The sequence below is a fragment of the Neorhizobium lilium genome (assembly GCF_004053875.1).
Classification (GTDB): Bacteria; Pseudomonadota; Alphaproteobacteria; order Rhizobiales; family Rhizobiaceae; genus Neorhizobium; species Neorhizobium lilii.
Genome location: NZ_SBIP01000001.1, coordinates 630819 through 861504 on the forward strand (window position 1 = coordinate 630819; position 230686 = coordinate 861504).

Annotated in this window: 205 protein-coding genes and 16 pseudogenes (1 of these 221 running past the window's edge); 128 read left to right on the top strand and 93 right to left on the bottom strand. The window is 59.2% G+C overall.

The window, feature by feature from the left end:
* The first annotated feature begins 26 nt into the window (after window positions 1-26).
* The 7 genes from EPK99_RS02840 to EPK99_RS02870 all read left to right on the top strand — a co-directional run bounded on the left by EPK99_RS02840 (window position 27) and on the right by EPK99_RS02870 (window position 6791).
* On the top strand, window positions 27-728 hold the full coding sequence (locus EPK99_RS02840; RefSeq protein WP_128441095.1) for a creatininase family protein: 702 nt from the start codon (window positions 27-29) through the stop codon (window positions 726-728).
* A 58-nt stretch (window positions 729-786) separates the two neighbouring features.
* A complete protein-coding gene (locus tag EPK99_RS02845) occupies window positions 787-1758 on the top strand; it encodes an ABC transporter permease (protein WP_128441096.1) in 972 nt (323 codons plus the stop codon).
* A complete protein-coding gene (locus EPK99_RS02850; RefSeq protein WP_128441097.1) occupies window positions 1758-2633 on the top strand; it encodes an ABC transporter permease in 876 nt (291 codons plus the stop codon). The genes EPK99_RS02845 and EPK99_RS02850 overlap by 1 nt, the downstream gene beginning before the upstream one ends.
* Window positions 2630-4354, top strand: a complete 1725-nt coding sequence (locus tag EPK99_RS02855; protein WP_128441098.1) for a dipeptide ABC transporter ATP-binding protein — start codon at window positions 2630-2632, stop codon at window positions 4352-4354. Before EPK99_RS02850 ends, EPK99_RS02855 begins: the two co-directional genes overlap by 4 nt.
* Before the next feature lie 17 nt (window positions 4355-4371).
* The gene (locus EPK99_RS02860; protein WP_128441099.1) at window positions 4372-5256 is read left to right on the top strand and encodes a polysaccharide deacetylase family protein; all 885 of its coding nucleotides are present in this window, start codon (window positions 4372-4374) and stop codon (window positions 5254-5256) included.
* A complete protein-coding gene (locus EPK99_RS02865) occupies window positions 5249-6004 on the top strand; it encodes an SDR family NAD(P)-dependent oxidoreductase (RefSeq protein ID WP_128441100.1) in 756 nt (251 codons plus the stop codon). The genes EPK99_RS02860 and EPK99_RS02865 overlap by 8 nt, the downstream gene beginning before the upstream one ends.
* Before the next feature lie 223 nt (window positions 6005-6227).
* Window positions 6228-6791, top strand: a complete 564-nt coding sequence (locus tag EPK99_RS02870) for a hypothetical protein (protein ID WP_128441101.1) — start codon at window positions 6228-6230, stop codon at window positions 6789-6791.
* A 23-nt stretch (window positions 6792-6814) separates the two neighbouring features.
* Here EPK99_RS02870 and EPK99_RS02875 read toward each other — a convergent pair whose 3' ends face one another.
* Window positions 6815-7525 (bottom strand): response regulator transcription factor, encoded by a 711-nt coding sequence (locus tag EPK99_RS02875; protein ID WP_128441102.1) that lies wholly within the window; start codon window positions 7523-7525, stop codon window positions 6815-6817.
* On the bottom strand, window positions 7522-9150 hold the full coding sequence (locus EPK99_RS02880; protein WP_164901676.1) for a sensor histidine kinase: 1629 nt from the start codon (window positions 9148-9150) through the stop codon (window positions 7522-7524). Before EPK99_RS02880 ends, EPK99_RS02875 begins: the two co-directional genes overlap by 4 nt.
* A gap of 395 nt (window positions 9151-9545) precedes the next feature.
* Between EPK99_RS02880 and EPK99_RS02885 the strand changes: the two genes are divergently transcribed.
* The 12 genes from EPK99_RS02885 to EPK99_RS02940 all read left to right on the top strand — a co-directional run bounded on the left by EPK99_RS02885 (window position 9546) and on the right by EPK99_RS02940 (window position 21360).
* Window positions 9546-11141, top strand: coding sequence for an FAD-binding protein (locus EPK99_RS02885; RefSeq protein ID WP_128441104.1), 1596 nt, complete (start codon window positions 9546-9548; stop codon window positions 11139-11141).
* A gap of 61 nt (window positions 11142-11202) precedes the next feature.
* A complete protein-coding gene (locus EPK99_RS02890; protein ID WP_128441105.1) occupies window positions 11203-11742 on the top strand; it encodes a cupin domain-containing protein in 540 nt (179 codons plus the stop codon).
* Window positions 11743-12534: an aspartate dehydrogenase domain-containing protein gene (locus tag EPK99_RS02895; protein ID WP_128441106.1), complete on the top strand. Its 792-nt coding sequence runs from the start codon at window positions 11743-11745 to the stop codon at window positions 12532-12534.
* Window positions 12534-13337 carry an alpha/beta fold hydrolase gene (locus tag EPK99_RS02900; protein WP_128441107.1) on the top strand — a complete coding sequence of 268 codons (804 nt, stop codon included), beginning with the start codon at window positions 12534-12536 and terminating at the stop codon, window positions 13335-13337. Before EPK99_RS02895 ends, EPK99_RS02900 begins: the two co-directional genes overlap by 1 nt.
* Entirely contained in the window at window positions 13327-15066 is a 1740-nt protein-coding gene (locus EPK99_RS02905; RefSeq protein WP_128441108.1) for a cobalamin-dependent protein, read from the top strand. Before EPK99_RS02900 ends, EPK99_RS02905 begins: the two co-directional genes overlap by 11 nt.
* Window positions 15067-15190: 124 nt before the next feature.
* Window positions 15191-16162: a thiamine pyrophosphate-dependent dehydrogenase E1 component subunit alpha gene (locus tag EPK99_RS02910; protein WP_128441109.1), complete on the top strand. Its 972-nt coding sequence runs from the start codon at window positions 15191-15193 to the stop codon at window positions 16160-16162.
* Window position 16163: 1 nt separating this feature from the next.
* Entirely contained in the window at window positions 16164-17138 is a 975-nt protein-coding gene (locus tag EPK99_RS02915) for an alpha-ketoacid dehydrogenase subunit beta (protein ID WP_128441110.1), read from the top strand.
* Window positions 17139-17148: 10 nt separating this feature from the next.
* Window positions 17149-18441 (top strand): acetoin dehydrogenase dihydrolipoyllysine-residue acetyltransferase subunit, encoded by a 1293-nt coding sequence (locus EPK99_RS02920; RefSeq protein ID WP_128441111.1) that lies wholly within the window; start codon window positions 17149-17151, stop codon window positions 18439-18441.
* A 31-nt stretch (window positions 18442-18472) separates the two neighbouring features.
* On the top strand, window positions 18473-18796 hold the full coding sequence (locus EPK99_RS02925; protein ID WP_128441112.1) for an NIPSNAP family protein: 324 nt from the start codon (window positions 18473-18475) through the stop codon (window positions 18794-18796).
* Between the two features lies 1 nt (window position 18797).
* Complete coding sequence (locus EPK99_RS02930) at window positions 18798-19652, top strand: hypothetical protein (protein ID WP_128441113.1); 855 nt, start codon at window positions 18798-18800, stop codon at window positions 19650-19652.
* Between the two features lie 10 nt (window positions 19653-19662).
* Window positions 19663-20586 carry a 3-hydroxyacyl-CoA dehydrogenase NAD-binding domain-containing protein gene (locus EPK99_RS02935; RefSeq protein WP_164901677.1) on the top strand — a complete coding sequence of 308 codons (924 nt, stop codon included), beginning with the start codon at window positions 19663-19665 and terminating at the stop codon, window positions 20584-20586.
* A gap of 21 nt (window positions 20587-20607) precedes the next feature.
* Window positions 20608-21360, top strand: coding sequence for an SDR family oxidoreductase (locus EPK99_RS02940; protein ID WP_128441115.1), 753 nt, complete (start codon window positions 20608-20610; stop codon window positions 21358-21360).
* Window positions 21361-21371: 11 nt separating this feature from the next.
* Here the strand turns inward: EPK99_RS02940 and EPK99_RS02945 are convergent, their stop codons facing one another.
* Entirely contained in the window at window positions 21372-22124 is a 753-nt protein-coding gene (locus EPK99_RS02945; RefSeq protein WP_128441116.1) for a pyrroline-5-carboxylate reductase family protein, read from the bottom strand.
* 108 nt (window positions 22125-22232) lie between these two features.
* Here EPK99_RS02945 and EPK99_RS02950 point away from each other — a divergent pair, with 108 nt between their 5' ends.
* From EPK99_RS02950 to EPK99_RS02980, 7 genes are all read left to right on the top strand, one after another.
* A complete protein-coding gene (locus tag EPK99_RS02950; protein WP_128441117.1) occupies window positions 22233-23006 on the top strand; it encodes a GntR family transcriptional regulator in 774 nt (257 codons plus the stop codon).
* 140 nt (window positions 23007-23146) lie between these two features.
* Complete coding sequence (locus EPK99_RS02955; protein WP_164901678.1) at window positions 23147-24256, top strand: branched-chain amino acid ABC transporter substrate-binding protein; 1110 nt, start codon at window positions 23147-23149, stop codon at window positions 24254-24256.
* Between the two features lie 145 nt (window positions 24257-24401).
* On the top strand, window positions 24402-25352 hold the full coding sequence (locus EPK99_RS02960; protein ID WP_128441119.1) for a branched-chain amino acid ABC transporter permease: 951 nt from the start codon (window positions 24402-24404) through the stop codon (window positions 25350-25352).
* Window positions 25352-26347, top strand: a complete 996-nt coding sequence (locus EPK99_RS02965) for an ABC transporter permease subunit (protein ID WP_128441120.1) — start codon at window positions 25352-25354, stop codon at window positions 26345-26347. Before EPK99_RS02960 ends, EPK99_RS02965 begins: the two co-directional genes overlap by 1 nt.
* Window positions 26344-27174: an ABC transporter ATP-binding protein gene (locus EPK99_RS02970; protein ID WP_128441121.1), complete on the top strand. Its 831-nt coding sequence runs from the start codon at window positions 26344-26346 to the stop codon at window positions 27172-27174. Before EPK99_RS02965 ends, EPK99_RS02970 begins: the two co-directional genes overlap by 4 nt.
* On the top strand, window positions 27098-27847 hold the full coding sequence (locus tag EPK99_RS02975) for an ABC transporter ATP-binding protein (RefSeq protein ID WP_245455606.1): 750 nt from the start codon (window positions 27098-27100) through the stop codon (window positions 27845-27847). The genes EPK99_RS02970 and EPK99_RS02975 overlap by 77 nt, the downstream gene beginning before the upstream one ends.
* Complete coding sequence (locus tag EPK99_RS02980) at window positions 27840-29129, top strand: NAD(P)/FAD-dependent oxidoreductase (protein ID WP_128441122.1); 1290 nt, start codon at window positions 27840-27842, stop codon at window positions 29127-29129. Before EPK99_RS02975 ends, EPK99_RS02980 begins: the two co-directional genes overlap by 8 nt.
* A 456-nt stretch (window positions 29130-29585) precedes the next feature.
* Here the strand turns inward: EPK99_RS02980 and EPK99_RS02990 are convergent.
* Both EPK99_RS02990 and EPK99_RS02995 read right to left on the bottom strand, forming a co-directional pair.
* A pseudogene (locus EPK99_RS02990) lies at window positions 29586-30299 on the bottom strand (plasmid partitioning protein); the annotation flags it as partial.
* An 83-nt stretch (window positions 30300-30382) separates the two neighbouring features.
* On the bottom strand, window positions 30383-31477 hold the full coding sequence (locus EPK99_RS02995; protein WP_128441123.1) for a PAS domain-containing protein: 1095 nt from the start codon (window positions 31475-31477) through the stop codon (window positions 30383-30385).
* 818 nt (window positions 31478-32295) lie between these two features.
* Here EPK99_RS02995 and EPK99_RS03000 point away from each other — a divergent pair.
* From EPK99_RS03000 to EPK99_RS03015, 3 genes are all read left to right on the top strand, one after another.
* Window positions 32296-34257, top strand: a complete 1962-nt coding sequence (locus EPK99_RS03000) for a methyl-accepting chemotaxis protein (protein ID WP_245455609.1) — start codon at window positions 32296-32298, stop codon at window positions 34255-34257.
* Window positions 34257-34739 carry a chemotaxis protein CheW gene (locus EPK99_RS03005; protein WP_128441124.1) on the top strand — a complete coding sequence of 161 codons (483 nt, stop codon included), beginning with the start codon at window positions 34257-34259 and terminating at the stop codon, window positions 34737-34739. The genes EPK99_RS03000 and EPK99_RS03005 overlap by 1 nt, the downstream gene beginning before the upstream one ends.
* 560 nt (window positions 34740-35299) lie before the next feature.
* Window positions 35300-35863 (top strand): TetR/AcrR family transcriptional regulator, encoded by a 564-nt coding sequence (locus tag EPK99_RS03015; RefSeq protein ID WP_128441125.1) that lies wholly within the window; start codon window positions 35300-35302, stop codon window positions 35861-35863.
* 140 nt (window positions 35864-36003) lie between these two features.
* Here EPK99_RS03015 and EPK99_RS03020 read toward each other — a convergent pair whose 3' ends face one another.
* Together EPK99_RS03020 and EPK99_RS03025 are read right to left on the bottom strand one after the other, a co-directional pair.
* On the bottom strand, window positions 36004-36303 hold the full coding sequence (locus tag EPK99_RS03020; protein ID WP_128441126.1) for a hypothetical protein: 300 nt from the start codon (window positions 36301-36303) through the stop codon (window positions 36004-36006).
* A gap of 53 nt (window positions 36304-36356) precedes the next feature.
* On the bottom strand, window positions 36357-36938 hold the full coding sequence (locus EPK99_RS03025; RefSeq protein ID WP_128442141.1) for a TetR/AcrR family transcriptional regulator: 582 nt from the start codon (window positions 36936-36938) through the stop codon (window positions 36357-36359).
* A 230-nt stretch (window positions 36939-37168) separates the two neighbouring features.
* Here EPK99_RS03025 and EPK99_RS03030 point away from each other — a divergent pair, with 230 nt between their 5' ends.
* Entirely contained in the window at window positions 37169-37585 is a 417-nt protein-coding gene (locus tag EPK99_RS03030) for an LLM class oxidoreductase (RefSeq protein ID WP_205909040.1), read from the top strand.
* Window positions 37586-37650: 65 nt separating this feature from the next.
* On the top strand, window positions 37651-38397 hold the full coding sequence (locus EPK99_RS03035; RefSeq protein ID WP_128441127.1) for an NADPH-dependent F420 reductase: 747 nt from the start codon (window positions 37651-37653) through the stop codon (window positions 38395-38397).
* Window positions 38398-38816: 419 nt separating this feature from the next.
* On the opposite strand, the gene EPK99_RS03040 is transcribed toward EPK99_RS03035, so the two are convergent.
* The 11 genes from EPK99_RS03040 to EPK99_RS03090 form a co-directional block, all read right to left on the bottom strand.
* Window positions 38817-39476 carry a TetR/AcrR family transcriptional regulator gene (locus EPK99_RS03040; RefSeq protein WP_128441128.1) on the bottom strand — a complete coding sequence of 220 codons (660 nt, stop codon included), beginning with the start codon at window positions 39474-39476 and terminating at the stop codon, window positions 38817-38819.
* A gap of 88 nt (window positions 39477-39564) precedes the next feature.
* The gene (locus EPK99_RS03045) at window positions 39565-42675 is read right to left on the bottom strand and encodes an efflux RND transporter permease subunit (protein WP_128441129.1); all 3111 of its coding nucleotides are present in this window, start codon (window positions 42673-42675) and stop codon (window positions 39565-39567) included.
* Window positions 42675-43790 carry an efflux RND transporter periplasmic adaptor subunit gene (locus EPK99_RS03050; RefSeq protein WP_128441130.1) on the bottom strand — a complete coding sequence of 372 codons (1116 nt, stop codon included), beginning with the start codon at window positions 43788-43790 and terminating at the stop codon, window positions 42675-42677. The genes EPK99_RS03045 and EPK99_RS03050 overlap by 1 nt, the downstream gene beginning before the upstream one ends.
* A 251-nt stretch (window positions 43791-44041) precedes the next feature.
* Window positions 44042-44551 (bottom strand): cupin domain-containing protein, encoded by a 510-nt coding sequence (locus EPK99_RS03055; protein WP_128441131.1) that lies wholly within the window; start codon window positions 44549-44551, stop codon window positions 44042-44044.
* A gap of 77 nt (window positions 44552-44628) precedes the next feature.
* The gene (locus tag EPK99_RS03060) at window positions 44629-45399 is read right to left on the bottom strand and encodes an ABC transporter ATP-binding protein (RefSeq protein WP_128441132.1); all 771 of its coding nucleotides are present in this window, start codon (window positions 45397-45399) and stop codon (window positions 44629-44631) included.
* A complete protein-coding gene (locus tag EPK99_RS03065) occupies window positions 45396-46403 on the bottom strand; it encodes an ABC transporter ATP-binding protein (protein ID WP_128441133.1) in 1008 nt (335 codons plus the stop codon). The genes EPK99_RS03060 and EPK99_RS03065 overlap by 4 nt, the downstream gene beginning before the upstream one ends.
* Window positions 46400-47296 (bottom strand): ABC transporter permease, encoded by an 897-nt coding sequence (locus EPK99_RS03070; RefSeq protein WP_128441134.1) that lies wholly within the window; start codon window positions 47294-47296, stop codon window positions 46400-46402. Before EPK99_RS03070 ends, EPK99_RS03065 begins: the two co-directional genes overlap by 4 nt.
* Entirely contained in the window at window positions 47293-48312 is a 1020-nt protein-coding gene (locus EPK99_RS03075; protein ID WP_128441135.1) for an ABC transporter permease, read from the bottom strand. The genes EPK99_RS03070 and EPK99_RS03075 overlap by 4 nt, the downstream gene beginning before the upstream one ends.
* Complete coding sequence (locus EPK99_RS03080; RefSeq protein ID WP_128441136.1) at window positions 48309-49925, bottom strand: ABC transporter substrate-binding protein; 1617 nt, start codon at window positions 49923-49925, stop codon at window positions 48309-48311. Before EPK99_RS03080 ends, EPK99_RS03075 begins: the two co-directional genes overlap by 4 nt.
* 16 nt (window positions 49926-49941) lie before the next feature.
* Window positions 49942-51099 (bottom strand): acyl-CoA dehydrogenase family protein, encoded by a 1158-nt coding sequence (locus tag EPK99_RS03085; protein ID WP_128441137.1) that lies wholly within the window; start codon window positions 51097-51099, stop codon window positions 49942-49944.
* A gap of 45 nt (window positions 51100-51144) precedes the next feature.
* The gene (locus tag EPK99_RS03090; RefSeq protein ID WP_128441138.1) at window positions 51145-52302 is read right to left on the bottom strand and encodes an alkene reductase; all 1158 of its coding nucleotides are present in this window, start codon (window positions 52300-52302) and stop codon (window positions 51145-51147) included.
* A 405-nt stretch (window positions 52303-52707) separates the two neighbouring features.
* On the opposite strand from EPK99_RS03090, the gene EPK99_RS03095 reads away from it, so the two are divergent.
* The 3 genes from EPK99_RS03095 to EPK99_RS03105 all read left to right on the top strand — a co-directional run bounded on the left by EPK99_RS03095 (window position 52708) and on the right by EPK99_RS03105 (window position 56959).
* Window positions 52708-53295 (top strand): TetR/AcrR family transcriptional regulator, encoded by a 588-nt coding sequence (locus EPK99_RS03095; RefSeq protein ID WP_128441139.1) that lies wholly within the window; start codon window positions 52708-52710, stop codon window positions 53293-53295.
* Between the two features lie 207 nt (window positions 53296-53502).
* Complete coding sequence (fabF, locus tag EPK99_RS03100; protein ID WP_128441140.1) at window positions 53503-54771, top strand: beta-ketoacyl-ACP synthase II; 1269 nt, start codon at window positions 53503-53505, stop codon at window positions 54769-54771.
* A 220-nt stretch (window positions 54772-54991) separates the two neighbouring features.
* A complete protein-coding gene (locus tag EPK99_RS03105) occupies window positions 54992-56959 on the top strand; it encodes a glycoside hydrolase family 3 protein (RefSeq protein WP_128441141.1) in 1968 nt (655 codons plus the stop codon).
* A 211-nt stretch (window positions 56960-57170) separates the two neighbouring features.
* Here EPK99_RS03105 and EPK99_RS03110 read toward each other — a convergent pair whose 3' ends face one another.
* Entirely contained in the window at window positions 57171-58496 is a 1326-nt protein-coding gene (locus EPK99_RS03110) for an aminotransferase-like domain-containing protein (RefSeq protein WP_128441142.1), read from the bottom strand.
* Between the two features lie 102 nt (window positions 58497-58598).
* Between EPK99_RS03110 and EPK99_RS03115 the strand changes: the two genes are divergently transcribed.
* From EPK99_RS03115 to EPK99_RS03135, 5 genes are all read left to right on the top strand, one after another.
* Window positions 58599-59567, top strand: coding sequence for a substrate-binding domain-containing protein (locus EPK99_RS03115; protein WP_128441143.1), 969 nt, complete (start codon window positions 58599-58601; stop codon window positions 59565-59567).
* Window positions 59568-59629: 62 nt separating this feature from the next.
* On the top strand, window positions 59630-60517 hold the full coding sequence (locus EPK99_RS03120) for an ABC transporter substrate-binding protein (RefSeq protein WP_128441144.1): 888 nt from the start codon (window positions 59630-59632) through the stop codon (window positions 60515-60517).
* Complete coding sequence (locus EPK99_RS03125) at window positions 60514-61443, top strand: amino acid ABC transporter permease (RefSeq protein WP_128441145.1); 930 nt, start codon at window positions 60514-60516, stop codon at window positions 61441-61443. Before EPK99_RS03120 ends, EPK99_RS03125 begins: the two co-directional genes overlap by 4 nt.
* Window positions 61440-62234 carry an amino acid ABC transporter ATP-binding protein gene (locus EPK99_RS03130; protein WP_128441146.1) on the top strand — a complete coding sequence of 265 codons (795 nt, stop codon included), beginning with the start codon at window positions 61440-61442 and terminating at the stop codon, window positions 62232-62234. The genes EPK99_RS03125 and EPK99_RS03130 overlap by 4 nt, the downstream gene beginning before the upstream one ends.
* 71 nt (window positions 62235-62305) lie before the next feature.
* Complete coding sequence (locus EPK99_RS03135; RefSeq protein ID WP_128441147.1) at window positions 62306-63499, top strand: M20 aminoacylase family protein; 1194 nt, start codon at window positions 62306-62308, stop codon at window positions 63497-63499.
* A gap of 254 nt (window positions 63500-63753) precedes the next feature.
* Here EPK99_RS03135 and EPK99_RS03140 read toward each other — a convergent pair whose 3' ends face one another.
* From EPK99_RS03140 to EPK99_RS03190, 11 genes are all read right to left on the bottom strand, one after another.
* The gene (locus EPK99_RS03140) at window positions 63754-66108 is read right to left on the bottom strand and encodes a beta-glucosidase family protein (protein ID WP_128441148.1); all 2355 of its coding nucleotides are present in this window, start codon (window positions 66106-66108) and stop codon (window positions 63754-63756) included.
* A 30-nt stretch (window positions 66109-66138) separates the two neighbouring features.
* Complete coding sequence (locus tag EPK99_RS03145) at window positions 66139-66618, bottom strand: MarR family winged helix-turn-helix transcriptional regulator (protein WP_128441149.1); 480 nt, start codon at window positions 66616-66618, stop codon at window positions 66139-66141.
* Between the two features lie 54 nt (window positions 66619-66672).
* Window positions 66673-67269, bottom strand: coding sequence for a cysteine hydrolase family protein (locus EPK99_RS03150; protein ID WP_128441150.1), 597 nt, complete (start codon window positions 67267-67269; stop codon window positions 66673-66675).
* A 2-nt stretch (window positions 67270-67271) separates the two neighbouring features.
* The gene (locus tag EPK99_RS03155) at window positions 67272-68321 is read right to left on the bottom strand and encodes an ABC transporter ATP-binding protein (RefSeq protein ID WP_128441151.1); all 1050 of its coding nucleotides are present in this window, start codon (window positions 68319-68321) and stop codon (window positions 67272-67274) included.
* Window positions 68308-69087: an ABC transporter permease gene (locus EPK99_RS03160; protein ID WP_128441152.1), complete on the bottom strand. Its 780-nt coding sequence runs from the start codon at window positions 69085-69087 to the stop codon at window positions 68308-68310. Before EPK99_RS03160 ends, EPK99_RS03155 begins: the two co-directional genes overlap by 14 nt.
* Window positions 69088-69097: 10 nt before the next feature.
* Window positions 69098-70012, bottom strand: coding sequence for an ABC transporter permease (locus tag EPK99_RS03165; protein ID WP_128441153.1), 915 nt, complete (start codon window positions 70010-70012; stop codon window positions 69098-69100).
* Window positions 70002-71078: an ABC transporter substrate-binding protein gene (locus EPK99_RS03170; protein ID WP_128441154.1), complete on the bottom strand. Its 1077-nt coding sequence runs from the start codon at window positions 71076-71078 to the stop codon at window positions 70002-70004. The genes EPK99_RS03165 and EPK99_RS03170 overlap by 11 nt, the downstream gene beginning before the upstream one ends.
* Window positions 71079-71435: 357 nt before the next feature.
* Window positions 71436-73688: an MGH1-like glycoside hydrolase domain-containing protein gene (locus tag EPK99_RS03175; RefSeq protein WP_128441155.1), complete on the bottom strand. Its 2253-nt coding sequence runs from the start codon at window positions 73686-73688 to the stop codon at window positions 71436-71438.
* 17 nt (window positions 73689-73705) lie between these two features.
* Window positions 73706-76390: a carbohydrate-binding protein gene (locus EPK99_RS03180; protein ID WP_128441156.1), complete on the bottom strand. Its 2685-nt coding sequence runs from the start codon at window positions 76388-76390 to the stop codon at window positions 73706-73708.
* A gap of 114 nt (window positions 76391-76504) precedes the next feature.
* Window positions 76505-80053, bottom strand: coding sequence for a molybdopterin cofactor-binding domain-containing protein (locus EPK99_RS03185; RefSeq protein ID WP_128441157.1), 3549 nt, complete (start codon window positions 80051-80053; stop codon window positions 76505-76507).
* Complete coding sequence (locus tag EPK99_RS03190) at window positions 80050-80589, bottom strand: (2Fe-2S)-binding protein (RefSeq protein ID WP_245455613.1); 540 nt, start codon at window positions 80587-80589, stop codon at window positions 80050-80052. Before EPK99_RS03190 ends, EPK99_RS03185 begins: the two co-directional genes overlap by 4 nt.
* A 356-nt stretch (window positions 80590-80945) precedes the next feature.
* On the opposite strand from EPK99_RS03190, the gene EPK99_RS03195 reads away from it, so the two are divergent.
* The 7 genes and pseudogenes from EPK99_RS03195 to EPK99_RS03225 form a co-directional block, all read left to right on the top strand.
* Window positions 80946-82082: an FAD-dependent monooxygenase gene (locus tag EPK99_RS03195; RefSeq protein WP_128441158.1), complete on the top strand. Its 1137-nt coding sequence runs from the start codon at window positions 80946-80948 to the stop codon at window positions 82080-82082.
* Window positions 82079-82879 (top strand): alpha/beta fold hydrolase, encoded by an 801-nt coding sequence (locus EPK99_RS03200; protein ID WP_128441159.1) that lies wholly within the window; start codon window positions 82079-82081, stop codon window positions 82877-82879. The genes EPK99_RS03195 and EPK99_RS03200 overlap by 4 nt, the downstream gene beginning before the upstream one ends.
* Window positions 82880-82950: 71 nt before the next feature.
* Window positions 82951-83703 (top strand): maleate cis-trans isomerase family protein, encoded by a 753-nt coding sequence (locus EPK99_RS03205; RefSeq protein WP_128441160.1) that lies wholly within the window; start codon window positions 82951-82953, stop codon window positions 83701-83703.
* Window positions 83704-83716: 13 nt separating this feature from the next.
* Window positions 83717-84358, top strand: a complete 642-nt coding sequence (locus EPK99_RS03210; protein ID WP_128441161.1) for an N-carbamoylsarcosine amidohydrolase — start codon at window positions 83717-83719, stop codon at window positions 84356-84358.
* Window positions 84359-84401: 43 nt separating this feature from the next.
* Window positions 84402-85433, top strand: a complete 1032-nt coding sequence (locus tag EPK99_RS03215) for a 2,5-dihydroxypyridine 5,6-dioxygenase NicX family protein (protein WP_128441162.1) — start codon at window positions 84402-84404, stop codon at window positions 85431-85433.
* A gap of 127 nt (window positions 85434-85560) precedes the next feature.
* Window positions 85561-86043: a MarR family winged helix-turn-helix transcriptional regulator gene (locus EPK99_RS03220; RefSeq protein ID WP_128441163.1), complete on the top strand. Its 483-nt coding sequence runs from the start codon at window positions 85561-85563 to the stop codon at window positions 86041-86043.
* Window positions 86044-86341: 298 nt separating this feature from the next.
* Window positions 86342-86677, top strand: a pseudogene (locus tag EPK99_RS03225) (NmrA family NAD(P)-binding protein); the annotation flags it as partial.
* Between the two features lie 102 nt (window positions 86678-86779).
* On the opposite strand, the gene EPK99_RS03230 reads toward EPK99_RS03225, so the two are convergent.
* A complete protein-coding gene (locus EPK99_RS03230) occupies window positions 86780-87187 on the bottom strand; it encodes a winged helix-turn-helix transcriptional regulator (protein ID WP_128441165.1) in 408 nt (135 codons plus the stop codon).
* 70 nt (window positions 87188-87257) lie between these two features.
* Between EPK99_RS03230 and EPK99_RS03235 the strand changes: the two genes are divergently transcribed.
* Entirely contained in the window at window positions 87258-88058 is an 801-nt protein-coding gene (locus tag EPK99_RS03235) for an NAD(P)H-binding protein (protein WP_128441166.1), read from the top strand.
* 95 nt (window positions 88059-88153) lie between these two features.
* On the opposite strand, the pseudogene EPK99_RS03240 reads toward EPK99_RS03235, so the two are convergent.
* The 3 genes and pseudogenes from EPK99_RS03240 to EPK99_RS03250 form a co-directional block, all read right to left on the bottom strand.
* A pseudogene (locus tag EPK99_RS03240) lies at window positions 88154-88675 on the bottom strand (ABC transporter permease subunit); the annotation flags it as partial.
* Window positions 88675-89235 (bottom strand): annotated as a pseudogene (locus EPK99_RS03245) (taurine ABC transporter substrate-binding protein); the annotation flags it as partial. The pseudogenes EPK99_RS03245 and EPK99_RS03240, both read right to left, overlap by 1 nt.
* Window positions 89236-89457: 222 nt before the next feature.
* A complete protein-coding gene (locus EPK99_RS03250; RefSeq protein ID WP_128441167.1) occupies window positions 89458-90159 on the bottom strand; it encodes an SDR family NAD(P)-dependent oxidoreductase in 702 nt (233 codons plus the stop codon).
* A gap of 336 nt (window positions 90160-90495) precedes the next feature.
* Here EPK99_RS03250 and EPK99_RS25205 point away from each other — a divergent pair, with 336 nt between their 5' ends.
* Entirely contained in the window at window positions 90496-90816 is a 321-nt protein-coding gene (locus tag EPK99_RS25205) for a hypothetical protein (RefSeq protein WP_164901679.1), read from the top strand.
* Between the two features lie 46 nt (window positions 90817-90862).
* Here EPK99_RS25205 and EPK99_RS03260 read toward each other — a convergent pair whose 3' ends face one another.
* The 3 genes from EPK99_RS03260 to EPK99_RS03270 all read right to left on the bottom strand — a co-directional run bounded on the left by EPK99_RS03260 (window position 90863) and on the right by EPK99_RS03270 (window position 92119).
* The gene (locus tag EPK99_RS03260) at window positions 90863-91486 is read right to left on the bottom strand and encodes a helix-turn-helix domain-containing protein (protein ID WP_128441168.1); all 624 of its coding nucleotides are present in this window, start codon (window positions 91484-91486) and stop codon (window positions 90863-90865) included.
* Window positions 91476-91661, bottom strand: a complete 186-nt coding sequence (locus EPK99_RS03265; protein ID WP_128441169.1) for a hypothetical protein — start codon at window positions 91659-91661, stop codon at window positions 91476-91478. Before EPK99_RS03265 ends, EPK99_RS03260 begins: the two co-directional genes overlap by 11 nt.
* Window positions 91662-91813: 152 nt before the next feature.
* Window positions 91814-92119 carry a hypothetical protein gene (locus EPK99_RS03270; protein WP_128441170.1) on the bottom strand — a complete coding sequence of 102 codons (306 nt, stop codon included), beginning with the start codon at window positions 92117-92119 and terminating at the stop codon, window positions 91814-91816.
* Window positions 92120-92291: 172 nt separating this feature from the next.
* On the opposite strand from EPK99_RS03270, the pseudogene EPK99_RS03275 reads away from it, so the two are divergent.
* Window positions 92292-92724, top strand: a pseudogene (locus EPK99_RS03275) (LLM class flavin-dependent oxidoreductase); the annotation flags it as partial.
* A gap of 106 nt (window positions 92725-92830) precedes the next feature.
* On the opposite strand, the gene EPK99_RS03280 reads toward EPK99_RS03275, so the two are convergent.
* A complete protein-coding gene (locus EPK99_RS03280; RefSeq protein WP_245455615.1) occupies window positions 92831-93232 on the bottom strand; it encodes an ArsR/SmtB family transcription factor in 402 nt (133 codons plus the stop codon).
* A 125-nt stretch (window positions 93233-93357) separates the two neighbouring features.
* Here EPK99_RS03280 and EPK99_RS03285 point away from each other — a divergent pair, with 125 nt between their 5' ends.
* The 6 genes from EPK99_RS03285 (at window position 93358) to EPK99_RS03310 (ending at window position 99017) form a co-directional block, all read left to right on the top strand.
* Window positions 93358-94206 carry an ABC transporter substrate-binding protein gene (locus tag EPK99_RS03285; protein ID WP_245455617.1) on the top strand — a complete coding sequence of 283 codons (849 nt, stop codon included), beginning with the start codon at window positions 93358-93360 and terminating at the stop codon, window positions 94204-94206.
* A 1-nt stretch (window position 94207) separates the two neighbouring features.
* The gene (locus EPK99_RS03290; protein WP_128441172.1) at window positions 94208-95341 is read left to right on the top strand and encodes an LLM class flavin-dependent oxidoreductase; all 1134 of its coding nucleotides are present in this window, start codon (window positions 94208-94210) and stop codon (window positions 95339-95341) included.
* Window positions 95334-96170, top strand: a complete 837-nt coding sequence (locus EPK99_RS03295; RefSeq protein ID WP_128441173.1) for an ABC transporter permease — start codon at window positions 95334-95336, stop codon at window positions 96168-96170. The genes EPK99_RS03290 and EPK99_RS03295 overlap by 8 nt, the downstream gene beginning before the upstream one ends.
* The gene (locus EPK99_RS03300; protein ID WP_128441174.1) at window positions 96167-96871 is read left to right on the top strand and encodes an ABC transporter ATP-binding protein; all 705 of its coding nucleotides are present in this window, start codon (window positions 96167-96169) and stop codon (window positions 96869-96871) included. The genes EPK99_RS03295 and EPK99_RS03300 overlap by 4 nt, the downstream gene beginning before the upstream one ends.
* A gap of 45 nt (window positions 96872-96916) precedes the next feature.
* Complete coding sequence (locus EPK99_RS03305) at window positions 96917-97870, top strand: aliphatic sulfonate ABC transporter substrate-binding protein (RefSeq protein ID WP_128441175.1); 954 nt, start codon at window positions 96917-96919, stop codon at window positions 97868-97870.
* 184 nt (window positions 97871-98054) lie between these two features.
* Window positions 98055-99017: a PLP-dependent cysteine synthase family protein gene (locus tag EPK99_RS03310; protein ID WP_128441176.1), complete on the top strand. Its 963-nt coding sequence runs from the start codon at window positions 98055-98057 to the stop codon at window positions 99015-99017.
* Window positions 99018-99038: 21 nt separating this feature from the next.
* Here the strand turns inward: EPK99_RS03310 and EPK99_RS03315 are convergent, their stop codons facing one another.
* The 6 genes from EPK99_RS03315 to EPK99_RS03340 form a co-directional block, all read right to left on the bottom strand.
* Window positions 99039-99818: an ABC transporter permease gene (locus EPK99_RS03315; RefSeq protein WP_128441177.1), complete on the bottom strand. Its 780-nt coding sequence runs from the start codon at window positions 99816-99818 to the stop codon at window positions 99039-99041.
* A gap of 2 nt (window positions 99819-99820) precedes the next feature.
* Window positions 99821-100639, bottom strand: a complete 819-nt coding sequence (locus EPK99_RS03320; RefSeq protein ID WP_128441178.1) for an ABC transporter permease — start codon at window positions 100637-100639, stop codon at window positions 99821-99823.
* A gap of 26 nt (window positions 100640-100665) precedes the next feature.
* On the bottom strand, window positions 100666-101739 hold the full coding sequence (locus EPK99_RS03325) for an ABC transporter substrate-binding protein (RefSeq protein ID WP_128441179.1): 1074 nt from the start codon (window positions 101737-101739) through the stop codon (window positions 100666-100668).
* 26 nt (window positions 101740-101765) lie between these two features.
* Window positions 101766-102605: an ABC transporter ATP-binding protein gene (locus tag EPK99_RS03330; RefSeq protein WP_128441180.1), complete on the bottom strand. Its 840-nt coding sequence runs from the start codon at window positions 102603-102605 to the stop codon at window positions 101766-101768.
* Between the two features lie 226 nt (window positions 102606-102831).
* The gene (locus EPK99_RS25590) at window positions 102832-103104 is read right to left on the bottom strand and encodes a hypothetical protein (RefSeq protein WP_245455619.1); all 273 of its coding nucleotides are present in this window, start codon (window positions 103102-103104) and stop codon (window positions 102832-102834) included.
* 115 nt (window positions 103105-103219) lie between these two features.
* Window positions 103220-104818 carry an ABC transporter substrate-binding protein gene (locus EPK99_RS03340; RefSeq protein WP_128441181.1) on the bottom strand — a complete coding sequence of 533 codons (1599 nt, stop codon included), beginning with the start codon at window positions 104816-104818 and terminating at the stop codon, window positions 103220-103222.
* Between the two features lie 268 nt (window positions 104819-105086).
* Here EPK99_RS03340 and EPK99_RS03345 point away from each other — a divergent pair, with 268 nt between their 5' ends.
* From EPK99_RS03345 to EPK99_RS03375, 7 genes are all read left to right on the top strand, one after another.
* Window positions 105087-106076: an ABC transporter permease gene (locus tag EPK99_RS03345; protein ID WP_128441182.1), complete on the top strand. Its 990-nt coding sequence runs from the start codon at window positions 105087-105089 to the stop codon at window positions 106074-106076.
* On the top strand, window positions 106073-107083 hold the full coding sequence (locus tag EPK99_RS03350; protein WP_128441183.1) for an ABC transporter permease: 1011 nt from the start codon (window positions 106073-106075) through the stop codon (window positions 107081-107083). Before EPK99_RS03345 ends, EPK99_RS03350 begins: the two co-directional genes overlap by 4 nt.
* On the top strand, window positions 107080-108078 hold the full coding sequence (locus EPK99_RS03355) for an ABC transporter ATP-binding protein (protein ID WP_128441184.1): 999 nt from the start codon (window positions 107080-107082) through the stop codon (window positions 108076-108078). The genes EPK99_RS03350 and EPK99_RS03355 overlap by 4 nt, the downstream gene beginning before the upstream one ends.
* Complete coding sequence (locus EPK99_RS03360) at window positions 108056-108991, top strand: ABC transporter ATP-binding protein (RefSeq protein ID WP_128441185.1); 936 nt, start codon at window positions 108056-108058, stop codon at window positions 108989-108991. Before EPK99_RS03355 ends, EPK99_RS03360 begins: the two co-directional genes overlap by 23 nt.
* A gap of 20 nt (window positions 108992-109011) precedes the next feature.
* Complete coding sequence (locus tag EPK99_RS03365; RefSeq protein ID WP_128441186.1) at window positions 109012-110064, top strand: aldo/keto reductase; 1053 nt, start codon at window positions 109012-109014, stop codon at window positions 110062-110064.
* Window positions 110065-110135: 71 nt separating this feature from the next.
* Window positions 110136-111374 (top strand): acyl-CoA dehydrogenase family protein, encoded by a 1239-nt coding sequence (locus EPK99_RS03370; protein ID WP_128441187.1) that lies wholly within the window; start codon window positions 110136-110138, stop codon window positions 111372-111374.
* A gap of 19 nt (window positions 111375-111393) precedes the next feature.
* A complete protein-coding gene (locus EPK99_RS03375) occupies window positions 111394-112365 on the top strand; it encodes a LysR substrate-binding domain-containing protein (RefSeq protein WP_128441188.1) in 972 nt (323 codons plus the stop codon).
* Between the two features lie 47 nt (window positions 112366-112412).
* On the opposite strand, the gene EPK99_RS03380 is transcribed toward EPK99_RS03375, so the two are convergent.
* The 9 genes and pseudogenes from EPK99_RS03380 to EPK99_RS03420 all read right to left on the bottom strand — a co-directional run bounded on the left by EPK99_RS03380 (window position 112413) and on the right by EPK99_RS03420 (window position 121739).
* Window positions 112413-113765 (bottom strand): LLM class flavin-dependent oxidoreductase, encoded by a 1353-nt coding sequence (locus EPK99_RS03380; RefSeq protein WP_128441189.1) that lies wholly within the window; start codon window positions 113763-113765, stop codon window positions 112413-112415.
* Between the two features lie 79 nt (window positions 113766-113844).
* Entirely contained in the window at window positions 113845-115434 is a 1590-nt protein-coding gene (locus EPK99_RS03385) for an ABC transporter substrate-binding protein (RefSeq protein ID WP_128441190.1), read from the bottom strand.
* Between the two features lie 36 nt (window positions 115435-115470).
* A pseudogene (locus EPK99_RS03390) lies at window positions 115471-115808 on the bottom strand (DUF3088 domain-containing protein).
* Between the two features lie 305 nt (window positions 115809-116113).
* Entirely contained in the window at window positions 116114-117703 is a 1590-nt protein-coding gene (locus EPK99_RS03395) for an ABC transporter substrate-binding protein (RefSeq protein ID WP_128441191.1), read from the bottom strand.
* Between the two features lie 43 nt (window positions 117704-117746).
* The gene (locus tag EPK99_RS03400) at window positions 117747-118943 is read right to left on the bottom strand and encodes a M20 aminoacylase family protein (protein ID WP_128441192.1); all 1197 of its coding nucleotides are present in this window, start codon (window positions 118941-118943) and stop codon (window positions 117747-117749) included.
* A gap of 80 nt (window positions 118944-119023) precedes the next feature.
* Window positions 119024-120199, bottom strand: a complete 1176-nt coding sequence (locus EPK99_RS03405; protein WP_128441193.1) for an LLM class flavin-dependent oxidoreductase — start codon at window positions 120197-120199, stop codon at window positions 119024-119026.
* Window positions 120190-120525: a Rossmann-fold NAD(P)-binding domain-containing protein gene (locus EPK99_RS03410; RefSeq protein ID WP_128441194.1), complete on the bottom strand. Its 336-nt coding sequence runs from the start codon at window positions 120523-120525 to the stop codon at window positions 120190-120192. Before EPK99_RS03410 ends, EPK99_RS03405 begins: the two co-directional genes overlap by 10 nt.
* A gap of 9 nt (window positions 120526-120534) precedes the next feature.
* Window positions 120535-121249, bottom strand: a pseudogene (locus EPK99_RS03415) (substrate-binding domain-containing protein).
* Window positions 121250-121424: 175 nt separating this feature from the next.
* Entirely contained in the window at window positions 121425-121739 is a 315-nt protein-coding gene (locus EPK99_RS03420; RefSeq protein ID WP_245455621.1) for a nitroreductase family protein, read from the bottom strand.
* A 487-nt stretch (window positions 121740-122226) separates the two neighbouring features.
* Here EPK99_RS03420 and EPK99_RS03425 point away from each other — a divergent pair, with 487 nt between their 5' ends.
* The 3 genes and pseudogenes from EPK99_RS03425 to EPK99_RS03435 form a co-directional block, all read left to right on the top strand.
* Window positions 122227-123828 (top strand): ABC transporter substrate-binding protein, encoded by a 1602-nt coding sequence (locus EPK99_RS03425; protein WP_128441196.1) that lies wholly within the window; start codon window positions 122227-122229, stop codon window positions 123826-123828.
* An 11-nt stretch (window positions 123829-123839) separates the two neighbouring features.
* Window positions 123840-125102 (top strand): acyl-CoA dehydrogenase family protein, encoded by a 1263-nt coding sequence (locus EPK99_RS03430; protein ID WP_128441197.1) that lies wholly within the window; start codon window positions 123840-123842, stop codon window positions 125100-125102.
* Window positions 125099-125436: pseudogene (locus EPK99_RS03435) on the top strand (NtaA/DmoA family FMN-dependent monooxygenase); the annotation flags it as partial. The gene EPK99_RS03430 and the pseudogene EPK99_RS03435, both read left to right, overlap by 4 nt.
* Window positions 125437-125577: 141 nt before the next feature.
* Here EPK99_RS03435 and manD read toward each other — a convergent pair.
* The 7 genes from manD to EPK99_RS03470 all read right to left on the bottom strand — a co-directional run bounded on the left by manD (window position 125578) and on the right by EPK99_RS03470 (window position 133178).
* Window positions 125578-126804, bottom strand: coding sequence for a D-mannonate dehydratase ManD (gene manD, locus EPK99_RS03440; protein WP_128441198.1), 1227 nt, complete (start codon window positions 126802-126804; stop codon window positions 125578-125580).
* Between the two features lie 162 nt (window positions 126805-126966).
* Window positions 126967-127716, bottom strand: a complete 750-nt coding sequence (locus EPK99_RS03445) for an ABC transporter ATP-binding protein (RefSeq protein ID WP_128441199.1) — start codon at window positions 127714-127716, stop codon at window positions 126967-126969.
* Window positions 127713-128597, bottom strand: a complete 885-nt coding sequence (locus EPK99_RS03450) for an ABC transporter ATP-binding protein (RefSeq protein ID WP_128441200.1) — start codon at window positions 128595-128597, stop codon at window positions 127713-127715. The genes EPK99_RS03445 and EPK99_RS03450 overlap by 4 nt, the downstream gene beginning before the upstream one ends.
* 1 nt (window position 128598) lies before the next feature.
* Window positions 128599-129495, bottom strand: a complete 897-nt coding sequence (locus tag EPK99_RS03455; protein WP_128441201.1) for an ABC transporter permease — start codon at window positions 129493-129495, stop codon at window positions 128599-128601.
* Window positions 129495-130553, bottom strand: coding sequence for an ABC transporter permease (locus tag EPK99_RS03460; RefSeq protein ID WP_128441202.1), 1059 nt, complete (start codon window positions 130551-130553; stop codon window positions 129495-129497). The genes EPK99_RS03455 and EPK99_RS03460 overlap by 1 nt, the downstream gene beginning before the upstream one ends.
* Before the next feature lie 24 nt (window positions 130554-130577).
* Window positions 130578-132170: an ABC transporter substrate-binding protein gene (locus EPK99_RS03465; RefSeq protein WP_164901680.1), complete on the bottom strand. Its 1593-nt coding sequence runs from the start codon at window positions 132168-132170 to the stop codon at window positions 130578-130580.
* A gap of 117 nt (window positions 132171-132287) precedes the next feature.
* Window positions 132288-133178: a GntR family transcriptional regulator gene (locus tag EPK99_RS03470; protein WP_128441204.1), complete on the bottom strand. Its 891-nt coding sequence runs from the start codon at window positions 133176-133178 to the stop codon at window positions 132288-132290.
* Window positions 133179-133390: 212 nt separating this feature from the next.
* Between EPK99_RS03470 and EPK99_RS03475 the strand changes: the two genes are divergently transcribed.
* Window positions 133391-134113, top strand: coding sequence for a ribonuclease activity regulator RraA (locus EPK99_RS03475; RefSeq protein ID WP_128441205.1), 723 nt, complete (start codon window positions 133391-133393; stop codon window positions 134111-134113).
* A gap of 101 nt (window positions 134114-134214) precedes the next feature.
* Complete coding sequence (locus EPK99_RS03480) at window positions 134215-134964, top strand: SDR family NAD(P)-dependent oxidoreductase (RefSeq protein ID WP_128441206.1); 750 nt, start codon at window positions 134215-134217, stop codon at window positions 134962-134964.
* A 133-nt stretch (window positions 134965-135097) separates the two neighbouring features.
* On the opposite strand, the gene EPK99_RS03485 is transcribed toward EPK99_RS03480, so the two are convergent.
* A complete protein-coding gene (locus EPK99_RS03485) occupies window positions 135098-135943 on the bottom strand; it encodes a Hint domain-containing protein (RefSeq protein WP_128441207.1) in 846 nt (281 codons plus the stop codon).
* 478 nt (window positions 135944-136421) lie between these two features.
* Window positions 136422-137420, bottom strand: coding sequence for a LacI family DNA-binding transcriptional regulator (locus tag EPK99_RS03490; RefSeq protein WP_128441208.1), 999 nt, complete (start codon window positions 137418-137420; stop codon window positions 136422-136424).
* A 188-nt stretch (window positions 137421-137608) separates the two neighbouring features.
* Between EPK99_RS03490 and EPK99_RS03495 the strand changes: the two genes are divergently transcribed.
* From EPK99_RS03495 to EPK99_RS03535, 9 genes are all read left to right on the top strand, one after another.
* Window positions 137609-138637: an ABC transporter substrate-binding protein gene (locus EPK99_RS03495; RefSeq protein WP_128441209.1), complete on the top strand. Its 1029-nt coding sequence runs from the start codon at window positions 137609-137611 to the stop codon at window positions 138635-138637.
* A 70-nt stretch (window positions 138638-138707) separates the two neighbouring features.
* Window positions 138708-140936 carry an ABC transporter permease gene (locus EPK99_RS03500; RefSeq protein WP_128441210.1) on the top strand — a complete coding sequence of 743 codons (2229 nt, stop codon included), beginning with the start codon at window positions 138708-138710 and terminating at the stop codon, window positions 140934-140936.
* Window positions 140933-141991 (top strand): ABC transporter ATP-binding protein, encoded by a 1059-nt coding sequence (locus EPK99_RS03505; RefSeq protein ID WP_128441211.1) that lies wholly within the window; start codon window positions 140933-140935, stop codon window positions 141989-141991. The genes EPK99_RS03500 and EPK99_RS03505 overlap by 4 nt, the downstream gene beginning before the upstream one ends.
* A gap of 25 nt (window positions 141992-142016) precedes the next feature.
* Window positions 142017-142838 (top strand): inositol monophosphatase family protein, encoded by an 822-nt coding sequence (locus tag EPK99_RS03510; protein WP_128441212.1) that lies wholly within the window; start codon window positions 142017-142019, stop codon window positions 142836-142838.
* A 101-nt stretch (window positions 142839-142939) separates the two neighbouring features.
* Complete coding sequence (ugpB, locus tag EPK99_RS03515; protein ID WP_128441213.1) at window positions 142940-144241, top strand: sn-glycerol-3-phosphate ABC transporter substrate-binding protein UgpB; 1302 nt, start codon at window positions 142940-142942, stop codon at window positions 144239-144241.
* Between the two features lie 64 nt (window positions 144242-144305).
* Window positions 144306-145187, top strand: a complete 882-nt coding sequence (gene ugpA / locus EPK99_RS03520) for a sn-glycerol-3-phosphate ABC transporter permease UgpA (RefSeq protein ID WP_128441214.1) — start codon at window positions 144306-144308, stop codon at window positions 145185-145187.
* A gap of 9 nt (window positions 145188-145196) precedes the next feature.
* Complete coding sequence (gene ugpE / locus EPK99_RS03525; RefSeq protein ID WP_128441215.1) at window positions 145197-146045, top strand: sn-glycerol-3-phosphate ABC transporter permease UgpE; 849 nt, start codon at window positions 145197-145199, stop codon at window positions 146043-146045.
* Window positions 146045-147088 carry a sn-glycerol-3-phosphate import ATP-binding protein UgpC gene (locus tag EPK99_RS03530; protein WP_128441216.1) on the top strand — a complete coding sequence of 348 codons (1044 nt, stop codon included), beginning with the start codon at window positions 146045-146047 and terminating at the stop codon, window positions 147086-147088. The genes ugpE and EPK99_RS03530 overlap by 1 nt, the downstream gene beginning before the upstream one ends.
* A gap of 62 nt (window positions 147089-147150) precedes the next feature.
* Window positions 147151-147951: a Na/Pi cotransporter family protein gene (locus EPK99_RS03535; protein ID WP_425374165.1), complete on the top strand. Its 801-nt coding sequence runs from the start codon at window positions 147151-147153 to the stop codon at window positions 147949-147951.
* A gap of 311 nt (window positions 147952-148262) precedes the next feature.
* Here the strand turns inward: EPK99_RS03535 and EPK99_RS25595 are convergent.
* The 8 genes and pseudogenes from EPK99_RS25595 to EPK99_RS03575 all read right to left on the bottom strand — a co-directional run.
* Window positions 148263-148577, bottom strand: a pseudogene (locus tag EPK99_RS25595) (mandelate racemase/muconate lactonizing enzyme family protein); the annotation flags it as partial.
* Window positions 148578-148644: 67 nt separating this feature from the next.
* Window positions 148645-149055 (bottom strand): annotated as a pseudogene (locus EPK99_RS03545) (ABC transporter permease); the annotation flags it as partial.
* Window positions 149056-149141: 86 nt separating this feature from the next.
* The gene (gene purU, locus EPK99_RS03550) at window positions 149142-150026 is read right to left on the bottom strand and encodes a formyltetrahydrofolate deformylase (protein WP_128441217.1); all 885 of its coding nucleotides are present in this window, start codon (window positions 150024-150026) and stop codon (window positions 149142-149144) included.
* A gap of 71 nt (window positions 150027-150097) precedes the next feature.
* A complete protein-coding gene (gene glnT / locus EPK99_RS03555) occupies window positions 150098-151405 on the bottom strand; it encodes a type III glutamate--ammonia ligase (RefSeq protein WP_128441218.1) in 1308 nt (435 codons plus the stop codon).
* 83 nt (window positions 151406-151488) lie between these two features.
* Window positions 151489-152817 carry an FMN-binding glutamate synthase family protein gene (locus EPK99_RS03560; RefSeq protein WP_128441219.1) on the bottom strand — a complete coding sequence of 443 codons (1329 nt, stop codon included), beginning with the start codon at window positions 152815-152817 and terminating at the stop codon, window positions 151489-151491.
* Window positions 152818-152832: 15 nt separating this feature from the next.
* Complete coding sequence (locus EPK99_RS03565; protein ID WP_128441220.1) at window positions 152833-153519, bottom strand: GltB/FmdC/FwdC-like GXGXG domain-containing protein; 687 nt, start codon at window positions 153517-153519, stop codon at window positions 152833-152835.
* 30 nt (window positions 153520-153549) lie between these two features.
* On the bottom strand, window positions 153550-154455 hold the full coding sequence (locus EPK99_RS03570) for a class II glutamine amidotransferase (protein ID WP_128441221.1): 906 nt from the start codon (window positions 154453-154455) through the stop codon (window positions 153550-153552).
* A 96-nt stretch (window positions 154456-154551) separates the two neighbouring features.
* Window positions 154552-155127 (bottom strand): helix-turn-helix domain-containing protein, encoded by a 576-nt coding sequence (locus tag EPK99_RS03575; RefSeq protein WP_128442144.1) that lies wholly within the window; start codon window positions 155125-155127, stop codon window positions 154552-154554.
* Window positions 155128-155678: 551 nt separating this feature from the next.
* Here EPK99_RS03575 and EPK99_RS03580 point away from each other — a divergent pair.
* The 10 genes and pseudogenes from EPK99_RS03580 to EPK99_RS25600 all read left to right on the top strand — a co-directional run bounded on the left by EPK99_RS03580 (window position 155679) and on the right by EPK99_RS25600 (window position 166034).
* Window positions 155679-157391, top strand: a complete 1713-nt coding sequence (locus tag EPK99_RS03580; RefSeq protein ID WP_128441222.1) for a trimethylamine N-oxide permease — start codon at window positions 155679-155681, stop codon at window positions 157389-157391.
* 77 nt (window positions 157392-157468) lie between these two features.
* Entirely contained in the window at window positions 157469-158071 is a 603-nt protein-coding gene (locus tag EPK99_RS03585) for a dimethylamine monooxygenase subunit DmmA family protein (protein ID WP_128441223.1), read from the top strand.
* On the top strand, window positions 158068-159048 hold the full coding sequence (locus EPK99_RS03590; RefSeq protein WP_128441224.1) for a PDR/VanB family oxidoreductase: 981 nt from the start codon (window positions 158068-158070) through the stop codon (window positions 159046-159048). Before EPK99_RS03585 ends, EPK99_RS03590 begins: the two co-directional genes overlap by 4 nt.
* A 13-nt stretch (window positions 159049-159061) precedes the next feature.
* The gene (locus EPK99_RS03595) at window positions 159062-160102 is read left to right on the top strand and encodes a heme-dependent oxidative N-demethylase family protein (protein ID WP_128441225.1); all 1041 of its coding nucleotides are present in this window, start codon (window positions 159062-159064) and stop codon (window positions 160100-160102) included.
* Window positions 160103-160155: 53 nt separating this feature from the next.
* Window positions 160156-161289, top strand: a complete 1134-nt coding sequence (locus EPK99_RS03600; RefSeq protein ID WP_128441226.1) for an aminomethyl transferase family protein — start codon at window positions 160156-160158, stop codon at window positions 161287-161289.
* A 67-nt stretch (window positions 161290-161356) separates the two neighbouring features.
* Window positions 161357-162712, top strand: coding sequence for an NAD(P)-binding domain-containing protein (locus EPK99_RS03605; protein WP_128441227.1), 1356 nt, complete (start codon window positions 161357-161359; stop codon window positions 162710-162712).
* A 45-nt stretch (window positions 162713-162757) separates the two neighbouring features.
* Entirely contained in the window at window positions 162758-165154 is a 2397-nt protein-coding gene (locus EPK99_RS03610; RefSeq protein WP_425374167.1) for a trimethylamine N-oxide demethylase, read from the top strand.
* Window positions 165155-165244: 90 nt separating this feature from the next.
* A pseudogene (locus EPK99_RS26030) lies at window positions 165245-165307 on the top strand (LysR family transcriptional regulator); the annotation flags it as partial.
* Between the two features lie 176 nt (window positions 165308-165483).
* Window positions 165484-165747 (top strand): annotated as a pseudogene (locus tag EPK99_RS26035) (LysR substrate-binding domain-containing protein); the annotation flags it as partial.
* Between the two features lie 149 nt (window positions 165748-165896).
* Complete coding sequence (locus EPK99_RS25600; RefSeq protein ID WP_425374177.1) at window positions 165897-166034, top strand: hypothetical protein; 138 nt, start codon at window positions 165897-165899, stop codon at window positions 166032-166034.
* A 145-nt stretch (window positions 166035-166179) separates the two neighbouring features.
* Here EPK99_RS25600 and EPK99_RS03625 read toward each other — a convergent pair whose 3' ends face one another.
* A complete protein-coding gene (locus tag EPK99_RS03625) occupies window positions 166180-167154 on the bottom strand; it encodes a GlxA family transcriptional regulator (RefSeq protein WP_128441228.1) in 975 nt (324 codons plus the stop codon).
* Between the two features lie 96 nt (window positions 167155-167250).
* Here EPK99_RS03625 and EPK99_RS03630 point away from each other — a divergent pair, with 96 nt between their 5' ends.
* The 5 genes and pseudogenes from EPK99_RS03630 to EPK99_RS03650 form a co-directional block, all read left to right on the top strand.
* A complete protein-coding gene (locus EPK99_RS03630; protein ID WP_128441229.1) occupies window positions 167251-168501 on the top strand; it encodes a sarcosine oxidase subunit beta family protein in 1251 nt (416 codons plus the stop codon).
* Window positions 168502-168527: 26 nt separating this feature from the next.
* Window positions 168528-168806, top strand: a complete 279-nt coding sequence (locus EPK99_RS03635) for a sarcosine oxidase subunit delta (RefSeq protein WP_128441230.1) — start codon at window positions 168528-168530, stop codon at window positions 168804-168806.
* A complete protein-coding gene (locus EPK99_RS03640) occupies window positions 168803-171766 on the top strand; it encodes a sarcosine oxidase subunit alpha (RefSeq protein WP_128441231.1) in 2964 nt (987 codons plus the stop codon). Before EPK99_RS03635 ends, EPK99_RS03640 begins: the two co-directional genes overlap by 4 nt.
* A complete protein-coding gene (locus EPK99_RS03645; protein WP_128441232.1) occupies window positions 171759-172292 on the top strand; it encodes a sarcosine oxidase subunit gamma family protein in 534 nt (177 codons plus the stop codon). Before EPK99_RS03640 ends, EPK99_RS03645 begins: the two co-directional genes overlap by 8 nt.
* A gap of 30 nt (window positions 172293-172322) precedes the next feature.
* Window positions 172323-172462 (top strand): annotated as a pseudogene (locus EPK99_RS03650) (IS3 family transposase); the annotation flags it as partial.
* 273 nt (window positions 172463-172735) lie between these two features.
* On the opposite strand, the gene istB reads toward EPK99_RS03650, so the two are convergent.
* Window positions 172736-173470 carry an IS21-like element helper ATPase IstB gene (istB, locus tag EPK99_RS03655; RefSeq protein WP_128441233.1) on the bottom strand — a complete coding sequence of 245 codons (735 nt, stop codon included), beginning with the start codon at window positions 173468-173470 and terminating at the stop codon, window positions 172736-172738.
* Window positions 173403-174971, bottom strand: a pseudogene (gene istA / locus EPK99_RS03660) (IS21 family transposase). Before istA ends, istB begins: the two are co-directional and overlap by 68 nt.
* A 217-nt stretch (window positions 174972-175188) precedes the next feature.
* Between istA and EPK99_RS03665 the strand changes: the two are divergent.
* Window positions 175189-175392: a hypothetical protein gene (locus EPK99_RS03665; RefSeq protein ID WP_128441235.1), complete on the top strand. Its 204-nt coding sequence runs from the start codon at window positions 175189-175191 to the stop codon at window positions 175390-175392.
* Between the two features lie 63 nt (window positions 175393-175455).
* On the opposite strand, the gene EPK99_RS03670 is transcribed toward EPK99_RS03665, so the two are convergent.
* Both EPK99_RS03670 and EPK99_RS03675 read right to left on the bottom strand, forming a co-directional pair.
* Window positions 175456-176040, bottom strand: a complete 585-nt coding sequence (locus tag EPK99_RS03670; RefSeq protein ID WP_205909041.1) for a TetR/AcrR family transcriptional regulator — start codon at window positions 176038-176040, stop codon at window positions 175456-175458.
* A 163-nt stretch (window positions 176041-176203) separates the two neighbouring features.
* Window positions 176204-176617 (bottom strand): DUF2269 family protein, encoded by a 414-nt coding sequence (locus tag EPK99_RS03675; protein ID WP_128441237.1) that lies wholly within the window; start codon window positions 176615-176617, stop codon window positions 176204-176206.
* Window positions 176618-176726: 109 nt separating this feature from the next.
* Between EPK99_RS03675 and EPK99_RS25880 the strand changes: the two genes are divergently transcribed.
* The gene (locus EPK99_RS25880) at window positions 176727-177134 is read left to right on the top strand and encodes a glutathione binding-like protein (protein WP_281033438.1); all 408 of its coding nucleotides are present in this window, start codon (window positions 176727-176729) and stop codon (window positions 177132-177134) included.
* A 177-nt stretch (window positions 177135-177311) separates the two neighbouring features.
* Here the strand turns inward: EPK99_RS25880 and EPK99_RS03685 are convergent, their stop codons facing one another.
* Complete coding sequence (locus tag EPK99_RS03685; protein WP_128441239.1) at window positions 177312-177821, bottom strand: winged helix-turn-helix transcriptional regulator; 510 nt, start codon at window positions 177819-177821, stop codon at window positions 177312-177314.
* A gap of 108 nt (window positions 177822-177929) precedes the next feature.
* Between EPK99_RS03685 and EPK99_RS03690 the strand changes: the two genes are divergently transcribed.
* Both EPK99_RS03690 and EPK99_RS03695 read left to right on the top strand, forming a co-directional pair.
* Window positions 177930-179183 carry an MFS transporter gene (locus EPK99_RS03690; protein WP_128441240.1) on the top strand — a complete coding sequence of 418 codons (1254 nt, stop codon included), beginning with the start codon at window positions 177930-177932 and terminating at the stop codon, window positions 179181-179183.
* A gap of 231 nt (window positions 179184-179414) precedes the next feature.
* Window positions 179415-180444 (top strand): annotated as a pseudogene (locus EPK99_RS03695) (site-specific integrase).
* A gap of 88 nt (window positions 180445-180532) precedes the next feature.
* On the opposite strand, the gene EPK99_RS03700 reads toward EPK99_RS03695, so the two are convergent.
* The gene (locus EPK99_RS03700) at window positions 180533-181480 is read right to left on the bottom strand and encodes a DMT family transporter (protein ID WP_128441241.1); all 948 of its coding nucleotides are present in this window, start codon (window positions 181478-181480) and stop codon (window positions 180533-180535) included.
* A gap of 85 nt (window positions 181481-181565) precedes the next feature.
* Here EPK99_RS03700 and EPK99_RS03705 point away from each other — a divergent pair, with 85 nt between their 5' ends.
* On the top strand, window positions 181566-182045 hold the full coding sequence (locus EPK99_RS03705; protein ID WP_128442146.1) for an Lrp/AsnC family transcriptional regulator: 480 nt from the start codon (window positions 181566-181568) through the stop codon (window positions 182043-182045).
* 28 nt (window positions 182046-182073) lie between these two features.
* On the opposite strand, the gene EPK99_RS03710 is transcribed toward EPK99_RS03705, so the two are convergent.
* Window positions 182074-182595 (bottom strand): GNAT family N-acetyltransferase, encoded by a 522-nt coding sequence (locus EPK99_RS03710; protein WP_128441242.1) that lies wholly within the window; start codon window positions 182593-182595, stop codon window positions 182074-182076.
* A 71-nt stretch (window positions 182596-182666) separates the two neighbouring features.
* On the opposite strand from EPK99_RS03710, the gene EPK99_RS03715 reads away from it, so the two are divergent.
* Window positions 182667-184109, top strand: coding sequence for an IS1182 family transposase (locus tag EPK99_RS03715; protein ID WP_128442147.1), 1443 nt, complete (start codon window positions 182667-182669; stop codon window positions 184107-184109).
* Between the two features lie 183 nt (window positions 184110-184292).
* On the opposite strand, the gene EPK99_RS03720 is transcribed toward EPK99_RS03715, so the two are convergent.
* From EPK99_RS03720 to repA, 5 genes are all read right to left on the bottom strand, one after another.
* Entirely contained in the window at window positions 184293-184871 is a 579-nt protein-coding gene (locus EPK99_RS03720; RefSeq protein ID WP_128441243.1) for an SMI1/KNR4 family protein, read from the bottom strand.
* A 129-nt stretch (window positions 184872-185000) separates the two neighbouring features.
* Window positions 185001-185651 carry a hypothetical protein gene (locus tag EPK99_RS03725; RefSeq protein WP_128441244.1) on the bottom strand — a complete coding sequence of 217 codons (651 nt, stop codon included), beginning with the start codon at window positions 185649-185651 and terminating at the stop codon, window positions 185001-185003.
* 494 nt (window positions 185652-186145) lie between these two features.
* On the bottom strand, window positions 186146-187360 hold the full coding sequence (gene repC, locus EPK99_RS03730; RefSeq protein WP_128442148.1) for a plasmid replication protein RepC: 1215 nt from the start codon (window positions 187358-187360) through the stop codon (window positions 186146-186148).
* Window positions 187361-187534: 174 nt separating this feature from the next.
* Window positions 187535-188494, bottom strand: coding sequence for a plasmid partitioning protein RepB (gene repB, locus EPK99_RS03735; RefSeq protein ID WP_128441245.1), 960 nt, complete (start codon window positions 188492-188494; stop codon window positions 187535-187537).
* Between the two features lie 102 nt (window positions 188495-188596).
* A complete protein-coding gene (gene repA / locus EPK99_RS03740) occupies window positions 188597-189793 on the bottom strand; it encodes a plasmid partitioning protein RepA (protein WP_128441246.1) in 1197 nt (398 codons plus the stop codon).
* 365 nt (window positions 189794-190158) lie between these two features.
* Between repA and traI the strand changes: the two genes are divergently transcribed.
* The 23 genes from traI to EPK99_RS03855 all read left to right on the top strand — a co-directional run bounded on the left by traI (window position 190159) and on the right by EPK99_RS03855 (window position 212246).
* Window positions 190159-190797, top strand: a complete 639-nt coding sequence (traI, locus tag EPK99_RS03745; RefSeq protein WP_128442149.1) for an acyl-homoserine-lactone synthase — start codon at window positions 190159-190161, stop codon at window positions 190795-190797.
* Window positions 190794-191765 (top strand): P-type conjugative transfer ATPase TrbB, encoded by a 972-nt coding sequence (gene trbB, locus EPK99_RS03750; RefSeq protein ID WP_128441247.1) that lies wholly within the window; start codon window positions 190794-190796, stop codon window positions 191763-191765. The genes traI and trbB overlap by 4 nt, the downstream gene beginning before the upstream one ends.
* Complete coding sequence (gene trbC / locus EPK99_RS03755; RefSeq protein WP_128441248.1) at window positions 191755-192159, top strand: conjugal transfer pilin TrbC; 405 nt, start codon at window positions 191755-191757, stop codon at window positions 192157-192159. Before trbB ends, trbC begins: the two co-directional genes overlap by 11 nt.
* A complete protein-coding gene (locus EPK99_RS03760; RefSeq protein ID WP_080867871.1) occupies window positions 192152-192451 on the top strand; it encodes a conjugal transfer protein TrbD in 300 nt (99 codons plus the stop codon). Before trbC ends, EPK99_RS03760 begins: the two co-directional genes overlap by 8 nt.
* 9 nt (window positions 192452-192460) lie before the next feature.
* The gene (locus EPK99_RS03765) at window positions 192461-194929 is read left to right on the top strand and encodes a conjugal transfer protein TrbE (protein ID WP_128441249.1); all 2469 of its coding nucleotides are present in this window, start codon (window positions 192461-192463) and stop codon (window positions 194927-194929) included.
* Window positions 194901-195710, top strand: coding sequence for a P-type conjugative transfer protein TrbJ (gene trbJ, locus EPK99_RS03770; RefSeq protein WP_128441250.1), 810 nt, complete (start codon window positions 194901-194903; stop codon window positions 195708-195710). The genes EPK99_RS03765 and trbJ overlap by 29 nt, the downstream gene beginning before the upstream one ends.
* Window positions 195707-195934: an entry exclusion protein TrbK gene (gene trbK / locus EPK99_RS03775; RefSeq protein ID WP_128441251.1), complete on the top strand. Its 228-nt coding sequence runs from the start codon at window positions 195707-195709 to the stop codon at window positions 195932-195934. Before trbJ ends, trbK begins: the two co-directional genes overlap by 4 nt.
* Window positions 195928-197115 carry a P-type conjugative transfer protein TrbL gene (gene trbL, locus EPK99_RS03780; RefSeq protein WP_128441252.1) on the top strand — a complete coding sequence of 396 codons (1188 nt, stop codon included), beginning with the start codon at window positions 195928-195930 and terminating at the stop codon, window positions 197113-197115. The genes trbK and trbL overlap by 7 nt, the downstream gene beginning before the upstream one ends.
* Window positions 197116-197132: 17 nt before the next feature.
* Window positions 197133-197810, top strand: a complete 678-nt coding sequence (locus tag EPK99_RS03785; protein ID WP_128441253.1) for a conjugal transfer protein TrbF — start codon at window positions 197133-197135, stop codon at window positions 197808-197810.
* A gap of 17 nt (window positions 197811-197827) precedes the next feature.
* Complete coding sequence (gene trbG, locus EPK99_RS03790; protein WP_128442150.1) at window positions 197828-198679, top strand: P-type conjugative transfer protein TrbG; 852 nt, start codon at window positions 197828-197830, stop codon at window positions 198677-198679.
* Window positions 198679-199155 carry a conjugal transfer protein TrbH gene (gene trbH, locus EPK99_RS03795; protein ID WP_128441254.1) on the top strand — a complete coding sequence of 159 codons (477 nt, stop codon included), beginning with the start codon at window positions 198679-198681 and terminating at the stop codon, window positions 199153-199155. Before trbG ends, trbH begins: the two co-directional genes overlap by 1 nt.
* Window positions 199156-199166: 11 nt before the next feature.
* Complete coding sequence (gene trbI, locus EPK99_RS03800) at window positions 199167-200489, top strand: IncP-type conjugal transfer protein TrbI (protein ID WP_128441255.1); 1323 nt, start codon at window positions 199167-199169, stop codon at window positions 200487-200489.
* A 670-nt stretch (window positions 200490-201159) separates the two neighbouring features.
* Window positions 201160-201963, top strand: a complete 804-nt coding sequence (locus tag EPK99_RS03805) for an IclR family transcriptional regulator (RefSeq protein WP_128441256.1) — start codon at window positions 201160-201162, stop codon at window positions 201961-201963.
* Window positions 201960-203198, top strand: coding sequence for a M24 family metallopeptidase (locus tag EPK99_RS03810; protein WP_245455625.1), 1239 nt, complete (start codon window positions 201960-201962; stop codon window positions 203196-203198). Before EPK99_RS03805 ends, EPK99_RS03810 begins: the two co-directional genes overlap by 4 nt.
* On the top strand, window positions 203195-204025 hold the full coding sequence (locus tag EPK99_RS03815) for a putative hydro-lyase (RefSeq protein ID WP_205909042.1): 831 nt from the start codon (window positions 203195-203197) through the stop codon (window positions 204023-204025). The genes EPK99_RS03810 and EPK99_RS03815 overlap by 4 nt, the downstream gene beginning before the upstream one ends.
* A complete protein-coding gene (locus EPK99_RS03820) occupies window positions 204022-205131 on the top strand; it encodes an ABC transporter ATP-binding protein (RefSeq protein ID WP_128441257.1) in 1110 nt (369 codons plus the stop codon). The genes EPK99_RS03815 and EPK99_RS03820 overlap by 4 nt, the downstream gene beginning before the upstream one ends.
* 2 nt (window positions 205132-205133) lie before the next feature.
* Window positions 205134-205991 (top strand): ABC transporter permease, encoded by an 858-nt coding sequence (locus EPK99_RS03825; protein WP_128441258.1) that lies wholly within the window; start codon window positions 205134-205136, stop codon window positions 205989-205991.
* A gap of 1 nt (window position 205992) precedes the next feature.
* Window positions 205993-206826 carry an ABC transporter permease gene (locus EPK99_RS03830; protein ID WP_128441259.1) on the top strand — a complete coding sequence of 278 codons (834 nt, stop codon included), beginning with the start codon at window positions 205993-205995 and terminating at the stop codon, window positions 206824-206826.
* Window positions 206823-207881, top strand: a complete 1059-nt coding sequence (locus EPK99_RS03835) for an extracellular solute-binding protein (protein WP_128441260.1) — start codon at window positions 206823-206825, stop codon at window positions 207879-207881. The genes EPK99_RS03830 and EPK99_RS03835 overlap by 4 nt, the downstream gene beginning before the upstream one ends.
* A 45-nt stretch (window positions 207882-207926) precedes the next feature.
* The gene (locus tag EPK99_RS03840) at window positions 207927-209129 is read left to right on the top strand and encodes a trans-sulfuration enzyme family protein (RefSeq protein ID WP_128441261.1); all 1203 of its coding nucleotides are present in this window, start codon (window positions 207927-207929) and stop codon (window positions 209127-209129) included.
* Between the two features lie 478 nt (window positions 209130-209607).
* Entirely contained in the window at window positions 209608-210582 is a 975-nt protein-coding gene (locus EPK99_RS03845; RefSeq protein WP_128441262.1) for an ABC transporter substrate-binding protein, read from the top strand.
* An 11-nt stretch (window positions 210583-210593) separates the two neighbouring features.
* Window positions 210594-211463: an ABC transporter permease gene (locus tag EPK99_RS03850; protein ID WP_128441263.1), complete on the top strand. Its 870-nt coding sequence runs from the start codon at window positions 210594-210596 to the stop codon at window positions 211461-211463.
* Between the two features lie 9 nt (window positions 211464-211472).
* Window positions 211473-212246 carry an ABC transporter ATP-binding protein gene (locus EPK99_RS03855; RefSeq protein WP_128441264.1) on the top strand — a complete coding sequence of 258 codons (774 nt, stop codon included), beginning with the start codon at window positions 211473-211475 and terminating at the stop codon, window positions 212244-212246.
* A 2-nt stretch (window positions 212247-212248) separates the two neighbouring features.
* Here the strand turns inward: EPK99_RS03855 and EPK99_RS03860 are convergent, their stop codons facing one another.
* A complete protein-coding gene (locus tag EPK99_RS03860; protein ID WP_128441265.1) occupies window positions 212249-213094 on the bottom strand; it encodes a LysR family transcriptional regulator in 846 nt (281 codons plus the stop codon).
* Window positions 213095-213194: 100 nt separating this feature from the next.
* On the opposite strand from EPK99_RS03860, the gene EPK99_RS03865 reads away from it, so the two are divergent.
* The 5 genes from EPK99_RS03865 to EPK99_RS03885 all read left to right on the top strand — a co-directional run bounded on the left by EPK99_RS03865 (window position 213195) and on the right by EPK99_RS03885 (window position 217451).
* Entirely contained in the window at window positions 213195-214349 is a 1155-nt protein-coding gene (locus EPK99_RS03865; RefSeq protein WP_128441266.1) for a M20 family metallopeptidase, read from the top strand.
* On the top strand, window positions 214349-215092 hold the full coding sequence (locus EPK99_RS03870) for a gamma-glutamyl-gamma-aminobutyrate hydrolase family protein (RefSeq protein ID WP_245455627.1): 744 nt from the start codon (window positions 214349-214351) through the stop codon (window positions 215090-215092). Before EPK99_RS03865 ends, EPK99_RS03870 begins: the two co-directional genes overlap by 1 nt.
* Window positions 215085-215561 (top strand): RidA family protein, encoded by a 477-nt coding sequence (locus EPK99_RS03875; protein ID WP_128441267.1) that lies wholly within the window; start codon window positions 215085-215087, stop codon window positions 215559-215561. Before EPK99_RS03870 ends, EPK99_RS03875 begins: the two co-directional genes overlap by 8 nt.
* Window positions 215562-215565: 4 nt before the next feature.
* Window positions 215566-216771 carry an FAD-dependent oxidoreductase gene (locus EPK99_RS03880; RefSeq protein WP_128441268.1) on the top strand — a complete coding sequence of 402 codons (1206 nt, stop codon included), beginning with the start codon at window positions 215566-215568 and terminating at the stop codon, window positions 216769-216771.
* 134 nt (window positions 216772-216905) lie between these two features.
* On the top strand, window positions 216906-217451 hold the full coding sequence (locus tag EPK99_RS03885; protein WP_128441269.1) for a hypothetical protein: 546 nt from the start codon (window positions 216906-216908) through the stop codon (window positions 217449-217451).
* A 221-nt stretch (window positions 217452-217672) separates the two neighbouring features.
* On the opposite strand, the gene EPK99_RS03890 is transcribed toward EPK99_RS03885, so the two are convergent.
* From EPK99_RS03890 to EPK99_RS03905, 4 genes are all read right to left on the bottom strand, one after another.
* Window positions 217673-218098 carry a hypothetical protein gene (locus tag EPK99_RS03890; RefSeq protein WP_128441270.1) on the bottom strand — a complete coding sequence of 142 codons (426 nt, stop codon included), beginning with the start codon at window positions 218096-218098 and terminating at the stop codon, window positions 217673-217675.
* A 107-nt stretch (window positions 218099-218205) separates the two neighbouring features.
* Complete coding sequence (locus EPK99_RS03895) at window positions 218206-218994, bottom strand: ABC transporter permease (RefSeq protein WP_128441271.1); 789 nt, start codon at window positions 218992-218994, stop codon at window positions 218206-218208.
* A complete protein-coding gene (locus EPK99_RS03900) occupies window positions 218991-219851 on the bottom strand; it encodes an ABC transporter permease (protein ID WP_128441272.1) in 861 nt (286 codons plus the stop codon). Before EPK99_RS03900 ends, EPK99_RS03895 begins: the two co-directional genes overlap by 4 nt.
* A 76-nt stretch (window positions 219852-219927) precedes the next feature.
* Window positions 219928-221019 carry an ABC transporter substrate-binding protein gene (locus tag EPK99_RS03905; RefSeq protein WP_128441273.1) on the bottom strand — a complete coding sequence of 364 codons (1092 nt, stop codon included), beginning with the start codon at window positions 221017-221019 and terminating at the stop codon, window positions 219928-219930.
* A gap of 368 nt (window positions 221020-221387) precedes the next feature.
* Here EPK99_RS03905 and EPK99_RS03910 point away from each other — a divergent pair, with 368 nt between their 5' ends.
* The 3 genes from EPK99_RS03910 (at window position 221388) to traR (ending at window position 224538) form a co-directional block, all read left to right on the top strand.
* Entirely contained in the window at window positions 221388-222179 is a 792-nt protein-coding gene (locus EPK99_RS03910) for a DeoR/GlpR family DNA-binding transcription regulator (RefSeq protein ID WP_128441274.1), read from the top strand.
* On the top strand, window positions 222169-223653 hold the full coding sequence (locus EPK99_RS03915) for an alkaline phosphatase family protein (protein WP_128441275.1): 1485 nt from the start codon (window positions 222169-222171) through the stop codon (window positions 223651-223653). The genes EPK99_RS03910 and EPK99_RS03915 overlap by 11 nt, the downstream gene beginning before the upstream one ends.
* Before the next feature lie 180 nt (window positions 223654-223833).
* On the top strand, window positions 223834-224538 hold the full coding sequence (gene traR, locus EPK99_RS03920; RefSeq protein ID WP_128441276.1) for an autoinducer-binding transcriptional regulator TraR: 705 nt from the start codon (window positions 223834-223836) through the stop codon (window positions 224536-224538).
* Between the two features lie 9 nt (window positions 224539-224547).
* Here the strand turns inward: traR and EPK99_RS03925 are convergent, their stop codons facing one another.
* The 5 genes and pseudogenes from EPK99_RS03925 to traA form a co-directional block, all read right to left on the bottom strand.
* Window positions 224548-224856, bottom strand: a complete 309-nt coding sequence (locus EPK99_RS03925) for a transcriptional repressor TraM (protein WP_128441277.1) — start codon at window positions 224854-224856, stop codon at window positions 224548-224550.
* Window positions 224857-225196: 340 nt separating this feature from the next.
* Window positions 225197-225826: a TraH family protein gene (locus EPK99_RS03930; RefSeq protein ID WP_128441279.1), complete on the bottom strand. Its 630-nt coding sequence runs from the start codon at window positions 225824-225826 to the stop codon at window positions 225197-225199.
* Window positions 225827-225830: 4 nt separating this feature from the next.
* On the bottom strand, window positions 225831-226982 hold the full coding sequence (locus EPK99_RS03935) for a conjugal transfer protein TraB (RefSeq protein WP_281033449.1): 1152 nt from the start codon (window positions 226980-226982) through the stop codon (window positions 225831-225833).
* A 16-nt stretch (window positions 226983-226998) separates the two neighbouring features.
* Window positions 226999-227508: a conjugative transfer signal peptidase TraF gene (traF, locus tag EPK99_RS03940; protein WP_245455631.1), complete on the bottom strand. Its 510-nt coding sequence runs from the start codon at window positions 227506-227508 to the stop codon at window positions 226999-227001.
* Window positions 227509-227525: 17 nt separating this feature from the next.
* Window positions 227526-230686 (bottom strand): annotated as a pseudogene (traA, locus tag EPK99_RS03945) (Ti-type conjugative transfer relaxase TraA) (it continues 141 nt past the right edge of the window).

Below are 230686 nucleotides of genomic sequence, written 5' to 3' on the forward strand. Positions count from 1 at the left end.
CCAGGACGAAGAATGGAGACATCGGATTGAAGATCGCCGACATGAACTGGATGCAGGTCGAGGAGCGCGTGAGCGAGGAAGATCGCTGTATTCTGCCGATCGGCAGCGTCGAACAGCATGCCTATCTGAGCCTCGCGACCGATATGATTCTCGCTGAAAAGGTCTCGCTCGACGCAGCCGAGCCGCTCGGCATTCCGGTCTTCCCGGTCGTGCCTTACGGCCTCGCCTCATCGTTCGCGACGTTTCCGGGCACGATGACCCTGTCGCTCTCCACCTATATCGCCGTCATCCGCGACCTGCTCGACAGCATGTATCGCTCCGGCTTCCGCCGCATCCTCGTCGTTAACGGCCATGGCGGCAACCTTCCGGCGACGGTGGTGATTTCCGAATGGCTGAACGCCCATCCGGATGCTTCGGTGAAGTTCCACGACTGGTGGCGGGCGCCAAAAACGCTGGCCAAGGTGCAGGAGGTCGATCCAGCCGCCTCGCATGCTTCCTGGATGGAAAACTTCCCCTGGACGCGCACCACCGACCAGCGCCAGCCGATGACGCCCAAGCCCAAGATCGATTTCGCAGCAATGGCGCGTGTCGGCGCGGCGGGAAAACGCAAGCTGCTCGGCGATGGCAATTATCACGGACTCTACCAGCGCCCCGATGACGACATGCTGGCAATCTGGGACGTCGCGGTGTCGGAAACCCGCGAACTGCTGGAAAACGATTGGCACTGACGACACCGGAACGCGCTACACATTTCTGATCCGCGAGAGACCGGAGAACTGGGAACGAATGTTTGGTTTCATCCTGCAACGGCTCTGGCAGGCGATCATCGTGGTCATCGCGATGTCGGCGCTTGTCTTCTGCGGCGTCTATGCCGTCGGCAACCCGATCGACGTCCTGATCTCGCCCGACGCGACGCAGGACATCCGCGCTGCGGTGATCGCCCAATACGGCCTCGACCAGCCGCTGTGGCAGCAATACCTGACCTTCATCGGCCGTATCCTGCATGGCGATTTCGGGCGTTCCTTCGTCTACAGCATGCCGGTCAGCGAACTGATCCTGTCGCGCCTCCCCGCGACCCTTGAACTGACGCTCGTCGCCGTCCTGTTTGCAAGCCTCGTCGGCATCCCGATCGGCATGTATGCCGGCTACAAGCCGCACAGCCCGATCTCGCGCGCCATCATGGCCCTGTCGATCCTCGGCTTTTCGGTGCCGACCTTCTGGTTCGGCCTGATGCTGATCATGGTGTTTGCAGTCCAATGCGGTTGCATGCCGGCCGGCGGACGCGGCGACACTGTCAGTCTGTTCGGCGTCGATTTCAGCTTCTTGACGTTTGATGGCCTATCGCATCTTGTCCTGCCGGCGCTCAACCTGTCGCTTTTCAAGTTCTCGCTGATGATCCGCCTCGCCCGTGCCGGCACCCGCGAACTGATGCTGAGCGACACGGTCAAATTCGCCCGCGCCGCCGGTCTGTCGGAATTCACTTTGCTGAGCCGCCACGTCTTGCGGCTGATATCAATTCCGCTGGTTACCGTCTTTGGCCTCGAACTTGGCTCGACACTCGCCTTTGCCGTCGTCACCGAGACGATCTTTTCCTGGCCGGGCCTCGGCAAGCTGATCATCAACAGCATCACCTCGCTCGACCGTCCGGTGATGGTCGCTTACCTGATGCTCGTCGCCCTTCTGTTCATCGTCATCAACCTTGTGGTCGATCTCACCTATGCGCTGCTCGACCCGCGCTTGAGAAAGGGGCGTGCCTGATGCGCGACACTCCGTTCTACAGGTTTCTGGAGGAATTTCGCGGCAACAAGGTTGCCCTTGGCGCTGCGGTGATGGTGTTCATCATCGTGCTGGTCGCGCTGATTGCACCGCTGGTCACGCCGCAGGACCCTTACGATCTTGCCCATCTGGTGCTGCGCGATGCTCGCCGTCCGCCCGGTTATGTCGGCACAGGTGGTTACACCCACTGGCTGGGCACGGATTCGCAAGGCCGCGACCTCCTGTCTGCCATCATCTATGGCCTGCGCATCTCGCTGCAGATGGGCGTCATCGCCGGTGGCGTCGCCTTCGTGGTCGGCGCCCTGGTCGGCTGTTCGGCAGCCTATATCGGCGGTCGTTTCGAAAGCCTGGCGATGCGCATCGTCGACCTGCAATTGTCCTTCCCGGCCATTCTGCTCGCCTTCGTCATCGCCGCAATGCTTGGCCAGGGCCGCTACCAGCTGATCCTGGCGCTGATCTTTGCGCAATACGCATATTTTGCCCGCACAGCTCATGGGGCCGCAGCCGCGGAACGACAGAAGGATTATGTCGAGGCCGCACTCTCCATCCCGCTGTCCCCCTGGCGGGTGGTGCTCAAACACATTCTGCCCAATTCGCTGCCGCCACTGATCGTGGTCGCAACCGTGCAGGTGGCAAGCGCTATTTCGCTCGAGGCCACGCTCTCCTTCCTCGGCGTCGGCCTGCCGCCGACCGAACCTTCGCTCGGCATGCTGATCGCCAACGGCTTCCAGTATCTGCTGTCCGGCCGCTACTGGATCTCGATCTATCCCGGCCTAGCGCTGATCCTCTTCATCGTCTCGCTCAACCTCGTCGGTGACCAGATCCGCGACCAGCTCAACCCGAGGCTCCGCCGATGACCGATACCGTGAAACCATTGGCCACCCCGCTCCTCGAAGTCACCAACCTCAAAACCTGGTTCCCGAGCGGTCGCGGAGAAGTGAAGGCCGTCGATAGCGTCTCCTTCTCCATCGCACCCGGTGAAGTACTGGGCCTAGTCGGTGAATCCGGTTCTGGCAAGTCGATCACCGGTTTCTCCATCATCGGTCTTATCGATGAACCCGGCCGTATCGTGGAGGGCTCTATCAAGCTGGAGGGCCGGGAGCTGGTCGGCCTGCCTGCCCACGAACTGCGCGCCATCCGTGGCAAAGTGATTTCCATGGTCTTTCAGGACCCGATGATGACGCTGAATCCCGTGCTGAGCATCGGCATGCAGATCAAGCTGGCGCTGGAAGCCCACGAAAACATCAGCAGCTCGGACGCGCGCGAACGGGCAATCAAGGCCTTGGCGCAAGTACGCATCAGCGAGCCTGAACGGAAAGTCGATTTCTTCCCACATCAGTTTTCCGGCGGTATGCGACAGCGCGTCGCGATTGCCATTGCGCTTTTGCACCGGCCGAAGCTGATTATTTGCGATGAACCGACGACGGCGCTCGACGTGTCGATCCAGGCCGAAATTCTGGCTGAGATGAAGGAGCTGGTCTCCGAACTCGGCACCGCGCTGATCTGGATCAGCCACGACCTTGCCGTCGTCTCCTCGATCGCCGATCGCGTTGCGGTAATGAAATCCGGCCAAATAGTCGAGATCGGCCCCGCACTCGCCGTGCTGACGAAACCGCAGCACGAATATACCAGGGCGCTGCTCGACGCCCTTCCGTCGCGCGCCAGACCCGGCCAGCTGCTTTTGCGCGGCAGCGGCATAGCCGATGCGGCGCCCCCGCCGCGAAAATCCGCAACCGCCAACCTTCCGCCACTCGGCAGCCCGTATCTGGTCATCGACGACATCGTAAAACGTTTCGAGAAGCCTGCGGGCCTTTTTCGCAGCCTCGCGATCAAATCCGGCCTGTCGCGGCCGGTCAGCACCGTGCTCGCCGTCGGTGGCGTCTCGATCACCGTCAGCCGCGGCGATGTGCTGGGACTGGTCGGTGAATCCGGCTCTGGCAAATCGACATTGGGGCGCATGGCAGCAGGCATCACCGTGCCGACCTCCGGCACCATCCGTCTCAACGGCCAACCGGTGATGAGCGCCGGCCGCAGCCCGAAAAAGATCACCACTCGTATCCAGACCATTTTTCAGGACCCGTTCGCCTCGCTCAATGGCCGCATGCGGATCGGCGATATCATTGCCGAAGGGCCGCTGGCGCACCGGCTGGTGAGCCGCGCCGAGGCACCGGGATACGTGAAACAATGGCTGGCGGCGGTCGGTCTCGATCCTGCCTTCGCCGACCGCTTCCCGCACCAGTTTTCCGGTGGCCAGCGGCAGCGCATCGCCATTGCTCGGGCGCTCGCCATGCAGCCGGACGTGATCGTCTGCGACGAACCGGTCGCCTCGCTCGACGTGTCTATCCAGGCGCAGATCATCAACCTTTTGATCCGCCTGCGCGCCGAGCTCGACCTGTCGTTGCTGTTCATCAGCCACGACCTGTCGGTGGTCCGCCACCTCTGCGACCGAGTCGCCATCATGTACCAGGGCCGCATCGTCGAGGAAGGCGAAGCCGCCGAAATCTACGCCGATCCGCAGCATGCTTACACGAAGCGGCTGCTCGCCGCCGTTCCGGTCCTGCCGCAGGCAGCCGAATAGAATAGGGAGAACGACATATGGAACCCTGGGAATGGGACGAAGCGACCTGGCGCGGCAAGGTCGACAAGGTGCGGGCCGGCCGCTCGCTGAAGCCGAAGGCCTGGAAGAACGGCGCCCGCTGCGCCGTCGCACTCTCCTTCGATTCAGATCATGAGACCAACGAACTGCGCGACGGCGGCGAATCCATCGGCCGCCTTTCGCAAGGGCAATATGGCAACCGCCGCGGCGTGCCGCGTATTCTTGAGGCTTTGAAAAAAGCCGACGTTCCCGCCACCTTTTTCGTGCCAGCCGTTGCCGCCCTTCTTCATTCCGACGAGCAGAAACGTGTCATCGCCGAGGGCCACGAGATCGGTCTGCATGGCTGGATTCACGAGGTGAACACGAAAGTGCCACCGGAAAAGGAGCGCGACCTGCATCTGCGCGCCGCGGACACCATTGAAAAGGTCACTGGCGTGCGCGCCGTGGGTATGCGCACCCCATCCTGGGATTTTTCCAGCGTGACGCTGGAGATCGAGCGCGAACTCGGGCTTCTCTATGACAGCTCCCTCATGGCAGACGATGACCCCTATGAACTGGTCGAAGACGGCGAACCGACCGGTATGGTAGAGCTACCAGTCGAATGGATCCGCGACGATGCGGTCTATTTCAACATGAACCGCTTCACCGCTCACCGTCCCTACACACCACCGCCCGCCGTGCTTGACATCTTCAAGCGGGAATTCGATCGCGCCTATCAGGAAGGTGGCCTATTCCTTTTGACCATGCATCCACACGTATCCGGCTACCGCTCACGAATCTTCATCCTCGAAGAACTGATCCAGCATATCCACAGCCATGACGACGTATGGTTCGGCACACACGCCGAGATCGCTCTCTACGCCAAGGAGAACGCCGATGTCTGAGATGACCCGCAAAGTCGCGCTCGTCACCGGCGGCGGTCGTGGCATCGGTCGCGCCTGTGCGCTGGATCTCGCAAAGCACGGCTTCGATATCGTTCTTGTCGATCTGATCGAAGACGATTTGGCGCGAACGGCAGCAGAGATACGCGAACTCTCCCACGAAGTACTCACTTTCGTCGCCGATGTGCGCGACTACAAGCGTGCTGCAGAGATTGTAGCAGAGGTCGACGCGACGTGCGGGCGGATCGACGTGCTGTTCAACAATGCCGGTCGCCCCATGCCGAAGGGCATCGAGGATATCTCAGAGGAAGAGTTCGACGCCACCATAGAGATCAACCTCAAGGGAGCTTTCAATTACATCCAGCCGACGGTCCCCGTCATGCGCCGGAATGGCGGCGGGCGGATCATCAACATGTCGTCGATGAACGCCCATACCGGCGGCGTGACCAGCGCCGTCAGCAAGTTTTCCTATACCGCCGCCAAAGCCGGCATTCTGGGGATGACAAAGGCACTCGCCAAGGAGCTTGCGCCAGAGATCGTCGTCAATGCCATATGTCCCGGTGTTATCAAGACCGAGCGGTCGAACGCCATGATAGACGCACGCGAATCGCAACTCGCGGCAGGCATCGCGATGAAACGGGTCGGAACGCCACAGGATGTCGCAAGCGTGGTCACGTTCCTTGCAATTTCAGAGCCGAATTTCCTGACCGGTCAGGATATCCAGATCGATGGCATGCAGTGGGTACGTTGAGAGATAATATCGCCTTGATGGGATACGAACCAGCAACGCCTTTTTTAGATGAGTTCGTGGTGCTGTTCACGGACCTAAGACAAACCCGCAGATCGTTGGATCTGGCCGCACGCAACTGTAATCTTCTGTCCATCGTCTGTTCATAAAGCAGCCACGCCCGTTTCAGAGTTGGAGCCCATATTCCTGTTGTCGCTCTCAACGAGCAATTAAACAGGAGAAACATATGCGCTGGATAGCCAAGGCGGCTGCCGTAACCGGAACCGTTCTGCTTATGACTGCCGGTGGCGTGAACGCCGTCGAAATCCACAACGGATCCATCAGCGAAGCTGAAGTCCTTACGACACAGAAAGCCTGGGGCGACGCTCTCGTCGCCATCTCGCGTGAATATGACGAGAAAGGCGTGAAGCCAGCCCAGGATTTGGCAGAGAAGGTCATCGATGCGGCCTATGGATACCAGCTGGGTCCAGTCCTTTTCAAACCGACGCTGACGCAAGAGCCTCAGACCTTCAGAACCGATCGTGAGGGTGCGCTGTCCTATTTTGTCGGCCACAACCCGAAATACCCCGCCGATACCGGCTTTGCTCTGAAGGGATGGCGTGAAGTCGAGGTCAAGAACGCAGCCATTCTTCTTGATGGCGAATACGCAACCACACTCGGCAAGGTATCCTTTACCGACAAAGATGGGAAAGTGACGACCGTCGATAAATCCTGGACTTTCAAGAAAGATGACGAGGGGACGATCCGTATCGTCCAGCACCATTCCTCGCTGCCTTACGCCACCAAGTAACATGCTTCGGGAGCAGCCAGCGGTTACTGACCTTTTTCAAGGCGGTAGCCGATGCCCCGAACAGTGGTGATGCAGGATCGACCGTCTGGAGAGCGGTCGATCTTTGCGCGCAACCGGCGCACGTAGACATCGACGACATTCGTCAACGGATCCTCGCCGGTTCCCCAGATATTCGCCAAAATCCGTTCCCGGCTGAGCACTCGCCCGGGGGCGGACATGAAGAGTTCAAGAAGTGCCAGTTCTTTGGCAGTCAACGATATCTCGCTGCCCTCGACCGTGACGCGCATGGAATCCCGGTCAAGTTCCAGGACGCCGACAAGCAGCTTCTTCGCCCCGAGCGGGCGCAGGTCGATCGGGCGGCGCATAAGCGCCTCTATTCGTGCCAGCAATTCCTCAAACGAGAACGGCTTGACAAGATAATCGTCAGCCCCCATTCGCAACCCCGAAATACGGTCACTCACCGAACCAAGGGCTGTCAGCATCAAAATAGGAGCCGATATCCCGCTCGCACGAAGCGTCTGGCAGACATCGGAGCCGTTTATGATCGGCAGCATGACATCGAGCAGAACAGCACCGTTCGCACCTGTGGAGCGCCATTCCTGCCACAGCTCATGGGCTCGTTCGATGCCGGTCGGACCATCGCGGGCAACGGTGACGCCGTAACCTTCCGCACGCAATCCGCGTTCCAGAAAGTCGGCCACTCTGGGATCGTCTTCGATAATCAGTATGTTCAATGTGTCGTCTCCACCACAGGTTCCGGGACGGTACGGTCTTCCAGCAAAGGCAATCGAAACATAGCCCTCGTCCCCTGCTCGCTGTCGCTGGAAAGGGTGATGGTGCCATCGTGCGCAGTGGCCAGATGTCTGGCGATAGACAACCCAAGTCCTGTGCCTTCCGGGCGATGAAGCCTAGCATTTTTGCTCCGGAAATTGCGTTCGAACACATGTGGAAGCGCATCGGCCTCAATACCTATCCCGTGGTCTTGAACAACCAGTCGCCACGTGTTTTCGATAACACGGGAACTGACTTCGACGTGACCATTGTGAGGTGAATAGCGGATGGCGTTGTCCAGCAGAATAGCGATGACCTGCCTTAATCGAAGCGCGTCGCCGGTTACGATCGTCTCTGTATCCTCGATGTCCGTCGTAATCGTAATGCTTCGTTGATTGGCCAAAGCTGCAGCGCTCAGCAACGCTTCTTCAAGCGGACTCGCAATATCGATTGGCTCCGTGTTGAGCGCCAATGTCTCGTCTTCGCTTCGCGACATCATCAGGAGATCGTCGATCAAACCTCCCATCTGGCTGGCCGCCTGGCCGATACGCCCAAGCGATGCGCGATAATCGTCATCCGCTTTCTGCCCGCGCAAAGCGATCTCCGCTTCACCACGGATTGCAGTGGTAGGTGTGCGTAATTCGTGACTAATATCGGCCAACAGACTGCGACGACGTCCCTCCGAGGCGCGCAATCTTGATAAGGCATCCTCAAGTGCAGATGTCCGCTCCCTGACCTGTTGTTCGAGGACAATTCGGTGGTTGGCCTCCTCGTTTCTGCGCAGCAAAAGTTCGGACGCCATGCGGTTGATGCTGGTGGCAAAGCGGCCGAACTCGTCAGTCGTCGTCACAGGGATCCGATGCTCAAGCTGACCGGACTCGTAAGCTTTCGCCCCCTCCGACATCTGCTGCAAAGGTCGCCGGATTGCTTCGGCGATGACATAGGCCAACCCCATGCCGATAAGCGCAGTGATGAACGTCATGACAGCAAGGACACGATTAAGCTGCAAGAGTGCAGCATCTGCATTGGCACGCTTGATGCTGAGTTGCGATCTCTCTTTGGCGATTGTGCTGTTAAGCACTTCACGCAGGTCGCGCCCTGCTCCCTGGTCGAAGACAGTTTCAATAGAGGCCCATGCGGTTCGGGCATCCTCTGCTCCCACATGTGACTTGATGTCTTCGATGGCAGGCTTCAACGCGATGACGCTGCCTGATAGAAGCTGCAAAGCCTCATCGCGGGCATCGTCGTCATCGATGGGCGCACCGGCCAGATGATCGAATTCATGTGTCTCTTTGCTGATGCGCTGAAGCTGCTCGATGGTTGCGGCCAAGTGAGCGCGTAGTATTTCCCCATCGCCGGGCGCATGCTCCGCGCCAATCAACGTGCGCAGTGACCATGCACGCAGCCGCTGCTTGGTTGCGGAAAGCTCCAGCAAGCCGGAAAGCAGATCCCCCGCGTAGCGACCGCGAATGACCTGTTGCTCTGCTTCGGTCGCGATGTGACGATTGAGAAGACCTTGAGACATGATAAGAATGGCGAGAACCCCGAATGCCGAAACCAGCCGAATCGTAAAGTCAAACCGCCGCATCGTCATCGCTCTCCATTACCGAACCACTTGGCCTTTGGCATCCCATCCCTAAGCTGCTGGTCATATCGCATCATGGATCGTTCTTAGTCGTCAAGCGCTCTGACAACGAGGGTTTTGAAGTTCGACCAGGCAACAGGGCACGATATCATCGATATCGGGAGGACGAAGGCTGATGGTGAGGCAGTTCTTCCCCGAGTAGACTTTGGCTAAGGTCGGTGGCACCGTTAGCTTTTAGGATCACGTCCATCCAGGCGATGGTCGCACCTCAAGAACCAAAATCATCTATGCAAGCCGAGCACGAAAAACCCATAATTACAAAAGTGTCGACAGATAAGTAGACAGATGAAAAATCTCGTCCCATACTGCCTGAAAGGAAGTCGGGGAATGAGGTTGTAATGTTTGACGTTGTCGTTATCGGCACAGGGTCGGCTGCGTGTTCAGCGGCGCTTCGCTCAGCAAAGGGCGGCCTTAAGGTCGTTGCGATCGAAAAGAGCGGGCTGCTCGGTGGCACGTCAGCGATGTCGGGTGCAGGGGTCTGGATTCCGGCCAATCACATTGCCGCCGCCGAAGGCATTTCCGACAGCAAGAAGGACGCAATCGATTATTTGCGCGCTGTGCAGACGAGTGAGTGGGTCGAGAAGGAAGATGTCAGACATCAGTCCTTTGTCGAGCATGCGCCGGAAATGTTGAAGTTCCTGTCCGCAAACACGCCGCTGAATTTCAAGCTCATCGACGAGCCGGACCCCTATGTCGAGGCGCCCGGCGGCAAGGAATACGGCCGGATGCTTTCGCCGATGCCTCTCAGCCGCAGGATCGTCGGCAAATATGCCGGCCGGATGCGGCGCTCCACGCTGCCGCATATCTTCACCTACCAGGAAAACGTGAAGCTCGATCTTTACCATCATCCGATCCTGGCCGGCTTGAAGATGTGGCCGAAGCTTCTCTGGCGGTGGCTGACGAATTCCGGCGGGCAGGGAACGGCGTTGATGACCGGGCTTATCAAAGGGTGCCTCGACGCTGGCGTCACCTTCAGGCTTGAAACAAGGGCCGTTCGCCTTGTGCAGGACGAGAGCGGTCGCGTCACCGGTGTCGAAGTCGAGAGCGACGGCCAGAAGGAAATCATCTCCGCAATCCGTGGTGTCGTCATCGCCTCAGGCGGCTTCGAGTGGGACAAGGAAATGCGCGAGCGCCATTTTCCGGGACCTTTCGATCGCATCGGTACGCCATCCACCAATGAGGGCGATGGCCAGAAGCTCGCGGCCGCTGCTGGGGCTCATCTTGACAACATGGATCAGGCGAACGTCTATGTCTGCCTGCCGACCCGATACGAGGGCAAGCGATACGGCCTGCCCGTCAACTTTCTCTACGAGCCGCACTCCATCGTCGTGAACCGCCATGGCAAGCGTTTTATCAGCGAGGCGCATTTCAATATCGGCGAGGCGATCGATGTCAGAAATCCGGATGGCTCGCCTGTGCAGCTGCCATGCTATCTCGTCGGCGACCATCGCTTCATGCTGACTTCCCTGCCCTTCCGCTGGTACGCTTCCTATGAACCAGACTGGGTCAAGAAGGCCGATACACTGCATGAACTGGCCACCAAGCTCGGCCTACCCGCCTCCGAACTGAAGCAATCCATCGCGCGCTGGAACGAACTCTGCGCCAAGGGCCATGACGACGATTTCCACCGCGGCGAAGCGGCCTGGGAGCGGAAGAAGGATGGCGGACAGGTGCGTCTGATGCCGATCGACAAGGCACCCTATATCGGCATGTCGGTCAACCGCTCGATCATCGGGACCAAAGGCGGGGCGCGCACCAACGAATTCGGACAGGTGCTACGCGAGGATGGCTCGATCATCACCGGCCTTTACGCGGCAGGCCTTGCCATGGCCAATCCGATCGGCACCCGCGCCGTCGGTGCCGGCACGACGCTCGGGCCAAACCTCACCTGGGGGTACATCGCAGCCGAGACCATGCTTCGCCAGAATCGATAGGCTGGCGGAGGCCCCTGGCTGATCCGAACTCACGACCTACCTCTTGTTAAAAGGCAGCACGATGGAAGACACCGAAAAAGCTAAGCTTCCGCCTGGCGTTCATATCTCGACCGCAAATGAGCGCGAGAGCTACTGGCAACCTGTGCCGGCAAACGGCCACATCGACGTGGCGCTGGCCCCACACATCGTACCGATGGATTATCCCTTCGGTCTCGGCACCCAGTCGGTGGCGCCGGGCGGCTATGTTCGCGAGCACACACATGATCGCAACGAGGAAGCCGTCTATGTCATCGAGGGCCATGGCCGCGCTGTCGTCGAGGGTAAGGAGTTTCCGATCGGGCCGGACAGCGTCATCTTCCTGCCGAAAAACATGCGCCACATGTTCATCAATGATGGCGAGACGCGCCTGCGCTGGGTCTGGCTGATCGTGCCCAATGGCCTGGAAGACTTCTTCCGGCTGATCGGCAAGCCTCGCAAGCCCGGCGATCGCGTCCCCTCGAATTTCCCGCGGCCGGAAAACGTCCTCGAAATCGAGCGGCAGACCGTGTTCGGCGCTGATCTTGCGGACAAGTTCGATCCGCTGGAGCAGGGCAGGGAATAAATGGCATCTCTTGAACCAGCCACCGCCGGACTGATCGGCTTCGGCGCCCTCGCTCGGCAGGTCGTTGCCGCGCTCGGTGACGAGCCGATCCGCTGGGTTGCGCTGGTTCGCGAGGGTTCTTCATCCAGGGTCCCGGAGAACGTTGCCAAGGTTATCGTGCTGGATGGCCTGATCAGCAGGAGACCGGCGCTGGTCATTGAAGCAGCGGGACAGGAAAGTGTTTTCACCCATGTACCGGCCTTGCTGGAAGCCGGCATATCGGTTCTCGTAGCATCGATGGGTGCACTGGCCGATCCCGAGATTGCTGGCAGGATTTCTGAAGCCAGAGCAAGGTCCGGCGCGCGCCTCATCATTCCCTCGGGGGCGATCGGCGGACTGGATTATCTCGCGGCCGTGTCGCGGTTGCCGGATGTGCAGATACGCTATCGCCTGAAAAAGCCTCTGGCTGCATGGCGCAGCGAGCTGGCGGCGCTGGGACTGTCTGATACCAAAATTTCTGTCACCCTGTTCGAGGGCACACCGGCGGAAGCTGCCAGGCTTTATCCAAAGAACTTGAACGCGGCCTTCACCGTCGCATTGACCGTTCATCCGGCCCAACTCACCGTGGCTGTCGTTGCCGATCCGGATATCGATACCAATATTCACGAGATCGAAGCCGAGAGCGCTGTGGGCCACGCCACCTTCCGCTTCGCCAATGCACCTTCCCTGGATAATCCCAAAACTTCTGCGGTGACAGCGCTGAGCCTGGCTGCATCCATCCGGAATTTCCTCGGCGATGGAGCGAGACGCTGATGCCATTTCATGTCGCGCCAGACGGCTGTCGGGTTCACTATGAGACCTTCGGGGATCGCGGCCCGAAAATCCTGCTTACACCCGGGCTTGGCGGCGACGGCCGTTTCTGGACCGGAGTAGTACGCGAGCTTGAACATGAATTCCGCTTGGTTGTCGTCGACCATCGCGGTGCCGGCCGCAGCGACAGGCCGGCGAGCGGCTATTCTATCGGGCAGATTTCGGCGGATGTGGCCGGTATCGTTGCCCAAGAAGGCGGCCCGATGCACGTGGTCGGCCACTCCACCGGCGGGGCGATTGCCCAGACATTGGCCCTCGACTATCCGGACAGCGGCGTAAGCTATACGATCAGCAGTTCATGGGCGCGCGCCGACGAGCGGTTCCGCACCGTTTTTCTCGCACGCGCGGCCCTATTGGACGCCGGGCTTGCAGAAGCGTACCAACGGTTGACCCATGTATTTGGCCACGAAGCCGTCTATCTCGAGCTTCATGCCGAAAGTCTTGAAGCTGCTGTAGCGGCGGCGAACACGGCGCTTGCGCCATTCAAAGTGACCGCTGCCCGCGTCCGCATGCTGCTCGAACACGATCGCCTCGACGACCTGAAGCACATTGCAGCACCTGTGCAGGTCATCGCCGCAGAGGGCGATATCCTGACCCCGCCGGAGCTGTCCCATATTATTGCAGCCGCTATCGCCCGCGCGGTCCTGACTACCCTGCCCGGAGCGCACTTCCACCCACAGGCAAGGCCCGTGCAATTCGCCGACGTGATCCGCCGTTTCGTGACCGAGGTTACCCATGACAGCTGATACCTCCCCCATCCTGATCGACCCGCGCATGAAGCCCGGTGTCGATCTCCTCAGCGCCGGCCGAGCCATGGCCCGGGACTGGCGGCTGGGCACGTGCCTGTTCATGACGGAGAAGAATGTTACCTCCGAGGCCGAATGGAAGCGCAAGGGTACCGCCGAAGGCCGCATCATGCAGCATGCTCATATAGGCTTTCGCGATGTCAACCGCACCATAGATGCCATCCGCACCGTCTATGAAACGAGCGCCAAGGCTGGCGTTAGCGTCGATCGCTTCGGCATCACGCTCGACTGGTCCATGGGATATCCGGAAGCAATGCGCGCCAAGGCATCACGCGGAACGGGTATCGTGCTGACCGGTGCGGAAGACTTTGCGCGGATCACCAATGCGGCCCCAGCCGCGGCCCACTTCGGCGATTTCATGCTCGGTCTGCCGGGGGCAATCGAGAACACCTGCGCCGCTGTTGCCGCCGGCGCTTCCTCCATCGGCAATCTTGGCCAGTACTTCACCTTCCGCCTGCCCTACTGGGATGATGATGTGGCAACGACCGAGACGACGGTTACCGCGCTGGGCCTGATTGCCGCGCAGGAGCAGACCGTTCTCGTCCACTCCAATCTCGATGACGGCTTTGCCGGCCTTTTCATCGACATGGCCTGCGCACTCGGCATGGTCATCGTCGAGAAGCACATCATCGAGGATCTGATCGGCGCGCGCCTTGCCCATTGCTACGGCCACCATTTCAGCGATCCGCTATCGCGCGCGGCGTTCCATGCAGCCCTTGTCAGGGTCAACGATACGCCTGGCACCATGATCTTTGGCAACACCGTTGCCTATCAATCGACGCCGGCCGCCAATTACGCCAGTCTTGCCAGCTACCTGCTCGCCGATATCGTAGCCCTTGGGCGCTGGCCATCGGGCCATGCGATCAATCCGGTCCCGGTCACCGAAAACCAGCGCATACCTGATGTCGACGAGATCATCGATGCCCAGGCCTTCGCCAGCCGCATGACTTCGCACGCCCCCTTCTATGCCGCCGTTCTGGACTGGGAAAAGATCGAGGCGATGGCGGATGTACTCGTCGAAGGCGGGCAACGCTTTGCTGCATCGGTTCTGTCAGGCATGGCGGAACGCGGCGTCGATATCACCGACCCCGCCGCCCTGATGCTGGCAATCCGACGCATGGGACCAAAGCGCATGGAGGCGCTGTTCGGCCCTGGCCTGGAGACAGGCCGTAGCCGCAAGCCGCTGATCCACGCCGAATGGGCGCGAGAACTGAGCCAGAAAGCTGCCGGCTGGGTCGAGATGCAGAAACCGCTTGATGGCAAGCGCCGTCCGCTGGTGTGTATCGGCACAACCGATGTCCATGAGCATGGCAAATATCTCGTCGAGCAGGCGCTGGAAGGGCTGGGCGCCGATCTCGTGGATGCCGGTGTCGCCATCGACCCGGAGACACTGGTCGCCAGTGCAAAAGCCACCGGCGCCAGTATCATCGCCATCAGCACCTATAATGGTGTCGCCCTTTCCTACGCCAAAGCGGTGAAAAAGGTGATGACCGAGCAAGGGATCGATCTACCCGTCATCATCGGCGGCAGGCTGAACGAGATACCGAAGGATTCGAACTCCGGCCTTCCCGTGGATGTCCGCTCTGACGTGGCCGAACTCGGATGCCTGCCCTGCGCGGATCTCGACGAGATGCTGGCTGCGCTTCGCGCCAGCCTGCCTGTCGACTAAGCGGCAAGGGCTTCAAAACACACCTCGGAAAAAATGTTGCACGCCATGAGATCTACAGGCAGGAATGGCTTGTAAAGTGTCGACACTTTTGTATTAAATTTGGAATGACATTGAGGAGGGGCTCGTGAAGAACACGCCTTCGGTTGAAGAACACCTCGAAATCTACCGGAAGATGCTGATGGTCCGCCACCTTGAAGAGGGGCTGGGCGCATTGCACAAGGAAGGCCGCACACGCGGGCCGATCCACCGTTGCGACGGCCAGGAAGCTGTCGGAATCGCGGCCACTGCCGTGCTGGAAGCCGGCGACAAGGTCACGACGACCCATCGCGGCCATGCCGTGTATATTGGCAAGGGCATGGAGTTGCGGCCGGTGATCGCAGAAATCTTCGGCCGTGAGACAGGCGCCTGCGCCGGACGCGCCGGCCATATGCTGGTGGCGGATGTGGAAAAGGGCGTCATCGGCGGCAATGCGATTGTCGGCGCCGGCATTCCGGCGGCCACGGGCATGGCGCTTTCAATGCAGGTGATGGGCCAGCCGAACGTCGCCATGTGCGTCTTCGGGGATGGCGCGGCCCAGACTGGCATCTGTCACGAAGCCATGAACATGGCCGCTCTATGGAAGCTGCCGGTCGTTTTCGTTCTGGAGCACAATCAGTTTGGCCTGACCGTGCCGTCCGATGTGCAGTCCTCGGTCAAGGACATCTCCATTCGCGCTGCCGGCTACGGCATGCCCTCCGAGATTGTGGATGGCAATGATGCAGTGGCTGTCTATCGCGCTGTTGGTGCCATGGCAGAGCGCGCTCGCCGCGGCGAAGGTCCTGGCATGATCGAATGCAAAACCTATCGCCTCGAAGGCTTTTCGACCTCCGATATGGGTGGCTACCAGACAAAGGAAGAGATCGCCGCCTGGAAAGCTCGCGACCCATTGAAGATTTCCCGCGATGCGCTAACGGCCGATGTCGACGAAGCAAAGCTTGTTGAGGTCGAGGCCAAGGCCAAGGCCGACGTGGACGAGGCCTTCGCCACCGCCCTTTCCGATCCGATGCCGCAGTTTGCCATCGACGAAGCATGCAATCCCTACAGCGAGGCGCACTGACATGGCCCTGATGCGATACGCCGAAGCCTTGAATGCCGCACTGCGCGAAGAGATGGCTGCCGATCCCTCCGTGTTTCTCTTTGGCGAGGACATCGGCCGCTACGGCGGCGTCTTCAAGGTGACCAAGGGGCTAATGGAAGAATTCGGTGAAAGCCGGGTGCGCGATACACCGATCTCCGAGCAGGCGATGACGGCAATGGCCGTGACCGCCGCCATGACCGGAACGCGGCCTGTGCTCGAGATCATGTATGCCGACTTCATTCCCCTGTCGCTTGATGCGCTGGTGAACCAGGCCTCGATCTACAATTACATCTGGGACGGCAAGGTGAAGATGCCTTTCGTCCTGCGCACGCAGGGCGGCGGCGGCTCGGGTGCCGGCGCGCAGCATTCCAAGGCGCTGGATTCCATGCTGGCCCATATTCCGGGTATTAAGGTGGTGGCACCCTCCACGCCTGCCGATGCCAAGGGCATGCTGAAGGCCGCCATCCGGGACGACCAGCCAGTTGTCTTCCTGGAACACAAGCTCCTTTATAATGTTCGTGGCGAGGTGCCTGACGGCGACATCATCGTGCCGCTCGGCAAGGCGGCGACGCTGCGCGAGGGTAAGGATGTCTCCCTTTTCGCCACATCCAAGATGGTGGTAGAAGCAGTCAAGGCGGCCGATCTGTTGCAGGCTGACGGCATTTCTGCTGAGGTGATCGATCTTCGCTCGCTGCGCCCGCTCGACGTCAACGCAATCGTCACCTCGATTTCCAAGACGCATCACGCGGTGGTCGTCAACGAGGGCTGGCGGTTCTGCGGTTATGCAGCAGAGCTGTCCGCGACGATCATGGATTTCGCCTTCGACGAGCTGGATGCGCCGGTTGCGCGCGTCACGCTGCCGGACATGCCGATCCCGTATTCCGAACCTCTCGAAATCGCGATGCTGCCGAATGCGGACAAAATCCGCGCTGCCGCCCTCGCCACGCTGAAGTGAGGGAACAGGCATGGCAAATCACCCCATCAGCATAGAGAGCGCCGGCGGCGAATACATGGAGGCCGTTCTTGTCGTCAGCTGGGCTGCCAAGCCCGGCGACCGGGTGAAGGCCGGCGACCTGATCGTGACGGTGGAAACGGCCAAGGCCGCAACCGAGGTCGAAGCCAGCCATGACGGATGGCTCACCCGGATCGATTTTGCCGAAGGACAGGAAGCGCCCGTCGGTGCGGTTCTCGGATTGATTTCCGATACGGAAGAGATGGCAACGGAACCGATCGCCAGCCAGCCGGATCCGGTATCAGCGGCAGGCACGTCTGGTTTGGAAAACGCCTTTGCAGCCCCGGTAGCCGCCTCGACACCTCGTGCCACGGATGACCGCATCATCGCCAGCCCCCTCGCGCGACGGATAGCCCGTCAGGCCGGGATCGATCTCGCTGGGGTAACCGGCACCGGACCGAATGGAAGGATCAAGCAGCGCGACGTTGCCAGGGCGCTTGATCCGCATCCTGCGCCTGCAAGGCCGAAAGGTCTTTCATCGACATCTGGCGCCGCTGGAATCATGGCAACCGGATCGCGTTTGATACCGATCGTCCTGCTGCATGGCTTCGGCGCCGACAAATCCGCCTGGCGACAGGTCTTGCCACTGCTAGGCAAGGACATTGAGACACTGGCGCTCGACCTGCCCGGTCATGGATCAAGTACCGACCAGCCGGCAGACAGCATCGAACAGCTGGCGTATTGGGTCTCTGACAAGCTTGAAGCCGAAGGTATCGAGCACGTTCATCTCGTTGGCCATTCCCTTGGTGGCGCCACTGCATTGGCGCTGACGAGCCTCGGCCGGGTTGCCGTCCAATCGGTGACATTGTTGGCACCAGCTGGGCTTGGACCGGAGATCAACGGCAGCTTCATCACCGGCTTGACCCGCTCGGAAACACCAGATGCTCTCGAGCGCTGGCTGACCCTAATGCTGGGCGAGAATGCGGCCTTGCCTCAGGGCTATGCCGCCGCCGTCATCCGGCAGATAGAAAAGATCGGCAACCGCGGAGCCCTCGAAGCGCTGGTAGGTAGGCTCTTCGCCCACGACACCCAGGCGTTTGACATGGTGCCCGCGCTGAAGGCGCTGTCGGTGCCCACCCGGATCATCTGGGGCCGCTCGGATCGCGTTATCCCGGCAAGCCATGCCGCACGCGCGCCGGACTTTGCGGCAGTCCATCTGCTTCCAGGGGTCGGGCATGTCCCCCAGATGGAAGCGCCGGCCCTGACGGCCAGGCTGATCATGGAAACGGTGCGCAGCACCGGCTGAATGTGAATTCAACGAGAGCAAGGAGCAGATAATGATCTTCGACCATCGCACCTACACCGCCAAGCCGAACATGCTGCCGAAGTTTCTCAAGCTTTATGAGGAAGTCGGCCTGCCAATGCAGCAGCATTATCTTGGCCAGCCCTTTGGCTTTTTTCAAACCCATATCGGCGACCTTTCGCGCACCGTGCACCTCTGGAAATACGACAGCCTTGCCGACCGTGAAGCCCGTCGCGACCGGATGGAAGCGGATCCGGAATGGCAGGCCTACCGCCTGAAGGTCATCGAGACAGACTATCTGCTGAACATGCAGAACCAGATCCTGAAACCTGTCTCCTTCTTCAACCTGGATAAGTAATATGCAACTTCTCTTCTCGGCCGAAGAGCAGAGCTGGCCGATCACGCTGACCGGAGATGCCCAGCGGACCCGCAGCGCCATGCTGCGGACCCTGCCGCTCGAACTTCAGCTTCACACCCCGAAAATCGCCGGCAGCCATATCTACTGGCACGCGCCCTTCGTCGAGGATGTGGAAGGCGCGACCCATGTGCTGGATGCCAAGGCCGGCGCTTTCATCTACTGGCCGGTCCGCCAGTTCCTGGAAATCACCTTCGCGCCGCTGCAGGCCGAGACAGCCCAAGTGACCGTGCTCGGCCATCTCGATGCACCAATCGAAGGCATAACGGCGCTGGCAGCAATATTGAAGCGGGACCAGGGTCGGCGGATTCTCTCCGGCAGCCTGACGCTGACCGAGGGCGAGATGCCTGCCCCGGCTCCGGCATCCGGCTTGCCATCGGACATTCTCGAAGCCCGCGCCCGGCTGTGGGCCGCATATCCCGAGGATATTTCCCGCGTGACGGCTTCCCGTGCGATCATGCACCCTGCGGGGCCTGTCTTCGCCGCGGAAGCCGAGGCACGCGTGCTACACGAACTGCTCTGGTGGATCCGCGTCGAGCGCAGCCAGCGTGACGAGCAGGTGCTGCGGCAGATGGCGGCCCTGGCGCTCAACAAATGCGCCACCCGGCTCCGTGACTTCTGCCACATGGAAGAAACCCCGAAGCTGCTTTTCAGGCTGGAAGCCGCCATGGCCGAACCGCTTGCCTTCGACACCCTGCTGGATGAGGCAATCATCATCGCGGGCCGCGTCGGCGCATGGCTTGATCTCCTCATTCCATGGAACGACCTCAACGAGGCGTTTCGCAAGGCGCTTGATTAGGAAAACGCTCATGCAGAAGCTTACGATTGGCGTGGTCGGCTTTGGCGTCATCGGCCAGCGATGGGCCGCGGCCTTTGCCCATGCGGGCCATGATGTTCGCGCCTTCGACCCTGATCCGGCGCGCGAAGCGGACTATGGTCAGACACTGCACGACCTGATGTCGGATCTGGATGCGCTTGGCGCCACGAACGCGACGCGTGGCAGGATCGAATTCTTCACCTCGCTTGCGGAAGCGCTTTCTGGCGTCGACTTCGTCCAGGAAAATGGCCCGGAAAAGATCGAACTGAAGCGCAAGCTACTGGCCGAAATCGAGAACCATGTCGGCGATGAGGTAGTGATTGCGTCTTCCTCCTCGGCGCTGCTCGTGACCGACATGCAGACTGAATGCCGGGTTCCCGGCCGCATCGTGCTTGGCCATCCGTTCAATCCGGTGCATCTGATGCCGCTAGTGGAAATCGTCGGTGGCACACTGACGGCGCCCAAGACGCTTCAGCGGGCAAAGGTCATCTATGACGAGATGGGCAAGAAGGCCGTGGTGCTCAACCGCGAGATCACCGGCCATCTGGCCCTTCGGCTGATGGGCGCCATGTGGCGCGAGGCGATTGCCCTTGTCCGGGATGGCGTTGCCTCCGTCGAGGATGTCGATCGCGCCTTCATGTACGGCCCGGGACCGAAGTGGACTCTGCAAGGGTCCTTCATCTCCAACCAGCTGAATGCAGCCGGCATGGAGGACTTTCTCAGGAAATATGGCCCTACCTATCAGGCGATCTGGGACACGCTGCTGGATGCGAAGCTCGATGAAGCGACCATCCGTGCCGTGGCTACTTCCACCGCCGATGCGGTGAACGGCCGAAGCCAGGAACAGCTGAAGTCAGAACGTGAAGCGGGCCTTATCACCATGCTGCAGGGCGTCGCCAGGCACGGCGCGCTGTAACATCACCCAAGGAGCTGTCGGATGGACTATCGCAATGCACTTGTCACCGGCGCCTCAAAAGGCATTGGCGCTGCCATATCGGCAGCGTTGGTCAAGGAAGGCATCATAGTTCATGGCCTCGGCCGGGATCGCGCGGCGCTTGATGCGCTTGCGGATCAACTGGGACCCGCTTTCCAGCCTCTTGCTGCCGACGTCCGGGATCATGCCGGTATTGCGGATCTGCTGGGCGATACCGAGATGGACATTCTTATCAACAACGCCGGCGGCCTTTCGACCGTCCGCCCGCTGCACGAGCAGACGGCCGAGGAAACCGCAGAGGTCATTGCCCTAAACCTCACCGCACCACTGCAGCTGATCCGCATGCTGCTGCCCGGCATGATCCAGCGCCGGAGCGGGCACATATTCAACCTCACGAGCACCGCCGCCTCTGCCGTCTTCCCGGGCACGACAGGCTACGGCGCTGCAAAAGCCGGTCTCTCCCATGCAGGACGGGTACTGCGCTACGATCTGGCAGGGAAGGGCGTGCGGCTGACGGAAATTGCGCCAGGGCGGGTCGAAACGCAGTTCTATCTCAAGGCCTTCGAAGGCGACAGCGAGACATTGCATGAGAAGATGTATACGCACCAGCGACCACTGCATCCCGAGGACATCGCGGCCGTGCTGATATCGACGATAAAGCTTCCTTCGCATGTCGACGTCGCCGAAATGATCGTCTCGCCAAGCGAGCAGGCGGCCGGCGGCCATACCTATCCTGTTGCTCAGCGTCGGGAATAGGGGAAACTTCCTCAGGCTGGTTCGGCAGTCAGCTTCGAAAGCACGGCCTCGCAAGCCGCCTGCCATGCCTGAGGCTGCCCGCGATCAGCGAGAACCTGCAGGCCGAGCTCAGTGATTCCGCCGGGAGTTACCAGTTCCGTCAACATCGCCTCCATCGACTGGTCCTTCTCGGCAATCAGCCGCCCTGCCGCCACGAAGGTTTGGGCAACCAGCTGGCGCATTGTCTGCGGGTCAGTTCCTTGTTGCGTACACCACTCGGCACTCCGACGGATCAGATCCTGTGCCCAGCCGTAGATGGCCGCATTGACGGTTGCCACCTCGAATTCCTGTTCGCTGCGCAGCGCCATGGCGGGTCCGATGCGCTCGACGAGCTGGCGGGCCTCCGGAATATCCGGGAAGAAGATCGTGGGGCTCGCATTGATTTCCGCAGCTGTCAGTGGCATCGCCCGCGATAGGCGTGCCGGGGCAACAGGCAGGTCCCCCAATGGAACGCCGGCGCAGACGGAGACGACGACTTGGCCAGTCCGCCACGGAAGCCCGGCAACCGCACTGGCGGCGTCCGCAGGGCGCACGGCAAGCAGCACGACATCCGCCCTGACGACAAGATCTCTGGCGTCCCTGCACACCTCAAGACCATAGCGGGCGGCGATTTCCACCGCCTTGCCGCGTGGCGAAAGCAGGATCGTGTCCGTAATTCCCGACCGCACAAGGCCAGCCAGAATGGCGGATGCCAGATGGCCGACACCCAGAATTCCAAGGATCATCACAAACTCCCAGCTTGAAATCTTGCGCTTGCGCTCGGCGCAAGGTTGATAAAGAACGTTGCATAACTATCTGTCGACACTCGATTTCGACGAACCGACCGGGGCACCATGACTGAGACGAGCGAACCCACTCCCACCGATATCCTGCCGTCCGGAGCGGAAATCGAAACGAGGCGATCCGCAGATGGCAGCGAGCGGGCCTACAACACCATCCGCAAGCTGCTCGTCGAATTCAAGCTGAAGCCGGAGGAGCGGATCAACGAGGTGCATCTCGCTAAGACTCTCGGCGTTTCCCGCACCCCGATCCGCGAGGCGCTGAACAGGCTGGCCTCGGAAGGCTTCGTCTCCCTGACGCCCAATCGCGGCTTCTTCGTGCGCAGTCTCAGCACCGAAGGCCTTCTCGATCTGTACGAACTGCGTTCCATCATCGAGTGTGCCGCTTTTCGTTTGATGTGTGACCGTGCCGACGACGACCAGATCGACAGGCTGCGCGGCTACTGGGATGCGATCGTCGATGGATACCGGGATCATCCGCCGGATGTCATCCTGACGGAGGACGAAGGGTTCCACCTTCTCATCGCCGAACTCTCCGGCAATCCGGAACTGTTCAACCAGCTGTCGGCAATCAATGCCCGTATCCGCTTCATCCGTCGCATCCAGATTGAGCACCGGAGCCACAACAAAAATCAGGTCTCGTCCCATTCGGCGATCGTTGCGGCGGCGATCCGGCGGGATGTGGAGGGCGGCGTGGAATTGCTGCGGCAGCATATCGAAATGACCGTATCGGCTACGCAGCAGGCGCTGAAGGACGCCCTGCTGAAGGTGTTTTCTCCAAGCGAGCCGACAGCACGAAAGCATCGCGGCCGGCCTCGCAGTGCCTAACAATTAGACGATGAATAAATTGAACGCAATAGTGTCGACACTTTCTTGACGTGCCCCTCAATGTCTGCTTCCATGTCTTCATCGACACGAAGACCGGAACGGCCTGTCGAATGCGATCGGCTAAACACAAGGGGAACACAATGAAGTTCATCGTCTCGCTCTCTTTCGGCGTATCTCTCATCGCCGCACCTTCTTTCGCCAAGGATGTGACCATCGGTCTGGCCGGCCCGCTTTCGGGTCCGCAGGCCTATTTCGGCTCGACCTGGCACAATGGCTTCAAGCTCTACATAGACAAGCTGAACGCTGCCGGCGGCGTCAACGGCACCACGGTCAAGATCGACCAGGAAGACGACAAGGCCGACCCGCGCGAAGGCACGCTCGTTGCCCAGAAATTCTGCGACAACGAGGATGTCGTCATCGGTCTCGTGAACTTCAATTCCGGCGTCGCGCAGTCCACGCTGCCGATCTATGAAGATTGCACGCTACCGACCATGACCTTCGGCTCGAACCCGGCGCTGACGCAACAGGGCTACAAGTACATGGTCCGCCCTGTCGCCAATGACTTTGCCGGCGCGCTGCTGCCGGCCGAATATGCGCTGCAGAAGCTCGGGGCCAAGTCCGCCATCGTCGTCAACGACAAGCAGGTCTTCGGCCAGGGCATCTCCGAAATTTTCGGCAAGAACTTCACTGCTGGCGGCGGCAAACTACTGGACACGCTGTCCGTTGCCCCGACCGACGTCGATTTCACCGCCGTGCTCGCACAGATCAAGACCAAGAACCCTGATGTGATCTATCTCGGCGCGGTCATGCCGCAGCTGGCGCTCTTCGCCAAGCAGATGCACGAGCAGGGCGTCAAGGCCACGCTGCTGGTTCCGGATGGTGGCTATACGCCTGACTACATCTCCCAGGCTGGCCACGCCAACGTCCAGGGCTCGCTGGTCGCCGTCCAGGCCCCGCCGATGGATGCATCGCCGGCAATCGCCGACTTCGCCAAGCAGTACAAGGAGAAGTTCGGCTCGGAAGCCGGTCCTTACTCCATCTACGGCTATGTCCAGGGCCAGATCCTCGAAGCCGTGCTGAAGAACGCCAAGGGCCTGACGCGCGCCGACATGAACACGGGGCTTCACAATGTGAAGGTCGACACCGCCATCGGCCACCTCGAGTTCGACGATGTCGGCGAGCTCAAGGTCGCACCTTCCTACCTCTACAAGGTGGATGGCGACAAGTTCACGCTGATTGGCCAGAAATAAGCTAGTGTCGCATCCGGCCGGAGACCCCGGCCGGATCTTCATCGCGCAGCCAGCCACAGGTCATACCCGTGGGCGCGACTGCGTATTCTTACCTCGCCATACGCCGTCGATCCCCAGATCACCGGCGCCTGCTGACGGGATTGCGATGCTGGGTACAATCATTCAACAAACCGTCAATGCCCTGACGATCGGCTCCATCTACGCGCTGATCGCCCTGGGCTACACGATGGTCTACGGCGTCCTGCGCATGATCAACTTCGCCCATGGCGAGATGTTCATGCTGGGCGCTTACGCCGCCTTTCTCGGGCTTTCCATATTCATCGGCGATATCGGCGGGGCCGGAGCCTTTGCGCTGACGGCCATCTTCTTCGGCGCCGTCATTGCCGTCGGCCTCGTCGGTGTCGGCATCGAACGGATCGCCTACAAGCCGCTGCGCAATTCGACGCGGCTCGCCCCGATGCTCTCCTCGCTGGGCGTCTCGCTGTCGCTGGTGACCGGCATCCAGATCCTGGCCGGCCCGCAGCCAGTTGGCTTCCCGAGCTTCTTTCCGGCAACACGCCTGGATGTGCTCGGCGGCACGGTAACGCTCGTCCAGATCGGCATTCTCATCGCGGCCTTCGTGCTGATGTTCGGCCTCTACATGCTGGTCAATCGCAGCCGCGCCGGCATCATCGTCCGCGCCGTCTCCGAAAGCCGGCCGACGGCACAGCTGCTTGGGATCAACGTCAATCTGGCGATCTCGCTAGTATTCTTTTCCGGCCCGCTTCTGGGTGCAGCCGGCGGCATTCTTTATGCCAGCTATTACGGCATCATGTCGCCATCCATGGGCGCCGTCATCGGCTTGAAGGCCTTCACGGCAGCCATTCTCGGCGGTATCGGCTCGATCCCTGGTGCAATGCTGGGTTCGTTCATCCTCGCTTTTGTCGAGGTGGCGGGCACTGCCCTGCTGCCCATCGTCTCCGGCGGGATACTCGGCACGGAATATCGTGATGTCCTCTCCTTCACCATTCTCATCCTCGTCCTTCTCGTCCGCCCGGCCGGCATTCTCGGAACGCCGGTCTCGGAAGAGAGCATGGTCTATAAGAGGGAGTTCTGATGTCCTCCACTGACACCACCATGCAATCGATACCACGCACAGGCAGGCTCGTGCCGATCGTCGTCTTTATCGTGGCGATTGCGCTCATTGCCCTCACACCCTTTCTCGGCAACTACTACATCCGCGTCGTCAACGGCCTGCTCATCTATATTCTCCTGGGGATCGGGCTGAACATCGTTATCGGCTATGCCGGATTGCTCGACCTGGGCTTCGTCGCCTTCTATGCCGTCGGCGCCTATACCTATGGCCTGCTTGCCAGTGCGCAGCTGGGAATACACCTGCCCTTTCTGCTCATCGTACTTATCGCAGCCCTCCTTGGCATGCTGGTCGGCATTCTGCTTGGCGTTCCCGTGCTGAAGCTCAGGGGCGACTACCTTGCCATCGTCACGCTCGGCTTTGGCGAAATCATCCGCATTCTCGTCAACAATGTCGACTGGCTCACCGGCGGACCGAAAGGGATCGCACGCCTAGACAAGGCATCGATCTTCGGCATCGAGATCGCCAGGCCCGTCGATTTCTACTGGCTGCTTCTGGTGACCGTGTTCATTGTCGCGACCATTGTCTGGCGCATGGAGAAATCCATTCTCGGCAAGGCCTGGGCAGCCATCCGCGAAGACCAGGACGCGGCCCGTGGCATCGGCATCAACACCACTAATGCCAAGCTGGCCGCCTTTGCCACCTCGGCTACCATTGGTTCGATCGCCGGCGTCATCTTTGCCGCGTCGCAGCGCTTCGTCAGCCCCGAAAGCTTTTCGCTGCAGGAATCCGTGCTCATCGTGCTGATGATCGTGATTGGCGGCATCGGCAATATTCTCGGCATCATTGCCGGTGCGGCAATCCTCATTCTGTTGCCGGAAGTGCTCCGGGAATTCGCCGAATGGCGCATCCTCTTCCTAGGGCTTCTGATGATCGCTTTGATCATCCTGCGGCCGGCGGGCATCGTGCCGCGCAGCTTCGGGCCTGAACGACTTATTCGGGGGCTCTTCGGAAAATGACACTCGTCTTCGACAATCTCCGCAAGCAATACGGAAACAACGTCGCGATCGATGCCGTCTCCACCCGCTTCGAACCGGGCCTGATCCACGGGATCATCGGCCCGAATGGTGCCGGCAAGTCGACGCTGATCAACATGACTGCCGGATCCTACACGGTGTCGGCGGGCTCTATCAGCCTGGATGACAGGAAGCTGAGCGGCCTGAAGAAATACCAGATCGCCAATGCCGGCATAGCCCGCACCTACCAGAACATTCGCCTCTTCGACCAGATGACCGTTCTGGAAAATCTGGAAGTCTGCTTCTATCCGCAGGAAGTCGGGCAGACCTGGAAAGAAGTGATCTGGCCGCCCTTTGCTAAGAAGCGCGAGGCGAGGCGACAAGATGCGTGCATGGAGCTGCTTTCCTTCTTCAACCTGCAGGGCTACGCCCACGCCTATGCCGGCAGCCTTCCCTACGGACGTCAGCGAATGCTGGAAATCGCCCGTGCTCTGGTGACCAACCCGAAGGTCCTGCTGCTCGACGAACCGGCTGCCGGGCTCAACCACCACGAGACGGCGGAGCTGACGGCGAAACTGTCCGAGCTTAAGTCGCAAAATCGCGTCATGATCATCGTCGAGCATGACATGGATCTTGTCATGGCCCTGTGCGATCGCATCGTGGTGATGCATCATGGCAAACTGCTTTTCCAGGGAACGCCCGGCGAAGTCCAGGCGAGCTCCGATGTTCAACTTGCCTATCTAGGAACCGCCAATGACATCGACGACATCAAGGCCGCTGCTCAAGATCGCCGGGCTCAACTCGGGATACGGACGCGTCAGCGTTCTTGAAGGCGTCAATCTCGAGGTCGATGAACGCGAGATTGTCGTCATCCTCGGGCCGAACGGCGCCGGCAAGACCACGCTGCTGAACTCGATTTCCGGCGTTGCCAAAGCGACGGCCGGAACCATCGAGTTCGACGGCAAGGCGATTACGGGGGCGCGGCCCGAACAGGTCGTGCGCATGGGCCTTGCCCACTGCCCCGAGGGCCGGCAGATCTTCCAGCGGCTGACCGTGGAAGAAAATCTGGTGGCCGCGCATATAGGCCGTGGCGGCAAAAGCTTCGAAGCACTTAGAAACGAGGTCTTCGAGCTGTTTCCGATCCTCAAGGAGCGCCGCAACGGCATGGCGAGCCGCATGTCTGGCGGCCAGCAGCAGATGCTTGCTATCGGCCGCGCCCTGATGGCCGAGCCCAAACTTCTAATGCTTGACGAGCCGTCGCTTGGCCTGGCGCCGAAGATTATTCAGCAGATCTTCCACATCATCCTGAATCTCTCAAAGTCCGGCATCTCCATCCTGCTTGTCGAGCAGAACGTACAGCTTGCGCTGGAATGCGGCGACTATGCCTACCTGCTGAATACCGGCCGCGTTCGCCTGCACGGGCCGGCGCAGAAACTCGCAACTCATTCCGATATTGGCGACCTCTATCTCGGCGGCGCCACGGAGGAGACCCTCCATGTTTGATGTCGACTGGAAGACGCCGCATCTCTGGCGCAAGACCGCTAAAACGCGAACGACGGCTCCGAGCCTCAAGGGTGATCTCAAGACCGACGTCCTTGTCGTCGGTGGTGGCTTTACAGGCATGGCATCGGCTCTCGGCGCCCGCGACGGCGGCGTGAATGTCATCATGCTCGAAGGCAACGAGATCGGCTCATCCGCCTCGGGGCGCAACAATGGCCTCGTCATCTCGCACCATTCCAAGGCTTCGCCATCGGAGTTCGAGGCGGCCTATGGGAAGCAATATGGCGAGCGCTACAACGGGATGGTCGCCCAGGCGGCGGGCGTGGCCTTCGGGCTCATGCAGCGGTTCAACATCGATGCGCACCAGGTGCAGCAGGGCTGGATCCAGCCGGCCCACACCGAAAAAACCCTGGCGCGTGCCCGGCAATTCCACGACGAGTGGAAGGCTTTCGGCGCGGATGTGTCGTGGCTGGACCAGGACGAAGCGACGGCGCGCATCGGCAGTCCCTATCTGGGTGGCTGGCTGGTCAACAATTCCGGCCACATCAACCCTTTCGCCATGACGGTCGGCCTTGCCGGCGCGATCGAAAGCGAGGGCGTGGCGATCTTCGAAAACTCGCGCGCCCTGCGGATGGAAAAAGTGGATGGTGGCTGGCGGGTGCATACCGCGTCGGGCAGCGTAACGGCGCCTCAGGTCGTGCTGGCTACCAACGCACTGACCAACGATATCTGGCCGGGACTGAAGCGGACGCTCATCCCCTTCAAGGTGTTCCAGGCCGCTACCAATCCCCTGCCCGAAGAGCTCCGCAGCCAGATGCTGGTGGGCAATCCCGCCGTATCCGACATGCGCAATGATCTGCGCTATTTCCACTACGACGTCGACAACAGGCTGGTCAGCGGTGGAACGCACACATTCTGGCTCAACGAAGCCGATCGCGGGCGGACCAAGGTTGCGGCCATGCTCGAGAAGGCTTTCAAGGCCTTCGGTGGTAAGCCTGAAATGAAGGAGTACTGGCACGGCACGTTTGCTGTTGTCCCCGATCGTCGACCGCGCCTTTATCGACTGGCGCCGGGCGTTGTCTTCGGTGGGGTCTATTCCGGACGCGGCGTGGCACTCTCAATGTCCCTTGGCCAGGAGATCGGCCGCTGGGCGGCTGGCCGGCGCACCGATGACCAGATGCCGCTTCCGGTGACAGACATGAAACCGGTACCGTTTCATCCCATTGCGGTGCAGATGGCAAACAGGATGCATTCCTGGAACCGGCTGCAGGATCGTAGTAATTGAATTCAAATCCATTTGATCGACCACATAAAGAGGTTCGATTAACCTAAAAGCGGATGCACCAGCGGCTCAGACCATAGGAAGTCCACATCATTGCCTTGAACCAAGTTCGAACCAGGGACCCCTTGAGACTCAGCATCGAGAACAAAGCCTAGCGCGTTGGCAAAGTGTTTGACCATTCCTGCGAGCCATGGAGACGCGAAGAATACGAACCGCTGTTTCGGTAACTGCATATGCCGCGACGTATGGCGTGCTGTTAATGACCGGTCGCGGGTGCCGGCAATTCTGCCAACGCGACCGCTCGCGGGAAATCTATCAACTGGCGGACGGCAGCAACGATCCGCTTGTCGACCAGAATGGCGGCTGACGGATTCTCTACTTCTATGTATGTGAAGAAGGCATCGCGAAGTGCGCATTGCGCCAATGGGCTCACGGCGGATGCTGCAAAGCATTCGGCCCTATCTCACCGTGCTTGATGAGATCGGTGATATCTTGGCGGTCTGGCGTAAAAAGCGCGGCTGAATGGACAAAGCGCTCTTGTCTGAAATGATCGACCAGAGCTGCGCGGGTCTCGCGCACCTTCTGGCGAGGAAGCACGTTGGCGTCCTTCGCAGCCGTTTCAAGCGCCTGTCGCGACAGGCACAACAGGAAGTCTTCCAATCCCATGTTGGGCAAAAAGCCATCTGCGCCTATCGCCTTGCCTGCGATGCGCGAGACCACACCGCTGTTCGACATTCCGCGTCGGCATGAGAGCACGTCGATCAGCATCGAGCGGGCAGCTACGCGTAGCGTGTCGGTGTCGAAGGCGAGTCTGCCGTCCTCACGGATAAGCTGGGCCGCGTGGCGCTTGAACCGTTTTGAACCGAATCCATCGTCGCTGGCACCGGAATCGACGCGGACATTGAGACCTGCGAAGGCGAGAATGAGGAGCGACATCAGCGTGTCATCCTCAATTGGCGCACGGCCGAGCGCCTCGTGCAGCGCATCCGTGCGGAAATCACCGATCATGTCCTGCCCTTTCTGCGTGACGTCGGGACGCGGCTTCGGCGATTCGATGACGGAGTCATTAAGCGCGTCTGCGGAAGTATCACTGGCCGAGGTTCCACCTTTACCCTTGACCTTCTTTTCCTCCGGCATCCGGAACGCGACAGACTGCACCTTGCCATCGCAGTCAAACTGACTGAAGCTGTCTTCTGAAATCGACACAATTCGGATAAAAGGGGCGGGAATGGCAGTGATAGTATACGCTCGCGTATCTACAACATCCCCTTGGCTAAACTGATGGTCCTTTCAGCATTCAGGCCATGTCCGAAGCGTACACCACCTTGCTCCAGGGCCTTCCGGATTGCTTCCATGTGATGAAGCCTCGTCTTATTGCCGGTGCCACGTTCCAGGCGCCGGATTGTGGAGATGGAAATCTCGGCTTTCACTGCCAAATCCTCTATGCTCCAGTCTAATAGCGCCCGTGCCGCGCGGATGTGAGCGACGTCCAATGCCCCGACATCGCCGAGAAGCAGATTGGCCTCAGCTGAAGAAAGGGCGGCAGTTTCGATGAGAACGCCAATCCACTCGCGCACGGTTCCATCCAAATTGTAGAGCGGGGCACCGCGCACCAGATACCGCTGATAGTTCCCGCTCACACATCGGATGCGAAGATCGATGGCATAAGGGCGGTTGGCCACCGCGCACTTTGCCCAGAGTGAGCGGGCTGCTTCGCGCTCATCCGGGTGGATCGCCTGCAGCCATCCCCAGTTATCGGCCTCTGCCAAAGTCTGCCCGGAGAGTTTTTCCCAATTGAGCAAGGATGTGATTTTGCCATTTGGCAGCATACGCCATTTGACTGCGGCAATCGCCGATATGAGGCCTTGATAGCTTTGCCACCCTTCCTCGACTGTTGTCCGCGCCTCATGTTTTTGGGTGACATCTACCATCAGCCCGAGTGCGCGTGTCGGGACGCCCTGTGCGTCAACCAGAACCTCCGCCTTGTTCTGGATCCAGCGCAAGGTTTTATCGTGACGGATAATTCTGAACTCTCTTTCGATCGCTTGCCCGGACTGGATGACCGCCAGCATGTCGGCGTTGAAAATCCGATCGCCAGGGTGCATCATGTTTACCAGGGCGGTGAAGTCTAGTGTGGTTGACGGCAGGAGTCCCAATACCCGGTACAACCCCACAGAACCGGTGATGTGACCGGTTTCAAAATCCAATGACCAGAAACCGATCTGGCCCCGATCTTCTACCAGCTTCAGGAAATGCCGCGAGGAAATGCCCGAAATGCGGTGGAGACCATCCAAGCCGTCGCCATTCGTCGGCTCGGTCAAATAGCACCCCAAAAGGCTCGTCGTCGGCATGCCGTCCCATCCTTCCAATGCGTTTAACTTATGGCATAAAACTTGAACGATTTTCGATCAGTTTTTTGCCGGCCCCGCCAATTCTCTCCCAAAATGACCGTTTTTACACGTTTAAGAAGTAGATTGGAGCTTTGTCGGTAAGCCATGATTATCTAAATTAAACCACTGGTATGAAATACTAAAGCTGTGAATTGCGGCGAACATGATGTGACGTCGGACACAATGTCTTAAACCTGTCCACCGGGAGCGATCCATTCAAAGGTCAGCGCTATGAGCAACATCGTATCTCTCAAATTTCCAGAGCGCGTCCTTGATACTCAGGCCAATGATAAGCGAAGCTCGTTAACGATCTTGGCCTACTGGATATCATGAGCAAGCTTGAAGCCAGACTTGGCCTCATGCATGCCCATATGATGGATTCCCCGTATGTCGCCGATGCCGTGATCGAGAAGAAAAACGTCTCGTGAACATGGCTATTTGAAGTCATTCAAAAACGACCGCTTACCGACTGTACCTACAACACGGAAATGCCTCCGTGTTTCCCAGCCTCGGCAGAATGATTTTGCTTAGCGGCCCGTATCATCGGCCCCTCGCAAGAGGATCACCTAGCAAGAGCAAAGCGCCCGTGTTCATACCAAACCCAAACCCAAAATTGCACCGATCGCCGTTGTAAAAATTCGTCGACATCGTCTGCGGCGGCTCGGCATGTGGTTAGGCTTATAGATGAGCGTGCACCCGGCTGGATCTCAAGACGAAAATGCGACTACGGAAATCAATCCAGCAGATTACAAGAACGCACGTCACCATTAGAGGATATCATGTCACTATTCCAGGATGCCAAGGTCAGAACCAAGTTAATTGTAACATCGGGGATCGGCATCCTGCTGATTGCGGGCATGATCGTCAGTCAGCAGATTAGCAGCGGGCAAGTCTCCGAGGCCACCAAAGTCGTTGAGCGTGAGCAGACGATTCTGGTCGGCGTCATGAACGCGGAGCTGGCTCTGTCGCGGATACAATTTGCGGGTCGGGGCCTCAAACTTGCCACAACGCCAGAAGAGGCAAACACCGCCCTTCTGGAAGCCAGATCGAGTACTGAAAGCGGAATGACCGGTCTCGAACAGCCGATTGCGATCGCCGTGATACCGGATGTTCTCGTTCAGATCAGGAACGGCTTGAAAGATCTGCAAGATATTGTCGAAAAGCGAACGGATTCTGTCAACACCGCATTTCAAAAGAACGCTGGCGCCAGCCTGTCAATGGAAGAAATGACGAACGCTCTGGCAGTCGTCCCCGGCTCAGTCAGAGACAAAATTGCTAATGACGTCATTGCCGCCATCAGCCAGTCGAAGACAAACGCAACAAAGTTTACGACTGCGGCGAGACAGACCCTCGACGCGACGGTCGCGCAGGCAAACACGGTGGCGCTCGCCATTGGCCTTGCAGTCGTGCTTGTCCTTGTCCTCTCGGCATTTATCCTGATCAAAAGCGTCGGCGGACCAATCCGCATCATGACGCAGGCCATGCGGAAGCTCGCAGAAGGTCATACCGATATAGATCTTGCCTATACGGGCCGGAAAGACGAGATCGGAGATATGGCCGGAGCCGTCGAAGTGTTCCGCCAAGCAGCGATCAGCAACAAACACCTCCAAACGGAAGCAGAAGCTGCACGCCTTCAGGTGGAGACCGACCGGGTTCGCCTGACGGCCGAAGCAGAGGCTGCTGCGCAAAAGCGCCTTCAGGAAGCGACGTCGGGTCTGGCAACGGGTCTACGCCGTCTCGCCGCCGGAGATCTCGGCTTCCAGCTCAGCGAAGCCTTCGCACCGGATTTCGAGGCGTTGCGTCATGATCTGAACGACGCGGTCGAACAACTTGCCGAAACGCTGCGCGCTGTGGCGCAGGCCAGCACACAGATCGACAACGGCACCCGCGAGATCAGCCAGAGTACCGAGGATCTCTCCAAGCGCACCGAACAGCAGGCCGCGTCGCTGGAAGAAACCGCCGCCGCTCTCGACCAGATCACCGTCAATGTCACCAATTCCTCCAAACGTGCCGACGAGGCCCGCAAGGTCGCATTGCTGGCCAATGAAAGCGCTGCCCAGTCCGGCAAGGTCGTCGCCAATGCCGTCGATGCGATGCAGAAGATCGAACAGTCCTCGAACGAAATCTCCAACATCATCGGCGTCATCGACGAGATCGCCTTCCAGACCAACCTGCTGGCATTGAACGCAGGCGTCGAGGCAGCGAGGGCCGGCGACGCAGGCAAAGGCTTTGCAGTGGTCGCCCAAGAGGTGCGGGAGCTTGCCCAGCGCTCCGCCAAGGCTGCCAAGGAGATCAAGGAACTGATCCGCAATTCGTCTCAGGAGGTCCAGAGCGGCGTCAAGCTGGTGAGCGACACCGGCGAAGCGCTGAAGACCATCGAAGGCTACATCGTTACCGTCAACCAGCACATGGACTCCATCGCGACATCGGCGAAGGAACAGTCGGTCGGCCTGGCGGAGGTCAACACCGCCGTCAACCAGATGGACCAGGTGACCCAGCAGAACGCGGCCATGGTCGAGGAGAGCAACGCGGCGAGCGCAACGCTGTCCGGTGAAGCCGAGCGCCTGCGCGATCTGATCGGCCAGTTCCAACTCGGCGGCGCGCTACGCCAGACGGCCTCCGTCATGGCGGCAGGCGCCAGCCATCGTCCTGTCGCCTCACCGGTCAGGAAATTGGCCGGCAAGGTTGCCAAGGCGTTTTCCGGCAATGCCGCTGTCAAGGAAAGCTGGGAGGAATTCTGATGAGCACCCCCCATTCCAAGACAATCGGCAGCGGCGATACGCTTGAGATCATCGCCTTCCGCCTGCACGATCAGGAGTTCTGCGTGCGCACGACAACCATCCGCGAGATTCGCGGATGGGGGCCGGCAACCCCAATCCCGCATGCGCCGGCCGATGTCATCGGCGTGATGAACCTGCGTGGCACGGTGATCCCGATCATCGATCTCGCCAACAAGCTGGGCATGAAAAGTACGAAACCGAACGAGCGCAGCGCCATCGTCGTGGCCGAAGTTCACGGCATGGCGATGGGTCTCGTCGTCGACCGGGTCTCGGACATCCTGACGATCTCTGAAAGCCTGCTCCAACCGGTGCCCGAGATCAGCATATCGCCAGGCATGCACTATGCCGACGGGATCATAGCACAGCCCGACGGTATGATCTGCTTCCTCAATCTCGAGCGCATGTTCGACAAGGTGGCGGCAATGCAGATGGTCGCCGCATAGCCATGGCCTGCGCTCCAGGAGAAATGCGAGGGTCATGGCGACCATTAGCAAATTTCCTCGGCAGCAAGCACGTGTTGCCCGGTTGCGAAAGCATATTTACGAGATATGTGAAAAGCCAAGCTTTTCGCATCAACGAACCTATCCAATCAGCAAATGCAAAAACTTTTTAACTCCGCCGGATTTCTCACCAGCGGCTTCATCGACAATCTGGATGAAATGGCCCTGAAATCGTGTTCTGTTTTCATGCTCCATAAATCAGTGGCTATCTGCAGGTTTTGACACGGTCTGTCTCATTCTGCGACGTCGCAAAACTAGGAAAAAGGCGGCACCCCCACCCCCTTGGCGCCAAGCTTACGATTACGGCGGGGTATCAGAGTACAGCGGTGGAGCTGCGGGCGAATTCGCCTGGAGTTCTGACACCCGCAGTCCCGTATGCTTGCCAAAGAGTTTGTAGCGCAAAACGATCATTCCTTCTTGTGCTTGATATGGCGAGCACGCTAAGGCTAACGGACCACTGGTACATATAAGTGTACCGCTGGTACGTTTGTTAAGGATGACCAATGCGTGCCGACGCGAAAGAAAATTATAATCACCTGCTGACCGTTGCTCGGGACGTCGTCACGGAACATGGCGCTAACGCATCGTTGCGCGACATCGCGCGCAGGGCAGAGGTGAGCCACGTAACACTGTTGCGTCACTTTCCGACACGTGAAGCGCTGCTCGATGCCCTGCTGCAAAAGGGTCTCGAAGGGCTGACGGTAAAGGCGGGTGAGTTAGAACTTTCAACTTCGCCAGGGAACGCGTTGTTGTATTGGCTTCGCAATGCGGTTGGATTTGTGCAGGTCTATAGCGGCGTGGTGACGATGATGGCGACAGCGCTGGCCAACCCTGGCTCGGCACTTCACGCCTCATGCGATAACTTGCGCAAGGCAGGCGAGCGGCTTCTAAAAAGCGCTCAAGCCGAAGGAACTGCGCGCGCCGACATGGAGGGAAGCGACCTGTTCGCTCTTATCGGTGCGCTTGGTTGGATTGGCGACCAAGACTCCTTCAAGCCACGAGCAGAATACCTGCTTGATGTCATTGCAAACGCGATTCTGATTGGCCGCTCACGAGAGTTCCATTAACCTTCCGTATCGCGGTCGATCAACCGCATAAGTTTCAGGTACGGCATCGATCGTGCTGGCTAATGACTGGCGACGCTCGATCGGGCAAAGGACGAATTGAGGAAGGATTTCAATAAACCGCCAATTCGGGCGACAATCGCTTAGGAGAGGTTCCCTCGATAGAAAAGCAGGATCGCAGCGAGAGTGATGATCCCAATGGCTGTTAACCAGATGGCTCGCTTTGATGATGCCCGGTCTCGATAAAATATGGCGGCTGCGAATGCGCACAGCGACCAAACAACCGTTACAATGACCAACAGCCAGGAATACAAAAACGGACCGAGATCGTAGCCTCCACCGCCGATTGAAGGTTCATAGTTGGTATCCACCTGAGCCCCAACCAGGGTGAAAACCGGTATTGCGAGGGCCGATAGCCATATCCAAAACGATCTGGTTTTCATCATTAGTCCCTAGACCATGTCATTCCGCGGAAGAATCTGGCGGTTGTATATCCTCAAGAGGCAATCCCCCATCCGTTTTTAAACATGTCACGGAGGACGGCTCGCGTACCATGATCCTCCAAACCTGTGCCACCCGCCCATGCGACCGCCAGGGCGCCGAGAAAGATATGTCTGCCGCTCAAAGCCGGCTGGGCCAACCCTGCGCCCTGGGCGGCCCGAAGAAATATATCCGTCGCGTCGATTACATTCTGGCAGGTGGGTTTCAGCGGTGAATTTGAACGGGACCACGCCGCCCTCAGCGGCTCTGACAGGCCATCATAAACCAACATCCAGTCGCCCAAGGCGTCGATCCATCGTTCCAGTGCGCGACCAGCATCGCTTTCCTCCGCTTCGATAACCGTCTTTTTCTGCAGCATGTCCTCGTAATGCTCATCAAGGAGTGCGGCCAACAGAGCATCCTTGTTGGGGAAATGCCGATAAAGAGTTGCAGAACCCAGTCCAGACTGCCGGGCTATGGCGTCCATCGAGACCTCAACGCCGTCACTGGAAAAGGCCTGACGCGCAACATCGAGAATCTGCGTTCGGTTATGCTGCGCGTCTTTGCGCGTTCGCCGGTCTATCGATAACTCAGCCATTGTTTTCCTTACGCCCTTGAATAACGGGGACACTCCCCGTATTTATCTGCAAAGCGGGGATAGTCCCCATATATCCATGTTCGGCCGGCGAGAACAGTGCGGATGTCGGATTTTGGACAAGGAGTTCGAGGCGTGGCGTCACACATGATCATCGGCCTGCATTTGGAAAATGGCTACGTATCGGGCTCGACCGGCGCATCGTATTGACCGGGCGGACGGTTCCACAGCGGGTGGCATATCTCCAGCAGATGATTGGTGTGCAACTCGATCCTGCTCGCCTCGACGCGCCCTTGTCGGCAGCGCAGCTTGCCGCCGCGCGCGCCTCGCCGATGGATACCCGCTCGGAAAATGCGCTGAAAATCGCTCGCGAGGGTTGGAGTCTGCAGGACATACTTGCACATGGCGTCATCGACTATCATCCGGTGATCGCTGGCCCGGCTGTCGAGGCGGCCGATCACATGCAGGAATGGTTCGAGGCCGACGCTGTGGATGGATTCTGGGTCTCACCCGATGTCTATGACGACGGGATCGATGCCTTCGTCGATGGCGTGATCCCGATCCTGCAGGAACGCGAGCTGTTTCATCGTGACTATGAAGGCACGACCCTTCGCGACCATTTGGGGTGCGCCGGCCCAGTACGGGGTTGATCGTCGTGTCACTGCCGGATGCGCATCCAAGGCTTTCTACCCGCCCTCAACGAAAGGACATTATTATGAACATTGGCATCATCGGCGCCGGCAATATCGGCGCATCGCTTGCGAGGAAACTGGCGAGCGCCGGTCACGTGGTCAAACTCGCCAATTCCCGAGGACCCGAAAGCCTGCAGGACATCGTACAGGGCACAGACGTGATCGCTGCAACGAAGGAAGATGCAGTTAGAGACGCGGATGTGATCATTCTGTCCGTCCCCTACGCCAAGATGCCGGAGCTCGCGGCGCTGTTGGCAGATGTTCCCGCCAGCACCATTGTTGTTGACACCTCCAATTATTACCCGGCCAGAGATCAGGCGATTGCCGAGGTGGACAACGGCAAGCCGGAAACCCTGTGGAGCAGCGAGCAAATCGGCCGCCCACTTGTCAAGGCGTGGAATGCGCTTCTCGCGCAAACATTGGACGAGGCCGGTTCGGAGGCGGAAACGCCCGACCGTATCGCCATCCCGATCGCCGGCGACGATCCTGTCGCAAAGGCTGTGGTATCCGGTCTGGTCAGCGAAACCGGCTTTGATACCGTTGATGCTGGCACTCTCACCGAATCCTGGCGGCTGCAGCCGGGAACGCCTGCCTATTGCACGGAACTGTCTGCCGAAGATCTAAAAGCGGCACTCGGGGCTGCGCAAGAAGGTCTCGCACCATCGAAGCGCGATGCAATCATGCAGTCCATGGTAGACGGTTCGGTGCCGTTTAATCGTGCGGCGATGATCGCCAACAATCGGGCCATGACGGGCTCGATAACAGATTAATCCGCCACGGGGGTTGGCATTCGTTCTGTCGCTCATATTGCGCTACCACATTGCGCGGAAAAGACTGTTTTCCGCACAATGTCATCGGCTGCGGAAGAGGTTCCTCGCAGGGGGGTGGCGATAAATCGACCTTATCAATGGTACTGCAGTCTGCCTTGGAGGTGACATCCAGAGCAATGCCGCGCGCGATAACTTAGCCTTCTGCAGGTCGGCCTCCATGCCGGTCCGATCGAAGCCGGTGCGGATGTATGCTGGCTCGATGATGAACACGCGGACGTTGAAGGCCCGGACTTTTGATCAACCGATTCCGAATAGACCTCGACCGCATGTTTGGCGGCGGAGCGATGTACCGAATAGAGCGCCGCGATGATGCCGAGAGACGCCGGAGGTTTTTAAAAACGGTAACCTGCGGATCCTATTCAGGTGGCGGGTAAAGACGTCTTCCTGCGCATCTGGGGCGGCAAGACGGACAAGCAGATACGCTGGTCACTCCAGCCTAGTGCTTTCAGGATAAAGCAGATTTGTTCCTCATGGAGCTGTCCCGTCTCCTCAGTGTTTCGAACCTTGTTCGCCACAAAAACCGGATGGTAGAAGGGCATGAACGCGTTCATAGCACTCCTGGCAGCGGTCGCTGCATCATCGACAAAGAACGTACCTCCTTCAGCCCCTTCCTGGATGATTTCCGCGATGATCGTTGTCAAGCGGTCGTTATGAGCGCGAATAACTGGCCAGTTTTCCATCGTTGCGGCGACAATCAGATCATAGACCCGCTTTTCTTGAATGAAGGTCTTTTGTCTCTCCTCATGGAGCAGCTTTAAAAGACCCTCGATCTTCTCATGAGCCGGTGCCTTTTGCCGTGCGACTGCATCCGCCGACCGGGTCGTCCGCTCGATGAAGCGGCCACAGATCGCAGCGTCTATCTCAGCCCTTGAGGGGAAATAGCGATAGATGTTTGCGCTGCTCATTCGGAGGCAGGCCGCAATGTCGGCCATCGACGTCTTTTGGTAACCGATGCGGCGAAAGTGTTGTTCCGCCACATCGAGGATGCGTTCGCGCATGAGACCCAAATCAATTTCCATGTCGCCGAAGCTCCGCTTCCTGACGCTTACCGGTGGGCATGGGAAATAGCCCCTGATCAACCAGAAAGATTCTTGCACGCAAAGTGCTCTACTCGGCGGCCAGTGCCAACGGCTGCGCCCGGGGTTCGACCGCCTCCTCGTTTCCATGTGCTCTCGGTGGCTTGATCCGGAACCACACGGCGTAGAGCGCCGGAAGGAAGAGCAGGATCATCGCAGTGCCTGCCGCCGTTCCGCCAATCAGGGTGTATGCCATCGATCCCCAAAACACCGAATGGGTCAGAGGTATGAATGCGAGGATGGCCGCCATCGCGGTCAGGATGACGGGGCGTGTGCGCTGCACGGTCGCCTCGATGACCGCATGATAGTCATCGAGACCGGCGGCCTGGTTTTCCTTGATCTGCTCTGTCAGGATCAACGTGTTGCGCATCAGGATACCCGCCAGTCCTATCAACCCGAGAATGGCGTTAAAGCCGAAGGGTTGATTGAACAGGAGCAGGGTCGGAACCACGCCGGCAAGCCCAAGCGGTGCTGTCAACATGACCATTGTCATCGTCGAGAGGCTGCGCACCTGAAGGATGATGACGATCAGCATGGCCGCGATCATAAGCGGGAAGACCTGAACCAAGGCGACGTTGGCCTTGAGGGATTCCTCGATATTGCCGCCCATTTCGATGCGGTATCCGACGGGAAGCGATGCGATCAGTGGCTGCAGCGCCTTCAAGACCTGCTGCGAAACTTCCGGGGGCTGCGTCGCCTCGTTGATATCGGACCTGATCGTGATCACCGGTGTCCGATCGCGACGCTTCAGGATCGGCTCTTCGAACCGGATCTCAGAGTGTCCGAGTTGATCAAGCGGAACCTGACGGCCATCCCTGCTCATCAGAGAGAAGTCGGCAAGGCGTGATGGGTCGAGGCGGTTTTCGCCGGCGCTGCGTGCGACGACGGGTACGTTGCGGATGTTGTCGCGCACCTGGGTGACCGGGATGCCGCTGAGGAGCATCTGCATTTGTTGAGCTGCCTCGGACGGCGAGAGACCAATCAGATTGAGCCGTTCCTGATCTGGTATAAATCGCAGGACAGGAGTTCGGTTGCCCCAATCACGGTTCGCCTGGCGGACATTGGGAACGGTCTTCATGATCGCCAGAGCCTGCTCGGAAATCCTGTAAAGCTCATTCTGATCCGGTCCCATGATCCGGAACTCGACGGGGAACGGTGTATAAGGACCGAAGACGAGTTGGGTCACGCGCACAGAGGCTTCGGGAACAAGACCCTCCGATATGGCGGCACGAAGGCGGTGCTTGAGTTCTTCGCGTGCATGGGCATCGGGCGTGAGCACGACGACCTTGGCAAAAGCGGGGTCGGGCAACTCTGGCGCCATTGCAAAGAAGAAGCGCGGTGCGCCCTGCCCCACATAGCTGGTGACGATTTTCACTTCCGGTTGCGTCTTCAGCCAGCCTTCGACCTTTTCAACCGCTGCTGTCGTGGATTCGATGCTCGTACCCTCGGGCATGCGCACCTCGACGAGCACCTCGGGGCGGTCCGATGTCGGGAAGAACTGCTGCTTTACGCTCCCCATACCGACCACCGAGACGGCCATCGTGATGCCGACCACGGCACACACCATGAATTTATGTCGAACAGCGAATTCGATGATGGAGCGCAGGCGACGGTAGTTCGGCGTATCATAGATGGCATGATGACCGCCCTCGACCGGCTTGATATCAGGCAGCATTTTCACACCAAGATATGGCGTAAAAGTCACCGCGACGATCCAGGAAACGATCAGGGCAAAACCGACGACCCAGAAGATGTTACCGGCATATTCACCTGCCGTCGATCTTGCGAAGCCGACTGGCATCAGTCCGATGATGGTCACGAGGGTGCCAGATAACATAGGAGCAGCGGTATGGCTCCAGGCATAGGCGGCCGCTTTGATGCGGTCCATGCCTTCTTCCATCTTCACGACCATCACTTCGATGGCGATGATGGCGTCGTCAACCAGAAGTCCCAGTGCAAGGATCAAAGTGCCGAGCGTGATACGGTCGAAGAAGCGCCCAGTTTCCAGCATGATGAGGAAGACGACGGCAAGTGTCAGCGGAACCGCCAGCGCCACGACAATGCCGACGCGCCAGCCGAGTGCGACCAGGCTGACGAACAGCACCACGCCCAGTGCCATTGCAAACTTGAGCATGAACTCGCCGACTGCCTCGTCGATGTTGACGGCCTGGTCGCTCACCTTCGTGAGTGTCATCCCAAGCGGCAGTGTCTCCGCGATCGCGGCGGACCGGGCTTCGAGCGCCTTGCCGAGATCAAGTCCATTCCATCCGGCCTGCATCACGGCACCCAACATGATTGTCGGCTCGCCCTCGTGACGGATGACATAGGTCGCGGGATCCTGATAGCCGCGCCGCACATCGGCCAGATCGGAGAGCTTCAACGTCCGGCCGGCTGCCACGATCGGCGTATCGGCAATAGCCTGCACGCTGTTATAGGCACCGTCGAAGCGGATGAAGACTTGGGGGCCACGGGTATCGATCGAGCCAGCCGGGGTGACCGTGTTCTGTCTTTGCAAAGCCGAGGCAATATCCAGAGCCGATATCCCGAGCGTTGCCAATTTGGCATAGGAAAATTCGACGAAGATCTGCTCGGGGCGCTCGCCGACGATGTTGATTTTCTTGACGCCGGGAACATGAAGCAGATCCTGACGGATAATCTCCGCCTGCCGGACGAGGTCGCGCATTGGCATCCCCTTCGCCTTCAGGGCATAGAGACCGAAGCTCACATCCGAATATTCATCGTTGACGAAAGGCCCGATAACCCCGGGCGGAAGATTTCGGGCTTCGTCACCAAGCTTTTTGCGCGCCTGATAGAACTCTTCTGCAACCGCGCTCGCCGGCGTATTATCCTTGAGCGTCACCGTAAGATAGGCGTAACCCGGCCGTGTCGTCGTTTCCACACGGTCGTACCATGTGAGCTCCTGAATGCGCTTCTCGAGCGGCTCTGCAACAAGATCCTGCATTTCGCGCGCGGTCGCACCTGGCCAGACCGAGGTGACGGTCAGGGTCTTGATGGTGAAGGAAGGATCTTCGGCGCGTCCAAGCTTCACGAAGGCATAAGCCCCTGCGGCAGCCAGAAGAACGATGAAGAATAACGTGATAGCGCGTTCGCGAACGGCGATGGCTGAAAGGTTGAAGCTCATTATTTTGTCGCCTCTGGCTGCGCGGCAATCCTGACGCCCGCCCCGTCGTTTAGAAGATGCGCGCCCAGAGCGACAACCTGCTCACCAATTTCAATTCCCGTGACAAATGCCGTCTCCTCGCCAATCTGCTTAACCTTTACAGGAGTAAATTTCACGGTTGAGGTTCCGCTGTCGACAACCCACACGCCTGTCCGGCTACCGTCGTCCAGGATGGCGCCGACTGGTACGGCGACCTCCGATTGCCGATCAGCGTCCAGTATTCGGATCGTCACCGTCGAGCCAAGCGGGGCTGACGCCGCATCGCCTTGGAGAATATAGCGCGCTTCGTAAGTCCGGGTTTGCGGATCAGCCGAATCGGAAATCTGTCGCAGCTTAGCCTTCCCGGTGACCCCCCTGCCTCCATAGACACTGGCCTGCGCTTCGGAGCCTTCGCGCGGTCGTAAGGTTTCAGGCAACCAAACAACAGCCTCGCGCGGCCCTGCCTGTGCCAGTTGAACGACCGTCTGGCCTGCTGACACGACTTGTCCCGGATCTCCGAGCGTTTGGACGACCGTTCCATCAGAGTCTGCAACAAGAACCGTATATGCAGTTCCGTTTTCGGCCACTTGGGCGTCGGCTTCTGCTGCAGCGAGCTGAGCCATGGCTGTGTCGAGCGCTGCTTTTGCCTGTTCATAACGCTGCGGAGTGGCTGCAAGGCCATTTTTCACCAGCGCCGCATAACGTTTCTCGTCTGCTTGCGCCTGTACCAGAACGGCCCGTGCCGCCGTGACTGTATTGCGCTTGGCGGTTAGCGCGAGTTGAAGATCGGTCTCGTCAATGCGCATCAGCGCCTGGCCCTGCCTGACTTGCTGACCGACATCGACCATTCGCTCAACGATCTTGCCAGGCACTCGAAATCCCAGGTTACTCTGAACCCGAGAGGCGACCGTGCCTGTGAAAGAGCGCTCAGCCAATCCAGTGGTCGCCGCCTCTGCCACTCTTACAAATGGAGTTGCAGTCCTTGGATCCGCAGCCAGTGCCTCACGCTTGGTGGGTTCGAAAACCAGGAAAAAGACACCGGCCGCTCCGGCCGCTGCCACGAGACCTACCAAAGTCAGGACATGTTTGCGTTTCATTTTGCGTTCTCTTCTTGAGCGATCCATACAATTTAGATTGCGATCTAACTCTATTTAGGATATAGCTGTCAAATGAAATCTAAATGAACGATAACAACACGCGAAGGCCACCTGATGAGGTGGCGGAATATTGCCGGTTCTTGTAGGGATAGGCCGCTGACGAAACGCCCGATCAAAGTGACCCAGTCGTGTCATGCGGTGTCGGCGCGCGTTTGAGCACGATTTACGCTGCCTGATCGAGGCAAGCTATCTTAGCTGTTTCTATGGATCGGATCTGTCCAATACACATTTTCCGGCTTCTCTACCGGTTCTATGTCCGTAATATTCACGACCACGGCCTCGTTATCGGACCGAACCAGCACACATTCGAGAACGTTGTCCGGATCTGCATTGATTTCCTGGTGCGGTACATATGGAGGGACGAATATAAAATCGCCGGGACCGGCGTCTGCAACAAATTCGAGCCGATCGCCCCATCGCATTCGCGCCTTGCCCCGGATGACGAAAATAACGCTTTCCAGAGCGCCGTGATGATGAACCCCAGTCTTCGCATCCGGCTCGATCGCTACAGTACCAGCCCAGATTTTCTGCGCACCGACGCGGGCGTGGTTGACAGCCGCTTGCCTGAACATTCCCGGAGTCTGTGCCGTGTTCGGATCGAGTTGATCGCCCTTGATGACCCTTATGCCGTCGTGCTTCCAGCGCGGTTCATCGGAAGCGCTGTGGTCATGAGAGTGAGTGTGATCGCCATCGTGTGTCATCTGATTCTCCTGATCGAGATTGCCGTAGTAGGCCGCGAATATACCGCTCTGTTGCGCGCAGCCGGTTTGCATCGACGTCATATTGCAGCGGACAAGAGTTGTCGGGTGTATTCATGTGCGGGGCGATCGAGAACATCCGCAGCCTTGCCGCTTTCCACAAGATCACCTCGATACATGACCGCAATGTGGTCGGCGAGATACTCTACAACGGACAGATCATGGGTAATGAACAGAAGCGAAAGTCCACGTTCGGCCTGCAGATCTCCGAGGAGATTCAAAATCTGCGCCTGTACGGATACATCAAGGGCGGATACGGCTTCATCGCATATGAGCAAACTTGGTGAACCCGCCAAAGCCCTGGCGATGCCGACCCGTTGCCTTTGGCCGCCGGATAGATCACGTGCGCGACGGCCCAGCACGTCCGAAGGCAGGCTGACGAGATCCAGTAACTCCTTGATCGAGAGGTTTGCAGCCCCTCGCGCCAGCAGATTGATCGGCTCCTTCAGTATTTGCTCCACGGTGAAGCGCGGATCGAAGGCCGAACTGCTGTCCTGAAACACCATTCCGATCTTACGTCGCTGTTCCACGGATCTTCCCTGTGCGGAAGGAGCGAGACTTTCTCCGTTCAGTTCGATCGTCCCGGCTTTTGGAGCGATCATGCCGACGACGCTGCGGGCAAGCGTCGACTTTCCCGATCCCGATTCTCCCACGACGGCGAATACTTCGCCTGCTTGGAGATCGAATGACATGTCCCTGACCGCGTCGACACGTCTGCCCCGGCTTTCGAACGTCACCGTGAGCCCACGCACGCTCAGCAATGGCGCTCCCGCTTCATCAGTCGATATCATGCCAGCGCTCCCGAATGACGTGCTTGCTGCTCATCCACGGCATGGCACCAGACCCTGCCATCGGAAACGTGGACGGCTTGCGGGGAAATCGCCCGACAGCGCGACATGACAAAGTCGCAACGATTGGCAAAGCTGCAACCGTCACCCTTTTCCTGTGGAGACGGGACCCGTCCCCTTATTTCCGCCAGCCGCGGTCTCTGACCTGTATCGGGCCGTCTTTGCGGCCGGGCGGCAAGCAGTGCACGGGTATATGGATGCGACGCTTCTCCGAGCAAAGACTTTGCCTTCCGTGCTTCGACGGCTTTGCCGGCATACATCACCATGATCCGGTCGGCCCATCGCGAGACGAGCGACAGGTCATGCGTGATCAGGACCAGGGCCATTCCCGTCTCACGCTTGAGTTCATCGAGAAGGGATAGAATGTCTGCCTGGACGGTCGCGTCGAGCGCAGTGGTCGGTTCATCCGCGATCAGAATATCGGGCCGATTGGCGATAGCCATGGCGATCAACACGCGCTGCCTCATGCCGCCCGACAACTGATGGGGGTAAGCCGCCATATATTCATGTGGCGTCTGCAATTTTACCCTGTGCAGAAGCTCTACACCTTCGGAAAATACTTCTCTTTTGCCGATTGGCCGATGCGCGCGGATGGCCTCGACAATCTGGTCGCCTATTGTAAGAACCGGATTGAGGGCTGACATCGGATCCTGAAAAATCATCGAGATCCGGTCGCCTCTCAATGCGCGCCAGGCATGCTCCGATTTTCCCGCTACGTCATGTCCGAGGATTTCGACTGTTCCGCCGGAAATTCGCACGCCATCGGGCAGAAGCCCTGCCAAAGCAAGGGCGGTAAGAGATTTGCCGCAACCGGATTCTCCCACGATCGCCAGCGTTTCACCTTTGGCGACGTCGAGGTCAACACCGCAAACGGCATCGACAGGATGCCGATCTCCCGGCACGGCAATTGCAAGATTGCGAACGCGCAAGACAGGTTCAATGGTCATATGCGATGTCCCCGGCGCAGTATTTGCCCAAGCCCGTCGCCAATGAGACTGAACCCCATGACGGCGACGACAATCGCCGCGCCCGGGATCAATGTCATGTAGGGTGCCGTCAACAGAGCGTCACGGGACGCCCCGATCATGCTCCCCCAGCTCACATGATTGCTGTCGCTCATTCCGAAAAAGGCAAGGCCTGCCTCGGTCAACACAGCCAGCGCTGTGAGAATGGAGGCCGACACGATAACCGGGGGTAAGGCGTTGGGCAGGACATGGGTGAGAATGGCTCGCAGATGTCCACCGCCCATGACAACGGAAATCTTGACGAAATCAAGCTCACGAAGGGCGAGGGTTTCCGCCCGCGCAAGACGCGCGACCATGGACCAGCTTGTAAGACCAATTGCAAGGATGATGTTCGACAGGTCGGCACCCATGATTGAGACGAGGATGATGGCGAACAGGAAGTGCGGAATGACCTGAAAAAGCTCTGTCAATCGCATCAAAGCATGATCGACCCAGCCGCCGAAATATCCCGACACGAGGCCGATGGTCGTACCGACAATGGTCGCGATCAGGGTCGCGGCAAAACCCACGAGCAGCGAGACCCTGCTTCCGTGAACGACACCCGCCGCAATGTCCCTGCCGAGAATGTCGGTGCCCAGAGGAAATAGCGGGTCTTCTCCAGGGGCCATAAACGGCATCCCGACGAGTTCGAAAGGATCTTGCGGATAAAGGGTATTTGCCAGAAGAGCCACTGCCAGCTGAAACAGGAGAATGAGCAGGCCGATATGGAGCGACAGCGGAAATTTTCGCCAGGATCGAAAAATACGCAAGACGATGTTGGGGACGCGGATCGAGATGTCCGTGGGAAGTTCATCTCGCTCGGAATCTGTCGTCATCTTAACGTTACCCTCGGATCCAGCACGGCATAAAGCAAATCGACGCAGAGATTGATCAACACGACCAATGTCCCGGTGGTCAGAACAAGTCCGGCCAGCAAATTGTAGTCGCGCTGCTGCACGGCTTCGAAGGCAAGTCTTCCAAGGCCCGGCCAGGCGAACACCGTCTCGACCAGAATAGCGCCGCTGAGCAATGAACCTGCCTGAAGCCCGATAACGGTGATCAGCGGTAGCGACGCATTTCGCATGACGTGTCGCAGAATGATCCGCGAGGCGGCAAGCCCCTTCGCCCTGGCAGTCCGCACATGATCTTGGACATAGATTTCCAGCATCGCCCCGCGCGTGAACCGTGTGTAGATTGCAGCATAAAGCGCGCCAAGCGTGACCACCGGCAGCACGAGATGCTTTGCCACGCTCAGCGCATACTCAAACCCGCTATCAATGCCTTGAGAGGCGACAAAGCCGCCAATCGGCAGCCATGGAAGTGTGACACCGAACAGGATCATCAGTCCGATCCCAAGCAGAAAGCCGGGCGTGGCGTAAATCAGGAGGGCGATACCGCTGATGAGACGATCCTGCCATTTTCCCGCATGCGCAGCAGCCAACGCACCGGCTGTCATGCCAAAAGCCACAGCGACCGCCATCGCCGAACCGGTCAGCAACAAGGTCGGCAGCAGCCGGGCACCGATCAAGTCAACGACGTTCATATTATTGCGAAACGAAAACCCGAGGTCGCCGGACAGGACGTTGCGGGCGTAAAGCATGAACTGGACGTAGATGGGCTGATCCAACCCGAACCGGGATCGCAAATTGGCCAGATAAGTGGTGTCACCGCCACCAGACTCTCCCGCAAGAACCTGTGCCGCATCACCCGGAGCGAGATGCAGCAGGGTAAATGCCGCAAGAAGCAAAAGGAAGAGGGTGGGCACCATCTGCGCTATTCGCGCGCCCACATATCGTAACCGCCTTCCTTGGACGCCAGGACTTCCGCCTGGAATAGACGTGGTTTCCGTCATGCTTCCAGCCACGCATCCTTGAGAGAATCGTAAACGCTGATCGAACCTGTCCCAAGCCCACGGAGCTTCTTCGACGACACTGTGAACTGCTTGTTTTCCGCGAGTGTAAAGGTCGGGATATCCCTTTGCGCCAGAACCTGGATCTGCTTGTAAAGCTCGACACGCTTGTCTTCATTCGGCGCCACGTGAGCGGCTTCGATCAGCTTGTCCATTTCCGGAGAGCTGTAACCAGAACCGTTGGACCATGGAATATCCTTGAGGATCGCCTTTGACCAGATCACGCGGTCGATCCCAATTTGAGGATCGCCGAGGCCTGCGCGATGCGAGATCGTGAAATCGAAGTCGTTCTCGGAGTACACGCGGCGGAAGAATTGCGGCAGATCCTGATTGCGGATCGTCGCTTCGATACCAACTGCCTTGAAAGCCTGACGCGCAAATTCGGCGAATCGCTGGAACGTTTCGCCAAATGGCAACCAGTCGATCGTGGTCGCGAATCGGGTGCCGTCCGGCTTCTTCGGATATCCGGCCTCATCCAGAAGCTGGTCGGCAACGGCGCGATCGAACGTGTATTCGGGAAGTCCCTCGCCAGCGTAGAATTTTGTCTGGGTCGACAAAACCGGCGACGTACCGGGTTTGGCCAAACCTCTGGTCGTGACCCTCACGAATGCCTTGAGATCGATGGCGTGCGCCACGGCGCGACGCACTCTCACATCATTGAACGGCGGCCTGCGGACGTTGAAATCAGCGACGATGGCAGAGGCTAGCCACTCATAGCCGTGGAAATCGACGTCCAATGTATCGCTTTTTTGAGCCAGACCCAAATCACTCAAGGAGATGGGCGTAAGAGTTCCATACTGGACCGCGCCAGACTCGAAGGCTGCGTAGCGTGCGGTGGCATCGGGGATGACGCGATAGATCACCTGATCCAGATAAGGCTTTCCGGCATCCCAATAGTCGGGATTGCGTTCAAGGACAATTCGATCGCCGCGCACCCATTCCTTGAAGCGAAAAGGACCGGTTCCAACCGGCTTGATATTGTATGGATTGGTTTGAATGTCGGTGTTTTCGTACAGATGTTTCGGCAGTATCGTCGATTCGAGCCCATTCAAGGCCCCGAGAATGACACCCGATGGATTCCTGAGTTTGAAGACGACGGTGAGTGGATCGGGGGTTTCCACCACGTCCACGGCTGCGAAGGTCGCACGCGCACGCGGGTGAATTTTCATCCAGACGCTTTCGAACGTGAATTTCACATCAGCGGACGTAAACGGCGTACCGTCGTGCCAGCGAACGCCAGGCCTCAAATCGAAACGAAGCTCCTTGCCGTCTTCACTCGTCGTCCATTTTGTCGCCAGTTCCGGTTTGATTTCGAAGTTGTCACCAAATGTAATAAGCCCGTCGAAAATCTTCGACGATACCGATTGCACCTGTCCGGTCTGGACCACTGCCGAGGTCAGAACGTTCGGCTCGCCCGGATGTGCGAGTGCTACAACGGTTCCTCCCCGTACCGGCGCGTCTGCGAAGCTGCGCCCCGCCAACACCAGACTTGCGGCTGCACCTGCCAGAAAAGTACGCCTGCGAAGTTTCAGAATAGAGGTTCGAGGGTTACTCATGTTCTCTCCGGGATGGTTATGCAAAAAGTGAAGCCTTGCCAGCGTTCACGAGGATGGTGTCCGACTGGGGAGCATGTACCCGCCCGCAAAGCGCGTCACGATAATGTCGCTCGAGCGGATTGGCGCGATCGAGGCCGTGATTTCCCGAGATACTCAATGCGAGTTCCAAGGCCTTTACGGCGTTGTTCGTGACGATATGTTTCACCATTTGCGCATGAACCGGATCGTGTACGGGTGCTGCATCGGCAGCACGAACCGCATTGTCGATCAGGACGCGGTTTATGAGGAGCAAAGCCTCGATTTCGCCGACGACGCCCTGAAGACGGGGCACGGTTGCCAAGGGAGCGCCGAGGTTGGACGGCGTGCGCTCGCGCAGGAAGCCGAGCAGCCAATCCCTGCCAGCTTTGGCTATCCCGTCATAGAGCGATGCGGTGAGGATGCATGACCATACATCGATGACCGCCCGGCGCGATATTAACTCCGGAGAACCCGCCGGCAACAGGCCCGTCGATGCGCTTTCTGGCAGATGCACGTCGTTAAAACGGATCTCGTGGCTGGCGGTTGCGCGAAGACCGGCGTGGTTCCACGTTGGAACGATCTCCAGGCCAGGCGAATTTGCCGGCACGAGAACTGTGCCGATCCGTGGGTGATCTTCGTCTGTCCTGATCAGCGTCAACCACCATCCGACAATCGGGCTACCGGTTGCGTAGGCTTTCCGGCCATTCAGTCTGAAGCTGCCATCTGGTTGCTGGCTGACGACGGTTCCCGGGAGTCCGCCGCGCACGGCCGAGCCGAGATCAGGTTCCGCCTGCAAGGCATTCAGAACGCCGGTTCCCTTGAGTGCGGCATTGGCAATTTCTTCGTATGCCGGGGAAGGGTTCCTTCCAAGCAGGTAGTGCATCATGCAATTCATCGCAATGAGAAGTCCGGTCGACGCCTCTCCAGCCCCGACGGCGGACACGAGCCGAGCTGAATCTACCAGCCCCCCGCCTAGCCCCCCGAGAGTCGTGGGGACGGTGAGTGCGATCAGCTTGTGTTCCGTCAACCGTTTGAAATTTTCGAACGGAAAACTTGCGTCGGCATCGTGCCTGGCAGCAGTCGCGGCAAACTCGTCGGTAAGACTCCGAAGCAGAGCTTCCGTCAGGATTGCGGAAGATCGATTGTGCGTGTTCATAGGTCACTTCTGATTGCTGGATAGGTTTCGGTGCATGACTGCGATTTAGGCGTGCGTAGCGACAGCGGCTTCCCGATCCAGAAACGGGTAGTCGATGTAACCCTCCGGGCCGTTGGTGTAATAAGTGGAGATATCTGGCTCGTTCAGCGACGCACCGACGCGGAACCGCTCCGGCAAATCGGGGTTCGAAATGTAAAGCCTTCCGAAAGAAACAGCGTCGGCGTAGCCGGTTGCGACCGCCTCTTCCGCGGTTTCGCGGTCGTACCCGCTGTTGAGTATCAAAACGCCGTCAAACAGTTTCCGCATGATTGGTGCCAGGAATGGCTGGCCGGGACGCGGCCCTGCGCCGCCCGTCGATTTCGAAACAAGCCTCTGATGAAGCGGAATATCACCGGTTTCATCGTAATTCCTGCTTTCGAGGATGTGGATGTAGGCAATGCCACGACGGTTCAATTCTTTGACGACATAAGAAAATGTCCCGACGGGGTCGGAATCATCGATCTTGTCGGCGCGGAAGTAAGGCGACAACCGAACGCCAACCCGATCTGCGCCGATCTCGGAGATTACAGCGTCCACCGCTTCCAACAGGAAACGCGCTCTGTTTTCGACAGGTCCACCGTATTCGTCAGTTCGCCGATTGGTGACATCCCGGAGAAACTGATCGATCAGGAAACCATTGGCGGCAAGAATTTCCACGCCGTCAAACCCGGCATCGCGGCTCAGGCTTGCAGAGTGGCGAAAATCTTCGACAATCGGGGCGATCTCGTGCAGTTCGAGTTCACGGGGCACCGGGAATTCTTCAAGGCCGTTCTCTTTCATAATGCCGCCGAAGGCAGCGATAGCCGAAGGAGCAACCGGGCGCTCGCCCTTTGGCAAGCCGGACAGCAATGCCTTACGTCCGACGTGCGTGAGTTGCTGGAAAATCACGCCACCAGAGGCGTGCACGCTGTCGACTACCTTTTTCCAGGCATGCTTTTGACGTTCCGTATGATTAGCGGTCGAGAAAGTCCGGGTCGCACTGGAGGGCGAAATGTGGCAAGCCTCACTGATAATCAGACCTGCCGAGGAACGCTGCGCATAATGGGTTGCAACCAGTTCAGTAGGCGCTCGTTGGGCGTCTGCGCGGGCCCGGCCTAGGGGGGCCATGACAATACGATTTTTCAGTTCGACGCGACCAAGTTGCAAAGTTTCGAGTAGCTTCATTTCTTTGCCTCCAATTCTGGAAGACAAGTCTCTCTCGTTGAGAAAGCAAGCTGAAGTTTTTTCTGTTTCAAAACTATGGGATTAATAGATTATTTTAGCCGTGTTTGGTCGTTGGCACTGGGATTTCACTCAACATCTAAGATTTAGATTTTAATGGTCATATAACTGGCGTCGCAATGTGAGCGAAGGTAATAGGGCCGACCCCTTATTTAGGCTATTATTAGATAACGCTCATATGTCGGGGAAAAACCGTGCGCTGAATTTTTTCAGGTCGTAACAATCCTGCCGGAAGTAAAGGTGAGGGATTGTCTCAACGCTCCTTGCACGAGAGGTTCGAACGAATTAGATTGTGGTTCAACTCTATCTGATTTATAGATGTCATGTAAAATCTAATCGGAGAATGACATGAGAGTGAGCCGGGCACAGGCCGAGGAAAATCGAGAAACGGTCATCAACGTCGCCAGCCGTCTGTTTCGCGAGCATGGGTTTGACGGTATCGGGTTGAAGGACCTGATGAAGGGAGCTGGCCTTACCCAAGGTGGGTTCTACAAGCAGTTCGCGTCCAAGGACAACCTTGCTGCACTGGCCTCGCGGCGAGCTATGGAAGACGCCACGCGCAGATGGTCGACCGCTGCGGCTGAGCGCTCGGATCCACTTGAAGCGGTCATCGAGTTCTACCTGTCGACCGCCCATCGTGGCGAGAAGGCTGACGGTTGCCCTCTGGTGGCCTTGGGAGCGGACGCCGCACGCCAAAGTAAAGAGGTTCGCCGACCATTCGAGGATGGAATCAAGGCCCATTTCGAGGTTCTGGACGAGCTGATGCGCGAGACCAACAGGTCAAACCCGAGCGGCAAAGCGATGGCGATTTTGTCGATTATGGTCGGTGCTGTCACGATATCACGCCTCATCGAGGATGAGAACTTGTCGCAGAACATCTTGGATACGGCCGCTGGCGAAGTCAGGCGCATTGCACACGCTGAAAGTGATGCCTGACGAATTGAAGGTCGCCCCGATGATCGAGAGCGAATTCGATTCTCTCATCCAATCATGGGTCAAAGTGACCTTTAGGACCGGATGAGGCGCAATAGCGCCCTTTAGCGCCAACGAAAACTGTATGTTTTGAGCCCTCATACTGGCCGCTTCGACGGCCGGCAGTCTGGAAGCATGCCAAAATTCAAAGAAACAAAAGGCGGAAAACTCATGCGTCGGATCGTTGTAACAGGAATGGGAGCTGTCAGCCCTCTTGGAGCGAATGCCGGTATCTCCTGGTCGCGCCTTCTTGCGGGTCAGAGCGGAATTCGGCGACTGGGGGATGATGTCGTCGCAGATCTTCCGTCCAAGATCGGCGGCGTGGTCCCCTCCATCGCTGAAGATCCCGAAGGAGGATTCGACCCGGATACAGTCCTGGCTCCGAAGGACCAACGCAAGGTCGACCGCTTTATCATCTTCGCATTGGCGGCGGCCGAAGAGGCGCTCGCTCAAGCAAACTGGAAGCCAACCTCGAATGAAGACAAGCTACGGACCGCGACGATCATCGCGTCCGGTGTCGGCGGGTTTCCCGCGATAACAGAGGCGGTCCGCACCGTCGATCAACGCGGTGTCCGCCGTCTCTCGCCCTTTACCATTCCCTCGTTTCTCGTCAACCTCGCAGCTGGACAAGCATCCATCCGTTTCGGCTTCAAAGGTCCCATCGGAGCACCTGTGACGGCTTGCGCGGCCGGTGTTCAGGCGATCGGCGATGCCGCCAGAATGATCCGGGCGAATGAAGCCGACATTGCGCTCTGCGGCGGGACGGAAGCCTGCATGAACATCATCAGTCTCGGCGGTTTTGCCGCTGCGAGATCGTTGTCGACCGCCTTCAACGAAGCCCCCGTTCGCGCATCTCGTCCTTTCGATATGTCACGCGACGGTTTTGTCATGGGCGAAGGCGCCGGCATTCTGGTCATCGAAGCCTTGAGCCATGCCCTTGCCCGCGGCGCCACGCCACTGGCCGAACTGGTCGGATATGGCACGACGGCCGATGCGCACCATATCACCTCCGGACCTGAGGACGGAAACGGTGCGCACAGGGCCATGGAGATCGCCATCGCGCAGGCTGGAATAAGGCCGTGCGACATCGGCCATCTGAACGCGCACGCCACCTCGACACCGGTCGGCGATCTCGGCGAAATCAGAGCCATCAAAAGCGTGTTCGGCTCCGACAATGCCATCGCTGTCAGTGGGACGAAATCAGCAACAGGCCATCTGCTGGGTGCAGCCGGAGGGCTGGAGGCAATCTTCACGATCATGGCGCTCAGAAGCCAGATGGCACCCCCGACCCTCAACCTGAATGCTCCAGATCCGGAAGCTGACGGTATAGATTTTGTGGCAAACGAAGCGCGCCGGATCAAAGCGGAATACGCAATATCCAACGGCTTCGGCTTTGGCGGCGTCAACGCCAGCGCCATATTCCGGCGCTGGCCAGACTGAAAAGGCCACGCCAGTCGGCGCCGTCACAGGCCATTTCGCGACTGTTCCAATGTCGTTTCGTTCTTTGCTGGCCTCTGAAAACGCTCTACAATAAAAATCCCTTCAGCGCAGCTGTCATCCTCGACACCCGTCACAGGCAACAAACTGTTACAGATTTCGGCACGCCAAGTTGAGCTCATTCTAATAGCGGCATGACAAGAATATTCGAAAGGCAGACAGAATGAAACAATTTATCGCTATTATCGCCGTTGGTTCATTCGTGGCCTTTGCTACCCAGGCCGCAGAACAGCCGCCGATTTCGACCCGTGCGGCCAAGACTATGGTATCCGACGGGCTTTCATTCAAAGACCTCAATCGCAACGGCAAGCTCGACCGTTATGAGGACTGGCGTCTGCCGGCGGTCGAGCGCGCCGGCGATCTCGTCAACCGCCTGACGCTTGAGGAAAAGGCCGGTCTGATGATGCATGGCACGGCACCATCCATTGGCGCCGGCGCCGGCATGGGTGTCGGCTCCGAGTACGACCTCGATCGCGCCAGCGAGATGATCGACCAGCGCAAGGTCGTTACCTTCATCACCCGGCTTGGTGGTGATCCAACTGTTCTAGCCGAACAGAATAACAAGCTGCAGGAAATTGCCGAAGCTGGCCGCCTTGGCATTCCGGCAACCATCAGCACCGACCCGCGCAATCACTTTCAGTTTGTTCTGGGTGCCAGTGTTTCCGCCGGCAGTTTTTCCAAGTGGCCTGAGACACTCGGGTTTGCGGCCATCGGCGATGCGGCACTGATGCGGAGATTTGGCGACATTGCCCGCCAGGAATATCGAGCCGTGGGTATTCAGGAGGCCTTATCTCCCCAGATCGACCTTGCAAGCGAGCCGCGCTGGCCGCGCATCAACGGCACCTTCGGTGAGGATCCGCAAGTCGCCAAGACCATGGCGGAAGCATATGTGGCGGGCTTCCAGAATGGCGAGGACGGTATCAACCGCGACAGCGTCATCGCTGTCGCAAAACACTGGGTCGGTTACGGCGCGGCTAAAGACGGCTATGACAGCCACAATGCCTATGGCCGGCATGCCGTCTTCCCCGGCAATGATTTCGCCGAGCACCTGATCCCCTTCGAGGGCGCCTTCAAGGCCAAGGTCGGCGGCGTCATGCCCACCTATTCGATCCTCAACGGCGTTAGCGTCGACGGGAAACCGCTTGAACCGGTGGGCGCGGGCTACAACAAGCAGCTTCTGACAGACCTCCTGCGCGGATCTTACAAATTCGAGGGCGTCGTTCTTAGCGATTGGTTGATCAGCAACGACTGCAAGGGCGCCTGCCTCGACGGCGAAAATTCGGGTGTGAAGCCAAGCCTGAACGAGGAGACCTTCGGGATGCCGTGGGGCGTCGAAGATCTAAGCCGCGTCGACCGCTTTGCTAAAGCCGTCAATGCCGGCGTCGACCAGTTCGGCGGCGTGACTTCATCGGATCTTCTGGTTGAAGCTGTGAAGGATAAGAAAATCAGCGAGGAGCGCCTCAATCAATCGGCAACCCGAATTCTGGTCCAGAAATTCGAACAAGGCCTTTTTGAAAACCCCTATGTCGATGCACAGAAAGCACGCACGATCGTCGGCAATCCGACCTTCGCGGCCGAGGCAACCGCCTCTCAGGCCCGTGCCATGGTATTGCTCGACAATAAGGCCAAGCTTCTGCCCGTTGAGGCCGGAAAGAAGGTATTCCTCTATGGCGTCGATTCGAAGGTGGCGTCCGCCCGCGGTTATTCAGTCGTTGCTACCGCTCACGAGGCCGACTTTGGGCTGGTGCGCCTGAATGCGCCCTATCAGCAACCGCATATGAACTATTTTTTCGGCTCTCGACATCAAGAAGGTGATCTCGATTTCAAGGATGGCAACGCCGATTTCGAAGCCTTCAAAAATGCGGCCAAAGAGGTTCCAACCATCGCCACCGTCTATCTGGCCCGCCCCGCGATCCTCACGGGCATTCAAGATCAAGCCGGCGCCATCCTTGGCAATTTCGGTGCAAGTGACGAAGCGCTCTTTGATGCGATCGAAGGTAAACAAAAGGCGCAGGGTAAGCTGCCATTCGAGCTTCCCTCCTCTATGGCCGAGGTGCTGACGCAGAAGTCGGATGTCCCGCACGACTCGCTTCATCCGCTCTACCCCATAGGCTACGGGCTGGCCTATTGACGAAGAGCAGAAGGTTGAGAACCGACGCCTATGAAGGCAGGCGGTCTCGTACTGGGATTGCCCCGCCCGAGACCCAGCGTCGGTAATGCCGTCCGGCGCTCACGCCGGCGAGCATGTCGCAGTTCGGGTGCAAACCATTCCGAAGTTGCCTTGGGTGGCCATCTCTACCCTAATGTCATGCGCAACGCTCTTCCTGCTTTTCCCTTTGAAACTACAAAACATGTGCGAGCGCGATGGCGTCGGCAACCTCTTCGTACCGATCAGTCAGCATCGATGTGGCGACCCGGATATGGTTTGGAGTCGAAACAAAAAACTTGCTGCCAGGCTGCACCGCGATATTGCGAGCAGCGAGGGTTACCATTGCAAACGGTTCGGAAGCGACTGGCACCCATAGGGATAGGCCGTCCCCATCGCCGATATCGATACCTCTCTCCTGCAAGGCACCCGCCAGGCGATCCCGGCGGTTCTTGTAGATGACCCGAGCCTCGGCGATCATCCTCCAGGTCGCCGGATCGCGCAACAACCAGGCCGCAGCTCCTTGCAGAATACGGCTTGTCCAGCCAGCGCTGAAGGCGCGGTAAGACTGGATCTGCTCGACGATCGTTGCAGAACTCGACAGCACCGCAATGCGGAGATCGGGGCCGAGGGTCTTCGAATAAGAGAGGATGTGGATCGTACGATCGGGAAAACGCCGCCCCAGCGATGTCGAGGGCGCGGCCGATATGTCTGCGATGCCGTCATCCTCAATTATCAGGGTTCGGGTTCCCGCCAGGACGTCACCGAGCGCTTCGATCCGCGCGGCGCTGACAGTGCGGCCCGTCACGGAATGTAGTCGCGGCTGAAAAATGAAAGCGGCCGGACGTTCTTTCATTGTCTCCAGCAACGTATGCGGTAAAGGGCCATCGCGATCACAATCGACCGGTAAAATCTTGACGCCCAGATCTTCGAGAATATCCAGAAGACGCATCGCAGTCGGATGCTCGACCGCGACGGCAGAACCGGGAGCAACCAAAGCTCTCAGAGCAATATAGACGGCATTGTAGCCGCCGTTGGTGACCAGCAGCGCTTCCGGCTCATAGGGCCATCGCTCCAGTACGACCTCGCGCAATTCCGGGATGATACGGCTGCGTTCATAACTGTTGAGTTGATAAACGGAAGCGCCATGGTGCAGCGCTTCGGCAAGCGGTGGCAGGAGCTTGGAATCCGGCACAGCCATCGTAAGATCCAGCACATCGGCGCCGTAATGACCGGAGCTTGCCAATCTTTCAGGCTTGGCAATGAAGCGATCGCCGCTTACCCAGCTTCCGTTTCTGCCCCTGCCTGTAACGATTTTCTGACGGCGCAACTCGCTCCAGGCCTCGGAAATGGTCGCAGGACTGACGCCCAGCGCAAAAGCCAGATCACGGATTGGAGGCAGTTTTGCACCAACCGGAATAGCGCCCGCACGGATTAAGGCACTGGTCTCCAACGCAATTCCGCGAATTGTGCGGTCGCTTAATTTTTCAGCAAACCAGCTCGAATTAAAGGCATCGCTCATTTTGTCACCATATTAAATGTTCAATAACGTAATAACATTTGATCATTATTAAATAAACATTCTAACCTTTACGCATTGCTATTTATTGACATGAGTATCTCAATGACACTGCGCCTTCGAATTGCACTGCGTGACTGGGACTACATGACGCCGCTGGTCCTCGGCGACGTTTCTTCCGACAAGCTCGATATTGAGGTGGACCGGGTCGGTACGCTGGTCTCGCATCTCGGCAAGGACCCCGACCACGACGCAGCCGAAATCTCGTTCAGCCGCTATACCCAGTTGCGTCATGACGGCGACGACAGTGTCGTCGGCATCCCAAACTTCATCATGCGCGGTTTTCGTCATCGCTGCATCATGACCATGGCCGACAGCGATATCACGACGCTCGGCCAGTTGGCTGGCAAGCGCATCGGCGTGACCGGCTGGCGCGACAGTGGCAATACCTGGACCCGCGCTGCCATTCGCCGCGAAGGTGTCGAGGTCAAGGACGCCATGTGGTATGCTGGTCGCCTGACCGCGGCCCATCCGATCACCGACCGCCTGGATGGCTTCGGCCAGCCCGGACTGATCGAAGCCTGCCCCGGCGAGCGTCCGATGGTCGACCTGTTGCGCGATGGCGGACTGGATGCGATCTTCACGCCCTTCATGCCCGATGGCTATTTCGAGAAAGAGTCGCCGTTCCGCCAGGTTCTTCCCGAATTTCGCAAGGAAGAGCGCCGCTATTTCGATGACGTCGGGTATGTGCCCGGCATGCATCTGATCGGCATCAAGGCCGGGATCGTTGCCGAAAATCCGTGGGTGATCGCCGAGGTTAGCAGACTGGTGGATGAATCGCAGAAAATGTGGACCGAGAAGCGCCGCAAATATGCCGAAACCACGCCATGGATGTTCGATGAAGTTCTGAAGTCCTCGCGTGAACTGCCGAAGGGCTGGGATGCCAGCGGATTTTCCGCCAACCGCAAGATGATCGACGATTTTGCCAAGGAACTGCATGCCCAGGGCATCATGAAGCGTCCCATGACACCGGAAGAGCTTTTCGCATTCGATACCGATGGCAGCCGAATCTAACTAGCCAAGCCGTCACCTTAATCTCTCAGGAAACGTAACTTTGCAAATCAAGGGGAATGACCATGTCGCATAAGAAACTCATCGCTCTCGCTCTGGTCGGCGTCGCTTTTGCAAGCGTTACCAAAGCGCAGGACTCATCCGTCAAGCTGGAAGTTAACAAGGCGCTACATGATCGCTTGCCGGAAGACATTAAGGCGGCCGGCAAGATGATCTCCGTCAACAATGGTTCGTTTCCTCCATACGAAATTGTTACGGGTACGGAGATGACCGGCGCCAGCGCCGACCTGACCGATGCGCTTGGACAGGTTCTCGGCGTCAAGATCGAGCATGCGACCGTTGGTGGTCTGCCGGCGCTGCTGGCTGGCGTCAATTCCGGCCGCTACCAGTTCGCCTTTGGCCCGATCGGAGACTATAAGGACCGCGAAGCAGCCAGTGATTTCGTCGATTGGGTGCAGGAATATGTCGTCTTCGCGACGCTCAAGGGCAATCCCAAGGGCATCAACTCGCTGGACACGTCCTGCGGCCAGCGCATCTCGGTCATGGCCGGCGGTTCAGCCGAGCGGGTAATCAAGGTACAGTCTGACAAGTGCAAGGCTGACGGCAAGGAACCGGTCGAAGTGCAGTCCTACACCGACCAGCCGAGCTCGATCCTCGCGGTCCGGTCGAAACGCGCAGATGCATTCTTCTCTTCGCAGGCGCCACTTACATATTTCGTCTCCCAGGCCAATGGGCAGCTGGAATTGACCGGCGTTGGCAATAAGAACGGCTTTGAAGACATCTTTCAGGGCGCCGTCGTGCCGAAAGGTTCGCCGCTTGGCCCGCTCTTCATCGATGCGATCAAGGTTCTTATGGACAACGGCACCTATGCAGCAATCATGAAGAAGTGGGGCCTTGAGAACAACATGATCGCGCAGCCCGGCATCAACCTCGGCGGACAGCTTCCGAAATGAGCACGAGCACCAAAAACAAAGCAGCGCCTTCCGGCGCTGCGGATTTCCGCGATGTGACGACAGCCCATACGCCTTTCCGCACTGGCTCTTTTGTCCTCAGGGTCGCAATTGCGGTCATCGTTATCGATTTCGCCTGGATCGTTGCCAAAAACGAGAACTTCGGCTGGCCCATCGTCGCCCGGTATTTCCTCGACCCTACCGTTTTGAGCGGCCTTTACGTCAGCCTCGGCCTGACCGTCATCGCCATGATCCTCGGCGTTGCCCTAGGCCTGGTGATCGCCATTGCCCGCATGTCGGACGACAGACTGGCGAGTTCGTTCGCCTCGCTGTTCATCTGGTTCTTCCGCGGCACGCCTCTCCTGGTCCAGTTGATCGTATGGTACAATTTGTCGACGTTGTTCCCGCAACTTTCGATAGCGATTCCCTTCGGGCCGACGCTTGCGAGTTGGGACACGAATTCGGTGATCACGCCGATGATCGCAGCGATCGTTGGCCTGGCGCTGAACGAAGCGGCCTATATGGCGGAAATCATCCGCGGGGGACTTATCTCGGTCGATCGGGGCCAGGCGGAGACTGCACAGGCTTTCGGCATGACCAAGGGCCGCGCCCTGTGGCGGATTATCATTCCACAGGCGATGCGCTCGATCGTGCCGCCGACCGGCAACCAGCTGATCAGCATGATCAAGGCGACCTCGATCGTCAGCGTTATCGCCATGGCCGACCTACTCTACTCGGTACAGTCGATCTACAACCGCACCTTCGAGATCATCCCGATGCTGATGGTCGCAGTCATCTGGTACCTGCTCATCACCTCGGTGCTGAACATCGGCCAGAGCTACATCGAAGCCTATTACGGCCGCAGCGACCGTCGCAACGGCGCGACTGCCGCAAAGCCCGCTGCCGCCATAGAGGAGGTAAGCCATTGACCGCAGTTTCCAGTCCATCTGACGCGAATACAAAACCCCTCGTGCAAGCCCGCAACGTCCATAAGTCCTTCGACCAGCTCGAAGTGCTGAAGGGCATCGACCTCGACATCATGCCGGGCGAAGTCGTGGCGGTGCTTGGACCTTCCGGCTCCGGGAAATCCACCTTCTTGCGCTGTATCAACCATTTAGAGGATATCCAGCAGGGATATATCGAGGTGGATGGCGAGCAGATCGGTTACCGGGTGAAAAACGACCGGCTGGAAAAACTGTCGCAAAACGGTATCGCCCGGCAGCGGCGAAAGATCGGCATGGTTTTCCAGCAGTTCAACCTCTATCCGCACATGACCGTGCTGCAGAACATTATCGAGGCCCCTGTCGGCGTCCATCGCGAAAGCCGCAAGGATGCGATCGAAAACGCCAAGCGTCTCTTGGAGCGGGTCGGTCTCTCGGAAAAGGCCAATGCCTATCCCCGGCAGCTCTCCGGTGGCCAGCAACAGCGCGTGGCGATTGCCCGCGCGCTGGCGATCAAACCGAAGCTGATGCTGTTCGACGAGCCCACCTCGGCGCTCGATCCCGAACTTGTTGGCGAAGTGCTGGCGACCATGCGGGATCTGGCCAAACAGGGTCTCACCATGATCGTCGTCACCCACGAGATCAGCTTTGCCCGAGAGGCGGCCGACCGGGTGGTGTTCATGGATGGTGGCGTGATCGTCGAACAGGGTAAGCCCCAGGATGTGATCGGCAATCCGCAGCATCCGCGCACGCAGGCCTTCCTGTCGCGTTTCCTTTAAAAGTCTCCCCAACTCGCACCGGCCCCAAATGCCGGGGTCTTTTGTTTGAATATGCAAAGTCTGGACCTCCAATGCCTGCCCAAGACAATCTCTACGCCCGCGTCTCCGATTTCGATGCCATGGAAGCCGAACTGAAGGCGACCCGCCACCACCTGCATGCCAACCCGGAACTTTCCTTCGAGGAAGCCGAGACCGCCCGCTACGTCGCCGACAAGCTGGAAGCCTGGGGTTATGCCGTGACCCGCAATGTCGGCGGCCACGGCGTCGTTGCGACGTTGAAGAGCGGCACCGGCACGAAAAGCATCGGCATCCGCGCCGATATGGATGCATTGCCGATCGAGGAAGAAACCGGTGTCGCTTATGCCAGCACCGTGCCCGGCAAGATGCATGCCTGCGGCCATGACGGGCATACGACCGTGCTTCTGGGCGCTGCCGAATATCTCGCCCGCACCAAGCGCTTCAACGGCACCGTGACGCTGATCTTCCAACCGGCAGAAGAGGCCGGCAAGAATAGCGGCGCCAAGCGCATGATCGATGACGGCCTGTTCGAGCGTTTCCCGATAGACGCGATCTTCGGCCTGCACAACCATCCCGGCATGCCAGCCGGGGCGCTGCTGACCCGCGCCGGCCCAATCATGGCGGCAGGTGATACCGTCAAGATCACCATTACCGGCAAGGGCGGCCATGCCTCGCGCCCGCATCTGACCATCGATCCGGTCCTCGTTGCCTGCAACCTCGTCATGACGCTGCAGTCGATCGTGTCGCGCAATGTCGATCCGACCCAGACGGCCGTCGTCACCGTCAGCACGATCCATGCCGGCGAGGCATCGAACGTTATTCCGAACACGGCAAAGATCGCCATGAGCGTTCGCTCCTTTGATCCGGCCATCCGCACCTTCCTTGAAGAACGCATCCGCAAGCTGACGGCAAGCGTCGCCGAAGGCCATGGCGCGACGGCGGAGATCGACTACGAGAACGGTTATCCGGTCGTGGTGAATTCGGAAAAGGAAACCGCCTTTGCCCGCGAAGTCGCGGAAGAGCTGATCGGCACGGAAAATGTTTCGACCTGCCCGCTTCTGCCGGGCAGCGAGGACTTCGCATACTTCCTCGAACACCGTCCCGGCAGCTTCCTGCGGTTGGGCAACGGCACGGATTCGCCGATCCTGCATTCGTCGAAATACGATTTCAACGATAGCAGCCTCGTCACTGGTGCTGCCATGTGGGCACGTCTGGCCGAGAGGTTCCTCAACGCCTCACAGCCCTGACCAAACGATCCGTATAGAGCTCGTATGCTTCCTGGGTATCGATGGATAAGAGATCGTGGCTGGCAGGCTGAACGCTTGCCACCGGACCAAACATGAAGCCGAGCGCCCTATCCCATAGCCGGCCGCAAAAGTAATGATGGCCGCCCCCATCTTCTTCACACGCGCCTACGCCGCGCCGATTTCCTCTGATTTCGAGTTCGCGACGATGTCTCCGAGATCGAGCATGATCTGGGTGGTCGTTCCGATCATCCTGGTCAGGCCCTGCTGTAGTCGTCGTTCAGTTGTGCGAAGACGTCGGCGATATCGCTCTCCTTGAGGCTGTCGCCCACATACCAGCTCAGCGTGTCGTAGAAACCGAGGAAGGACCCTTTCGTCTTGGCGAGAAGGGACGTGGCTTCCGCACTGGAAATCGAAAGCGTCGCGACGAAGAAATGGACGAGGGCGGCCACGGCTTTCGGGTGGGCGAAGACGACCGCCGTGGGAGAGTTGGGCGTGATGACAGGCGGCGGCACAGCTTCAGGGCGGCACGGCAGGGTGGCGGACAAGCGGATATCGCGTGAGGACGCCGCAGCCTCGATGACGAACGCCTCCGCATCGAGAACCCAGGCGGAGCGCGAGGTATCGAAATAGCGGAAATCGCGCTGCGTCAGCATGAAGCTCACCGTCTTCGCCTCGCCGGGCTGTAGATCCACTTTGGCGAAGGATTTAAGCTCGCGGATCGGCCGTTTAAGACCGGGCGCTACCGGACGCACATAGAGCTGAACCACTTCCTTGCCGGCGACCGAGCCGCTGTTGCGGACAGTGACGCGCACCGTGCAATGCGCATCCGTGCCGATCTCTCTCTGGTCGAGATCGATAGCCTCATAGGCGAATGTGGTGTAGCTAAGCCCATGCCCAAAGGGGAACGCCGGGGCAATCGCCTTGAGATCATAGAACCTATAACCGACGAAAATACTCTCGCTGTAAACATGCCGCCCATGTTCGCCCGGATAGGTGTGCCATCCTGGAATATCCTGCATGCGCGCGGGCATGCTGGCGGAGAGCTTGCCGCAAGGGTTCTGCTCGCCGAACATGATACGGGCCAGGGCTTCGCCACCGCCCTGCCCGGCATAGAAGCTGGCCAGCACGGCATCGACATCCGCAATCCACGGCATTTCGACCGTGTCAGGCATAGAGAGCACAACGACGAGCTTGCGACCAACCCCCGCCAGCGCCGTGATGAGCGCATCGTGGCTGGCGGCAAGTTTCAGTGTATCGCGGTCGTTGCCCTCGCCGTGGCGGCTCTTCTCGTTTTCCGCGAAAACGACAATGACATCGGCATGCGAAGCGGCCTCGACAATCGCCTTAATTGATGCTGCCGTGTCCACCTGCGCGGTGGCGGAAAATGGCAGGTGCCGCACCTTGAAGCCGTCTTTCGCCCGCGCGGCGATCTGAACGAAGGGACTGTCGACGCGATACGGATTGGTGGTGGCCGACCCGGAGCCCTGGATAACGGGCGTGACGGCACCATCGCCGACGACGAGAAGTTCGCAGAGGCAGCCGGCATCGAGCGGCAACGCCTTGTCTTCGTTGCGCAGAAGCACGATCGATTCCGCCGCCATTTCGCGTGAGAGTGCGTGGTGGGCGTCGAGGTCCGCAGCCGTGTCCCGCCGCTCGTGCATCTTGCATTTGCGCACGAACGCCAGAACCTGGGCGCAGGCCGCATCGATTATTTCTGGCGCAACATCGCCGGCGTCGATCGTGGCATGAAGGCGTGCTTTGCGCGGCTGGCTTTCCGGCATGTCGAGTTCGGTGCCGGCATTGAGGGCCGCGCCACGATCCTTGATCGCATGCCAGTCGGAAACGACCAGCCCGTCATAGCCCCATTCCTCGCGCAGTACGGTTCGGAGCAGCCAATGATGTTCGGCTGCCTGTATGCCGTTCAGCGGGTTGTAGGCGCTCATCACGGTCCACGGCGCGCTCTTTTCAATCGCCCGCTCGAAGCCTGCGAGATAGATTTCGCGCAGGGCCCGCTCATCGACATCGGAACTGGTCGTGGTGCGTTCGATTTCCGAATTGTTGCAGGCAAAATGCTTTAGCGAGGCGCCGACGCCATGATCCTGCAGCCCGGAGATGACGGCCGCAGCGATATCGCCGCTGATGACCGGATCCTCGGAATAATATTCGTAGGCCCGCCCCGCCAGTGGCGTGCGCCGGATGTTGATGCCAGGCCCAAGCAGCAGATGAACGTCGAAATCCTGACACTCGGCCGCCAGCGCAGCCCCCATTCGATAGGCAAGATCGATATCCCAGGAACAGCCGAGAAGATTGCCGTTCGGAAAGCATGTGGCAGGGCGGGTGGCGCCGAACATGCCATCGGACCCATCTCCCTGTTGGCCGACCAGTTCAAGGAATGCCCGCAGACTGTCTTCGTCGTTGTCGCCGGCGTCGATCTGGGTGGTCGAATAGCGGACGCCATAGGCCCCGTCGGTCATGACAATCGAAGGAATGCCGAGCCTTTCGATCGATGCGGTCTTCCACAGGCCACGCCCGCTTAGAAGATCGACCTTTTCGGCCATCGTCATCTGAGCGACAAGCGACTGGATCTCGTCTTCGCTGGGTTGAAACATGAACGGTCTCCGGAAGGGGGCAGGCTTGGTTCAACAAATTTTCTGAAGGAGTTCCATCAGCATCATCCGCTCGGCAAGCGTCAGGGTGCTCAGGGTCTCCTGCGAAATCTGCAGTGCGACCGACAGGTTGCGGGCCACCGTTGCCTCGCCTTCCGGCGTCAGCGTCAGCACCAGCCGCCGCGCGTCGGTCGCATCGGGTGCGGTATGAACCAGCCCCCGCTTCACCAGGCGATCGACGACGCCCTTGATGGTCGCCATGTCCATGGCTGTCTCGCGGCCGAGATTCCCCTGCGAACAAGGCTGCAAATCCTTGAGCTTGACGAGCGCCGCCCACTGGGTCGTGGTCAGCTTCTCCGCCATCAGGCTCGCAAAGATCGCCACGTGCCGCTGGTTCGCCTGGCGCAGATAGAAGCCGATCTGCTCTCCAAGCGCATATTGGGCCTGCTGGCCGTGAGCCTCGGGCACTGCTGCCTTCATCCGGCCAACCTTGTCTTTGAGCGGAACGTCCATCGGATCTCTCAAGTCTGTCTGTTCGTTGTGATGCCGGCAATCGTGTTGCGAAATTCAGTCTCGCCACAAATTCAGGATGGCTTCTGTCGACAGAATTTCAATCTGGTCTGAAAGTCTCGGCGCGAGGATCTTGGTCACCATGGCGTGCGCCTTCATGTCTCCACTCGCCAGCGCATCCTCGGCCAGAATGACCCGGTAGCCGGCGTCCACCGCATCGAGAACGCTGGCATAGACGCAGACGTCGGTCTCGACGCCCGAGAAAATAAGCGTGTCCGTTCCCGATCGCTGCAAGCGCGCGGTAAAACCGGGCGAACCGAAGACCGAGTAGGTTTCCTTGTCGACGATGGCGCCTGGACCGGCGATGGCCGCGAGTGGCGCGACCAGATCCAGCATGGCGACGTCGAGGTGATCCAGCGTCACCGACGACCAACGGCGGTAGTAGTTCTTCCAGCGGCCCGTTGCGCCCTCGGCGTTCTGCGGAACGACGAAGCGGGCAAAGAGCGTTTCCGACCGCCGCGCTTGGCAGATCGCCAGTACGTTCGGAAGGATGCCACCGATCGCCGGCGTGTGCCATGCCGTTTCCTCGGCGAACAGACGTTGCATGTCGATGACCACATGCAACGTATTCTTTGAGAGCGGCGCGGTTGCCATGATCAGTCGCCCACCGGGACAGTGTGTTCCGGAGCCCAACTCAGGGTGATAGTATCGCCATCGCTCAGAACCTTGCCATCGCGGTTCTGCGCGAACAGTTTCAGCGGCAGGCCGTCTGCGGTCTCCAGCATATAAGACAGGACGGGGCCTGCATAGATCACGGTCGTGATGCGTGCCGTCAGGCTGTTGTCATCCGTCGGACCCGATACGATCGACATCTTTTCCGGGCGCACCGCGAGTGTGACTTTCGAACCGCTTGTTGGCAACGTGCTGGTGGTTCTGACCACCGTACCATCGGCCAAACGCACAGCGCCGTTATCGACCGTCCCGGTAAGGAAGTTGGAATCCCCGAGGAATTCTGCGGCAAAGCGTGTCAGCGGCCGTTCGTAGACGTCTTCCGGCTCGCCGATCTGCACGATCCGGCCCTTGTCGAGGATGGCCACCTTGTCGGACAGCGTCAGCGCCTCTTCCTGATCATGGGTGACGAAGATCGTCGTCAGGCCGCTTTCGCGCTGGATGCGCAGCAATTCAACCTGCATCTCCTGACGAAGGCGACGATCGAGCGCCGATAGCGGCTCGTCGAGGAGGAGCACACTGGGCTTGATGACGATGGCGCGAGCAAGCGCGACCCGTTGCTGCTGGCCACCGGACAATTGCTTGGGCGTGCGGGAGCCGAAGCCTGGAAGACGGACCATTTCAAGCGCCCGATCGACTTCCTTGCGGGCAGCAGCGCCCTTGATGCCCCGGCGCTCGAGACCGAAGGCGACGTTCTGGGCGATCGTCATGTGCGGAAACAGTGCGTAGGATTGGAACATCATGCCGATGTTGCGGCCCCAGACGGGGATGTCGGTCACATCGTTGTTGCCGATCGTCACCACGCCCTGGTCTGGCTTGATAAAGCCGGCGATGATGCGTAGCAGCGTGGTCTTGCCGGAACCGGATGGACCGAGAAGGCTGGTGAACGAGCCTTCGGGAAACTCGGTGGTGATATCGGACAGGACGGGCGTGGTGCCGTAGGTCTTGGCGACGGAATGGACTTTAACGTTTGTCACGGGTGTCTCCGGGCTTGGCGAAGCGCGCAAAAATCAGGATGACCGTCATCGAGCCGAGCAGAAGCACGGTCGAGATCGCGTTGATTTCAGGGGTGAAGCCCTTGCGGATCGAGGAGTAGATCTGCACCGGCAGCGTGGTGTAGCCGGGCGTGGCGAGAAAGTACGAAATCACGAACTGATCGAGCGAAACGGCGAAGGCGAACAGCGCCGCGCCAAGGATGCTCGGATAGAGCAGCGGCAATGTCACCGAGAAGAATGCGTGAACCGGTGTGGAACCGAGGCTCATCGCTGCTTCTTCCAGATCGGCACGAATGGTCCGGAAACCGGTTCCGACCACCAGAACCACATAGGGAATGGCAAGAGCGACGTGGCCGATCAAAAGAGCATGCATACCGCGCCCGATCCCGCTCCAGTAGAAAAAGATCAGCATTGCCGTACCCGTGATCAGCCATGGAATGGCGATCGGCGGCAGCAGCATCAGTTGCAGGAAGCTTCTGCCGCGGAATGTCCTTCGCGACAACGCCACTGAAGCCATGGTGCCCAGCGCCGTCGCCAGCACGGCGGTGATTGCGGCGATGACGATGCTGTTCAGGCCCGCGGTCAGGAGCACGGTGTTGCTCCACAATGCCTCATACCATTGCAGCGAGAAGCTGAAGGGCAGTTCATAGAGCGGCGATGCGTTGAATCCCATCGCCATCATCACGAGAATAGGCGTGTAGAGAAAGATCAGGATCGCGACGAGATAGATACGTCCAAGCGGTTTCATGATCTTCTCCTCAAACTGCGGTGCCACGGCGCAGGACGCCGGAGAAGGTTGCGAAAATGGCGAGAACCACGGCTAGAAGCGTGAAGGAGAGGGATGCGCCCAGCGGCCAATTGAAGGCCTGCGTGAACTGATCCTCGATCACCGTCCCCATGGTCACTCCGACACGACCACCAAGGATGCGGGGCTCCATGAACGAGCCGATGACCGGGATGAAGATGAGCACGGAGCCGGAGATCAGCCCGGGAGCCGCAAGCGGCACCAAAATCTTGAACAGGATGGTCCACCAGCGCGCGCCGAGACTGGAAGCAGCCTCAATGATCGCGTCGTCAATGGCCACCAGAGCGATGTAGCAGGTCAGGATCATATACGGCAGATAGCCGTGAACGAGACCGACAACGATAGCATAGCGCGTGTAGAGAAAACCGATCGACCCAGCATCGGGCGCGATCATATGCAGGAGATTGTCGAGAAAACCGTTTTCCCGCAGCACCATCGTCCACGAGAAGACCCGCACCAAGCCGTTGGTCCAGAACGGCAGCAGGATCAGGATCAGCAGTATTTCGCGCGTTTTGCCCAAGGTCGACTGGACCAGTGCGACGGCGGCCAGAAAGCCCAGCACGGCACAGAACAAGGTCGTCCAGAAGCCGATCAGCAACGAGTTTATGCCTATGCCCACCAGATACGGCTGGTCGATGAAGGCGCGGTATTGTTTCAGCGTGAAGACGATAGGCGCCTTGCCCATCGGCGTTGCCGACATGAAGCTGAAGACGAACATGGTCAGCAGCGGCAGGAAGACCGCAAGCGTCAGCCAACCATAGGTCGGAAGCAGCAGAACCATCGTCGAAACCCATGACGGAAGCACGCGCCGGCTGCGCGGACCCAAAGGTCCGCGCTCTGACGCCGAAGTCAGTCGATCATTCTGCATAGAAGGCTTTCACTTCCTGCCATACGTTGTTGAATGCTTCGCGGCGATCATCCGGCAGAGCCGACATGATACCCATCGTCTTCAAATATTCAGGCTTGTGCACCTGGCGGCTGAGATCATCTGCCGGAAGCGCGGACAGAGCGGCAGAATTCGAAGATGCCGGAGCGCCGACCTTGGTTGCCCACTCGACGTAGAAGACAGGGTCGATCAGCCAGTTGGCGAAGGCGAGCGCACCTTCCGCGTTCGGAGCCGATGCCGGGATGCCGAGACCGTCGACCCAGCCAATACCACCCTCTTTGGGAACGACGAACTGAACCGGAAGCTTCGAGTTGCGCTTGGAACGTACCGAACCGCCCGACCAGAACAGAGAAAGGTCGAATTCCTTTGCGGCGAACGACTTGTTCCACTGGTCTTCCGTGGACCAGAGAAGCTTGACGTTCGGCTTGATCGACTTCAGCGCGGTCGTGACCGCGGCGAGATCCTTCGGATCGTTAATGTCCTGGCCAGTCATGAGGGCGCCGACACCGACATTGATGATGGCATCGTCATCCATCGCGACGCGGCTCTTGTAAGCGGCATCGGCCAGCACGGCGTAGCTGTCTGGAACAGGCATGCCTTCGCGGATGGCAAGCGAGGTCATGCCCCAGACCCAAGGAACAGCGAAGCCCTTGCCGTCCTTGCTGAAGTTCGGGTTGGAACGCAGGCTGTCGTCCACCGTCGAGGCGTTCGGAACCTTGCTGAAATCGATCGGTTGCAGCCGGTCTTCGGCAACGGCCTGGGCGCAGCGCGCGGCGTTGAGAACGACTAGGTCGTAGGCACCGGGATTGGTGCGTAGCTTGGTCAGCATTTCCGATTCCGAGCTGTAGTAGTCGTGAACGACTGCAATGCCGGTCTTTTCCGTGAAAGCTTTTACAGACCAGGCTTCGTCCGTACCGTAGCCCTGCCAGTTCAGGACGGTAATGCTGCCCGCCGAAAAGGCTTTGCGCGGCAGGCTGGAGAAGCTGACACCGGCAACAAGCGCTGCGGACATCAACTTCATCGTATTGCGTCTGGTGAGTTCAGTCATTTCTTGGCACCCCTCTTGAACATACACAGTTATGGATGATCGTGACCGCGGTCAGCGATCTCAACGGATCGGCAGAGCCGAAAACAGACGCGCCGAACGCACATCAAATCGTTTGTATGCAAACTATAATCGGAGAAGATCAAATGCTCGAAGCGCATGATTTCCAGGCAAGCGAAAGCCTGTGCCGCAAGATAGCGGAACACAAATTCGCAACATCGGTAACCGTACACAACTTCGATAAGGGTCAACCTAAATCATTCGATTGTCGGCGGACCTTCAGTTCAACCCTCTGATTTTAGCAATCAGTCTTTTATTTTTTTATTTGCACACAAATTATTAATGACGAACCGACATGTGTCAAGCGCTACCTCGGTTGCCCACATCCGTCAGATAAAAATAAATATCGAGCCGGCGCTCTGCGGCGCTTTCGGCAATCTTAACGCGCACGCCTTGGGAGCTTGCAATATAGCCAGTGTCCTGCCCCCCGAAACGGACAGCAAGGATGTCGCCGATATCCAGACCCGGAAAGTCGATATAGCCGGCGGCTGCAACAGGCGCGATAGTGCAGGCCAGCCTTCCATCGGTCATGACGATACGCGACAGCGTCGTTTGCAGGTCGGTTCGCAACATCACCCTATTGTTGAGCGTCATCGACAGAATGGCGGCCTCGATGTGCAGACGCAGTATTCCCGACGGCGACAGCATCGGTCCGAGCGCTACGTCATGGCCGGCGTTGCGCACAGTCCAGCCAGTCCAGGGATCGAACTCGACGATCTCGCCGGTTGCCATCAATGGCAGCATGGCAGCCCAGATGTAGAAGGGGTCTGTGTCGCCCTGGTCCATCGCCTCGCCGGTCACGGCGTTATAGTTTTCGGAGGCGATGCGATCTTCGCGCCAGCTCTTCATGAACAGATCGTAGCTCTGGCTGGCAAGCTTGCTCGCTTCAGCCATGAAGCCATAGCGCCGCAGACCAAGCCAGACCATATAGTTGACGTTCGGCCAGATGCGGCCGCGCCAATAGACGTTGTCGGCAAAGGCCGGATCGTCACGCGTCGCATTCGGCAGCACGAAATCGCCGCCGAAAGTGGTCTCGTCGCTCAGATGTTCGAGCAGACGCGCCGCCTGCGCCGGTGTCGCGGCGCCGCACAACAGCGGATAGAATGAGGTGGGCGATAGCGACCTGACGAAACCGCCGCGCCGCTGGCGATTGGCGAAGATGCCGCGGCTTTCATCCCAGAGCGTTTCCGAGATCAGCGTCCGGTGTCGTTCGGCCAAAGCGGCGAATTCATACGCATCGTCATGGTTACCGAGCACGGCGGCCATTTTCGAGAGCATTTCAGCGTCGAGAGCGGCCGCGCAATTGAGGCCCAAGTCGAAGGTCGAGAGCGTCCGGGTGACGGGATCGTAAATCGCTTCGTCATGGGTCGCGGAATTGTCCATGCCGGTCTCGTTGCGCGCGCCGAAGGCGGTGCCCTTGTAGAGACCTTCGCCCACATCCGACGTACCGCAGGACAAAAGGCCGAAACCATCGGGATCGCGATTGTCCTGCCACCAGCGCCGGTTGCGCACCAGCGCATCATAGCTCGCCTGGATCATGGACCGCTCGCCGGTCCGCTGGTAGAGCTGCCAGACGACGAGCGCGCCGAACGGCATCTGCGTGCGATCGACCCAGGCATCGTTGGAGGTGACGATGCAGGCGATATTGCCCTGCGGAGTTGCACCGGCCATGGCGGTTGCCATGTTTTCGCGCGCCAGATCGGCATCGAACACGCCAGCGAGAAGCGCCGCAAAAATCTGGTCGTTGAACCAGACGGCAAATTTGCCGAGGTTCCAGATTCGCGTCACCGCCGTGTAGGGACGAGCGTTGGTCTCATCCCAAATGGTGTTCCAGGCGACCACGTCGCGCATCGCATCGAGCGCGCCCGCAAACACGCCGGTTTGCGCATCGGCAATCTCAGCCGGCGCACCAGCCGCAAGGCAGGCCTGCGCCTTGGCGATCGCCAGCTCGGCACTGTCGGCGACGCCTGCGGCATAGGCTCCCTGGCGCATCATTTCGAGATTGAAACGCAGGCCGATCACCGGCGCTTCGGTCTTGCGTGTGGCGGTATAGAAATAGCCGTTTTCCTCAAAGTCCGCCCGCAGCGCATCGATCGTGTCGTGACCGGTGACCTGCACCGGCGCGTCGGCGGTCGTGACCGCCACGAACCGCGTGCCGACCTTCAGCAGCGTGATATTGCGGCCAGCATTATGGACAGCCACTTCACCGCCATCTGATGAGATCGCCAGTGTCAGCCAGAACCGCAGCCCCCACTCAGCCGAGACCGTGCCGTTCCAGCTGCCACGGAAGGCAAAGGGATCCGTCTTCGTCGTCGAAAAGGCGACCGTCGTGCCGCTGTGATCGGTCTCAAGTTCGATCAGCGACCCGTCGATGGCGTGGCGGCCGAGGCGAACCGTGTCGCGCCGCGGCTCGATCGCTGAGGTCGTCTTGCTGCGGGTCGAATACAGGACCGGCGTGATCCGCACACCAAGCGGCAAAAAGACCATTTCGGCCGGCCGGTCGGACCAGCTGTTCCAGGCGCGCATCAGGGGGATCGTCGAATGTCGTAGCATGGCTCTGTAACTTCCGGTCAGTGTGTCAGCGGGATGAGTTTCGGTGCTGCGGACAGGCCGCTCTTGTCAGCGGTATCACCGAGATAAGGCGTGTTGGTGTAATAGCGATTCGCCGCCGTATTGGCGACGCGCAGCTCAAGCGAATAGATACCCGGCAGCAACCGCCCCAGCGCGAAGCGATAAGGCCGCCAGCCTCGTCTGTCGATCAACCGGCCATCCAGATGGACGGCAACTACGGTCGCGACCTCCGGCAAGTCGAGAAACCACACGGCCTCTTCACCAATCTCCAGCACCAGCCGGTAGATGCCGGTGCCGGAGAAATCGGCAAATCCCTGCGTCTCCCACCCGGTCCCGACCGAGATCGGCACGAAGGCCGCACCGGTGCCCGGTGCAAAACTCCAGCCATCCACAAGCGGTATAGCGCGCGCGACGTCGAGCGACGGCCGGGCCGTGAGACGGCCCTCGCCTGCAGGCTCCTGCGCCGTCACACGCAATCTTATGCAGCGCGCTTCCTGCGGATCGAGCGTAACCGTCAGGCGGTTGAAGACGGCGGCCTCCTCCACCTTGCCTGTCGTGGCGGACCAGACTTCGCAATCGAAACCGTCACCGAAGGAAATTTCGCTCACCAGCGGCATTGCGCCATCGTTGAACAGAACGATCCGCCACCAGCCATCGGCTTCATATCCAACCCATTGCCAGGGCCGCTCCGCGGTTTTGCTTGCGATGACAGGACCGAAATGTGGGAGACCTGCCAGGAGCGCTTCTATATCATTGATGCCGGGCATCCGATCGATATGCATCGACGTCACCCCGCTGGCTGGAGCGGCGGCATCGCAAACGGTAGAAAGGCGATCTCCGAAGGACCAGACGATACCGCCAGCGGCGCTGAAGGCGTCCAGCGCCCGCAACGTTGTTTCTGTCTCCAACACGGTCACCGATGGCAGGATCACGGCATCGAAAGCGAGCCCGGAGACGAGCACCCGGCCGCTTTCGATCCTCGCCTTCGCCAGATCGGCCTCGCTGACGAACATGAAGTCGCAACGCTGTGCAAGAAGCCATTCGCACCACACGCCGATATGTGTGGCGTGGCTATGGCGCGGGCCTTCCGCAAAGGCAGTCTGAAGCGGATAGAGGATCGCCACCGGGGTGCGCGGCGTGGCCGGCTCGATGAAAGCGGAAATCCGCGCGGTCTCCTGCGCGAAGAGATCGTGATAGTCCCACCAGGGCTCGAAATTGATGCCCGGCCCGAAATCGAAGCGCGGATTGTCAAAGGGCGTCGGATCGTCGTCACGCCCATCCGTCTGGTAGACGCCATGCCACAGGAACTGGCGGGCGCCAAGGCAATAGAGCCGGATCGCCTGCGCCCGCATTGTTTCCAGCGTCAGTTCCCATTGCCCAGCGGCGCGCACCGGCGTTCGCTCGGCACTGGCATAGGTTTCGACTACGCAGCGGCTGCGGCCGTTCGAACGGGCAACGGAATCGCCGAGCTTTGGCGCAAGCTGGGCAACGAAATTGTTGGAATCGACTGCCGTCTCGTGCCTGTGGGCATCGATGCCGAAGAAGTCCACCGCAAGCGCCACTCTCGGGTCGATGCTCGTGAAGCCGCCATTTAACGACCATGAACCGATATGCGGCAGGATCTCATGCCCGGTAAACGTAATCCCCTTGCCCTTAGCCCATCTGCGCAAAGTGCCGGAGAAGGCCTCGTTCATCAGTGCCGAATAGGCGTCATAGAACCGCGCGCGCAACCGCAAGGTCTCAGGCCCGACGTCACGCAGCAAAGCCAGCAGGGTTTTGGCAAAGGTTTCGTCCGTGCCGAGAGAAACGGCGCCTGGCAGGCTGGGCGCGAACAGCAGGCTATTGCCAAGGCTGCCTGAGATCTGATCCCACTTGTAAAAACCCGCCGCCGGCTGGTCGTAGAACACAAAGCCGACGGGATCCGGCACGAGATTGCCAAGCGCCTCGACCAGCGGATCAAGCCCGACCGCGATGAACCGCTCTGCGGCCTGCGGCAGGAGATAATTGATCAGCCGCGATGTCGTCGATCGGGCGCTGACGAACACCGTCAGCATCTGGCCCTCCCCGGGCACTCCGTCGAACGCGTAAGTGCAGGACACGCCGTTGCTTTCGACGATGGATGTCCGCGCTGTTACATCGACGACCTGATCGAGGCCGTTGATGCCACCCGACGAGTGCAGCAAAGCGGCTTCGACCGTCCACTGACACCATTCGATCACGCTGCCTTCATACTGCCACTCCACGATATCGGCGCCCATCGTTCGGGCGAATGGCGGGTGGATGCCGCTGATCTCGCCCCGCGCATCGCCTGAGGACGACCAGAACAGGTGGCACTCGCGCAAGTCATCGCGGCCCGCAACCGTTCGGCCGCCAGCTTGGCCGCTGATCCAGTTGTAATCGTCGTAGATCCCGAGTTTCAGCCCTAGTTGGCCGGCAATTGCGGCCGCAACGCGATAGGCGTCCAGATAGGCCGGTGACAGGTAGTCGTTGCGCGACATCGCAAGCCTAGCCTGGATCAGGATCGTACCGATCCCCTTCCGCTTGAAGTCGCCAAGCTGCGCGTGGCAAACCTCCTCCGTCGGGATCGAATGCCAGAACCAGTAGGCGGACGGCCGAAACGCGGCTGTCGGGTTCTCGAACACGTCGCGGTGGTCGATATCCTGTCCGGTTGCAATCTGGCCCAACTCGTCTGCTCCCTAGAGCGCCGCGCGTTCTATCGAACGCGCAAAGGTCGCTCTACACTTTGAATATAAAGCATTTTTTCGCATTCAGATGAATACACCTGAATGCCAAATGCTTTAGTAGCTTGCTGCCGTTACGCGTTCCATGGCCTTCGTCGTTTCCGTCCAGGCAGGCTTGTCGGGGGCGAAACGCGCCCTCAGATAATCGGCAAGGTCCTTGATCTGGCTCTCGTTCAGCGTCTCGCGGAACGCCGGCATCGACATCACTTCCGGGGCTTCGCGGCCGGTCGTCTGCGCAAGGATTGCCGGCGCCTCGACACCGTTCAGGATCGCCTGGAGGAGATTATCAGGTGTTACGGCATGCAGGTTGCTGTTGAGCGCCAACGACGACAGGATCGTGTTTCCTGTGTGGCATGTGGCGCAGGCGCCGTTAAAGATACGTTCGCCCTTCGGCGAAATCAAAGCGGCAGACACCTTGGCTTCATCGCTAGCCGCGATGGCGGCTTCGCTCTGAGCGCTTGGGTCGGCGGGTTCCTTGCCCTCATTCAGACTGGCGAGATAGCTCGCCATGGCGCGAATATCGCTATCAGGCAACGGCTGCATGGCCTCGACGACATGCGCCATCGGGCCGACGGCGCTGCCATGATCGCGCGCATGTCCGGTGCGCAGATAGTCGTAGAATGCATCGGCCGTCCAGCCCACCGGGCCCTTGGCGAACGCATTCAAGGCCGGCGCTTCCCAGCCGTCGGCAAAGCCGCCGGAAAGCCGGGCGCTGCCGCTCTTTTCCGCGCCGAGCAGATTGCGATCCGTGTGGCAGGCCGAACAGTGGCCCAGCGTCTCGACGAGGTAGGCGCCCCTGTTCCACGTAGCGTTGCGGGTCTCGACGTATTGGAACGGCTCCGCTTTCAGGAACAGCGCGTTCCAGCCCGCCATCATCGCGCGGATGCTATAGGGAAATTTGAGCTTCGTCTCCGGCGCCTTTTCATCGACCGGTGCCTGCGTCATCATATAAGCATAGAGCGCTTGAAGATCGGCATCGTCCGCACCCGCGAAAGACGTGTAGGGATGGGCTGGATAAAGGTGGTGGCCGTCACGGCTGACGCCCGCGCGCATGGCCCGTTCGAAGGCCGGATAGGACCAGGCGCCGATACCGCTTTGCGCGTCCGGGCTGATATTGGTGGCATAGACGGCGCCGAACGGCGTGTCGAAGCGTCGGCCGCCCGCAAAGGGCGTGCCGTCATTGCCGACATGGCAGACATTGCAGGCGCCGGCCGCCGCCGCCAGCCGACCGCGCTCGATGGTGGCGGTGCTGTAGACATCGGCGTTTGGGCGCTGGATGGTGCCGATCGCCGGACGCCACGGCGAGGCCATGGTGACGATACCGGACAGAGCAGCGACGGCACCGACTGCCGAAAGACCGATGCTCCACCAGTTCCGTTTCTTCGCAGGCGGGGCAGCCGGCGGTTCGTCCATCTTGCCGTTCAGCGCGGCGAGTACCAGTTCCGGTGTCAGCGGCAGTTCGCGGAAACGAATGCCGGTGGCGTCGTAGACCGCATTGGCAATGGCCGAGGCACTGGGAACTGAGGCGGACTCTCCGACGCCGAGCGGAGGCTCGTCCTGCCGCGGCACCATCAGCACGTCGATGGCTGGCACCTCTGGGAAAGTGATCAGCGGATAGCCACCCCACTCTTTCGACTGCACGGCAGTTGACGAGAATTCGACCTTTTCCTTCAACACCCGGCTGGTGGATTGAATGATATTGCCGTGGATCTGGTGGCGCACGCCATCGGGATTGATCATCATCCCGGAATCCTGCGCGCAAGTCACCTTGGTGACCGCAATTTCGCCAGTCTTCTTGTTGACGGCGACATCGGCCACCCAGGCGGCCCAGGCGGCGGCTTTGCCCGGGAACGGCCCATGGACGTAGACGGCATAGGCAAATCCGCGCCCGTAGAACAGGTCGCCCTCGCCGCCGAGAGTACCCCATGTCGTATGCGGCACCCACTTCGCCCGTTCGGTCAGCGCGTTCACCAGGTCGACGGCGCGTGGATCGTGGAGGTAGCGAAGCCGGTACTCGACTGGATCGACACCGGCGGCGGCGGCCAGTTCATCGACATAGCATTCGTGGGCGAAAGTGTTGGGCATCGCCGATACACCGCGGAACCAGGAGGCGCGCGCGATCGGTGGCATGTCGTGCACCGTCACGCGGAGGTTGCCGTAGGCATAGGGCGGGATGGCGGTGCGATCGCCCATCTGCACGACATCGGAGACTGGCGGCACCTTGCCGGTGAGGATCAGGGGAAGGGTTGGCGCCAGATTGGAGGGATAGCGCGTTTCGAAATCATATGCGGAGGGACCGCCCTCCAGATCGAGACCGCCGCGCACATCCATGATCTGGGCAGCGCCCTTCGGCTCCCAGGCATGCTCCTGTTCACGCGTCAACTGGACCCGAACCGGCGCCTTGACGGCCCGCGACAGCAGCGCCGCGTCTGCCGTGACATCATCGGCGCAGTTGCGACCATAACAGCCGGCCGCCTCCATCCGCTCGACCCGGATCATCTCTTCCGGCATGTCGAGAAGGAGCGCCAGATCGCGGCGCATGGGGAACGGATTCTGCGTTCCAGACCAGACCGTCAGCCCATCTTCATTGTAATCGGCCACCGCGCAGGATGGCCCGATCGAGCCGTGCATCTGGTAAGGCCAGACATAGGTGCGGTTCATCGGCTGGGTGCTGCCGGCCAATGCCATGTCGACATTGCCGCGATCGGCAAGCTTGCGTGGCGTCGATGGATTGGCGCGCAGCGCCTTCTCCGGCATGTTCAGATCGGGCCACTCGGGCGGTGCGCGCCATACGACCTTCAAGCTCTTGGCCGCCTCGATGGCGATTTCCTCGCGGGTCGCCACCACGCCGACAAAATCGCCGATAGCCACAACGCTGACGATGCCACTGATATGGGCGACCGAAGCGTCGTCGATCGAGATCAGGCTTTTACCGACATGGTCGCCGTGATCGAAGCCGGCATAGGGCGGGAGAACGACGCGGCCATGCAACATGCCGGGCACGCGGACATCATGCACGTAGGTCCAGCGCCCCGTTGCCTTATCGGGAATATCGACGCGCGGACGTGACGAACCGACCAGTGTATAGTCCGAGGCCGGCTTCAGGGCCGCGTGACTGTCGATCGACAGCCTGACATGACTGCCGGCGACGATATCGCCGAAGCTGAGTTGCCAGTTCTCGCCCCCATCAGCACGGATGATGCCGTCTTCCAGCCTCAGCCGATCGAGCGGAACGCCGACCTTCTCTGCAGCCATGGCCAGAAGATGCTGGCGGGCAGTGGCGGCGGCCTGACGCAACGGCAGCGCGGTGATCTGGATCGTTTCGCTGGCGATGGTCGCGCCTTGGTTGGGCGCGACGGAGGTCGTGCCGAGCACCATATCCACATGCTCGAACGGCACGTTGAGTTCTTCGGCGACGATTTGCGCCAGCGAGGTGCGAATGCCTGTCCCAAGATCGACATGGCCGTTGAACGCGGTCACACGGCTATCGAGGCCCACCGCGATATAGAGTTCCGCAGCATCGCCCAGCAGCGCGTCATTGACGATCAAGAGCATGTCGCCGGATGACATATAGGCGGATTTCGGTGTTTGGCGGTGATCGGTCACGGGGAGACCTCCTTCGCGGCTTTTGGCGACACACCATCCGGCGTGGATCGATACGTCCGCTCGGCCTTGGCATAAGCGACGGCCCGCCTGGCCGCAGCGAGTATTTCCATATGCGTTCCGCAACGGCAGAGGTGGTGACGCAACGCCTCGCGGATCGCGTCCTCGTCGGGATTAGCATTGCGATTGAGCAGGGCGGCGGTGGCGATGATCATGCCGTTCAGGCAGTATCCGCACTGAGCGGCGGCCTCATCGATAAAAGCCTCCTGGACCGGATGCAGATACTCGGGTGTGCCGAGACCCTCGAGCGTGGTGATACGACGCGTGCCGATGGCACCGAGCGGCACGGTGCACGAGCGGACGGCGCGGCCATCAACGAGAATGGCGCAGGCGCCGCATTCGCCAAGCCCGCAACCGTATTTCGGACCATTCAGGGAGAGGTCGTTTCTGAGGATATAAAGAAGAGGTGTTTCCGGGCTTGCTTCGACGCTCTCGACGGCGTCGTTCACATTCAAACTGAAGCAAACTGGCAGTGTCAAATCAGGCCCTCCGCATCGAAGAACTCAACACAGACCATGCCTTTTCCCACCGGCCGAACCGCTACGCAGCGGGCGTCGTTCGGACGCCTGCAAACCATAGCGATGCGACAGTCACCGACTTTTCGCATCCGTTGCCCCTTTTATTATTAAGAAGTGCATACGCTTCATAATGACAAAATACAAGCCGGATTTTATCGCGGTACTTTTGCTAGAATATTCATTCATGCCCTAATATCTGAGCTATTTTGATGAAAAGCAAAAGAGCGCTCTTGCTATTTAGAGTGTACGCGCTAGACTTTTTGCCAAGCCTCCGATCGTGGGAACAATGCGTCGAGAGACAGCTAAGAAGGGTCGCTATGTCTAACGGAAAAGAAAAGATCGCGATTATCGGCGCCGGCCTCGGCGGCGCGGTCGCGGGCACGCTACTCCAGCACGCGGGCTTTGACGTCAACGTCTATGAACAGGCGCCGGCCTTCTCGCGCCTTGGTGCCGGTATTCACATGGGGCCGAACGTCCTGAAGATCTTCGAGCGCATCGGCGTCGACAAAAAGGTGATCGGCATCAGCAGCACGCCGAGCCACTGGTTCAGCCGCGACGGCATCACCGGCGAATACACTGCGCGCGTGCCCCTCGAAGGCTACGGACACACCTATTGCACCGTTCACCGCGGCGACCTGCAGGCTATCCAGTGTGACGCGCTACAGCCGGGGACCCTTCATTTTGGCAAGAAACTCGCCCGGCTCGACGACAACGGCACCGACGTGCTGATCGAATTCGAAGACGGAACTTCTGTACGCGCCGACATCGTGATCGGCGCCGACGGCATCAACTCGCGCGTTCGCGAAACGCTGCTCGGCGAAGAGAAACCGAATTACAGCGGTTGGGTCGGCCATCGCGCCCTGATCTCGTCGGACAAGCTAAAGAAATACGACCTGACCTTCGAGGATTGCGTCAAGTGGTGGGGTCCGGACCGTCACATGATGGTCTATTACACAACGGCCCGCCGCGACGAATATTACTATGTCACCGGCGTTCCACATCCTGCCTGGGAGTTCGATTCGGCTTTCGTCGACAGCAGCCGCGACGAGATGGCAGCCTCCTTCGAGGGCTACCATCCGATCATCCAGGCGCTGATCGAAAGCACCGACGAAGTCACAAAGTGGCCGTTGTTCAACCGCAACCCGCTGCCGCTCTGGAGCAAGGGCCGCCTCGTGTTGTTGGGCGATGCCTGCCATCCGATGAAGCCGCATATGGCGCAGGGCGCCGCCATGGCGATCGAAGATGCTGCCATGCTGACCCGCTGCCTGCAGGAAACCGGTGTCATCGATTTCCGCACAGCCTTCGGACTTTATGAAACAAACCGCCGCGACCGCGCAACGCGTGTCCAGAGCGTGTCGAATGCCAATACATTCCTGCTCGAACAGGAGGACCCGGCTTGGGTCTATGGCTACGACATCTACGCCGAGTCGCTGAAAAGCGAGACCGCGGCATGAGCGGCGGCCCGCTGTATGGGGCGAATGTCTTCGCCAACGGTATCCGCCAGCACTACCTGCGCTACGGCGGCAAGGGCCCTGTCGTCGTCCTGATCCCGGGCATTACCAGCCCGGCGATCACCTGGGGTTTCGTCGCAGAACGGCTGGCTGAGCGCTACGACGTCTACGTTCTCGACGTGCGCGGCCGCGGTCTGTCGTCAACGGGTCCCGATCTTGATTACGGCCTCGACGCGATGGCGGCTGACGTCGTTGCTTTCGCCTCGGTGCTTAAGCTTGACGCTCCTGCCCTGCTCGGCCATTCGATGGGCGCGCGCATCGCCATCCGTGCCGCCGTTGCAGCGCCGGAGGCGTTTTCGCGGCTGGCGCTGATCGACCCGCCGGTCTCCGGCCCAGGACGCCGCGCCTACCCGAGCAAACTGCCCTGGTATGTCGACAGCATCCGTCTGGCGCTGAACGGCATCGATGCCGAAGGCATGAAGGCGTTCTGCCCGACATGGACCGACGAGCAGTTGAAGCTGCGCGCCGAATGGCTGCACACCTGCTACGAGCCCGCCATCGTCACCGCCTTCGAGGATTTCCACAAAGACGACATCTTTGCCGACCTGCCCAAGCTCAAGCAGCCGACGATGCTGATGGTGGCCGGCCGTGGTGGCGTGATCGAGGCTGTGGATGAGAACGAGGCCCGCTCGCTTTATCCGGCGTTGGAAATCACCCGAGTGCCCAATGCCGGGCATATGATCCCATGGGATGATTTCGATGGCTTCTTCATCGCACTCGGCGACTTCCTCTCGCGCTGATCTCGGTGGCGGAGCCTTTCGCTTCGCCACTTGCCCATCTTTTTGCCTTCCATGCATCTGAGGTGTCATCCGTGCAGACATATTACCGTATCGGCCAAATCGTCCCGAGTTCCAACACGACGATGGAGACTGAAATTCCCGCCATGCTGACGGCGCGCCAATCTATCCGCCCCGAGCGCTTCACGTTCCACTCCAGCCGCATGCGGATGAAGAAAGTGGTCAAGGAAGAACTGGCGGCGATGGACGCCGAGTCCGACCGGTGCGCTGTCGAGCTCTCCGATGCTCGCGTCGACGTGCTGGGCTATGCCTGCCTGGTCGCCATCATGGCGATGGGCCTTGGCTATCACCGCCAGTCGGAGACGCGCCTGACCGGTCGCACCATCGAAGAAGGCACCAACATTCCCGTCGTCACCAGTGCGGGCGCATTGATCGAGGGCCTCAAAGTAATGAAGGCGAAGAAGATCGCCGTCGTTGCCCCTTACATGAAGCCGCTGACCGAACTGGTTGTCGACTACATCCGCGAAGAGGGCTTCGAGGTCGTGGACTGGCGGGCCCTCGAAATTCCCGACAATCTCGATGTCGCCCGCCACGACCCGGAAAACCTGCCGGCCATCGTGCAGACGCTCGATTTGACCGACGTGGACGTGATCGTGTTGTCGGCCTGCGTGCAGATGCCGTCGCTGCCGGTGATCGCCAAGGTCGAGGCAATGACCGGGAAGCCGGTTCTGACCGCCGCCGTGGCGACGACTTACTGCATGCTCAAGAAGCTCGGCTTGGAGGCAGTCGTACCGGGCGCGGGAGCCCTTCTGTCCGGCGCATACTGAAGAGGGACCGATCATGCAGAGCGCGGAAAACAATTATCAGGGCGTCTGGGGCAACCGCATCGGCTTCGGCCAGCGGCCTGCCCTGCTCGTCATCGATTTTCTGAAGGGCTATACCACCGAGGGCGCGCCCCTCTATGCTCCGGGCGTGGTTGACGCGGTCGCGCAGACGCCGGCGCTTATCCAGTCCGCCCGCAAGGCCGGCATCCCGGTCATCCATACGCGCATCCTCTATCTTGCGGAAAACTGCGCCGATGGCGGCATGTGGGTGAAGAAATCGCCCGTCATGAAGGGTATGGTCGAAGGCAATGTTCTGGCGGAATTCTGTGATGGCGTCGAGCCTGCCAACGGCGAACTCGTCATCGTCAAGCAATATGCCAGCGCCTTTTTCGGTACCAGCCTTGCCTCGCAGTTGCATGCGCAAGGTATCGACACTGTGATCATGGCCGGCTGCTCCACGAGCGGCTGCATCCGCGCCACCGCCGTAGACGCGGTCCAGCATGGGTTCCGCGGCATCGTCGTGCGCGAATGCGTCGGTGACCGGCACCCGGATCCGCACAATGCCAACCTCTTCGATATCGACAGCAAATATGGCGATGTCGTTTCGAGGGAGGAGGCGATCGCCGAAATCGCCAAGGTCAGGTCCGACTGTCCATAACGGGCGAAACACCCAAGCCTTCAAACAAGATAGGGGAACGAGCATGGATCAATTCAGCTTCACGGAAATCTGCCTGCATCAGTTGAAGATGTCGGGCGTCCACGAGGGCGAAAAACTCATCGTCCTGACCCAAGGCAACGATCGCCTCGATTACGCCGACGCCTTCATGGCAGCCGGCATGCGTCTTGGCGCCAGGATGTATCACATGCGTTTACCGCCGGTGCCGCCGGCCGGTGCGTGGGCGGTCGGCCAGACAGGTCTTGCAGCCATGCCGGATGCGGTCGAGGCCCTGAAGGCAGCCGACATGCTGATCGATTGCATCTTCCTGCTCTTCAGCCCGGAGCAGATGGCGATCCAGGCGGCCGGCACGCGGATACTGACCGCCGTCGAGCCGCCGGAGATTCTAGCGCGCATGCTGCCGACGAAGGAACTGCGCGAACGCGTCGAATTCGCCGGGGACTTGCTGGCCAAGGCGAAAGTGATGCGGATCACCTCCCCGCATGGCACGGATGTCACCTACAAGCTCAACACCTATCCCACTGTCACGGAATATGCCTGCACGGACGAGCCAGGCCGCTGGGACCACTGGCCGTCCGGTTTCGTCTTCACCGGCGGTGACGACGACGGCGTCGACGGCACGATCGTCGTTGCTCCAGGCGATATCCTGCTGCCACAGAACATCTACGTGCGCGACCCGATCGTCTATACGATCGAAAATGGTTGGGTCACCGATATTCGCGGCGGTCTCGATGCCGACCTTGTCAAATCCTACATGGAAGGGTTCAACGACCCGCGTGGCATGGGGATGAGCCATGTCGGCTGGGGTCTCAATCAGAACGCCAAGTGGCATCGCATGGTGCCTGGCGAATTTCCCGGCGGCATGGGCATGGAGGCACGCTCCTTCTACGGCAACGTGATGTTCTCGACCGGCCCGAACAACGAGCTGGGTGGCCCGAACGATACGGCATGCCATCTGGATATTCCGATGCGCGGTTGCTCGCTGTTCCTCGATGATGAACCGATGGTTTTGAATGGCGACATCGCCGTCAAGGAAATGAAACACAACTTTAACTAGCGACACTTGGGGATTCGCTACGCGCGCATCGGCGCGTAGCGAGCTTTGCGTGAAGCCTTGACCGACGCTAGATGGTGTGATGTTGAACCGCATTCCTCCGTGACGCAATCGATGGACGTAGTTGAGAATGAACGCAAATGACACTGCACAGTTGCCAGGCCATCTGGCACCTCAGGGTGGCTATCAGGTCACGGAGCAAGTTGGGCACTTGCTTCGAAAGGCTTACCAGCGCCATTTGTCAATTTTCCAGACGAATGCTAGCGATCCGGACCTCACATCGGTGCAGTTCGTGACTCTCTGCGCGCTCCATGACCTCGGCCCCAGCTCACAGGTTGAACTGGTTAAAGCAACCTCCGTCGATCAGGCAACCATCCGCGGAATCGTCGATCGATTGAAAGCCCGGGGATTGGTCGATCTTTCCAAAGATGAGGCTGATGGCCGTAAGGTAGTTATAACCCTGCTGCCTAAAGGCGAGGCTCTGCTCCAGGATATGTATCCCAGTGCATATCAAATTAGTGAGCAAACAGTTGCGCGTCTAAATTCGGCTGAACGGATTGCCTTATTATATCTGCTACGAAAAATTGCAGACGATGACGACGGTGGAATGTAATCGTAGTAAGAGTCTGCCTTGTCCTGCGAATACTAAGGATTGGGCGCGTCCCGTGATTTATTTTGACGTGGAGGGCCGACCTACGAAGTTCCAGTCGAGCTGTTTGTATTTAACCACGTTTAGATCGCGAAAAAGATCCATCCATAAAACGGCATAATGTAATCCGCTGGCAGCGCGTAGTGTAGGCGAATCCGATCGGTTACCATTTTCGCATCGAGGAGATGGGACCTGGGAAAGCTCTCGTCTCATCTGGATGACTTGACCCGCAAGGCCAAGGATTGGATCGGAGACAGCCGTGATGCAGAATGACAAACCATTGATCGCCATCGTTGGAGCGACCAGAAAGCAAGGCAGAAGCGTTGCGACCACCCTTCTTCAAAGCCAGCGTTTCCGAGTTCGCGCATTGACCCGAAATGACCGCTCCCCTGCAGCTCGTGCGCTTCAGGATTTGGGAGCAGAGATCGTGAGGGTTACTCTCGAGATCGGCCGGACAAAGGAGCTAGTCGTTGCATTTGAAGGCGCGACTGGCGCTTTCTTGATGACACCACCCGTTGCGCCGCCCGATAGGAGTAAGGCCCCCCTCGGCCGGCAGCTCGCCGACGCGGCCGTGGTTGCTGGCGTGCGGCATATCGTTGACTGCGTCGCGCTTCTTCGCGGCGGCAGTCGGTCGGTTGCGGTCATTGGAATAAAAGCGCGGCTTCATACTCTGCCCTTGGCCTAAGGCACGATTTGTACGTCACTTGGTCGAGCGACCATCGAAGCGCGCCTGAGCTGTCTCTATTTCCACCTTGCGCTGCCTGCTCCATATGACCAACGAGGCAACCTGGTCCGCAAAAGAAAGACCTAGCTCCGTCAGCTCGTACGTGACACTCGGAGGGACCGTCGGCCCGACATGACGCAGAATGTGTCCGTCGCGCTCCAGGCGGCGGAGCGTCAAGGTCATCATTCTTTGCGAAACGCCTGACAGAGCACGCTCCAGCTCCCGATAGCGCCGGGGTCCTGCGGAAAGCTCGGCAAGCGCCATGACGGTCCACTGTTCACCCAGTCGGTCAAGAACGAGCCTTATCCCGCAATCCTCGTGATCGGGAGAGCCACACGGCTCTATCGCGGCTTGTGTGCGAACATTGCTGTGCGTAGCGGACAAGAATGTGCCTCCTTATGCGTCAGTTCGTAACGTCCTAAACCTCCAGGAACCTAACAGAAAGGGACCTCTTATGATTTTAATAACAGGCGCATCAGGTCAGCTCTCATCACTCGTAGCACAAGGAGCCAAGGAGGCCGGGCTTTCGGTCGAGACGGCCAGCCGGTCGCCAGATGCCGACCGTACGATGAATTTCGATCAACCGGAGACGCTGGACTTCTCTGGCATCTCAACGCTCTTCCTTCTCTCAGCCGGCTATGCTGAAGATGACATCGTCATCCGGCGGCACGAAGCGGTTCTCGCAGCAGCACGACGTCAGGGTGTTACGCACATTATCTATACGAGCCTGTCAGCCGCCAGTGATCATCTGGGCTTCGCGCTCGCCCATCGCTGGACCGAGCGTGCCGTGATCGAGAGCGGTCTTAAATGGACGATCCTGCGCAACGGCCTGTATGCAGAGCTGATCGGCATGCTTGCCGCGCCGCGCAAGGGGCGGATCACGGCACCATTCGGCACGGCGCCGATATCTGCAGTCGCGAGGGCCGATCTTGCCGACGCTGCAGTCAAAGTCCTTTCCACCCCATCAGCTCACGAGGGGATGACGTATGAGCTCTCAGGCGTCACACCGTTTTCCGTGCCTCAGTTGGCACAGCGCCTTGGAGTTGCCTATGAGCCGACAAGTCTTTCGGACGAGCGTGAGCGCTTATCGGCACTGCCACTCTTGCCATTTCAGGCCCCGATGCTGCTGTCGATTTCCTCTGCCGCAATGGCAGGCTTCCTGAGGTCCGACACCAGCCATCTTACGGCACTTGTCCCGCAACCACGTGACGCTTTGTCGGTGGCATATGATACTGCGCGGCAGGCTGTTGAATGACGGTCGTGTCCGGTGTTGGAGGAGAGCCGACGCCCGACCAAAATGGGTCCAAGATCGACACAATGCATGCGCTACGGCCTGCACCCGTTTTCAAATCACGTTTTGCCTTTCCAAGGCACAAGGACGGCTTCCAGGAGCTTGACCGCTGCACCGAATGCAAAGGCGCAGAATGCGATCAGCCCAATGCCGACAAAGACGACATCGGTCGCAAGGAACTGTGACGCCGACATGATCATGTAGCCGATGCCGCGATTGGCCGCGATCAGTTCAGCCGCCACCAAGGTGCTCCATCCGACGCCCAGGGCGATGCGAACTCCGGTCAAGATTTCCGGCAGCGCGGTCGGCAGCACGATGCTGAAGAACAGCTGGAAGCGGCTGGCACCCAGTGAACGGGCGGCATTGACGCGCTCGATCGGCAGCGATTTTACGCCGGCCTGCGCGGAAAGGCAGATCGGTGCGAACATGGCTAGAATCAGCAGCGTGACCTTCGATGTCTCGCCAATCCCCAGCCAGATGATCATCAGCGGCAGATAAGCGAGCGGCGGTAGCGGCCAGTAGAACTCGATCGGCACATCCAGAATGCCCTTGGCCCAGCGGTTAAGCCCCATCAGCAGGCCAGGGCCGGATCCCAGACGAAACCGCCATCGAGGTCACCACGATTGAACCCGGCAACGATTTCCGGTTGCGGGATTGCAAAAACTTGAACGTCCCGTTCGCTCAGCCCTTGCGATTTGATCAGCGCCAGCAGCTGATAATGATCGGTGGAGACCGGTGCCGCGGCCAGCTTCTTGCCCTTGAGGTCGGACAGGCTGTTGATGCCGGAACCGTTGCGCACTACCAGCGCCTCGTCGATGCCGGAGATGGACGACAGGTAGAAGGCCTTGACGGCAAGGCCGCGCGATGTCGCGGCTGCAAACGGGCTGGAGCCGACATAACCGACCTGAACATCGCCGGAGGCGATCGCCGCAAAGATTTCGGCGCCGGAATTGAACTTGCGGAAGTCGATCTCGTAACCGGTCGCCTTTGTAAATTCGCCGTTGGCAATCGCGACCGAAGACGGCAATGCGTCAGTCTGATAGGCGACGACCACCTTCTTGTCGGCGGCATTAGCGGTCACGGCCGCAGCAAGACTGCCGATACCGAACACTGCGGCTTTCAGTATTGTTTTCAAAAACATTTTCGCCCCTTGGCCGGAATTGTCCGGCACCCCTGTTGTTTCCACGACGGGAAGCATAAGCGATGAAACGCCCAACTAAACAGCAACAAAACTGCTATTTTTATAGCATTACTAGATAATGTTTGTTGTTTTGCGGAGGTTATTCAGCGTGTTGGTGGCCCGCTGCAGTCGCGCGATTCGACCGTGTAAGGCGCATGCCAACACATCTGCAAAGGCTTCCGTTCAGAATTTCTCGAGCCAGGGCCGGATTTCCAGCTCCCAGGACCAGGCGCTCCGGTGCTGCCGGAGAAGATCGGCAAAGGCCTGCGCCACGGCATCGGGATCGAGCGTGCTGTCGGGCCGATCCGAAGGGTCGGGGCGATGATCTGCGCGAACCCCTCCATCGACGACGAGATGGGCGACGTGAATGCCAAGCGGCGAAAGTTCGCGTGCCGCACTTTGCGCCAGTCCACGCAACGCGAATTTGCCCATGGCAAATGGCGCAGACAGAGCAAAACCTTTAACGCCCGCTGTAGCGCCGGTCAGCAGGATCGCTCCCTTGCTTGCCGGTATCATGCGTTTGGCTGCCTGCTGCACGGTATAGAATGCTCCCAGGGCCGAAACCGCGATTGCCTTTTCAACCTCAGCCGGGTCCAGCTCCGCCAACGGTCCACGCACCCGGCCACTGGCGTTATAAACCACGATTTCGGGCGCCCCGATTCGGGCTTCGGTATCGGCGAAAAGACGCTCGACCTGGCCCGCGTCGCTGGCATCGACCGCAAGCGCGATCGCTCCGGTCTCCTCGACCAGCGGCGCAAGCTTGTCGATATTCCTGGCCGCCACCACGACCGGCAGACCTGCGGATCGCAGCAGCCGGGTCAACGATGCGCTGATACCAGGCCCCCCACCGACGATGAGCGCGTTTCGATATGGGATATCCGCCATGACGTTACCTTTCTATTTTATGTTCTGAGGTGGCTGACATGATGTCGGCACCTTAGGTCATGTCCGCTTACAGCCGCCCGAGCCGGTCGAATTGAGTCGTGTGTCTTCGCAAAGCCAAGGCTAAGCGATCACCTGAACGAATTACCTGACGTGATCTCTGAAATAACGGAGATGCGTCCGTGATACCGATCCGTTTTCTTGAGAACCTCGTGCTGGTTGTTCATTCTATCGGAGGAAACAGCATTGGAATTTTTTCTTCTCTTGCGACCGATCGAAGCACTTATTATCCATCAATCCATCGAAGCGCGAAATTTGGCCAAGGGCCGGGAGACTTCCATGAACAACGCTATGAACATGATGCCGATGATGAACCCCATGATGGGCGGCATGGGCCAGCCGATGATGTCGCCGATGATGATGAACGGCATGATGCCGATGGGCGGCATGCCAATGATGATGCCTATGCCGATGATGATGGGCATGATGACCTGCAAGATGACCGAGACCGGCATGATGTGCGAAATGAAGCCGATGGAAGGCATGGACCAGGCCATGTTCATGGAATGCTGCAAGCGCATGATGGCCATGATGAACGGCGGCATGCCGATGATGATGATGTGCGGCGGCATGACGATGTGCTGCACGATGGCCGCCTAAGCAAGCCGGCTGACCCATTCGAAGGCCTCCTTTGCGGGAGGCCTTTTCATATGTGGATGACCTCGCGATAGGTCGAGACGAGATAAAGCACGGCAGGCCCGCCTGTCATGTTGCGATAGAGGTGCGGTACGTCCGCCTCGAAGATCAGCGCATCCCCTTCGCCGAGAATATGGGGCGGCTGTTTTCCAACCACGACTTCGACTGTCCCCTGCGCAACCACCAGGTTTTCGATAGTGCCTTTGCGATGCGCGTCCGCGCGCTCGGTGTGGTGCGGCGCGATGCGAAGTTCGTAGAACTCGACCGTTCGATCGCCGTCATAAGGAAACAGGGCACGGGTTTCGAATTTTCCGTCGTTCGACGACAGCGTCTTGGAGGCTGCCCTCGTCAGCAGCACCGTGGTCGGCATGTCCTCCTCGATGATCAGCGAGCCGCAGGAGATTTCCAGCGCCGCCGCGATCTTGGCGAGCACGTTGAGTGTAGGACTGCTCTTGCCGGTCTCGATCTGGCCAAGCATCGCCCGGCTGACACCGGAGACCTTTGCAAGCCGGTCAAGCGAATAACCGCGACGCGTGCGCAGGCGACGCAGATTGCGGCCGGTGCGCACGCAGATCGCTTCGAACGGGTCCTGAAATTCCTCCTGGCTCAGGCTCGCAAGAGCTTCACTGTGCATGGACCCACGGGCCCGCCATCACCGGAAAGAACGTCCACACCGGAACCCACATAAACATCGGCTGGAGACCGTTGAACGACGCTATCGCCTGCTGCGGCGGCGCAGACGGCTCGCCTCCCCGGCGGGCTTCGCGGTAAGCTTGGAAATCGATGATCTCAGCGCTGTCGGTTGCCATGGAATGCCTCTGTGTCATGGACACAAGAATGATGCCCTTCAGGTCTGAATCAAAGACAGTGCTGGCTAAAACGGGCCATATGCGGAGAAAAGTTTTCGGCCAAGCGGCCGTGATGCGAAAAGTCTGCTGTCATCCGTCTCGTTCTCGTGGCTCTAGAGCAACGGCATCACGGTCTGAGCGCGAAGGCGAATAGCAAAGACCATCCTCTTTCGTCTGCAAATGGAAAATTCCGTTCCTTTCTTTCGTCTGCCCAGCCGACTTAAAAGAGAGATAGCACTCGCGCTTGGACCTGCTGTTCCCGGTGAGGCTGCTGTTCCCCTCTGGAGGTTTTGACCTTCAAACTCAAGGCATCGGTTTTCGATGCCCTTTTTTTTGACCGGATGGCGCTCCCAGCCCGCATCTTTGGCGTGAATGTCCCTTATTCGTCTGCTGACGGCATCGACCAGGGCCACCGCCATGGATCACGTCAGGGCCTGTCGGGTGCCACTCGGGATCCGTATATCCTGGAGCGGATCGGCGAATTCAAATGTCTCTGAAAGCGGGCGCCGCCGATGCCGCGGTAGCAGCCGTGCAAGCCGCCCTTGATCGCAGCCCCGGCGTCACCGAGCACAAGCGTGCCGAAACGGCGATCTAAGCCGCGATCTCGATCGCGATCGCGATCTGCTCCCCCTCGAATTCGGCCTTCGCATCACGATGGTGGTGCGCGAGACCTCCGATGAGGCGGGCGGTGGCAGAGGCCAAGGTCGCCAAGCTGGCGGAAGGCACAAGCGGAAGATGGAACGATCACCGCCAGTCGATCGCAGTCGGCCAGAAGCGGCTGTTCGATCTGCAAAGCCTCGGCGATGTGCTGGACGACAATCTCTACATCGTGCCGGGCAAATTTGGCGCCGGTGGCGCCGGTACCACATGGCCCGTCGGCTCGGCCGAGGAAGTCGCGCGATCCTTGAAGAGATACCGCGACCTCGGTATTACCAAGTTCATCCTGTCTGACACGCCATATCTGACGGAGATCGTCAGACAGAGGAAAGACCTGCTTCCGCTGCTGAATCCCGGCATTCGCTGAAGAGAGAGATCAGAGCAGCGCGTCATCATATCGATCGGGCTTCAGCCCGATCGATATGATTTGCTTTGCCGCTTAAGCCCCTTTGGACCAAAACCGCCATTTGGCCCTATTCCATGTCTGCCTGAACGGACGGGGAGAATTGCGCGCCCTTCCAGATCGCCGATGCCGAGGCATCTGGAAACAGGAGCCGAAGATGGCCGATGATCTGGCCGACGCGCGGATCGGCCAATCGATACAAGACAGCTTTGGCCTGTCGCGAGCCGACGATTATCCCGGCATCCCGCAACTCTCCGATCTGCTGTGACAATGTAGGCTGATGGACATCGAGGATTTCCTCCAACTCGCCCACAGTGCGGGAACCTTCCATCAGCACGCACAAGATAGAGAGCCGAACTGGATTGGACATCGCCTTGAGAAAATCTGACGCAGCGCCGATCGCCCGGCATTTCACTTTCGGAACATGCGGCTTCGGCTGGTTGGAATTATCCGTAACGTCTTTCGTCGCCACCAAATACGCTCCGTTTGATAGGAAATTTTTCTCCGCAGCGACGAAATGGAAGTCGAACATTCCTGGCCGCCGCAATCCTCTTCATTATATAAATTTATATAATAAAAATCAACGCGAGAAGTGCCTTGGTATTCAGGATCGGCCATCATCCCAACAACCTGCATCTAAAACTGGCTTCGCTCTGGCCTGGTGCCTTTGCGTCCATGAAGCCGGAATTTGCGGCCTATACCGAAGGGCGCGAGACGGCCGACCGGCTGACAAGAGGTGAATTCGATATCGGCGGTACGGGTTCGACGCCACCGATCCTGGCTCAGGCCGCCGGCCTTTCCGTGACCTATGCCGCAGCTTCGGCGCCAAGACCTGCAAACGGTGCTATCCTCGTATCGAAGGCATCCGACATCCAGAGTGTCGGCGACCTCAAGGGCAAGCCGGTAGCCCTGGTTGATGGTTCATTTCTGACCTATTTCCTGGCCAAGCAGCTTGAGGAAGACGGTTTCAGGCTGACGGATGTGGAGCGGCGTGACATCGCCCCGATTGCCTCCAGCGAGGCTTTGCGGGATGGCGCGGTTTCCGCCTGGGTGGCAATGGCTCCGCATCTGGAACAGTCGCTGGCGAGCGGCGAGTTTCGCGTTCTTGCCAATTGCGGCAACCTCATTCCCAACCGCTCGCAGTTCTGGACGATAGAGGCGCGAGGCCTCTCTGCCGAAACGCTTCAGGATTTTGCCGGCGAACTGAAACTGCTGGGAGCACAGATCGCAGCAGATCCGGAAAAGGCCGCCGCACTTCTGTCCGCAGGTGGCGAAGAGGCGGAACGGCGGGCATGGACCCGGGTGGTCTCCGAAAGAAACTGGCAGGTGATCACGGCAGGCGACGCCTTGCTGCGCGAGCAGCAGGCCGAGGCCGATACGCTTTACAGGCACGGCGATCTCGTTGCGCAGCTTACAATCGATACGAAGAACGGCAAAGAGAGCTGACATGAACGTGCTTTGGTACATGTGCGCACCCGATGGCGCTTACCCCTGGAAGCCCGAGGGCTCCCGCACGATCGACTACGGCTATTACAAGCAGCTGGCCCAGGCCTATGACCATCTCGGCTTCACCGGCGCGCTGTTTGCAACCGGTGCGCATGACGTCTGGCCGCTGGCCGGCGCGCTTCTGCCCTATACGGAGCGCATGAAGTTTCTCATCGCCTTCCATCCCGGCCTGATCGCCCCGACGCTGCTTGCCAAGATGGCCGCGACCTTCCAGGAATTCTCCAACGGCCGGCTGATGCTGAACGTCGTCTCCGGCGATGCCAAGATGCTCGGCGCCTATGGCATGATGCTGCCGCATGACGAACGTTATGTCATGGCGGATGAATATCTGACCATCTGGCACCAACTGATGGCCGGCGAAAGCGTCACCCACAAGGGCAAATATTTCCAGACGGAAGGCGCCAAGCTTGCGCTGCCTGCGGGCACGTCGATCCAGCCGCCGCCGCTCTGGTTCGGCGGATCTTCCGACAGCGCCATCGACGTCGCCGCAAAACATGTCGAGACCTATCTCTCCTGGGGCGAAACGCCGGAACAGATGGGCGAAAAGGTCAAGAAGGTCAAAGCCCGGGCCGCCGAACACGGTCGCGAGCTGACATATGGCATCCGCCTCTATGTCATCGTCCGTCAGACGGACGAAAAGGCCTGGGAAGCAGCCGCCGACCTCTATGATCAGATGGACGATGCGGCGATTGCCGCCAATCAGCGTTTCGTATCGAATACGGATTCCGTCGGCCAGCAGCGCATGAGCGCCATGCATGGCGGCATCAAGCCGACCAATCTGCGCGATCTGGAAATCGCACCGAACCTGTGGGCCGGCGTCGGCCTCGTCCGCCCAGGCCCGGGCACGGCCATCGTCGGCTCGCCGGATACGGTCATCCGCACGCTCGAAGCCTATCAGAAGGTCGGTGTCGACACGTTCATCCTGTCCGGCATGCCGCTCCTCGAAGAGGCCTATCGTTTTGGCGAGCTGGTTCTTCCACGACTGCCCGTTGCGCGCGTCACGCAGGAACGCAAGCATTTTACCTGGTCGACCCTGTTCGACCGCGATCTCAGCGGAAAGCCGGCCAATGGCTGACAGAAGCGCCGCAGAGCGAAACGACACCCACGGAACGCCGGACGCATCCCTTCTGGCGCCCGCCGACAACCGGCTTTGGCGAACGGCCGGCCGGATCGCCTCGCCGATCGCAATTATCGCCCTCTGGCAGATCGCCAGCCTTTCCGGCCTGCTTTCGCCGCGAATTCTGGCCGCACCGACCGAAATCGCGATCACTGCGGGTCGGCTGATCGCATCCGGCGAGCTTGTCACCGGGCTTGTCGTTTCTTTCCTGCGTGTGTCTGCCGGCTTTTCCATCGCCGTCGTGATCGGCATCGCGCTGGCGCTCACCTCCGGTCTGTCGCGACTTGGCGAAGCCATTATCGACCCGCCGATACAGATGCTGAAGGCCATGCCCTTCCTTGGCCTGTTGCCGCTCTTCATCCTCTGGTTCGGCATCGGCGAGGCTCCGAAGATCGGCCTCGTCGCCTTCGGGGCGATCTTCCCGATCTACCTGACATTACATGGCGGCATCCGCAGCATAGACAAGAAACTGATCGAGACCAGCCAGGTGCTCGAACTCGGAACGATCGGGATCATCAGGCATATCGTCATTCCGGGCGCACTTCCCTCGCTTCTGGTCGGTATCCGTTACGGCCTCAGCGTCGCCTGGCTCAGCCTCGTCGTCGGGGAGCAGATCAACGCGTCCAGCGGCATCGGCTACATCATCACCTATGCGCGGGATTTCCTGCAGACCGACGTGATCGTCGTCTGCCTGCTTGTCTACGCAATCATGGGTCTTCTGACCGACGGACTGGTGCGTGGAATTGAAGCTTACGCGCTGCGTTGGCGCCCGCAGGTGATTGCATGAACGCGCTTGTCGACATTCGCCGTCTCCGCCGTTCCTTCGGGGGCCCTGCCGTTCTCGACGGCATCGATCTGAAGATTGCGCAGGGAGAATTTGTCGCCCTGCTCGGGCGTAGCGGTTCCGGCAAGTCAACGCTCCTGCGGGTTTTGGCCGGGCTCGACACCGCGCCTGCCCAAAAGCTTGAAATTCCCGCACGCCGGTCCGTCGTCTTCCAGGAACCTCGGCTCCTGCCGTGGAAGAGCGTTATCGAAAATGTCGCGCTCGGCGCCCGAAAGCCGGATGCGCGCGCACTGGCAGGCGCAGCACTCGCGGATGTCTCACTGTCGCATCGGCGCGACGCATGGCCGCTGACGCTTTCCGGCGGCGAGGCTCAGCGGGCGTCACTTGCCCGTGCCCTCGTGCGCAGCCCCGATCTCCTTCTTCTCGACGAGCCCTTTGCCGCCCTCGATGCGCTGACACGCTTGCGCATGCACGATCTGGTTTTCGATCTCTGGCGCAAACACCATCCGGCGATTCTGCTCGTCACCCATGACGTGTGGGAAGCGGTGGCGCTGGCCGACCGCATTCTCGTCCTTGATCAGGGGCGGTTCTCACACGAGATCCGCGTCGATATCGAACATCCGCGCCGCCGGGGCGATCCGCAGGCGAGCCTTATCGAAACAGGGCTCCTTCGCGAACTCGGCGTCGAACTCTCTCACGTCTGAAGCCATACCCGTCTCTCACGCCAAACCGGCAGATCGGATCCCAGAATGTTTACCAAACGACAGCTTCTCGCCACGATAGCAGTGTCAGCGGCCATAACCGGCAGCGCGCCGGCAGCGCATGCGGCCGACCAGACGATCCGTATCGGCTGGCTGCGCGGACCGAACGACATCACGCTCGCAAAATCGCGCGGCACCCTTGAAAAGGCGCTCGCGGACAAGGGCATCAAGGTCGAATGGGCAGGCCCGTTCCCGGCCGCGGCACCCGCCTTCGAGGCGCTGAATGCTGGCGCCATCGACATCACGGCTGGCAGCTCCACATCCGCAATCGCTGCCCTTTCGGCGAAGATCCCGCTGGTCGTCTTTGCCTATCAGAAGATGGCGCCGGGTTCGGAAGGCATCGTCGTGAAAAAGGATTCCGGTATCAATTCGCTCAAGGAGCTGGCCGGCAAGAAGGTCGCGGTCAATCGTGGCGGCACCGGCGAATATCTTCTGATGCAGGGCCTTGCCACCAATGGCGTCGATCCCAAGAGCGTCGAGCGTGTCTATCTGAGCCCGAGCGATAGCGGCCCGAGCTTCAGCCAAGGCCATGTCGATGCCTGGGCAACCTGGGACCCGTTCCTGACGATTGCCGAAAAGGCCTATGACGGCAAGGTTCTGGCAGATGGCGCCGCCATCAAGTCCGACAATGCCGTGGTCCTCGTGGCCAGCAAGGATTTTGCCAAATCCAAGGCCGATCAGCTTCAGCTCGTCTTCGACGTAATCAAGTCCGAAAACGCGTGGGCCGTCGCCAACAAGGCCGAGGCCGGTGCCGTCTGGGCGAAGGAAATGAACGTACCCGCCGACCTCGCCGCCAAGATCGGCGCGAACAATGCGGTACCGACCACGGCGGTGACCGAAGTCGACGTCAAGCAGATCGGCGCTGTTGCCGAATGGTACGCCAAGAGCGGCATCATTCCGGCTCTGCCGGATGTCGCAGCCGGCGTCGTTTCGCTGAAGTAAGCCACACGCCATGGGGGACGGCGTATCGACCACGCCGTCTTCCTTCAAAACAATTTTGCGCGCCACATCAAAAGAAAGCCAAAATAAATATAGCCTATTAAAATTATAGAATATTTTGGTTCTCACTCGACCACCGCTCCCGCTACCATCAACCTCCACAGGACCAATGGGGAGACGGGAAACGTTGAGCAAAATCCATCAGGGATTCACCGAGGTCGTTGGCAATACGCCGCTCGTCGATCTTCAACGGTTGCGGCAGGCTTATGAGCTGAACGCCAGGCTTCTCGGCAAGCTGGAATATCTTAACCCGGCAGGCAGCATCAAGGATCGTACGGCGCTCGGTATCATCCGCCAGGCGGAGAACGATGGCCGGTTGAAGGCCGGTGACCTTCTGGTCGATCTGACGAGCGGCAATACCGGCATCGGGATTGCCGCTGTTGCGGCTGCGCGCGGCTATCGGACCAAGTTCTATCTGCGAAACACGACCAGCGAGGACAAGATCAATATCCTGAGGCAGTTCGGCTCCGAGATCGTCCTGGTCGACAATGAAGAGCTTTTCCAGCCCCAGGCCGTTCATCGCATCATCGAGCGGATCAAGGAGCAAAACCCGGATGCCTTTTATACCGGCCAGCGCTCCAATGCCGCAAACCCGCAGGTTCACTACGACACGACAGGCCCCGAACTATGGCGGGATACGGATGGTGAAATCGATATTTTTGTCGGAACGGTCGGTACCGGAGGGACGATCAGCGGCGCTGGCCGCTTCCTGAAGGAGAACAAGCCCGATATTCGCATCGTTGTTGCCGAACCGACTGTCGGCTCTCTTCCCTCCCCCGAGAACCCGAAAAACCCGGCCATCGAGGGCGTCCACAAGGTGACGGACATCACCGACGGCACCCTTCCGGAAACCTACAATACGGCGATTGCCGACGAAATTATCGCCGTAACCACGACTGAGGCACGGCAGGCCGCCCTCACAGTAGCACGACAAGAGGGGTTCTTCGTCGGCACCTCCTCGGGCGCCGCAGTCGTTGCAGCTGTCAATCTCGCGAGACGACCGGAGAACTACGGAAAAACGATCGCATTGATCTTCCCGGACAGCGGCGAGAGATACCTCTCCCTGTTTGGGCCGGATGCCGAGGCGTGAACGACGTTTACTAAAATCGCCTCACCGGACCTGCCTTGGCCGCCAACGCAGAAGATAGGCCTCGAGCGAATAGGCAAGGCGATTGAGCGAAAACCCGACAAGCCCGAGAATGAAAACGCCGACCATGACCATCGCCATGTCGAAACGCTCGCGCCCGGCGATTACCAGGCCACCGATGCCGGGGCCGACCGCCAGGAAATATTCCGCACCCACGGTTGCGAGCCAGGAATAGATCAGGCCCAGATGCACGCCGGTTGCGATGGCCGGCATTGCCGAGGGGATATAGATCCTGAGCGCGCGCTGATGGGGCCTGAATTTCAGTGCCCGCCCGACTTCGAGCAGATCGGCGGGGGCCGCCCGCATCCCGTCATAGGTGTTGAGAACGATCGGGATAAACGCTGCAAGCGCCACGAAAACGATCTTGGCCTGCTCGCCGAAACCGAACCAGACGGAAATCAGCGGGATCCAGGCGAGCAGCGAGATCTGCTTGACTGCATTGAATGTCGGCATGACGAGCCGGTCGGCGATCCGCGACAGGGCAAGCAGGGTGGCAAACCCAACGCCTAGAGCGCTGCCGATCAGAAAACCCGCAAGATTGCGCATGAGGCTGTAGGCCAGATCGCCGAAAAGGTTGTTGTCGATCAGTTCCCGCTTCGCCGTCAGAGCAACATTCTCCAGCGAAGGAAGAAAGCGGGGATCGGCAAGCCCCGATCGACTGGAGACTTCCCATGCGATCAACAGAAATATCGGAAGCGTAATCCCTCGGCGGAAACGCACCGCCTGCGATGTGGCAGCTGCCATTCTCAAGCCTCCCCCTTCTTCCAGCGCTGAATGAGATGCTCGGTACTGTTCAGGCCCTTGTCCATGACGAAGCCGACGATGCCGATCGCGATCATCGCGATAATGACCGTATCGAGCCAGAACATCTGCCGGCCCCAGACAAGCAAGTAGCCAAGTCCCTCGGACGAGGCGAGGAGTTCGACGCCGACGAGAGACGTCCAGGAATGGGTGAGGCCATAGCGAATGCCGGTAAAAATCGAGGGTATGGCAGCAGGAAGGATAATCAGCCGGAGTTGTTGCCAGCGGCTGAACCGGAGTGCGTGTCCCACCTCGATATAGCGCGGCGATACATTACGGATGCCGGTGAACGTATTCATCGCCATCGGCACGAACGCACCCTTGGCGATGATGATGATCTTCAACGTCTCGTCTATCCCGACAAGCAGCATGAGAAGCGGGATCCAGCCAAGCGTGGGGATCTGCGCAAAGGCCAGGAAAAGCGGTTTGGCATAATCTTCCACGACTTCGGACAGGCCCATCGCGATCCCGAGGCTGAGACCGAGAGCCGCGCCTATCGCAAAACCGATGATGACGCGCCTAAGGCTAACGCCTGTATGGTAGAGGATTTCGCCGCTCGCGATCATGTCGCGCGCCATTTCGTAGACATAGGCCGGCGCCGGCAGGATCTGCTGCGGCAGCCAGCCCCTGTCTGAGGCCACCCACCAGAGGGTGAGGATGGCAACCGGCAGAACGAGTGCCGTCGCGCCGGTCCCGAGCCTGCCAAGCAGGCGTTTGCGGGGGCGCAGGCGGGCATGGCCAAAAAATTCCGAAATGACAGCCATGCCGGCTTCCTTGTCTTCGCTTGCGATCAGGATCCGATGGGCTTGCCGTTGGCGCCGTAAGACTGCCAGAATTTCGTCAGGCCGAGGCGCTCGACTGCATTGTTGAAGTATTTCGGCTCGAACCAACCTTTTAGATCGACTTCGCGGCGAACCAGACCGAATTCCTTGCTCTTGACCGCCTGTTCCTCGTATTGCGAGACGAGCAGATCATCGATCAGCGGCGAGTTGCGATAGGCGAGCGTATCCTTGCTGAAATACTCCTCGATAATAGCGATCGGCGTACCGGATTTGTGCCAGAGTTCGAACAGGGCGGCACGGTTCTTCTCGTCCGACGACCATTGCGCAGCCTTCACGAAAGCATCGACCACCTTCTGCGTGACTTCCGGGTGGGCGTCGATGAATGCCTGTCGTGCGATGATCCCGGCATTGCGGCCGAAACGGGGATCGTCGCCTTTCGTCGTGTAGATGACATCGGCAGATCCCTGCGCCGCAAGGTTGATCAGCTGGGTATCGCCAAATGCCGCGTCGATATCCTTGCTGGTGAGGGCCGCGATGGTAGCTGCGCTGTCAAGATTGATGACCTGAATATCTTTCTCCTTCAGGCCGTGCGCTTCGAGAATCTTGATGGCAGCAAGGTGGCCATTGGTGCCGCGCTGATAGGCAACCTTCTTGCCTTTCAGATCCTCGATTTTCTTGATGCCGCTATCCTTCGACACGGCCAGATAGAGCGGCTTGCGAGCACCGCTTGCCAGAAGATATCTGGTCTTCAGGCCTGTCGCGCGACCGATCAACGAGGGAAGATCCCCCTGATAGGCGAAATCGAGCTGGTCGTTGGCAAAGCCCTCGTTGACCGCCGGACCGGCCCCCTTGAAGAAGGTCCACTCGATCTTGACGTTCGGATCATCGGCAAATTCCTTCTCGAGAAATTCGCCGGCGCGGGCGGTCGCCGCTGACGTGCCTTCAGAGAACGGGCGGTTATCGACGCCGATCGCCGCGTAACCGACATGGATAACGAGAGTATCCGCGGCATGGGCCGATACCGCAAACATGCCGGCAAAGGCTATGCCTGCGGTTAAACGTAGGATGGATGTAAATTTCATGGAGTGTTTTCCCGTTTTTCTAGGAATTAGGCGAATGCGGTAATGGGCTGTTTCGAAACGGTGGCGCTCTCTTCGAATACCGCGGCAGGCCGCTCGCGATCGATTGCTCCGGTGGTTTCGTTGAGGCTGTTGAGAACGCGATTTCGAACCTGAAGAAGGGTTGCGGCGGTACGGACGCGCGGGCGAGGCAGATTGACCTCGACGATTTCGCGGATTCGGCCAGGCCGCGGAGACATGATCACCACGCGGTCACCGAGATAAACGGCTTCATCGACATCGTGGGTCACGAGCACCATGGTGATGCGCTCCTTGGCCCAGATCTCCTGCAACTCGTCCTGCAATCGCGTCTTGGTGATCGCATCGAGCGCGCCGAAGGGTTCATCGAGGAAAAGCACATCCGGCCGGTTGACGAGCCCACGTGCGATCCCCGCCCTTTGGGCCATGCCGCCGGAAAGTTGATGCGGATAGGCTTTGGCGAAGGCCGTCAGCCCGACAAGCTCGAGATGCTGGGCGACGAGCTGCTTCTTCTCGCTCTTCGGAAGCCCTGAATTTTCGAGGCCAAGCGCTATGTTTCTCTCGACCGTCAGCCAGGGAAAGAGACGTGGTTCCTGGAAAACCATCCCTCGGTCGAGGCTTGGCCCATCGACCGGGACACCGGCATGAATGACGGAGCCTTCATGGTTGGTATCCAGGCCTGCACCAAGCCGGAGCAAAGTGGATTTGCCGCAGCCACTGGCACCGACGATCGTGACGAATTCCCCTTCCGCGATGTCGAGCGTCACATTGTCGAGGGCGACCAGGCTTCCGCCGCTCACCTGGAATTTTCGCGTCACGTTCTCGATCTGGATATGGGGGACCTTGGTCATGGTGGTACCTGTTCTGCCGCAATCGGCAATGCGCCGGATGACGATGGATCTTGAGGCCGAGGTTGAGGCAAGAGGCTAGCCGAGATCCATAAATTCTATAGAAATTATATTCTATTATGTTTTGACGGTTCGGATTTTCGTCTCCCGCGCGAGCCTGTCCGGCAGCCGTTTCTTCTGGTGTACGCTTACGGGAGCCTCCGATTGCTTCGAAAGCGCTACGGCACAATCAGCGAGACGCATCCGGCTGTGCCAATGCGAGCCCGCCATCCAGGCCACCTTCCTCCCGCGCCGCAACGGCGCCGAGAAGACCCGCCTCGTGCAGCCGCTCGATCTGCCGGATCGAACGATCAGGCGAATCAATGATCGATTTCAGCGCGACGCCTGCATCGGCAAACGTCTGTTCGAGATAACCGAGCTGGGCAACAAGACCGACCGGCGTCGGCACGGGCAGCGCGTATACTAGGTTTCCGAAAGCGGAGTGACCATTGTTCATCCTCATGAAACATGCAGCAAAGGCTGCGTAATGACGATCGCCGGTCCGGGCGGAAAACGTGTCCGCCCGGCGCAGGAACGCCGGCCGCTCTGGCAGCCGGCTGCATGGAGAGTTACGCCTTTCAGGCCGAAACGATGTATGCGAATGCGAGGCTTCCGCCGGCGCCTTCCGCTCCGGTGGTATGATCGGCCAGACGCTTGTTGTAGATCGTGATTTCCGGTGATGCCGTGATGTCGATCGCAGGCACATCATCGACGAGGATCTGCTGGATCTCTTTCCACTGGGCGACGCGCTTGGTGGGATCGATCTCGACTGCGGCGGCCTCCAGCAAAGCATCCACCTTGGGATTGTTGTAGGCCGCGCCATTCGAGAAGGGCACGCCCTTGCGGAAATTCTTGGACCAGTAGAGCCGCTGCACCCCGACCGTCGGATCGAACAGGTTGCTCATGCCCTCGAAAGCGAAATCGAAATCGCGGTCGGTATATATGCGCTTCGTATAGGCGGCAAAATCCTGGGTGCGGATGACGACATCGATGCCCACCTTGGCGAGAGCCTGGCGGATATAGTCGGAACCGCGCGGATAGGTTTCGCCGCTCGGCACGTAGTCGAGGTTCAGCTTGAACCGCTTTCCGTCCGCGCCGCGCTTGTAGCCGGCCTCGTCGAGCAATGATTCGGCAGCGGTGATATCGATCTTGTAGGTCTTTAGATCTGCAACGTGCCAGCGCGAGAGGTTGGGGCTGATGGGGCCGGTAATCGGCGCCCCGTAGCCGTAGTTGATGGTGTTGAAGATGACGTTGCGATCGATCACATGCGCGAAGGCGCGCCGCACCCGCACATCCTTGAAGACATCCTTTTCAAGATTGAATTCGATCCGGCTGATGGAGTTCGAATACTGGTAACCACGCGTTTCGAAACCAATATGCGGCAGCGCCTTGATGCGGTCGAGATCGCTGTAAGGCACCGGCGTCGAAGGCGCGAGGTCGATTTCACCGGCCTCGATCGCGATCGAACGGGCGGCCGCATCCGGAATGAAGCGAACGATCAGCTGGTCGAGATAAGGGCGTGGCGCATCCCAGTATTCGACGTTGCGCTCATAGATGATGTGACTGCCGCGGGCCCATTCCTTGAATTTGAACGGGCCGGTGCCGATCGGCGCCAGATTGGCCGGGTTTTCGGCAACCTTCGTGCCCATGTGCTTGGGAACGATCGGGGTTTCTGCGGAGGCAAGCGCGGAGATCAGGTAAGGCGCAGGCTTGGACAATACCAGGATTGCCGTCAGATCGTCCGGAGTCTGGACTTCCGTCAGGTTCAGGAAAGTGTTGCGCCCCCGCGGATGGATCTCCTTGATCGTCTCGATCGAAAAAGCCACGTCGGCTGCAGTAAACGGTTTGCCGTCATGCCATTTGACGTTGGGCCGCAACTTGAACGTATAGCGCAGTCCGTCGTCGCTGATGGTCCATTCGGTGGCAAGCAGCGGTTTCGGGTTGAGTTCGAAATCGTAGGTCAGCAAACCTTCGAGAACCTTGGGCGAAACGAAGACCGAATTATAGGCCGTATGGGCGATCGTCGTCAGCACGGGCGGTTCGGAAGCGATGAGGAAGGTCGCCGTCCCGCCGCGCTGGGGTGTTGCCGCGAGGGCCGACACGCGGCCCGCAAGAATGACGCCGAATGCGACAGATGCCGCCAGGAAGCTGCGCCTGGTGGTGTGGATATTGCTCATGTGGAACGTCCTTTCTTTTTTCACGGCATCTTGGCCAACAAATCCTGCCACCGTGGATTTTGCTAGGACGCCTTGCTTCGCCATCGGATTAAATTGGAACAATATTCCAATTTAATCCGATATTCGAGATCCTATTTTAAAAATATCCAGATCAATCCATAGTGGCGCAAAAAAATTGCGTAATGCATTTGACAAAATATATAGAAAAGGTCAACTAATCATATCCGGATGGACCGGACTTTGAGCTGCAACCTGCTGGCTGGAACCGATGTCGACTTCGAAAAGAATCCTGTCACGCGCTCGACGCGTCATCGTGCAGGCCATTCCCACGGCGCTGGGAATCGTCATCCTTAACTTCTTTCTGCTGCAGCTGGCACCGGGGGATGCCGCCGACGTTCTGGCGGCCGAGGCCGGCTCCGCCACGGTCGAAACCATGGCCGAGATCCGCTCGCGTTTCGGGCTGGACTTGCCCGTGATCCAGCAGCTCCTCAATTACCTCAACAACCTCGCGCATTTCAGCCTCGGCTATTCGCCGCGCTACGGAATGCCGGTTGCCGATCTCATCGGCCAGCGCCTGCCGGGGACACTCATTCTGATGAGCGTAGCGCTTTCGTCCGCCATCGTGATCGGCGTATTCCTGGGGTCGATCATGGCACTGTTTTCGGGGCGTCTGCCGGACCGCATCATCTCGATCGCCTCCCTCATCTTCTATTCCGTTCCCGGCTTCTGGATCGGACTGATGCTGATCCTGACCTTTTCGGTGAAGCTGGGATGGCTCCCGTCCGGCGGCGACTCCACCATCGGCAGCGGCCTGACCGGTATTCATGCGCTCCTCGACCGCGCGCGTTTCATCGTGCTTCCGGCGGTATCGCTGGCCGTCTTTTATCTGGCGATCTACGCCCGCCTCACACGCGCGGCGATGCTGGAAGTGAAATCGCAGGATTATGTAAGAACCGCCCGGGCCAAGGGTGTGTCGCCGCTGCGGCTGACGCTTCGCCATATCCTGCGCAACGCGCTCATTCCGATCACCACCATGGCCGGCATGCATGTCAGCGGATTGCTCGGCGGCGCCGTGGTTGTCGAAACCGTCTTCAGTTGGCCGGGTCTAGGCCGCCTCGCCTTCGAAGCCGTCATGGCACGCGATTTCAGCGTTCTGCTCGGCATCCTGCTTCTGTCGTCGCTGGTCGTCATCTTCGTGAACGCCGCGGTGGACCTGCTGCAGGCCTGGCTAGACCCACGTATCGGAGAAAGCCGATGACATCGTCCCAATCAACTGCCCTTTCCCCCTCGCTGCTCGTCGCAGTCGGCCGATCGACCGAGATCGCCTCACCTCCGCCGGATGCTGCGGAGGCGGAAAAGGAATGGTCCTATACGCGTGCGCCGGACGCTCTCAGCGCCCGTTCCGCATACCAGAGCCGCCGTGGCCTGCGCCGTGAGATCAGGATCTTCCTCACCAATCCCAACGCGATCGTGGGCGTTCTTTTCCTTGCCTCAGTCGTCGTGACTGCTCTCCTGGCGCCCCTTCTCTATCCCGGCGATCCTCTGGAAATGGTCTCGCGCCCGTTCCTGTGGCCGGGCCAAAATGCCGATTATCCACTCGGAACGGATTCGATGGGCCGCGACGTGCTGGCCGGCATCGTGCATGGGGCGCGCATTTCCCTGACGGTCGGCATCGTCGCAACGGCGCTCGGCCTGACGATCGGCATCGGCATCGGCGCGGTTGCGGGTTATTTTGGCGGCTGGGTCGACGAGGTTCTCGTGAAGATCATCGAGATTTTCCAGACGCTGCCGAATTTCGTTCTTCTGGTCGTGCTGGTGGCAATAGCCCAGCCGACGGTAACGACGGTGACGGCCGCGATCGGCATCATCACATGGCCGACCGTGGCCCGTCTGACACGCGCCGAATTCCGCGCCATCCGCGAAAAGGATTATGTGCTTGCCGCCCGCAGTCTCGGTTATGGCCATGCCCGCATCGTGTTTGCGGAAATCCTGCCGAATGCCTTGCCACCAATCATCGTCACCTCCTCGGTCATGGTGGCCGGCGCGATCCTGATGGAGGCAGCACTCTCCTTCATGGGGCTGGGCGATCCGAACCGTGTATCCTGGGGCTCGATGATCGGTTCCGGCCGTGATGTCATCCGCACCGCATGGTACCTGACCGCCCTTCCCGGCCTTGCCATCGTTTTCACCGTCATATCGCTGAACCTGATTTCCGACGGGCTGAACGACGCCTTGAACCCGCGCTTTTCGGAGGAACGCCGATGACCCCGCTGATGGAAGTCCACGACTTCGCGGTAGGGTTCGGGTCCGCCCAGCCGGTAAAGGGCGTAAGCTTCGATGTCACCGCCGGCGAAATGCTGGCAATCGTCGGCGAATCCGGTTCGGGAAAGTCGCTGACGGCGCTTGGCCTGATCGGGCTTCTGCCATCCCATGCCAGGAAGACGGGCTCGATCCGGCTGGCGGGGCGTGATCTGTCTGATCTTTCGGAACGGCAATGGCGGTCGATCCGCGGCCGTGAGATCGGCATGATCTTCCAAGAGCCGATGACCTCGCTCAATCCCGTGCTGACGGTAGGCGAACAGATAGTCGAGGTCCTGCGCATCCATGACAAGATCGACAGGCGAAGCGCCCGCAAGCGTGCAATCGAATTGCTCGATCTCGTTAACATTCCCGAGGCGGGACGTCGCATAGACGATTATCCGCACCAGCTTTCAGGTGGCATGCGCCAGCGTGTGATGATCGCCATCGGTGTCGCCTGCAACCCGAAACTGCTGATTGCCGACGAGGCGACGACCGCACTCGACGTGACGATCCAGGCGCAGATATTGCAGTTGCTCGACAATCTGCGCCTCAATCTGAACATGGCGGTCATCCTGATCACCCACGATCTCGGCATCGTCGCACAGTGGGCCGACCGGGTCATGGTCATGTATGCCGGGCGCAAGGTGGAAGAAGGCCTGCCCCAGCCGGTGTTCGAACATCCATACCACCCGTATACGCGCGGGCTGCTTGCCGCGTCGCCACGCGCGGAAGTCGGGCAGCATTATCGCGATGGACCCCTGCTCGAAATACCGGGCTCCATCGTCTCCTCGCTTCATGAAAAAGGCTGTGCCTTCCGGCCGCGCTGTCCCGACGCCCGCGCGTCCTGCGGCCAGGCCGTGCCGCCGATCAAGCTCATCAGCGACGGCCGTTATGCGGCCTGCCCTCTCGTTCCTTCCCAATTTGGCCGGGTTTCCCATGACGCTCTTGTCGGTGCATAATCTTTCCACCCAGTATTCGGCCGGGCGCGGAACTGTCCGCGCGGTTGACGACGTCTCGCTTGAGATCGAAACCGGCGAAACCGTCGCTCTCGTCGGAGAATCCGGCTGCGGCAAATCTTCGCTTGGAAAATCGCTGATGCGGCTGGTCGAGCCCACGTCCGGACAGGTGACCTTCAAAGGTTCTGACGTCACCGCCATGTCGGCCAGAGAGTTGCGCGGCCTTCGCCAGCGTATCCAGATGATCTTTCAGGACCCGTTCGCCTCGCTCAACCCACGCCAGACGGTGCGGGCCATCCTGACCGCGCCGCTCAAGGTCCATGGCATCGGCGACGGCAAGAGGCGGCGGGAGATTGTCGAGAAAATCGCCGAGCAGGTGGGGCTGCCACCGGATTCCCTCGATCGCTATCCTCACGAGTTTTCGGGTGGCCAGCGCCAGCGCATCGGCATTGCCCGCGCCCTGATTCTCGAGCCGGAACTGGTGGTCTGTGACGAGCCGGTTTCCGCACTCGATCTTTCGATCCAGGCGCAGATCCTCAACCTTCTCGTGGAAATGAAACAGCGTCTTTCGCTGTCCTATCTTTTCGTATCCCACGATCTTTCGGTGGTTCGGTATTTCTCCGACAGGGTTCTCGTCATGTATCTGGGCAAGATCGTCGAGAGCGCGCCCACGGCCGCCTTGTGGGCCTCTCCGGCGCATCCCTACACGCGCGCCTTGCTGGCAGCGGTCCCGGATCCGGCCAAGCGCAAACATGCGGCCCCGATCTCCGGCGACCTGCCGAGCCCACACAATCCGCCATCCGGCTGCCGCTTTCACACACGCTGTCCGCTTGCCACCGATCTCTGTCGCGCGGAAGCTCCGCGATATCGTAGCTTTGGCGAAAACCACACAGTCGCCTGCCATTACGCCCAATGAAATTCAAGGAGTAGTCAAATATGGTCGATTATCGTTATCTCGGACGCAGCGCCCTCAAAGTGTCGCCGCTCAGCCTCGGCACCATGATGTTCGGCGGGCCGACGCCCGACGACGTAGCTTTCCGCATCATCGACAAGGCGCGCGAGCAGGGCATCAACTTCATCGACACGGCCGATGTCTACCATGACGGAAAGTCGGAAGAAGTCGTCGGCCGCGGCATCAAGGCAACGCGCGACCACTGGGTGCTTGCGACCAAGTTCGTGAACTCTCATACGAAGGGTCCCAACCTCGGCGGACACTCCCGCAAATGGGTGATCGAGACGGTCGAAAACTCCCTGCGCCGTCTCAATACGGACTATATCGACATCCTCTATTTCCACCGCGCCGTTTTCGACGCACCGCTGGAGGAGCCGATCCGGGCCATCGCCGATCTCATCCGCGCCGGCAAGTTGCGCTACTTTGGCGTCTCGAATTTCCGTGGCTGGCGCATTGCCGAAGTCGCCCATCTTGCCGATCAGCTCGGCATCGACCGCCCGGTGGCCAGCCAGCCGCTTTATAACATCGTCAACCGCACGGCGGAGGCCGAGCAGCTTCCAGCTGCCGAGCATTACGGCCTCGGTGTTGTATCCTACTCTCCGCTCGCGCGCGGCGTGCTGACCGGCAAGTACCAGCCGGGCGAAGCACCCGGCGCCGATACCCGCGCCGGCCGGGGCGACAAGCGTATCCTGGAAACGGAATGGCGGCCGGAATCGGTCGAAATCGCCAAGAAGATTGCGGCTCATGCGGCAGCCAAGGGCATTTCCGCCGCCGATTTCGCCCTGGCCTGGGTGCTGAACAACAAGCTGGTAACCGCCACGATCACCGGCCCGCGCACGGAAGAGCATTGGGACGGTTATGTCCGTGCACTCGATATCCGCCTCGATGCCAGCGACGAAGCGCTGATCGACAGCCTGGTGACACCCGGCCACCCCTCGACCGCCGGCTTCAACGATCCGAGCCATCCGCTTGAAGGACGCATTCCCCGCCATGCCGAACCGGCGATCCAGCCGGCTGCACCCCGCGCGGTTGCCTGAAAATAGAACAAGAGGTCGCCGGCAGCTTGAACCTGCCGGCGGCAGAGACGTCTCCCCAAGGATGAAGAAGAATGTCGAGCTCAGCCGGACAGACCGCCATCAAACAGTCGAATGCCGTGCCCACCCGCGAAGAGATCTTTGCGAGCGCGCGGGAGATCGCGCGGGAAGCGGCCAAGGGTGCCGCAGCCTGCGATCTGACCGGAAAGCTGCCGCTCGACATCTATCGGAATATCAAGGATGCCAAACTCGGAACGCTGCGCATCCCCGCTTCCAAGGGCGGGCCGGGCGGCTCGATTTCCGACTATATCGATCTTCTGCTGATCCTGGGCACGGGTGACAGCAACATACCGCATGGCCTGCGCAGCCATTTCAACTTTACGGAAACTCTAGCGCTTGCGCCGATCGAACTCGAAGATCGACGGCATCTCGAAAACGTTCTGGCGGGCAAGCTATTCGGCGGCGCCCATACGGAACAGGGCACGCAACGCCCTGGCGAGGTTTCTGCCCGACTGACGCGCGACGGCGACCGCTACAGGCTGAACGGCCGCAAATGGTATGCGACCGGCACGGCTTTCGCCGATTTCGCCTCGTTCAGCGCACTGGACGAGAACGGTGATAAGGCGGGCGTGCTCATTCCGGTGAATCGCCCCGGCCTGACCATCCTCGACGATTGGGACGGCATGGGGCAGCGGCTGACCGCAAGCGGCGGCGTGCTGCTCGAAAATGTCGAGGTCCTGCCGCATGAACTGACCCACCGGCGAATGGATTCCTATGTCGGCCGGCACAGCTCGACGCTACGGCAGCTCCATCTTGCGGCCTCCGCCGCCGGCGCAGTGCAGGCTGCCGTCCTGGAGGGCATCGATTATGTGCAGAACAAGGCCCGTTCCTCCCTGCACAGTGGCGCCGAAAGCGCCAGCCGGGATCCATTCGTGCAGAAAACAGTCGGCGAAATCTCGGCCGGCGCATTTTCCGTCGTGGCACTGATCCGGGAAGCCGCAAGGGCGCTCGATCGTACCGCGGATGCCATTGCAGGTGGAAATGCACAAGATATCGAAGCAGCGCTGATCGAAAGCTCGCTGACGACATCGCGCACGCAAATCATCACCTCGCAGCTTGCGCTCAGCGTCGCGACCAATATCTACGAGCTCGGCGGGGCATCGACCACATCGCGCTCCCTCAATCTGGACCGCCACTGGCGCAATATTCGGACGATCTACAATCACAATCCGCTCTCCCACAAGGCGCGCGTCGTCGGCGATTATTATCTGAACGGCACAACGACCCATCTTGAGGAGGGGCGGGTATTCTAGCGATCGGTGCCAGAGAGCGATGAGAACAGAAAGCCTCCTTTCGGCGCGTAACGTTGCGCAATTGAGACTGCCGACCCTGTCGCGGCTGCCGCCGCTGACGGCATTGCGCGCCTTTGTCGTGGCGGCAAGGCATGCAAGCTTTGCTCGCGCCGCCGAGGAACTGCACGTCTCGACAGCCGCGATCGGCCAGCAGGTCCGTATTCTGGAGACCCATCTCGGGCACAACCTGTTTAGCCGTCAGCGAGGCGAACTTGCGCTGACGGAAGCGGGTGCCGCGCTCTATCCGGGTCTTTCCGATGCCTTCGACTCCATGGTCGAAAGCATTACCGGGCTGATCCGTGCCGCAAACCGACCAACGCTGAACCTCGTGGCGGACCCGTGTTTTGCGGCGCGCTTGTTGACGCCGCTGCTCGGACGGATGCGGGAGGAGTTGAGCGATGTCGATCTGTCGATCTCGACGCTGCAGGGCGCATTCTTCGACCCGCTTCGCTTTGACGGGGATTGCGCGATCGTTGCACTTTCCGAGCCGATCGCAGGCTTCGTCTGCGAACCGCTGTTCGACGATTTCGTGGTTGCCGTCTGCACTCCACAATTTGCCGATCGCCACCGTCTTTATGGAGCGCCGGAACGGCTGCGCGACCCAGACGTGGAAACCCTGCGCGACGCGGGAGACGATCCTGCCTTCGACTGGACGAACTGGCTGCGGGCATGCGGCCTGGCCGTGCGCCCGGCACGCGCCGGATTGCGCTTTTCCAATCAGCCCGTGCTGATCGAGGCAACACTTGCCGGCCATGGCATTTCGCTGCTGCGCCATTCCCTCGTTGTGGAGGAATTGAACGCGGGCAGGCTGCTCACTCCCTTTGGTTCCCCGCAACCGGCGGCAAGCCGCTACCATCTCATCGCCAGCCCCGAACGCCGGCGCCAATCGGGTATCGTGTTTCTGCTGTCGCTGCTCAGAAAGAGCGACAGCGAAATCATAGCGGCGGCCTGATACAGGCAAGGGAAGCCGCAAGGCGTCCCTTGCCTCATTGCTTTTGATCAAGCGCTTGCCCGGATCGCTTGCCTCTCGGCAAAAAGGCTATCTGGCCTTGGCAAGCCGTAATGGTCACGCAGGGTCGACCCTTCGTAGTCTTCGCGGAAAAGGTTTCGTTTGCGCAGGATCGGCAGGACGCCATCGATGAAGCGGTCCAACCCACCCGTCAGCCAGGGCGGCATGACATTGAAGCCATCTGCCGCGCCTTCAATGAACCAGGTCTCGATCCAGTCCGCGACCTGCTCGGGCGTGCCGGCAATCACCTTGTGGCCACGACCTCCGGCGAGACGATGAATGAGCTGGCGGATGGTCGGGTTCTCCCGATCGATGACGTCGAGCACGAGCTGATGCCGGCTGCTATTGGCCTGGGCGCGGGTCGCTTCGACCAGATCACGCGGCAAGGGCTTGTCGATATCCAACCCCGAAAGATCGATGCCGGTGATCCGCTTCAATTGGTTCAGCGAGAAGGCGGGCTGAACCAGATCGTTGAATTCCGCTTCCAGCGCAATCGCTTCCTGTTCGGTGCCGGCGATGAACGGGCTGATGCCCGGCAGAACCTTGATATGCGCGGGATTGCGGCCGAAGCCCGCGGCGCGTGCCTTGATATCGGAATAGAAGGCGCGCGCGCTTTCGATCGTCTGATGCGCGGTAAAGATCGCTTCGGCATGTTTCGCGGCGAAACCCCGTCCTTCCTCCGATGATCCCGCCTGGACGTAAACCGGCCTTCCCTGCGGCGAACGGTTGACGTTCAGCGGTCCCTGCACCGAATAGAACTCACCCTTATGGGCAATCTCGTGGATGCGGTCGGTTTCTGCGAAAAGGCCACTTTCCTTGTCGGCGATGATGGCATCGTCTTCCCAGCTGTCCCACAGTTTTGTAACGACATCTACAAATTCCTCGCCCTGACGATAACGATCGGCATGCGGAGGATGGCGGTCGAGGCCGAAATTCTTTGCTGCCTGCTCGGCCGAGGTGGTCACAATGTTCCAGCCGACCCGCCCGCCGCTGATATGGTCGAGTGAGGCGAAGAGGCGGGCAAGATTGTAGGGTTCGTAATAGGTCGTGGAGGCCGTGGCGATGAAACCGATCTTCTCCGTCACCGCCGCAAGTGCCGCAAATGTCGTGATCGGCTCGAGGCGATGTCGGGCGGAAAACCGGATATTCGCGTCGAGTACCGGTGCATCCGCGAAGAAGAGCGCATCGAGCTTGGCTGCTTCAGCGCGCCGCGCTATTTCCTGGTAAAGGCTGATGTCTGCGATGCGATGCGGTTCGGACTCGCTATAACGCCAGGCCGCCTCGTGATGGCCGCCGGGATAGATGAACGCATTGAGGACGAGTTTGTCGGGTCTTCTGCTCATGGAGCTGGTTCTCCCCTTCCTGAATTTGTCAGTGCCGGGCGGCCGCGGTGATCACGGCCGCCCGGCCGTTTCATCCGCGTCATGCCTTGAGCCACGCCCGGGAAATATTGCCGCCAAGACCTTCCGCGCCCTGGGCATAGCTCTGAACCTTGACGCTGCCGACAACCGGCTGGATCGGCGAGACGAGATTGATGACTGGCAGGTCACGCGCGATGATGACCTGGAAGTCCTTGAAGTACTGAGCCCGCTTCTCGATGTCCGGTTCCGCAGCGGCTGCCTCCAGCAAGCGGTCGACCTCGGGATTCTCGTAATGGCTGGCATTCGAGAACGGCAGACCGATCTTGAAGTTTTTGCTCCAGTAGACACGCTGCACGCCGGCAGTCGGATCGAATGTGTTCGACAGCGATTCCACCGACAGGTCCCAGGTGCGGTCGGTATAGACGACCTTCACATAGGTGCCGAAATCGAATTTCTGGATATCCGGCTCGATGCCTATCTTGATCAGCGCCTGCGCGATGAAGTCGGAATAGGTTTGCGGATTGAACGGATTGTTCGTTACCCGCAGCTTGAAGCGCTTGCCGCCCTCCTTGCGTGGGTAACCCGCCTCGTCCAGCAGCTTTTCCGCAAGTGCAATATCGAACTTGGCGAAGGGGATGTCCGGGTTGTGGAATTTTGCAAGGCCGGGGCTGATCGGCGTCGGCGACGGAATGGCATAACCATAGAGGACGATGTCGATCAGAGCCTTGACGTCGATTGCATGCGCGATGGCCTGACGGACCTTCAATTCCTTGCGATAGGGATTTTCGAGATTGATGACGAGCTGGTTCTGCTGGCCGGCATAGGCATAGATGCGATCGTCGATCTGCAGCTTCGAAATGCCCTTCAACCGCTCAAGATCCCCCAGCGGAACGGGATTGGGACCGATATCGCCCTCGCCGGTCTCAAGAGCCGCAGCCCTTGCACCCGCATCGTTGATGAGGCGGATGATGACGCGGTCGAGGTAGGGACGCGGCGCATCCCAATAGGCGGCGTTGCGTTCGAGCAGGATATGGCTGCCCGGCACCCATTCTTTCAGCACGAAGGGACCGCTGCCGATGATCTGATCGGGCTTCGGACTTTCCGTTGGCTTGAAGGTCTCGAATATATGCTTCGGGACGATCGGTGATTCCGAACCCGCAAGCGCGGTAATCAGGCCCGGCGACGGTTTGGCAAGCCTGATCTTCGCCACCAGCGGATCCGTCGTGTCCACGTCGGTCACCTGCGAAAAGATCGCCCGGCCCCGGGGATGGGCTTCCTTCAGGCGAAGCACCGAAAACGCGACATCCGCCGAGGTCACCGGCTTGCCATCGTGGAATTTCGCGCCGTCACGCAGGCGGAAGATATATTCGCGCCCGTCCGGCGAGATGGTCCATTCCTTTGCCAGAGACGGCTTCGGCGCCAGATCGTAGTCATAGGTCAGCAGCCCGTCGAAGATCTTGGCGCCGATGAACTGCGGCCCGCCGGCACTCGTGTTGATGGCGACCAGCTGTGTCGGTTCGGGGAAATAGACGATCTTCAATGTGCCGCCGGAAACCGGCTCCTCGGCTGCGGCGAATGTGCCGCCAGGCAAAGCCACGAAGGCGCCGGCGGCAAGAGCTATCTTGTGGAAGTCACGTCTAGAGAAGGTCATGGGACGGTCCTGTGAAAGGGCGCTTAGCGGTTGAGATCAATGAAGCCTGGGAAAGCCGTGGCGCTCGGCAAGCAGTTCCAGAATGCGTTTGGTGTCCTGGACAAATCGGGCCTTGCCATGCGTCGCCGCGTCCTGCGGAGCGTCACTCGAAAGCACCAGAAGCGGCAGGCCCTGGTTTTCCTCGCCGACTGTCGCGATCACCGCCTCACGCGGCCGCGCGAACCCGACCCGATGAATATCCATCGCGCTGCGAGATCGGGAAAACCGGCAAGCAATCCCTCCACCTGATTGCAGTGGGGGCAAACGAAACGAGTGCCGGGGAATTTCGGATCTTCAAATCCGGGTGCGATCAGGAAAAGCGTATCCTTGGCCATTGGCTTCCATCATGTGCGAGTGAAAATCGTTCACGATGAGGAGCTTGCCCGGCTCCTGGCCGGCTCGCCAGAAACCATATCTTGCCGAAGGAAGAAGAATAATTTTGCCGCAAACGGGTGGCGAAACCGAATTTTGAAAAGCGCCGTTTCGCGCAAGAAGTGTTCTTCGCAGGCTTGCAGCCAGGCAAAACCAGTTCGGTTTTGCCTGCTTTTCGAAACACCCGAAAAACCATCGGATCATCGAATGGTTAAAGAAAAATCCCGGCCACAAGGACCGGGGCTTGAAACCTCACGCCGTCGGCGTCTCAGGTTTTTTTCCAGGCCTCCGCCAGATCGGAAGAGGTGACGTCGATCGTGGTGACCAGACCTTCCAGCTTCGCGTTACGGACGATGACGGTCGGCAGCGCCACGACCGAGAAATTCGGCAGCTCGTCGCCGGTGATCTTCTGGATCTGTTTGAACTGCTCGGCCCGTTTGGTCTCGTCGATCTCGATTGCAGCCGCGCGGAAAAGCTCGTCCACCTTCGGATTGTTGTAATGGGCGGCGTTCAGATAGGGCGCCGGGTTCTTGATGCCGTCCGACCAATAGAGACGCTGGACGCCGGCCGTCGGATCGAACAGGCGGCTGATGCCATTGAGATTGATATCGAACCCGCGCTCCGTATAGACGCGCTTGATGAAGGTCGCCAGATCGCCGTCCAGGATCTCCACCTTGACGCCGACCTTGCCAAAGTTGGAGCGCAGATATTCGACGGTCTTCTTGAACGTGTCGGATGGCAGATAGGTGAAGCGGAGCGAAAACCGCTTTCCGTCCGTCCCTTTCGGATGGCCTGCCTTGTCGAGCAGTTCGTTGGCCTTCGCAGGATCGAACGGGTAATGGAACGGTGCCTCGTCATTATACTGCTTGAAGACCGAAGGGATGTTGGAGCCCGCGGCCTGTGCCGTGCCGTAGAAAATGTTGTCGATAATGAACTTACGGTCGATCGCATGCGCCAGGGCGTGGCGTACCTCCTTTTTTGCCAGGATCGGGTTCTCAAGGTTGAACTCGAAGATCTCGGCATTGTTCAGATAGGCGTCGGTATAGACATTGACCGCAAGCTTGGGGTTCTGGCGCAATCGCTCCAGATCGGAAAACGCGACATCCGTCGCAAAATCGGCCTCGCCGGTCTCGACGGCGATCGTTGCGGAGGCCGCGTCGCCGACGAAGCGTGCAACAAAGCCGTCCAGATGCGGCAGGCCCTTTTGCCAGTAGTCCGGGTTCCGCTTCAGTTTGGCATAGCTGCCGCGCTTCCACTCTTCGAAGACGAAAGGCCCGGTGCCGATCGGCGCATTGCCGTTCGGGCTTTCACTATAATTGTCGCTGGTATAGGCATGGGCCGGCAGGATCGGCGTCTCGCCGCCGGTCAGCGCCCGCAGCAGGTAAGGTGTCGGCTTGGTAAGCACGACAACGGCCTTCAACGGATCCGGCGTCTCCACATCTGCGACATTGGCAAAAGTGATGCGGCCGCGCGGACCGACCTTCTTGAAAGCCAGCAGCGAGAATTTCACGTCTGCCGAGGTAAAGTCCTTGCCGTCATGCCATTTGACGCCCCTTCGCAGATTGAAGGTGACGCGCAGGCTATCCCCGGAAAGCGACCAGCTTTCCGCAAGCACCGGCTGTGGCTTGAATTCGGCATCGAATTTGACAAGGCCTTCCAGGATCTTGGTCGAGATGGCACGCGTGCGGGTGTTGGAGTCGGAAAGCGGTACCAGCGTTGTCGGCTCGCCGAGACCGGCAAATGTCACCACGCCACCTTTGATGGGAGTCTCGCCGGCGGCAAAGCCTAAACCGGGCAAGGCGGCGGCACCGCTGATAGCGGCGCCAAGCAGAAGGGCATTGCGTCTTGTCAGTTTCATCCTGGGTTTCCTCTTGTTCCGTTGATTGAAATCTCGTTGGTTTTCACGTCGCCTTGAGGCGGCTTTCGACAAGCCGGGCAAACAGCGTCGCGCCCACTGGCAGAATGGCGTCGTCAACGATGAAGCCGGGATTGTGGGCCGGCACCGTTCCGGCATGGCCGAGCGTGAAGAAGGCTCCCGGCGCATGTTTCAGCATGTCGGCAAAATCCTCGCTGCCCATGGCGCGGGACGGCTCGGTGGATACGCGCTCCGTGCCCAGGACTTCGCGGGCGACCGCCGCAACGGCCTCGACCGACTTGTCCTCGTTGGTAAGCACTGAAAAGATGTCGCGAATGTCGATCTCGGCCGTCAGCCCATAAGCGCCCGCCACGTGATCCGAAATCGCCCGCAGGCGCCCCCGGATCGTTTCCCGCACCGTGTCGGAGAAGGCGCGCACCGTACCGGCGATCGAAGCCGTCTCCGGGATGACATTATAGGCCGAGCCGGCTTCCACGCGAGTGACCGACAGGACGGCGGGCTCGGTCGGTGGGACGTTACGGCTGACGATGGTCTGCAACGCCTGGATCAGTTCTCCAATGGCGGGGATCGGATCGCGTGAGACATCCGGATGGGCAGCATGCGCGCCTTTGCCCTTCAGGCGGATATCGAAGAAATCGGCGCCGGCGAGGATCGTGCCGGGCGACACCTTGAAATGGTTCGGCGCCGCATAGGAAGAATTGTGCAGGCCATAGATCTCGTCGACCGGAAAGTCTCTGAACAGCCCGTCCGCAATCATCGCGCGGGCGCCGCCCAACCCCTCTTCCGCCGGCTGGAAGATGAAGGTGACAGTGCCGGCAAAATCGCGGGTTTCGGCAAGGTAACGCGCTGCCCCGAGCAGAATAGTCGTATGCACATCGTGGCCGCAGCCATGGAACTTGTTGGGATGGACAGAGGCATAGGGCAGGCCCGTTTCCTCCGGCATGGGCAGCGCATCCATGTCGGCGCGCAGGCCAATATTGCGATTGCCGTCATACCTGCCCTTGAGGAGCCCAACGACACCGGTCTTGCCGTAACCGCGATGCACCTCGATGCCCCAAGATTGCAGCTTTTCCGCAACGATGCCGGATGTACGGACTTCCTCGAAGCCGATTTCCGGATGCTGGTGGATGTCGTGGCGGATGGCTTCGAGTTCGGGAACGTAGGTGTTTATCCGCTCGATGAGATTGAGAGGCGTCGTTACGGGATCTGTGGAAGAAGACACGGGGAATTCCTTGCAGGGTAAAATCTATCTGCCCCGCGTCGGCTGACGCGAGGTATTGGCCGCAGCAGAAAAATGGGCGGTCAGAGCCGCAATCCGGCCTCTTTCATGAGAGGCAGGATGCGATCGGCGAAATAGTCGAGGTCCTCGCGGAAATCGTAGAAATTGAGCTGGACGCCATCAATACCGGCCTTTTTCAGGCCGACCAGTTTCTCGACAACCTGTTCCGGCGAGCCGATGATTTCGATATTGCTGCCGAGATTGCGGCCCTGCTTGTGGCTTGGATCGGAACGGCCGCGCCAGGCATGGGCGTCGCTATCATAAGGGCTGGCACTGTTGCCGAAGGCACGCGTACCCGGCTGCGGCTTGCCGGCCTCGATCGCATCGGCAAACGCGAGCGCTTCCTTTTCCGTATCGCGGGCGATCACCATCGGGTTGATGACGGTTTTCACCTGCCGGCCATAGGACGCGGCCCGGTTCTTCAACACCGTGATGTGGTCCGGTAGCGTTTCGAGCGCGCTGTCGATATGCGCACCGCCCGGCGAGGTGACGAAGACGAGGTCGGAATGGCGGGCGGCGAAATCGAACCCGGCCGGCGAGCCGGTTGCCGTAACAAGTGGCGGGCGCCCGTAGAGCGGTTTCGGCGTAATCCAGCCGTTGTTGACCGCCCAAGGGTTGAGCTTGCCCTCATGGGAGAAGTTTTCCGTCTCCGACCACAGTCGATGCAGCACGTCGAACAGTTCGGAGGCCATGTCGTAGCGCTTGTCGTGCTCGATACGCTGCCAGCCGAACATCTCATGCTCGATGGCCCGGTGGCCGGTGACGATGTTGATGCCCCAGCGCCCCTTGGCGATGTGATCGAGGGTCGCGCCATATTTCGCCAGGTGCAACGGATGCAGCGGCCCGTAGAGAACGTGAATGGTCGAGATCAGCAGGATGTTCTTGGTGATGGCCGCCATGGCGCCGAGCGCGATGAAACTGTCCAGCGACGATTCGCCGTCATAACCGCCCTTCGGCAGCCATTGCGTGCGGCTGAAGGCGATCTCGAAGCCGAGTTCGTCGGCTCGTTTCACCAGCTCGGCATTATAGTCGAAAGTCCAGCTATTGCTGGTCGGAACGCTGGAGAAGCGGATATCCTGCAGATTGAGAAACAGGCCCAGCATCAGCGGCTGTTTCGCGGCCCGGCTCAAGGGGCTGTCGTTGAAATCCAGCGGGCCCTTGAGATCGAGATGTTCGGGTTGCGGTGCTGTCAGTGCCATGTCTTTTCTCCTGACGAGGACGTCGTCCTGGTGGATGCTGCGGCAAGCTGACGGGCGAGGAAGCGCTCGACGCTGCGGGGCGGATGGCCGGTGATGGTTTCGACCGTGCCTGTGACGGGAGCCGCCAATCCTTCCGAGATCAACGCTATGAATTCACCAATCGCGCGACGCGCGAAAGCCTCAAGGCCCGGTGGCAAGCCACCCGATGAGCTTTCGACCGGACGTTTGAGGATGTCCGCGACGATCCGGGCGATAGCGATAAGTCGCCGCACGACATGCTGGCCGAGTTTGCCTGTCGCGCCGGTTACAAGAATGGTGTCGGTCATCAAGGTCCCTCAATGTCTCTGTGGCTGCTGCACGAGCGCGAGCGGATGATGATCGACCCAACCGGCGACATCGAAATCGGCGGGGATGAAGCCCCACTCGAAGAGGAAATCCTTGAAATGGGCGATGGCTTCGATCTCGCCACGGTGGAATTGCTGCGATCTCCTCGCCATAGGGCAACCGGCGTCGCAGACCATGCAGCCGGTTGTCGTCCGGCCTCAGAAGCATGGGCTCGGCTGCAACCAGATCAACAAGCTCGACATTTGCCGGAGCAAGATCGGAGATGGTGATTGCCGATACGCCGCCCTTGAGCGAGGTCGCCCGCTGGAAATCGATGATCTCGTTGGGGTGCCGGGGAAGCCCTAGCCAGCGCCCTTTCAGATCCGCGCCGGTCGCAATGCCTGTCGAGGCAAGGGTTATGACCGCCTGGAATTCATCCGTCCTCGTCAGCCCGATCAGCTTCGTATCCCGCCCCTTGGACCGCGCCCAGATCGGCGGAATATTGCCGCCCTGGCGAAAAGACCAGTCCAGACGATGATCGAAATGGCTCTGCCGGATTGCCGGATCGATCGGATCGCGAATGGGCGCGACGTTGATGCCGAAGCGGGCGAAAGTCTCCGTTATCCAGCCGAGCTGAACCGCGATGGAAAGCGGCGTGGGCGCATGGCATCGCGTGTACGAGATGGTATCAGGCTGCTCCGCGAGGCGATGAGCGGCGTCGGTCATGGGCGCTCCAGTCAATCATGTGACGATGGCCTATGTTAAAGCGCGCGATCAATAGTCTATAGATACAGTGTACTATTGCTATGCCGTTTAAGGAGAGAAATATCACCTCAAGCCGCCCTGTCGCGGCATTCTCTTTCGCGACAGGGTCAGGCCGCCTGTTCCAGGGCAACCGCTTTCACCGAGGAATCCGAGAAAAACTCTCCAGATAATTGAGACCTTCGCCGTGGTTGCCGTTATCGCGGGCGATATCGCGCAACCGCTTCAGATCGACTAGCCAGACGAGAAAGAGAGGAGCCGCGAGAATATGCGCATTGCCACCGGTGAAACCGGCAAGCCGTGCCTTGCGCTCAGGATCCTCGACGGCGACCACGCTCCAGGCCTGCAGATTTGACGAGCTTGGAGCCGATTGCGCCGCAGCAGCCAGCAATTCGACCGTACCCTCCGGCAGCGACCGGGGCAGGTAATTGCGCGAGGTACGATGATCGAGCAACCTATCGATCGTTGCACTCCAGTGGGTGGACAGAAGTGCCGGATCAAATCCATAACGGACTTCGATCCGTTCTTGCGACGTTCCAACGCCTTTCAGCGGGACGGATGGGCAGTCATGATGGCTCCGATATCAGGCTTCGATCTGGTTGCGGGTAGGATAAGCCGTATTCATAACCTCCGTTTGGCGGCTGCCGAGGAAAGGCCTGCCAATTTGCGGCGCTGCGGCGAAAGAAGATTTTCGCCCCCGCGAGGGCACAGCGTGTCAGGCATTTTTTAGCGTCATCACAAACAGTGCGTTTTTGGCAAGCCTGCCTCGACTTATCCGATAAGGCCGAAGCTTTGTTCGCAACGAGCGGGCTGGCTGGGAAGAAACTTTCAAAGTCAGGAATTCTTTCGCCAGCTGAAAGAAAAATCTTCTTCGGAAAACCGGGGCCGCGCCGGATGCTGACCGACGCCAGAACAGTCAACTTCACGCCAGGAGATGCCGCATGTCTTTAAACCGTCGACATTTCAATCAACTGCTCCTCGCCACCTCCGCTGCAAGCCTGTTGCCTTCGCCATCCTTCTCCGCGAACCAGGCTTCGCCTACCTCGGGCGGCACGTTGAAGCTGCTCTACAAGGTTGACCCTGGCAACGCTCTGTTTGCGATCAACACCTCGTCCGGCACTGGCCAGGCCATTGGCCCCAAGATCGTCGAGGGTCTGCTGACATTCGGTTTCGACCTGACGCCGCAGCCCTTGCTCGCGACGGAATGGTCGGTTTCCGAGGATCACCTGCGCTACACGTTCAAGCTTCGCGCCAAGGTGAAGTGGCACGACGGCTGGGATTTCACCTCCGAAGACGTGGCCTTCTCGATATTCCGCCTGAAGGAAGCGCATCCGCGCGGCCGCATCACCTACCAGAACGTGATCGCCGTAGAGACGCCGGATCCGCTGACGGCGATCATCGTCCTTTCCAAACCCGCCCCCTTCCTGATCGCCGCGCAATCTAGCTCGGAATCGCCGATCGTTCCGAAGCACATTTTCGAGAAGCTGAAGCCCGCCGATGGCCAGACACTGGAAACGGCGATCGGAACCGGGCCGTTCAAGCTGAAGGAATGGACGCCCGGCAGCCACCTCATTTTTGAGCGCAATCCGGATTACTGGGATGCCGGAAAGCCTTATCTCGACCGTATCATCCTACGGATCATCACCGATCCAGCCGCCCGCGCAGTCGCTCTGGAAACGGGCGAGGTCGATATCGGCGACAGCCCAGTGCCGCTGGCCGACCTTGACCGGCTCAAGCAGAATCCGAACCTCGTGGTCGACACGACGACCTACGCCTATTCGGGCCCGCAGCAGCAGCTCTTCTTCAACTACGATACCGAAATCCTGCGAAAGAAAGATGTCCGGCTGGCAATCGCCAAGGCCATCAAGCCAGAGGAAATCGTCAACGTCGCCCTGTTCGGTTATGCGGAAGTATCGCCAAGCCCCGTCTCGACGGCACTCCCGAAATGGTATGACCAGAGCGTCAAGGCACATGACTATGACCCGAAGGAGGCCGAGCGGCTGCTCGATGCCGCCGGCTTCCCGCGCCAGTCGGACGGCAAGCGCTTTCATCTGCGGCTTACCTTCAATTCCTTCCTCGCCCAGGGTTATGCCGATGTCATCCGCAGCCAGCTCGAGAAGATCGGCATCGGTATCGAGATCAAGAAATACGACCTGCCGACATTCCTGAAGACGGTCTACACCGACCGCGCCTTCGATCTGGTGGTCGAGTCTCTCTCCAATACATTCGATCCGACCCTCGGAATCCAGCGGGCCTATTGGAGCAAGAACTTCAAGATCGGCCTGCCGTTTTCCAATGCGGCCCATTACGACAATCCGCAGGCGGATACCCTGCTCGAAGCCGCAGCCATCGAGCCGGACGAAAAGAAGCGGTGGGAATTGTGGAGCAAGTTCCAGCATCTCATCCATGACGAGGTCGCCTCCGTCGATCTCGTCGCTGCCGGCAGCCAGATCGTTGCAAGCCGTAAAGTGAAGAATTTCGTCACCGGCGCACAAGGCATCAACTGGAGCTTTGGCGATCTGTGGCTCGATCCGAATTCATGACAGGAGTGACAATGACCGATACGACGCATGCCTGGGGCAGGCCGCCGAGCGGGAGGTTCAATGCCGTCGCCGCAAAATTCCGGCCTGTCTTCGCGGAAATTCGTGCCGGCGCGGCCAAGCGGGATCACCAGCGGGAACTGCCGTTCGATGCCGTTGCGGCGCTTCGCCAGGCCGGCTTTTCAAAACTGCGCCTGCCGGTGGAGAATGGTGGCCTCGGATTGACCCTGCCCGAGCTTTTCGGCCTCGTCATCGAATTGGGGGAGGCAGATCCGAACCTCGCCAACATTTTTCGCGCCCATCATGGCTTCGTTGAGGACTTGCTAAACACCGGGGCGGAGCATCGCGGTTGGCGCGATGCCTGGTTGGAGCGCGTCGGCAAGGGAGAAACCATCGGAAGCGGCTTTTCGGAGACCGGCAACAACACGCTCGGTTCACACTCGACGCAGATCATCCGCGAGGGCGACATCTGGCGGCTGGAGGGTAAAAAATTCTACACCACCGGCTCGCTTTATTCCGACTGGATCCACATCGCGGCGATTGACGGGGATGGCACCGTCGTCGGGGCCCTGGTGCCGACAAAAGCGGCGGGTGTCGAGATTGTCGACGATTGGGACGGCTTCGGGCAGGCGCTGACGGCAAGCGGGACTGCCCGTTTCACGCAGGTTGTCCTGCAACCCGACTTCATCAAGCCGAACGCGCTTCGCTTCAATTATGCGGCCGGTTATTTCCAGCTGATCCATCTTGCGACGCTGGCCGGCATCGGCCGGGCGGCAGCGGACGATCTCGCCGCACTGGTGGCGAGCCGCACGCGCGTTTACGGTCGCGGCAACGGTCAGCAGTCGGCGCAGGATCCTCAGGTGCTTCAGGTGGTCGGCCGCGTGCGGGCCGCCGCCTATGCAGCGGGCGCCATAGCTCTCAAGGCGGCAGAAGCGCTGCAGGAGGCTTATGAGGCCAATCTTTCCGGCAACGAGGCACGCATCGCACTCGCCATTCGGGATTCGGATCTCGATGTCAGCCAGGCGGTCACGCCGGTCACGTCTCTGATCCTAGACGCGACAACCGGGCTTTTCGACGCGCTTGGTGCCTCGGCCACCAAACGCAGCCAGTCGCTCGACCGTCATTGGCGCAATGCCCGCACGATCTCGTCCCACAACCCGCGCATCTACCATGATCGGCTTATCGGGGATTTTGCCGTCAACGGCGCGGTGCCGGACGGCATAGGCGGCGTCGGCACACTGACCTCGACACCAGCAACTAAAACAGAAGACGCATGAGCAATACCACCGGCTATCTCGCACCAGCATGGAAATACCGAAGCGGAACGCGGCATGACATCAATGATCCGGCCTACTACAGGGCCTCGACGGAACTGGCGCATCGTTGATCGTCAACGTCGTGTCATCCTTCAATCCGAGTGTGGCCGCCAATTTCGGTAGTGAGCCTCTGCCGCCACGCAGCGAACGTTATGCAAGGACATCCGAATTCCTCGACGTCGCCAAAAAACTCTGGTCGAGCTGGGCGCCGCGAGGGCGAGGTGCCGAGGACCGGTTCTGGGATGCGGCAAGTGCCCAGGCTGGCACATCCGAAGGCGGAAACGACCTTGCGGCTCTGCTAGCGCTACAACCTTACCCGCGAGCGCCACGCCCGTTGCAGATATCGGTATTCTTCAGACCTCCGGCCTTATAAATAATCAGAGACAGGCTACCATTTTGATGCGGGCCGACCTTCTGATCGAACAGAGAGGCGTCGTTAGTAGTTCCAGAGTGTCCCATCCTCCAATCGCACAACAGGATGGCTGCCTGGCTTGTAACTGTAGCGCGCGGCTTCGTTTTCATCAAAAGCAACACCGAGTCCGGGGGCGTCGCTGACATAGAATAGGCCGTTCTCCAACCGGTGTTCTGATGGGAACAATGCATCGCATTCAGGCGTACCAAGGACGAGGTATTCCTGGATGCCAAAATTGGGCGCCCAAGCGTTCAGATGCGCCTGCGCCGCCATGGAGAGCGGTGAATGGCTTGGAGCACCATGGAACCCTGTCCTCACGTGATGCAGTGCCGCCAAATCTACAATGCGTTTGACGTGGGTGATGCCGCCCGCGTAGGTGACGGCAACGCGGATGAAGTCGATTAGCTCGTTCTCGATCAGCTTGTTGCAGTCCCAGATCGAGTTGAACACTTCGCCGATTGCGACGGGCACTGTGGAGTGATGACGCAGAAACTTGAGCGCATCCTGGTCGTCTGCAGGAGTTGGATCCTCCAGCCAGAAGAGGTCCACGGGCTCGACGGCTTTCGCAAATTCGGCCGCTTCCCGCGGCGTTAGCCTGTGATGGACGTCGTGCAGGATCTTAAGCTCCGGGCCGAACCGCTCACGGACCTGAGTAAGCGCTTTAGGCATATAGCGCATGTAGCGGCTGGTATCCCAGATCTCTACCTTCGGCCGGATGCCGGTGTAGTCGGTGATGTAATTTTTTACATCGCCTTTTTTTTCTGGTACGGCGTAGCCGGCCTTCGGCATCCCGGGGATGCCGCACTGGACGCGAATGGCTTTGTAACCCTGCTCCACATACCAGGAGATGGAATCCATCAGGTCTTCGAGATCGGCACCTGTGGCATGTGCATAGACCAGCGCGCCTTCACGGCTTTTGCCTCCGAAAAGCTGATAAAGGGGCATATTTGCGAGTTTGCCCTTGATGTCCCACAGTGCCATATCAATGGCACCGAACGCCGCCATAGCGATAGGGCCGCGCCGGAAGTAGGCCCCTCGGTAGAAAAACTGCCAGATGTCCTCACTGTTGCGCGGATCCATCCCGATCAGGTTTGGAATGAGATAGTCCTTCAAATAGGCAGCAGGCAGGGTCTCGCGGTTGTTCAGTGTTGCGTCACCGAGACCGCAGATGCCCTGATCTGTCTCGATCTTCAGGGTCACGTAGTTCTTCGCAGGACCGCCGACGAACACTTTGGCATCGGTAATCTTCATGGGACCGTCTCCGTTGAAATGTGTGCTTCGTTTGAGTGAGACACATTCCGTCCAGTTGATGTTTTTGCGCATCGACCGCTCAATCTGCGATCCTGCTATTCGAAAGAGTTGGCATTGGAACCGTTGATGCGCATCAATGACTTCGAGCCGGTGAGTTCTCGTTCAGGCAGCGATATCAAGCTTGCTGCTTGCAATCAGTTCGAAAGTATATTCGTGTGTTGCCCGTCCATGACGAAGATCGGTTGCGGTCAGTTCCTCGAGCACCTTGCCCGATTGCATGACAGCAACGCGGCTGCACATATGCGCCACCACTGCCAAGTCATGGCTCACAAGGATGTAGGTCAGTCCCATCTCCTTTCGTAAATCGGCAAGCAAGTTGAGAATTTCGGCCTGCACAGATACATCCAGCGCCGATGTCGGTTCATCAAGCAGGACGACATCGGGCTTGAGGATAAGGGCACGCGCAATTGCAACACGCTGCCTTTGCCCTCCGGATAGCTGGTGTGGGAAACGTTCGGCGAAGCTCGGACTGAGACCGACGGCACGTAGCGCATCGGCAATTTTTGCCGTCGAGCGTTCCATACCCTGGGCACGTAGCGGCTCCGAAAGGGCCAGGCCAATCGTGTGGCGGGGATGCAGCGTCCCATACGGATCCTGGAACACCATCTGCACTGTCCGGCAATCCGCGCCCTTGCGGACCTGGGGTGCCGGGCGGCCTGCAATCTCGACCTTACCGGTCCAGGCGGTTTCAAGGCCACCGATACAGCGAAGTAGGCTGGACTTTCCACACCCGCTCTCGCCGACGATGCCGTAAGTTTCTCCCTCTGCCACCGAAAACGATAGCCCGGCCAGGGGCTGGACACGATGATGGCCGCGTCCGAACGACAGTTCGAGATTTTGAACGTCGATCATCGTACAGTCTCCGAAGGAATATCGATTGCCCACGAGGGGTCGCGCGTCATCACCGGCAAGCGCGACTGCTCCAGGTCAAGCCGCGGCAGGCTGGCAAGCAAGCCTTGGGTATAGGGGTGTCGTGCCTGCCGCAGTTCCTTTGCCGCAAGGCTTTCAACGATCTGGCCTGAATACATGATCAGCAGCCGGTCGCAGAAATCCTGTGCCAAGTTTAGATCATGGGTGATGAAGATCAGTCCGATCCCATGCGACGAGACCAAGCGGTCAAGCAATTCGAGAAGCTTTCCGCGCACCGTCACGTCGAGCGCCGACGTCGGTTCGTCTGCAATGATGATCTTTGGATTGGCCGCTAGGGTAGAGGCGATCATGACGCGCTGACCCATGCCGCCCGAAACCTGATGCGGGTAGAGATCGTAGACGCGTTCGACGCCACGGATCTCGACACTTTCCAGCAAATCGAGCACTTTCTTCCGCCGCGCACTGCCGCGTAGTTTGAGATGCAGGGACACGGCTTCACCGATCTGGTCGCCGATCCGCATCGTCGGATCCAACGCATATTTTGGATCCTGCATGATCATCGAGATCCGGCTGCCGCGGATGGCCAGCATGTCCCGTTCCGATGCGTTGCGGAGATCCGTTGTTTCGAACTGCAGCGCATCGGCAGAAATTTCAGCGACCGATGGCAGAAGTTTGAGGATGGCGCGACCGAGCGTCGATTTTCCCGAACCGGATTCCCCGACGATGCCCAGCTTCTCATGAGAGAGATCGAAGCTGACATTCCGAAGAGCCCGCGTTGCGTCGGGAGACTGACCGAACCGCACGCTGAGGTTTCTGACGCGTAAAAGCGGAGGGGTGACGCGAGTGACGTTGGAAATTGACATGTCAGCCCTTTCTCGGGTCGAGCGCATCACGTAGCGCATCGCCGATCAGGTTGAAGGAAAGACTGGTGATCAGGATAGCCACACCCGGAAATGCAGCGACCCACCAATGGTCGATCATCACCTTTCGCCCGGTCGAGATCATCGTGCCCCATTCGGCGCTTGGCGGTTGCGCGCCGAGACCAAGAAACCCGAGGCCGGCCGCCGTCAGGATGACCGCAGCCATGCTCAGTGTCACCCTCACGATGATCGAAGGCATGCAGAGGGGCACGACATGCGCGAAAATGATCCGGAACGACGAGGCCCCGTACATGCGGGCGGCGGCGATGAAGTCGGAATTGCGGATGGTCAGGGTTTCGGCTCGCGCAAGGCGCGCAATTGGCGGCCAGGCGGTAAGTGCGATCGCCAGCACCGCGTTTTCGGTGCCAGCGCCAAGTGCCGCGACAAAACCGAGCGCCAGTACGAGCGACGGCAGGGCCAGAAAAATGTCCACGATGCGCATCAGTACCTTGTCGACCCAGCCACCGAAATAGCCAGCGCAGACACCGATGATGAGACCGATTGGCGCGACGAGGACTGACACCGAAACGACGATCAGCAGCGTCGTGCGGGAACCGTAAAGCAACCGGCTGAAAACGTCGCGACCAAGCTCGTCAGTCCCAGCGAAATGCGCGGCGCTTGGCGGAAGCAGTGTCGAGGTCAGCGACTGCAGATAGGGATCATAAGGCGCGATCAGCGGTGCCAAGACGGCCAGAATGGCGAGGACGCAGACAACGCCGAGCCCCAGCATGCCCGACAGGTCGGTGCGGAAGACGCGCCAGAACGACAGCAGGCGGGCGGTCTGCAGGACCTCAGGCGGTAGGGTGGCAGGGCCTGCCTTTTCGGCAATACCATGAAGCATCAGCGTGTCCTTGGATCGAGTATCTTGTAAAGAATATCGCTCACCAGGTTCAGCCCGAGGAAGATCGAACCGATCACCAAGGTGGCGGCCATGACGGCGTTCATGTCCCCGATCAGCAGGGCATTGGTGAAATACTGACCCAGTCCTGGCCACGCAAAGACCGACTCGATCAGCACCGTACCTTCCAGCAGGCCGCCATAGGCGAGTGCCAGCACCGTCAGCAGCTGCACCCGGATATTGCGAAACGCGTGGTTCCAGATTACCTGCCGGCGCGACAAGCCTTTCACGCGCGCGGCGGTGACATATTCCTGGGTCAACTGGTCGAGCATGAAACTGCGCGTCATCCGGCCAATGAATGCGGTTGAACTGTAGCCGAGAATGCCTGCGGGCAGGACGAGATGGCTGATCGCATCCCAGAAGATCTCCGTCTCGCCAGCCAGCAGTGAGTCGATGGTGATGAAACCGGTTACCCTCGGCACCATATCCATGTTGTAAAGGCTGATCTGGCCTGACCCGCCGACCCAGTGCAAGGCGGCGTAGAATACGATCAGCCCCATCAGGCCGAGCCAGAAGATCGGTGCCGAATGGCCCATCAGCATGACGATGCGAAGGATGTGATCGAGCGCTTTTCCACGGTTGACCGCGGCGGCGACGCCAAGTGGAATGCCAAGCAGCGCTCCGATGACGATCGCTGTAGTTGCCAGCTCCACGGTTGCCGGAAACACCTGGAGGATGTCGCTCCAGACCAGGTTTCCGGTCAGGCGCGCCCGACCAAAATCTCCCTGCAGCGCATCTCCTGCGTAGATGAAGAACTGCTGGATCAACGGTTTGTCATAGCCCATTTCGCGGGCGACCTGCTGATAGGTTGAGGCGTCGGCCTGATCACCGACTATCAGAAGCACAGGGTCGATCGGCAAGATTCGCCCCATAAAGAAGATAATGATCAGCAGGCCGATAAAGGCGACCGCAATGCTGAGAATTGGGCCGCTCGCGGCGCTGGCCAGATCCCGAAGGTGCTGGCCACGCTGATCACGATGCGGAGAAGGAATGGCGGACATATCCGCTCCTTTCGGCTGTTATTTTTATCGTTTGCTGACGAGGTACCACTGCGGAGACCTCGATTGCTGGTCAGTCAGTGCTTCGACATTGGAACGGACGGCGCTTGGCTGAGTGGCAGCAGCGACGGCGAACAGCGGCGGTGCCGAATTCAGGAATTTTTCCTGGATCTGTTTGTAGAGAGCGGTGCGTTTGGTTTCGTCGCTTTCAGTGCGCGCCTCAGACGTCAGCTTCGTCAGTTCGGGGATGTCCCACGACGTGCGCCAGGCAAGACTTGCTGTTTGGCTGCTTTGCGGACTGTTGTCAAAATTGCTGGTGTACGCCTGGATAGCACCCAGCACGTTCGGCATCTGCCCGCCGCTGCGACCTATGATCATCGAGAACTTGCGATCCCGCATCTTTCCATAGACCTGGGTGCCATTGCCCTGGACGATTTTTACCGTGATGCCTGCTTGGGCCAACGATCCCTGGATCGCGGTGGCGATGTCGACATATGGCGAATCCGAAAGTACCAGCATCTCGGTGCTGAAGCCGTTGGGATATCCTGCTTTCGTCAGCATGTCCTTGGCTTTGACGATGTCGAGCTTGTAGCCTGGATCGGCGATAGCACCCGGATAGTCTGCGGGGACCGGCACCTGGCGCTTCATGCCGTAATCACCAATAACAGCCGTCCCGATACCATCGTAATCGATCAGATAGGGCAAGACCGCGCGCACTTCGGGCTTGGCAAAGTTTTCATCGGCAGTGCTGACAGCCAAATAATAAAAGCCGCCGCTGCCGACCTTCTGGATCTTGATCTCTTTGTTGGTGGCCATCGCCTTGAGGTCCGCCGCCGAAAGGGAGCGGGCGACATCGATATCACCATTCTCGATCTGCAAACGCTGGCTCTGTGATTCAGGCATGTGGCGGATGACAACCCGGCGCATCTTCGGCTGTCCGCGCCAATAGGCATCGTTGCGATCAAGGATGACGGCATCGTTTGCGCTCCAGCGTCGCAGCGTGAACGCCCCGGATCCGGCGGAATTGTTGGTCAGCCAGGCGCGGCCGAGATCGTCGCCTTCTTGGTGTTCAATGACCGTCTTGCTGTCAATAATATTGCCGACGGCGCGGGCTAACGTATAGAGGACAATTTCAGGATTGATCTTCGTCGCCTGTTTCAGCACGACAGTTTTTTCGTCTGGCGCACTGAGTGTTGTTTCCAGACTTTCGGCGGAATAGCCGAGTTCTCGCATGAACGAGGCTGGTCCGCGATTGAGCTTCATCACCCGCTTGAGGGACCAGACCACGTCAACGGAGGTGACAGGGTTTCCGGACTGGAATTTTGCATCCGAACGCAGCGTGAAAGTCAGCGTGCCGTCCGGTGCCGTGCTCCAAGTCTCGGCGAGACCGGGCACTATCTTACTCGGCGTTTTGGCATCCATTTCCACCAAGCGGTCATAGAGGTTGTTGAGCACGTCGAAGGACTCATCCCCGATAGCCTCGGCTGGGTCGAGTGTCAGGAGATTGGTCATAGAAAGCCCAATGACCAGCTGGTCCTTCGGCGTTTCCGCCCAGGTGGGAAAAGGCGTGGTTGCGAGTATGGTCGCGGCCACGAGCGAGGATAGGATATATCTGTGCATTTCGTTGATCCTCCCGATCATAGACAATGGCGCCAGCGAGCACGCCTCCCGAGCTGCGGCGACATCCATAGGTTTGAGTGGTCTATTCCGCCCAGTGAACCCAGGGCAGCGTGAGTGTCATCCGGTGAAGCCGAACGTCGTTCTTGCCGGCACCTTGCTGACGGATTCGATGAAACTCCAAAGCACATGATCCTCGCCGAGCGCCCAGGTGCGCTGATCCACCTCGCCGAGATGGTCGCGCATGGCCTGCGATGCACGACCGGGATCGCGGGCGGCGATGGCCTCGACAATGGCCTCATGCTCACGAAGAACAATTTCCGTGCGGCGTACCCCTAAACGGTTCCTCAGGCTGCGAATGCGATCCACCTCGACCTTGGCAAGCTTCATGATCGGGATCAGCCCAGGCAGGCCCGCAGCCTTGAGAATGAGTGCATGAAACTGCTCGTCACAAAGAAAGAAATCCCAGTAGGCCTCCTTCTCGAGCGCTTCATGCTGGCGGGAGAAGTTGGCCTTCATCTGGTTGATGTGGGCGTCGCTGCGAAGCGTCGCGGCTTGGGCGGCTGCAGCCACTTCAATGTGAAGCCGCGCAAAACAGCCTTCCCTGAAGCGTTCGATGTCGATCAGCGCCACCCGGGTGCCGCTTTTCGGAACAACTGTCACCAGTCGCTCTTCAACGAGGCGTATCAGCGCCTCGCGGATGGGCGTCTTGCTGACATTGAGACAGGCGCCAATCTCCTTCTCAGACAATGCGCTGCCGGGCCGCAACCGCATCTCCACGATGGCAGCGCGCAGCGCCTTATGCACCTGGTCTACGAGAGAGCCTTCGAGATCCAGAGACGAAGGGGACAGAACTTCTGTAACGTCTGACGACAATTCCAAAGGCATTTTGCATCTCCAAGCCAAAAGTAAGATATCAGATTGATTAAAAATATACAAGTGATATGATTGGAATATTAGAGGCGGACAAAATATGCCCATCGATACCAATTTGCCCGTCAGCGGCATCATTCTGGCAATGCCGCCCGTCGCCCACGCTTGGAACAGCTTTTTTTGCGCAATGCGCCGCGGTTGAGTTCTCACCCAATGACAGCACAGCAGAATTCAGTAAGAGCGGCGCCAACGTCAGCAGATGAAACGACATCGCTCCATCCAGATAATCCGGTTAGCGACGAGTGTCGCCTGCCGTCATCGTTAACGACAACGTCCAAGGAATTTAAGTCATGACGACCAAGCTTTCCGCAGAGACCCGCGAGAAACTGCGTGGGGTGAGTACCGCAACGCTTTGCACAGCACTTTTTAAACGCGGCCTTCGCAACCAGTTCATCCAGGATGTACGCCCCGTCGGCAAGGCAAGCCGGAACATGGTGGGGGAAGCCTATACGCTGCGCTACATTCCAGCCCGCGAGGATCTCAACCCGCTGACGGCATTTCGCGACCGTGCCCATCCTCAGCGCAAGGCCGTTGAGGAATGCCCTCAGGGCGCAGTCTTCGTGATCGATAGCCGCAAGGATCCTCGTGCTGCTTCTGCAGGATCCATCCTCGTCAGCCGGCTCATGGTGCGCGGTGTCGAAGGCATCGTGACGGACGGTGGCTTTCGCGACTCTCCGGAGATAGCCGAACTGCCGATTGGCGCCTACCACAACCGCCCCTCTGCGCCGACAAACCTCACCCTCCATCAGGCACTTGATATCAATGTGCCCATCGGATGTGGCGACGTTGCGGTGTTTCCAGGCGACGTCGTTGTTGGCGACGGCGAAGGCGTCATCGTCATCCCCGCAGATATTGCTGACGAAATTGCCGACGAGGCAGTCGAAATGACTGCGTTTGAAGATTTCGTGCTTGAGCAGGTGAACGGCGGACGCTCCATTCTCGGTCTCTATCCGCCGACAGATCCCGAAGCTGGCATCGACTTTGAGCGCTGGCGTAAAGCCTCCAACCGCTGATCCGGCGATAAAGTGGTGATGTTGCATGGCGCAAAGTCACCTCCCCAATATCTAGGCTTCAACGCCGACATGGAAATTTATGATCACGAAAGGATCTTCCCATGAATGGACTTAAAGACAAGGTCGTGCTGGTAACAGGTGGCGGACGTGACATCGGCAAGGCATGTGCGGAACGGCTTGCCCAGGAAGGCGCCAAGGTCGTTATCACCTATTTCGGTTCAGCGTCCGGTGCCGAGCAGAATGTCAGCACGATCACCGCTGCAGGGGGCAAAGTGGTTGCGATCAAAGCGGACATGACAAAAGCCGCGGACGCGCAGGCGGCCGTGGATAGGGCAGTGTCGGAATTCGGCCAGCTCGATGGCCTAGTGCACGTTGCTGGCGGTATTGTCGCGCGTAAAACACTGGCAGAAATGGACGAGGCATTTTTCCGCGAGGTGATCGACGTCAATCTGACATCTTTGTTTAACGTGACCAAGGCCGCAGCCGCTGCTATGGGTGAAGGCGGATCAATCGTTACTTTCGCTTCTCAAGCTGGCCGTGATGGTGGGGGCCCCGGCGCTATTGCCTACGCGACTTCCAAGGGCGCCATCATGACGTTCACTCGCGGCCTCGCAAAAGAACTCGGACCCAAAATTCGCGTAAACTGCCTATGCCCCGGCATGATTTCCACCACCTTCCACGATACGTTCACCAAACCGGAGGTCCGTGAAAAGGTTGCCGCGGCAACGCCGCTAAAGCGCGAAGGACAATCGGCCGAAGTCGCTAACCTGGTAGCCTTCCTGGTTTCTGAAGAATCTGCCTTTATCAGCGGAGCCAGCTACGACATCAACGGCGGCACACTGTTTTCATAAGGTAGAACATTACAATCATATTTTCGGGAGTTGGGCCGGGGATCTTCCCCGGCTCCACCATTTTCTCGACCCGCCTAGAGATCCCAACAGGCGCCTATTCCAGCTACACCGTACTACATCGTCTCAGCCTGGATCAGTTGGTAAATTCCTTCGTGCGGGCCACAATCATCTCATAGATATCCTGGATCGGGTCGCGGATCTGCATGAAGCGTGAGGCGCCCATAAGGAGCAGCGCCGTCAGGTGCTCGCGGCCGCTTTCATATCCTAGAATCGGGGCAAATGGCGTCATTGGCACACGGCTGTCGGCAGCACAGAGACGTTCAAATTCGTCGAAATTCGCGAAGCTCTCGTGGTTGTTGGCCCTGTGAAGGAAAGTCTCTACGGGCGTGCCCTCCGCCACGATCGCCTCATGGCTGTCAAGCATAATGTTGAAATATTCAATCACCGTCCGATCCTCTGGAAGGTCGGGTATGATGGAAATCCCGTTGACAAGCTCCTTCACGCGGATCAGGACGCCGTTGATATAGAGCGCGTGGCGGGGCGAGAGAAAAAGATCTCGGTGCGGCGTATGCGGCGCCAACGCATTGCGCGCGATGCGTATGGGCATCACGCTGTCCTGCCAGGACGGCCCGCTCCTGCGGTAGGATTGACGGCCTATCCATTTGATAGGCATGGCCCGGCCCCGCACTGTCTCGACTAGGTCACCAGCGCACAGATCTTCTATAGGCACCTCACCCCGAGGCGTCATGATGTTGGTTCCGGCCAGGAAACAGTTGGGTTCGTTGCCATTGTTGGTGTTACCCTGTTTGATGTCGTGATCCCTCCGCACCTTCCTTCCCATCGCCTGGGCTGGCAAGGAAGAGATCATCGTCATCCCGCCTAGGGTAACCGCTACTTTGGCACCCGTGGCGCCCGCCACTCCGAGAAAGTGACGCCGCGCCCGGCTGCGCGGGGCTCGCTGCTCTTTACTTGATGCCATGGTCGCCTCCTGATTTTATAAATAATGCTCAGAATTTTCTGAATTGAGCATATCCCCATCAGTAATTATCGAAATGATCCCATTTGGACTTGAACAGCATGAAACAGGCGTAAGCCGCGGTAATTTAGGTATAGGAAAGGCTCTACTTTCGGCTGGATAAATTCGATGAAAAGTGTGATGCGGTTTGGTATGTAAGCGACAAGCTAATCATCTCAATTGTGCAGTGAGATGTCACACGTGTGAACTCACTTTGCTGCGGGCGGCGCTGATTGTGCAAGCTTACGCAGCCGTCTTGCTTGTCTCTGGCAAGCTGGGAGATACTTCCGAAACAGATCCCTCATCTGGTCAACGACTGCGGACGCGTGGCAAATTGGAGCTGTTTTCTGTTAATTTCGGCGCAGGACTGATCGCGACGATATGCCTAGTGCCGTCGCAAGGTCGCGACAGCGAGGTTCGAGTACTTACCGTTGCTGGGGTGTCATCCGCCCCGGACGGATCCGCGCCAGACAAGCTCGGCAACCAGCTTTCGCGACCGGACCTGTGAAGGCGCGTGGGCAAGCCATGTAACAGCCTCGGCTGCAATCTCATCGACCGGCTGGGCGAAGGTGGTAAGATTGTAGGATGACCATTTTGCCTGCTCGATGTCGTCGAAGCCGATCAGGCAAAGCTGGGAGGGAATGTCCAGCTTGAACTGGTGCCGGGCGGCATCCATTACGCCGCAGGCGATGAGGTCGTTGGCGCAGAAGATCGCATCCGGCCGCGATTCCCGCGTCAGTAGGCGTTGCGCGAGCACCAGGCCGCTCTCGTAGGTGGTCGCCCCGAACCTTTCGACAGCCACCTCCATGCCATGTTTCCGGCCCGCCTCGCGGAACCCCTCCTCGCGCGCCATCAGGCTGGGCGTCAGGGCCTCGGAATTGGCAAAGGCGAAACTCCGGCAGCCCGCCCGCAGCAATGCAAGAAAGGCGCGCTGGGCAGCGTCGCGATCGTTGAGGTTGATCATCAGCGCGCCGTCGCGCTCCTCGTCCCGGTTGATCAGGACAAGCCGCTGGCCGCTCTTGAGGCAGATGTCGGTGATCGACCGGGCCGGCATGCCCGACAGGATGATCGAGGCATCCGCACGGTAGCTGATCGCCAGCCGCAGCGCCTGCCCGACACTCTCGTCGGAGCGGTCCGTATTGACCAGCATGGCGATTTTGGAGGCGCTCTGGAGATGGCGGGTCAAGGCCCGGATCAGGCTTGCGCGGTAAGGCGTATCGAGTTCGGCTGCGATCAGGCACACGATGCCGCTCTCGTCGCGCATAAGCCCGCGCGCCAGGTGGTTGACGTGGTAACCCAGCGCCTCGGCCGCCTCGATCACCCGCCGACGGGTTTCCTGCGACACACTGGCGCCCTGCGTGAACGTGCGGGAAACGGCAGAACGCGACACCCCTGCCCGCTCCGCCACTTCTTTCGCGCTGACGAAAATCTTGCGGCTCATTGCCACCTCTCCTGCCCTAGTCATGGCGATCTTTGCAAAGGAGTGCAACAAGGAGATGACGGTTTTCTACATAACTAACTCATTTCATGTCCAATTACCATTGACACGCGCAGCTACCTCATGAAACGATTGCACACGCTTGCAAAGGCGTGATGATGTGGAGGCGTCATCTCAACCGGGAGGAAAATATGCGTTCCGTATTGATAGCAGCAGCTGCACTTGCGGCCGGAGTGACGACGAATGCACCGGCCACGCGCGCGGCCGGCGACCTGAACCTGATCTGCTCGGCAGACGTGGTCATCTGCGAGATGATGCAGCAGATGTTCCAGAAGGACACCGGCATCCAGGTGAACATGGTGCGCCTGTCGTCGGGCGAAACCTATGCCAAGATCCGTGCCGAAGCCCGGAATCCGAAAACCGATGTCTGGTGGGCTGGAACGGGCGATCCGCATCTCCAGGCCGCATTCGAAGGCCTGACGCAGGAATACAAGTCTCCACTTCTGGGAGAACTCAACAACTGGGCCCAGAAACAGGCGGAAAGCTCCGGCTATCGCACTGTCGGCGTTTACGCCGGTGCACTTGGCTGGGGCTACAACACGGATCTCTTCAAGCAGAAGGGATACAAGGAGCCGAAATGCTGGGCGGATCTTCTGGATAGCGCTTTCAAGGGGGAGATCCAGATGGCGAACCCGAACTCGTCCGGCACGGCCTATACGGCGCTGGCGACGCTTGTGCAGATCATGGGCGAGGACAAGGCTTTCGATTATCTGAAGTCGCTCAACGCCAACATCTCCCAGTACACCAAGTCCGGCTCCGCGCCGGTCAAGGCTGCCGCGCGCGGCGAAACCGCGATCGGCATCGTCTTCATGCATGATGCAGTGGCCCAGACGGCGGAAGGCTTTCCCGTAAAGGCCGTCGCTCCTTGCGAAGGCACGGGTTACGAGATCGGCTCCATGTCGATCATCAAGGGTGCCCGCAACCTCGATAACGCCAAGAAATGGTATGACTGGGCACTGAGTGCGCCGGTCCAGTCGCACATGAAGGATGCCAAGTCCTTCCAGCTTCCTTCCAACGCCAAGGCGGAGATCCCCAAGGAATCGCCCAAGTTCTCGGAGATCAAGCTGATCGACTACGATTTCGGCACCTACGGCGCGCCCGAGACACGCAAGAAGCTTTTGGAACGCTGGGACAAGGAAATCGGCGCCAACGCCAACTGACGCCATTGAGCCGCCTCCCGGCAACCGGCGCGGCGGCCAGACTTCCCTTGCAGCGAGGCACGTGCCGGCCATGGACGATCGCAACCGCAGACTGAACATCGTTCTTGCCCTGGCCGTGGCCGCCATGACGGTGCTGCCCTGGCACAGGATCGAGGGCGGATTCTTTTCCTTCGGCTGGCTGTCGGACCTGAACAGCGCATCGTCGGCCCCTGCTCTTCTGCAGGTCATCCTTTTTGATCGACCCTGGCTGATCACGCCTTTCCTTGCAGTCTTGGCGGCCACCATCGCGCGCACCCTTCCCGATCCGATGCGGCGCGGCCGCCTGCTTGCCTGGTCAGGCGGTCTCGGCTTGGTTTACTTGGTGATCGAAGGTCTCGCCATCGGCACAACCGGCTTTAACTGGAGCATTAGCGAAGCGCTGTTCGGAATTCTCTCCGATGGCCAGCCGCCGATGGGTGCCGGTGCAGTGCTGGCGGCGATCTCCTTTGTCCTGATCTTCTCGTTTGGTTTGGCCGAGCGCGGCGTCATGCGCGGCGATGCGTTCGTCGTGTCGACGATCGCGATCCTCGTCTTCCTGGTGACCGTCTTCGTCTTCTACCCGATCGGCAGCATGTTCGTCGGCGCTTTTCAGGATGTCGACGGGTCGTTCCAGATGGCAGGGTTCAACCGCACCATCACGGATGCCTCGATCTGGAGCCTCGACTGTGTGGTCGGGGGCGTCCGCTGCGGCGTCGCCTGGCGCACCCTGTTTCTCGCCGTCCTGACCGCTGGCGGATCGACGGCGCTGGGGCTCGCCTTCGCGTTGATCGCCACACGTACGCGCTTTCCCTTCAAGAAGGGGCTGCGGCTCTTGACGGTGCTGCCGATCATCACCCCGCCCTTCGTGATTGGTCTTGCGCTCACTCTGCTCTTCGGCCGGGCCGGCGTCGTGACCCAGGGCCTCTCGAGCGTCTTCGGCATCGAGCCGAGCCGCTGGCTCTACGGCCTGACCGGCATCTGGATCGCGCAGGTCCTGTCCTTCACGCCGATCTCCTTTCTGGTGCTGATCGGTGTCGTGGAAGGGGTCAGCCCTTCGATGGAGGAAGCGTCCCAGACGTTGCGCGCCGGTCGCTGGCGCACATTCTGGCGAGTCTCCCTGCCATTGATGAAGCCGGGCCTCGCCAACGCCTTCCTGATCGGCTTCATCGAGAGCATGGCCGATTTCGGCAATCCTCTAGTACTCGGCGGAAGCCACGGCGTTCTCTCGACAGAAATCTTCTTCGCTGTGGTCGGCTCGCAGAACGATCCGGCGCGGGCGGCCGTCCTTGCCATGGTCCTGCTCTGCTTCACGCTGTCGGCTTTCCTGGCACAACGCGTCTGGCTCTCCGGCAAGAACTTCGCAACCGTCAGCGGCAAGGGCGACAGCGGCGCCCATATCGCCCTGCCTCGCCCGCTGTCGATCGGACTGCATGCGGTCGTCATCCCCTGGATGGTCTTCACCGTCGTCGTCTACGGCATGATCCTGTTCGGTGGCTTCGTGAAGACCTGGGGCCTCGACAACAGCCTGACCCTTGACCACTATGCCAAGGCCTTCTCGATCACTGTCCAGAACGGCTCGATTGCCTGGACGGGCGTTGCCTGGAATTCCTTCTGGACGACAATGGAGATCGCGCTGATCGCCGCTCCCCTGACGGCGGCTGTTGGGCTCGCCACCGCCTATGTCATCGTGCGGCAGAAATTTGCAGGACGGAACCTGTTTGAATTCGCGCTGATGATGAGCTTCGCCATCCCCGGTACAGTGATCGGCATCAGCTACATCATGGCCTTCAACCTGCCGCCGCTGGAGATGACGGGAACCGCCCTCATTCTCGTCGCTTGCTTCGTGTTCCGCAACATGCCCGTCGGAGTGCGCGGCGGTGTCGCCGCCATGAGCCAGCTCGACAAGAGCCTGGACGAGGCATCGATGACGCTTGGCGCCAACAGCTTCCGGACCATCCGCAAAGTCATCCTGCCGCTGTTGCGGCCGGCCATCACGGCCGCACTCGTCTATTCCTTCGTGCGCGCCATCACCTCCATCAGCGCCGTCGTCTTCCTCGTCAGCGCCCGTTACAACATGGCCACGTCCTATATCGTCGGCCTGGTCGAAAACGGGGAATACGGTGTCGCCATCGCCTACTCCTCCATGCTCATCGTGGTGATGATCGCCGTGATTGCCGGCTTCCAACTGCTCGTCGGCGAGCGGCGGCTGCGCCGCGAAAACCGTGTTGCCGGTCTTGGCACCCGGTCCGTCCCCGCCCTTGCCGAGGAGAAAGTCGCATGACCCGCAAAGCAGGATCCGTTGTCTTCCAGAATGTCCGCAAGACATTCGGTGCCTTTACCGCCATACCGGATCTGTCCCTCACCGTGGAACCGGGCACGCTTGTCACTCTGCTCGGCCCGTCCGGCTGCGGCAAGACGACGACCCTTCGCATGCTGGCCGGGCTGGAACATCCGACCTCCGGCCGCATCCTGATCGGCGGCAAGGATGTGACCATGCTGCCCGCCAACGAGCGCGACGTTTCCATGGTCTTCCAGTCCTACGCTCTGTTTCCGCACATGAACTCGCTCGAGAACGTCGCCTACGGGCTGCAGTCCTCGGGAATGGGTAAGAAGGAAGCCCGTGAGCGAGCGGAGAACGGACTGGAACTGGTCGGCCTGGCCGGCATGGGCCAGCGCCTTCCCGCAGAACTTTCGGGAGGCCAGCAGCAGCGTGTCGCCGTCGCCCGCGCGCTGGTGCTCGAGCCGCAGGTCCTCCTCCTCGACGAGCCGCTGTCCAATCTCGACGCCCGCCTTCGCCGCCGGGTCCGGACCGAGATCCGCGAACTGCAACAGCGGCTGGAATTTACCGCCGTCTACGTTACCCACGATCAGGACGAGGCACTTGCTGTCTCCGACCGGATCATCGTCATGAAGGACGGGCGCATTGCCCAGGAAGGCAGCCCCCGCGACCTTTACGAGACGCCGGCATCCTCCTTCATTGCCGATTTCATCGGCGAGGCGAATGTCGTGCCGTGCGACATCGTCGCAGTATCCGATGGCAAGGCAACGATCAGCATCGAGGGCCTGCGCCATGTGGTGCCGGCCCTGAGCGCAAGGCCGGGACGAGCCAAGCTTGCGGTGCGGCCGAGCGCGATCACGCTTGAACCGGCAGACGATGCTGCCTTCCCCGGACGCATCCGCCATGCCGCCTATCTCGGCGACCATATCGAATACGAAGCCGAGACGGCGGGAGGAACGCTGTTTATTGTCGACCCGTCAGTCGATCGGCTTCTTTCCCCTGGCACGCAGGTCGGTATCGGGCTTAAAACCCGTGGCATCGCGATCATCGCCGAATAATGCCGCGGCAGAACAGGAACCAGAGATGAGCATCGACAGCCAGGATATCAGCCGCCGCCATTCGCTTGCGGAACGCGTCGTTCGCGACGCGGGACGGCTGGCGCACAACTATTTCACGCGGCGCGACAGCCTTGTCATCGAGATCAAGGGAGACCCGCAGGACGTGGTGTCGATCGCCGACCGCAACGTAGAAACGCTCATCCGCGACCAAGTCGCCGCCGCCTTTGCCGATGACGGCTTCCTGGGCGAGGAATATGGCCTCGTCAACGGGAGCTCCGGCTTCACCTGGGTGGTGGATCCGATCGATGGCACGAGCCCGTTTGTCCAGGGGATGCCGAACTGGTGCGTTTCCATTGCGGTCCTTCACGACAACAGGCCCGTGGTCGGGGTGATCTACGCGCCCTGCCACGAGGAAATCTATTCTGCCGCCAGCGGAGAAGGCGCCACGCTCAACGGCGTGCGGCTCGAACTGGGCACGGCTAAGACGATCCGCAACGCCATGACGGGGATCGGCGCCAATCATCATGTGACGCCTGCAGCCGTGGGCAAGATCGTCAGCGATCTCCTGGAAGCCGGCGGCAATTTCGTGCGGCTGGGATCGGGTGCCCTGATGCTCGCCTATGTCGCAGCGGGCAGGCTCGTCGGCTACTATGAGCCCTACATGCACGCCTGGGATTGCCTCGGCGGCTACTGCATCGTCAAGGAAGCGGGCGGCTGGCACCTTCCTTTCCCGACCGCCGGCGAAGGGCTGACCCGCGGCGCGCCGGTGCTTGCCGCCGGTCCCGGGGCAATTGAAGATCTGCAACGCATCGCCGGCATCGATTCGGGAGACAGCGCAGCCGCATAGACAAGCATCTGGTCCCCACCCTTTCTGGGAGGACGGTCGGGGCATCAGTCCGGGATCTGAGTGTCCCGGTCTATTCTCATTTGAACGGGAGGAAACCATCTATGAAGACCATACTCGCATCGACCATCGCCACCACAGCCCTGCTCATGGCATCGAGCGCCATGGCAGCGACGGAAATTCAGTGGTGGCATGCCATGACCGGCGCCAATAACGAGGTCGTCGACCAGCTCGCCAAGGAATTCAACGAAAGCCAGAAGGACTACAAGATCGTCCCGGTCTTCAAGGGCACCTATCCGGAAACCCTGAATGCCGGCATCGCCGCATTTCGAGCGAAGCAGCCGCCGGCGATCATCCAGGTGTTCGACGCCGGCAGTGGTGTGATGATGGGTGCCCAGGGCGCCATCGTGCCGGTTGCCGATGTCCTCACCAAGGGCGGCTTCAAGTTCGACAAGGCAGCCTATCTGCCTGGCATTGTTGCCTATTATTCAAAGCCGGACGGCACGATGCTGTCCTTCCCCTACAATTCTTCCTCGCCGATCCTCTACTACAACAGGGATATCTTCCAGAAGGCGGGGCTGGACGCCGCCAACCCGCCGAAGACCTGGCCGGACGTGTTCGAAGCCGCTAAAAAGATCAAGACGAGCGGAGCCGCCTCCTGCGGCTTTACCTCGACGTGGCTGACCTGGATCCAGACCGAAAACCTCGCCGCCTGGAACAACGTGTCCTACGGCAGCAACGAGAACGGCCTTGGTGGCGTCGATGTGAAGCTCGCCTTCAACTCCGACTTCTTCGTCAAGCACTTCCAGTCGATCGCCGATCTCGCCAAGGATGGCACCTTCCGCTACGGCGGCCGCACCTCGGAAGCCAAGCAGCTGTTCACCTCCGGCGAATGCGGGATCCTGACGGAATCCTCCGGCGGCCTTGGGGATATCGTCAAGAGCGGAATGAACTACGGCATCGGCCAGCTTCCTTATTACGAGGGCTATGGCAGGCCGCAGAACACCATTCCGGGCGGCGCAAGCCTGTGGGTCTTCGCCGGCAAGAGCGATGCCGAATACAAGGGCACAGCGGCGTTCTTCAACTTCCTGTCTCAGACCAAGATCCAGGCGCGCCTGCATCAGGTCTCCGGCTACCTGCCCGTCACCATGGCAGCCTACGACGAGACGAAGACGTCGGACTTCTATCAGAAGAACCCGGGTCGCGAGACGCCGATCCAGCAGATGCTCGGCAAGGCGCCGACGGCCAACTCCAAGGGCGTGCGACTCGTCAACCTGCCCCAGGTGCGCGACATCATGAACGAGGAGTTCGAGTCGATGCTGGCCGGCAAGCAGGATGCCAAGACGGCCCTGAACAAGGCGGTCGAGCGCGGCAATGCTGCGATCCAGCAGGCTATCGGCAAGTAACCACCTTGGACCGCCCCCCTGACACCGGGGGCGGTCTCACCCCCGATCGAAACGGAGCCCGCCCGTGCAAAGCGTCGTCTTTCCGAACAAGATCCTCCCGTATTTCCTGGTTGTGCCGCAGATCGTCCTGACGGTCGTGTTCTTCTTCTGGCCGGCAGGCCAGGCCCTCTATCAGTCCGCCATGCGCGAAGATCCGTTCGGGCTCCAGAGCGGCTTCGTCGGGCTTGCCAATTTCCGCCAGATCCTTGCCGATCCCAACTATCTACACGCGGTGCAGGTCACTGTGGTGTTCAGCGTCGCGACTGCGGTGCTGTCGATGGCCGTGGCGCTGATCCTTGCCAACGCCGCCGATCTTGTCGTGCGCGGCAAGGGACTCTACCGGACCATGCTGATCATCCCCTATGCCGTGGCGCCAGCCGTCGCTGGCATGCTCTGGCTCTTCATGTTCAACCCGTCGATGGGCACGCTGGCCTACCTGCTGCGCCGCAACGGCATTGCCTGGGACCCGCTGCTGAACGGCGACCAGGCCATGGTGCTGGTCGTCGTCGCGGCTGCCTGGAAGCAGATCAGCTACAATTTCCTGTTTTTCGTAGCCGGCCTGCAGGCCATTCCGAAATCGCTGCTGGAAGCGGCCGCGATCGACGGCGCCCGCGGCAGCCGCCGTTTCTGGACCATCGTCTTTCCGCTGCTGGCGCCGACGACCTTCTTCCTGCTCGTCGTCAACACGGTCTACGCCTTCTTCGATACCTTCGGCATCATCCATTCGGTGACCGGCGGCGGCCCTGCCAAGGCAACCGAAACCCTCGTCTACAAGGTTTACAACGACGGCTTCGTGAACCTTAATCTCGGCTCCTCGGCTGCCCAGTCGGTGGTGCTGATGGTGATCGTCATCGGGCTTACCGCTTTCCAGTTCCGCTTTGTCGAGCGGCGCGTCCATTACGGCTGAGGACATTCGATGATTGAAAATCGCCCACGGGCCACCCTCATGGCGCATCTGATGCTGATCCTTGGCATCGTCATCGTCGCCTTCCCGATCTACTATACGTTCATCGCCTCGACCGCGACCTCGTCAGCCATCCTGCGCCCGCCGCTCTCGCTTCTTCCGGGCGGGCATATGCTCGAAAACTACGGCGATGCCATTTCCGGCGGCGTCGAACGGGTGGTCGGCGTCAGCTTGGAACGGTTGCTGTTCAACAGCATCGTCGTCGCCCTCGCCATCGCGGTCGGCAAGATCTTCATTTCCTTCCTCTCGGCCTTTGCGATCGTCTTCTTCCGCTTTCCGTTTCGCATGGCCTTCTTCTGGATGATCTTCGTCACTCTCATGCTGCCGGTCGAGGTGCGCATCCTGCCGACCTACAAGGTGATCGTGGATCTCGGCCTCATCGATACCTATGCTGGTCTGACCCTGCCTTTGATGGCGTCGGCAACGGCGACCTTCCTGTTCCGGCAGTTCTTCCTCACCATCCCCGGAGAGCTGGTCGAGGCTGCCCGCATCGACAATGCCGGGCCCTTCCGCTTCATGCGGGACATCCTGCTGCCGCTGTCGATGACGAATATCGCGGCCCTCTTCGTGATCCTGTTCATCTACGGCTGGACTCAATATCTCTGGCCGCTGCTGGTAACCAATGATGCGAAGATGAACACCATCATCATCGGCCTGCGACGCATGGTCGACTTCGCCGATGCCTCGACGCCGTGGAACTACGTCATGGTCACGGCGATCCTCGCAATCATCCCTCCTATCATCGTCATCGTGCTCATGCAGCGCTGGTTCGTCAAAGGTTTGGTGGAGACTGAAAAGTAATGGCAAATATTGGCCTCAAGGACGTTCGCAAGATTTATTCGGGTGGTGTCGAAGCAATCAAGGGCGTTTCGCTCGACATCAAGGATGGGGAGATGATCGTGCTGGTCGGGCCGTCGGGCTGCGGAAAATCCACGCTGCTGCGCATGGTGGCGGGACTTGAAAGCATCAGCTCCGGCGAGGTGACGATCGCCGACAAGCGCGTCAACGAGCTCGAGCCGGCCGAACGCGACATCGCCATGGTGTTCCAGAACTACGCGCTCTATCCGCATATGAGCGTCCGGCAGAACCTCGCCTACGGCCTGAAGAACCGCAACACCCCGAAGGACGAGATCGACAGTCGCATCCTGGAAGCAGCCAGGGCGCTGGAGATCGAACCCTTCCTGGACCGTAAGCCGCGCCAGCTCTCCGGCGGCCAGCGCCAGCGCGTCGCCATGGGACGCGCCATCGTCCGCAAGCCCTCCGTCTTCCTGTTCGACGAGCCTCTTTCCAATCTCGATGCGAAGCTGCGCGTCCAGATGCGCGTCGAGATTCGCCGGCTGCAGCGGGCGCTCGCAACCACCTCGATCTACGTCACCCACGACCAGATGGAAGCGATGACGCTCGCCGATCGCCTGGTGGTGCTGAATAGCGGCCGCATCGAACAGGTCGGCACGCCGATCGAACTCTATGAGAAACCTGCGACCACATTTGTCGCGACGTTCATCGGCTCGCCTTCGATGAACCTCATGGCTCTTGCGAAGGGCGCCGACTGGACCATCGCGCCCGGGTTGAACATACCGGCGCAGACCGCCACGCTTGGGATCCGCCCAGAGGACCTCGTCGTCGCCGACGGTTCGGAGCAGCTGTCTTTGCGGCTTTCAATCGAGGTTGCCGCGGTGGAACTGGTAGGCGCCGAGAGCTATATTCATGGCTTGACCGCGTCCGGAAGCAGCGTCGTCTTCCGCACGGCTGGCCGCTCCGCCGTTGAACTTGGACAGAGAACGACGTTGACGGCGGATCCGCGCCACTTTCACTTTTTTAAGGATGATGGGACGCGGCTGTGACCTGACCGCGAGGCCGAACGGATTGGATCTCACGAAGGGGAGGCTTGTGCTCGTGTACGCCTATGCCTGTGATCACTGCCCTCATTGCCTTGTCTGGCCATATAGCGCTTCTGCTATGGTGCACGCGGATGGTGCAGACGGGCATCCAGCGCGCCTTCGGCCCCAGCCTGCGCTCGTTTCTCGGCCGCACGCTCAGCAACCGCTTCAAGGCCTTTCTGGCCGGCCTGGGAGTGACCGCCATTCTCCAGAGCAGCACGGCGACCGGTCTGATGGCCTCGGGTTTCGCGGCCGGCGGGCTGGTCGATCTCGTTCCGGCGCTTGCAGTCATGCTTGGTGCCAATGTCGGCACGACGCTGATCGTGCAGGTGCTCTCGTTCGACGTCGCGGCTGTCTCGCCGGCGCTCATCCTGATCGGCGTTCTGATGTTCCGCCGCGCGCAGAACCCGCAGATCCACGACCTCGGCCGCGTTTTCATCGGCATCGGCTTCATGCTTCTCGCCCTGCATCAGCTTCTCGGCGTGCTCACGGAATATTCGGACACAGCAGCGTTCCAGGCGATCCTCGGCGCCATATCGCAGATGCCGGTGCTGAGCCTGCTGCTTGCGGCGGCCCTGACCTGGGCCGCCCATTCGAGCGTCGCCGTGGTGCTGCTGGTCATGTCGCTGGCCAGCAAGGGGCTGCTCGATCCCTATCAGGCCTTCGCGCTGACGCTTGGGGCAAACCTCGGTACGGCCATCAACCCCGTCGTCGAGGGGCAGACTGGCAACGACCTTTCCGCCAAACGGCTTCCCGTCGGCAATCTGGTCACCCGCATTCTCGGCATTACCGCGGTCTTCGCACTTCTTGAGCCGATCACGGCCTGAATGACGATCGCATCGCGGATCTTTCGAAACGGCTCCAGACCCTTTTCCAGATCGTTCCGGTGGATGAAGTTGCCGCCGCTCGCCACCGCAAATGGATCGAGCGGCCAGATCTTCATCGCCGTGATACCTTCCGACAGGAGGCTCTCGGCAAGAGCGCCGGCATCGTTGGTGAAGGCGACCTGATCGTCGTAAGGCCCCTGCGGCTTGTCTGCACCGTCGATATAGCGCCGCGAACCGCGGCTGTTGTAGGAATAGCCGGCGCAGGTATTGTAGGTTCGGATCGACGGGCGCGAGAGCCCGCCCAGCAACTGGTGGACCGGCTGGTTCGTCACTTTCCCGAATATGTCCCACAGCGCGATGTCGACGGCCGACGCCGCGCGGATTTCCACGCCCGAGGACCGAAATCCGACATAGGTTTCGGTCAGCAGTTTAGAGATGCGGTCGATATGCAGCGGGTTCTGGCCGATCAGCGCCGGCGCCACTTCGGAGTGGAGATAGGCGGCGACGGCATTGGTTCCCCGGAAGGTTTCCCCAAGCCCGATAATGCCTTCATCCGTATGGACCTGCAGCCAGAGGATGTTGTTGAGGCTGGGAAGCTGGATCGTTTCGAGCGCAGTGATTTTCATCGGATCTTCCGGATAAGCGCGGGATGGGCCGGCGCGTTGATCGCCGGCTAGGACGGAGGGTACGGGATCAGTGGGCGTTTGACGACTGGTTGCCGCGGGCAACGATCTGCGTCAGATTGACGAACCGCAGAGCGACCAGCAGCCAGACAAGAGTCGACGCCATGTAGATGACGGCCATCGCATCGATCGACTGCACCGCCCGCACCCCTAAGGCAAAGACTGCGTAATAGAGCGAGACGACGAGCGTCTGGCTGGTCGGGCCGGCCGTCAGGAAGGTCAGTTCGAACATCGCAACCGTGCGCACCAGCACGAGCAGCAGCGATGCGAGAATGCCGGGGATCAGCATGGGCATCAGCACATGGATGAAGAGCTTGAACGTGCCCGCGCCAAACACCCGCGCGGCCGCCTCCACCTTCGGGTCGATCTGCTCGATGAAGGGGATCATGACCAGGATGACGAATGGCACCGTCGGCAAAAGGCGACATCATATTATGGCGTACCAAGTACATATCTTTGGGGGGCCTATTTTGCAACTCCCTCACGCGCTTGTACAGAAAAGCCGCGCTACCCCATGCGCTCCGAAGCGTAGGAGCCGGGGCTGGGTGGGAAGACGATAGTGCGGTTGCCGTTGATGAAAGTGCGCCGGTGAATATGCGCATGGATTGCACGCGCCAGCACCTGCGCCTCCACATCCCGGCCAAGCGACACATAATCATCCGGACTTTGGGCGTGGGTGACGCGCACCGTATCCTGCTCGATGATCGGGCCTTCATCCAGATCGGCGGTCACGTAATGCGCCGTCGCCCCAATTAGCTTCACGCCACGCTGGTAAGCCTGCTTGTAAGGGTTTGCGCCCTTGAAGCTGGGCAAAAATGAGTGGTGGATGTTGATGATCTTGCCCGACATTTCGGTGCACATACGGTCTGAAAGGATTTGCATGTAACGGGCCAGCACAATCAATTCGGTGCCCGTGCTCTCCACCAAATCCATGATCTTGGCTTCGGCCTGCGGTTTGTTCTCTTTCGTCACTGGAATATGGTGGAAGGGAATATCGTGATTGACCACTACTTTCTGGTAGTCAAAGTGGTTGGATACGACCCCGACAATATCAATTGGCAACGCGCCGATCTTCCAGCGATATAGCAGATCGTTAAGGCAATGGCCGAAACGCGAGACCATCAACAACACCTTCATACGCTGGGTTGCGTCGTGGATTTCAGCTTCCATCTGAAACTCATGCGAAATCGGCTTCAGGCCTTCTCCAAGCTGCTCAAGCGTTGCGCCGGTCTGCGAGACAAAACTGATGCGCATAAAAAAGCGATTGGTATCCAGATCGTCGAACTGCGAGCTGTCGAGAATGTTGCAGCCGAGTTTAGCCAGATAACCGGACAGTGCTGCAACGATGCCGCGTGTCGATGTGCAGGTAACTGTCAGAATGAATTTCGTCATCAGGCGATCTCTCTTGGAACGGCGATAAAAAGCCCCGCCCAATAGCGGGGGGCTAACCTGTACGGCGGGGCCTAGACGTCGAGTGTCGTCTCATGTTCCCAGATTGTGAACTGCGAACAGTAGGTGTTCCATTCGCCCTGTTTGAGTTTCAGATAAGCGCTTGAGAACTCCGTTCCCATGGCCTGCTGCAACTCGGTGTCCTTCTCGTATTCGCGCAACGCATCCAGCAGGTTCAAAGGCAGCTTCGGTGCGTCGGTTATCGTATGACCTTCACGGTACATATCGATATTGTGGTGCGGACCAGGATCTGCATTGGTTCGAATGCCGGACAGGCCAGCCGCGACAATGATGGCCTGCAACAGATACGGATTGACCGCGCCATCCGGCAGGCGAAGCTCGAAACGGCCGGGGCCAGGTACGCGCACCATGTGGGTCCGGTTGTTGCCGGTCCATGTCACCGTATTCGGTGCCCATGTCGCACCGGAAATCGTGCGCGGTGCGTTGATGCGCTTGTAGGAGTTGACCGTGGGGTTGGTTACGGCGGCAAGTGCCGAGGCGTGTTTCATGATGCCACCGAGGAATGTGCGACCTTGCGCCGACAGGCCGAAATCCATCGCCTTGTCAGCGAAGGCGTTGACCTTGCCGTCCGTATCCCACACCGAAATATGGGCATGGCAACCGTTGCCGGTCAGGCCTTTGAACGGCTTAGGCATGAAGGTAGCGCGCAGGCCGTGCTCTTCAGCGACCGACTTGACCATGAATTTGAAGAAGGAATGCTTGTCGGCGGTTTGAAGCGCGTCGTCATATTCCCAGTTCATCTCGAACTGGCCGTTCGCGTCCTCATGGTCGTTCTGGTAGGGCTTCCAGCCCAGTTCCAGCATGTAGTCGCAAATCTCAGCGATAACATCATAGCGGCGCATCACCGCCTGCTGGTCATAGCAGGGCTTTTCCGCGGTATCGAACTCATCGGAAATCTTCGAGCCATCTTGCGAGATAAGGAAGAATTCCGGCTCGACACCGGTTTTTACCCGCAATCCTTTTTCAGCGGCTTCTGCAATCAGCTTTTTCAGCAGAACGCGGGGCGCCTGTTCGACTGGCTTGTCTTCCATCACGCAATCGGCAGCGACCCACGCGACATCTTTCTTCCACGGAAGCTGAATAACGGATGATGGGTCCGGCACGGCAAAGAGGTCAGGATGTGCGGGCGTCAGATCCAGCCATGTGGCAAAGCCTGCAAAACCTGCGCCGTTCTTCTGCATATCGGCAATAGCTTGTGCTGGAACGAGCTTGGCCCGTTGCCCGCCGAAGAGATCGGTAAAACTAATCATGAAATATTTGACGCCGTTTTCCGCGGCGTATTGCGAGAGATCCAGTGTCACTTCGTTCCCCTTTTTTGGATATCAGACACTCATCGTCAACAAGCCGCATCCTCCCAAACGCGGCTCGCATTGCTGTGCGCGGCTTAAAAGCCGCCCTTGCCGGGGTACCAGCTGGTGCCGGCCAGCGGAATTTGCGCCATTGCGGCGGCTTCCATGGTCAGCGCGCAGAGGTCTTCCGGCTCCAGATTGTGCAGGTGGTTCTTGCCGCACGCGCGCGCGATGGTTTGCGCTTCCAGCGTCATGACCTTGAGATAGTTGGCAAGGCGCCGACCGGCGGCAACAGGGTCGAGGCGCGCGGCAAGTTCAGGGTCCTGCGTCGTGATGCCGGCCGGGTCGCGGCCTTCGTGCCAGTCATCATAGGCGCCGGCCGTGGTGCCCAGCTTCTGGTATTCCTCTTCCCACTTCGGGTCATTATCGCCTAGCGCCACCAGCGCAGCGGTACCGATGGCAACCGCATCGGCACCCAGCGCCAAGGCCTTTGCCACATCGGCACCGGAGCGGATGCCGCCGGAGACGATCAGCTGGACCTTGCGATGCATGCCCAGATCCTGAAGGGCCTGAACGGCAGGGCGAATGCAGGCAAGCGTCGGCATGCCGACATTTTCGATGAATACATCCTGCGTCGCAGCCGTGCCGCCCTGCATGCCGTCCAGCACGACCACATCCGCACCGGCTTTCACGGCAAGTGCTGTGTCATAATAGGGACGCGCGCCACCGACCTTGATGTAAATGGGCTTTTCCCAATCGGTGATTTCACGCAGTTCGAGGATCTTGATTTCCAGATCGTCGGGGCCGGTCCAGTCCGGGTGACGGCAGGCCGAGCGCTGGTCGATGCCCTTTGGCAGGTTGCGCATATTGGCCACGCGGTCGGAAATCTTCTGGCCGAGCAGCATGCCGCCGCCGCCGGGCTTGGCGCCTTGACCGACCACAATCTCGATGGCATCGGCGCGGCGCAAATCCTTGGGATTCATGCCGTAACGCGAAGGCAAATACTGATAGACCAGCGTCTGACTATGGCCGCGCTCCTCATCCGTCATGCCGCCATCCCCCGTTGTGGTCGATGTGCCGGCCAGCGTCGCACCGCGACCCAGGGCTTCTTTGGCATTGCCCGACAGCGCGCCGAACGACATACCGGCGATAGTGATCGGCGTTTTCAGATGGATCGGTTTCCTGGCAAAACGGGTGCCGAGCACCACGGATGTATCGCATTTCTCGCGGTAGCCCTCGAGCGGGTAACGCGAGATTGACGCACCGAGAAACAGCAGGTCATCGAAATGCGGAACCTTGCGCTTGGTGCCCGCGCCACGAATATCGTACATACCGGTGGCGGCCGCACGGCGGATTTCGGCCAGCGTCGCATCGTCGAATGTCGCGGATTTGCGCGGCGGAGTATGGGGATTGTGATAGCTCATGGAGTGTCCCTCGCCTTAATACGCGTCGGCGTTATCGATGTTGAAGTTGTAGAGCGTGCGGGCCGAGCCGTAGCGCTTGAACTCTTCCGGCTTTACGTCGGTGACGCCGGCCTTCTCCAGAAGTTCGGCCAGCTTTGCGAGATGCTTGGGCTTCATCTGTTTTTCGATGCAGTCGGAGCCGAGGCTCTTGACGGTGCCGCGCACGAAGAGCTTTGCCTCATACAGGCTGTCGCCCAGCGCCTCGCCCGCATCCCCCAACACGACAAGGTGGCCGGACTGGCCCATGAAGGCCGACATGTGGCCGATATTGCCGTGAACGACGATATCGATTCCCTTCATCGAAATGGCGCAACGCGATGCTGCATTGCCCTTGATGACCAGCAGGCCGCCGCGCCCCGTGGCGCCGGCATATTGGCTGGCATCGCCTTCGATGATGACGGTGCCCGACATCATGTTTTCGGCGACACCGGGACCGGCGGAACCGTGAACGGTCACGGTGCCGCCATCATTCATTCCGGCGCAATAATAACCGACTGAACCGCGCACTTCGACGGTAATGGGTGTATCGATACCGACGGCGACCGAGTGACTGCCGCGCGGGTTGATAACCTCGAATTCCGTGTCGTTGGCACCTTGGGAGAGCGCATGCAGAGCGCTGTTCAGAGCACGCAAGGGGGTAGTAGAGAGATCGAAAACGGGCATGAGTTTGAACTTTCTCGAAAGGGGCCTGACTTACGCGGCCCTGTCGTGATCCCAGAAATAGACGGTGGCCGGTTCCGGCTCCCAGACGCGCGCCGTCTCGATGCCCGGCAGGTTGACCAGAGCGCGGTATTCCGAACCGAAGGCGACATACTGATCCGTCTCGGCCATGACAGCGGGCTTGCAGGCGATTGGATCGCGCACCACGCCAAAGCCGGACTTGGTGCCGACGACGAAGGTGAAGAAGCCGTCGAGATCGTCGAGTGCGCCGGTCAGCGCCTCGCCCAGATCCTTGCCCTTGGCCATCTTGGCCGTGAGATAGGCGGCAGCCACCTCGCTGTCGTTCTGCGTTTCGAACGTCATGCCTTCGCGCACCAGTTCCCGGCGCAGGTTGTTGTGATTGGAGAGCGAGCCATTGTGCACCAGGCACTGGTCGGCACCGGTCGAAAACGGATGCGCGCCAAGCGTGGTGACGGCTGATTCTGTCGCCATGCGGGTATGGCCGATGCCATGCGTGCCGCCCATGGAACGCACGTCGAAACGGGCCACCACATCCTTCGGCAGACCGGTTTCCTTGTAAATCTCGACGCTGTCTCCGGAGCCCATGATGCGGATATCGGGGCGAATGCCGGACAATACCCCGCGGATGGAGGAAAGCGCGTCGGCGTCGATTTCGACCACGGCGTGCGTGCTTTTGACGAGGACGGCTGAATCGATGCCAGCCGCGGCAAGATCATCGTCCAGACCGGCGAAATCGACATCTGGCCGCGCCGACTGCAATGTAACCTTGGCCTTGCCGGTTGCCGGTACGCCATAAATCGCAATACCTGCCGAGTCCGGCCCGCGATCCGTCATGGTGATCAGCATATCCGACAGCAATTGCCCCAGCTGCGGCTCGAGGCTTTTGTCTTTCAGGAACAGTCCAACAATACCGCACATGGCGAGCATCTCCATTCTGTGATGGAAAATTGCTAGCATGCGCTCGCAGGAATATCAATCCAAAAGAAACTTTTTTTCTTTTAAGGCAATTTATTCTCAGTCGGATCCATTCCGCTTTGTCGGATAGGAAATGATGGAAAGATACCGCGCGGGCAGTTCCGTCAGGATGCTCGGGCCGTGTGGTGCGTCCGCGTCAAAAAACAGACTGTCGCCCGCCTGCATGTCGAAGGTGCGGTCGCCATGCCGATAGGTGACCTGCCCCTCCAGCATGTAGAGAAACTCCATTCCCTCGTGCTGGAAGGTCGGGAAGACATCCGATTCCGTGTTCAGCGTGATCAGGTAGGGCTCCACCGTCACACCGCTCGTATTGTTGTCGATGTGTCCGAGAAGACTGTACTGGTGACCCGCGCGTGTGCCGCGTCGCTCAAGATTGACCCCCTCGCCGGCTTTGACGAAAATAGCGTTGCGTGGCTCTTCGAAGCTGCGAAAAAAAGCCGTTACCGGCACGCCCAGCGCCTTTGACAGCGACTGGAGGCTCGTGAGCGAGGCCGAGATATTCCCGTTCTCGATTTTTGACAACATGCCCACCGACAGCCCTGTCGCAATTGCTAGGTCCGATACGGTTATCCCGAGGCGCTTGCGATAAGCGCGTACCTCGTGCCCGATCGCCATTTCAAGGTTGTTTTCTTTCGGCTCGCGGACCGCATGCGGATCTTGAGCGAGAACTACAGGCTTGGCCGGTTGCGACACGTTTTCTCCCGTCTTATTGGGCAAAGGTTGCTTGCCCGCCCACGTTCTGACGCGCAGCGCAACGGCATTGCAAAATCCCGGTGGGGACGATGCAAGTATGAAGGTAGGCACCCTCTTCGACAATCCCTATTCGGGCGGCGGCGCATGACAAAAGCGCCATTTAGCTGCCATACAATAGCTTATTGCCCATAATATCGGCAGCAAAGAGAATTTTTAAGAAAATTTGTTTCCCTCAAAGAAGATCCTTTGACAATCGGGGTCACTGGCAGCATGATCGTGTTAAGAAACAGCGACCTTCCGAAAATAAAGTGCTCAGCAGCAAGAAGGAAAGCTCTTGCAGCACATGAACGACATTTTTCAGCTCCTAACTGCATTTCTATGCTGCATTGGAGCCTCTTTCGAAGAAAGCCGGGCAATTCCGGCAATATGGCAAGAACTAATTTTAAATAAACAGAACGTGGCGGGGAACAGCTATGTCAACGACAATCATAAACTCCGATGCTTCGGAGCCGGGAAAACTGCATCGCAGCATCAATTGGACAGGAGCGTTCTGGGTCGCCAGCGGCGTCCCGGCGCTCGTCCTGTTTTCCATCGGAGGCATAGCCGGGACGGTGGGTACGCTCGCCTTCGCTGTTTGGATCGTCTCCATGATCATGGGTTTCATCCAGTCCTTCACCTATGCCGAGATCGCTGGCCTCTTCCCGAACAAGTCGGGCGGGGCCTCGATCTACGGCGCGTCGGCCTGGGTGCGCTACGCCAAGCCGATTGCCCCGCTTTCGGTCTGGTGCAACTGGTTTGCCTGGTCGCCCGTGCTGTCGCTTGGCTGCTCGATTGCCGCTGCCTACATCCTCAATGCACTCGCACCGGTTCCGGCCATCGATAGCGCAGCCGTCATCGACTGGATTGCCGCAAATGGCGCGACCCTGACGGTGCCGGATGCGGATAAGGCGGCAGCCGCTGTTTCGGCCCTAACGCCGTATATCCGTACATGGACGCTGTTTCAAACGACGCTCGGCCCGGTTTCCCTCTCCCTGAATGCGGCTTTCTTCATCGGAGCGCTCCTGATGTTGTTGACCTTCGCGGTGCAGCATCGGGGTATTCTCGGCACGGCCAAGGTTCAGAAATACATCGGCCTCGTCGTCATCATTCCCATGGTCATCGTCGGCGTCGTCCCGCTATTCACCGGCGGCGTCAACTGGTCCAATTTTTCCCCGCTCGTGCCCCTTGCCACAGCCTACGCGCCAGAGCCGGGGGCGTGGAACATCGCCGGATGGACGCTCGTTCTCGGCGGTATGTTCATCGCCGCATGGTCGACCTACGGCTTTGAAACGGCGGTCTGCTACACCAGCGAATTCCGCGACCCCGGAAAGGACACATTCAAGGCGATCTTCTTCTCAGGCTTGCTTTGCCTTGCGCTTTTCAGTCTCGTTCCGTTCACCTTTCAGGGCGTCCTGGGACTGAACGGCATGCTTGCAACGCCCATCGTCGATGGCTCCGGGGTTGCTGCGGCCATGGCGCACATGGTCGGTGGCGGCACGCTGATTGAAAGCCTGCTGGTCATGCTGATGATCCTCGCCCTCATGCTCTGCCTTATGACGGCGATGGCCGGCTCCTCGCGCACGCTCTACCAAGGCTCGGTCGATGGCTGGCTTCCAAAATATCTGTCTCACGTCAACGAACACGGTGCGCCCACGCGGGCCATGTGGACCGACCTCATCGTCAATCTCGTCGTGCTGGCCATTGCCTGCGCCGATGCCACCAGTTTCTTCTTCATCCTGGCGGTCTCCAATTGCGGCTACATCATCTTCAACTTCCTCAACCTCAATGCTGGCTGGCTGCACCGGATCGACTCAGGCCATATCGCGCGTCCCTACAAGGCACCGACCTTTCTTCTGGCGCTCGGTGGCATCTTCGCCTTCGTCAATGCCGTCTTCATGGGCGCCGGCGCCAAGGTCTGGAACCCGATGGCGCTCTGGGCGGGTGTCATCACCGCAGCGCTGATCATTCCCGTCTTCTTCTACAGGCACTACATTCAGGATCGTGGACAGTTCCCGGCGCAGATGCTGGAAGACCTCGGCGTAAGGCCCGGCGAGGCCATCAGCCGAAAGGCAGGCATCCTTCCGTACCTCACGCTCGTTGCCGGCGTAGCCGTCGTATTCCTGTCCAACTGGTTCTTCAAAACCTGACACCAGGCAACACCGAGGACGGCGTCACCATCGCCGTCCTCTACCGGATATCCTGACATTCTTTTCGAGATACCACCATGAAGCCTTCCACCATCAAAAGCCGCCCCCTCTATGGCACGCTCGCGCCGGTTCCGCAGGCAACGCAGCATATCGCCATTGTCGAAGGCGAGGGTGCGCTGGCCCTGGCCGATGCCTTCGCCGGGCATGAGGCGCTTCGCCGGACAATCATACTCTTTTCGCCCATCGCACACCGCGCCGACCACGACCAGACGGCAGTTCTGACGTCTCTGTCCTGCGAGGCCCTGCATCTCGCATCGAATGTCCAGGAACTGCTCGGCACACTCGTGACGATCCTGTCGACGGCAACAATGGGAACCCGGCTCTATGTCAGCGGCAGCGAAGATTTCATCGGTCGCGTCACCAGCGAGGCGTTGCGCCAGGGCATAGAGATGGACGCGATACAAACGGAACATCGCGGTGCCCCGACACGGCGCGTCCAGTGCGTTCATTGCAAGGGCTTTATCGACGGAGTATCGGCAAGCCCTGCCCTCTGCCCTCATTGTGGTCTTCACCTTCTGGTTCGCGACCACTACTCCCGTCGCCTCGGCGCCTTCATGGGCGTATCCATCGATGCGGAATCGCCGGGCGACCTACCCCCGCCGGAGGCATTCGGGGCATGAGCGGCGGTGTACAATTCCCCGTCCGCGTGGCGGAAATCGAAGCCGTATCCCCGGCCGTCAAACGGCTGCGGCTGGAACGTCACGACGGCCCGTCGTTGCCGCCCTATTCGGCCGGCTCGCACACCGTGCTGACGCTGGAAGCACGGACTTTGGAGGGGGGAACCCGCCGGATCCGCAACGCCTATTCCCTGCTTGGCACGACGTTGGGCGGCGGTCCCGCCTATGAGATCGCGGTGCTTCGCAGCCCGCAGTCGCGCGGCGGCTCGGTCTTTATCCATGACCAGCTCGCGATTGGCGCGACACTGAGCATGTCGGCTCCCGTTAATCTTTTCCCCCTGCATCGGACGGCGCGCAGGCATGTTCTTGTCGCCGGCGGTATCGGAATCACGCCGATTGCGGCAATGGCACGCGAACTTGCAGCCGCCGGGCAGCCCTTCGAGCTGCATTACGCGATGCGCGACGAAGCTAGCGGTGCATTCGCCGCCGAGCTTGCAGCTCTGTACGGCCCTGCCATGCGCCTCTATGTCAGCCAGCGACAGGAACGCATTGCCGTGCGAGACATCCTCGCACACCAGCCGGTGGGCACGCATCTCTATGTCTGCGGGCCGGAGCGCATGATCGATGGCATCCTTGGCGATGCCCGGATCGCCGGATGGCCGGATAGCGCGCTGCATGCGGAACGCTTCCTCGCACCGGAGGGCGGCGAACCGTTCGCGGTCAAGCTTGCGCGCTCGGGCATCGCCACCCTCGTTGGCGAACACCAGACTCTTCTGGAAGCCATCGAGGCTGCCGGGGTGGATGCCCCCTATCTGTGCCGGGGCGGTGCCTGCGGACAATGCGAGACACCCATCGTCTCGGCCGATGGCACGCTGCTTCACGCAGACCACTTCCTTACGGATGACCAGAAAGCCTGTGGAAAGACCATCATGACGTGCGTTTCGCGGCTGCGCGGCCGAGAACTCGTACTCGACCTGTGACCGGAGATCCATCATGACCCTTTCATTTCATGCGGAAACTTTTCGCGACGACTACACGTTCGCGAACAGCCCGGCAGCGATCCGCGCATTTCCATTTCCGTTCGACCGCGACGCGTACATGTACACTGTCAATATCGAGCAGCACGTTCCCGGCCCGGTCCAGTCGGCCACAGAGTTCCCGATCCACATCGATGAGCATTACGTCGCCGAAATGCGAGACAGGGCCATCACGCTTGCGGAAGATCCGCTCCGTTGCCAGTCGCTCCCGCACATGATGACGGCCGAATGGGATCTCCTCGAACTCCTGATGACGTCGATGGCGACACATTATCCCGCGCATTTCACGCTGTCTCGCGATGGTGACCGCTGGCACTGGATCAACCGTCCGATGGATGTCGACCAGACCTTCACCTTCGGTGATGTATCGACCCTTCCGCAGGGGCCGATGGAATATGTGACGCGCCAGTGCCAGGGCGATTTCTGCCTGCTCGACCAGCGGGAGGATAATCTCTGGATGGATGCGGGCATGGTGACGAGCCAGGCCGACTGGTCGCTGGATTTCGACCTCGGCATGAATTTCATGGAATGGCATGCGCCGGTGCCGCTCGCCCATGATCTCGGCGTCTTCGAACGGGCACTGAAGTTCCTGCTCAATCTCCAGCACGGGTGCCCGGTGCGGCGGCTGAACTGGACGATGACCATCAATCCGCGCCTCGACACCAGCCCCGAAAACTATCATCGCTGGGGAATCGACAAAGCGAGCGTGACGCCCGAAAACGTTGGCGACAAGGTACACTTACGTGTCGAACTCCAGGCTCTCTGGCGCCTGCCGCGTTCCAACGCCATCGTCTTCTCGATCCGAGGCTACCTCATCAAGATGGACGAGTTGGTCACGCAGAAGAAATGGGCACGGCGCTTTCACCGCGTGCTGGCGAGCCTTCCCCAGCCAATCGCCGACTACAAGGGACTTGGCCGCTTTCGCGACACCACGGTTGCCTGGCTGTCGCGCCATGATGACGGCCTTCCGACATCGCCGGGTTTTGCCCCGGACTGAACCCTAACCACGAGCGACTGACCAAAAAACCTTTCATTGACGGGAGATATGACATGACCGCATCCTGGAGATTTTCGACCCTGGGCGACCGGCACCGGGGTCTTGGCTCGAACTTGGAAGACTGGAGCGGAATGGGTACCGCGTGGTCTTATGACGGCGATGCCAATCAGGAATATCTGGCCATTCGCACGAAGGCGGGCCTGATGGACGTTTCAGGCCTCAAGAAAGTGCACATTACCGGTGCCCATGCCGCCCATGTCATCGACCTTGCCACCACGCGCGACGTCGAGAAGATCTATCCCGGCAAGTCGGCCTACGCCTGCATGCTGAACGAAGCCGGCAAGTTCACCGACGACTGCATTATCTATCGAACGTCCCCGAATAGCTGGATGGTCGTTCACGGTTCGGGAACGGGCCACGAGGAGTTGCAGAAGGCCGCGATGGGGCGTGACGTTTCCATTCGATTCGACGACAACCTGCACGATTTGTCGTTGCAAGGGCCGCTGGCCGTCGATTATCTCGCACGGCATGTTCCCGGCATTCGTGACCTGCCCTATTTCCATCATATGCAGACACGCCTTTTCGGCCTGCCCGTGATGATCTCGCGGACCGGTTATACGGGGGAGCGTGGCTATGAAATTTTCTGCCGCGGCCAGGATGCGCCGGCGATCTGGGACCGTATTCTTGAAGAAGGCGCAGAGATGGGGATCATTCCCTGCCGCTTTACCACGCTCGACATGTTGCGGGTGGAAAGTTACCTCCTGTTTTACCCTTACGACAATTCGCAGAAATACCCCTTTGCCAACGAAGGCCCGGGTGACACGCTCTGGGAGCTTGGCCTCGATTTTACCGTCAGTCCAGGTAAGACCGGTTTCCGTGGTGCCGAAGAACATGCCCGTCTGAGAGGTCGCGAGCGCTTCAAAATCTTCGGACTGTTGCTGGAAGGAACTGCGCCCGCCGACGAGGGCGCACCGGTCATTCGTGACGGGAAACAGGTCGGCGTTGCTACATGCGGCATGTTTTCCCCGATCACGGGCATGTCGATGGCCATCGCTCGCCTTGCTGTCGATTGCGCCATGCCCGGCACTAAGCTCGAAGTGGCCAATGCCAGCGGCGCGATTGGTGCCGTGGCTCATGCGCTGCCTTTCGACGACCCGAAGAAACTCAAGCGTACTGCCAAGGGCTGAAACGAATATGTGTCCGGTTTGACACGTTTATGTGCAGCTGGGCCACGCTATCATTGGAGATTGAGACATGAAGAAACGCGTTGCCGTGATCGGTGCCGGCCCGAGTGGTTTAGCTGTTCTGAGGGCCTTCGAAACGGCCAGGAGGGCCGGTGTGGACGTGCCTGAAGTCGTGTGCTTCGAAAAGCAGAGCAATTGGGGTGGCCTTTGGAACTACACATGGCGCACCGGGCTCGACGAATTCGGCGAGCCTGTCCATGGTTCGATGTACCGCTATCTTTGGTCGAACGGGCCAAAGGAATGCCTGGAATTTGCCGATTATTCTTTCAAGGAACACTTCGGCCGCGTCATCCCATCCTACCCGCCCCGCGCCGTATTGCACCACTATATCGCTGGCCGCGTGGAGAAGAGCGGCGTGCGCGCCTATATTCGTTTCCTCACGCCCGTGCGCAATGTCGTCTGGTCGCAGGAGACGCAAACATTTTCCGTCACCGTCAAGGATCTCCAGAAGGACGAGCACTACACCGAGCAGTTCGATGATGTGGTGGTTGCAAACGGGCACTTCTCCGTGCCGAATATCCCCTCTTTCCCCGGCGTCGAGGGCTTCCTCGGTCGTGTGATGCATGCCCACGATTTTCGTGCGGCAGATGAATTCACCGGAAAGAGCGTCTTGCTTGTCGGTTCCAGCTATTCCGCCGAGGACATCGGCACGCAATGCCATAAATATGGCGCGGCATCCGTTACCTTCAGCTACCGAACCAAGCCGATGGGCTTCGACTGGCCCGAGACTTTCGAGGAAAAACCGCTGGTCGCGCGTTTCATCGGCAAGACCGCCCACTTCATCGACGGCACCAGCAAGGACGTCGATGCCGTGGTGTTTTGCACGGGTTACCAGCATTCTTTCCCCTTCCTGCCCGACGATTTGCGCCTGAAGACTAACAACAGGCTCTATCCTCTGGGCCTTTACAAAGGTATCGTCTGGGAACCGAACCCGCATCTTTTCTACATCGGTATGCAGGATCAATATTACACGTTCAACATGTTCGACGCTCAGGCCTGGTTTGCACGCGACGTGATCCTTGGACGTATCGCTCTTCCCGACGATGCGACACGCGATGCGGACATCAAGGAGTGGCGTGCGCGGGAGGAGACCCTGACCAACCCGTTCGAGGCGATCGACTACCAGACCGATTACGTTCGCGACCTAGTCTCGGCGACCGATTATCCCGAATTCGACGTGGACAAGGTCGCCGAGTTGTTCAAGGAATGGGAACACCACAAGGTCGAGGGAATCCTGACCTACCGGAACAAGTCATATCCGTCCGTATTCACCGGCGACATGGCGCCGGCACACCACACGCCATGGATGGACGCACTCGACGATTCGCTCGAAGCGTTCCTCAGTGTGCAGAAATCGGCGGAATAGACCGCTGAAGGCAAAACGGAAACAGGGCGGGGAGAGGAACCGAGCATGACGAGGGTCTGGACGAGCGGCGCGATGCAGACCGGCACACCTGTAACGGCCTTCCGGCCGACCTCTGCTATCGTCAGGGGTGGACAGGCACGTCTCTTCGCGCTCCGTACTGGCGACAGGGTGACGCTGCGCAATATCGAGGGCGCGCAGCCCGTGGAAATCCACGGCTTCGGTCCGCCGGAAAGCCTGCTGGGCTGGAAGGGAAGCGGAGTGCCGGTCCAGACCATTTCGTTTTCGGCTGACGAGATCTCCGCCACCATCGCGCACATGCCGCAAGTCCAGGGCGAAAAGCCCGGCCTGTCGATCGCCGTGTTCGATGTGGCAACGCCCGCTGGTACTGCCTTGACGTTGGAGGCGCGGGATGACCTCCTTTGCGTCATCGTCGTTCCCGGCAGACCGATGGCCCCTGATGCACAGGATACGACCACCGATATCCTTGTGGATATCCTTCCACAAACGGAGCGGTCCGGCGAAATGCCGCCGCCGCTTGCCCCTGAAGTCGTGACCGATCTGCGCATCAAGGCGGCGACCGCTTCGGCTTTCCGGGTCAAGGCCGGCCAATATATCCAGGTTATCGACGTCGACGGACGCCAATGCTCGGATTTTCTGGCCTTCGATGCGTCGGATCTTGACGCTGGCGAGGAGTATGGCATCGACCCGACGACGACACGAACGCTGATGGGATCGAGTTTTTCCGGCCCCGGCCTGCATTCGAAATATTTCGACGCGCGCATGCGGCCGCTGGTGGAAGTCGTCCAGGACACGGTCGGGCGGCACGACACATTTCTGCTCGCCTGCACGGCGAAATACTACGAGGACATGGGATACCCCGGTCATTCCAATTGCACGGAGAACTTCAACCGGGTTCTTGCCCCCTTCGGTATTGAGGAGCGCAAGGGCTGGCCGGCGATCAATTTCTTCTACAACACCTTCGTTGATGCCCACGACCGGATATCGATGGACGAGCCATGGTCGCGGCCCGGCGATTACGTGTTGCTCCGGGCGCTGACCGATCTCGTTTGCGCCACATCATCCTGCGCCGATGATATCGATCCGGCGAACGGCTGGGTACCAACCGATGTTCACGTGCGCGTCTATGACGCCGCCTGCCCGTTTCAAAAGGGAAGCGCCCACCGCATGACACATGACGCAGAACCCCGCATGAGCCGGGAAACCGGTTTCCACCCGCGGACCTCCGCGCTGACCCGCAAGTTCGAGGACTACCGCGGCTTCTGGCTGGCGAGTTGCTACAATGATGCCGGCCCGATCCAGGAATATTGGGCTTGCCGCGAACGCGCCGTCATCATCGACCTTTCCGCGCTGCGCAAGTTCGAGATCACCGGCCCGGACGCCGAGGATCTCATGCAGCTCGCCGTTCCCCGGAACGTCAAAAAGCTTGCTGTCGGACAGATCGTCTATACGCCGCTGACCTATGAAACGGGCGGCATGATCGACGACGGCACAATTTTCCGTTTGGGAGCCCACAATTTTCGATGGGTCTGCGGCGACGAATTTTCCGGCGTCTGGCTGCGCGAACTTGCAGAGAAACACGGGCTCAAGGCCTTCGTGCGCAATTCCAGCGATCAACTTCACAATATCGCCGTCCAAGGCCCCCGGTCGCGCGACATCCTCAAGCGCGTCACGATCACGCCCCCGCATCAGCCGACACTAAACGAGTTGAAATGGTTCCGCTTCACTATCGGCCGCATCGCCGATCGGCCGGTTCTCGTCTCGCGCACCGGATACACCGGCGAACTCGGTTATGAGGTCTGGTGTCACCCGCAGGACGCTGTCACCGTATGGGATGCAATCATGACGGTCGGAGAGCCCGAGGGCCTGACGCCGATGGGACTCCTGGCTCTGGACATGGTTCGCATCGAGGCCGGCCTCGTCTTTGCCGGATACGACTTCTCCGATGAGACCGACCCGTTCGAAGCCGGTATCGGCTTCACCATCCCGAAAGAAAAGCCCGACGCCTATGTGGGCGACGCCGCCATCGCGCGTCGCAGCGCTTACCCGCACCGCCTTATGGTCGGCCTCGACATCGCCGGCAACGAGCCTATCGGCCACGGGGATAGCGTTTATGTTGGACGCGCCCAGGTCGGTGTCGTTACCAGCGCCGTCAAATCACCCATTCTCGGCCGTAGCATTGCGCTTGCCCGCGTTGACGTCACCTCCGGGGAGATCGGAACGGCGGTGGAGATAGGCAAGCTCGACGGTCATCAAAAGCGCGTCCCTGCCACCGTCGTTCGGTTCCCGCATTTCGATCCACAGAAAACCCGCGTCCGGACGGAAGCACCTGTCGAGAATACCGGTAGCGGGATCGCGCCCGAGGCAAGTCGGGCAACAACGGTGACAGACGATCCACGCGGGGCGGCCAACAGGGACGGCTGAACCGCCTCTCTTTCTAAGCATGCGAAGGCTTCCAGCTTATCAGCGATAAGGGTATTTGAAGTCGTCGGGCAGACTCGAAGCTTCACACGGGTGGCCGAACGTCTGAACCTGACGCAGAGTGCCGTCAGCAAGCAAATCAAGAATCTCGAAGATGACATCCGCGAGCCGCTGATCATTCGCCACCACCATCGTCTCGAGTTGACGCCGGCCGGTCTAGCGCTTCTGGAAACGATCCCGCAGGCGTTCCACAACATCGAGACATCCCTGAAAAACAGAGCCAGCACAGGCTGCGGATCAACGTTCCGCCGACCTTCGCAAAACGCTGGCTGGTGCCGCGGCTCGCCAGTCTCAAGCGCAGTCTGCCGGAGATCGACATCAGCATCAGTACCGAGCTTTCCGACAGTCTGGCGGACCGAAGCTTGCTCGACTGTGCCATCGGGTTCGGCAATGGAGAATGGCCGACACTCGATTCAAGCCTGTTGATGAGCGAAAACCACATCGTCTTTGCCACACCTTCGCTGATCGCAGGAAAAGCACTGGCGACGCCCAGGGATCTTTCGCAATTCACGTTCCTGCATGTTCTCGCCTCGTCCGACCAACGGGACCGCACCTGGAGACACTGGTTGGACGCAAGCGGTTTTTCCAGCAGACGCGGCCGGGGAGAGGTCGTCTCTCCACCCGTTCTTATCTTTCCGTCACCTGTCGCCTTTTTTGGCGATCGCAGCCAGAGAGGTGAAAGACCATGGGCAACTACCGCAGCTTCTACGCCGGGCGCTTCGTCGATGCATCTATTTTTCCCAACATCACGGCTGGCAACATCAATGCGCCGACAATGATGGTTGCGGAAAAGGGAGCGGATCTAATTCTTCAATCGTCCTGATAAGGCTTTGCTTTCGCAATCCCATCGACCGCACGTGCGCAAGGGCAATACGCCTCTTTATTACGCGCGCAACGTCCGACGGCATGGATCACAACCGTTTCATATCCTTCAAATTCGTTGTGGACCGACACTGAAAGGAATACTGTCAATCTTCAAGGAACTTCACCCGAAAAGCGCCGGGAGATTTGCCAAGCACAGCCTTGCAGACGCGAGACAAATGACTTGAGCTGGAAAAGCCGGTGGCAAAAGCGATTTCCGAGATCGACAGGGCACTTTGCTTGAGCAGGTTCTGCGCGTGGCGCAGACGGATCAGGCGATAGGTTTCGAGAAAACCCTTGCCCAGTTGCTCGGTGAAAAGCCGGTCGAGATGGCGCACGCTGACGCCGCCCGATTGCGCAAGCGTGGCGCGATCCAAGGGATGTTCGATGGTGGCTTCCATTTTTTCAAGAACGGTCAGCAAGGCCGGATGATGGGTGCCGAACCGTTGCGCGGTCGAACCACGCTGTGGCGCGGTCGGCTCGGCGATGGCCGTGTGCAGATACCAGTCGCTGACCCTGCGGGCGAAATGCGAGCCCATTCGCTGCGAAATCATCGCATGCATCATGTCGAGAGGTGCGATACCGCCGCCGCATGTCACCCGGTCACCATCGATGACGTAGCGCGCTTGACGCGGGTTGAGATGCGGGAAAGCCTCTTTGAAGACGCCAGCGTGCTCCCAATGGATGGTGAAATCGCGATTTTCCAGCAGACCGGCAGCCGCCAGAACATAAGCACCGCTGGAGATTGCTCCAATCCGCACCCCTTGCCGCGAGAGCTTTCGCAGAGCTGAGTAGAGACCGCCTTGATCGCCCCAATCCGCGTGGCCACCACCGGCGCATACGAAAACCGTGTGACAGGCGCTACCATGCGCCATCAACTCACGACATTCGACACTGAGGCCTGACGAACTGTGCACGGATTGACCGCTGGCGGACAAGGCCACCGGTTCATAGAGAGGCAGGCCAGCGATCAGATTGGCGGCACGCAAAGGTTCGGTCGCGGAGGCATAAGACATCAGCGCGAAATTGGGCATCAGAACAAAACCGATGCGTTGCAGCATGGAAGTATTAGACCGTTTCATGGCCCATTTCTATCTGAAAACGTCTCTTTCATGCAATCAACATCGGCAACCGAAGCCTACACTCGCTGCAACATTATCGAGAGATGCGGCGATCACATGCGTTATTCGGCTCTTTCCCTGCTTTTAAACGGACTTCGCGGCAACAAGACGTGGTTGCCCGCCTGGAGGCAGCCAGAGCCGAAGCCGCATTATGACGTGATTATCGTTGGCGGCGGCGGACACGGCCTGGCGACAGCCTATTATCTTGCCAAAGAATTTGGCGTGACCAATGTCGCGGTGCTGGAGAAGGGCTATATCGGCTCCGGCAATGTCGGCAGGAACACCACCATTATCCGCTCCAATTACCTGCTTGAGGGCAACAATCCCTTCTACGAGCTATCGATGAAGCTGTGGGAAGGGCTGGAGCAGGATTTCAACTTCAACGCCATGGTCTCCCAGCGCGGCGTGCTCAACCTCTTCCATTCCGATGCCCAGCGCGACGCCTATACAAGGCGCGGCAACGCCATGCGCCTGCACGGCGTTGATGCCGATCTGCTGGACCGGGCAGCCGTGCGCCAGATGCTGCCGTTTCTCGACTACGACAACGCCCGCTTTCCCATACAGGGCGGCCTACTCCAAAAGCGTGGTGGCACGGTGCGCCACGATGCGGTTGCGTGGGGTTACGCCCGCGGGGCCGACATGCGCGGCGTCGACATCATCCAGAACTGCGAAGTCACCTGCATCCGCCATCAAAACGGCGTTGTGACCGGCGTCGAAACGACCAAGGGGTTTATCGGCTGCGGTAAGTTGGGCCTCGCGGCAGCTGGAAACTCGTCGCGCGTTGCCGAGATGGCGGGGCTGAAGCTGCCGATTGAGAGCCATGTGCTACAGGCGTTTGTGTCGGAAGGTCTTAAGCCGTTCATCAATGGCGTTGTGACTTTCGGCGCGGGCCATTTCTACGTATCCCAATCCGATAAGGGCGGTCTGGTTTTCGGTGGCGATATCGATGGCTACAATTCCTACGCTCAGCGCGGCAATCTAGCGACTGTTGAACATGTGGCGGAGGCCGGAAAGGCGATGATCCCATCCCTTTCGCGCGTTCGCGTTCTGCGCTCATGGGGCGGCATCATGGATATGTCGATGGATGGGTCACCGATTATCGACCGGACGCATCTCGACAATCTCTACTTGAATGCGGGCTGGTGCTATGGCGGGTTCAAAGCGACACCGGCGTCCGGCTTCTGTTTCGCCCATCTTCTGGCGCGGGGTACGCCGCAAGAAACGGCCACGGCTTTCCGGCTGGATCGCTTCACGCGCGGTCTCATGCTGGATGAAAAAGGCCAGGGTGCCCAGCCCAACCTTCACTGACAGTGCAGTACAAGGAATAGCCTGATATGGCCAGTCTCGTCCCCTGCCCGCATTGCGGTGCAAGACCAAAAGAAGAATTCACGATTAAGGGTGCAGCACTTGCTCGACCCACGCCGGATGCCGGAACGGAGGCATGGATGGACTACGTCTATCTGCGCGACAACCCGCGCGGTCTTTATGAAGAGTACTGGCACCACACCTCCGGCTGCCGCCGCTGGCTGGTGGTGACGCGAGATACGGCAACCCATGACATCGAACACAGCCGCGACGTGGCACTTTCGCAGCTAACGGATATCCGCCCATGACATCCTATCGTTTGCAAACCGGCGGCCTGATCGATCGCCAAACCCCCGTCTCGTTTACCTTCGATGGCAAGCGCATGCTGGGCTTTGAAGGCGACAGCCTCGCCTCTGCACTGCTGGCCAACGGGCGGCAACTGATCGGCCGCAGCTTCAAATACCACCGCCCACGCGGCATCCTGACGGCAGGGTCCGCAGAACCGAACGCGTTGATGACAATCGGGCGCGGGGGACGTACGGAAGCCAACACCCGCGCGACGATGCAGGAACTCTATCAAGGACTGGAAGCCAAAAGCCAAAGCCGCTGGCCATCGCTGGAATTCGACATCGGCGCGTTGAACACCCTGCTCTCACCGTTCCTCGGGGCAGGTTTTTACTACAAGACCTTCATGTGGCCAGCACCGCTATGGGAAAAACTCTATGAGCCCTTCATCCGCAAGGCTGCGGGCTTAGGAAAGGCGACTTACGAAGCAGACCCGGACACATATGAGAAGTGCTGGGCGCATTGCGATCTGCTTATCATCGGCTCCGGCCCGACGGGCATTGCAGCGGCGCTAACCTCCGGTCGGTCCGGCGCACGCGTCATTCTGGTTGATGAGCATTCCGCATCTGGCGGCTCACTTTTATCCGAAACGGCGTCGATTGGTGATGTGTCCGCGTCCGTATTTGTTCAACAGGCAATGGACGAACTCCATTCGCTATCCAATGTACAAATTCTGACACGCACGACAGCTTTCGGCTGGTATGACGGCAATGTCTTCGGCGCTGTGGAACGCGTGCAGAAGCAAGTTGCCCTGCCGAACGTAGCGTTGCCGGTGGAGCGCCTCTGGCGCATCGTCGCGAAAAAAGCCCTGCTGGCCAGTGGTGCAGAAGAGCGACCGCTTGTCTTTGGTGGTAACGATATACCTGGCGTTATGATGGCGACGGCCATGCGTACCTACCTCAACCGCTACGGCGTCGCACCCGGCAAAGACGTCGCGATCTTCACCACCAATAACAGCGGTTACGCGCTGGCTAACGATCTCGAAGCACGCGGCATTGTGCCAGTTGCGATCATTGATTCAAGGCCGGACGGAAATTCTGCCTATGCGGGCAAGGCGCGCGTTATCAATGGTGCCTTTGTGTCCGATGCTCATGGCGGCAAGGCACTTTCTTCCGTCAGTATTTTCAAGAGTGGCATTGCAGAGACGATCAAGGTGGATGCGTTGGCTATGTCAGGCGGCTTTTCGCCCGTTATCCATCTCGCCTGTCATCGCGGTGGCAAGCCTATCTGGTCGGATGAACAGTCAGCCTTTCTTGCGCCAAATGGGCTGAAAGGCATGGAACTCGCAGGTGCCGTCGCCACCACGGTGGGCATCGCCGCTTGCCTGGAGGATGGCGCAAATCGCGCAGCTGCACTGATCGAGGGACTCGGCTTCAAGACGTCACCCGCCTCATTCGGCACAGTCGAGAGAGATATCGTTTCACCTGCGGCCAAACCCGTCTGGAACATTCCCGGCATCAAGGGTAAAGCCTTCGTAGACTACCAGAACGATGTGCACCGTGAGGATTTGGGCATCGCCGTTCAGGAAGGTTACGGCCATGTCGAACTGGCCAAGCGTTACACCACCAATGGCATGGCAACGGACCAAGGCAAGCTTTCCAACGTCAATGCCATCGGCCTTCTTGCCCAAGCGCGGGGCGTTTCACCGGCAGAGGTTGGCACGACAACCTTCAGGCCGTTCTATACGCCGGTATCCTTCGGCGCGCTGACAGGTGCTTACCATGGCGAACATTTCCAGCCGGTCCGTAAATCGCCGCTACATGGCTGGGCCAAGAAGAATGGCGCAATCTTCGTCGAGACAGGTCTGTGGTATCGTTCCTCCTGGTTCACGCGCGATGGTGAAACGACCTGGCGGGAAAGCGTCGATCGCGAAGTGCGCAATGTGCGCGTAAACGCGGGCCTTTGCGACGTCTCCATGCTGGGCAAGATCGAGATCTGCGGCAAGGATGCGGCGGAATTTCTCAACCGTGTCTATTCCAATGCCTTTCTCAAGCTGCCGGTCGGCAAAGCACGGTACGGTCTGATGCTGCGCGAAGACGGGATGATCTATGACGATGGCACTACCAGCCGTCTGTCGGAACAACGCTTTTTCATGACAACCACCACTGCCTATGCCGCTGGCGTCATGAACCATCTCGAATTCTGCGCACAAGCCCTCTGGCCAGACCTCGACGTCCATATTGCCTCATCGACGGACCAGTGGGCGCAGATGGCCGTTGCCGGACCGAAAGCCCGTCTCATTCTTCAGACCGTTGTCGATGAAGACATTTCCAATGAGGCTTTCCCGTTTCTGGGCGCGAAGGAAGTCTCTCTGTTCGGTGGGCAGCTTCACGGGCGCTTGTTACGGATTTCCTTCTCAGGCGAACTGGCATTCGAACTTGCTGTGCCGGCGAGCTACGGTGAAAGTGTTGCCGATGCGCTTATGGAAGCGGGCCGCAACCATGGCATCCAGCCATATGGCGTCGAAGCGCTAAGCGTGTTGCGTATAGAAAAGGGCCATGTCACCCACAATGAAATCAACGGCACGGTGGTGCCGGCTGATCTCGGTTTCGGCAAAATGGTCTCCTCTACTAAGGGGGATTTCATAGGCAAGGCCATGGTGGCGCGCGAGGGCCTGACATCGTCGGAGCGTCCGCAACTCGTCGGCGTTATCCCGCTTGATCCGAATACATCATTCCGCAGCGGCTCACACATCCTGGAAAAGAACGCAGCCGCGAGGCTTGAAAATGATCAGGGCTATGTCACCTCCAGCGCATTCTCTCCGCATTTGCGCTCCACAATCGGCCTTGCGCTCGTCAAACGCGGTTCGGAGCGCCATGACGAAGAAGTCATGATCTGGAACGGTATACGCAACGAATTCACGCCCGGTCGCCTGTGCAACCCTGTCTTCGTGGATCCAGAAAACGAGAAGCTTCATGTCTGACTTTCGCCTCGTCTCAAAGCCAGCACTTTCAGATCGAACACCGATTGTCGGTAAACATATTTCACTGGAAGCACTTCCTGAAGGACACGTCATTCTCGTCATGGGAAAACCGGGGGCCCCCGCTGCTGAGACCCAGCCGGTCTCTCTTTCAGATGGCCAGCCGAACGCCGTACGCACGGCTGGGCCGGGCCAATGGTTAGTTGTTGGTGACCAACCTAGGACCCAAAAGGAAATCGAAGCGCTTTTCACCGAACTTGGCGCGGATATTTACGGCGTCGATCAAAGTGCTGGCCGTGTGCGTATCCTTGTGCATGGCACAATGGTCGAGCGCGTTCTCGGCAAGGGAACATCGGTCGATCTGGCCGCGACCAGCTTTCCAGTTGGCAGTGCAACCGTCACCTTGATAGGCCACATCGCCACGCACATGACAAGGACCGACGTGTTCGCCTTTGAACTCATGGTACTCAGAGGTTTCGCAGAAAGTCTTTGGGATGACCTTTTGGAGATGTGCAAGGAATTCGCTTGACTTTGCAGAGACATTGCGGTCGCCGTGGCGGACAATGTGTTCGCCGAACGGCTCTGGCGTTCGATCAAATACGAGAAAGTTTACCTCCACGCCTACAAGACCGTATCCGAGGCCGCGTCGGCATTAGCATCGGCCGATATCTGACCTTTTACAATAGCCGACGCCCAAATTTTACCACTTAACGGGCAGACGCTGGTCAGGCTGTCCATCAAGAGGTCAATGTCACCCAGAGACGAGATCGATCCAACTACATGAGAAGACGACAGCGGGCCAACGCGAAATGGTAGGACGGGCAAAACTTGTCAATCGGCTTTGTAACGGGACCCCGTATCGGCTCCCAAAAGGGACCCCTGCTTCTGGTTGCATCGGGTCAGCGCGCGTAGGCCCGTAGCTTTCAGTCTAGCGCAGCGGCCTTCGGGCGCGGGTTGTTTGTCTTTTCGGCTTTAGCTTTGAGAGCGGTTCTTGAAGCGCCAGGATTCATTTCCTGTCTCGACGATCTCGCAGTGGTGTGTGAGCCTGTCGAGCAGAGCGGCTGTCATCTTTGCGTCGCCGAACACGGCCGGCCACTCGCCGAAGGCCAGGTTGGTCGTGACGATGATCGAGGTCCGCTCGTATAGCCTGCTGATCAAATGGAAGAGAAGCTGGCCGCCGGCCTGAGCGAAAGGGAGATAGCCGAGTTCATCCATGATGACGAAGTCGAGCCTCGTGATGAAGTCGGCAAGCCGCCCCTGTTTGCCATTGCGTGCTTCTGTCTCAAACCGATTGACGAGATCAACGACATTGAAGAACCGTCCCCGTGCTCCGTTGCGGATCAGGGCACGGGCAAGCGCGATGGACAGATGGGACTTTCCTGTGCCGGTTCCGCCGACCAGAACGATGTTGTGCTGCTCTGCGAGGAATGCTCCGGTCGCGAGCTGACGCACCAGCCCTTCATTGACGGGCGTATTTGTGAAGTCGAAGTCATTGATATCCTTTGCTAGTGGCAGCTTGGCGATGGCAATCTGGTATTTGATCGATCGAGATTGTTTCTCGGCGATCTCCGACTGTAAAAGGTCGCCGACGATGCGCGGCGGTTCGTGCTGGCGCTTGATTCCGGAAGCCATTGTCTCGTCATAGGCGCTGCGCATGCCGAACAGCTTCAGTGTGCCCATCATGTCGAGGATTTGGGAGCGTTCCATATCAACTTGCCCTCCTGAGGCTGTCGTAAAGTGCGCAATCGGCCAGAGGCTCATGGGTCAGGCGAAGTGCGTCGGGAATAGAAAGGATAGCGGCCGGCTGCGGATCGCGCTTGCGGGCCAGAATGTTTATGATGACGGCGGACGAGAACACGCCTTGATCGAGCGCCTCCTGGCAGGCCGCTTCAACGGTTGAAAGCCCGTCCTGACCGACACATTCCAAAATAGACACCATCTGCCGGTCACCATCATGCATGGCCTTCAACCGGCGGCGAACCTTCTCCATGGCGGCAGGCAAAACCCATTCGTGGAACGGCGCGCCGTTGCGTAACGCACCCGGCTTGCGGGTCAGGACCGGAACATAATGCCATGGATTATAGATCGCCTCGCCCCGGCCGAAGTTGCGGTCATGGCGGCCGATCTCGACGCCGTCCTGACGGATGATGATGCGGTCGGCATAGGCATGTATCTCGGCCGGGCGACCGACCGCCGTGGATAGCACCGAGTATTTGTTATTGTCGAAACGTACCAGGCAGGTCTTGCCGATCGATGCCTGCACGGCATGGAACCCATCGAACTCGCCGGGATAGCTGATCATATGCGGTCGCTCGGCATCGAACACTTCCCATATCGTGCGCTCCGTCTGATCGACATGTTTATAAGCACGGGCATAGCTGATGCACTTATCCAGCAGCCAACCGTTCATCTCGTCGTAGGACTTGAAGCGTAATCGCGGCGTGAAGAAGCGTTCCCGCACCAGATTTACTTGGTTCTCGACCTGACCCTTCTCCCAACCAGATGCCGGAGTACAGGCCACCGGCTCGACAAGAAAATGGCTGCACATCTGCAGGAAACGCCGATTATATTGCCGTTCCTTGCCCACGAAGACCGTATCCACCGCCGTCTTCATATTATCATAGATGCCGCGCGTGCAGGCTCCGCCGAAGAAGGCGAACGCCTTGTCATGGGCATCGAAGACCATTTCCTGCGTCTCACGCGGATAGGCCCTCACATACATCATCCGGCTGTGGCAGAGCCGGACATGAGCCACCTTCACCGTTGTCGTCACGCCGTTCAGCACGACGATCTCGTGGCTCCAGTCGAATTGGTAGGCTTCGCCAGGCGCATAATAGAGCGGCACGTATGCTTGAGCCGTCACGGCCCCGCGCTCTTTCGACCATGTTCTCGCATAACGCCGAACGGTGTCGTAACCGCCTTCGTAGCCGAGGTCGCGTAAATCCTCGTATATCCGGATCAGCGTCAGCCGCTCGCGGGAAGTCTTGGCTTCGTTGGAAAGCAGTATTCGATCGAGCTGATCGCGCCATGGCCCAAGCTTCGGCTGAGGTTGACGAGTCCGCTCGTATTTGAACTCCGTCTCATCAGTGCGCAAAACCTTCCGCACCACTTTCCGCGATATGCCCAGCTCCCGGCAGATCGCTTTGATCATCTTGCCCTGAACATGGGCCAGCCGTCTTATCTTCAGAATTGTTTCCACAATAAGCATCCAAACAAAAAACCTCCGATGAAACCGGAGGCTGTTTTAACCCCATTCGCAAATGGGAATCCCGTTTGGATGCCGATCACCCCAAATGCGGGGTCCTTATTCCATGCCTAATCACATTAAATTCTGCTGTAGCTCAACAATATGGCACCAGAATGCCTGTGATTAGCAGTCAAAACGGTCTGACGCGTTCGTGAATCGATTACGATTCCGAGACGAAATGTACGATTTACCTAAGCCCTATCGGGCTTTTCTCGACAGGATCGTTCTGGGTGTCGTTGGCGAGGAATCTGCTTTGAGGAAGGTTGGCGATTCACCGCTCGACAAGTTCTCTGACGACAAGCACGAAGTCCAACTCGAAATACTGGATGATGTGGTGGTGGTCATGCCCGGCTTGGAATTTTCATGTAAGGTCCGCCCGTAGATAATGCTTCACCAGCAAGGCAGGTGGCGACGTGTCGAAACTGCCTTTGGAAAAAACAGTTACTTATGTTGTTTCTGCAGCAATACGACTTTGCGCACCGACGCCTGCCATCCTCAATGACTCCTGAACGCGTTCCAGCGCCATCTCGACCGCACCGTCCAAGCCCATGAGCGAGAAACTGCCGCTAAGATCGAACGTACAGTGGCCATGGACCGTAGCTATTAACGAGCGCGCCAGCCGCGGCGCCATGTCTGTCTTCTCCGGAGGTAATGCATTCGCCACTTCCTGCACGACAGCCTCTGTTAGCTTGCCGCGCTGTATATACTGCTCGTCCGGCATGACGAAGTCATCGGGAACGTGATGCTCATAGATCGCTCGCCACAGATTCCGGTTTCTCCGGGCAAAGGAAAAATAGTTTTCCACCAGACACTGGATTCTGTCTCCTTTGCAATCTGATAGCGCATTTCGGACCTCATACGCCCATTGCTCGAACGTCCGCGTGTTCACGGCCGATAAGAAGTGATCATAGGAACCGAAAACATTGTAGAGAGTGCCTATCGAATAGCCGATCCGCTTGGCGACCTCACGCGCCGAAAATCGCGTAAGGCCGACTTCCGCCATATGTTTGTGCCCTTCGGAAATCAGCATCTGCGCGATTTCCGACCGTGTGTGATCAGAACGTCTTCCCATGAGGAATTTATAACACAAAATAGAGGCGACGACAATTGAACGCCGTTCAAAAATATGTTAACCGAGTTTGCTGTGAAGTCAGCCGAAACAACATCGCCGGGCTCTTTCGGATCAGCCCACTTTATCTCTTGGGTCCCAAAAACCAGATGCGGTAGAGCCGGTGATAGGCCGGGGGCAAGGCGGTTCCCGCACAGGCGGCCTCCAGTGCGATGTCGCGCATGCGCACCTGGATCCAGACAACGGGCAGCCAGAAGGCTCCGGCGACTCCGTACAGCAGCAGCGCCACCCCCAACCAACCTTCCGAAAGCGGAACGCCCATCAGATCCGCCAGAAGGTAGCCTGTAATTGGCTGAATAACCACCGCGCTGGCGGTAAAGAGCGTATCCGCCACAACCACTACCCCTGCGGTCCTCGCTACAAATCCGGCGTCTCCGGAGCGGTGCGCCATAAGCATGAAGAACGCGATCCCAGTTCCTGTCCCTAGAAGAACGATTGCGCCAAGAACGTGCAGATATTTAAGGAGAAGATAGTCCAAGATAGCCTGCCCGTTTCTTGCCGGATCTCCTGCTTAAACCGGGAGGTCGTGCGATGTAAATCAAAACCAGGCAGGGCGGCTGAACGACCGAAGGTCGCGACTGAGTTCATTGTGCTGCTCCCTTTACGAACGGTGCAGGTCTAGGATACCGAGGCCGGGGCGCAATGGAACCCCTGAATGGACCGACGAAACGCACGAGCCTGGTAAGTTCGGCTTTCTAACAACTGCCAGATCATCTGCGCTGTCTGTTCCGGGTGGCTATGGCTTTGGAATCGGCAACTTATCGAGTAAGCGTTTTGATCTGATCGAAGAGACATTGAAGAAGACATCATACCTCATGGGCAGCAGCTTTACGGTGGCGGACGCGTACCTGTTCACCGTGCTTGGATGGATGCCGGGATTCGCCATTGATCTCGGCCCCTGTCCGAGCATATCGGACTACATCCAGCGGATTGAGGGGCGCGCGTCCGTGGCCGCCGCTCGCGTTCGAGAGGCCGAAATCCCGACCGTGACTTGAGAGGGTCCTGGGCGCGAAACTCCTAAATTTGCTATCCCGCAAAAATCCGCTCGGATAGGCACGTCGGTATCGTACATACGGCGCAACTCCTTCTGTTGCCGCTCGGGGGCGTCGCGCGCGGCTTGGTCCGGGGACGGCGGACGTTCTTCGATTTCGGCGAGATAGTCCCTCGCGCGCTTATCCTCTTCGGCGATCAGTTCGAGTTCCTGCAGCATGTTTCCTTTGCCGTGTCGGCCCCTGGTCAGTAGTTTTCTTCACTTGGGTTTCGGTCCAGTCCAGAGGTCGCCCGTCCTGCGCACGCAGCTCCAGGTGGGCGACGGGAATGCCGGTTTCGGTGTCCACCAGCGAGGATTTTGGTTCGTCCGGGCGATAGAGATGATCTTCGCCCCATTGACGCAGCGCGACGATGACGAGGAAAAGACCACGCCCTTTCTCCGTTAGGACATATTCCCGGTACGCGCTGCCATCGGAAGCGGGCGCCATCTCCAAAATGCCGCGTTCGGTTAGGTCTCGGAGCCGCGCCGCCAGCATCCCCTTGGCGATGCCGAGCCCCGCCTGAAACTCGCTGAAGCGCCTCACTCCGTCGAAGGCATCGCGGATAATCAGCAGCGACCACCAGTCGCCAATGACATCAAGCACGCGCGCTACCGGACACCCAGCATCCCACAGGCTGACGCGCTTGACCATGATCTTCGATCTCCGTCTTTCGGTTCTGGTTCTAAAATAGAACTAGAATTATCTCCGTGCAAGTGGTCTTAACATAAAACTAGATTAAGTTTCACAAGCGGGATCGCCATGCAGCACGGAGACGAAAGCAGGACGCGCCACGAAACAGGCAAGGGGCTATCGAGGATCACGACGCTGATCTTCGCCGTTGCTGCGGGGCTTAGCGTCGCAAATGTCTACTACGCCCAGCCATTGCTCGATTCGATAGCACGGGATTTCGGGATATCTCCGTCCGCGATTGGTCTCGTCGTGACGCTGACGCAGGTTGGCTACGCACTCGGGCTGATTTTCATTGTCCCGCTTGGCGATATGGTTGACCGCCGCCGCTTGATTGTGGGCCAAGGAGTCTTGTCGGTCATTGCTTTAGTCGCTGTCGCGACGGCGAAAACCGAGGCGATCCTTTTTGCCAATCTGGCTGCAATGGGCCTGCTTGCTGTCGTAGTACAAATCCTGGTGGCGTTCGCCGCGACGCTGGCAACCCCTGCCGAGCGGGGCAAGGCAGTCGGCATGGTGACGAGCGGCGTGGTGATCGGCATCCTTGCCGCCCGGTTTATCGCTGGATTGCTGGCCGATCTCGGTGGCTGGCGCGCGGTCTACCTGACCTCGGCCATTTTGACGGCGGCAATGGTCGGCCTGCTGATCCGTGTCCTGCCGCGCCAGCTTCCGCCGGGCAGTACTGACAGCTACGCCGCCACGCTGCGCTCCATCCCCATTCTGTTTCTGCGCGACCGGATATTGTTGGTTCGCGGCCTTCTGGCCCTTTTGATCTTCGCGACATTCAGCACGTTCTGGACGGCCCTGGTCCTGCCGCTCAGCACTCCGCCGTTCTCCTATTCCCATACTCAGATCGGCTTGTTCGGCCTCGTCGGCATGGCAGGGGCGATTGCAGCAACGGGGGCGGGCCGGCTCGCGGATCGCGGTCTCGGGCAATGGACCACAGGAGTGTCGCTCACGCTGTTACTGGCGTCATGGGCGCTGATCGTGATGCTGCCGACATCGTTGCTCCTTCTCCTTGTCGGCGTCGTTCTGCTTGATCTGGCCGTACAGGCCGTTCATGTCACCAATCAGAGCATCATATTTGACCGCCATCCCGAAGCGAGTAGCCGTCTCGTCGGGGGCTATATGGTGTTCTACTCCATTGGTAGCGCCATCGGAGCCATCTCATCGACTATCGCCTATGCGCAAGCGGAATGGTCCGGGGTGTCGATACTCGGGGCGGGTTTCAGCGCCGTCGCCTTGGTGGTTTGGGGAACCACGCTTCGTTTATCGATCAGCCGAGAGAACGCGGCCAGTCCAAAAAATGACGTGGGGCAGATCGTATGAGGTGATAGTTGAAAGGCATTTGCCACCAATATCCGCCGTTCAGAGATGTTGCTAATCGCAGATGATGCCAATGGATAGTCCGTGTCCATTACAGGGTAGAGTTCTGGGTGGGAGAGCTAACCATCGATAACCACCGTATATCGATGGTAGTTGATCTGGAGTCGCAAATCAGAAAGAATCGGGGGAAATCACGGTCTTGTAGGCCGACAGATCCGTCCCTTTGGAGCCTCCATGGCCAAACCCAAGACATCACTGACCGCCGTGGAGCGCCGCGCTGAAGAACTCGACACCATCGCCGCCGTCTTGCCGATCGAGCGCCGCGACGAGCTCGCGGAACTGCTCACAGATCACGACGTCGAGACGTTGCGCCACCTGGTCAACCAGGGCATGGGCGACAACACGCTGCGGGCCCTGACGTCCGATCTGACCTACCTCGAAGCCTGGGGACTGGCCGCCACCGGCAAATCGCTGCCCTGGCCGGCACCCGAAGCGTTGCTGCTGAAATTCGTCCCGCATCATCTGTGGGATCCGGAACTGGTCGACCCTGACTAAATGGCGCGGCCTTGATGGTCCCTTCGCCTCCCCTGCCCTGAAATCGGCCATCCGCCTTTCGGTTCGCGCCGTCCCTCGGACGCGGGGTCGCAATAGCGCCAAGGCGGTCACCGGTGATGTGCTGTCCAAACTGCTGGCGACCTGCGCCACCGACAGTTTGCGTGACCTGCGTGACCGGGCGATCCTGATGGTCGCCTTTGCCTCTGGCGGCTGCCGGCGCAGCGAGATCGCCGGGCTGCGCCGCGAGCAGCTGACCGTCGAGCCGCCGATCGAGGTGCCAGACGGCCCTCCCCTCCCCTCTCTCGCCATCCATCTCGGCCGCACCAAAACCACCTCCGGCGAACAGGACGATGTCGTCTATCTGACCGGCCGGCCGGTGGTGGCGCTCAATGCCTGGATGACGGCGGCCAAGATCGACAAGGGCAGCGTGTTCCGGGGGATCGGGCGCTGGGGGACGGTGTCGAAGCGGGCGATCGATCCGCAGTCCATCAATGCGATTCTGAAGCAACGTGCCGAGATGGCCGGGTTGGAGCCTGCGGATTTTTCGGCGCACGGGCTGCGCTCCGGGTATCTCACCGAAGCTGCCAATCGTGGCATCCCACTCCCTGAAGCCATGGAGCAGTCTCGGCACAGATCGGTGCAGCAGGCCTCCACTTATTACAACAACGCAGCCGGACGGACAGGACGGGCCGCAAGGCTTATTCAGTAGTTTTCGCTCACTCTCCCTAACATTCGCGACAAAATTGGCCTCGCTGAAAACACAGCCGAATTTTTGTCGCAAAAATCAGGTGCAAAAGTCAGACTTGTGCGACTGAGTTTTGCGACAAACTGGACGGCGTACGCGGCTTGCTGAAAACAGCAATGGCAGAACAGACGCCGACGAGCTGCATAGCTACCCCAATTGCTTCGGGAAGGGTTGGAAAACGGCCCTCAAAAAGGAAGCCGTAGGCGAGACCGAAGATCGTTTCAGCTACAATGAGCTGGGCCGCGAGCGCAAGCGGCAGGCGACGGGAAGCGACTACCCAGCACCAGGTTGCAAACCACGAGCCAGCCAGCCCCATCACCAGCGCCCATACGATAAAGCGAGTGGTCTCCGAAGCGGATGCCGTGTCCGCGAGATCGAACGAAGCTAATGGCAATAGGAAAAGGCTTCCGATCGCCGCGCCGATTCCTTGTAATCCTGTCCATTGCAGTCCGTCCGGCGCGTCTGCCGATCGCATGACAGCCGCATTCGCCAGACCATAGGCGATCCAGATCGCGAGTGCAGCCAAGCTGACGAGAATACCGAGTAAAATCGACTCTGTATCCGCAACGTCGGCGGCGCTGACTGTCGCAGCGTTCACGATCGCTACTCCCGTCGCGATCAGCGCCAAGGGCAGAGCGAGAACTTTCCAGGGTGCGGAACGGTCCCGGATATTGGCAATGATGGCTAGAAACACCGGCATGGTGCCGATGATGACAGGCGGCACGGCAGCACCGGCGAGCTGGACGGCGAAAGCAACGCTGATGAAGTACCCGACATATGCGGCCCCGCCGAGGAGCAGTCCGATCAGGAGCCGCGAGCGAGTAATGCCGATGGGTCGAAACCGTCTATCAGCCATTAGCAGCAGGCAAGCCACGCCGAAGACGCCATAGCGGGCAATCGTCAAATCCCATGCCGTGAACGGCGCAACGGCGCGCGGGGCGATGAAGGTCAGCCCCCATAGTGCGCAAGTGGTGAGGCCGGCGATGATCCCAAGCAGCATGATTTTCTCCTGTTGGAGCCATCATGCAATGCGATCCGCGCAATTTATATGGAATAGCAAGGGCTGCGCCTGTAGATTACCTGTTATGTCAAAGGCAAACACACCTCAGAACCTTCAAATTGCAAAATCGACGTTGGACGCCAAAGACGCACAAATTCTTGCCGCACTCGATTCCGATGCTCGCTTGTCGATGAGCGAGCTTGCCCGCCTTGTCGGCATGTCCGCACCGAGCGTGTCGGAACGTGTTCGCCGGCTTGAGGCCACTGGAGTCATCAGGAGCTTTACCGTCGATGTGGACACGCGTGCCATTGGCTACCAGATCAGGGCGATGGTGCGAATCCGGCCGTTGCCCGGCAAACTCCACCTCGTCGAACGGCTCATTCAGGAGCGCCCGGAATTTGTCGAATGCGACAAGATCACCGGCGACGATCCATTCCTTGCCCGCCTCGTGGTCCATACGATCGAGCAGATGGACGATGTTCTTGAAGCGCTCTCCGAGCACGCCGTCACCAGTACCGCCGTTATCAAGGGAACGTCAGTCAAACAACGTTTGCCGCCTCTGTAACAAAAATCAGGCAGACTGTCCAAAAACTCTACGGTGTAAGGCTGTAGAGATTCGTGGGCGCGCCATGAAGCATGACCTCCCTTTCGAAGCTGAAGCCGGATTTTTCCAGAACTTTCCGGGATGCGGGATTTGCCGATCGTACAAGCCCAATAATTCGACGGGCTCCAAGATCTTTGAAAGCGAAGGATACGCTCTCTCGTACCAGTTCTGTTGCATAGCCGTTCCCCCAACTTTGTGGGTCGAGATGGTAGGACAGATTGAGGCCATCAAACTCTTTCGACACGGTAACCCCGCCAAATCCAATCAGGTTTCCATTGGCTATAACTGCCCATCGCCCAAAGCCGTGGTCCTTCCAATGTGCCCTGTCCCTCGCCAACCTCGCAGCACATTCTTCTGGGCTGTCCGGCCGAGGAACAGGGCGGTGAGCGACCAGTTCGGGTTTTGCGAACAGCTCCGTCAAAAAGGGAAGGTCATCCGCCTTTGGGAGACGCAGCAATAGGCGGTCGGCGCGTCGGGTTTCTGCGACTGGTACCTGGTGGTGATCGATCATCTTGTTCAAACTGCATTGGTAAAGCGAAGACTTGGGATTCCGGAAAATGGCGTTCTCCCCTACAATGCATCATGGCACATCTTTCAGGAACAGACCGCGCGCAATTGCTGCTTCTGCCGGAAGCGGTGGACGATTACGTCGGCCCGGACAATCCGGTCCGCTTCATTGAGGCCTTCGTGGATGGCCTTGATCTTGCTGCCAGTGGCTTTGTGCGGGTAGCTGCGAAAGAGACGGGTCGTCCGGGTTATGATCCGGCCGATCTTTTGAAGCTCTACGTTTACGGCTACATCAACCGCGTGCGATCCAGCCGCCGGCTGGAGGCGGAGACCCATCGCAACATTGAGGTGATCTGGCTGCTGCGGCACCTAAAGCCGGATTTTCGCACCATCGCCGATTTCCGCCGTGTAAACCGGTCGGCCTTTAAGCAGGTGTTCCGGGAATTCGTCATCCTGTGCCGGCAGCTCGATCTGTTCGGACGGGAACTGCTGGCAGTGGATGGCACGCGCATCAAGGCGGTGAACAGCAAGGATCGCAACTTCACCCGGCGCGCTTTGACGAAATTCATCCACGAAGCCGACGAGAAACTGGCCGATTATATGGAGCGGCTCGATGAGGGCGATGCGCAAGAGGAAAAAGCCAGCAACAATGGCGGTTCAGGTCCCGGCGATGGCAAACTCGCGGAAAAGATTGCGGCAATCAAAGGCAAGCGCGATCGGCACAAGGCGCTGCTGGATGAACTGGACAAGACCGGCGAAGAGCAGATCTCGCTGACCGATCCGGATTCCCGTGCCATGGCACGCATGACGAAGGTCGGCGTCGGTTACAACATCCAGCTTGCAGTTGATGTGAAGCACAAGCTGATCGCCGAGCAGGAGGTCTGCAATCAGGTGTTGGACATGGGGCTTCTTGCGCAGACCGTCGAGGCGGCGATGGACACGCTCAGCGTCGACAGAATAGAGGCGGTGGCAGACCGGGGCTACTTCAAGATCGAGGACATCGAAGCTTGCGAGAAGGCAGGCATCACCGCCTATGTTCCTAAACCGATCCGCGGTCCGGCCGTGGCCGAGGGGTTCTTCTCCAAAGAGGAGTTCCGCTACGATCCGGACAAGGACATTTACCTTTGCCCTGCAGACCAGGTGCTCTCACCCCGTCACTTTGGCAAGTCACGCGACAATGTGAAGATCGACTACGTCAACCGTGACGCCTGCAAGGCGTGCAGCCTGCGCGAACGCTGCACCAAAAGCTTCCGTCGCGTGTCGCGCCTGGAGAACGAGGCGGTGCTCGACCGCATGGCATCGCGTCTTGCCGCCCGGCCCGACATTCTGGACCAACGGCGCGAAAGCGTCGAACATCCGTTCGGTACCATAAAACAATGGATGTATCAGGGCGCGTTCCTGATGCGCAGGTTGGAAAACGTCCGCGGGGAGTTCAGCCTGACGGCGCTGGCCTACAACATTAAAAGAGCCATTACCCTTGTCGGCGTTGCTGGCCTGATCGCTGGCGTCAGAACATGACAGGCCGCCTACGCATTTTTTTGAACCCAACAACGACGATCAGGCGCTCGTTCATGCCTCCTCGGGGTCTTTTGGCATCGAGATCAGGAAAATCGCGATCTCTTGAGTTCAGGTACTTATCTGCCGCGTGCCATCATTCATCCCAATAGTTTTTGGACGCTCTGCAGGATTTTTGCGACAGGGTTAAGCGACTTTCCGATCCGGATAGCGCGCCTTTATTTCGTCCTCAGTGCCAAGTTCCCTGATGAAGTCAGTGAAGCTTGGCGCGACATAGCCGACGTTTTCCCAGCCGTAATTTGCGTGCTTACCAAACACCTGCTGTCGGACATAGGGGAGATACAACACGTTTCCGAAGCTTTCCGGGCGAAGATCGATCAGCAGAGTGGAGGAGTTGTCGCGTGTGAGCGGAAGCAGTTCGCGCGATATACGCGGCTTAACGCCTTCGAAAGCCGGATGAGGGTTACAGTAAGCCCTGATAGCACTGATGGTCAGTTTTGCCCAAGGCACCAAGGAGAGGTCCCCCATGATAACCGACTTTTTCTTGAAATTACACGGGAAGAAATACGCGCCGACGTTGATAGAGCCGCCGATGGAAGAATATTGCAGTAAAAACTCCCGATAGTCTTCGGGAATACGTGTTTCCACTAAGCGCTCGATCTCCTTGATGTCCTCTTTAGTGCTTGGTTGAAAGAAATCTGGACCTCCATTCCTTTGCAATTCCCACATCTTGAAGACCTTCGGGTTGAGGGTTTCTAAATCCATGATCGTTCCCTTTATTCAATCATTTCGTCTAAACTATATATCTTATGTCGCGAAACTCCCGAGTTTTGCTCGATATGTTATTCCGATTTTTGCAGCGCTTCAAAATCAGGAATTACGCGCAATACGTCATCATGCTCTGTCACGCTCGTCCTGAGTCTTACGAACCCATTGCCAGAATGGGTCGTCCGAGATTTCAACTTCCTCGTTTGGAAAGTCGCCTAAAATCTCTCTGGCCCTCTCCGGAATCGTGACACCATAGCGATCGGCTAGCCATGCTCGATAGGCGCTGTTGCCGCAAGCTTCAGCGGGAGGCTCGTCCGGAAAACCTAAGCAATCGCCGCTGATCTCTTGATAACCTATCGCTAGTAGACGAAGGAAATCGAGCGGCGTCCTCCCTAGGAGACAAACCAAACCTTCAGAACCGAGGTGGACAATCTGTCGATAACCTTCATCGTCAAGCCAGAACGCAGCATATGAGCCGTCTCCGCCGGTTCGCGCGAAAGGAACGAGCCGGTGCTCGATATCCGGGACAACGTCACCAAACCAACCTTCGCCGAACTCTCGGGCCTGCCCAGGCGTCGCGATGCGGAAGAGGATTGCGGTGACGCACTCCGATTGCACATCGTCGTTTGTACCGAGCAGGCCGAGATTGTCTCCAACATAGGCTCCGCTCGGCATGACGAAATCGTTCGTTTCCATCCATTCGAACAACGTCAGGAATTCCTCCGGCAAGGGTATAGCGGCTGGCATCCGGTCAGCCATCTTCTTAGCATATTCCATCCGATGCTTCTCCCGATTGTGCCGGGTTAAGATACCGCCGCCCACGACCCTTGTCGCGAAAATCCCGATTAAAGCGAGACTTGTTTTTCCGACTTTTGCGACGTCGCAGAATAAGGAGTTATGCACATGTCACAATGGCAGATGCTGGCGCAAATCTGTTAGGCGGTCGCTGTCCAACTCCTTTAGTCGGTTTCGGACAGCAGCCGCTCAATTCGCAGCCATATTTTTAGCTTCGGCATCATGCGCCAGCCGTTTCATCATACCATTGATGACACTGGATTGAATCCAATTTCCACGTCCCGGAAGAAAGTTGCCAGCCGGAAACTCTAACAGCGAGGAAAAAATATCACCGTACTATCAGTCGCTTCATGCTCCGATCGTTAGAAAAAATGACACCTCGCCGCGGCTCGGAATAGAACGGCTAGAGTGGTAAATTCGACAAAGCTCCTCTCCGGCGTATGGCGTTCTGCAGCGTCTTTTCTTTCAACTGTCATTTACGCCGATCTCTTTCCGGCTTCACCGTTCAATCGCAGCAGTGCCATGACCATCGGTCCAAGGGAAAACTCGCCACGCCCCGCCCGGTTGGTGAGATCACGCAGATAGCCACCGGCGGAATTGATGTGCCCTGCCCTCTCCAGGATACAGGCAATCGCAACCGCTGCATTTTCAGGCCCCATGGTTTCGCAGGCCTCCTGGTAGGCGGACGGGCTGACGCCCAGCATCGATCTCACCACGATCGCGGCCGACATGAGATCGCGCCAACCACCCACAGCGCCTGCCGGTCCATAGTCGATAATCTGCGGGCATGCCTTCAGCACTACACCCAGAGGAAAGGCCTTCCGCGTCTCAGTGTCAGGCCCGCGTCTCTGGCTCGGCTTTCCGCCCTGCTCTTTTTCAGAGCTAGGTTCAAGTTCATGTAAGGATTCGGATTTTGAATTCTGTGTGTGCTGCTCAATATGAGCAGCATTGGTGCTATTAAATTCTGAATTCGACTGAGTATCCAACAGATTAAGGATTTCCTCGCGAAGAAGCTCAAGTTCATCGAGGATGCTGGCGACGTCGGCGAGGGTTGGGGACCGTGGAATGCAGGCAACGAGATCGATGTACATCGCCTCGATCGCCATCCAGTCGCCGTCCGCCCCCTCCTCTATCGCAGCAGTGATAAGCTTGCGGACATCCCGGCGGCAGATTGTCAGGTTCTCCTTGGCCTTACGGAATGCCGACCGAGCAGCGACGACCTTTTGCGCGATGACAGCAAGCTCTTCAGACCGGGCAAGAATTGGCGAAAGGTCGAAGCCAAACGCATTCTCGATCTCGCCGGCACCATTCTTCCGCGCATACCGCTTGCCGTTGGCACTATCCTTGCGGACGATAAGGCCAGCATCGACCAGAAGCGCGAGATGCCGACGCAGCGTGGCCCCTGCCATACCGTGGGCTCGAAGGATTAATTGCGCGTTTGACGGAAACACCACGAGCTGCGCGTCCTGGCGCAACTCGTTTTCCGGGTAGAAGCTCAAGAGCGCGTCGAGAACAGCCAGGCTGTTCGACTGCAGGCCGAGTTCTTCTCTCGCTTCCGAGGCATCACGGAAGACTTTCCATTTCTCGACCGTTTTCCCGGCCTTGATATCGTTTGTGGCCACTTGCCGCTTCACCAAGGCGAGCGTCATCGGCCGCCGCCCAAAGGGCGTCGTCACACTTCCTGTCTGCATTTCTTTCACCTTTCAAAAGGCAAAGAAAAGGCTACGCCAGGACGGCGTTGACTCTTGACTGGGATTCCGGGAAATGCGATTCTCTAAGCGACCAAACTGAGAGAGGCCTTCTGGAACACCGTTTCGGAGGGCTTTTTCTTTGCGCTATCGTTCCTTTCCTGTTTGCGATTCGCCCTACTGCTTCGACCTCTTGAACGAAGCGTAGATCTCTGGGAGAGCCGACATCAGGTAGTCCGCAAAATCCGGAGCGGCCTTTTTGTCGATCATTAAAGTCAGCGTACGCTTATCTTGCTTGTAACGAGCGGCCTTGGTGCCGTCCTCAGCTTTCCAAACTTCCGCTTCAGTCTTCAATGCCTTTGTCTTCTTAGGGGTGACAGCTTCGAATACTCGAGCGAAACGCTCGTCAGAATTCAAGCTTTTCACCGCATCGTCATTGAGTAACGTACGGGCAGTTTCGGAAGCGCCATCTTGTCCCAGACGGCCTGACAATTCGTACCAACGGTCCCGACCGGTTTTAGGGGCCGCGCCGATCAAGCGGATAATATCTGCTGGAAGCTGTTTGGCGGCCTGGATCAACCGGGAAAGATTGCTTTTATCAACCGCAAGCGCCGCCATGATGACCGGCCGCTGAAATCCACCGGCTTCAAGCTCTGCGGCGTATAGGGCGCGCTCAATAAATGAAAGATCCTGCCGAGCACTGTTCTCTTGCCCTTGCGCCAGAACCAACTCGTCATCCGACAAGGTGCGAACTGCAGCCTTCACTTGGATGCCGGCAGCCTTCACTGCTCTTAGGCGTCGGCGCCCGTAGGCAATCTGGTATCGACCTTCAACAGACGGGTGAGGGCGCACGAGGATGGGGACCTGCTGACCGTGCTCTTTTATGTTACGAGCGAACTCTTCGAACTGCTCGGGAGACTCTTCCAACCGGTCCGCCACGAGCGGCGCGTCAATGAGATCCGGATCGAGCTCCGTAAGCGACTGAGACTTCAAAAGCTCGATGGAGCGCGAAACAGCACCTATCGCCCCACGTGGGGAATACTGCGGAGTGGCAGCATCCTGCGCGGCAATGTTGTCGGAGTTTCCGGCTGGCAACTTTGGTCCAGCGAGATCGGATAGCAGGTGTTTTCTAGCCATTAGTAGCCCCCTCGGGTGTCGAGGTTGCCACCCTAAAATGAGCGGCTTCTCGAAAGTTTCCGGCTGACAGCTTTTGCGCTTTTACGCGAGATGCAAGCGACCTCATTTGCGCCCCCATGCACTTTGAATGAGCTGTGCGATTTCAGTATTCACGTTGTCGAGCGATTCCATCGCGCGGTCGTAGGTGGCGCGTGTAAACTGGTCACGGCTGACCTCATAAAGCGTCTGCTTGGTTATCCCGGCGTCGGAAATAGCCGTGCTTTTCAACATTGGATGATTTAGGACATGGGCACCGAACATTGTCCTCATAAACGACACCATCTGGTTCTGAGGACCATCACCGGGCTCGTAGCGAGTGACAAGGTACCGCATCCAGTCGTAGTTCATGCTTCCGCCTGCATCCGCGACGACGCTTAGCAATTCCGACGTCATCAAAAGAAACTGGCACATCGACATGACGTCCAGCATTTGCGGATGAACCGTGACGAGAACGGCGGTCGCTGCACACAGAGCGGAAATGGTGAGAAAGCCAAGCTGTGGAGGGCAGTCCACGACGACGACATCGTAGTCGTCCGCGACTGACGCAATCGCGTCGTCCATGCGCGTGAAGAAGATGTTCTTCCGATCGTTCGAGCCTAAGACTTTTGCCGTATCGTGCTCGAACTCCATCAGCTCAAGGTTGCCTGGCACCAGATCGAGGTTGGCAAAGTAGGTCTTCTTGATCACGTCTTTCAACGGACGACGTTCAGCGTCATAACGCATCGCACCGTACAGCGTCTCATTGTCCTTTACGTCGAACTCCGGCTGAAACCCGTGTAGTGCCGACATGCTCGCCTGCGGATCTAGATCGATGGCAAGAACACGATAACCGTTCAGGGCTAGATATTGCGCCAGGTGCGCTGCTGTCGTCGTCTTTCCGCTGCCACCTTTGAAGTTGACAACCGTTATGACCTGCAAATGCTCTTTGCCCGAGCGTTTGGGTGAGTAGCGGCGATCGTTCTTCCCGGTTAAATCGAGGTATTCGCGGAGGGCCTGAATCGTTTCGACCGTATAGGAGCGGCGATTGTTGTTGCCAATTTCCGGCTGCGGACCTTTCCCTTCGATCGAGAGGTGACGAAGGTATCCATCGTTGACACCGATAAGCTTTGCAGCTTCGGTCGAGGAGAAGGAGCGCAAAGTTTTGCGCGCCTCTGGCGGATACAACTTCACACGATGTTCGTGCAAGGCACCGGAGAGATCTCGCGCGTGGGCAGCGATCAGTTTATGAATAGCCTTTTGCAGCTGAGCCGGATTTTCCACGACTTCCTCTCGTACACACGGTAATTTTCGTAAACACACCTATTTACCGTGGATAGGACAACCGATTCCACTACGTTTTGCAAGGTATTTAAAGTTAATCAATAGTTAATGCGTTTCTGAAGAATTTCTGTTGCGCCACGATTAGTCCAATCTTATTCGCCAGTTAGACCCGTTTAAGCTGTTACGGGAAGTGGACGGAAAATGCAGATCTGCAGAATAAGGCAGTTGTTTTGCACACGTCTAGCGGCACTCTGAGGGTTGGTTGTCGCCACGGCTCGGTAGAATCACCGTCTGCAGATCTGCAGATAGCCACACGCCTTTTCAGATGATCTTTCTCCGGCATGTCCACGTCATGCGGAGTCACAATGCAAATTATCACCATTTCGCCAGATCGATATGACGATCATTCCAATTTTCTGAGACAGATGCATAGACTGCGTGCCGCAGTTTTTGGTGAACGTCTTGGATGGGATGTCTCCATTACCGACGCGGGTGAGCGCGACGAATACGACGATCTCGACCCGACCTACATCCTGGCGGTCATAGACGGCCAAAAGGTCGTTGGCTGCGCACGTCTGCTGCCGGCGTTGGGGCCGACCATGCTGGAGCAGACATTCCCGCAATTACTGGCAACCGGTTCACTCAACGCATCTGCAAGGATAGTCGAGAGCTCGCGCTTTTGCGTCGATACGTCCTTGGCTGCGGGAAGGGGAGGGGGACAGCTCCATCTCGCGACGCTCACAATGTTTGCCGGCATCATCGAGTGGTCGATGGCGAACGGTTATGGCGAGATCGTCACGGCAACCGACCTGCGGTTCGAGCGCATCCTGAACCGGGCCGGATGGCCGATGAAGCGGCTTGGCGATCCCGTGGCAATCGGCACCACCATCGCCGTCGCCGGAACCCTGCCAGCCAATCGGGAAAGTTTTGAACGAGTTTGCCCGGATGGCTACCGCTCGATCGCCGCAGAAGATCAAAGCCGTCAGATCCGGAGCGCTGCGTGACCCAACTCCGCTCTCATCCCCGTCTCGTCCGCAAACTGCAGGATGCACTCGGCGACCAACTCTGCATCGCACTCGATGACGTCACCGTCGTCGAGATCATGCTCAACCCGGACGGCCGCATTTTCATCGAACGGCTGGGGCACAGTGTGGCACCGGCTGGCGCGATGAGCACCGCCGCAGCCGAAGTCGTCATCGGTAGTGTTGCGCATGCCCTGCAATCGGAGGCCGACGGCGAACGACCGATCATCTCTGGCGAACTTCCGATCGGCGGACACCGCTTCGAGGGGCTGTTGCCACCGGTGGTCTCCGCACCGGCATTCACGATCCGCCGTCGTGCCTCGCGTCTCATTCCACTGACCGAGTATGTGAAGTCGAAGGTGATGACAGAAGCCCAGGCATCTGCCATTCGAAGCGCGATCGACGCTCGGATGAACATTGTCATCTCCGGGGGCACGGGATCGGGCAAGACTACGCTTGCCAACGCCATCATCGCCGAGATCGTGGTAGCTGCACCAGATGATCGGATGGTTATCCTGGAGGACACCGCCGAAATCCAATGCGCGGCCGAGAATGCCGTGTCCCTACATACCAGCGATACCATCGACATGGCCCGTCTGCTCAAAAGCACGATGCGCCTGCGTCCCGACCGCATCATCGTCGGCGAGGTCCGCGATGGCGCGGCACTGACGCTGCTCAAGGCCTGGAATACCGGCCATCCCGGCGGCGTCACTACGATCCATTCCAACACGGCGATGTCAGCCTTGCGCCGGCTCGAGCAACTCACGGCGGAAGCCAGTCAGCAGCCGATGCAGGAGGTGATCGGCGAGGCCGTCGATCTCGTCGTTTCCATTGAACGAACGGGGAAGGGAAGGCGGGTCCGCGAGGTTATCCACATCGAAGGATACCGCAACGGCCGCTACCAGACCGAACATTACGCCCAGATCGATGAGGACAGCCATGTCGCATAAAATCTCTATTCTTCTTAACCGCGCGACGCTTGTCGCCATTTCTATCGGCTTTAGCGATTCCGCATTCGCTTCCTCGGGAGGCGGTGGTCTTCCCTGGGAATCGCCCCTGCAACAGATCCAGCAATCGATCACCGGACCAGTTGCCGGGTTCATCGCGCTGGCCGCGGTCGCCATCGCTGGCGCCATGCTGATCTTCGGAGGCGAGCTGAACGATTTCGCGAGACGGCTTTGCTACGTCGCGCTGGTTGGGGGTGTCCTGCTTGGAGCCACCCAGATCGTCGCTCTCTTCGGCGCCACCGGAGCCTCCATCGGCGAGGGGCACGCACAAGTCGAGCAAGGAAATCCCGAACCGAAGACGACGGCGGCCACAGCGGGGGAGGGGGCTCATGGCTGAGGCCGGCTCTTCTCTGGCGCGTTCGCGGGTACACCGGGCACTATCCCGGCCAAACCTGCTCATGGGTGCTGACCGCGAGCTCGTGCTGCTGACGGCGCTGGCCGCCATCATCCTGATCTTCGTTGTCCTGACCTGGTACGCGGCACTGTTCGGCATTGCGATCTGGCTAGTCGCCGTCGCGGCGCTGCGCATGATGGCCAAATCCGATCCCCTGATGCGGCGGGTCTACCTCCGGCATATTTCCTACAAGACCTTTTACCGCGCGACGTCGTCGCCGTGGCGCAAGTTCTGAGGGATTGAGATGGTCGCCCTCAAATCCTTCCGCCATTCCGGACCGTCTTTTGCCGACCTGGTGCCCTATGCCGGCCTCGTCGATAATGGGGTCATTCTGCTGAAAGACGGCTCGCTGATGGCCGGCTGGTATTTTGCCGGGCCGGATAGCGAGAGCTCGACCGACGCCGAGCGCAACGAGGTGTCGCGACAGATCAATGCGATCCTTTTGCGGCTCGGTTCCGGCTGGATGATCCAGGTCGAGGCCATCAGGGTGCCGACCGGCGATTATCCCACAGAGGCTAAATCCCACTTTCCCGATCCGGTGACGCGCGCCATCGACGATGAGCGTCGAGCACATTTCCAGAAGGAGAGGGGGCATTTCGAAAGCCGGCACGCTTTGATCCTGACCTGGCGGCCACCGGAGCCGCGGCGCTCCGGACTGACGCGCTATATTTATTCGGATGCCGCAAGCCGCTCGGCGACCTATGCCGACAAGGCACTGACAAGTTTCCTGACCTCGATCCGGGAGGTCGAACAGTATCTCGCCAACGTCGTGTCGATCCGTCGGATGATGACGCGGGAAACGTCGGAGCGCGGCGGCTATCGCGTCGCGCGCTACGACGAGCTCTTCCAGTTCATTCGCTTCTGCGTAACCGGCGAGAACCACCCTGTGCGCCTGCCGGACATCCCCATGTATCTCGACTGGCTGGTGACGGCTGAGCTTCAACATGGCCTGACCCCAATGGTCGAGAACCGGTTTCTCGGCGTGGTGGCGATCGACGGTCTGCCTGCCGAAAGCTGGCCAGGAATTCTCAACACGCTCGACCGGATGCCGCTCACCTATCGCTGGTCGTCCCGCTTCGTCTTCCTCGATTCTGAGGAAGCAAGGGCGCGCCTCGAGCGCACCCGCAAGAAGTGGCAGCAGAAGGTCAGGCCATTCTTCGACCAGCTGTTCCAGACGCAATCACGCTCGGTCGACCAGGACGCCATGCTGATGGTGGCGGAAACCGAGGACGCCATCGCCGAAGCCTCGTCGCAACTCGTCGCCTATGGCTATTACACGCCGGTCATCGTGATATTTGAAGAGGATCCGACCCGCCTCCAGGAAAAGTGCGAGGCGATCCGCCGGCTGATCCAGGCCGAAGGTTTTGGCGCCCGGATCGAGACGTTGAATGCCACGGATGCGTTCCTCGGCAGCCTGCCAGGCGTTTCCTACGCCAATATCCGCGAGCCGCTGATCAACACCCGCAATCTCGCCGATCTTATTCCGCTGAACTCTGTCTGGTCAGGTAGTCCGAACGCACCTTGCCCGTTCTATCCGGCGGCCTCGCCGCCCTTGATGCAGGTAGCATCCGGCTCGACGCCGTTTCGGCTCAACCTGCATGTTGACGATGTCGGCCATACGCTGATCTTCGGTCCGACCGGCTCCGGCAAGTCGACGCTGCTGGCGCTGATTGCCGCGCAGTTCCGGCGTTATGCCGATGCCCAAGTATTCGCCTTCGACAAGGGCGGATCGATGCTTCCCCTAACATTGGGCCTCAATGGCGATCACTATCAGATCGGCGGCGATATCGGCCCGTTGGCTAGTGGTGAGGTGGAGGCGCTTGCCTTTTGCCCACTGGCTGACCTCTCGACCGACGGCGACCGGGCTTGGGCCTCGGAGTGGATCGAGATGCTTGTGGCGCTGCAAGGTGTGACCATCACACCGGACTATCGCAACGCCATCTCCAGGCAGTTGGCCCGGATGGCGGAATCTCGCGGCCGCTCGCTATCGGACTTCGTATCCGGCGTGCAGATGCGCGAGATCAAGGACGCACTGCATCACTATACCGTCGATGGTCCGATGGGACAGTTGCTCGACGCCGAGCAGGACGGCCTGGCGCTTTGCGCCTTCCAATGCTTCGAGATCGAGGAGCTGATGAACATGGGCGAGCGCAATCTCGTCCCCGTTCTCACCTACCTGTTTCGGCGTATCGAGAAACGCCTGACCGGAGCGCCCAGCCTCATCATCCTCGATGAGGCCTGGCTGATGCTCGGCCACCCGGTGTTTCGCGACAAGATCCGGGAATGGCTGAAGGTGCTCCGCAAGGCCAATTGCGCCGTGGTGCTCGCCACCCAGTCGATTTCCGACGCGGAGCGGTCCGGGATCATCGATGTGCTGAAGGAGAGCTGCCCGACAAAAATCTGCCTGCCGAACGGCGCGGCACGCGAACCGGGCACGCGCGAGTTCTATGAGCGCATTGGTTTTAACGAGCGGCAGATCGAGATCGTCGCAACCGCCATTCCCAAACGCGAATATTACGTCGTCTCACCGGAGGGCCGAAGGCTCTTCAACATGGCGCTCGGTCCGGTCGCGCTCTCGTTTGTCGGGGCGACGGGCAGGCAAGACCTCAAGCGCATTCGCGGCCTGCATTCCGAACACGGGGCCGCATGGCCTCTTCACTGGCTCCAGCAAAGGGGGATCGCCCATGCCGAGACACTTTTTCCGACCTCTTGAGAAGCACCGCACAGTGCTCACCGTTACGACCTGCCTTTCTATCGCACTGCCAATCCCGGTCCAGGCAGGCGGTGTCACCGGGCAGGCGACTGAATGGACCCAGATCGCCAACAATACTGAACTGATTTCCCTGGTCGGCAAGTCGGCCGAACAGGTCAACAATCAGATCACCCAGATCTCGCAGCTTGCCGAGCAGATCCAGAACCAGATCAATATCTACAACAACATGCTGCAAAACACGGCGCAATTGCCAAACCACGTCTGGGGCCAGGTCGAGAGCGACCTCAAGAACCTTCAGAATGTCGTGGCGCAAGGGCAGGGCGTCGCCTTCTCGATGGGCAATATCGACGATGTCCTGAAGCAGCGCTTCCAGAGTTTTTCCGAGTTGAAGAGTAATCTGCCGGATGGTGCGAGCTTCTCGTCGACCTATCAGAGCTGGTCCGACACTAATCGCGATACGATCGGAGGCACCTTGAAGGCCGCAAACCTGACGGCCGACCAGTTTTCGAGCGAGGAGGGCACGATGTCGTCGCTGCGATCGATGTCGGAGACGGCCGACGGGCAGATGAAGGCGCTGCAAGTCGGACACCAGATCGCCGCCCAGCAGGTCGCGCAGATGCAGAAGCTGCGGGGTCTCGTCTCTCAGCAGATGACGATGATGGGCACCTGGTTTCAGTCGGAGCAGGCGCAAAAGGATCTCGCCCAAGCGCGCCGGGAAAAATTCTTCAGCGGAAGCGAGCTTGACATCCGCGGCGGGCAGACGATGGAGCCCCGCTGGTGAGCCCGCGTCTTACCTTCATTCTCGCAGTATTGGGCATCGTTGCGTCCGGCGTCGGCGTCGCCAGGTGGATCGTCCAGCCGTCTGCGGCACACCTGTCCGGAGCGGGCGAGGCGTCGCCCCAAGCTGCATCCGACGCAGACCGACGAGCTAACCGGGAAAAGTTCTTTGGCGGCGACACTACTCGCGACATACGCGGCGGCCAGGAGATGAAGCCGAGATGGTGAATGTTCATCCCTCCCGGCGCATCGAGCGCGCCGTCGTTGTAATCGGCCTGATCCTGATCCCGAGCACGCCCGCTCTGGCGCAGCAGGGTCAAGTTCTGACGGCCCTGGAGAACTCCGTCGTTGCGGCCGCCAAGGGCTGGGAGACGACGGTCATGAATGCGGCGCGGTCGTTGTTCTGGATCCTGGCCGGCATCGAGGTCGGTATCGCCGCGGTATGGCTGGCAATTAACGCTGCGTCGCTCGACAGCTGGTTTGCGGAACTCGTGAAACGCATCATGTTTATCGGGCTGTTCGCGTTCATCCTTGATCGAGGACCGGCCTTCGCCAAGGCCGTGGTCGACAGTCTCTACCAGATCGGTGCCGGCGGTGGGTCGGCCTCTCCCGCCAATATCTTTGATGCCGGCATTCGCGTTGCAACCAAGATGTCCGAACAGGCGAAGTTTGGCCTCTTCGAGGATAACTCCCTGGCGATCGCCGCCGTCTTCGCCATGGTCGTCGTCGTCGTCTGCTTCTCGCTCGTTGCCGCCATCTTCGTCTCGGTGATGGTGGAAATGTATGTCGGCTTGCTCGCCGGCATGATCATGCTGGGATTGGGCGGTACATCCTATACCAAGGACTTTGCCATCAAATATCTGGTCTACGCCTTCTCCGTCGGCATGAAGCTGATGGCGCTGGTTATGATCGCCAAGATCGGCTCCGACATCCTGCTGGGCCTCGCCGAGGCCCCGACAGCCACCTCCGAGCAGTTCATCACCACACTTGCGATCGCCGGCATTTCGGTCGTGGTCTTCGTCATCGCCATGTATGTACCGCCGATCCTGCAGGGTGTCGTTCAGGGTGCTTCCGTTTCCGGGGGAATGGAAGCCATTCGCCATGGCGGACAGGCCGCATCTTTTGCGGCGGGCGCCGGCTTTTTGGCGACGGCCGCAGCAAGCCGAGGTTTTCAGGCAGCAGGCGCGGCGCGGGCAGGGGGAGCGTCCCTCGGTAGTGCCGCGATGCGTGGCATGGAGGCTGGCATCGGTGGTGCGGCAGGTGCCGTCGGTTCGGCCGCGAAGGACAAGGCGGTCGGGTCACCCGGCGCCTATGCCGGATCTCTGCTCGGGCTTGCCAATGCCAAACTTGACCAGCAGTCGGGTCGGACCGCATCGCCTCCACCACCGCCACTTAACGAGACCAAATAACTGGAGGCCGATCAGCCATGGCCGGACACAATCCGCTCGATAATCCCGATCTTGCCAATCCCTATATCGCCGCCCGCAACGAATGGAACGAGCGCTATGGATACTATGTCAGATCCGCCGCCGCATGGCGCATCGTCGGCATCGCCGGCATGACCATGGCTGTGATCGGTTTTGGCTACGCGCTGTACCAGAGCACACAGGTCAAGCTCGTTCCTTATATCGTCGAGGTCGACAAGCTCGGCACGGCCGTCAGTGCCGGCTTTCCCCAACAGATCGAGTATGCCGATCCGCGTGTGGTGCGCGCCACCCTCGGCAGCTTCGTCTCGAACTTTCGGAGCGTCACGCCGGACGCCGTCGTGCAGAAGCAGTACATCGACCGAACTTATGGGCTGCTCAGGACTTCGGATCCCGCGACCGAAAAGGTCAATGCCTGGTTTCGCTCCAACTCACCGTTCGAGAAAGCGAAGAACTCGACTGTCGCCATCGAGGTCAACAATATCGTCGCGCTGTCGAACCAGAGCTACCAGTTGGATTGGACCGAATTCGAGCGCGACCGGCGCGGCAAGGAAACCGCCGTCCGCCGCTTCCGGGGGATCGCAACCGTGACACTGACGCCGCCGCAGGACGAGGGTGTCATTCGCTTGAACCCCATCGGTCTTTATCTCCGCGACTTCGACTGGACAGCACAGCTTTGAAAGGCATGGCCCCGAACATGATCATCCCGCGAACAACAACACGGGCCACGCTGACGGGCGCTCTCGCCTCGGCAATGTTGGCGTCTTCAGTGATCGCTCCCCTGCATGCATATGCTGCCGATGGCGTCACGGCCAACGAAGCGAAGGGCATGGGCATCTCCACCCAGTGGCGCGGCTCCCGCGGGCTGGTGACCAAGGGCGCCGACGGCAAGGTGATCTTCCTCTACGGCGAGGTCCAGCCCTCCGTCGTCTGCTCGCCGCTACAGGTTTGCGATATCGAACTGCAAGGCGGCGAGGTGGTCCGCGACGTTCTGGTCGGCGACACGGTGCGCTGGAAGGTCGAACCGGCGACCTCAGGTGCTGCCGGCGGTCAGGCCATCCATCTGATCGTCAAGCCGTCGGAGCCTGCTCTTGTCACATCGATGGTGGTGACAACGTCGCGTCGCACCTATCACATCCAGCTCAAGTCCCATCCGACGCAATATATGGCGCGTGTCGGGTTCGAATATCCTGAAGATGTTTCGACAAAGCTCGCTGACATCAATGCGCGGCTCGAGGCGAGCACCATCCCTGGCGCTGGCGTTCCGGCCGAGCAGCTGAACTTTTCCTATTCGGTCTCGGGCAGCGCTGGTTGGCGACCTACGCGGGTCTATTCCGACGGGCTCAAGACCTACATCCAGTTTCCACGGTCGATCTCCGGCCAGGATGCGCCGGTTTTGTTCGTCACGTCAGGCGGGCAGAACCGAATCGTCAACTACCGGATGAAGGGCGACATAATGGTCGTCGATTACCATGTCGATCGCGCGGTGCTCGTGTCGGGGGTCGGTTGGAAACAGGAAAAGATCACCATCAAGCGGGGAGGGCGGTAATGAACATCCGTCTCTCCAATTCGCGCACCCTAAGACCCCTCCGCAATTTTGCCGCAGCCTGTGCCCTCGCCATTCTTCTTTCCGGATGCCAGTCGACCGGAACAGAAGAGCTCGTGTCCAGCAGCGCCCCGCCGGAAATCTCCGGTCCTGCCGCCAGCGCAATCGCCGGCGATATGGTGAGCCGCTTCGCCGAGCAGATCGGGCCGGGGAAGGCAACGGTCGCCCTCAAGTCGGATGCCTCGCCCTTCGGCCAGGCGTTGGAGGCGGCGCTCAAGGGATGGGGATATGCTGTTATCATCGATCAGAAGACGGATGGTGGCGCAACCGTCATCCCGCTCGCCTATGTGATTTTGACTGTCGATGGTCAGGTGCTGGCCCGGCTTTCGACAAATAGCGTCGAGCTCGGCCGCGCTTATTCCGTGACAGTGAGTGGCGCGACGCCAGCGAGCGCCTTGTCGCTCATGCGACGCGGGTGAGGGAGGATCATATGGTGCAATCTCTCAATCTCGGCGGCGCCCCAAACAGTCAGGCCCTATCGACTATCCGGCGGATCAACCGTCTGCCGATCATCGTCATTCTCGTCCTGGCGGTCGCCTTTCTTGGCGTCATATTCTATGGGCTCGCCTCGCGCGGGCTGTACTTCGGCAAGGACAACGGACCGGAGACGAGTTCGGGCAAGCCGGCCTCAACCTATGCCGACCAGATCAAACGCGGCGTCACCGACGGTATTATCGGCGAGCCGCAGCAACAAACCACCTTCCAGCCGACGCCGGTCGAGACAAAACAGGTCGATAAAAAGGCCAGCAATCCCTTCACGCCGCAGCCGGGGCGAAGCGAGGAGCAGCAGCGCGGCCAGGAGCTCGAAGCTGAAGGAGTTTGGCGGGCTCGTCTTCTGCGAGAACAACAGGAACAGGTTCTGCGTGAGCAACAGCGCCAGCGAATGGCTCGCCTACAGGCCAACAACGCCGCCTATGACGCGCCGCTTGCCATCGATCGCGGCAAGCTGGAAGTGCGTGCGGAAACGAAAGGTGCGACCGCGGACACGAAAGCAAGAGCCGCAACGACGTCGACAAACACGGCAAGTGGTCCTGATCTCTACGCGGCCGCGCTTCGCGCCGGGCTCGGAGGTCAAAACGCAGATCCCAATGCCCAAGGCTCGAAGGAAGACTTTTTGAACGCCGACCTGAAAGAGCTTGGCTACTTGCCGAACCGTGTCGTGCCTCAACAATCGCCCTTTCAGCTGAAGCGCGGTTCAGTCATTCCAGCGACACTGATCACGGGCATCAATTCAGATCTGCCGGGGCGGATCACCGCACAGGTGAGCCAGAGCGTTTACGACAGCGCGACAGGGCATCGTCTGCTCATTCCGCAAGGTACGAAACTGTTCGGCCGGTATGACAGCAAGGTGTCCTTCGGACAGAAACGTGTGCTCGTTGTCTGGACCGACATCATTTTTCCGAACGGCTCTACACTGCAGATCGGCGGCATGTCGGGAACCGATGCGCAAGGGTATGGTGGTTTCAACGATAAGGTGAAAAATCATTATTTGAAGACGTTCGGCTCAGCGGTGCTGATTGCTCTGATCGGGACGGGGATCGACATGGCGGTTCCCGAGAGTTCGACGCTTGCGACCCAGGACACGGCCTCGGATGCGACGCGGCGGAATTTCGCAGAGACGTTTGGGCGGGTTGCTGATCGTACCATCCAACGGAATATGGACGTTCAGCCGACTCTCGAAATTCGCCCTGGCTACAAATTCAATGTGCTCGTTGATCAGGATGTTGTGTTTCCGGGCAACTACAAGGATTGATCAAAACCGGGAAGGAGGCGCCGATGTTGGAGCATGACATCTTCCGGTCTGCTGTACCGAATAGATGGATCGATGGTTCGGCCTTTCATCTGACGCGTCAGAAATGGGACGTCAGGCGCTTATCTAATGCGTCTGGCGCAAGTTCGAGTTTCAATTCAACCCTGCAACGCCCAAAGGCTCCATAATATCTGCTCACTCCGCACAGTGCCCGCACCGACCTGATCTAAAAGAGGGGTTGCCGATGAGCTGGTTGCACCGGACGCGATGTCGATCTGCAGAATGGCGATCGCGCGGATCTCGTCCCTTGCCGAGGCGCCGCTTGATGGCCAGTCGGACGATCGCCTAAAGAGCGGCGGGAGGCAAAAGCACCGGAAGGTCCCCCATTTGTTCCCATCGACAAGTTGCCGCCCTCGCCGGACGTGGCCGGTGAGTGTGGCTTGTTGGCATTGAGTGAGCAGCCCGCTGCGGGTCCGATTCGACCTTCTGGCAGCGTCGTGAGCGGACCGGCCTCACCGTAATGTTGATCCCAGTGGGGTGCAACGAATGTTAACAGCATCGCTTCTGGTGCCAACAGGTAGCGACTACCATTGGCGGTCCAGGATCCAGATTGACAACATCACGAACTCTTGTATAAATACAAATATCGGTTCACTGTTACGATTATAGGAACATGGTAGGTAATCAATCACTGGAACGCGGACTTGCGATCTTGAACCTGCTCGGCACCTCGGACGCCGAGTTGGGTATCCGCGACATCGCCCGAGCACTGTCATTGAGTCCAACCATCGTGCAGCGGTTGGTCAATACGCTTCATGCCAACGGCTTCGTTGCTCAGTCGAGCGATACAAAGCGGTACCGACTAGGGTATCGTGCGATAGTCCTGGGCAGCACCATGCGCCGTGAAGACAGGCTGCTATCCGCTGTCACGCGAGAACTCGCCGAGCTCGCCGATAAGCATCATCTCAATGGCTATCTCGGCGTTCTTCGCGATGGTTCAGGCATGTATCTCGAGAGTATTCAGAGCAGCGGGCCAATTTCCGTTCGCATCCTGCCGGGGTCGCGCATCAACATGCATTCGACCGCTATCGGCAAGATGCTGCTCTCGACATTGCCGGACGTAGAAGTTCACAGAGTGCTCGGCGCGGAGCCGTTGACCCGCTACACCGCGAGAACCCGACAGACTATCGCCGAGATCCTTGATGATCTGGCCACCAGCCGCCGCGAGGGTTATGCGACGGTATACGGCGAGAACATCGAAGGAGTGGCGTCAGCCGCTACGTTGATACGCGATGCCCGTGGCGAACCTGTCGCCTCGATCAGCGTTGCGCTCCTTTTCCGTGAGAACGAGCAACGCGAAATGGCCACTGCGGTTCGTCTCGTCCGGCAAGCCGCATACCGCTGCTCTCAGTCAATTGGCTACGCCGGACCGGCGCCAGAACTCACCACTGATTCCGCTTTGCAGGAGGCAAGATGAACGACTTATCCGTGGAAGCTCGCTCGCAATGGACGATGGCTAATCGTCTTGTGAATATGCCGAGACTGCAGTCCATTCTATCGGCCGAAGGCATCGATGCCATCGTTGCCACATCGCCCGAGAACGTCACGTACGCTAGCGGCTATTGGGCGCTCTCGCAGTGGATCCGGCGGGGGCCGCAGACCTACGTCCTGGTTCCGGCTGCGGATCCCGAAGACGCCTGTTTGGTTGCGTCCAGCTCGCTGCTCGATCTACTGGCGGACCAACGGGTGTGGGTGAAGGATGTTCGTCGTTTCGGATACTTTCGCATGGACCGCACCGAAGGACAGCTTGATGCGCTGAGCGCGCGGCAAGCAGCGCTGGAAGACCTACCGGTCGAGGACGACGCCCTGACCGCGCTCGTAGCCGCACTGGAAGCGCGTGGGCTCGCCTCCGCCCGGATCGCGGTCGATGAATTGGGCCTATTGCCGGGGCATTGGGAGCAGCTGCAGGCACGGCTTCCCCACGCCCAGCTTGTCCCGGCGATGCGCCTCTTCCGTGCGATCCGGGCGGTCAAGACCGCAGTCGAGATCAACTCGCTGCGGCAGGCCGCACAGATCACCGAGCGGTCGATCGCCGCCGCGTTGGCGATCGCGCGACCGGGTATCACTGAGATCGCGATGGCGCGTGCGTTTCACACGCAAACGGTGGCGGAAAATGCATGGCCCGTTTTGGGCTGCATCGGCTTCGGCTCGCGTAGCGCCATGCCAAACGTTCAGCCTTCAGAAACAGCGCTCGCCATAGGCGACATCATCCGCTTCGATGCGGGTGGACGCTACAACCACTACCGTGCCGATATCGCTCGGATCGCGACGCTGGGACCAGCGCCGGACCGCGTCCGCCGATACCATCGGGCGCTTCATCTCGGCGTCGAGGCCGCACTTCAAGCGATCAAGCCCGGCGTCGCAGCTTCCACGATTTTTGACGTCGCCGTGGAGACGGTTCGCCGCGAAGGGATCCCCCACTACGCGCGCTCGCATGTGGGCCACGGGATTGGCCTGGACGGTTACGACCTTCCCGATCTGACTCCGACAAGCAGCGACCTCATCGAGGAGGGCATGGTCCTGTGCGTGGAGACGCCTTACTACGAACTCGGCTGGGGCGGGCTGCAGGTCGAAGACACCGTGGTAGTCCGCGCCGATGGCGTTGAGACCTTCATGACCACTTCGGGTGCACTCATGGAGGTCGGTGCATGACAAACGCGACTGAAAACCGCTCGCCTTTAATGACCCGCGCCAACCTATCAGCTGCTTCCGGCTCCGAGGTGCGTGCGGCTGTGCGTGCAGGGCAATGGACACGCGCTACGCACGGATTGGCGCGGGGCCACGTCCAAGCAAACCTTGCGATCCTGCCTGAAGCTTATGCCTATGACTTTCTCCTTTTTGCACAACGTAATCCGAAGCCTTGTCCAATCATCGAGGTGACGGAAACCGGGAACCCCGAGCCCAGTTTTTGTGCGCCAGGCGCTGACATTCGCAGTGATCTGCCGGGTTATCGCGTCTTTCGCAATGGGCAGTTTGTTGAGGAACGCCGGTCAATCGCCGACCTCTGGCGCAAAGATCACGTCGCTTTCCTCATCGGTTGTTCCAACTCAATGGATGAAGCGCTGGAGGACGCTGGCATACCGCAACGGCACCTCGAAACAGAGGATGGCCGGATCTCCGTATACACCTCTTCGATTCAATGCAGATCGGCCGGGCGCCTGCACGGCCCCATTGTCGTCACCATGCGACCGATCCCCGCCGATCGTGTCGAGCAGGCACGAGAAATTAGCAGCCGCTATCCGCTAGCGCATGGATCGCCAGTGCATGTCGGCGATCCCGCCGCGATTGGCATTCCTGATCTATCGAGAGTCGAATGGGGGCGCTTCAACCCGTTGCGTGAGGACGATGTTCCGGTCTTCTGGGCGTGCGGGGTTACGCCCCAAGCCATCGCCATTGCGTCCGGTATCCCAGAGATGATCACCCACGCCGCCGGACATATGTTCGTGACCGATCTCATGCTCGGGGAGACCCGCACATGAACTCTGTTTCAATGTTGAATGATGTCGCCGGTGCCGGTGTTGCCGTAGAATCCATAAGGAAATCTTACGGCACCGTGGTCACGGCTGTAGACGACGTTTCGCTCAAGGTGAAGCCTGGAGAATTTGTCTCGATCCTAGGGCCATCCGGCTCGGGCAAGACGACGCTCCTCATGATGATCGCGGGCTTTGAGCGCCCGACATCCGGCCGCCTGATCATCGGCGATCAGGACATGACGTACACACGCCCGGAAAAACGTGGTTTGGGCATGGTCTTCCAACGGTACGCGCTGTTCCCACACATGTCGGTCGCTGACAACATCGCCTACCCGCTAAAGCGACGCGGAGTGTCTCGCGCAGAGATTCGACAACGCGTCGAGGCCGCGTTGAAGCTGATCAGCCTCGATGGTCTCGGCACGCGCATGCCAACGGCACTGTCTGGTGGTCAGCAGCAGCGTGTTGCTGTGGCACGCGCGCTCGTCTCCCAGCCACCGGTCATGCTGATGGACGAGCCGCTGTCAGCCCTGGACAAGAAGCTCAGAGATCAGATGCAGCTTGAGATCATGAGGCTGCACAGGACCGTGGGAGTTACGATCATATACGTCACGCATGACCAGGAAGAGGCTCTGAGCCTTTCCGACCGCATCGTGGTTATGAATCGCGGTCGGATCGAGCAAGTTGGCACGCCGGATGAACTTTACGATGAACCGGCTTCAGCTTTTGTCGCCGACTTCATTGGCCGTACCAGCTTTCTCGCTGCGACGTGTTTGGCAGTGGAAGGCAGCAACGCTCGAATGCGTGTGAACGACGCCACCGAGGTCATTGTGCCAGTTAGCCGATGCCGCGATATCGTCGTAGGTGCTCGTGTCCGCATCGCGGTACGGCCGGAAGCGCTGAAACTTGCCGTTGTTGGCAGCGCGCAGCTTTCAGGGACATTAGAGGGATCGCGTTTCGTGGGATCGTCGGAACTGGCCTTTGTTCGCATTGCCAATGGCGAGCTTCTGCAGGTCCAAACGGAACCTGGTGTTTCCAGGAAACTGCAAGCTGGTAGCCCTGTCGGAATCATGTTCGATGCGTCGCGGGTGAGTGTATTTCGGGAAGGAGCCTGACAATGGCCGCCCGTATGACCAGCACCTCTACAGCCGGCATCTACAGTCCAGCCACGGCACTCGTTCTGTTACTGCCGCTGATCGCCCTGTTCTGCGGTGCCTTTCTCTACCCGGTCGGACGCTTGCTGGCGATGGCGGTCTTCGACCCCGATTTTACCGTGCGGCATCTGGCCAAGGCGGTGGAAAGTCCCCTTTATGTCAATGTTTTCCTGCGTACCGCCCGCATCGCCGCAGCCGTGACATTGGCTGCGTTCGCATTGGGCTACCCGGTCGCACTGCTGATGTCGCGGCTATCGGGACGCGCGGCACTGTTTGTCACTGCCTGTGTGCTTGTGCCTCTATGGACGAGCGTCCTCGTGCGCTCGTACGCCTGGATCGTGCTGCTGCAGACGAACGGCTTGGTCAACGGTCTGCTTCGGTGGCTCGGACTGACGGAAGGGCCGCTCAAGCTTCTCTACACCGAGGCCACCGTCTTGGTAGCGATGACGCATGTCCTGCTGCCCTACATGATCCTTCCGATCTACGGTGCACTGCGAGCGATACCTGCAGACTACGAGCGGGCTGCGCGCAACCTCGGCGCGGGCGCAGTCACAAGCTTCATCACGGTGACGCTGCCACTAAGTCTGCCTGGCATCTTCGCCGGTTGCCTCATCGTCTTCATTCTGTCGCTTGGCTTCTACATCACCCCAGCGCTCGTCGGCGGACCCGAAACTCTGATGGCGGCGACCCTCATCAGCCAACAGGCCACCGAACTTTTGGACTGGCCATTTGCGAGCGCCCTCTCGTTGCTACTCCTGGCTGGCACGCTTGTTGTGGTCGTCGTCTTCCGGCGCTTTCTCTCTCTGTCGAAAGGCTTATGAAATGTTGATCGTGTTGGACGCCGCCAGACGTCTTGGCGGTGATGTAGCGCTTGCTTGTTTCGTCTGCATCGTTTTGCTGTTCCTCGTTACGCCAACCTTGATAGTCATCCCGATGGCGTTCGGTGAAGCCGATTACATCGAGTTCCCTCCCCGCGGCTTTAGCCTTGAATGGTTTGACCGCTATCTGACCGATCCCGACTGGATCGACGCCACACTCTTCAGCCTGAAGATCGCAGCGGGCGCGATGGTCGGTGCGACGCTCATCGGGACTGCAGCTTCCGTTGCACTGGCGCGGAGTCGTCTGCCTGGGGCAAGCCTGCTGTTTGCACTGACCTTGAGTCCGCTCGTTCTGCCCCATATCGTGCTGGCGATCGCGCTTTATCTAGCCTTCGCTCCGCTGCAGTTGGTAGGTACGACGACTGGCTTCCTGCTCGCTCACACGATGCTCGGCGTTCCCTATGTCACCATCACCGTCTCGGCCGCGCTTCGAGGTTTTGATCCAATGCTGGAACTCGCCGCGCTTAACTGCGGGGCATCGCGAACCCGCGCTTTCTTCGACGTAGTCCTGCCGTCCATCTGGCCGGGTATCACCGCCGGAGCGATCTTTGCCTTCCTCGCTTCCTTCGATGAAGCGACTGTGTCGCTCTTCATCTCTGATGTCGGCGGCAAAACGCTTACGAGGAAATTCTTCGAAGACATCGACTTCAACCTTACTCCCGTCATCGCTGCCGTCTCCACGATCATGCTCGCGGTCTCGGTCGTCACCATGGCGGCGGCGGCAATCGTCAAGAAGCGCCAAGTCCCGGCAACAACAGAAGAGGATATTACGGCATGAGACTTTCAGCATCGCACGCAGTTATAGCTGCCTTTGTCCTGGCAGCCGCAACGGCCGCACCGGCCCGAGCCGAGGAAACCGTCGTCGTCGCAGCAACCGGTGGCGCCTACGAGCAGAGCTTGCGCAAGAGCTTCTTTGATGACTTCACCAATGCGACCGGCATCAGGGTCCAAGTGGTGACTGCATCGGCGCAAGAGCAGATCACAAAACTTAAGGCGATGAACCAGGTAGGCGCGGTGACATGGGATATCGCTGTTCTCGGTGACATCGAGGCGCACAGCAACGACGTTCGCGCCATGACTGAAGACATGGGCACCTTTTGCCAAGCCTTCGCTGAACGCAAAGATCTGCTGAAAGGGGCCTGTGACAGTTCCGGGGCGCAGCTCAACTCCGGTCTCACTTACATCGTCTGGGACGGCGACAAGCTGCCTAATGGAGGGCCGACGACATGGAGCGAACTATGGGACGTCAAGCGCTTCCCTGGCGCGCGCACCTTCCCAAACTTCAATGATCCCTGGCGCGTCATGGCGGCCGCGCTGGTGGCAGACGGCGTAGCACCATCCGACCTCTTCCCACTGGATATCGATCGCGCGCTCAGAAAATTGGACGCGCTGAAACCGCATATCAATTTGTGGTGGAAAACCGGAGATGCGAGCCAGCAAGGTTATCGAGCCGGGGAGTACGTGGCAGGCATGGTGTGGCAAACGCGCGCGAGCGTGCTGCTGAAAGAGGGCCGCAATCTCAAGTTCTCGCTGAAAGAAGGTGTGCTGGTCTCTGACCGGGCCACGGTCGTAAAAGGCGGGCCAAACAAAGCCAATGCGCTCAAGCTACTTAACTTCATTGAAAACTCGGTCGATGGCATGGCGCGGCACTGCACAAATCTTGGATGCACGCCGCCGAGCACTGCGGCAATGGAGAAGATGTCTCCAGAGGATCAGGCCAACATGCCAATAAAGCCCGAGATCTACGCCTCGCTCATTATTCCAGACTTTGAGTGGATCAACGCCAACCGACCGTTGATGCTCGACCGTTGGAACACTTGGCTTCAGAAGTAACCCGAGCCACTCGCCAGCCTAAAGCTGGAACCGGAGGGAAGATAGTTGCACGATAGTACCCGTTGTGTTCACCGCCCCGAAGTCTCCTTGGAGGGGTTCGACAGCCTTTCCGTGCCGACCTATCGGGCCTCAACTATTGTCTATCCCAACACCGAGAGCTTTTCTCGGCGGAAGGAGCGCGGGGCGGACGGTTACGCCTACGGCCTCTACGGAACCCCAACGACGCGAACCCTGGAGGCGCAGATCACCGCCCTGCACCACGGTGTTCGCACCCATCTTGTTCCCTCTGGCTTGGCAGCAGTGACTATGCCGATGATCGCTCTGCTCGGTCCGGGCGACGAAGTGATGATCCCGGATACGGTTTACGGCCCCGTGCGCGCCTTCTGCGCTGACTTCCTCGCCCAACGGGGCATTCATCATCGCGTCTACGATCCTCTTATCGGTGGCCGCATCGGCGACCTCATAAAAGGCAATACCCGCCTGGTATGGGTCGAATCCCCCGGCTCCGGCAGCATGGAGGTACAGGATCTACCGGCCATCGCCAGAGAAGCAAAAGCGCGGGGTGCGTTGGTCGGCTGTGACAACACCTGGGCCTCGCCGCTGCTTTGCAAGCCACTCGACCTTGGAGCCGACATTGTGGCCGAAGCACTGACGAAATACGTAGGCGGACACTCCGATTTGCTTTTGGGATCGATCACTGTGCGGGACATGGAACTGAGAACCCGCATCCGCGATGTCCTGCGCCTCCTCGGCATCGGGGTCTCACCCGACGAGGCGGCACTTGCCTTGCGCGGAATCGAAACAATGAGCGTGCGGCTCCGCCATATCGGAGGCGTGGCCGAGCGACTGGCGCATCGCCTGCGTGAGCATCCCGCGGCGATGAAGGTCCTGCACCCTGCCCTGCCCGAGTGCCCAGGGCATGAGCACTGGGTCCGCGATTTCCAGGGGGCTAGCGGGGTGTTCAGCGTCGCTCTGAAACCCGAAGCCCTGGAACGTCTTGACGATGCCCTCGGCCAGCTCTCGATCTTCGCTATCGGTGCGTCCTGGGGGGGAACACGGAGTCTGATCGCACCTTTGTCCCTTGGCTCGGAACGATCTATTACGAGTGCATCGACGCTGGCCGGGCCGGTCGTGCGCATTAGCGTCGGGGTAGAGGACGAAGAGGATATTCAAAACGACCTCCAAGTCTTTTTCGACTCCCTTCTCCACGATCCTGCATCACGCGGACCTTTAGTTATCCGATGCTAATGCCCGACTGCGCCGCGACGAATAAGTCGGAGTTCCGTATTTCTATCGGCGGAGACAGCTACGCGGGAGCAGCGGCACTTGGGCGCGACATAAGCTACGTCGTCAGATGCCTTGGGGAAGTATTTATGCCCCCACCCGCCGCCGTAGATCATCGACAGTTGTCTGACAGGACAGGCCATTCGGAGCAATCACTTCGGGAGTGGTCGCTCCGTTTGGTAAAGTTGCATCGGGTGGCATGATGCCGGTCGCTTGCACATCGTTGCCAGCGAGTCCTCCTATATTCGCTTTTCGGTGAAGCATTAAGCAGAATGAGAGGGATTGACGACAGGGGAAGCCACTAATCGACAGTTTACCGTTCCGGCCTTCTATTAAACGACCCCTCGCATTAATCGATAACGAATCTTCGCTTAAACTCCCTTTCGGTTCGTGTTCCCCTAGCTTGTCTTTCAATAACAAGCACGAAAAGGGGATCACCATCATGCGGAAACTTCTCGCAAGCACGCTTATTGCCGTCTTTTGCTTTTCAGCCAGTTTGTCTGCGGCGGAAAACAAGCCGTTAGGCGTCGGCATGACGACCTGGGTCGGATATGGTCTGCTCCATCTAGCCAACGAGAAGGGACTCTTCAAAAAGAACGGGGTCGATGTTTCGCTGATTACGGTCCAAGATAAACCTTCGACTGCCGCGGCAATCGCCACTGGCCGGCTGGACGGATGGGCGACGACGGTTGATACCTTCATCTTCTACAATGCTCAAAAGCTCGGTATAAAACAGGTTCTAGCGGTTGACTTCTCAAAAGGAGGTGAAGGGATAGTCGCTGCGAGTGACATCAAGACGGTCGGAAATCTGAAAGGCCGGACCATTGGAGCCGAAGAAGGATCAAGTACCTACTTCTTCCTGTTGAACCTCCTAGCCGACAACGGCATGACGATCAAAGATGTCAAGCTGCAGTCCATGCGCGCCGGCGACGCAGGTGCCGCATTCGCAGCCGAAAGGCTTGATGCTGCAGCGACGTGGGATCCCTGGCTTTCTAAGGCGAAAGAGCGGGGGGGGCATATTCTGGCGAGTTCGGCTGACAAACCCGGCCTGATCGTTGACACCGTTGCATTTCGTTCTGACGTCATCGAAAAGCGGCCTCAAGATGTCGCTAATTTTATCAAGGCTTATTTCGAAGCCTATGATTACTGGAAGTCTTCACCAGATGAGGCCAACGCAACAATGGCCAAGGCTCTTGGGATCAAGGAAGACGAATTCCGTACATCACTTGCCGGCCTTGAGTTTCTTTCGCGGGAGCAGAACGAGAAGTATATCGGATCCGTTAGCACTCCTGGGGAGATTGCGGGCGTGACCCAGCGAGGCGTAGAGTTTTATACGCAGGCCGGACTTCTTAAGGAGGCGCTCCAAGCTAGTAATGTCGTGGATCCCAATCCGCTAGCTTCCGCGCTCGGACGGTAAAGAGCGACGCCATGGCAAACTCAGTAGAAAAACAGGCCAATGTAATCGGTGCGCCCTTCGGGGCTCATTCGCCCAAGCGACTGGGGGGTGCCGATCTCTTTGCCATCCGCCGGCCGCTTCCTCGAACCGTATCGGTCGTGCTTTCGGTATCTTTCTTCGTCCTGCTATTTGCCGGATGGATGGTTATATCGGCCACGGGCATGGTCAGTGACTTCTTTCTTCCAAGTCCAAGCCAAGTACTGCGCTCTGCGTGGGAGATGTACACGGAGAAGGGCTTTCTTTGGGACATTGCGATCAGCATCTATCGTGTCTTCGTTGGATTCTGTATTGCTGCGTCCGTTGCATTGCCTCTTGGTCTGATGATGGGTTCAGTGCAATTTTTCCGCTCCCTGCTGGAGCCTTGTCTCGCATTTACCCGCTACATGCCGGCGACTGCCTTTATTCCGCTTTTGGTGCTTTGGCTGGGAATTGACGACGCACAGAAGTTCTCCGTCATAGTCGTTGGCACTTTCTTCACCCTCACCCTGATGGTCATGGTGAGCACAACCGCCGTTTCGCTGACACTGATTGAGGCGGCAATCATGCTCGGGGCAAAGCCTAAGCAACTTATCTTCAAGGTGATCCTTCCGGCCGCCAAGCCGGCTATCTTCAACGATCTCCGCATCGTGCTTGGTTGGGCCTGGACCTATATCGTCATTGCAGAGATCGTCGCTGCTTCCAGTGGCGTCGGCTACGTCATCTTGAGTGCATCACGCTTCATGGATACGGCAACGATTTTCGTAGGCATCATCTCGATCGGTATCATAGGGCTGATCAGCGATCTGCTTTTCAACATCTCTGGTCGCTATCTCTTCCCATACCTTCAACGTACGAGATCGTGAGGACACGCCATGTCAGACATCATCCGGATCAACCGGGTTTCTAAGACCTTCGGTGAGGGGGCCAGCATGGTCACGGCCATGGAGGACGTGTCTTTAACGATCAAGGCCGGTGAGTTCATTGTTTTCCTCGGGCCATCGGGATGCGGCAAGTCCACTCTTTTGCGCATGATCGCCGGCTTGAGCGATACTTCTCGTGGCAGCATCATGGTTGATGGCCGCGCCGTTGATGGACGCGATCCATCCGTTGGTATGGTCTTTCAGACCTATACCTCATTTCCATGGCTGACTGTCCAAGACAATATCGGCTTTGGGCTCGATCTGGCGAACACAGGCTCCCGCGCTCGAACTGAAAAGGTCGACTCTCTGCTGAAGCGAGTGTCGCTGACGCGATTTGCCAAATCCTATCCTTCGCAGTTGTCGGGAGGCATGCAGCAACGTGTCGCTATCGCCAGAGCTCTCGCCGTCGAGCCTCAAATCCTCCTGATGGATGAGCCGTTTGGTGCCCTGGATGCATTGACCCGTGTCGAAATGCAAACGTTCTTATTGGACCTATGGTCGCAGGATCAGAAGACCGTCATCTTCGTCACTCACGACATCGACGAGGCTATGCTTCTAGCTGACCGAATCGTGGTCTTTTCTCCCCACCCGGGCCGGATTGCGGAGATCATTGATGTCGATATTCCCCATCCGCGGACAATTGACGAAACCGAACGCGAGGATTTCGACAGGCTGAGGCATAGGCTAAGGCGGCTGCTATTCTCAATGGCGAAAAACGCCGCCTAGCTTCAGACATTCGCCAGTGCGTTCGCCATCGTTCGAGCCAACGCCTTCGACGCAAGGCTTGGCTCTTTGTGGGAATATTTAATGCTTAGGGTTGTGAGGGGCAAAGGCGGCAAAACGGAATGATTATCGACAATCCGCACTCCATCCGCTCCGTCACCGTCCGTGACCACGGAGATCGCCAGCCCCGCACGCACCACCGCCAGGACGCCTTCCAGGCTGGTGCATGAATAGGTGCATTTCCATGGGATGCCCTGATCATCCAATGCAGTTGTTGCCGCTTTACGGTAGGCGCAGCCTCCATTCACCGCGGCGAGCAGGATCACCCCATCGGCCGGCGGCGCCCAATTCTGCCCGGCGATCCATACCAAGCGCTCGGTTCTCAGGACATCGCCTGAGCTGCCGCCAACTTCCCGGACAAGCGCCAGGTCAAGATTTCGTTCACGCAAGTCTCTAAGATGGTTGATGCCGAGTCCAGCGTGCATTTCGACCGCGACGCCAGGCTTGTCGGCCATAAAACTTCGCATCGCCTCGGTAATTGGCACAAAGAGGTGATAGTCGTCAGGCACCCCGATTACAACGGTCCCGCTCAATAGCTTTGGCTTAAAATCCTGCTCCATTTCGTCAACTGACTGCAATACCTTCGCGGCGTGCGAAACTAGCGCCCGACCATCGGCCGTGAGTTTGCAATTGCGCGTCGTTCGTTCAAACAGCTGCTTGCCTAAATGTTGTTCAAGGCGAGCGATCTGGTGGCTCACGGTTGACTGGGTAATATTCAGTCTTGTCGCTGCGGCCGAGAAGCTCCGCGTATCCGAGACGGTGAGAAAGCAGCGGAGTAGCGTGGTATCCATACCGACACAATTAATTATGTTTCTCGATCAGTCAATGACGGATTAGCGTTTCTCCTAACTGAATAGAGCGGTCATTCTCTCCCCAAAGAGAGGATGATCCATGCGAATCGCAGAATTGCACCAGCCCCTATTCAAACCATTGGGGTCCGACACCGTCAGCTTTTTGCAAAAGCTCGTCGCAATCGACAGCTGCGACCCGCCTGGGGGCGAACTCGATATAGCGAAGCTTGTTCATCAGCAGCTGTTGGACGTTGGTATCGAATCCGAACTGGAGGAGTTCCTGCCGGGACGGGCAAACGTATTGGGACGGATCCGGGGGACAGGTGAAAAAGGCGCCTTTGTGCTATCAGCTCATATGGATACAGTACCCGTTGGTACCGTGCGCTGGCTTCGCGGACCGTTCTCGGGGGAGATTGCCGATGGCCGCCTCTACGGGCGCGGTTCCTCCGACATGAAGGGCGCACTTGTCGCAATGATCGCAGCGGCCGGCATGCTAGCCAAGCAACGCCACGCGCTGAAAGGGGACGTCATCCTTGCTTTTACGGCGGGTGAGAGCTCGAATCTTCTAGGCGCGCGCCGCTTTGTCGAGCGAGGCCTAAAAAATGAAATAGGCGCCTTTCTCTGCGGCGAGCCTAGCGATCTGGACATCGTCATTGTCGAGAAGGCGGCCCTGTGGTTACGCGCCACTGCTACGGGCAGACTCGGTCATGTCTCGGGCGATGCGGGAATCAATGCGATAGACACGATCAACGATTTCTTGGCCAAGCTTACGACCCTCGATCTGAACTGCACGCCACATCCGCTTCTGGACGGGCCAACGGTTCGCGTTGGCCGTATAGAGGGCGGCTCAGCGGTGAATCTCACGCCGGACCGCTGTATCGCCGATCTCGACATCCGTCTCCCACCAAGTGCCGATCATCGCGCAGTCATCAGGATGGTGGAAGAGGTCGCTCCCGAGCACGTTTCGCTCGACGTACTGGATTTCAAACCGGCAGTAGAAAGTCTGCCTGGTGATCCCTTCGTTGCGCTTTGCAGCAAGGTCTGTGCACGGCATCTCCAACGCACCCCCAAGATCAAAGGGGTTTCCTACTATAGCGATGGGACCGCGTTGCTAGGTGGGCTGAATGTTCCTTTCGCGATTGTCGGTCCCGGCGAACTCGGTCTCAGTGGACAGCCGAACGAATCCGTCTCGCTCGACAATGTACTGAAAGCTGTCGGCATCTATGCCGATATCGCAGCAGCGTGGCTATCGTGATGGCCGTGGTGAAGAAGCGGCCGACCATCGGCATCACGCCTGACATTAACGATCTAGAGGCTCCCGAAACCGAATACGTGGTGCGCCGAAACTATGCCGACGCTGTGCTGGACACGGGAGGGCTTCCGTTTATCCTCCCCTATAGCGGTGAGGTTAGCGCCTATCTGGCCAACCTTGACGGCCTGCTGGTGACGGGTGGGATGTTCGACATTGATCCGAAGCTCTATCGTCAGTCGGCACGCAAGTCTTACGTCATGAAGCCGGCGCGAACCCACTTCGAAAAAGCCTTGATCGAGGGCGCACTGGAGAGACAGGTTCCAGTGCTCGGCATCTGCAATGGGATGCAGCTTTTGGCGGTCTGCCTTGGCGGTGAACTGGTTCAGGACATTCCGAGCGAGATGCCAGCCGCGTATGAACACAAGCTGGACCAACCGGCAACCATCCCCCAGCACGAAGTTGCAGTTCCGGGCAACTCTTGGGCGCTGCCAGCGCTTAGAGCAGGCAGCTACGTGGTGAACAGCGTCCATCATCAGGCCGTCCTTCCAAGCCCGGCGTATCGGCAGATCGGCAGCGCTCCGGATGGAGTGATCGAGGCTATCGAAGCTGTCGGTGGTGGCTTTGCCTTGGGCATTCAATGGCACCCTGAGTACAGAATTAGTGAGATCGACCAGGAGATTTGGCAGGGCTTCATCGCTGCAGCGGCCGAACACTTGTCAAAAAGATCGGCGTTACCCCATGGCTGAAACACCGGAGCAGCGCCTTGAATTGCTTGGCCACCCGCTTCCCGGTACGGTGGAGCTGGCCAGCAATCTTCTCAGCTTCAAAACCGATCCGGGCCAGGTATTCGTGTCGGGGCAGTTGCCCTTGGAGAGTGGTCAGCGACGTTATGTTGGAAAGGTGGGCCAGTCAATCTCGCGGGAGGAGGGCTATGCGGCGGCGCGCCTCGCATCACTCAATGTCGTAGCGCAACTGTCATATGCCACCAACAACCAGCTCTCCAAGATCATCGAGGTCGTCAAGGTTTCGGGCTTCGTCAACTGCACTGCCGATTTCGCCGATATTCCGTTCATCGTGAACGGTGCGTCCGATCTGTTCGTCGCGGTATTCGGCGATCGAGGAAGGCATGCGCGGTTCGCCATTGGAGTTGCATCCTTACCGCGTGGCGTGCCCTTCGAGATCGATGTGATCGCCGGCATATTGGACGAGGAGTAGGGCTGTGGCCGACATCTTTGTACTTGGTGCCGGGGTCGTCGGCATGACGTCGGCCTATTTCCTCGCTCGGAAAGGCCATGCGGTCACCGTGATCGACGCTGGGAGTGCACCGGCTGAACAGGGCGCGAGCTTCGGAAACGGCGCGCAGCTGAGCTATTCTTACACCGACGCACTGGCTTCCCCCTCTCTCGTCCGCAACCTGCCGAAATACCTGGTTGGTTGTGACCCTGCATTCCGATTCAGCCCGACCCTCTCTGTCAGCTTCTTGTCTTGGGCGCGGGTGTTCCTGGCGAACGCATCCAAAGCAACGTTTGAGAACAACACGATTGAGGTTCTGAAGCTTGCCATGGAAAGCCGGCAAGGCTTCGCTGAAATAGAGGGCAAGATTGACTTCGATCACCGTAGGGCGGGAAAGCTCAATCTCTACTCCACTCTCCAGGGCGTTCGTGATGCCAAGGCGCTCAGTCGCCTGAAGAACGCTCACGGCGCGCAGCAGGTGATGCTGACGCCACCAGAAGCGATCGCCCGCGAGCCCGCCTTGGCTGCCTATGGACATCCCTTCGTCGGTGCGCTCTGGTCGCCCCTCGACGAGGTGGGGGACCCACACCGCTTCTGCCTCAACTTGCGTCAGTTGCTGCAGGACGAGTACGGCGTGGCGTTCCGTTTTGACACTCGGATACTGGGCTTGCAGACGCACCTGGGCAAGCTCGTTGCCGTCCAAACCGATCAAGGGGAGCTAGCGGGTGGTCGCGCCGTCATAGCTTTGGGGGTTACCAGTGCCGATATCGCAAAGACGGTGGGAATCAAGCTGCCTATCTGGCCGATGCAGGGTTACTCGATGACAATCCCCGCAACTGCATTGGCGCCCGAAGCGAGCATCACGGACACTTCCAGAAAGGTAGTGTTCTGCCGGTTAGGAGACGGCTTGCGCATCGCCGGTCTTGCCGATATCGGCCCGCGCAATGGTCGTTTCAATCAGCAGCGCTTTAACAGGCTGTTGGATGTGGCCAAGGGAATTTTCCCGGAGGCTGGGGACTATGGAGCCGAGCTTCAGGGCTGGACTGGATATAGGCCGATGACGCCGAACAGCGTGCCTATCGTTGACAAAAGTAAGGTCGATGGCGTCTTTTTGAACTGCGGCCACGGTTCGCTTGGATGGACGCTATCCATGGGGGCCGCCTCACGTTTAGCTGAAATCGTACCGCGGTGAGGTCCACATAAGGACAGCGGGATCTGCGTAGGCCGGAGCACGGTATCCCTTGACGCATTTCGGGACATTCGGGATGGTGCGACTCTAAGGTAGATCCACCCATCCGGTCATCTTATGTGAAAGGCGTCAAAAATATGAAGCGCGTGGGAATCGCGGTCCTCCTTTGCCTTGAGTTGGCGGGAGTCGCGCATGCGGCCGACAACACGGCGCGGCCCGCCAACTTGCCGGAGAATTATGTGGCTCCATCAGCTGGACAACTGGAGCTGGCTACGGGGCCGATCATTGCGCGGGTGCGCGATGAATATGCCGGCCGTCTCGCCGGCATGTTTTTTGAGCGAGACCAACGCCGGATCGTGGTGCGGCTGACAGGCGCGGAGCCGGTTGCCCCCGAGACGCATCGCGTCGGCGATGGTGATTTTCGAGTAGAGTTTCAGCCGAACGCCGAGCACACGTTCGTCGAGCTCAATCGGATCATGGTCACCAGCGACGAAAAGATCACTGAGGCATTGCCAACGGCCCATGCTCGTTACGTGGACGAACGAACTGGGGAGGTCGTTATCGCGATTGCGCCGGATCCGACGCTGGAAACAAAGCGGAAGATCTTAGCGGGAGCGCTCGGCGTACCGGTGCGGATAATCGTGGAGGAGCCTGTTGTGCAGCAGCCGGCGATACGCAAGTGATGCGAGTTTTGGCGTAGCCAATAAGGCAGCCTCCACGCCCCGGCTGGAGAGGCGGATAATCTTCGTGAGGTTCCAGATCTTCGTCGTAGCCGGATTACTGTCAAGGTCCCAACGGATGGAATCAAGCCTTCGAGATCAAGGCTACCGTTGCCTCCCCGCACAGTCTCGCATCCCTACAGTCGACGGAAAGACGGCTTCGTCCCAACATTCGGTTTTTGCCATCAGACAGTGTCATTCTGGTTAGCACTCAAGATTTCCAGACCTCGTGTTAGATAGGCGACCGAAACGTCGTCACTCCGCCACCGTGCACCGGCGATTGCGTCCTGAGCGAAGGACAGGAAGTCGAAGGGTTGATCGAGCACGGCAGGATTGCCGTCGACCACGGACAAAGGACCGGGGATCAGTTCAACGAGTCCGGTTGACTCATCCAGGCTCATCTTACCGGAACTGATCATGTCGTTCATAGCAATGCGCATTTGGTTCGACGAGATATTCGTGAAGTCATAACCGCTTTCAGGGGTGGCACCATCCGCGTTCTTGCCCGCAGTTACCTGCTCCTGTACCGCAGCAAAGCTCGTGCCGGAATTATGACGATCTACCGCGGTGCCTGTTGCCGCGAATGAGGGGAAACTACTGCCGATTCTCATGGAAATTTCCTTTGCCGTAAGAGACTGTGTGATTGTTGATATACGCTTTACCTTGCTCCACCCTAGCGTGTGCCGAGAGGTAACATGATCGCGGATTTCGTCTGCTTCTATTGTTCGCGCCTCTGAGGTGAAAAGCGTGCCACCAACTGGATCATGCCCATCGCCCCCCAGGTGATGGCAAACGACAGGATCACCAAAGCGGCAGGTTCATAAGCTTGTGCGACACCGACTTTTTGGATGTAGGTGCCGAAGGCCGGGCGTGTCAGGAGGCTGGCCATCACGAATTCGCTGATGACGACGGCGAAGGTCAGGAATGCACCCGACAACACCGAAACAAGGATGTTGGGCAGGATGACCAACCGGATCACGGTGATCGGGCTGGCCCCCAGGATCGTCGCCGCATCTGTCAGCGTCCGCGCATCGATCGCCTGGAGACCGGTATCGACCGCGCGATAGAAGTAGGGCAGAGACAGGGTCATATAGCCACACACAAGCAGCGCATTGGAGCCCATTTCGGTGCTCGTCAGCGGCAGGACCGACGACGACGAGAACAGCCTCAGATAGCCGAAGACAAGGACGATCGGCGGCACGACCAGTGGGAGCATCACGATGAGCTCGACCACCGGTTTCAACCAGGGCAGCCGTAGACGGACGAAGTAGGCCATCGGAACGACCAGGACGACGCCGAAGATGATGGTGCATGTGGCGATCGCCGCCGAGTACCCGAAGGTCGCAAAGAACTCTGGATCGGAAAAGACGGAGTGGTAGGCGTCGAGCGAGTATTCATCTCGCCGGATGCTCAACGAAAATTCGGCGGTGCTGATCAGCGGCAACAGGAAATAGATGCCTGCCAGAACCATTGCTGCCCACAGCAGGAGACGCAGGACGGTTTTCATCGCATCCACCTTTCTGCACGTGCGCGCAGGGCAAGGTAGGCCGTGATGGCGAGTGCCACCACCAGAACCATGCACAGCGCGAGGGCCGCCCCCAGTTGCTCGTTATGCAGCACGTCGCCGCGAATTTGTGCGTAGAGCAGGATCGGCACGATGTTCACCGCGTATCCCGTCAATGCGTAGGCGGTCGCGATTGCGCCAAAGGCGTTTGCGAACAGCAGCGCCAGCGTCCCGAGCAGGGTTGGCCACAGGACCGGCAGGCCGATGTGCCGCCAATACTGCCAGGCTGTTGCACCGAGCATCTCGGCCGCTTCCCGGCATTCCCGAGGGAGCCTTTCGACGGCGGGCATCATGATGGTGAGGGCGATGGGGACCTGAAAAAAGAGGTAGGTGAGCACCAATCCTGAAAAGCTCGCCAGCTCAAAGCCGGACGCATAGAGGTTGATGCCAAATACCTGCCTCAGCACCACCGTTACCAAGCCCAGCCTGCCGAAGGTGGCGATGAAGGCGAAGGCCAGCGGAACCCCGGAGAAGTTGGACGCAACCCCGCAAAAGGTCATGATGATCGTTCGGGCCTTCGAGTTGGCGATTCCACGGCTGATGATCAAAGCGAGACCAAGGCCGAGGAACGCGCCGAGCACCGCTGTCGCCGCCGAAATCTCGATCGACGTCAGGAAAGCGTTTGCGATTTCGGAGGTCGCAAGGTCCGCGAAGTTCGCCAGCGTGACGCCGCCCTGCCGATCGACAAACGCATTGGCGAGCAATGCAACGGTCGGCATGACGATCATGACTGCGGCAAACACGAAAAAGGGCACCGTGCCGATCAGTGCCGGCCAGTCCGGACGGGATATACGAGGCATTCGGCGTGGCCCTGACGGCTTTCCGGAGCGGGCATGTCCCGCGCCGGGTGTACTGCTGGTCGACGTCCGGTCCAAATTATTTGCTTCCTGCACCAACAGTGGTGGTCCATTCCTTTGCGATCACGTCGCTTGCTTCCACAAGATGCCCAAGCTCCGGGAAGACAAGGTTGGATCCGGTTTGCGGCAGCTTCGCCATCATCTCATCGGTGATCTTGCCGGACTTGCGCATCGCGTCGAAGCGGATCGGGTGGCAGAGACCCTTGAGGAAGCCGCTTTGCCCCTCGTCGGAATAGAGGTACTCCATCCAGAGTTTGGCGGCGTTCGGGTGCGGGGCGTATTTGCTGATGGCTTGCGCGTAGACGCCAGCGACCGTCACGCTTGTCGGCACGAGGGTGTCGAGGGGTGGGTTGCCTTTGAAGTTCTGGTTATAGGTGATGCCGTTGAAGTCCCATCGTGTCGTGATCGGGGTTTCGCCCTTGGCTATCGATGACGCCGTCCCGAAGCCGGCGACAAGATTGCCCGCGTCCTTCAGCTTGCGATAGAACGCCAGGCCGGCTTTGGCAGCTTCAGCCCCGGGCTGTGCCCCTGTTGCCAGACCGGCGGCATAGATGCTGAGGATCGCATTGTTGGCCGTGCGTGGATCGGCGGGGATCGATACGCTCTTTCGATAGGCCGGATCGAGGAGGTCGGACCAGTCGGACGGAGACTTTGTCACGATGTCTTTGTTGACGATAAAGGCCAGCACGCCATAGTAGTCGCCGTACCAGTAGCCGTCAGGGTCTTTGACGACGCCTGGAATTTCGTTCCAGGTCTGTACTTTGTAGGGTTGCAGGAGATCATCCTGCTTTGCGGTCGGGCCAAAGACGAGGCCAATGTCGATGACGTCGGGGGCTTGCGGACCCTTGTTGTCCATATTGGCCTTGATCGTCGCCAGTTCCTCGCCCGAACCGGCATTCGGATTGAGCTCGTTCACCGTGAGGCCGTACTTGTCCTTGAAGCCTTGGATCAACGCGCCGTAGCCGCACCAATCATGGGAAACGGCGATCACGGTCAGCTGACCTTCGGCTTTTGCCGCCGTAACGAGTTCGTCTATGTTTGCCGCTTGTGCGATGGGAGGCAACCCGATCAGGGACGCTATTCCACAATATGCCAGTCTCTTCCAATCCATTGAAATTCCCTTTCTTGAAACGCGGCGCGTTGCTCCAGCAGCAAGGCGTCGATCGCAACTCGGTATAGGTATGGCTATTAACGGAAATGTGACATTACGTGGCTAAATTTGGTATTAATTGATGTTTCGCGGTTTTGCAAGTCGGCGCTTGGTAGTCAACTTGCACCAGGCGATCCCAATAGCTGTAAATTGGATAACCGGCTGTACCGGAAATCCGTTTTATTTCAACAGATCGACCTATGTTTGGAGTTGGAGCTGTGGTGCCGGATTGACAGGAGGCTTGGGCTCGATTAATCCACAAAACATCACACCGTAAACGCCAAGCGATATCGCCGAGCCTTTCGGGTAGTTTGGGAATGGGAGGGCTCGTGGCGAGAATACCGGCAGCAAGTCGCATCAAAGCCATCGCAGAACTTCTTGAAGCAGGAGATGGGGTCAGTATCGCTGCGATGGCCGAGCGGTACGCGGTTTCCATGGAGACCATTCGCCGCGATCTCGCAAGCCTTGAGAAGAACGGGCTTCTCACGCGCGTCCATGGTGGCGCAATACCGACGGCGCGGGCGGCGCCGATCTCGATGCGGGTCAATAGCCTGAGCAGTGAGAAGGCCTCGATCGGCGAGCTGGCGGCAAAGCTGGTCGGACGCGACGGGTGGATCTTCGTGACGCACGGCAGTACGACGCTATCCGTCGCCAAAGCCCTGGACGAGGGCAGTCCGATGTCGGTAATGACCAACATGCCTGCTATCGCGGAGGCGTTGCATGGCGGTGTGAAACACCGGGTCACCCTGACAGGCGGCGAATACGACTATGCCGACGGCGCGCTTACTGGCCAACAGGTACTGGACGCGATTTCCGAATGTGTGTTCGACACCGTGGTCATCGCCGCCTATGGCATCGATCCCGTGCATGGTTTGGTCGAGTCGGGAAAATACCTGCAGCACATGAAGCGCTTGCTCTTCCAGCGCAGTCATCGCCGTATCGTCGTCGCGGACCACAGCAAGTTCGGAGCGCCAGGCTCCTATATCTCAGCACCACTTTCCGAGATCGGGACGATCGTCACCGATCAGCCACCCCCGCCCTCTTTCGCCGATGCGTTCGACGAGGCCGGCGTTCGGGTGATCTATCCCGCAACCGTCAAGGAATCAGACCATGACCAATGAGGTACGCCACGTCGTGGTCATGGGCATCGACGGCTTGCGCCCGGATCTGGTCGATGACGTGACGACGCCCAACCTCGTCGCGCTAGCGCGTGCCGGCACATGGAGCACCCATCATACAACGGTGTTTCCGAGCGAGACCCGCGGTGCGCTGACGGCCCTCGCAACAGGTTCTCCCGCCCAAACAAACGGGATCGCCGGCAATCAGTTCTATGTGCGCGATGGGTTTCCCGAGCAGATCTTCACCGAGACGGTGCATGATTGGTACGCGGCCGATGAACGGCTTGGAGGGCAGTTGGTCGAGGCGACCTCGCTCTCGGAGACGCTCCACCGGATCGGCCGACCCTTCGCGGTCATCGCGTCGAGCGGGCCTGGCGTGCTGCCAGCGCTGAACTGGAAAGGTGCCCAGCGCGATCAGCTCGGATTCAACGTCCGCCATCCTCAGACGGCCCATCCGCACGCGTTTGCGGCGGGCGTCCACCGCTCGCTGAAGATCCCGGCAGGAGGCGTATCTGTCGATGGCCCGAAGGCGGCGTTGAAGGTCTTCGAGCAGGAGGTGTGGCCTCACAGTAAGCCGGCAGTCAGCATCCTCTGGTGCACCGAAGTGGACAGCGCGGCGCATCTGTACGGACTGGCATCCGATCAGCTGCGCGAGAACATGCGGCATTGCGATGAAGTCGTCGGCGCGCTTATGGCGTGGCGCGAGGCGCAGCCCGAGCGCGACAGCATAACGCTTCTGGTCGTCTCCGATCATGGCCACGTTACGATCGGCGGCCTGGTCTCCGTCGCGGATTCGCTGTGTGTAGGTGGGTTCAAGGCGGCAGCCTCGTTCGTAGACCCGGCGACTGACCTACTGGTGCGACCAGGGCGAGCCGCCGGCATCTGGCTGAGGAAGCACGACCCCGTCTTGTTGCACGAGGTGGCGAGCTTCATGACGGAGCAGGCTTGGTTCGGCGGCGCCTTCAGCTGCGCCGGAGCGCCCGGAAGCATCCACGGCCGCGTGGAGGGAAGCCTGGCTTTGGAGTTGCTCGGCGCAGGAGGCGCCCGTGCGCCCGATCTGTTTGTCCAGCTTGGGAACACCGCGGATGACGTGGCCGGTGGCACCGGTTCGGTGTATTACGATGCCGGCGACTACGATTTGCGGCCGGGCGGCGGCACCCATGGCGGTCTGCATCGGGGCGAACTGTCTGCAGTTCTCGCCGGATACGGGGCGGGGCTGGGGCAAGGATGCGTTTCCAGCACACCAAGCGCCATCACCGACATCGCGCCGACCATCCTGTCGCTGCTTGGTGTACCGCAGCCGCACACGATGACCGGCCGCGTGTTACGGGAGTTGACGACGGATGCGCCGGCGCAGAGCGAGGAAGTGTCCGAAGACATCCGATCTAGCGGAACGCGAAAGGTAACGGCCGTATCTAGGACAAAGGCTATGGGGCGCTTCTACATGAGTGAAGGCCGGATTGTTCCGGCGACCTGATCACCAATCGCTACTGCCCTTTGGTTCAATGCGGATTTTACTAAAGGGACACCAGTTCAGAGATCACATTACGCTCTCTATAGCTGTATAATTTCCGAAGCCTATTAAAGATGAGGGTGTGATGATCAGATGAGGGTGTGATGATCAGCTGTTTCACCTGACCCCCAGTAAGGAGTGAAAATGCAGCACTGGCTGGACAAGCTTACCGATATCACTGCGCTCCATGGCGACGAGAGCATCATTAAGCAAGCTCTCGGTCACCTCGCCGACGCGGCCGGATTTGGCGGCTATGCTTACCTTCATATTCAACCCGGCCATACGCTCGCGGTCTCGAACTATCATCCCGAGTGGCGGTCGATCTATTTCGAGAAGAAATTCGCGGCTGTTGACCCTGTCGTAAGACGTGCCAAGACTTTGAAGCAGGCTTTTGTCTGGAGCGGCGATCAAGATAGCCCCCGCGCTTCAAAGCCCGAACGGGCCTTCTATGCGCATGCTGCCGACTTCGGCATCCGCTCTGGCATTACCATCCCGGTGAGGGCAGCTAACGGGTCGATCTCCATGTTCACCCTGGCATCGGAAAGACCGGTGCTTGACCTCGATCGCAATATCGATCCCATCGCGGCCGCAGCTGCCGTCGGGCAACTCCATGCCCGCCTGTCCCTTCTGCCATTCACGCCGAGCGCACAGTACCCCGTGTGGCTCGATGCGAAGGAAGCCGCCTACCTTAAATGGATTGCCGTCGGCAAGACCATGGAAGAAGCGGCCGATCTGGAAGGGGTCAAATACAACTCGGTGAAAAGCAAGCTCTACGAGACCAGGAAACGTCTCGAGATACACACGATGTATCATCTGGTCGCGCTGGCAATCCGCGCAAAACTCATCTGAAAAACCAGTCTAGTTGACTGGGACCTTCGGTGTGTAGCCCAGAATATCGAGTAGCGTGTTGAGCGCGATCATCTGCGCGTGCATCGCGATCATCGCCTCGATGTAAACCAGATGCTGCCCGCCGCCAACGGCAATTCCAGTCTTATAGTCGTCGGGCAAGGCCTGAAACAACTGGTCCGCCTTCCCGACGAGTTGCCTGTGGGTGCGGATCGCATCGACCGTCAAAGTCTCGAGGTCCGCCGCGGAAAGCCCACGCGTCAGTCCTATGACCGGACGAAGTTCGCATGTGTCCGTCACTGTTTCATTTTCCGATAACATGTCTGATCCAGCCTCGGTGGACGTTGGTCTGCGGTACGCCCCCGCTGACAACGAACCCTGTGAACTCTAGCCGGGGGTTAGAATCCGAGATGAATCGGCCCTGAGACCTTTAGCACCGAGGCGCCTGGACATACGTCACAGGCCCCCGGCCATTAAGGTCAGAGGGTTCTTGGCGCGATTTCGGTCGGCACCAACCGTTCATCAGGGGATTCTAAGCCCCAACGCAGTGCGTACTGCGTCCCCTACTATATAAAGGCCATTCCGAAAGGACGCCAGAGGGCACGCGCACCGGGGTGCAATTTCCCATGCCTCAAAGCGATATTCGCCGCCCGCCCGGCGCCTATTCCTTTCGAGCGCCGATGCCAGACAAGTCGACCCGTATGCTCGCTTTGTTGGGATCGTCCACAGGCTGATCCACAGCCAGCGTGGCACTGTTTGCCGGAGGATCCTCCTCGCCTCGTGGCCCCTTATTACCTGTTTCGACGTCGGCGGGTCGCGTTGGGTTTGTTACATCGGGATCCGCCGCCCGAAAGACGGCTGTCCCATCGAAATATCCCGTCTGCCAGGCGATGATCGCGTCATCGAAGATCTGCGGCAGAACATCTTTGGCTGTCGGGCGTCCATACCACTTGGTGACGATCCGATAGACCTTGCCGAACATCGCCGTACCCATGCGAATGTTTTCGCAGGCGTCGACAAGATCGGGCTTCAGTTGCCCTGCCTCGATAATGCCAAGGCCCGCAGGATATTGCGTAATGCCAACACGCACGGTATTGCGGCCGAGGTTGTCACGGATCAGTGCGACGGCCTCGTCCGGCGTCGTTGGTTTCGGAACGAGCACGATACGGTTTCCGGAACGCACGGTAATGGCCAGCGGATCCTGCGACCCTGCTCGCTCAATAAACATCTCGACGATCTCAGGCTTCAAAGCCTTGTCGGCGCATTGCTGAATAAGAACAGCATCGATCATCTGGTCATTCCTGTTCATTGTGATTGAAGGCCGTGACGATCGGTACGCCGAACAGTCGTGACCAGGCGGTAGCGCTCGCCTGCTGGATGGCAACGATCGACGTGCCGGAGGTCCACCACCCATTGCCGGTCGCGACGATGAGGTCCGGAGCGTGCAGCATCGACTGCAGGACCGGCCAGAGGATGAGCTGCTCGTAGCAGATCAGCGGTGCGATCCGCATGCCGGCAACCTCGACGACCGGATTGGCAAAAAAGTGGGCGCGTGCGCCGCCGCCCTCGCCCATCGATGCCCGCCACGGCTGCCACATCGCCACGGGGACCGGCATGCGCTCGCGATAGAGGATGCGGGCCTCGGTGGCCGAGATGGCCACCATGACATTGTCGTAACCTGCAGCTGTGATAACTGCAGCGCCGGCGATGACGGTAATGGCGGACCCTTGCAAGCCCTCTTGCCAAAGGCGCGCCACGGTCAGCGTCCAGAAGCCAAGCGCGCTCTCAGGCAAAACGACAAATTGAGCCCCGTCGCCCGAAACCGTCCGGGCCGCAGCAATCAGATCGCGATGAAAACGAAGCGAGCCATCGCGACCAAGGTTCTGCCCCAGCGCAAGGTCGACCCCATTCCATCCGTGTGGTAGTTTGGGTTGCGCCCAGTCCGTGGCAGGCCAGGCGTAAAGGCCTCCCAAGACTGCGACCGCGATTTGCCACCTTTGACCGGTCATGACGACCAGCAGGATCGCGGTCGTTCCAAGACCAAACCATCCCCAACCCGGGAACAGGATGCCAGCCGCAGTTAGCGGATGCGCCCAGCCGGTGATCCCGAAGGGCGGCACAGCCATCAGCATCATGGCAGCCGAATAGCGCACCGCCCGCCCCCTTCCCGGACGCCCTGTCCATAGAATGGCGTGCACCAGTGTAAAGCTCACTGAGGCCATCACCCATAACATGAGGCCTGGCCAGAGATCGGCGGCGTAGAAGTTCGCGACGCCCTGTGGCAAGCCGCGGGACGCGGCGAGAAAATAGCCCGCTGAGACGCCAGCCGCGGTCACCCGTGATGGCGACTTGGCCCAGAGCAGTGGAAAGAGCATGGCGACCGGAATGGTCATCATGTTTCCGCTCCAGGCAACCGTGCCCACCACAATCGACAGCCCGATCAGGATCGGTCCCTGAAAACGGTTAGGGATCGAAAGTGAGGATCGGCTTGGCAAGTCCGAGGAGGCCGCTGATCGAGATCGGTCCAAAATATCGGGAGTCATAGGAGCTCGCAAAGGATGAGTGAAGAAACAGGTGTCCCGGCGGCACGATGCCGCCGGAATAGGGGGTGATCGGACGGCCCTGCCCGTCGCTCTTACGGATGCGGGACGCGTCGAGAACAACGCCGTCGATCTTGACGATGTCGCCGATGGCGACGTGCTGGCTGGGAAGCGCTACGACGGTCTTGATGAGGGGCGCAAAACCGCCCGCGCACAGTCCGCGCCGAAGATAACCGCGCTGCCATGCCTTCTGGAACGGCGGCGTAGGGGGAGGGCAGATGAACACAAGATCGCCGACGAGGGGGGCTCGACTCAAAGGCTCGATGCGCCAGATTCCAAGTGGTTCGCTCAGCGTCAGGTTCAGCCTGATGCCGCCAACAAGAGCGATCCCTGCAAAAGCAGCCATGACGCTCACGCTCGCAGTGACGATCATAGTCACCCCTCGCCCGCTCATTCCTTGATCACCGGTGTCTGACGCTGAGCGAGCTTCAAGTCCTCTACCTGCTTCAGGGTTGCCACGGTGCGCTCGTGGGCCGATAGCTGCTGAGCAGTCCGCATGACCGGCCAGGCTTCTTTCAGCCGTTCCTTCTCTTGGGGTGCCAGCCCTCGGAAAGCTTGTCGAAGAGCTGGCCTTGAGGCCTCTGCGCTGAGTTGGTCAGCAGGGTCCGCTCTCCGAACCGCTCGGCCACCGCCTTGGCAAAACCGTCGATCTCGGCTTTGGCTTCGCGATTGCTGAGCGCGTAAGCCATCGCGGCAGGGAGATCGTTGCGGTCGATCGCGTCGCGCACCCGTTCCAACGCGCTCTGCGCGGCCGGCGATAGCGCCGGGATGTCGATAGAGACGCGTTGGCGCATCGTCTTCTCCTCGCCCTCGATCCGCTGCACGGCGACCTCACGGATGCGAAGGTAAGTTTCGATATCGCGCTTCAATGCGGGCACGTTGACGTCGGCGACCTGGCGGGCCTCGCGGTCGGACTTGCTGGCAAGGATGCCGATCTTGCCGTTGAGCGGTCCGACCGACGCGGGCTCGGCCGCAAGCTTGTCGAGTGTCAGCAACGCCACCTGTTTGTCGGCGAGGACCGCATCGAAGTTCATCGCCCGGAAGGCGGTTTCGGGATCGGCGAAGACATAGCGGAAGCGGGTCGAGACCTCCTCCCATTGGTGTCTCACAGCGGGATCGTCGGCGACCTTGCGATCGACAGCTTCGCTCATTGGGACCGGGAACAGTTTTACGCCTGATACCATCGGGCGGGTCTCCTTGATCGTTTGAGTTTTTACGGTTTGCAACAGGCCGAGCCGTTCGCCAGCTGCTCGATGGCGAGTCGCCAGATCGACAAGTTTGGCCTTCTGGCGCAGCGTCCAGTCGAGCCGGTCGCGTACCAGCGTGCGAGCGACCTGCACGATGTTCAGGCCACGAGCCTCGGCGAAGCGCAGCGCCTCGCGATAAAGCTGGCCGCGCTCGTAATCGAGCGTGGTTTCCTTGGCGTTCCTTCGGGAAAGAACCTTGGCCAGACCGCCATTGAAAGAGAAGGATCTCGTCCCGTAGTAGAGTTGCAGATTCTCTCGATGGCGAGTCATCGCCACATAGGTCAGATGCCGATCCAGGGACAGGGAAGCGAGCACCTTGACCTTGTCGACGGTGGCGCCTTGGGACTTGTGAATCGTCGTGGCGTAGCCGTGGTCGAGATTGTTGTAGAACCGCTGTTCGACGATCACCTGTCGGCGCTGATCGCCCTCGCCCACCGTTGCAACGATGCGGTTTGCTGTGGCCTCTACGACATGACCGATCATGCCATTCTTGACGCCGAGCGAACCCTCGTTCTTCAGGAAGACGATCTGGTCGCCGGCATCGAAACGGCGTTCGCCGTCGGCTGTCCGGAACAGATGACCTTCTCCGACAATGCCGCGTTCGACCAGCTTTTCGCGGGCCATGACATTGAGCATGCGAACGTCACGACGCAGGTGCGCCAGCATCAACATGGACTTTGCCGGATCGTAATCACGGTTCCAGTCATCGATTAGATGTTCGACGGCCTTAGCCTTCAGTTCCGAGCCAAGCACCCGGCCCTCTGAACGATAGGCGGCGAGCGCTTCGCCAACGCGGCCGCGTGCCAGATCGAGCGAGGCCTTTCGCATCCAGTCCTCGCGCTGGCGATAAATGGTTTCGAGTTCGGCATAACCAACACGGTCGGCAATGGCGCGAAACGCGGCGCCCGCTTCGATCGGCTGAAGCTGCTCGGGATCGCCGACCAGAACCAGTTTCGCGCCGGACCTGACCACCGCCTCCACGAAGCCGGCCATCTGTCTGGACGCGACCATGCCGGCCTCGTCCATGACAAATACTGTTTTGGCATCGAGCGTGTCGCGGTCTTTTTTCCAGCGCAACTCCCACGATGCCAGCGTGCGGCTCTGGATCCCTGCTTCCTTTTCCAAACCCTCTGCCGCCTTGCCTGCCAGCGCTCCGCCGACGACACGATAACCAGCCAGCTCCCATGTCTCGCGGGCCGCCTTCATCATCGTGGTCTTGCCAGCCCCAGCGCGCCCGACGACCGCTGCGATGCGCGCTGAACCGGCGACGTGTTCGATCGCGGCTTGCTGCTCATCCGACAGCCGGGCGTGTCGCGCGAAGGTCGCCACCAGCACCGTCGGCGAAACACCATGCGTTTCCCGTTCGGACAGCCAGAGGGATCGCCGGGCCATCTCGGCTTCGAGCCGGATCAACTCCCGCGTCGTGTATCGCGCAGACAACCTTTGTCCGGTCGCGAACTCGATTGTGTCGGGCTGCAGACGCAGGGTTTCCGGATTATGGAGTATGCGTGCCAAGAGCTGCTGGAAAATGCCGGGATCGTCGATATAGCGATGCAGCACCTTGGCGACGTCGCGTTCATCGAAGACGCTCTTCTCATGGGTGATCAGGTCAAGCACGATGCCGGGATCGCGAAGAATTCGGCGGGCATTCTCACTGCGGCGCTGCTCGTTCAGCTCGATCCGCTCGAGCTCGGGACGCTCACCCCTGCTTTCCGCCTTGCGCTCGATCGCCTTGGCGCCAACGCCGAGATGGATGGTCGGTTCGAGCGCGATGCCCTGCTTCTCATAGGAGCGGCCATCGATGCGGAGATCGATACCGCCGATCGCCAGGTGGTGGTTCTGACGTTCGAACCAACCATCGCGCAAGACGTTGAAGTCGTCCGTCGAGCCGGCCCAGAGCTGGTACAGGATCTTGCCGGATTTGGTGTGGACAGGCTGACCATCATCTCCAATCACCGCGACCTTCTTTGCCCCGAAACCATCTTCGGTCAGCGGGCGCAATGTCGTCATAAGGTGGATGTGTGGATTGCCGGTATTGTCGTGGTAGACCCAATCCGCAACCATGCCCTTGGCGAGAATGTGTTTTCCCACGAAGTCGCGAACGAGCGCGATGTTCTGCTCCGGCGTCAGCTCCAGCGGAAGAGCAATGGTTAGGTCCCGGGCAAGCTGGGCATCGGAGCGCTTCTCAAACGCCTCGATCTTGTTCCAGAAGACTTCGACCGCTCCCGAGACCGAGCGATCGGCAATCATTGCTCGCGCCCATGCCGGGGCATCGAAGGGAAGGACAAACTCTTCGTGCAGCAG

Coding starts and splice junctions, on each gene's coding strand:
- EPK99_RS02845 (WP_128441096.1), top strand. CDS start 787: ATGTTTGGTTTCATCCTGCAACGGCTCTGGCAGGCGATCATCGTGGTC.
- EPK99_RS02850 (WP_128441097.1), top strand. CDS start 1,758: ATGCGCGACACTCCGTTCTACAGGTTTCTGGAGGAATTTCGCGGCAAC.
- EPK99_RS02855 (WP_128441098.1), top strand. CDS start 2,630: ATGACCGATACCGTGAAACCATTGGCCACCCCGCTCCTCGAAGTCACC.
- EPK99_RS02860 (WP_128441099.1), top strand. CDS start 4,372: ATGGAACCCTGGGAATGGGACGAAGCGACCTGGCGCGGCAAGGTCGAC.
- EPK99_RS02865 (WP_128441100.1), top strand. CDS start 5,249: ATGTCTGAGATGACCCGCAAAGTCGCGCTCGTCACCGGCGGCGGTCGT.
- EPK99_RS02870 (WP_128441101.1), top strand. CDS start 6,228: ATGCGCTGGATAGCCAAGGCGGCTGCCGTAACCGGAACCGTTCTGCTT.
- EPK99_RS02880 (WP_164901676.1), bottom strand. CDS start 9,150: ATGCGGCGGTTTGACTTTACGATTCGGCTGGTTTCGGCATTCGGGGTT.
- EPK99_RS02885 (WP_128441104.1), top strand. CDS start 9,546: ATGTTTGACGTTGTCGTTATCGGCACAGGGTCGGCTGCGTGTTCAGCG.
- EPK99_RS02890 (WP_128441105.1), top strand. CDS start 11,203: ATGGAAGACACCGAAAAAGCTAAGCTTCCGCCTGGCGTTCATATCTCG.
- EPK99_RS02895 (WP_128441106.1), top strand. CDS start 11,743: ATGGCATCTCTTGAACCAGCCACCGCCGGACTGATCGGCTTCGGCGCC.
- EPK99_RS02900 (WP_128441107.1), top strand. CDS start 12,534: ATGCCATTTCATGTCGCGCCAGACGGCTGTCGGGTTCACTATGAGACC.
- EPK99_RS02905 (WP_128441108.1), top strand. CDS start 13,327: ATGACAGCTGATACCTCCCCCATCCTGATCGACCCGCGCATGAAGCCC.
- EPK99_RS02915 (WP_128441110.1), top strand. CDS start 16,164: ATGGCCCTGATGCGATACGCCGAAGCCTTGAATGCCGCACTGCGCGAA.
- EPK99_RS02920 (WP_128441111.1), top strand. CDS start 17,149: ATGGCAAATCACCCCATCAGCATAGAGAGCGCCGGCGGCGAATACATG.
- EPK99_RS02925 (WP_128441112.1), top strand. CDS start 18,473: ATGATCTTCGACCATCGCACCTACACCGCCAAGCCGAACATGCTGCCG.
- EPK99_RS02930 (WP_128441113.1), top strand. CDS start 18,798: ATGCAACTTCTCTTCTCGGCCGAAGAGCAGAGCTGGCCGATCACGCTG.
- EPK99_RS02935 (WP_164901677.1), top strand. CDS start 19,663: ATGCAGAAGCTTACGATTGGCGTGGTCGGCTTTGGCGTCATCGGCCAG.
- EPK99_RS02940 (WP_128441115.1), top strand. CDS start 20,608: ATGGACTATCGCAATGCACTTGTCACCGGCGCCTCAAAAGGCATTGGC.
- EPK99_RS02945 (WP_128441116.1), bottom strand. CDS start 22,124: ATGATCCTTGGAATTCTGGGTGTCGGCCATCTGGCATCCGCCATTCTG.
- EPK99_RS02950 (WP_128441117.1), top strand. CDS start 22,233: ATGACTGAGACGAGCGAACCCACTCCCACCGATATCCTGCCGTCCGGA.
- EPK99_RS02955 (WP_164901678.1), top strand. CDS start 23,147: ATGAAGTTCATCGTCTCGCTCTCTTTCGGCGTATCTCTCATCGCCGCA.
- EPK99_RS02960 (WP_128441119.1), top strand. CDS start 24,402: ATGCTGGGTACAATCATTCAACAAACCGTCAATGCCCTGACGATCGGC.
- EPK99_RS02965 (WP_128441120.1), top strand. CDS start 25,352: ATGTCCTCCACTGACACCACCATGCAATCGATACCACGCACAGGCAGG.
- EPK99_RS02970 (WP_128441121.1), top strand. CDS start 26,344: ATGACACTCGTCTTCGACAATCTCCGCAAGCAATACGGAAACAACGTC.
- EPK99_RS02975 (WP_245455606.1), top strand. CDS start 27,098: ATGACATCGACGACATCAAGGCCGCTGCTCAAGATCGCCGGGCTCAAC.
- EPK99_RS02980 (WP_128441122.1), top strand. CDS start 27,840: ATGTTTGATGTCGACTGGAAGACGCCGCATCTCTGGCGCAAGACCGCT.
- EPK99_RS02995 (WP_128441123.1), bottom strand. CDS start 31,477: ATGCCGACGACGAGCCTTTTGGGGTGCTATTTGACCGAGCCGACGAAT.
- EPK99_RS03000 (WP_245455609.1), top strand. CDS start 32,296: ATGTCACTATTCCAGGATGCCAAGGTCAGAACCAAGTTAATTGTAACA.
- EPK99_RS03005 (WP_128441124.1), top strand. CDS start 34,257: ATGAGCACCCCCCATTCCAAGACAATCGGCAGCGGCGATACGCTTGAG.
- EPK99_RS03015 (WP_128441125.1), top strand. CDS start 35,300: ATGCGTGCCGACGCGAAAGAAAATTATAATCACCTGCTGACCGTTGCT.
- EPK99_RS03020 (WP_128441126.1), bottom strand. CDS start 36,303: ATGAAAACCAGATCGTTTTGGATATGGCTATCGGCCCTCGCAATACCG.
- EPK99_RS03025 (WP_128442141.1), bottom strand. CDS start 36,938: ATGGCTGAGTTATCGATAGACCGGCGAACGCGCAAAGACGCGCAGCAT.
- EPK99_RS03035 (WP_128441127.1), top strand. CDS start 37,651: ATGAACATTGGCATCATCGGCGCCGGCAATATCGGCGCATCGCTTGCG.
- EPK99_RS03040 (WP_128441128.1), bottom strand. CDS start 39,476: ATGGAAATTGATTTGGGTCTCATGCGCGAACGCATCCTCGATGTGGCG.
- EPK99_RS03045 (WP_128441129.1), bottom strand. CDS start 42,675: ATGAGCTTCAACCTTTCAGCCATCGCCGTTCGCGAACGCGCTATCACG.
- EPK99_RS03050 (WP_128441130.1), bottom strand. CDS start 43,790: ATGAAACGCAAACATGTCCTGACTTTGGTAGGTCTCGTGGCAGCGGCC.
- EPK99_RS03055 (WP_128441131.1), bottom strand. CDS start 44,551: ATGACACACGATGGCGATCACACTCACTCTCATGACCACAGCGCTTCC.
- EPK99_RS03060 (WP_128441132.1), bottom strand. CDS start 45,399: ATGATATCGACTGATGAAGCGGGAGCGCCATTGCTGAGCGTGCGTGGG.
- EPK99_RS03065 (WP_128441133.1), bottom strand. CDS start 46,403: ATGACCATTGAACCTGTCTTGCGCGTTCGCAATCTTGCAATTGCCGTG.
- EPK99_RS03070 (WP_128441134.1), bottom strand. CDS start 47,296: ATGACGACAGATTCCGAGCGAGATGAACTTCCCACGGACATCTCGATC.
- EPK99_RS03075 (WP_128441135.1), bottom strand. CDS start 48,312: ATGACGGAAACCACGTCTATTCCAGGCGGAAGTCCTGGCGTCCAAGGA.
- EPK99_RS03080 (WP_128441136.1), bottom strand. CDS start 49,925: ATGAGTAACCCTCGAACCTCTATTCTGAAACTTCGCAGGCGTACTTTT.
- EPK99_RS03085 (WP_128441137.1), bottom strand. CDS start 51,099: ATGAACACGCACAATCGATCTTCCGCAATCCTGACGGAAGCTCTGCTT.
- EPK99_RS03090 (WP_128441138.1), bottom strand. CDS start 52,302: ATGAAGCTACTCGAAACTTTGCAACTTGGTCGCGTCGAACTGAAAAAT.
- EPK99_RS03095 (WP_128441139.1), top strand. CDS start 52,708: ATGAGAGTGAGCCGGGCACAGGCCGAGGAAAATCGAGAAACGGTCATC.
- fabF (WP_128441140.1), top strand. CDS start 53,503: ATGCGTCGGATCGTTGTAACAGGAATGGGAGCTGTCAGCCCTCTTGGA.
- EPK99_RS03105 (WP_128441141.1), top strand. CDS start 54,992: ATGAAACAATTTATCGCTATTATCGCCGTTGGTTCATTCGTGGCCTTT.
- EPK99_RS03110 (WP_128441142.1), bottom strand. CDS start 58,496: ATGAGCGATGCCTTTAATTCGAGCTGGTTTGCTGAAAAATTAAGCGAC.
- EPK99_RS03115 (WP_128441143.1), top strand. CDS start 58,599: ATGACACTGCGCCTTCGAATTGCACTGCGTGACTGGGACTACATGACG.
- EPK99_RS03120 (WP_128441144.1), top strand. CDS start 59,630: ATGTCGCATAAGAAACTCATCGCTCTCGCTCTGGTCGGCGTCGCTTTT.
- EPK99_RS03125 (WP_128441145.1), top strand. CDS start 60,514: ATGAGCACGAGCACCAAAAACAAAGCAGCGCCTTCCGGCGCTGCGGAT.
- EPK99_RS03135 (WP_128441147.1), top strand. CDS start 62,306: ATGCCTGCCCAAGACAATCTCTACGCCCGCGTCTCCGATTTCGATGCC.
- EPK99_RS03140 (WP_128441148.1), bottom strand. CDS start 66,108: ATGTTTCAACCCAGCGAAGACGAGATCCAGTCGCTTGTCGCTCAGATG.
- EPK99_RS03145 (WP_128441149.1), bottom strand. CDS start 66,618: ATGGACGTTCCGCTCAAAGACAAGGTTGGCCGGATGAAGGCAGCAGTG.
- EPK99_RS03150 (WP_128441150.1), bottom strand. CDS start 67,269: ATGGCAACCGCGCCGCTCTCAAAGAATACGTTGCATGTGGTCATCGAC.
- EPK99_RS03160 (WP_128441152.1), bottom strand. CDS start 69,087: ATGAAACCGCTTGGACGTATCTATCTCGTCGCGATCCTGATCTTTCTC.
- EPK99_RS03165 (WP_128441153.1), bottom strand. CDS start 70,012: ATGCAGAATGATCGACTGACTTCGGCGTCAGAGCGCGGACCTTTGGGT.
- EPK99_RS03170 (WP_128441154.1), bottom strand. CDS start 71,078: ATGACTGAACTCACCAGACGCAATACGATGAAGTTGATGTCCGCAGCG.
- EPK99_RS03175 (WP_128441155.1), bottom strand. CDS start 73,688: ATGCTACGACATTCGACGATCCCCCTGATGCGCGCCTGGAACAGCTGG.
- EPK99_RS03195 (WP_128441158.1), top strand. CDS start 80,946: ATGTCTAACGGAAAAGAAAAGATCGCGATTATCGGCGCCGGCCTCGGC.
- EPK99_RS03200 (WP_128441159.1), top strand. CDS start 82,079: ATGAGCGGCGGCCCGCTGTATGGGGCGAATGTCTTCGCCAACGGTATC.
- EPK99_RS03210 (WP_128441161.1), top strand. CDS start 83,717: ATGCAGAGCGCGGAAAACAATTATCAGGGCGTCTGGGGCAACCGCATC.
- EPK99_RS03215 (WP_128441162.1), top strand. CDS start 84,402: ATGGATCAATTCAGCTTCACGGAAATCTGCCTGCATCAGTTGAAGATG.
- EPK99_RS03220 (WP_128441163.1), top strand. CDS start 85,561: ATGAACGCAAATGACACTGCACAGTTGCCAGGCCATCTGGCACCTCAG.
- EPK99_RS03235 (WP_128441166.1), top strand. CDS start 87,258: ATGATTTTAATAACAGGCGCATCAGGTCAGCTCTCATCACTCGTAGCA.
- EPK99_RS03250 (WP_128441167.1), bottom strand. CDS start 90,159: ATGGCGGATATCCCATATCGAAACGCGCTCATCGTCGGTGGGGGGCCT.
- EPK99_RS25205 (WP_164901679.1), top strand. CDS start 90,496: ATGAACAACGCTATGAACATGATGCCGATGATGAACCCCATGATGGGC.
- EPK99_RS03260 (WP_128441168.1), bottom strand. CDS start 91,486: ATGCACAGTGAAGCTCTTGCGAGCCTGAGCCAGGAGGAATTTCAGGAC.
- EPK99_RS03265 (WP_128441169.1), bottom strand. CDS start 91,661: ATGGCAACCGACAGCGCTGAGATCATCGATTTCCAAGCTTACCGCGAA.
- EPK99_RS03270 (WP_128441170.1), bottom strand. CDS start 92,119: ATGGCGGTGGCCCTGGTCGATGCCGTCAGCAGACGAATAAGGGACATT.
- EPK99_RS03290 (WP_128441172.1), top strand. CDS start 94,208: ATGAACGTGCTTTGGTACATGTGCGCACCCGATGGCGCTTACCCCTGG.
- EPK99_RS03295 (WP_128441173.1), top strand. CDS start 95,334: ATGGCTGACAGAAGCGCCGCAGAGCGAAACGACACCCACGGAACGCCG.
- EPK99_RS03300 (WP_128441174.1), top strand. CDS start 96,167: ATGAACGCGCTTGTCGACATTCGCCGTCTCCGCCGTTCCTTCGGGGGC.
- EPK99_RS03305 (WP_128441175.1), top strand. CDS start 96,917: ATGTTTACCAAACGACAGCTTCTCGCCACGATAGCAGTGTCAGCGGCC.
- EPK99_RS03315 (WP_128441177.1), bottom strand. CDS start 99,818: ATGGCAGCTGCCACATCGCAGGCGGTGCGTTTCCGCCGAGGGATTACG.
- EPK99_RS03320 (WP_128441178.1), bottom strand. CDS start 100,639: ATGGCTGTCATTTCGGAATTTTTTGGCCATGCCCGCCTGCGCCCCCGC.
- EPK99_RS03325 (WP_128441179.1), bottom strand. CDS start 101,739: ATGAAATTTACATCCATCCTACGTTTAACCGCAGGCATAGCCTTTGCC.
- EPK99_RS03330 (WP_128441180.1), bottom strand. CDS start 102,605: ATGACCAAGGTCCCCCATATCCAGATCGAGAACGTGACGCGAAAATTC.
- EPK99_RS25590 (WP_245455619.1), bottom strand. CDS start 103,104: ATGAGGATGAACAATGGTCACTCCGCTTTCGGAAACCTAGTATACGCG.
- EPK99_RS03340 (WP_128441181.1), bottom strand. CDS start 104,818: ATGAGCAATATCCACACCACCAGGCGCAGCTTCCTGGCGGCATCTGTC.
- EPK99_RS03345 (WP_128441182.1), top strand. CDS start 105,087: ATGTCGACTTCGAAAAGAATCCTGTCACGCGCTCGACGCGTCATCGTG.
- EPK99_RS03350 (WP_128441183.1), top strand. CDS start 106,073: ATGACATCGTCCCAATCAACTGCCCTTTCCCCCTCGCTGCTCGTCGCA.
- EPK99_RS03355 (WP_128441184.1), top strand. CDS start 107,080: ATGACCCCGCTGATGGAAGTCCACGACTTCGCGGTAGGGTTCGGGTCC.
- EPK99_RS03360 (WP_128441185.1), top strand. CDS start 108,056: ATGACGCTCTTGTCGGTGCATAATCTTTCCACCCAGTATTCGGCCGGG.
- EPK99_RS03365 (WP_128441186.1), top strand. CDS start 109,012: ATGGTCGATTATCGTTATCTCGGACGCAGCGCCCTCAAAGTGTCGCCG.
- EPK99_RS03370 (WP_128441187.1), top strand. CDS start 110,136: ATGTCGAGCTCAGCCGGACAGACCGCCATCAAACAGTCGAATGCCGTG.
- EPK99_RS03375 (WP_128441188.1), top strand. CDS start 111,394: ATGAGAACAGAAAGCCTCCTTTCGGCGCGTAACGTTGCGCAATTGAGA.
- EPK99_RS03380 (WP_128441189.1), bottom strand. CDS start 113,765: ATGAGCAGAAGACCCGACAAACTCGTCCTCAATGCGTTCATCTATCCC.
- EPK99_RS03385 (WP_128441190.1), bottom strand. CDS start 115,434: ATGACCTTCTCTAGACGTGACTTCCACAAGATAGCTCTTGCCGCCGGC.
- EPK99_RS03395 (WP_128441191.1), bottom strand. CDS start 117,703: ATGAAACTGACAAGACGCAATGCCCTTCTGCTTGGCGCCGCTATCAGC.
- EPK99_RS03405 (WP_128441193.1), bottom strand. CDS start 120,199: ATGGCACTGACAGCACCGCAACCCGAACATCTCGATCTCAAGGGCCCG.
- EPK99_RS03410 (WP_128441194.1), bottom strand. CDS start 120,525: ATGACCGACACCATTCTTGTAACCGGCGCGACAGGCAAACTCGGCCAG.
- EPK99_RS03425 (WP_128441196.1), top strand. CDS start 122,227: ATGTCTTTAAACCGTCGACATTTCAATCAACTGCTCCTCGCCACCTCC.
- EPK99_RS03430 (WP_128441197.1), top strand. CDS start 123,840: ATGACCGATACGACGCATGCCTGGGGCAGGCCGCCGAGCGGGAGGTTC.
- manD (WP_128441198.1), bottom strand. CDS start 126,804: ATGAAGATTACCGATGCCAAAGTGTTCGTCGGCGGTCCTGCGAAGAAC.
- EPK99_RS03445 (WP_128441199.1), bottom strand. CDS start 127,716: ATGATCGACGTTCAAAATCTCGAACTGTCGTTCGGACGCGGCCATCAT.
- EPK99_RS03450 (WP_128441200.1), bottom strand. CDS start 128,597: ATGTCAATTTCCAACGTCACTCGCGTCACCCCTCCGCTTTTACGCGTC.
- EPK99_RS03455 (WP_128441201.1), bottom strand. CDS start 129,495: ATGCTTCATGGTATTGCCGAAAAGGCAGGCCCTGCCACCCTACCGCCT.
- EPK99_RS03460 (WP_128441202.1), bottom strand. CDS start 130,553: ATGTCCGCCATTCCTTCTCCGCATCGTGATCAGCGTGGCCAGCACCTT.
- EPK99_RS03465 (WP_164901680.1), bottom strand. CDS start 132,170: ATGCACAGATATATCCTATCCTCGCTCGTGGCCGCGACCATACTCGCA.
- EPK99_RS03470 (WP_128441204.1), bottom strand. CDS start 133,178: ATGATGCCGCTGACGGGCAAATTGGTATCGATGGGCATATTTTGTCCG.
- EPK99_RS03475 (WP_128441205.1), top strand. CDS start 133,391: ATGACGACCAAGCTTTCCGCAGAGACCCGCGAGAAACTGCGTGGGGTG.
- EPK99_RS03480 (WP_128441206.1), top strand. CDS start 134,215: ATGAATGGACTTAAAGACAAGGTCGTGCTGGTAACAGGTGGCGGACGT.
- EPK99_RS03485 (WP_128441207.1), bottom strand. CDS start 135,943: ATGGCATCAAGTAAAGAGCAGCGAGCCCCGCGCAGCCGGGCGCGGCGT.
- EPK99_RS03490 (WP_128441208.1), bottom strand. CDS start 137,420: ATGAGCCGCAAGATTTTCGTCAGCGCGAAAGAAGTGGCGGAGCGGGCA.
- EPK99_RS03495 (WP_128441209.1), top strand. CDS start 137,609: ATGCGTTCCGTATTGATAGCAGCAGCTGCACTTGCGGCCGGAGTGACG.
- EPK99_RS03500 (WP_128441210.1), top strand. CDS start 138,708: ATGGACGATCGCAACCGCAGACTGAACATCGTTCTTGCCCTGGCCGTG.
- EPK99_RS03505 (WP_128441211.1), top strand. CDS start 140,933: ATGACCCGCAAAGCAGGATCCGTTGTCTTCCAGAATGTCCGCAAGACA.
- EPK99_RS03510 (WP_128441212.1), top strand. CDS start 142,017: ATGAGCATCGACAGCCAGGATATCAGCCGCCGCCATTCGCTTGCGGAA.
- ugpB (WP_128441213.1), top strand. CDS start 142,940: ATGAAGACCATACTCGCATCGACCATCGCCACCACAGCCCTGCTCATG.
- ugpE (WP_128441215.1), top strand. CDS start 145,197: ATGATTGAAAATCGCCCACGGGCCACCCTCATGGCGCATCTGATGCTG.
- EPK99_RS03530 (WP_128441216.1), top strand. CDS start 146,045: ATGGCAAATATTGGCCTCAAGGACGTTCGCAAGATTTATTCGGGTGGT.
- EPK99_RS03535 (WP_425374165.1), top strand. CDS start 147,151: ATGCCTGTGATCACTGCCCTCATTGCCTTGTCTGGCCATATAGCGCTT.
- purU (WP_128441217.1), bottom strand. CDS start 150,026: ATGACGAAATTCATTCTGACAGTTACCTGCACATCGACACGCGGCATC.
- EPK99_RS03560 (WP_128441219.1), bottom strand. CDS start 152,817: ATGAGCTATCACAATCCCCATACTCCGCCGCGCAAATCCGCGACATTC.
- EPK99_RS03565 (WP_128441220.1), bottom strand. CDS start 153,519: ATGCCCGTTTTCGATCTCTCTACTACCCCCTTGCGTGCTCTGAACAGC.
- EPK99_RS03570 (WP_128441221.1), bottom strand. CDS start 154,455: ATGTGCGGTATTGTTGGACTGTTCCTGAAAGACAAAAGCCTCGAGCCG.
- EPK99_RS03575 (WP_128442144.1), bottom strand. CDS start 155,127: ATGGCGATCGGGCACGAGGTACGCGCTTATCGCAAGCGCCTCGGGATA.
- EPK99_RS03580 (WP_128441222.1), top strand. CDS start 155,679: ATGTCAACGACAATCATAAACTCCGATGCTTCGGAGCCGGGAAAACTG.
- EPK99_RS03585 (WP_128441223.1), top strand. CDS start 157,469: ATGAAGCCTTCCACCATCAAAAGCCGCCCCCTCTATGGCACGCTCGCG.
- EPK99_RS03590 (WP_128441224.1), top strand. CDS start 158,068: ATGAGCGGCGGTGTACAATTCCCCGTCCGCGTGGCGGAAATCGAAGCC.
- EPK99_RS03595 (WP_128441225.1), top strand. CDS start 159,062: ATGACCCTTTCATTTCATGCGGAAACTTTTCGCGACGACTACACGTTC.
- EPK99_RS03600 (WP_128441226.1), top strand. CDS start 160,156: ATGACCGCATCCTGGAGATTTTCGACCCTGGGCGACCGGCACCGGGGT.
- EPK99_RS03605 (WP_128441227.1), top strand. CDS start 161,357: ATGAAGAAACGCGTTGCCGTGATCGGTGCCGGCCCGAGTGGTTTAGCT.
- EPK99_RS03610 (WP_425374167.1), top strand. CDS start 162,758: ATGACGAGGGTCTGGACGAGCGGCGCGATGCAGACCGGCACACCTGTA.
- EPK99_RS25600 (WP_425374177.1), top strand. CDS start 165,897: ATGGGCAACTACCGCAGCTTCTACGCCGGGCGCTTCGTCGATGCATCT.
- EPK99_RS03625 (WP_128441228.1), bottom strand. CDS start 167,154: ATGAAACGGTCTAATACTTCCATGCTGCAACGCATCGGTTTTGTTCTG.
- EPK99_RS03630 (WP_128441229.1), top strand. CDS start 167,251: ATGCGTTATTCGGCTCTTTCCCTGCTTTTAAACGGACTTCGCGGCAAC.
- EPK99_RS03635 (WP_128441230.1), top strand. CDS start 168,528: ATGGCCAGTCTCGTCCCCTGCCCGCATTGCGGTGCAAGACCAAAAGAA.
- EPK99_RS03640 (WP_128441231.1), top strand. CDS start 168,803: ATGACATCCTATCGTTTGCAAACCGGCGGCCTGATCGATCGCCAAACC.
- EPK99_RS03645 (WP_128441232.1), top strand. CDS start 171,759: ATGTCTGACTTTCGCCTCGTCTCAAAGCCAGCACTTTCAGATCGAACA.
- istB (WP_128441233.1), bottom strand. CDS start 173,470: ATGGAACGCTCCCAAATCCTCGACATGATGGGCACACTGAAGCTGTTC.
- EPK99_RS03665 (WP_128441235.1), top strand. CDS start 175,189: ATGTACGATTTACCTAAGCCCTATCGGGCTTTTCTCGACAGGATCGTT.
- EPK99_RS03670 (WP_205909041.1), bottom strand. CDS start 176,040: ATGCTGATTTCCGAAGGGCACAAACATATGGCGGAAGTCGGCCTTACG.
- EPK99_RS03685 (WP_128441239.1), bottom strand. CDS start 177,821: ATGGTCAAGCGCGTCAGCCTGTGGGATGCTGGGTGTCCGGTAGCGCGC.
- EPK99_RS03690 (WP_128441240.1), top strand. CDS start 177,930: ATGCAGCACGGAGACGAAAGCAGGACGCGCCACGAAACAGGCAAGGGG.
- EPK99_RS03700 (WP_128441241.1), bottom strand. CDS start 181,480: ATGCTGCTTGGGATCATCGCCGGCCTCACCACTTGCGCACTATGGGGG.
- EPK99_RS03705 (WP_128442146.1), top strand. CDS start 181,566: ATGTCAAAGGCAAACACACCTCAGAACCTTCAAATTGCAAAATCGACG.
- EPK99_RS03710 (WP_128441242.1), bottom strand. CDS start 182,595: ATGATCGATCACCACCAGGTACCAGTCGCAGAAACCCGACGCGCCGAC.
- EPK99_RS03715 (WP_128442147.1), top strand. CDS start 182,667: ATGGCACATCTTTCAGGAACAGACCGCGCGCAATTGCTGCTTCTGCCG.
- EPK99_RS03720 (WP_128441243.1), bottom strand. CDS start 184,871: ATGGATTTAGAAACCCTCAACCCGAAGGTCTTCAAGATGTGGGAATTG.
- EPK99_RS03725 (WP_128441244.1), bottom strand. CDS start 185,651: ATGGAATATGCTAAGAAGATGGCTGACCGGATGCCAGCCGCTATACCC.
- repC (WP_128442148.1), bottom strand. CDS start 187,360: ATGCAGACAGGAAGTGTGACGACGCCCTTTGGGCGGCGGCCGATGACG.
- repB (WP_128441245.1), bottom strand. CDS start 188,494: ATGGCTAGAAAACACCTGCTATCCGATCTCGCTGGACCAAAGTTGCCA.
- traI (WP_128442149.1), top strand. CDS start 190,159: ATGCAAATTATCACCATTTCGCCAGATCGATATGACGATCATTCCAAT.
- trbC (WP_128441248.1), top strand. CDS start 191,755: ATGTCGCATAAAATCTCTATTCTTCTTAACCGCGCGACGCTTGTCGCC.
- EPK99_RS03760 (WP_080867871.1), top strand. CDS start 192,152: ATGGCTGAGGCCGGCTCTTCTCTGGCGCGTTCGCGGGTACACCGGGCA.
- EPK99_RS03765 (WP_128441249.1), top strand. CDS start 192,461: ATGGTCGCCCTCAAATCCTTCCGCCATTCCGGACCGTCTTTTGCCGAC.
- trbJ (WP_128441250.1), top strand. CDS start 194,901: ATGCCGAGACACTTTTTCCGACCTCTTGAGAAGCACCGCACAGTGCTC.
- trbL (WP_128441252.1), top strand. CDS start 195,928: ATGGTGAATGTTCATCCCTCCCGGCGCATCGAGCGCGCCGTCGTTGTA.
- EPK99_RS03785 (WP_128441253.1), top strand. CDS start 197,133: ATGGCCGGACACAATCCGCTCGATAATCCCGATCTTGCCAATCCCTAT.
- trbG (WP_128442150.1), top strand. CDS start 197,828: ATGATCATCCCGCGAACAACAACACGGGCCACGCTGACGGGCGCTCTC.
- trbH (WP_128441254.1), top strand. CDS start 198,679: ATGAACATCCGTCTCTCCAATTCGCGCACCCTAAGACCCCTCCGCAAT.
- trbI (WP_128441255.1), top strand. CDS start 199,167: ATGGTGCAATCTCTCAATCTCGGCGGCGCCCCAAACAGTCAGGCCCTA.
- EPK99_RS03805 (WP_128441256.1), top strand. CDS start 201,160: ATGGTAGGTAATCAATCACTGGAACGCGGACTTGCGATCTTGAACCTG.
- EPK99_RS03810 (WP_245455625.1), top strand. CDS start 201,960: ATGAACGACTTATCCGTGGAAGCTCGCTCGCAATGGACGATGGCTAAT.
- EPK99_RS03815 (WP_205909042.1), top strand. CDS start 203,195: ATGACAAACGCGACTGAAAACCGCTCGCCTTTAATGACCCGCGCCAAC.
- EPK99_RS03820 (WP_128441257.1), top strand. CDS start 204,022: ATGAACTCTGTTTCAATGTTGAATGATGTCGCCGGTGCCGGTGTTGCC.
- EPK99_RS03825 (WP_128441258.1), top strand. CDS start 205,134: ATGGCCGCCCGTATGACCAGCACCTCTACAGCCGGCATCTACAGTCCA.
- EPK99_RS03830 (WP_128441259.1), top strand. CDS start 205,993: ATGTTGATCGTGTTGGACGCCGCCAGACGTCTTGGCGGTGATGTAGCG.
- EPK99_RS03835 (WP_128441260.1), top strand. CDS start 206,823: ATGAGACTTTCAGCATCGCACGCAGTTATAGCTGCCTTTGTCCTGGCA.
- EPK99_RS03845 (WP_128441262.1), top strand. CDS start 209,608: ATGCGGAAACTTCTCGCAAGCACGCTTATTGCCGTCTTTTGCTTTTCA.
- EPK99_RS03850 (WP_128441263.1), top strand. CDS start 210,594: ATGGCAAACTCAGTAGAAAAACAGGCCAATGTAATCGGTGCGCCCTTC.
- EPK99_RS03855 (WP_128441264.1), top strand. CDS start 211,473: ATGTCAGACATCATCCGGATCAACCGGGTTTCTAAGACCTTCGGTGAG.
- EPK99_RS03860 (WP_128441265.1), bottom strand. CDS start 213,094: ATGGATACCACGCTACTCCGCTGCTTTCTCACCGTCTCGGATACGCGG.
- EPK99_RS03865 (WP_128441266.1), top strand. CDS start 213,195: ATGCGAATCGCAGAATTGCACCAGCCCCTATTCAAACCATTGGGGTCC.
- EPK99_RS03870 (WP_245455627.1), top strand. CDS start 214,349: ATGGCCGTGGTGAAGAAGCGGCCGACCATCGGCATCACGCCTGACATT.
- EPK99_RS03875 (WP_128441267.1), top strand. CDS start 215,085: ATGGCTGAAACACCGGAGCAGCGCCTTGAATTGCTTGGCCACCCGCTT.
- EPK99_RS03885 (WP_128441269.1), top strand. CDS start 216,906: ATGAAGCGCGTGGGAATCGCGGTCCTCCTTTGCCTTGAGTTGGCGGGA.
- EPK99_RS03890 (WP_128441270.1), bottom strand. CDS start 218,098: ATGAGAATCGGCAGTAGTTTCCCCTCATTCGCGGCAACAGGCACCGCG.
- EPK99_RS03895 (WP_128441271.1), bottom strand. CDS start 218,994: ATGAAAACCGTCCTGCGTCTCCTGCTGTGGGCAGCAATGGTTCTGGCA.
- EPK99_RS03900 (WP_128441272.1), bottom strand. CDS start 219,851: ATGCCTCGTATATCCCGTCCGGACTGGCCGGCACTGATCGGCACGGTG.
- EPK99_RS03905 (WP_128441273.1), bottom strand. CDS start 221,019: ATGGATTGGAAGAGACTGGCATATTGTGGAATAGCGTCCCTGATCGGG.
- EPK99_RS03915 (WP_128441275.1), top strand. CDS start 222,169: ATGACCAATGAGGTACGCCACGTCGTGGTCATGGGCATCGACGGCTTG.
- traR (WP_128441276.1), top strand. CDS start 223,834: ATGCAGCACTGGCTGGACAAGCTTACCGATATCACTGCGCTCCATGGC.
- EPK99_RS03925 (WP_128441277.1), bottom strand. CDS start 224,856: ATGTTATCGGAAAATGAAACAGTGACGGACACATGCGAACTTCGTCCG.
- EPK99_RS03930 (WP_128441279.1), bottom strand. CDS start 225,826: ATGATCGATGCTGTTCTTATTCAGCAATGCGCCGACAAGGCTTTGAAG.
- traF (WP_245455631.1), bottom strand. CDS start 227,508: ATGATCGTCACTGCGAGCGTGAGCGTCATGGCTGCTTTTGCAGGGATC.